The 230,686-nt window shown below is 60.8% G+C and carries 185 protein-coding genes, 4 tRNA genes, 3 pseudogenes and 2 riboswitches (1 of these 194 cut by a window edge); of the genes and pseudogenes, 133 read left to right on the top strand and 59 right to left on the bottom strand.

Features of this window, described 5'->3' with window-relative positions; translation table 11 throughout:
* The 11 genes from DKK74_RS05040 to DKK74_RS04980 form a co-directional block, all read left to right on the top strand.
* On the top strand, positions 1 to 263 hold the final stretch of the coding sequence (locus tag DKK74_RS05040) for an acyl-CoA dehydrogenase family protein (RefSeq protein ID WP_110413084.1). 940 nt of this gene lie to the left of the window's left edge; only the last 263 of its 1,203 coding nucleotides appear in the window; the start codon falls outside the window, past its left edge; the stop codon is at positions 261 to 263.
* A gap of 59 nt (positions 264 to 322) precedes the next feature.
* Complete coding sequence (locus tag DKK74_RS05035; RefSeq protein ID WP_110413083.1) at positions 323 to 1,561, top strand: CaiB/BaiF CoA transferase family protein; 1,239 nt, start codon at positions 323 to 325, stop codon at positions 1,559 to 1,561.
* Complete coding sequence (locus DKK74_RS05030; protein ID WP_258334463.1) at positions 1,491 to 2,759, top strand: acyl-CoA dehydrogenase family protein; 1,269 nt, start codon at positions 1,491 to 1,493, stop codon at positions 2,757 to 2,759. The genes DKK74_RS05035 and DKK74_RS05030 overlap by 71 nt, the downstream gene beginning before the upstream one ends.
* Entirely contained in the window at positions 2,756 to 3,493 is a 738-nt protein-coding gene (locus DKK74_RS05025; RefSeq protein ID WP_110413081.1) for an electron transfer flavoprotein subunit beta/FixA family protein, read from the top strand. The genes DKK74_RS05030 and DKK74_RS05025 overlap by 4 nt, the downstream gene beginning before the upstream one ends.
* 2 nt (positions 3,494 to 3,495) lie before the next feature.
* Positions 3,496 to 4,449: an electron transfer flavoprotein subunit alpha/FixB family protein gene (locus DKK74_RS08770; protein ID WP_258334476.1), complete on the top strand. Its 954-nt coding sequence runs from the start codon at positions 3,496 to 3,498 to the stop codon at positions 4,447 to 4,449.
* 16 nt (positions 4,450 to 4,465) lie between these two features.
* Positions 4,466 to 6,028, top strand: a complete 1,563-nt coding sequence (locus tag DKK74_RS05015) for a class I adenylate-forming enzyme family protein (RefSeq protein ID WP_110413080.1) — start codon at positions 4,466 to 4,468, stop codon at positions 6,026 to 6,028.
* A gap of 19 nt (positions 6,029 to 6,047) precedes the next feature.
* Positions 6,048 to 6,695 (top strand): hypothetical protein, encoded by a 648-nt coding sequence (locus tag DKK74_RS05010; RefSeq protein ID WP_146210542.1) that lies wholly within the window; start codon positions 6,048 to 6,050, stop codon positions 6,693 to 6,695.
* 16 nt (positions 6,696 to 6,711) lie between these two features.
* The gene (locus DKK74_RS05005) at positions 6,712 to 7,173 is read left to right on the top strand and encodes an acyl-CoA thioesterase (RefSeq protein ID WP_110413078.1); all 462 of its coding nucleotides are present in this window, start codon (positions 6,712 to 6,714) and stop codon (positions 7,171 to 7,173) included.
* 577 nt (positions 7,174 to 7,750) lie between these two features.
* The gene (locus DKK74_RS05000; RefSeq protein WP_146210541.1) at positions 7,751 to 7,951 is read left to right on the top strand and encodes a hypothetical protein; all 201 of its coding nucleotides are present in this window, start codon (positions 7,751 to 7,753) and stop codon (positions 7,949 to 7,951) included.
* 56 nt (positions 7,952 to 8,007) lie between these two features.
* The gene (locus tag DKK74_RS04995; protein ID WP_146210540.1) at positions 8,008 to 8,268 is read left to right on the top strand and encodes a hypothetical protein; all 261 of its coding nucleotides are present in this window, start codon (positions 8,008 to 8,010) and stop codon (positions 8,266 to 8,268) included.
* 1,901 nt (positions 8,269 to 10,169) lie between these two features.
* Complete coding sequence (locus DKK74_RS04980) at positions 10,170 to 10,835, top strand: helix-turn-helix domain-containing protein (RefSeq protein WP_110413073.1); 666 nt, start codon at positions 10,170 to 10,172, stop codon at positions 10,833 to 10,835.
* A gap of 118 nt (positions 10,836 to 10,953) precedes the next feature.
* Here DKK74_RS04980 and DKK74_RS04975 read toward each other — a convergent pair whose 3' ends face one another.
* Positions 10,954 to 11,424 (bottom strand): hypothetical protein, encoded by a 471-nt coding sequence (locus DKK74_RS04975; protein WP_110413072.1) that lies wholly within the window; start codon positions 11,422 to 11,424, stop codon positions 10,954 to 10,956.
* A gap of 905 nt (positions 11,425 to 12,329) precedes the next feature.
* Between DKK74_RS04975 and DKK74_RS04970 the strand changes: the two genes are divergently transcribed.
* Positions 12,330 to 13,721, top strand: a complete 1,392-nt coding sequence (locus DKK74_RS04970) for a 3'-5' exonuclease (protein WP_258334462.1) — start codon at positions 12,330 to 12,332, stop codon at positions 13,719 to 13,721.
* 235 nt (positions 13,722 to 13,956) lie between these two features.
* Positions 13,957 to 14,724 carry an LOG family protein gene (locus DKK74_RS04965; protein WP_110413071.1) on the top strand — a complete coding sequence of 256 codons (768 nt, stop codon included), beginning with the start codon at positions 13,957 to 13,959 and terminating at the stop codon, positions 14,722 to 14,724.
* 20 nt (positions 14,725 to 14,744) lie between these two features.
* On the opposite strand, the gene DKK74_RS04960 is transcribed toward DKK74_RS04965, so the two are convergent.
* The 4 genes and pseudogenes from DKK74_RS04960 to DKK74_RS04950 form a co-directional block, all read right to left on the bottom strand.
* The gene (locus DKK74_RS04960; RefSeq protein ID WP_181414928.1) at positions 14,745 to 15,422 is read right to left on the bottom strand and encodes an O-methyltransferase; all 678 of its coding nucleotides are present in this window, start codon (positions 15,420 to 15,422) and stop codon (positions 14,745 to 14,747) included.
* A 73-nt stretch (positions 15,423 to 15,495) separates the two neighbouring features.
* Positions 15,496 to 16,032, bottom strand: a pseudogene (locus DKK74_RS08900) (4Fe-4S dicluster domain-containing protein); the annotation flags it as partial.
* Between the two features lie 303 nt (positions 16,033 to 16,335).
* Positions 16,336 to 16,767 (bottom strand): annotated as a pseudogene (locus DKK74_RS08895) (2Fe-2S iron-sulfur cluster-binding protein); the annotation flags it as partial.
* Between the two features lie 69 nt (positions 16,768 to 16,836).
* Complete coding sequence (locus DKK74_RS04950; RefSeq protein ID WP_110413069.1) at positions 16,837 to 18,738, bottom strand: FAD-dependent oxidoreductase; 1,902 nt, start codon at positions 18,736 to 18,738, stop codon at positions 16,837 to 16,839.
* 78 nt (positions 18,739 to 18,816) lie between these two features.
* On the opposite strand from DKK74_RS04950, the gene DKK74_RS04945 reads away from it, so the two are divergent.
* Complete coding sequence (locus DKK74_RS04945) at positions 18,817 to 19,161, top strand: MGMT family protein (protein WP_110413068.1); 345 nt, start codon at positions 18,817 to 18,819, stop codon at positions 19,159 to 19,161.
* On the opposite strand, the gene DKK74_RS04940 is transcribed toward DKK74_RS04945, so the two are convergent.
* The 4 genes from DKK74_RS04940 to DKK74_RS04925 form a co-directional block, all read right to left on the bottom strand.
* Complete coding sequence (locus DKK74_RS04940; protein WP_181414927.1) at positions 19,077 to 20,690, bottom strand: DNA-processing protein DprA; 1,614 nt, start codon at positions 20,688 to 20,690, stop codon at positions 19,077 to 19,079. The two genes, DKK74_RS04945 and DKK74_RS04940, sit on opposite strands and share 85 nt — an antisense overlap.
* Positions 20,691 to 20,739: 49 nt before the next feature.
* The gene (locus tag DKK74_RS04935; protein ID WP_110413066.1) at positions 20,740 to 22,326 is read right to left on the bottom strand and encodes a YifB family Mg chelatase-like AAA ATPase; all 1,587 of its coding nucleotides are present in this window, start codon (positions 22,324 to 22,326) and stop codon (positions 20,740 to 20,742) included.
* Positions 22,326 to 22,973, bottom strand: coding sequence for a YraN family protein (locus tag DKK74_RS04930; RefSeq protein ID WP_110413065.1), 648 nt, complete (start codon positions 22,971 to 22,973; stop codon positions 22,326 to 22,328). Before DKK74_RS04930 ends, DKK74_RS04935 begins: the two co-directional genes overlap by 1 nt.
* 610 nt (positions 22,974 to 23,583) lie before the next feature.
* On the bottom strand, positions 23,584 to 24,480 hold the full coding sequence (locus DKK74_RS04925; protein WP_110413064.1) for a pyridoxamine kinase: 897 nt from the start codon (positions 24,478 to 24,480) through the stop codon (positions 23,584 to 23,586).
* Positions 24,481 to 24,746: 266 nt separating this feature from the next.
* Here DKK74_RS04925 and DKK74_RS04920 point away from each other — a divergent pair, with 266 nt between their 5' ends.
* The 5 genes from DKK74_RS04920 (at position 24,747) to DKK74_RS04900 (ending at position 33,864) form a co-directional block, all read left to right on the top strand.
* Positions 24,747 to 26,066 carry an O-acetylhomoserine aminocarboxypropyltransferase/cysteine synthase family protein gene (locus DKK74_RS04920; protein ID WP_110413063.1) on the top strand — a complete coding sequence of 440 codons (1,320 nt, stop codon included), beginning with the start codon at positions 24,747 to 24,749 and terminating at the stop codon, positions 26,064 to 26,066.
* 194 nt (positions 26,067 to 26,260) lie between these two features.
* Positions 26,261 to 27,151: an ABC transporter ATP-binding protein gene (locus DKK74_RS04915; protein ID WP_232350468.1), complete on the top strand. Its 891-nt coding sequence runs from the start codon at positions 26,261 to 26,263 to the stop codon at positions 27,149 to 27,151.
* A gap of 11 nt (positions 27,152 to 27,162) precedes the next feature.
* Positions 27,163 to 29,856: an ABC transporter permease gene (locus DKK74_RS04910; RefSeq protein ID WP_181414926.1), complete on the top strand. Its 2,694-nt coding sequence runs from the start codon at positions 27,163 to 27,165 to the stop codon at positions 29,854 to 29,856.
* 443 nt (positions 29,857 to 30,299) lie between these two features.
* Positions 30,300 to 31,184, top strand: coding sequence for an ABC transporter ATP-binding protein (locus tag DKK74_RS04905; protein WP_258334461.1), 885 nt, complete (start codon positions 30,300 to 30,302; stop codon positions 31,182 to 31,184).
* Between the two features lie 10 nt (positions 31,185 to 31,194).
* On the top strand, positions 31,195 to 33,864 hold the full coding sequence (locus DKK74_RS04900; protein ID WP_146210539.1) for an ABC transporter permease: 2,670 nt from the start codon (positions 31,195 to 31,197) through the stop codon (positions 33,862 to 33,864).
* An 18-nt stretch (positions 33,865 to 33,882) separates the two neighbouring features.
* Here the strand turns inward: DKK74_RS04900 and DKK74_RS04895 are convergent, their stop codons facing one another.
* The 5 genes from DKK74_RS04895 to DKK74_RS04875 all read right to left on the bottom strand — a co-directional run bounded on the left by DKK74_RS04895 (position 33,883) and on the right by DKK74_RS04875 (position 44,433).
* Positions 33,883 to 34,572 carry a response regulator gene (locus tag DKK74_RS04895; protein ID WP_110413060.1) on the bottom strand — a complete coding sequence of 230 codons (690 nt, stop codon included), beginning with the start codon at positions 34,570 to 34,572 and terminating at the stop codon, positions 33,883 to 33,885.
* 315 nt (positions 34,573 to 34,887) lie between these two features.
* Positions 34,888 to 37,614, bottom strand: a complete 2,727-nt coding sequence (locus tag DKK74_RS04890; protein WP_446002666.1) for a DUF7134 domain-containing protein — start codon at positions 37,612 to 37,614, stop codon at positions 34,888 to 34,890.
* Between the two features lie 718 nt (positions 37,615 to 38,332).
* Positions 38,333 to 39,316, bottom strand: a complete 984-nt coding sequence (locus tag DKK74_RS04885) for a ribokinase (protein ID WP_375537553.1) — start codon at positions 39,314 to 39,316, stop codon at positions 38,333 to 38,335.
* A 53-nt stretch (positions 39,317 to 39,369) separates the two neighbouring features.
* Positions 39,370 to 40,404, bottom strand: a complete 1,035-nt coding sequence (locus DKK74_RS04880; RefSeq protein ID WP_181414924.1) for a LacI family DNA-binding transcriptional regulator — start codon at positions 40,402 to 40,404, stop codon at positions 39,370 to 39,372.
* Positions 40,405 to 40,884: 480 nt separating this feature from the next.
* Positions 40,885 to 44,433 (bottom strand): RCC1 domain-containing protein, encoded by a 3,549-nt coding sequence (locus tag DKK74_RS04875; RefSeq protein ID WP_110413057.1) that lies wholly within the window; start codon positions 44,431 to 44,433, stop codon positions 40,885 to 40,887.
* Between the two features lie 253 nt (positions 44,434 to 44,686).
* Between DKK74_RS04875 and DKK74_RS04870 the strand changes: the two genes are divergently transcribed.
* The 6 genes from DKK74_RS04870 to DKK74_RS04845 all read left to right on the top strand — a co-directional run bounded on the left by DKK74_RS04870 (position 44,687) and on the right by DKK74_RS04845 (position 50,809).
* Positions 44,687 to 46,066: an alpha/beta fold hydrolase gene (locus DKK74_RS04870; protein ID WP_110413056.1), complete on the top strand. Its 1,380-nt coding sequence runs from the start codon at positions 44,687 to 44,689 to the stop codon at positions 46,064 to 46,066.
* A 10-nt stretch (positions 46,067 to 46,076) separates the two neighbouring features.
* Positions 46,077 to 46,880: a pyrroline-5-carboxylate reductase gene (gene proC, locus DKK74_RS04865; RefSeq protein WP_045924586.1), complete on the top strand. Its 804-nt coding sequence runs from the start codon at positions 46,077 to 46,079 to the stop codon at positions 46,878 to 46,880.
* A 56-nt stretch (positions 46,881 to 46,936) separates the two neighbouring features.
* Positions 46,937 to 48,043: a redox-regulated ATPase YchF gene (ychF, locus tag DKK74_RS04860; protein ID WP_045924585.1), complete on the top strand. Its 1,107-nt coding sequence runs from the start codon at positions 46,937 to 46,939 to the stop codon at positions 48,041 to 48,043.
* The gene (locus DKK74_RS04855) at positions 48,040 to 48,840 is read left to right on the top strand and encodes an alpha/beta fold hydrolase (RefSeq protein ID WP_110413055.1); all 801 of its coding nucleotides are present in this window, start codon (positions 48,040 to 48,042) and stop codon (positions 48,838 to 48,840) included. The genes ychF and DKK74_RS04855 overlap by 4 nt, the downstream gene beginning before the upstream one ends.
* Before the next feature lie 54 nt (positions 48,841 to 48,894).
* Positions 48,895 to 49,695: a L,D-transpeptidase gene (locus DKK74_RS04850; protein WP_110413054.1), complete on the top strand. Its 801-nt coding sequence runs from the start codon at positions 48,895 to 48,897 to the stop codon at positions 49,693 to 49,695.
* Between the two features lie 106 nt (positions 49,696 to 49,801).
* Positions 49,802 to 50,809 (top strand): bile acid:sodium symporter family protein, encoded by a 1,008-nt coding sequence (locus DKK74_RS04845; RefSeq protein WP_110413053.1) that lies wholly within the window; start codon positions 49,802 to 49,804, stop codon positions 50,807 to 50,809.
* A 33-nt stretch (positions 50,810 to 50,842) separates the two neighbouring features.
* On the opposite strand, the gene DKK74_RS04840 is transcribed toward DKK74_RS04845, so the two are convergent.
* The 4 genes from DKK74_RS04840 to DKK74_RS04825 form a co-directional block, all read right to left on the bottom strand.
* A complete protein-coding gene (locus DKK74_RS04840; RefSeq protein ID WP_110413052.1) occupies positions 50,843 to 51,244 on the bottom strand; it encodes a fluoride efflux transporter FluC in 402 nt (133 codons plus the stop codon).
* On the bottom strand, positions 51,241 to 51,678 hold the full coding sequence (locus DKK74_RS04835) for a FluC/FEX family fluoride channel (RefSeq protein ID WP_181414923.1): 438 nt from the start codon (positions 51,676 to 51,678) through the stop codon (positions 51,241 to 51,243). The genes DKK74_RS04840 and DKK74_RS04835 overlap by 4 nt, the downstream gene beginning before the upstream one ends.
* Positions 51,679 to 51,768: 90 nt before the next feature.
* Positions 51,769 to 51,841: riboswitch (Fluoride riboswitch) on the bottom strand.
* Between the two features lie 38 nt (positions 51,842 to 51,879).
* Entirely contained in the window at positions 51,880 to 53,256 is a 1,377-nt protein-coding gene (locus tag DKK74_RS04830) for an ABC transporter ATP-binding protein (protein WP_181414922.1), read from the bottom strand.
* Positions 53,253 to 54,992, bottom strand: a complete 1,740-nt coding sequence (locus tag DKK74_RS04825; RefSeq protein WP_181414942.1) for an ABC transporter permease — start codon at positions 54,990 to 54,992, stop codon at positions 53,253 to 53,255. The genes DKK74_RS04830 and DKK74_RS04825 overlap by 4 nt, the downstream gene beginning before the upstream one ends.
* Before the next feature lie 97 nt (positions 54,993 to 55,089).
* Positions 55,090 to 55,248, bottom strand: a riboswitch (M-box (ykoK) riboswitch).
* Positions 55,249 to 55,381: 133 nt separating this feature from the next.
* Between DKK74_RS04825 and DKK74_RS04820 the strand changes: the two genes are divergently transcribed.
* The 13 genes from DKK74_RS04820 (at position 55,382) to DKK74_RS04760 (ending at position 70,146) form a co-directional block, all read left to right on the top strand.
* Positions 55,382 to 56,014: an NAD(P)H-dependent oxidoreductase gene (locus DKK74_RS04820; RefSeq protein WP_110413048.1), complete on the top strand. Its 633-nt coding sequence runs from the start codon at positions 55,382 to 55,384 to the stop codon at positions 56,012 to 56,014.
* Positions 56,011 to 57,174 carry a glycosyltransferase family 4 protein gene (locus DKK74_RS04815; RefSeq protein WP_110413047.1) on the top strand — a complete coding sequence of 388 codons (1,164 nt, stop codon included), beginning with the start codon at positions 56,011 to 56,013 and terminating at the stop codon, positions 57,172 to 57,174. The genes DKK74_RS04820 and DKK74_RS04815 overlap by 4 nt, the downstream gene beginning before the upstream one ends.
* 9 nt (positions 57,175 to 57,183) lie before the next feature.
* Positions 57,184 to 60,390: a UPF0182 family membrane protein gene (locus DKK74_RS04810; RefSeq protein ID WP_110413046.1), complete on the top strand. Its 3,207-nt coding sequence runs from the start codon at positions 57,184 to 57,186 to the stop codon at positions 60,388 to 60,390.
* Positions 60,387 to 60,917 (top strand): GNAT family N-acetyltransferase, encoded by a 531-nt coding sequence (locus DKK74_RS04805; protein ID WP_258334460.1) that lies wholly within the window; start codon positions 60,387 to 60,389, stop codon positions 60,915 to 60,917. The genes DKK74_RS04810 and DKK74_RS04805 overlap by 4 nt, the downstream gene beginning before the upstream one ends.
* 40 nt (positions 60,918 to 60,957) lie before the next feature.
* A complete protein-coding gene (gene pth / locus DKK74_RS04800; protein WP_110413045.1) occupies positions 60,958 to 61,557 on the top strand; it encodes an aminoacyl-tRNA hydrolase in 600 nt (199 codons plus the stop codon).
* Positions 61,547 to 65,149 (top strand): transcription-repair coupling factor, encoded by a 3,603-nt coding sequence (mfd, locus tag DKK74_RS04795; protein ID WP_110413044.1) that lies wholly within the window; start codon positions 61,547 to 61,549, stop codon positions 65,147 to 65,149. Before pth ends, mfd begins: the two co-directional genes overlap by 11 nt.
* Before the next feature lie 43 nt (positions 65,150 to 65,192).
* On the top strand, positions 65,193 to 66,488 hold the full coding sequence (eno, locus tag DKK74_RS04790; RefSeq protein ID WP_015021986.1) for a phosphopyruvate hydratase: 1,296 nt from the start codon (positions 65,193 to 65,195) through the stop codon (positions 66,486 to 66,488).
* Positions 66,489 to 66,583: 95 nt separating this feature from the next.
* On the top strand, positions 66,584 to 67,168 hold the full coding sequence (locus DKK74_RS04785; protein ID WP_110413043.1) for an FtsB family cell division protein: 585 nt from the start codon (positions 66,584 to 66,586) through the stop codon (positions 67,166 to 67,168).
* 79 nt (positions 67,169 to 67,247) lie between these two features.
* Positions 67,248 to 67,940: a DUF501 domain-containing protein gene (locus DKK74_RS04780; protein WP_258334459.1), complete on the top strand. Its 693-nt coding sequence runs from the start codon at positions 67,248 to 67,250 to the stop codon at positions 67,938 to 67,940.
* 11 nt (positions 67,941 to 67,951) lie between these two features.
* Positions 67,952 to 68,953 (top strand): Ppx/GppA phosphatase family protein, encoded by a 1,002-nt coding sequence (locus DKK74_RS04775; RefSeq protein WP_181414921.1) that lies wholly within the window; start codon positions 67,952 to 67,954, stop codon positions 68,951 to 68,953.
* 24 nt (positions 68,954 to 68,977) lie between these two features.
* Positions 68,978 to 69,063: transfer RNA gene (locus DKK74_RS04770), tRNA-Leu, on the top strand.
* 90 nt (positions 69,064 to 69,153) lie between these two features.
* Positions 69,154 to 69,561, top strand: coding sequence for an FKBP-type peptidyl-prolyl cis-trans isomerase (locus DKK74_RS04765; protein WP_024627330.1), 408 nt, complete (start codon positions 69,154 to 69,156; stop codon positions 69,559 to 69,561).
* Positions 69,562 to 69,666: 105 nt separating this feature from the next.
* On the top strand, positions 69,667 to 70,146 hold the full coding sequence (locus DKK74_RS04760) for a GreA/GreB family elongation factor (RefSeq protein ID WP_024627331.1): 480 nt from the start codon (positions 69,667 to 69,669) through the stop codon (positions 70,144 to 70,146).
* 164 nt (positions 70,147 to 70,310) lie between these two features.
* On the opposite strand, the gene trhA is transcribed toward DKK74_RS04760, so the two are convergent.
* Positions 70,311 to 71,231, bottom strand: a complete 921-nt coding sequence (trhA, locus tag DKK74_RS04755; protein ID WP_110413041.1) for a PAQR family membrane homeostasis protein TrhA — start codon at positions 71,229 to 71,231, stop codon at positions 70,311 to 70,313.
* A 168-nt stretch (positions 71,232 to 71,399) separates the two neighbouring features.
* Here trhA and DKK74_RS04750 point away from each other — a divergent pair, with 168 nt between their 5' ends.
* On the top strand, positions 71,400 to 72,887 hold the full coding sequence (locus tag DKK74_RS04750; RefSeq protein ID WP_110413040.1) for a sensor histidine kinase: 1,488 nt from the start codon (positions 71,400 to 71,402) through the stop codon (positions 72,885 to 72,887).
* A gap of 111 nt (positions 72,888 to 72,998) precedes the next feature.
* On the opposite strand, the gene DKK74_RS04745 is transcribed toward DKK74_RS04750, so the two are convergent.
* The 4 genes from DKK74_RS04745 to DKK74_RS04730 all read right to left on the bottom strand — a co-directional run bounded on the left by DKK74_RS04745 (position 72,999) and on the right by DKK74_RS04730 (position 78,229).
* A complete protein-coding gene (locus tag DKK74_RS04745; protein ID WP_015021978.1) occupies positions 72,999 to 73,277 on the bottom strand; it encodes a WhiB family transcriptional regulator in 279 nt (92 codons plus the stop codon).
* A gap of 77 nt (positions 73,278 to 73,354) precedes the next feature.
* On the bottom strand, positions 73,355 to 75,310 hold the full coding sequence (locus tag DKK74_RS04740; protein WP_110413039.1) for an FtsK/SpoIIIE domain-containing protein: 1,956 nt from the start codon (positions 75,308 to 75,310) through the stop codon (positions 73,355 to 73,357).
* A gap of 107 nt (positions 75,311 to 75,417) precedes the next feature.
* Positions 75,418 to 76,671, bottom strand: a complete 1,254-nt coding sequence (locus DKK74_RS04735; protein WP_258334458.1) for an LCP family protein — start codon at positions 76,669 to 76,671, stop codon at positions 75,418 to 75,420.
* A 73-nt stretch (positions 76,672 to 76,744) separates the two neighbouring features.
* On the bottom strand, positions 76,745 to 78,229 hold the full coding sequence (locus DKK74_RS04730; protein ID WP_110413038.1) for an LCP family protein: 1,485 nt from the start codon (positions 78,227 to 78,229) through the stop codon (positions 76,745 to 76,747).
* 305 nt (positions 78,230 to 78,534) lie between these two features.
* Between DKK74_RS04730 and DKK74_RS04725 the strand changes: the two genes are divergently transcribed.
* The 3 genes from DKK74_RS04725 (at position 78,535) to DKK74_RS04715 (ending at position 83,501) form a co-directional block, all read left to right on the top strand.
* Positions 78,535 to 78,792, top strand: coding sequence for a WhiB family transcriptional regulator (locus DKK74_RS04725; protein WP_029678496.1), 258 nt, complete (start codon positions 78,535 to 78,537; stop codon positions 78,790 to 78,792).
* Between the two features lie 111 nt (positions 78,793 to 78,903).
* Positions 78,904 to 81,981: a glycosyltransferase family 2 protein gene (locus tag DKK74_RS04720; protein WP_181414920.1), complete on the top strand. Its 3,078-nt coding sequence runs from the start codon at positions 78,904 to 78,906 to the stop codon at positions 81,979 to 81,981.
* Entirely contained in the window at positions 81,978 to 83,501 is a 1,524-nt protein-coding gene (locus tag DKK74_RS04715) for a DUF5719 family protein (protein ID WP_110413036.1), read from the top strand. The genes DKK74_RS04720 and DKK74_RS04715 overlap by 4 nt, the downstream gene beginning before the upstream one ends.
* 10 nt (positions 83,502 to 83,511) lie before the next feature.
* On the opposite strand, the gene DKK74_RS04710 is transcribed toward DKK74_RS04715, so the two are convergent.
* Positions 83,512 to 83,946 carry a metallopeptidase family protein gene (locus tag DKK74_RS04710; RefSeq protein WP_181414919.1) on the bottom strand — a complete coding sequence of 145 codons (435 nt, stop codon included), beginning with the start codon at positions 83,944 to 83,946 and terminating at the stop codon, positions 83,512 to 83,514.
* Positions 83,947 to 84,011: 65 nt separating this feature from the next.
* Between DKK74_RS04710 and DKK74_RS04705 the strand changes: the two genes are divergently transcribed.
* Positions 84,012 to 84,851: an HAD-IIB family hydrolase gene (locus tag DKK74_RS04705; RefSeq protein ID WP_375537552.1), complete on the top strand. Its 840-nt coding sequence runs from the start codon at positions 84,012 to 84,014 to the stop codon at positions 84,849 to 84,851.
* Between the two features lie 106 nt (positions 84,852 to 84,957).
* Positions 84,958 to 85,713: a ComF family protein gene (locus tag DKK74_RS04700; RefSeq protein WP_181414918.1), complete on the top strand. Its 756-nt coding sequence runs from the start codon at positions 84,958 to 84,960 to the stop codon at positions 85,711 to 85,713.
* Here the strand turns inward: DKK74_RS04700 and DKK74_RS04695 are convergent.
* The 4 genes from DKK74_RS04695 to DKK74_RS04680 form a co-directional block, all read right to left on the bottom strand.
* Positions 85,710 to 87,062 carry a Y-family DNA polymerase gene (locus tag DKK74_RS04695; protein WP_110413033.1) on the bottom strand — a complete coding sequence of 451 codons (1,353 nt, stop codon included), beginning with the start codon at positions 87,060 to 87,062 and terminating at the stop codon, positions 85,710 to 85,712. The two genes, DKK74_RS04700 and DKK74_RS04695, sit on opposite strands and share 4 nt — an antisense overlap.
* Positions 87,059 to 87,676 (bottom strand): LexA family protein, encoded by a 618-nt coding sequence (locus DKK74_RS04690; RefSeq protein WP_110413032.1) that lies wholly within the window; start codon positions 87,674 to 87,676, stop codon positions 87,059 to 87,061. Before DKK74_RS04690 ends, DKK74_RS04695 begins: the two co-directional genes overlap by 4 nt.
* 70 nt (positions 87,677 to 87,746) lie before the next feature.
* Positions 87,747 to 88,877 carry a sensor histidine kinase gene (locus tag DKK74_RS04685; protein ID WP_110413288.1) on the bottom strand — a complete coding sequence of 377 codons (1,131 nt, stop codon included), beginning with the start codon at positions 88,875 to 88,877 and terminating at the stop codon, positions 87,747 to 87,749.
* Positions 88,878 to 88,895: 18 nt separating this feature from the next.
* Positions 88,896 to 89,633, bottom strand: a complete 738-nt coding sequence (locus DKK74_RS04680) for a response regulator transcription factor (protein WP_110413031.1) — start codon at positions 89,631 to 89,633, stop codon at positions 88,896 to 88,898.
* A 224-nt stretch (positions 89,634 to 89,857) separates the two neighbouring features.
* On the opposite strand from DKK74_RS04680, the gene DKK74_RS04675 reads away from it, so the two are divergent.
* Both DKK74_RS04675 and DKK74_RS04670 read left to right on the top strand, forming a co-directional pair.
* Positions 89,858 to 90,478, top strand: a complete 621-nt coding sequence (locus tag DKK74_RS04675; protein WP_110413030.1) for a CarD family transcriptional regulator — start codon at positions 89,858 to 89,860, stop codon at positions 90,476 to 90,478.
* Between the two features lie 14 nt (positions 90,479 to 90,492).
* Positions 90,493 to 90,972, top strand: a complete 480-nt coding sequence (locus DKK74_RS04670) for a 2-C-methyl-D-erythritol 2,4-cyclodiphosphate synthase (protein WP_110413029.1) — start codon at positions 90,493 to 90,495, stop codon at positions 90,970 to 90,972.
* A gap of 6 nt (positions 90,973 to 90,978) precedes the next feature.
* Here the strand turns inward: DKK74_RS04670 and DKK74_RS04665 are convergent, their stop codons facing one another.
* Both DKK74_RS04665 and DKK74_RS04660 read right to left on the bottom strand, forming a co-directional pair.
* Positions 90,979 to 91,806, bottom strand: a complete 828-nt coding sequence (locus DKK74_RS04665; protein ID WP_110413028.1) for a metal ABC transporter permease — start codon at positions 91,804 to 91,806, stop codon at positions 90,979 to 90,981.
* Positions 91,803 to 92,678, bottom strand: coding sequence for an ABC transporter ATP-binding protein (locus DKK74_RS04660; protein ID WP_110413027.1), 876 nt, complete (start codon positions 92,676 to 92,678; stop codon positions 91,803 to 91,805). The genes DKK74_RS04665 and DKK74_RS04660 overlap by 4 nt, the downstream gene beginning before the upstream one ends.
* 231 nt (positions 92,679 to 92,909) lie before the next feature.
* Between DKK74_RS04660 and DKK74_RS04655 the strand changes: the two genes are divergently transcribed.
* The 6 genes from DKK74_RS04655 (at position 92,910) to pyk (ending at position 101,038) form a co-directional block, all read left to right on the top strand.
* Complete coding sequence (locus DKK74_RS04655) at positions 92,910 to 93,830, top strand: bifunctional methylenetetrahydrofolate dehydrogenase/methenyltetrahydrofolate cyclohydrolase (RefSeq protein ID WP_110413026.1); 921 nt, start codon at positions 92,910 to 92,912, stop codon at positions 93,828 to 93,830.
* 103 nt (positions 93,831 to 93,933) lie between these two features.
* Positions 93,934 to 95,439, top strand: coding sequence for a 30S ribosomal protein S1 (rpsA, locus tag DKK74_RS04650; protein WP_110413025.1), 1,506 nt, complete (start codon positions 93,934 to 93,936; stop codon positions 95,437 to 95,439).
* Between the two features lie 86 nt (positions 95,440 to 95,525).
* Positions 95,526 to 96,158, top strand: coding sequence for a dephospho-CoA kinase (gene coaE, locus DKK74_RS04645; protein WP_110413287.1), 633 nt, complete (start codon positions 95,526 to 95,528; stop codon positions 96,156 to 96,158).
* 37 nt (positions 96,159 to 96,195) lie between these two features.
* Positions 96,196 to 98,307 (top strand): excinuclease ABC subunit UvrB, encoded by a 2,112-nt coding sequence (gene uvrB / locus DKK74_RS04640; protein WP_110413024.1) that lies wholly within the window; start codon positions 96,196 to 96,198, stop codon positions 98,305 to 98,307.
* A 175-nt stretch (positions 98,308 to 98,482) separates the two neighbouring features.
* Positions 98,483 to 99,484, top strand: coding sequence for a TerC family protein (locus DKK74_RS04635; protein WP_110413023.1), 1,002 nt, complete (start codon positions 98,483 to 98,485; stop codon positions 99,482 to 99,484).
* Positions 99,485 to 99,595: 111 nt separating this feature from the next.
* Entirely contained in the window at positions 99,596 to 101,038 is a 1,443-nt protein-coding gene (pyk, locus tag DKK74_RS04630) for a pyruvate kinase (protein ID WP_110413022.1), read from the top strand.
* 210 nt (positions 101,039 to 101,248) lie between these two features.
* Here the strand turns inward: pyk and DKK74_RS04625 are convergent, their stop codons facing one another.
* Positions 101,249 to 101,842 (bottom strand): NUDIX domain-containing protein, encoded by a 594-nt coding sequence (locus DKK74_RS04625; RefSeq protein ID WP_110413021.1) that lies wholly within the window; start codon positions 101,840 to 101,842, stop codon positions 101,249 to 101,251.
* Between the two features lie 121 nt (positions 101,843 to 101,963).
* Between DKK74_RS04625 and DKK74_RS04620 the strand changes: the two genes are divergently transcribed.
* The 9 genes from DKK74_RS04620 to DKK74_RS04580 all read left to right on the top strand — a co-directional run bounded on the left by DKK74_RS04620 (position 101,964) and on the right by DKK74_RS04580 (position 111,016).
* A tRNA-Leu gene (locus DKK74_RS04620) sits at positions 101,964 to 102,037 on the top strand.
* 49 nt (positions 102,038 to 102,086) lie between these two features.
* Positions 102,087 to 102,734: an ANTAR domain-containing response regulator gene (locus tag DKK74_RS04615; RefSeq protein ID WP_110413020.1), complete on the top strand. Its 648-nt coding sequence runs from the start codon at positions 102,087 to 102,089 to the stop codon at positions 102,732 to 102,734.
* A gap of 7 nt (positions 102,735 to 102,741) precedes the next feature.
* On the top strand, positions 102,742 to 105,636 hold the full coding sequence (gene polA / locus DKK74_RS04610; RefSeq protein WP_110413019.1) for a DNA polymerase I: 2,895 nt from the start codon (positions 102,742 to 102,744) through the stop codon (positions 105,634 to 105,636).
* A 48-nt stretch (positions 105,637 to 105,684) separates the two neighbouring features.
* Complete coding sequence (locus DKK74_RS04605) at positions 105,685 to 106,602, top strand: Nif3-like dinuclear metal center hexameric protein (RefSeq protein WP_110413286.1); 918 nt, start codon at positions 105,685 to 105,687, stop codon at positions 106,600 to 106,602.
* Positions 106,603 to 106,637: 35 nt separating this feature from the next.
* A complete protein-coding gene (locus DKK74_RS04600) occupies positions 106,638 to 107,321 on the top strand; it encodes an NUDIX hydrolase (protein WP_110413018.1) in 684 nt (227 codons plus the stop codon).
* A gap of 126 nt (positions 107,322 to 107,447) precedes the next feature.
* On the top strand, positions 107,448 to 108,161 hold the full coding sequence (locus DKK74_RS04595) for a TetR/AcrR family transcriptional regulator (protein WP_181414917.1): 714 nt from the start codon (positions 107,448 to 107,450) through the stop codon (positions 108,159 to 108,161).
* A gap of 117 nt (positions 108,162 to 108,278) precedes the next feature.
* The gene (locus DKK74_RS04590) at positions 108,279 to 109,010 is read left to right on the top strand and encodes an ABC transporter ATP-binding protein (RefSeq protein ID WP_181414916.1); all 732 of its coding nucleotides are present in this window, start codon (positions 108,279 to 108,281) and stop codon (positions 109,008 to 109,010) included.
* Position 109,011: 1 nt separating this feature from the next.
* The gene (locus DKK74_RS04585) at positions 109,012 to 109,707 is read left to right on the top strand and encodes an ABC transporter permease (protein WP_110413015.1); all 696 of its coding nucleotides are present in this window, start codon (positions 109,012 to 109,014) and stop codon (positions 109,705 to 109,707) included.
* A gap of 13 nt (positions 109,708 to 109,720) precedes the next feature.
* Entirely contained in the window at positions 109,721 to 111,016 is a 1,296-nt protein-coding gene (locus DKK74_RS04580; RefSeq protein WP_110413014.1) for an MFS transporter, read from the top strand.
* On the opposite strand, the gene DKK74_RS04575 is transcribed toward DKK74_RS04580, so the two are convergent.
* A tRNA-Pro gene (locus DKK74_RS04575) sits at positions 110,998 to 111,071 on the bottom strand. The two genes, DKK74_RS04580 and DKK74_RS04575, sit on opposite strands and share 19 nt — an antisense overlap.
* 118 nt (positions 111,072 to 111,189) lie before the next feature.
* Between DKK74_RS04575 and aroA the strand changes: the two genes are divergently transcribed.
* Positions 111,190 to 112,545 (top strand): 3-phosphoshikimate 1-carboxyvinyltransferase, encoded by a 1,356-nt coding sequence (gene aroA, locus DKK74_RS04570; protein WP_375537556.1) that lies wholly within the window; start codon positions 111,190 to 111,192, stop codon positions 112,543 to 112,545.
* A 32-nt stretch (positions 112,546 to 112,577) separates the two neighbouring features.
* A complete protein-coding gene (gene hisN, locus DKK74_RS04565) occupies positions 112,578 to 113,378 on the top strand; it encodes a histidinol-phosphatase (RefSeq protein ID WP_110413012.1) in 801 nt (266 codons plus the stop codon).
* Between the two features lie 147 nt (positions 113,379 to 113,525).
* Here the strand turns inward: hisN and DKK74_RS04560 are convergent, their stop codons facing one another.
* The 3 genes from DKK74_RS04560 to DKK74_RS04550 all read right to left on the bottom strand — a co-directional run bounded on the left by DKK74_RS04560 (position 113,526) and on the right by DKK74_RS04550 (position 119,232).
* A complete protein-coding gene (locus tag DKK74_RS04560) occupies positions 113,526 to 114,752 on the bottom strand; it encodes an acetate/propionate family kinase (RefSeq protein WP_110413011.1) in 1,227 nt (408 codons plus the stop codon).
* Between the two features lie 190 nt (positions 114,753 to 114,942).
* On the bottom strand, positions 114,943 to 116,631 hold the full coding sequence (pta, locus tag DKK74_RS04555; protein WP_258334457.1) for a phosphate acetyltransferase: 1,689 nt from the start codon (positions 116,629 to 116,631) through the stop codon (positions 114,943 to 114,945).
* 126 nt (positions 116,632 to 116,757) lie between these two features.
* On the bottom strand, positions 116,758 to 119,232 hold the full coding sequence (locus DKK74_RS04550; RefSeq protein WP_110413009.1) for a phosphoketolase: 2,475 nt from the start codon (positions 119,230 to 119,232) through the stop codon (positions 116,758 to 116,760).
* A 333-nt stretch (positions 119,233 to 119,565) separates the two neighbouring features.
* Here DKK74_RS04550 and guaA point away from each other — a divergent pair, with 333 nt between their 5' ends.
* Positions 119,566 to 121,128, top strand: a complete 1,563-nt coding sequence (gene guaA / locus DKK74_RS04545; protein WP_110413008.1) for a glutamine-hydrolyzing GMP synthase — start codon at positions 119,566 to 119,568, stop codon at positions 121,126 to 121,128.
* A gap of 152 nt (positions 121,129 to 121,280) precedes the next feature.
* Here guaA and DKK74_RS04540 read toward each other — a convergent pair whose 3' ends face one another.
* Genes DKK74_RS04540 through DKK74_RS04530 form a run of 3 tightly spaced genes read right to left on the bottom strand, consistent with a single transcriptional unit; the run spans position 121,281 to position 123,105 of the window.
* Positions 121,281 to 121,637 carry a hypothetical protein gene (locus DKK74_RS04540; protein WP_110413007.1) on the bottom strand — a complete coding sequence of 119 codons (357 nt, stop codon included), beginning with the start codon at positions 121,635 to 121,637 and terminating at the stop codon, positions 121,281 to 121,283.
* A gap of 3 nt (positions 121,638 to 121,640) precedes the next feature.
* A complete protein-coding gene (locus DKK74_RS04535; RefSeq protein WP_110413006.1) occupies positions 121,641 to 122,060 on the bottom strand; it encodes a helix-turn-helix domain-containing protein in 420 nt (139 codons plus the stop codon).
* Positions 122,061 to 122,109: 49 nt separating this feature from the next.
* On the bottom strand, positions 122,110 to 123,105 hold the full coding sequence (locus tag DKK74_RS04530) for a N(4)-(beta-N-acetylglucosaminyl)-L-asparaginase (protein ID WP_110413005.1): 996 nt from the start codon (positions 123,103 to 123,105) through the stop codon (positions 122,110 to 122,112).
* A 554-nt stretch (positions 123,106 to 123,659) separates the two neighbouring features.
* On the opposite strand from DKK74_RS04530, the gene DKK74_RS04525 reads away from it, so the two are divergent.
* On the top strand, positions 123,660 to 124,859 hold the full coding sequence (locus DKK74_RS04525; protein WP_110413004.1) for an MFS transporter: 1,200 nt from the start codon (positions 123,660 to 123,662) through the stop codon (positions 124,857 to 124,859).
* Positions 124,860 to 124,906: 47 nt separating this feature from the next.
* Positions 124,907 to 125,935 (top strand): alpha-L-fucosidase, encoded by a 1,029-nt coding sequence (locus DKK74_RS04520; RefSeq protein ID WP_110413003.1) that lies wholly within the window; start codon positions 124,907 to 124,909, stop codon positions 125,933 to 125,935.
* Positions 125,936 to 126,165: 230 nt separating this feature from the next.
* Here the strand turns inward: DKK74_RS04520 and DKK74_RS08685 are convergent, their stop codons facing one another.
* From DKK74_RS08685 to DKK74_RS04510, 3 genes are all read right to left on the bottom strand, one after another.
* The gene (locus DKK74_RS08685; protein ID WP_146210538.1) at positions 126,166 to 126,492 is read right to left on the bottom strand and encodes a hypothetical protein; all 327 of its coding nucleotides are present in this window, start codon (positions 126,490 to 126,492) and stop codon (positions 126,166 to 126,168) included.
* The gene (locus DKK74_RS04515; RefSeq protein ID WP_110413002.1) at positions 126,479 to 127,486 is read right to left on the bottom strand and encodes a hypothetical protein; all 1,008 of its coding nucleotides are present in this window, start codon (positions 127,484 to 127,486) and stop codon (positions 126,479 to 126,481) included. Before DKK74_RS04515 ends, DKK74_RS08685 begins: the two co-directional genes overlap by 14 nt.
* 349 nt (positions 127,487 to 127,835) lie before the next feature.
* Positions 127,836 to 128,660, bottom strand: coding sequence for an oxidoreductase (locus tag DKK74_RS04510; RefSeq protein ID WP_110413001.1), 825 nt, complete (start codon positions 128,658 to 128,660; stop codon positions 127,836 to 127,838).
* Between the two features lie 749 nt (positions 128,661 to 129,409).
* Between DKK74_RS04510 and DKK74_RS04505 the strand changes: the two genes are divergently transcribed.
* Both DKK74_RS04505 and DKK74_RS04500 read left to right on the top strand, forming a co-directional pair.
* On the top strand, positions 129,410 to 130,579 hold the full coding sequence (locus DKK74_RS04505) for an aminotransferase class I/II-fold pyridoxal phosphate-dependent enzyme (RefSeq protein WP_110413000.1): 1,170 nt from the start codon (positions 129,410 to 129,412) through the stop codon (positions 130,577 to 130,579).
* Positions 130,580 to 130,647: 68 nt separating this feature from the next.
* Complete coding sequence (locus DKK74_RS04500) at positions 130,648 to 131,640, top strand: D-2-hydroxyacid dehydrogenase (protein WP_110412999.1); 993 nt, start codon at positions 130,648 to 130,650, stop codon at positions 131,638 to 131,640.
* Between the two features lie 39 nt (positions 131,641 to 131,679).
* On the opposite strand, the gene DKK74_RS04495 is transcribed toward DKK74_RS04500, so the two are convergent.
* Entirely contained in the window at positions 131,680 to 132,270 is a 591-nt protein-coding gene (locus DKK74_RS04495) for a xanthine phosphoribosyltransferase (RefSeq protein WP_110412998.1), read from the bottom strand.
* 247 nt (positions 132,271 to 132,517) lie between these two features.
* Between DKK74_RS04495 and DKK74_RS04490 the strand changes: the two genes are divergently transcribed.
* Together DKK74_RS04490 and DKK74_RS04485 are read left to right on the top strand one after the other, a co-directional pair.
* Positions 132,518 to 132,811 carry a hypothetical protein gene (locus tag DKK74_RS04490; RefSeq protein WP_046322990.1) on the top strand — a complete coding sequence of 98 codons (294 nt, stop codon included), beginning with the start codon at positions 132,518 to 132,520 and terminating at the stop codon, positions 132,809 to 132,811.
* A gap of 192 nt (positions 132,812 to 133,003) precedes the next feature.
* Positions 133,004 to 135,520: a UvrD-helicase domain-containing protein gene (locus DKK74_RS04485; protein WP_110412997.1), complete on the top strand. Its 2,517-nt coding sequence runs from the start codon at positions 133,004 to 133,006 to the stop codon at positions 135,518 to 135,520.
* A 27-nt stretch (positions 135,521 to 135,547) separates the two neighbouring features.
* Here the strand turns inward: DKK74_RS04485 and DKK74_RS04480 are convergent, their stop codons facing one another.
* Positions 135,548 to 136,201 carry a response regulator transcription factor gene (locus DKK74_RS04480; RefSeq protein WP_110412996.1) on the bottom strand — a complete coding sequence of 218 codons (654 nt, stop codon included), beginning with the start codon at positions 136,199 to 136,201 and terminating at the stop codon, positions 135,548 to 135,550.
* Positions 136,198 to 137,460 (bottom strand): sensor histidine kinase, encoded by a 1,263-nt coding sequence (locus DKK74_RS04475; RefSeq protein ID WP_110412995.1) that lies wholly within the window; start codon positions 137,458 to 137,460, stop codon positions 136,198 to 136,200. Before DKK74_RS04475 ends, DKK74_RS04480 begins: the two co-directional genes overlap by 4 nt.
* Positions 137,461 to 137,640: 180 nt before the next feature.
* On the opposite strand from DKK74_RS04475, the gene DKK74_RS04470 reads away from it, so the two are divergent.
* From DKK74_RS04470 to DKK74_RS08890, 4 genes and pseudogenes are all read left to right on the top strand, one after another.
* Complete coding sequence (locus DKK74_RS04470) at positions 137,641 to 138,597, top strand: ABC transporter ATP-binding protein (protein WP_110412994.1); 957 nt, start codon at positions 137,641 to 137,643, stop codon at positions 138,595 to 138,597.
* A 41-nt stretch (positions 138,598 to 138,638) separates the two neighbouring features.
* Positions 138,639 to 139,832: an ABC transporter permease gene (locus DKK74_RS04465; protein WP_110412993.1), complete on the top strand. Its 1,194-nt coding sequence runs from the start codon at positions 138,639 to 138,641 to the stop codon at positions 139,830 to 139,832.
* Positions 139,819 to 141,156 carry an ABC transporter permease gene (locus DKK74_RS04460; protein WP_110412992.1) on the top strand — a complete coding sequence of 446 codons (1,338 nt, stop codon included), beginning with the start codon at positions 139,819 to 139,821 and terminating at the stop codon, positions 141,154 to 141,156. Before DKK74_RS04465 ends, DKK74_RS04460 begins: the two co-directional genes overlap by 14 nt.
* Positions 141,157 to 141,275: 119 nt before the next feature.
* Positions 141,276 to 141,847 (top strand): annotated as a pseudogene (locus DKK74_RS08890) (NAD(P)H-dependent oxidoreductase).
* 114 nt (positions 141,848 to 141,961) lie between these two features.
* On the opposite strand, the gene DKK74_RS04450 reads toward DKK74_RS08890, so the two are convergent.
* Both DKK74_RS04450 and DKK74_RS04445 read right to left on the bottom strand, forming a co-directional pair.
* Positions 141,962 to 143,239: an MFS transporter gene (locus tag DKK74_RS04450; protein WP_110412991.1), complete on the bottom strand. Its 1,278-nt coding sequence runs from the start codon at positions 143,237 to 143,239 to the stop codon at positions 141,962 to 141,964.
* Positions 143,236 to 143,922: a TetR/AcrR family transcriptional regulator gene (locus tag DKK74_RS04445; RefSeq protein WP_110412990.1), complete on the bottom strand. Its 687-nt coding sequence runs from the start codon at positions 143,920 to 143,922 to the stop codon at positions 143,236 to 143,238. Before DKK74_RS04445 ends, DKK74_RS04450 begins: the two co-directional genes overlap by 4 nt.
* A 318-nt stretch (positions 143,923 to 144,240) precedes the next feature.
* Between DKK74_RS04445 and rpsD the strand changes: the two genes are divergently transcribed.
* The 7 genes from rpsD to mltG all read left to right on the top strand — a co-directional run bounded on the left by rpsD (position 144,241) and on the right by mltG (position 150,927).
* Positions 144,241 to 144,867 carry a 30S ribosomal protein S4 gene (gene rpsD, locus DKK74_RS04440; RefSeq protein ID WP_015021916.1) on the top strand — a complete coding sequence of 209 codons (627 nt, stop codon included), beginning with the start codon at positions 144,241 to 144,243 and terminating at the stop codon, positions 144,865 to 144,867.
* Between the two features lie 92 nt (positions 144,868 to 144,959).
* Positions 144,960 to 145,628: a histidine phosphatase family protein gene (locus tag DKK74_RS04435; protein WP_110412989.1), complete on the top strand. Its 669-nt coding sequence runs from the start codon at positions 144,960 to 144,962 to the stop codon at positions 145,626 to 145,628.
* 92 nt (positions 145,629 to 145,720) lie between these two features.
* A complete protein-coding gene (locus tag DKK74_RS04430; protein WP_110412988.1) occupies positions 145,721 to 146,152 on the top strand; it encodes a DUF948 domain-containing protein in 432 nt (143 codons plus the stop codon).
* Positions 146,152 to 146,391 carry a hypothetical protein gene (locus DKK74_RS04425; RefSeq protein WP_024627396.1) on the top strand — a complete coding sequence of 80 codons (240 nt, stop codon included), beginning with the start codon at positions 146,152 to 146,154 and terminating at the stop codon, positions 146,389 to 146,391. Before DKK74_RS04430 ends, DKK74_RS04425 begins: the two co-directional genes overlap by 1 nt.
* Positions 146,392 to 146,558: 167 nt before the next feature.
* The gene (alaS, locus tag DKK74_RS04420) at positions 146,559 to 149,240 is read left to right on the top strand and encodes an alanine--tRNA ligase (protein WP_110412987.1); all 2,682 of its coding nucleotides are present in this window, start codon (positions 146,559 to 146,561) and stop codon (positions 149,238 to 149,240) included.
* A 7-nt stretch (positions 149,241 to 149,247) separates the two neighbouring features.
* A complete protein-coding gene (gene ruvX / locus DKK74_RS04415) occupies positions 149,248 to 149,730 on the top strand; it encodes a Holliday junction resolvase RuvX (RefSeq protein ID WP_110412986.1) in 483 nt (160 codons plus the stop codon).
* Entirely contained in the window at positions 149,731 to 150,927 is a 1,197-nt protein-coding gene (gene mltG / locus DKK74_RS04410) for an endolytic transglycosylase MltG (protein WP_258334455.1), read from the top strand.
* A 30-nt stretch (positions 150,928 to 150,957) separates the two neighbouring features.
* On the opposite strand, the gene DKK74_RS04405 is transcribed toward mltG, so the two are convergent.
* The gene (locus DKK74_RS04405; RefSeq protein ID WP_110412985.1) at positions 150,958 to 151,431 is read right to left on the bottom strand and encodes a hypothetical protein; all 474 of its coding nucleotides are present in this window, start codon (positions 151,429 to 151,431) and stop codon (positions 150,958 to 150,960) included.
* 62 nt (positions 151,432 to 151,493) lie between these two features.
* Between DKK74_RS04405 and aroC the strand changes: the two genes are divergently transcribed.
* The 12 genes from aroC (at position 151,494) to DKK74_RS04345 (ending at position 166,888) form a co-directional block, all read left to right on the top strand.
* The gene (aroC, locus tag DKK74_RS04400) at positions 151,494 to 152,687 is read left to right on the top strand and encodes a chorismate synthase (RefSeq protein WP_110412984.1); all 1,194 of its coding nucleotides are present in this window, start codon (positions 151,494 to 151,496) and stop codon (positions 152,685 to 152,687) included.
* A 13-nt stretch (positions 152,688 to 152,700) separates the two neighbouring features.
* A complete protein-coding gene (locus DKK74_RS04395; protein ID WP_110412983.1) occupies positions 152,701 to 154,332 on the top strand; it encodes a bifunctional shikimate kinase/3-dehydroquinate synthase in 1,632 nt (543 codons plus the stop codon).
* A gap of 3 nt (positions 154,333 to 154,335) precedes the next feature.
* Positions 154,336 to 154,806, top strand: a complete 471-nt coding sequence (gene aroQ / locus DKK74_RS04390; protein WP_110412982.1) for a type II 3-dehydroquinate dehydratase — start codon at positions 154,336 to 154,338, stop codon at positions 154,804 to 154,806.
* Positions 154,803 to 157,346, top strand: coding sequence for an excinuclease ABC subunit UvrA (locus tag DKK74_RS04385; protein ID WP_110412981.1), 2,544 nt, complete (start codon positions 154,803 to 154,805; stop codon positions 157,344 to 157,346). The genes aroQ and DKK74_RS04385 overlap by 4 nt, the downstream gene beginning before the upstream one ends.
* A 65-nt stretch (positions 157,347 to 157,411) precedes the next feature.
* Positions 157,412 to 159,076 (top strand): CTP synthase, encoded by a 1,665-nt coding sequence (locus tag DKK74_RS04380; protein ID WP_046322971.1) that lies wholly within the window; start codon positions 157,412 to 157,414, stop codon positions 159,074 to 159,076.
* A gap of 259 nt (positions 159,077 to 159,335) precedes the next feature.
* The gene (gene sufB, locus DKK74_RS04375; protein ID WP_181414940.1) at positions 159,336 to 160,790 is read left to right on the top strand and encodes a Fe-S cluster assembly protein SufB; all 1,455 of its coding nucleotides are present in this window, start codon (positions 159,336 to 159,338) and stop codon (positions 160,788 to 160,790) included.
* Complete coding sequence (gene sufD, locus DKK74_RS04370) at positions 160,790 to 162,016, top strand: Fe-S cluster assembly protein SufD (RefSeq protein WP_110412979.1); 1,227 nt, start codon at positions 160,790 to 160,792, stop codon at positions 162,014 to 162,016. The genes sufB and sufD overlap by 1 nt, the downstream gene beginning before the upstream one ends.
* Position 162,017: 1 nt before the next feature.
* A complete protein-coding gene (gene sufC / locus DKK74_RS04365) occupies positions 162,018 to 162,797 on the top strand; it encodes a Fe-S cluster assembly ATPase SufC (RefSeq protein WP_029678566.1) in 780 nt (259 codons plus the stop codon).
* 31 nt (positions 162,798 to 162,828) lie between these two features.
* Positions 162,829 to 164,103, top strand: a complete 1,275-nt coding sequence (locus DKK74_RS04360; protein ID WP_110412978.1) for a cysteine desulfurase — start codon at positions 162,829 to 162,831, stop codon at positions 164,101 to 164,103.
* 60 nt (positions 164,104 to 164,163) lie between these two features.
* Positions 164,164 to 164,751 (top strand): Fe-S cluster assembly sulfur transfer protein SufU, encoded by a 588-nt coding sequence (sufU, locus tag DKK74_RS04355; RefSeq protein WP_110412977.1) that lies wholly within the window; start codon positions 164,164 to 164,166, stop codon positions 164,749 to 164,751.
* A complete protein-coding gene (locus tag DKK74_RS08850) occupies positions 164,748 to 165,470 on the top strand; it encodes a metal-sulfur cluster assembly factor (protein ID WP_110412976.1) in 723 nt (240 codons plus the stop codon). The genes sufU and DKK74_RS08850 overlap by 4 nt, the downstream gene beginning before the upstream one ends.
* 101 nt (positions 165,471 to 165,571) lie before the next feature.
* Positions 165,572 to 166,888 (top strand): uracil-xanthine permease family protein, encoded by a 1,317-nt coding sequence (locus tag DKK74_RS04345; RefSeq protein WP_110412975.1) that lies wholly within the window; start codon positions 165,572 to 165,574, stop codon positions 166,886 to 166,888.
* Positions 166,889 to 167,168: 280 nt separating this feature from the next.
* Here DKK74_RS04345 and DKK74_RS04340 read toward each other — a convergent pair whose 3' ends face one another.
* Together DKK74_RS04340 and DKK74_RS04330 are read right to left on the bottom strand one after the other, a co-directional pair.
* Positions 167,169 to 168,035 (bottom strand): TrmH family RNA methyltransferase, encoded by an 867-nt coding sequence (locus DKK74_RS04340; RefSeq protein WP_110412974.1) that lies wholly within the window; start codon positions 168,033 to 168,035, stop codon positions 167,169 to 167,171.
* A gap of 252 nt (positions 168,036 to 168,287) precedes the next feature.
* Positions 168,288 to 168,376 (bottom strand) — tRNA-Leu (locus DKK74_RS04330).
* A gap of 118 nt (positions 168,377 to 168,494) precedes the next feature.
* Between DKK74_RS04330 and DKK74_RS04325 the strand changes: the two genes are divergently transcribed.
* The 6 genes from DKK74_RS04325 (at position 168,495) to era (ending at position 173,824) form a co-directional block, all read left to right on the top strand.
* On the top strand, positions 168,495 to 169,295 hold the full coding sequence (locus tag DKK74_RS04325) for a 16S rRNA (uracil(1498)-N(3))-methyltransferase (RefSeq protein WP_110412972.1): 801 nt from the start codon (positions 168,495 to 168,497) through the stop codon (positions 169,293 to 169,295).
* 80 nt (positions 169,296 to 169,375) lie between these two features.
* Positions 169,376 to 169,723 (top strand): histidine triad nucleotide-binding protein, encoded by a 348-nt coding sequence (locus DKK74_RS04320; RefSeq protein WP_110412971.1) that lies wholly within the window; start codon positions 169,376 to 169,378, stop codon positions 169,721 to 169,723.
* Between the two features lie 40 nt (positions 169,724 to 169,763).
* Positions 169,764 to 170,918: a PhoH family protein gene (locus DKK74_RS04315; protein WP_110412970.1), complete on the top strand. Its 1,155-nt coding sequence runs from the start codon at positions 169,764 to 169,766 to the stop codon at positions 170,916 to 170,918.
* Positions 170,915 to 171,469 carry an rRNA maturation RNase YbeY gene (gene ybeY / locus DKK74_RS04310; RefSeq protein ID WP_046322961.1) on the top strand — a complete coding sequence of 185 codons (555 nt, stop codon included), beginning with the start codon at positions 170,915 to 170,917 and terminating at the stop codon, positions 171,467 to 171,469. Before DKK74_RS04315 ends, ybeY begins: the two co-directional genes overlap by 4 nt.
* Positions 171,462 to 172,874, top strand: coding sequence for a hemolysin family protein (locus DKK74_RS04305; RefSeq protein ID WP_110412969.1), 1,413 nt, complete (start codon positions 171,462 to 171,464; stop codon positions 172,872 to 172,874). Before ybeY ends, DKK74_RS04305 begins: the two co-directional genes overlap by 8 nt.
* A complete protein-coding gene (gene era / locus DKK74_RS04300; RefSeq protein WP_110412968.1) occupies positions 172,871 to 173,824 on the top strand; it encodes a GTPase Era in 954 nt (317 codons plus the stop codon). Before DKK74_RS04305 ends, era begins: the two co-directional genes overlap by 4 nt.
* 6 nt (positions 173,825 to 173,830) lie before the next feature.
* Here era and DKK74_RS04295 read toward each other — a convergent pair whose 3' ends face one another.
* On the bottom strand, positions 173,831 to 175,840 hold the full coding sequence (locus DKK74_RS04295) for an AMP-dependent synthetase/ligase (RefSeq protein WP_110412967.1): 2,010 nt from the start codon (positions 175,838 to 175,840) through the stop codon (positions 173,831 to 173,833).
* 233 nt (positions 175,841 to 176,073) lie between these two features.
* On the opposite strand from DKK74_RS04295, the gene DKK74_RS04290 reads away from it, so the two are divergent.
* The 3 genes from DKK74_RS04290 to DKK74_RS04280 all read left to right on the top strand — a co-directional run bounded on the left by DKK74_RS04290 (position 176,074) and on the right by DKK74_RS04280 (position 178,978).
* Positions 176,074 to 176,697, top strand: coding sequence for a 50S ribosomal protein L25/general stress protein Ctc (locus DKK74_RS04290; RefSeq protein ID WP_110412966.1), 624 nt, complete (start codon positions 176,074 to 176,076; stop codon positions 176,695 to 176,697).
* Positions 176,698 to 176,884: 187 nt separating this feature from the next.
* On the top strand, positions 176,885 to 178,012 hold the full coding sequence (locus DKK74_RS04285) for a branched-chain amino acid aminotransferase (protein WP_110412965.1): 1,128 nt from the start codon (positions 176,885 to 176,887) through the stop codon (positions 178,010 to 178,012).
* A gap of 183 nt (positions 178,013 to 178,195) precedes the next feature.
* Entirely contained in the window at positions 178,196 to 178,978 is a 783-nt protein-coding gene (locus DKK74_RS04280; RefSeq protein WP_110412964.1) for a trimeric intracellular cation channel family protein, read from the top strand.
* Between the two features lie 40 nt (positions 178,979 to 179,018).
* On the opposite strand, the gene rpsT is transcribed toward DKK74_RS04280, so the two are convergent.
* Positions 179,019 to 179,279 (bottom strand): 30S ribosomal protein S20, encoded by a 261-nt coding sequence (rpsT, locus tag DKK74_RS04275; RefSeq protein WP_015021872.1) that lies wholly within the window; start codon positions 179,277 to 179,279, stop codon positions 179,019 to 179,021.
* A gap of 145 nt (positions 179,280 to 179,424) precedes the next feature.
* Between rpsT and lepA the strand changes: the two genes are divergently transcribed.
* From lepA to metF, 12 genes are all read left to right on the top strand, one after another.
* A complete protein-coding gene (gene lepA / locus DKK74_RS04270) occupies positions 179,425 to 181,302 on the top strand; it encodes a translation elongation factor 4 (RefSeq protein WP_110412963.1) in 1,878 nt (625 codons plus the stop codon).
* 4 nt (positions 181,303 to 181,306) lie between these two features.
* On the top strand, positions 181,307 to 182,650 hold the full coding sequence (gene hemW / locus DKK74_RS04265; RefSeq protein WP_110412962.1) for a radical SAM family heme chaperone HemW: 1,344 nt from the start codon (positions 181,307 to 181,309) through the stop codon (positions 182,648 to 182,650).
* A gap of 123 nt (positions 182,651 to 182,773) precedes the next feature.
* The gene (gene gltB / locus DKK74_RS04260; RefSeq protein WP_181414915.1) at positions 182,774 to 187,348 is read left to right on the top strand and encodes a glutamate synthase large subunit; all 4,575 of its coding nucleotides are present in this window, start codon (positions 182,774 to 182,776) and stop codon (positions 187,346 to 187,348) included.
* Position 187,349: 1 nt separating this feature from the next.
* Positions 187,350 to 188,897, top strand: a complete 1,548-nt coding sequence (locus DKK74_RS04255; protein WP_110412960.1) for a glutamate synthase subunit beta — start codon at positions 187,350 to 187,352, stop codon at positions 188,895 to 188,897.
* A 45-nt stretch (positions 188,898 to 188,942) separates the two neighbouring features.
* Positions 188,943 to 189,395, top strand: a complete 453-nt coding sequence (locus DKK74_RS04250) for a DUF2975 domain-containing protein (protein ID WP_258334454.1) — start codon at positions 188,943 to 188,945, stop codon at positions 189,393 to 189,395.
* A 2-nt stretch (positions 189,396 to 189,397) separates the two neighbouring features.
* Positions 189,398 to 190,237 (top strand): ABC transporter ATP-binding protein, encoded by an 840-nt coding sequence (locus tag DKK74_RS04245; RefSeq protein ID WP_110412959.1) that lies wholly within the window; start codon positions 189,398 to 189,400, stop codon positions 190,235 to 190,237.
* A 142-nt stretch (positions 190,238 to 190,379) separates the two neighbouring features.
* Entirely contained in the window at positions 190,380 to 192,143 is a 1,764-nt protein-coding gene (locus DKK74_RS04240) for an ABC transporter ATP-binding protein (RefSeq protein ID WP_110412958.1), read from the top strand.
* The gene (locus DKK74_RS04235; protein WP_110412957.1) at positions 192,144 to 194,090 is read left to right on the top strand and encodes an ABC transporter ATP-binding protein; all 1,947 of its coding nucleotides are present in this window, start codon (positions 192,144 to 192,146) and stop codon (positions 194,088 to 194,090) included.
* Positions 194,091 to 194,096: 6 nt separating this feature from the next.
* On the top strand, positions 194,097 to 195,230 hold the full coding sequence (locus tag DKK74_RS04230; protein ID WP_110412956.1) for a tRNA (adenine-N1)-methyltransferase: 1,134 nt from the start codon (positions 194,097 to 194,099) through the stop codon (positions 195,228 to 195,230).
* Positions 195,231 to 195,310: 80 nt separating this feature from the next.
* Entirely contained in the window at positions 195,311 to 195,871 is a 561-nt protein-coding gene (locus DKK74_RS04225; RefSeq protein WP_110412955.1) for a SixA phosphatase family protein, read from the top strand.
* A 178-nt stretch (positions 195,872 to 196,049) separates the two neighbouring features.
* Complete coding sequence (metE, locus tag DKK74_RS04220) at positions 196,050 to 198,386, top strand: 5-methyltetrahydropteroyltriglutamate--homocysteine S-methyltransferase (RefSeq protein WP_110412954.1); 2,337 nt, start codon at positions 196,050 to 196,052, stop codon at positions 198,384 to 198,386.
* Positions 198,379 to 199,260 carry a methylenetetrahydrofolate reductase [NAD(P)H] gene (gene metF / locus DKK74_RS04215; RefSeq protein ID WP_110412953.1) on the top strand — a complete coding sequence of 294 codons (882 nt, stop codon included), beginning with the start codon at positions 198,379 to 198,381 and terminating at the stop codon, positions 199,258 to 199,260. The genes metE and metF overlap by 8 nt, the downstream gene beginning before the upstream one ends.
* A gap of 58 nt (positions 199,261 to 199,318) precedes the next feature.
* On the opposite strand, the gene DKK74_RS04210 is transcribed toward metF, so the two are convergent.
* The 3 genes from DKK74_RS04210 to DKK74_RS04200 all read right to left on the bottom strand — a co-directional run bounded on the left by DKK74_RS04210 (position 199,319) and on the right by DKK74_RS04200 (position 200,308).
* Complete coding sequence (locus DKK74_RS04210) at positions 199,319 to 199,639, bottom strand: hypothetical protein (protein ID WP_110412952.1); 321 nt, start codon at positions 199,637 to 199,639, stop codon at positions 199,319 to 199,321.
* A gap of 111 nt (positions 199,640 to 199,750) precedes the next feature.
* Positions 199,751 to 199,933, bottom strand: coding sequence for a hypothetical protein (locus DKK74_RS04205; protein ID WP_110412951.1), 183 nt, complete (start codon positions 199,931 to 199,933; stop codon positions 199,751 to 199,753).
* 15 nt (positions 199,934 to 199,948) lie between these two features.
* Positions 199,949 to 200,308: a hypothetical protein gene (locus tag DKK74_RS04200; RefSeq protein WP_110412950.1), complete on the bottom strand. Its 360-nt coding sequence runs from the start codon at positions 200,306 to 200,308 to the stop codon at positions 199,949 to 199,951.
* 122 nt (positions 200,309 to 200,430) lie between these two features.
* On the opposite strand from DKK74_RS04200, the gene DKK74_RS04195 reads away from it, so the two are divergent.
* From DKK74_RS04195 to DKK74_RS04155, 9 genes are all read left to right on the top strand, one after another.
* Positions 200,431 to 203,511 (top strand): bifunctional [glutamine synthetase] adenylyltransferase/[glutamine synthetase]-adenylyl-L-tyrosine phosphorylase, encoded by a 3,081-nt coding sequence (locus DKK74_RS04195; RefSeq protein ID WP_110412949.1) that lies wholly within the window; start codon positions 200,431 to 200,433, stop codon positions 203,509 to 203,511.
* Between the two features lie 70 nt (positions 203,512 to 203,581).
* Positions 203,582 to 204,589, top strand: coding sequence for an aspartate carbamoyltransferase (gene pyrB / locus DKK74_RS04190; RefSeq protein WP_110412948.1), 1,008 nt, complete (start codon positions 203,582 to 203,584; stop codon positions 204,587 to 204,589).
* The gene (locus DKK74_RS04185) at positions 204,586 to 204,999 is read left to right on the top strand and encodes an aspartate carbamoyltransferase regulatory subunit (protein ID WP_110412947.1); all 414 of its coding nucleotides are present in this window, start codon (positions 204,586 to 204,588) and stop codon (positions 204,997 to 204,999) included. The genes pyrB and DKK74_RS04185 overlap by 4 nt, the downstream gene beginning before the upstream one ends.
* Before the next feature lies 1 nt (position 205,000).
* Positions 205,001 to 206,434 carry a dihydroorotase gene (locus DKK74_RS04180; protein WP_110412946.1) on the top strand — a complete coding sequence of 478 codons (1,434 nt, stop codon included), beginning with the start codon at positions 205,001 to 205,003 and terminating at the stop codon, positions 206,432 to 206,434.
* Positions 206,422 to 207,483, top strand: a complete 1,062-nt coding sequence (gene pyrF / locus DKK74_RS04175; RefSeq protein WP_110412945.1) for an orotidine-5'-phosphate decarboxylase — start codon at positions 206,422 to 206,424, stop codon at positions 207,481 to 207,483. The genes DKK74_RS04180 and pyrF overlap by 13 nt, the downstream gene beginning before the upstream one ends.
* Positions 207,480 to 208,325, top strand: a complete 846-nt coding sequence (locus tag DKK74_RS04170) for an iron-sulfur cluster-binding protein (RefSeq protein ID WP_110412944.1) — start codon at positions 207,480 to 207,482, stop codon at positions 208,323 to 208,325. The genes pyrF and DKK74_RS04170 overlap by 4 nt, the downstream gene beginning before the upstream one ends.
* Positions 208,322 to 209,293 (top strand): dihydroorotate dehydrogenase, encoded by a 972-nt coding sequence (locus tag DKK74_RS04165; protein WP_181414914.1) that lies wholly within the window; start codon positions 208,322 to 208,324, stop codon positions 209,291 to 209,293. Before DKK74_RS04170 ends, DKK74_RS04165 begins: the two co-directional genes overlap by 4 nt.
* Positions 209,290 to 210,036: an orotate phosphoribosyltransferase gene (gene pyrE / locus DKK74_RS04160; RefSeq protein WP_254477485.1), complete on the top strand. Its 747-nt coding sequence runs from the start codon at positions 209,290 to 209,292 to the stop codon at positions 210,034 to 210,036. The genes DKK74_RS04165 and pyrE overlap by 4 nt, the downstream gene beginning before the upstream one ends.
* A gap of 156 nt (positions 210,037 to 210,192) precedes the next feature.
* Positions 210,193 to 211,260, top strand: coding sequence for a DsbA family protein (locus tag DKK74_RS04155; protein ID WP_110412943.1), 1,068 nt, complete (start codon positions 210,193 to 210,195; stop codon positions 211,258 to 211,260).
* A gap of 111 nt (positions 211,261 to 211,371) precedes the next feature.
* On the opposite strand, the gene DKK74_RS04150 is transcribed toward DKK74_RS04155, so the two are convergent.
* From DKK74_RS04150 to DKK74_RS04140, 3 genes are read right to left on the bottom strand one after another with little or no spacing between them, the layout of a single operon-like run.
* Positions 211,372 to 212,310: a LysR family transcriptional regulator gene (locus DKK74_RS04150; protein ID WP_110412942.1), complete on the bottom strand. Its 939-nt coding sequence runs from the start codon at positions 212,308 to 212,310 to the stop codon at positions 211,372 to 211,374.
* A 24-nt stretch (positions 212,311 to 212,334) separates the two neighbouring features.
* Positions 212,335 to 213,117, bottom strand: a complete 783-nt coding sequence (locus DKK74_RS04145) for a 2,3-bisphosphoglycerate-dependent phosphoglycerate mutase (protein WP_110412941.1) — start codon at positions 213,115 to 213,117, stop codon at positions 212,335 to 212,337.
* A 30-nt stretch (positions 213,118 to 213,147) separates the two neighbouring features.
* Positions 213,148 to 215,055: a bifunctional ADP-dependent NAD(P)H-hydrate dehydratase/NAD(P)H-hydrate epimerase gene (locus tag DKK74_RS04140; protein WP_110412940.1), complete on the bottom strand. Its 1,908-nt coding sequence runs from the start codon at positions 215,053 to 215,055 to the stop codon at positions 213,148 to 213,150.
* Positions 215,056 to 215,224: 169 nt separating this feature from the next.
* On the opposite strand from DKK74_RS04140, the gene DKK74_RS04135 reads away from it, so the two are divergent.
* On the top strand, positions 215,225 to 215,878 hold the full coding sequence (locus DKK74_RS04135; RefSeq protein WP_254477488.1) for an MgtC/SapB family protein: 654 nt from the start codon (positions 215,225 to 215,227) through the stop codon (positions 215,876 to 215,878).
* Positions 215,879 to 215,928: 50 nt separating this feature from the next.
* Here the strand turns inward: DKK74_RS04135 and DKK74_RS04130 are convergent, their stop codons facing one another.
* Both DKK74_RS04130 and DKK74_RS04125 read right to left on the bottom strand, forming a co-directional pair.
* Complete coding sequence (locus DKK74_RS04130) at positions 215,929 to 217,530, bottom strand: ABC-F family ATP-binding cassette domain-containing protein (protein WP_110412939.1); 1,602 nt, start codon at positions 217,528 to 217,530, stop codon at positions 215,929 to 215,931.
* A 117-nt stretch (positions 217,531 to 217,647) separates the two neighbouring features.
* Positions 217,648 to 218,865 carry a TspO/MBR family protein gene (locus DKK74_RS04125; protein ID WP_110412938.1) on the bottom strand — a complete coding sequence of 406 codons (1,218 nt, stop codon included), beginning with the start codon at positions 218,863 to 218,865 and terminating at the stop codon, positions 217,648 to 217,650.
* A gap of 183 nt (positions 218,866 to 219,048) precedes the next feature.
* On the opposite strand from DKK74_RS04125, the gene DKK74_RS04120 reads away from it, so the two are divergent.
* The 9 genes from DKK74_RS04120 to secG all read left to right on the top strand — a co-directional run bounded on the left by DKK74_RS04120 (position 219,049) and on the right by secG (position 230,500).
* Positions 219,049 to 219,651 carry a DNA-3-methyladenine glycosylase I gene (locus DKK74_RS04120; protein WP_110412937.1) on the top strand — a complete coding sequence of 201 codons (603 nt, stop codon included), beginning with the start codon at positions 219,049 to 219,051 and terminating at the stop codon, positions 219,649 to 219,651.
* A gap of 162 nt (positions 219,652 to 219,813) precedes the next feature.
* Positions 219,814 to 222,735 (top strand): excinuclease ABC subunit UvrA, encoded by a 2,922-nt coding sequence (uvrA, locus tag DKK74_RS04115; RefSeq protein ID WP_110413280.1) that lies wholly within the window; start codon positions 219,814 to 219,816, stop codon positions 222,733 to 222,735.
* Positions 222,732 to 225,032: an excinuclease ABC subunit UvrC gene (gene uvrC, locus DKK74_RS04110; protein ID WP_110412936.1), complete on the top strand. Its 2,301-nt coding sequence runs from the start codon at positions 222,732 to 222,734 to the stop codon at positions 225,030 to 225,032. Before uvrA ends, uvrC begins: the two co-directional genes overlap by 4 nt.
* Before the next feature lie 59 nt (positions 225,033 to 225,091).
* The gene (locus tag DKK74_RS04105; protein ID WP_110412935.1) at positions 225,092 to 226,066 is read left to right on the top strand and encodes a shikimate dehydrogenase family protein; all 975 of its coding nucleotides are present in this window, start codon (positions 225,092 to 225,094) and stop codon (positions 226,064 to 226,066) included.
* 2 nt (positions 226,067 to 226,068) lie between these two features.
* A complete protein-coding gene (gene rapZ, locus DKK74_RS04100; protein WP_110412934.1) occupies positions 226,069 to 226,962 on the top strand; it encodes an RNase adapter RapZ in 894 nt (297 codons plus the stop codon).
* Between the two features lie 120 nt (positions 226,963 to 227,082).
* Complete coding sequence (gene whiA / locus DKK74_RS04095; protein WP_110412933.1) at positions 227,083 to 228,042, top strand: DNA-binding protein WhiA; 960 nt, start codon at positions 227,083 to 227,085, stop codon at positions 228,040 to 228,042.
* Positions 228,043 to 228,121: 79 nt separating this feature from the next.
* Positions 228,122 to 229,318 carry a phosphoglycerate kinase gene (locus DKK74_RS04090; RefSeq protein ID WP_110412932.1) on the top strand — a complete coding sequence of 399 codons (1,197 nt, stop codon included), beginning with the start codon at positions 228,122 to 228,124 and terminating at the stop codon, positions 229,316 to 229,318.
* A gap of 90 nt (positions 229,319 to 229,408) precedes the next feature.
* Complete coding sequence (gene tpiA, locus DKK74_RS04085) at positions 229,409 to 230,191, top strand: triose-phosphate isomerase (RefSeq protein ID WP_110412931.1); 783 nt, start codon at positions 229,409 to 229,411, stop codon at positions 230,189 to 230,191.
* 60 nt (positions 230,192 to 230,251) lie between these two features.
* Positions 230,252 to 230,500, top strand: a complete 249-nt coding sequence (gene secG / locus DKK74_RS04080) for a preprotein translocase subunit SecG (RefSeq protein WP_046322919.1) — start codon at positions 230,252 to 230,254, stop codon at positions 230,498 to 230,500.
* The last annotated feature ends 186 nt before the right edge of the window (positions 230,501 to 230,686 follow it).

Raw genomic sequence — 230,686 nt, 5'->3', positions numbered from 1 at the left:
TGGCTGAGCAGTATGACAGGGGGGAGGACATCGAGGAGAAAGCTGCCATGTGCAAGCTCTTCAGCATAGATACGGTCAAGCTGGTCTCTGACTACTGCTTCGAAATCTTCGGGGGCATTGGTTACTTCGAGGACAACCCCTATGGTCCTGTAGAACGCATGTACCGTGATTGCCGTGCTATGTGGCTGGAGGAGGGCCCGCGCACGGTTCAGCGCTTGACGGCCTCTCGCAAGCTGATAGCAGACAACGGCATCATCAAGTGACACAAGCTTTCGCCGGCGGTGATGAACCGTCGGCGGATCATGTGGAAAAGGCAAATTTTATGACTGACAAGGTTTTAAGTGGCATCCGCATCGTTGACATGACCACATTCCTGGCTGCACCGACGGTCGCCAGGATCATGGGCGAGTGGGGTGCTGACGTGATCAAGGTGGAGCCTCCCAAAGGCGATGCTGAGCGTACTCAGGGAGCTGTCTTCAACATGCCCTACGCGGATGACGAGAATTTGGGTTTCGATATCTCCAACCTCAACAAGCGTTTTGTAACACTCAACTTGCGGAAGGAGGATGGCCTGAAGGCTTTCATGAAGCTGTTGGAGGGGGCGGATGTCTTTCTGACCAACCTGAGAAGCAAGTCACTCGAACACCTGGGCATTGATTATGACTCCCTCAAGGATCGATTCCCCAAGCTGGTCTACGCTCAGTGTTCCGGTTATGGGGAGGACGGGCCCAACAAGAACACGGCAGGTTACGATGCCACCAGCTATATGGCGCGCGGCGGTGTTCTGGCCACCACTATGGAGAAGGGCACCAGCCCTATGAATCCGCCCAATGGCTATGGCGACTTTCAAGTAGCTATGTGTCTGACAGCCGGCATCTGTGCCGCTCTGATCAGACAGGCCAGAACCGGAAAGGGCGACAGGATCACTGTGGCTCTGCATCATGCGGCCATTTTCATGCAGAACGTTGCCATGGTTTCAGCCCAGTATGGCAATCCCTATCCCAAGACACGCATGGAGGTTTCCAACCCGTTCAACAATTGTTACCAGACCAGCGACGACCGGTGGTTTGTCATGTGTGTGCCGGTATTCAACAGGGACTACAACAAGGTCATGACTCTGCTGGGGCGTGAAGATCTGCTGGATGATCCCAGATACAGGGATATAGACAAGATCAATGCCGAGGGACTCAACCGGGAGTTCATTAGCATTCTGGATGGGGAATTCCGCAAGAGGCCACTTCAGCATTGGCTTGATGCTTTCAAGAAAGAGGATCTGCCCTTGGAGGCTTGCTACCTGCCAACCGAAATCTATACCGATAATGAGGCTCTGGACAATGACGAGGTCAGGAAGATGCGTTTCCCCTCCGGACAGGAGCGGTTCATCCCGACCAATCCTGTCAAATTCGCCTCACTAGGCAAGCCCGAGCTCAGACCTTCGCGTGCCCAAGGAAGCGACACCGAGTCAGTACTGCGCGAAGCCGGCTATACGGATGAGCAAATCCGTCAGATGGTCTTGGACGGGGCGGCGGCTTCTACCAGGCACATCGGCGATCCAATTTGATTCCCATCCATTAAGGGAAGGAAATAAGGAGAGGACATTGGCTTTACTGTATACGCAAGAACAACGTGAATTCATTAGAATGGTTCAGGAGTTTGCTGACCAGACATTGACCCCAGAGGTCGTCAGCAAGTACGACCACTTGGGGCAATGCCCGGTGGAACTCTTCAAGCCCGCTTTCGACATGGGTCTGCACATGCTGGAGATACCCGAGGAATATGGCGGTGCAGGTTTGCCTTATTCCACCACTGCTATGGTCTTCTCAAAACTGGCCGAGTATGATGCTGGATACGCCATCACCTTGGTTTCGACCTTCGTGGCACTTCGCTCAGTCATGCTTGCAGGCAGCGCGGACCAGGCCCGGCGTTTTGCCGACATCATCGAACCAGGTGCTTTCGCAGCTTTCGCGCTGAGCGAGTCTGATGCAGGCACGGATGCGGGATCAGTCAAATCCACGGCCACCCGTGATGGGGATGATTACATTCTCACTGGCGAAAAGACATTCATCACCAACGGCAGCATCGCCAATGTCTATGTAGGTATCTTCCGTACGGCTGACACCGGAAACAAGGGGCTTAGCGCCTTCATGATCGAGCGTTCTCGTGAAGGCATCAGTGTGGGCGCTCATGAAGATAAGATGGGCTTGCGCCTGTCTGACACCTCCACTGTCAACTTCGATCATGTCCGTGTGCCGGCAAGCAACCGTCTGGGGGACGAGGGAGCTGGCTTCAAGGTGGCTATGAACAGTCTTAATCTGTCTCGGGCGTTTGTGGCCACACTGGCTGCCGGCATCATGCAACGTGCGCTTGACGAATCTGTCTCATACGCCCGTATTCGCAGTCAGTTCAAGAGGCCCATCATTCGATTCGAGGCCGTGCAGGAGATGCTGGCCGATATGGCAATCGCACTGGAGACCTCACAAGTGCTGATCCACAACACCATGACCATGATGGATCAGGGCAACCTCGTGCGCAAGGAAGGGGCGATGACCAAGACCTATGTGACCGACGCTTTGCAACGCGTGGTTACCGATGCGGTCCAGGTCTTTGGTGGGTACGGAGTCTCCAAGGCCTATCCCGTAGAAAAACTCATGCGCGACAGCAAGGTCTTTCAGATTTTCGAGGGGACCAACCAGATTCAACGTGTGACCATCGCCAACGAACTTGACAAGGAGTATGCAGGCAAGGAGGTGGGGCGATGAAGGTGCTTGTATTGGTCAAGGGGGTGGTTGATCCTGGTCCCCAGCCTTCTCTTTCTGAAGGTCGTCTCACCAGCGGAGACGTAGTTCTGGATCATTATGGCAAGTATGCGCTCGAAGCGGGTCTTCAGCTGGCTCAGGATCAGGATGACCAGGGTAGCGTGACTGCGGCTTCCGTAGGTCCGGATTCTGAGACGGCACTAAGGGATGCGTTGGCCTTAGGTGCTCAGGATGCTATTGAGGTCAAGACGGATCAGGAAAACGCCGGGCTGGCTGACATTCTTGCCCAGGCTGTCAACAAGGAAGGGCCATTCGATCTGGTTCTTTGCGGGGATCAGGCTACGGATGACAGCCAGGGTGTCCTTCCTGCCCAACTGGCTGCCGCCCTCGGTTGGCCCTTAGTGGATGCAGTGGATGCTTTAGGGTTCGTTGGACCTCGTCTTTGCTACACGTCCCTTCTGGACAAGGGGGCGGTGAAAGGCACCGTTCAGCTTCCAGCAGTGGTTTCGGTCCTCGACACCATCAACAAGCCGCGTCTGCCCAGTTTTCGTTTGAAGATGGCGGCCAAACGTTATCAGATCAAGGAGTTCCAAGCGGAATCGAGCCAAAAGGATCCTCTTGAAAAATTGGAGATGGAAGAGGTTCCAGCCTCCAGCAAGGAGGTCATAATGGTGGACTCTGTCGATGACCTGATCCGTGCTTTGGACCAGGTTGGCATTCGACTGAAGAAGGAGTGATCATGCAATTCGATACCGTATTCCTGGTCTTACCCGGTCTTTCTCTTGATGAATCAGCTGGGAGTTTGACTTCCTTTGCTCTTCGTGCGGATCTGGGTTCGAAATTGGAGGCATTGGTCCTGCCTGATCAGGGCGATGCCCGCTACAAGGGACTTGACCAGGTCACTGTTCTGGAGAGCCAGGCACTTGGGCCAGCCAATCCCGATGGTGCCGCTCAGGCCGTGGCTGACTATATCAAAGAGCAATCTGATGCTCTTGTGCTCTTTGATGACACCAGATTCTCCCAGCAAATCGCTGTCCGTCTCGCAGCCATCATGGGAGTACCGGCCGTGACCCATGTCATCGATCTTTCAAAGAAAGCTTCAATACTCACCGTACATAAAAAAGTGTATTCGGGCTCTTTGATCCAGGGCTACCGGTGCAATGTGCCTGCAGTATTCACTGTTGATCTTACGGCTGTACCTCCTGCAGAGAGAGACGAAGCAATTCCAGTGATTCATAAGGAAGCTACCGTCGATGACAATGATGCTCAGTTCACGCTCTCTGATCAAAATCAGGGGCCAGACCTGTCCACAGCCAGATTGGTCGTAGCTGGCGGTCGTGGACTTCAGGATAAGGATGGGGCCGCACTGGTTAACAGTTTGGCGGAGCAGCTGAATGGTGCCGTTGGCGCATCAAGGGCTGCGGTCGATGCCGGGTGGTTCGCTACTTCCACAATGGTAGGTCAATCAGGGAAGACTGTTGCCCCCGATCTCTATCTGGCCGCCGGGATTTCCGGAACGATTCAGCACACTGTCGGGATGGATAAGTCCAAGTGTGTGGTAGCTATAAACACCGATGCCGAGGCGCCCATCTTCGATCTGGCTGACTATGGCTTGGTGGCTGATGCTCGTCAGGCGCTGACAGAACTTATTGAGAAGACTGCAGCGCCAGGATCTGCTGAAGAATCGAACTGATCAAGGTGGTCTGGAGATGAATATGGAGGCTGCAGCCGAAACAGATCAGGTCGTGTCCCGCTCTGTGTTGTCGGGGGATTCGCTCGGCGAACGTTGGAGAAGGCGATGCCGTTCGACGCCAGGATCCGTTTTCCTGATTAGTGAAGAAAGGGAGCTGACCTATGCCGAGGCTGACCGAATGGCCGACCTGGCCATCTCCATTCTTAATCAATGCCATGTGCGTCGTGGCGATGTCGTGGGCTTGCAGATGGAGACGAATCTGACCTATGTGATCATGCTCATCGCATGTTTCAAGGCGGAATTGCTGACCATGCCACTTAGTCCCCGTCTCAATCCAGACGAGGCTTGCTACCTGGTCGAGCAGATGAAGCCATCTCTGCTGGTTATGGACCATGATCAAGGTCCTCTGGCCATGGCCTGCAGGGATAGGGCTCACAATTATAGTGGCGGGAAGGTCCAGCTAAATCAGCGGACTCTATTCATCCAGCGCCGTCTGTCTCTGTCCGCATCTCCTGCGGAATCTGGTTACGACTCCCTGTCTGCATCCAACCGCCCAGCCGCCATTCTCTGCACCTCGGGCACGACCAGCTACACCAAAGGGTGTCTGCTTTCGAATAAGAATATTCTCGCCAGTGAAATTTCGTTCAATCAAATCTACGAAATTACCGACAAGGATCGATTGATCCTAGCCTCAGGCTTCTACCATGCCATAGGCTTCCATCACGGCATCGTATCGACATTTCTTGCTGGTGGATCCATGGTGCTTCTTGGTCGATACAGCAGCCAGGCCATGATGGAATTGACCAGACGGTACTGTTGTACATACACGGTCACCGTGCCCACCGTCGTCTATGACCTGCTTGCTTGGTATAGGCCGGGTGACCCCCTGAAACGGGTCATCTCCGGAGGCGCGCCTCTGTCACAGGACATGCTGGGTATGGCTTGGAAATCAGGACTTCCCCTTTACAACATATATGGTTTGACCGAGTGCGCCCCCTTTTCCTGTACAACGCCGGCCTATTACCGTGCTCATGAGGGGATGACCACTGCAGGTTTTCCGATATGCGGAACCAAGATTAGGCTGGTCGACAAGACAGGTAGACAGGTGAGGGAATGGGGCCGGTCTGGCCAGATCCTGGTACAAGGGCCCACGGTCTTTCAAGGGTATTACCGAAATCCAAAAGAGACCCATAAGGTTCTCACCAGCGATGGTTGGTTCTCCACTGGGGACCAGGGGCATATGACGCCGGACGGAGCTCTTGTCATGGATGACAGGCTTAAGGACATGGTCATCAGAGGAGGCGAGAATATTTCAACTGGCCTGGTGGAGAGCTATCTGCTGGGGCACCCAGATATAGCAGAGGCGGCCGTGGTCGGTGTTGATGATCCCCGTCTGGGTGAGCGAATAGGTGCATTTATAGTCATGAAAACGGGTAAACGACCGCTTGAATTGGAACAGGTCAAAGAGTATCTGGCCTCGCGTGGAGTAATCAAGAAGTTCTGGCCCGAAGTTTTGAAAGTGCGCAAGTCTCTGCCCAGAACTAGTTCCGGCAAGATCAAGAAGTATCTGCTTTCCTGACGGCATGAAAGAGGTTGTCATGGTCGAGACCAATGAACATGGATCGTTAACCTTCAGTCCGACCAGGTCGCATGCCCGTCGTAAACCCCGCATGATGCGAAAGAGGTTGGCCTTTTACAGACAGGCCGACTCCTCAATCTTCTTGGACATGGACCTGGATCGAACCTCAAATGCTGATTCGACCCGGTCCAGTGGTCTCCACGACCTTGTCCGAGAAAGCGGCCAAGATGTTCAGACATCGGATGGGGATGTGCCTGGTGTGGTCCAGAGCCTTAGCAAAGCAAGCGAGGATTTGTATGAAGAGGTTTCTGCGCTCCCTCTTGACCAGGATCATCAGTTCTCATATGCCATCGTGGGTGGATTTAATTCCAATGCAATCACTGTTGAGGTAGGCGATATAGACAGAGAGCAGCACGACCTGGACTGGATCGCGCTGCTCACTTTCACAGGCTGTCAGATCACTTATCTGCGACCAGATAAGTCTGGCTATGTTTTTGCTTTGGCTGACGATGACGCCTACGTTTACTGTGACAAGGATCCTTGTGAGGAGTGCGTCTTCAAGTGCAAGAACGGATTTGTCCTGTACCTGCACTGTGCTCAACATGGTGTTTTTAGTCTTCCCCTATCGCCCCGTCGTAAAAACAACAACCGTATCGATAGAGGCTGAGGAAAGAAGGTGACCGGTGACCGAGAGCATTTATAAGGTGCATATCGGCGATTTTTTCGTTGAGCCGAGGATGCTCAACCATTTGAGAATCACCCATGGGGGAGCCATGATCCGCGAGTGCGACTCCGCTCTGGGTCTTTTGGCTGAAAAGTATGTGAATGGGCGTGTTTTGACTGTGTCCATCAGGGACTTCTCCTTTAAGCAACGGACTCATGTTGGCGATCGGATAGATTTCGAAGTTACTATGATCGCCACCAGTACTCATACCATGACCTTTTACGTGAACGTACTGATGCTCGGTTTCGGGCGGCAACCAGTCACTGTAGGGGAGGGCGTCTTTGTCTTTATTGCAGTGGATGAGAACTTCAACCCCTCGCCTGTACCGGCCTTGGAGGTGCACAGCTCCGATCAGGAGAAGTTCATCAGAGCTGTTAGGAAACGCTATGGCTTGTCCTTGGACGATGTGGCGGCTGCCTGATCATATGCCGACTGGGTGGTGATGATCCATCAGCTTTTTCTGTTTGTATCTGGATTAGTGCATTGTCATATTCCTAGGCAGTATGCACCGCTTGTTGCGAGTTCTGAGCTGAGTGAGTTGAGATTATTAGGACAACCCTAGAGATTCTGGATTGCCAGTATTGGACTAAATTAAGAAGCATTGAAAGGCGTGTGTTCAAGAGGCACAGTGCGCATAAAAGGCTGGGACTTTCCTGAATGTTGTGATGTCCGTCATGTGGTGGTTTGGATGCGGGTTCAGTAAAGGGAGGGACGGTAATGGATAAGGGAGGGTGCTGTTCCGGGGCGGCGTGATATGGCTTCATGCATACGAGGGGTGCCCTTCTCATGCTGAATATGCCCTATCAAGGTCATATCAATCCGACCTTGGGAACTGTGTGTCTTTTGGTGGAGACCGGTTATTCGGTCTCGATCTACGATGGCGAAATTAGATAGAAGATTCGGGTGCGTTGTTTGTTCCCTATGATGATTATCCTGAGCAGCCGAACAAGGTGCAGAGTCTTCGTGGCGGGGGTTATGCGATAGAGACAGCCCGGCGTTTGGCAGCCGAGAAGCAGTACGATGCTTACGTGTATGAAGGTCTGTTGCTGTCGGGCAAGTGCCTTGCTGATCAAATCGGCGTAACCTCTATCCGCCTGTCCTCTGCCTTTGCTTACAATCCGTCGATTCTTGCCAAGCTGTCTGATACGGGCGGGCTGCACGTAAGCAGTCTTCTGAAGTCTCCTGCCGTTGTGAACTGATATCGCTTTCGATGCAGCGGCATGGGCGCATCCAAACCGATGGTTTCGTCACCGAGATGGTCTACAACAATCCGACACCTACCTATGTCTACGCGTTTCGGTCTTTCCAGCTTGGCAATGAAGCGTTTTCGGATGAGCAATTCAAGTTCATCGCCCCCTCTCTGGACGGCAGAGCAGCGCATGCCAGAGACTCTCGCCTGGATGATGAGCTCAACAAAGGCGGTGGACGGCCTGTCATCTACGCCTCCTTGGGTATGATTTTCGATACCTTTATGTCGTTTTACCGGGCGGTGGTGGCAGCGTTCGGGGGACAATGATGTCACGGTGGTGATGTCGGTGGGCCGTGATTTCGACCGGACAAAATTGGGGCGGATTCCTCAGAACATTTTCATCCACCGGTCTGTAGACCAGCTGGCCGTCCTTGAGAGGGCGACCTGTTCATCACGCATGGCGGCATGAGCAGCGTGAACGAAGATCTTTACTAAAAGGTGCCCATGGTGGTGGTTCCCATGGTCGACGATGAGCTGGCGGTAGGGGCGGGAATCGTTGAACTCGAGCTGGGAACGGTGGTGAGGCGCGAAAAGATCAACGGGCAGACGCTGGGCGTGCAGCCTCGATGATCCTGGCAGACAAACAAATCGCTGACAATGTCAACAGAATTAGCGAGGACATGCGAAAGTCCGGCGGCAACCAGCAAATAGTCAAGGATCTGGACCACATCCTCAACCACTCCTGACCAACCCAGCATTCCAACGGATTGTTGCGCATCCACATCATGTGAGGCATTGCGACATGCCGACGACCTCTCGTGATTGGCCCTACGAATCATAGAACGCCAATGATGAGAAAGGTTTGGCTTTGTAACACTTGCGAATGACTGAGGGGGGAGCCAAACAACAAGCTTTGATACCTGTGCTTCGTAGTTTTGGACATCTTCCCCTGCAGCGTTTCATGGGCGCATATCGGGTAGTTGAAGCATCTTGGATACAGTCTATTGGCTGATGCTGGCTACTGGCGACAGGCGGGGGGCTCTGATATTGTTCGTCCTGCCGTTCCCCGCGGCGTGGATCGGCCGTTGGCGCTACTGCATTATCCGATGCGGATGTCCTGTCCCGGCTGGCATGGAAGGACGGTTGTCGCGGTTTGGCCTGTATTCACCCGTCTCTGAGAAGGCAGAGGATCTCCCCGCCCTACGGCTCGATGTCCTACTGATTGATGGCATTGAGAGCAAAGGGCAGTAAGTGAAGATAAGGGATGGATATGCATGAGCATTTCTTGGTATTTGGGGCGGGATCACGAGCTGGGCAGTGTTGCTGTCCTGGATGCCACCAACTAGTTTTCTTGAGCGGTTGCCTGTGCCAAGTCAACCTGGAGCGTATTCGTGTCCTGCAATTTCTTCCTGAATCCGACCTTCAAGGGAGGATACTCCGTCGTATTCTGAGGCATTCGAGCATCTGGCACAAACTGTGAAACGTGCTGCTGCAATAATCTTTCGACCCTAGGAGCCTGTGTCAGTGAAATTAAACAGGGCAGGCCCCGGTCGAGGTTTCTGGACCCCATGGTGTCGAGCAATTGGCTGTCCATACAGAAGTAGCCGTTGATTTCCGTCCACTCCATAGTCAACTCCTGGCAGTTCTGAGCTCACTTATCGGATTGTCTGATGTCGGTGTGATGGCGTGGTGTATAAGCCCTCACCCGAGCTGCCCTCCTTAAGGTCGCTTTTGAAGATGACCACCATTCCCATGAGCCAGCCTTTGAAATTTATGCCTATGACTATCCATGAACCGGATCCTTCACGTCTTTGCGGTGGCCAGAGTTGATTTCCAAGTGTAAAGCGCATCCGCTGGCTTAATCCTCCCGATGCGCCTCATGCATTCTACGGTGTATGACGGGGTCTTCGCCCGCTGGCTATACCTTCTTATTCTTGTATCGCATCATTGCATGATCTGGGCTTGGCAATGGGAGGCGAATGTGATTGGTGCTGCGCTGATGACCTGTCCGGGGGTGTTTCTTCAACCTACATTCTGGCTGAGTTATGCTGATAACCCTTGAAAATGAGGGTGTCAAAGACTTTTGGCAGGGAAATTTTTGCTGGGTGAGGGGTTGGGTTGATAGCTTGAGGGGGTCGGACTTGCGCAGGCCTCGATGATGCAACCACATAGTCATCAACCAACGATCGGCCGGCGGACGATGGCCGGGGAAGGCGGGTGGCAGGGGTATGGAACTCGGCAGTCAGATTCGCCGGTATCGCTCGGAGCGGGGCATGTCCCAGGATGATCTTGCCGGCAGGATATTCGTGTCCCGCCAGACCATTTCCAACTGGGAGAACGACCGCACCTACCCGGACGTGCAGAATCTGCTCCTCCTGTCCAACCTCTTCGACGTGACCATCGACCAGCTGATCAAAGGAGACCTCGACACCATGGATAAGAGCATTGATTCGGAAACCAAAAACCTTCGCCGACTCGGCTTGGTCTGTGGAATTCTCACGTTCTTCATCTTTTTGACCCTTATCGTCGGATTTGCTCTCTATTTGAAGTTGAATAAGTCAGATGTGATTCTGTATACCATGCTTGCCTTGGCTCTGATAACGGGCATTTTGGATATCATAGCTGCCGCGTACATCGAGCAGATTAAAGCCCGCAATAATGTACAGACCTATCGGGAGATCAAGGCCTTTCTGTCGGGCGAAGAAGTGGACCGCAGTAAACGAAGCCACTTTGAACGAAAGTGGGTCATGCCCGGAAATCAATACTACAGCCAGGCGTTCAAGTCCCATCCGATTGTGGGGCCGGTCATCCATTTCTGTGTGACTTCTGCCGTTGGATTCTCTCTAGGTGCAGGTATCGTCTGGATTCTGATTCACATCTTTGGCATGACCTGACTTGCATCGGAAAAGCAGATCGCACCTTAGAAATGCGTTTCTGTATAACATTTCTTGGGTAGGAGTTCTCAAAAACAATGCCCACCCCCCTCGGGGGGGGGGATTATACGGATGATTTTTACTGCTTCTTGAGGTGAACGGTGGTTGTGGTGCCCATCGCGCTGGCCTTGTAGGTGATTTCACCGTTTTCATATTTGAAATCTTTGGTGTCGTCCTGTGAGGCGAGCAAGCTCTGCGACATTTTGTCCTTGTTTCCCTGGCTGGTCCAAGAGTAGCCGCCGGCGGTGGTGGGCGGGGTGAAGCTGCCGGACCAATATAGGCTGGTGGTGTCGGGGCTCACCCAATTGATTTCTATGCTATCAGCGGTCACCGTTGCCTGCTGGTAGTGGTCTTTATCGGAACCGTTTGTCTGCTTCCATGTCCCTGTTAGATCGGCCGGTTGTGGAGCTTTGTTCGTTTTCTTAGGCTCCCCTTGTGAACTGGTCGTTTGCTTTCCTGCATCCGAGCTTGTTGAAGAATTTCCTCCGCAGGATGACAAGCCCATCAACATGACTATTGCGGCAACTGTAGCCGCGATGCCCTTACGCATTTGTGCTTCCTCTCGTCTTCAGTGAACGGCAATAGAATATCATGCAGGCCTAATCGAGATTGAAGTTGGCATTCATATCAGCCCCCCACCCTGTAGGTCACAGAGATGACGGGTTTACGATGCTAATCGAATGCTGTGGAAAACGGCTCCAAGTTTGGAAACAATTCGTTAGCGTTGCTTTTGTACATAGCTCCTATGGACAGGTATTTGATTGGATTGATAAGTTGCAGAATAGGGTCCGCTTGCTCGAAAGTTTAAGCGTGATTCGTGCTTATACTTTTGCAGAGTCAATGTGCTGTCAATCTGTCAGTTATTTGAAGAGCAGACGATGTTGTTGATCAGATGCTTGAATGGGAAAGTCATCAGACGATAGATCGAGTCTTTTTCATCAAAGAGGTGTTTGCGTGGCAGGATTCATATGTCTGCTGTGACATTAAGGTCAAGCCTATCTGGGCTTTTTACCGTAAGTACGCGCATTTACCATAAAGCCCGTTTTCAGAGCGCTTGCTGCTTACTGGGTCAGAATATACGAAAAGTACTGTATTCAATATGTTTAAGGTTTGATGCAGAGTCACGCCGCATTATATATTTTCCCCCCCCCCCCCCCACATCTTCTGCTGCAGAAGTTATAGCGGACTGGGAAAGCAATGGGAATGTTCAAGAATTTGTTTCAAAGGTAAGTTTGTTTTCAGCAGTCATAGCGAAGACATATAAGCGACGCATCAGTTACTGCCGGTCGATGTTCAGTATCGTCTTGCCGAGTTACTTGATTATGGCATGTTGTAAGTGAGCGAACTTATGCAGAAAGCGATATATCCACACTGGACCTTGCATGAGTCATGCTCTTCGTTCCCTGCAAAGGTGTCCGCTGATGTTTACACGCACTGATAGAGGGAATCCGAATAATGTTGATGGGTTTCCAGGCTGGGTGTAGCTTATCAATCGTGAGGAAGAGGAAGAATGACAAGGGCACGTTGCTGGGTATTGTCATTCTTGCAGTGCTTGGCGTGATCATCATGCATCCGGTGATCTCAGGAATCATTATTGCGGTTATCATTCTGTTGGTAGTGCTGTATGCGATGGCGCATAAACAGAAGACTCAAGACCTCGGAAATGAGCATATAAGCCCAACTGCTAAGAAAAGGCATGGTCCGAGAGGAAAACATGCAAAACGGCCCGCTGACGAGCTAGTTCCTTTGAACGGTAATATGAAACCTGCTGACAACGATGACGGCTTGCCTGCGGATTATGTGGCGCTTGATACCGAGACGACGGGTCTGCGTGCACAGATGGATCAGATCATCGAGATCGGGGCAGTGAAGGTTCGCGGCCGGAGCATCGTCGACAGTTTCGATACCTTGGTCGATCCCGGCAGGAGTTTGGACAGCAGGATTGTCGAATTGACCGGCATTACTGATGCCATGCTGGAGGGTCAGCCGAAGATCGGCGATGTGTTGCCTTTGTTCTGGTCCTGGGTCGGCGACGACCCTGTTGTAGGTCATAATCTGCGCTTCGATATGAGGTTTTTCGAAGCTGAGAGTGCACGAATGGGGTATACCATGCCCGGCCCAGTGTGCATGGATACCTTGCAAATGAGCCGAGCTTTGTTTCCACAGGAGAAGCACCATCGGCTGCAGGATCTTATTCGCAGATTCGGCATCGCAGAGAACGAGGAGCATCGTGCATTGTCTGACGCCGCGCAGACGCAGGAGTGCTTTGAATGGATGCGCCGGTATATGAGCGAACTAGGTAGAGGGTTCACTACTATCTTCAAATCGTCAGATTCTTCATCCAGTGCTTCTACGGTTTTGAAGCAGCCTAGGCAGTCCCGGCGTTTCAAGGGAAGGGGTGTGCATCGCCCATGCAATCAGCGTCCCGATGGTCAGTGCATCGTAGAGGGTATAGATAAGTGGCAGACCGTTGGTGTGTCGGGTGCGGCAAAGCATCAGGATCTGTTTAACCGATTCTCCACCAGTGACGAGGTCTGGGTGAGATTGCTGCATGGATTCATTGAAACAGGTAAGTACAAAGGTTGGCCGACAATCCAAGTCTGGCTTGACGGAGAATATGCGGGATGTCTCACCGTATTGCAGACATCACGCCATTACCGCCAGGTTCCGCCTGAAGGCGGCGTATCGTACGCACATTTCGGCGTGAGAACTAAAAGGGGAACCTGCCAGTTGCGGGTCTCATTCCCCTATGCCCATGCCGAGATGGAATTGAGCCAATTCGCGCAAACAGCTTCACTGAAGAAAGTTGATATGACTGGTTCGGCGCAGATGAAGTTTGAGATGTAGCCAAATATTCAGATCTGCCTTGATAGTTATCGAACAGAACCGTAAAGCAAGGAAGCAAGAAACTTGGCTCAATAGTTCGTATTCCGTGTGAGCTCTGCCTAGACAGACAGCATTTTGAATAGTCGAGTGCCGATGGCTACCTTGCTGTCAGCCGGGCGGCGGGGGCCGCTATCATGAGAGCCGGAACAGAATCGAGCGGGTCCTTCGGATCGGGGCCCGATGAAGGAATGCGTACATGGCGGATATGGTTGACAATCACAATGACGATGAAGGCCCGGACCTGGGCAGGACCTACCACAGCGGTCCGGTCATCATGCGCGGGCCCATGATTCCCGAGGCGGATGCCAACGCTGGTCTGCTCTCATCAGGCGGCGATACGAACTGGCTGCATATGGACCCCTGGCGGGTGCTACGCATCCAGGCTGAGTTCGTTGACGGGTTCGGTGCGCTGGCGGAGCTGGGTCCGGCAGCCGCCATCTTTGGCTCAGCGCGGACCGGCAGGGATGATCCCACCTATGCTGCTGCGCGCAAGATGGGCGGCGACCTGGCCAAGGCCGGTATGGCGGTCATCACCGGGGGAGGGCCTGGTATCATGGAGGCGGCCAACCAGGGCGCTGCTGAGGTCGGGGGCAAGTCCGTCGGTCTGGGCATCGAATTGCCCATGGAGCAGGGACTCAACCGCTGGGTAAATCTGGGCATCACTTTCCGTTACTTCTTCGTACGCAAGATGATGTTCATGAAATACTCCTCAGGCATCATCGTCTGCCCCGGTGGGTTCGGTACCCTGGACGAGATGTTCGAAGTGCTGACCCTGGTCCAAACCCATAAGGCACCCAGCATGCCCATTGTCCTCTTCGACAGGGCCTATTGGCAAGGGCTCTTTGACTGGTTTTCGGACACGGTGAGGCAGCGGGGCATGATTTCTGAGCTGGACCCCGATCTGGTCATCCGCACTGATGATCCTGATGAGGCTGTCGAAGTCATCCTGCGCCATTGTGGCTGAGAATAAAAGGCGAGCAGTGGTCAGCGGGCGCGCGTGGCCATGATCATACCTGTGCCGATGGGCAGCAGACATGATTCCCAGGCATCGTCTTTGCTTATGGCCTCTATGATGGTCCGTAAGGTGGTGGTTTTGGCGGATCTGTTGGCCGGGTTGAGTATGCCACCCTTGTCTGGGTCCTCCAGCAGATTGAAGGCATCCGTGAAAATCAGCTGTCCTCGGTCCTTGAGTAGGCGCGGAGCCTGGTCCATGACCTGTTGGTAGTTGTCCCCATTGCCTGAGACGACGATAAGGTCGTAGTCGCTGGGGTTGAGCCTGGGGAAGTAGGTTCTGGCAGCCGAGTTGACCGCTCGTAGCCTCATGCCTGGGTGGGCCTTCTCCATGCCCGCGAATATTTTTTTTACCAAGGAAGTGCCTTGGGCTGTTGAGTCGACGGCGGTGAACTGGCCATGACCATGCAGGCCCGTCATCAGGCGCAGGGCTTCGACCACGGAGCCGTTGCCGACCAGGATGATGGATGCCGGAGCGTTCCGGCCAGCCAAAAACTGCAGAAAGGCGCCTTGGGACCGGGAACACTGTGCGAATCCGGCCTCCGAAGCCTTGTCTCGCAAGGTCTGCAACTTGTCGGATTCGACGTTCAGAACGCTTGCCTCGGCGAATTCCCATCCTCTGGCGATGTTGTTGTACGAGGTTTTATCCATGCTAACCATGGTAACGACCAGAGGGCACAAGCCTGTCGAATGCTCATGCTGACCTGTGTGCGTACGAGTCTGACTACTCCTTGACGGCTTCGACTAGCTTCCACATCTCTTCACCCACGTCGATGCCTCTGGGACAGGGTCGGGTGCAGGCCCGTATGGACTGGCACGCCTGGATTCCGTCCACTTGGTCAATGGCTTCAAGTCGTTCCTGCCGATGGCTGTCACGGGAATCGTTGATGAATCGAGCCGCTGCAATCATGGCTGCCGGGCCGGCGAAGGCCTCACCACCCGCATAAATTGGACAGGCGCCCTGGCAGAGTCCGCAGGCGATGCAAGTGCTGAGCAGTTCATACCGGGCCAGCTCTTCGGGAGTTTGCCGGTATTCTGACGCTGGTTCTGCGTTGGCTGCCTTAGTCTGGGCTGCTTGACTGGTGGCCTTCGCTAACGGGTCCTGGGCAGAATCATGCATTTGCTGCTGATCGGATTCACAGCGATTGTGGTTGCTCTCGGCAAAGGAATCGTCGTGGAGCAGATAAGGCTTGAATCGTCGAATCTGCTCAAACATGGTGTCGGTGTCCACTATCAGGTCTCTGAGTGGGGTGAAGCCCGGGAGGGGACGGATCTCTACCACTGAAGATTTGTTAGAGTCTGAAGTTTTTGTAAGGTGTGTGCTGGCTTTATGGTTTGTGGTTTCTGTATGGTCTGAGGCTCCAGAAGGATCTGTGGCTTTAGGGCCTATGGTTCTAGAGTCTATGCCCGAATCTGAGTGTAATGCCGACGAAGGTGTGGCCGTTGTGGTGGTCGCCGTGCCGGTGCGACGGAAAGCAGGAGGCTGCTGAACCTGTGGACTTCCATTAACAATACCGGGTGTTGCGTACGCCTTCGGCATGGTCTCGGAGGCGGACAAGCAGTTGGCGATGGTGGCTGTGCACAGCAGATCCGGACGGCCATTGATGAGCACGGCATCCGATCCGCACATGCCATGTCCACAGGAGTACCGGAAGTTCAGTGTGGGATCCACCTCTCGCTTGATTTGTAGAAGAGCATCCAAGACCGTGCGCTGCGGGGCAATGTGAATGGTGTACTCCTGCGTCCAACGACGGCCTCGACCCCTTCGGCTGCCTGTTGTGGCGAAAGGATTACTTTTGGCGAATGGGTTGGTTCGTACTGGACGTTCTGATTGAGGTCGTGGAGTGAACCGGGCTATTCGGAAAGTTACCGGACGGGGATCGCGGTCCGATGCGGATGCCTTTGACCCGACTGAGACGGTGGACTGTGATGTCACGGTTGCTCCTGTCCTTGCTCGGGATGTGGCCCGATGCCCACTGATATGTGCGGACTCCATCCTAATCCCTGCCTGACCGGGATAGGTTTTGAACAGGTGCATGTCTGACCAGATTGGACTCAGGATACATCAGTAGTTACGGCCCTCGGGAGGCATGTCGACGATATGAACAGGCTGCCAGGAGACAACTTCCTTGGCATCAATCATAGTGTGAGCTAAGTAGCGTTCGTCATCGCGTTGGGGATAATCGCTCCGGTACAGGGCGCCACGAGATTCCTGACGCTTTAGGCTGGCATTCAGCACGGCTCGGGCCAGGATCAGCAGGTTGTCTACCTCCATGATGGCGGTCACCTCCTGGTTGAGCACTGCTGTGCCACTGTGCGCACGCAACTGCTTGGCATCGGCATCCAGTTGATCTAGGCCGTGCAAACCCTTTTCTATGCTGCTTTGATTGCATCGGACGGCAACGGCCTCCTCCATCAGCCGTCCCAGTTGACCCATCAGTGCGTAAGGGTTGTTTGGGCTGGCACTGTCATCGGGGTCGGATGCTTCGTCAAGGTCGTTAGCCAATGCTGGTTCCGAGGGGTCGGTTTTACTTGCGCCAGAAAGTAACTCGTCCATGAAGGCCTGACGCTTTTGCAGTGCATGTGTGAGCGCAGACGCATCGGCCATGTCGTTTGGCTTGCCGGCATTGGCCATGACGGCGGCGATGGCCTGTCCTGTCCTGGTCCCGAAGAGGCAGGCATCCAGCAGGGAGTTGCCGCCTAGCCGGTTTGCTCCGTGAACGCTGACACAGGAGCATTCCCCGGCGGCGTACAGCCCATCAACGACTCTGCGGCGGCCATCCTGCCAACGATAGACGCGGCCACGATCGGTGATGGGAATGCCTCCCATGGTGTAGTGGGCGGTGGGTTTGACAGGAACCATGTCCACAGTGGGATCCAGGTGGGCGTATCGATGGATGGTCTCGGTGACCTGGGGGAGCAGAGTAGCCATGCGCTGGCTGTCAATGCCGGTCAGGTCCAGCCAGACGCAATCATGAGGCCCGGCCGGGTCCGATGGATCGGCCACTCCCCGGCCTGCATCAATCTCGGCCATGATGGAACGGCTTACCACATCCCTGGCGGCCAGGTCGCCATGTCCTGGCGCGTAGTCCTGCATGAAAGCCCGTCCCTGACTGTTTCTGAGCACGCCGCCTTCTGCGCGGGAGGCCTCTGAAAGCAGGATGCCAGTGTGGCCTAGGCCGGTGGGATGGAATTGGATGAATTCCACATCCTCCAGCTGCAGACCAGCCTGTAGGGCGAGTGCCATGCCGTCTCCGGTCAGATCCCAGGAGTTGGAAGTCGTATGGAAGAGTCGACCGGCCCCGCCCGTGCATAGGACGATATTGTCAGCTTGGATGGCCTGCAACTCGCCGACGTGGGTGTCTAGGACTATCAATCCTCGGGCATGGCCGCCGGATTCATCATCGGTAGGTGGGTCAACGACCAGATCGGTTACATACCATTCCTCTGCAAACTCGACTCCATGACGCAGGCACTGTTGCCAAAGGGCGTGCAGGATCTGGTGGCCGATGCGATCGGCTGCATAGGCTGCTCTCCTGACTGGATGGCCGCCGTAATCGGCGGTATGGCCGCCGAACTTCCGCTGGGCGATATGCCCATCTTCCGTCCTTGAGAAGGCCACTCCGTCATGCTCCAACTCAACGATGATTCCCGGGGCCTGCTCGGCCAAAATCCGCACGGCATCCTGGTCAGCCAGCCAGTCGCTGCCCTTGACGGTGTCGTAGTAGTGCCAATGCCAGTCATCCTTTTCCTGGTTGCCCAGACTGGCCGCAATGCCGCCTTCTGCTGAGCCGGTGTGGGAGCGCAGGGGCTGAAGCTTAGAGACGACCAAGACCTTTGGAGATAAGCCACTCTTGCTATTTTTGTTCTCTAAAGCTCTGTACAGGCCCAGAGCTGTTGACAACCCGGCCGCTCCGGCTCCGACGATGACGGCATCATAGCGGTTTCTGACCTTCTGGGGATTCATAACAACGATACTGTCACGACCTATTGATAGCGGCGCCCCATCCGGTCTATGTCTGTTGACGCGGGCAGAATGGGTCTTATGACTGAGCTTTCCTTCTCCCAGCAGGTTTATCAGGTCGTCAGGCGGATTCCTCGCGGCAAGGTGGCCACCTATGGTCAGGTCGCCTCTCTGACTGGTCACCCGCGCAATGCCAGGTTCGTAGGTTATGCGCTTCACGACAACCCCGAACCCGGGGTGATTCCCTGTCATCGCGTGGTCTTTCGTGATGGTTCTTTGGCGCCAGGATTCGCCTTTGGTGGTCCGGAGCGTCAGCGTCAGCTGCTGGAGGATGAGGGTGTTCACTTTATTCCTCCCCATAGTGACGAATCAGCTGGTGCCGACGGTTGGGTGGTGGATTTGGATCGCTGTCGCTGGAAGGCCTGACTCTTCGGGTCTTCAGCTACCACGCATCCGTCCTGCAGACTGATCAGACCACGAATTTCTAGGGATCCCAGCAGCTGCGTCAGTTGCCTGACGGAGAGCTCATGTCCCTGATTGGCCAGCTGAGCGCGAAGCTGTCCCGTCATGGGTGGATCATTCTGACGCTGACAGTTGCGGATCGCCACCAGCACTGTGGTCTCTGCCTTGGTTAGGCGCTCATCGTTGGCTTTTCCGCATTCATGGTCCATAGCTGGATTTGATGGCGGGGTTGAAGAATCCTTTTTGTCCTTGGAGCGGGCCGAAAGCCTGTCTCTATCTGTTCGAGATTGTTTGAGGGTGGTTGAGGGTGGTTGACTGACATGGCTGGTCTGGGTCGGACGATCGGAGCCAAGTGGCGGTATGCGCTGTGTGGGCTGCCTACTTGCTTGGTATTCATGATCTTCGGTGGCGCTGACTGAAACGCCGGTTCTTTGTTGGACAGACTTGTCAGGGTGGGCAGGTCCATGGGCCGGATGGCAGATGTCTCGGATGTCGGATGCCGACAGGAGTAGCTCCGCCTTGCCCTCATGGATCAGTCGGTTGCAGCCGGTGTTTTCTGGCTGGTCAATCCTGCCAGGAGCGGCCAGTACTCGGCGACCCAATTCCACGCCCCAGTTGGCGGTGTTAAGTGCGCCGGACCGGTGTCGAGCCTGTGCCACTACAATCTCGGAGGCTAGAGCGGCGATGATCCGGTTGCGCAGCAGGAACCGACGCGCCTCGGGGATGGTGGCGGGCGGCAGCTCGCTGATCAGTGCGCCGCCATCTGCCCCAATGTTCTCAAACAGACGGCTGTTGCGTTTGGGACCCATATGCAGCAAGCCTCCAGCAAAAACTGCGACCGTGCGTCCGCCACCAGCAGCCAGGGCTCCCCAGTGGGCGGCGGCATCCGTGCCCATGGCCCCGCCGGAGACGACCAGGTGGCCTTTGCCAGCAGCCTGTCTGGCTATCTGGTGAGCGGTGGACCGGCCATACTCGTCGCATGTCCTTGATCCGACTACGGCCAAGGGATGGTCACAGCAAATCAAAGCTTCAGGATTGCCTTGTCCCCAAAGGCAGAGGGGAGGGGCCCAATCAGAGCGACGTGCCAGGTCACCCACCTGGCCTGGCCAGCAGGGGTCGCCAGGGGTCATCACCCAGAATCGACCTCCACCAGTCATCATGGTCCGCACCTGGTCAGTGTCCATGGCCAGCAAAGGTGTTAGGCGTCTTCGCCAGGAGTCGCTGATCTTGTGGAACCGAGTTAGGTCTTCAGGGCTCGTTTGTCGTCCCCATCGAGCCGTCCCCTTCAGAAAGCGTTCGTCTAGTCTAGTGCGAGCAGCATCATGAGTGCCGTCGCTATCTGACTGGTCCGGCGCCCTTAGCTCGATCAGATTTCGACAAAGGTCGGTCGACTGGTCCGAGCCCAGCAGGCACGCGATCATGAAGGCATCCGGACCGTCTGCAGCCAGGGTCAGCACAGTTCTGGCAAGCCAGTCACTTTCTACCATGGTCATCGGTCGTGATCGGCCTGTGGGCATGGTTTTCATCAAGGGTTTGGACATCTCAGACGGCCCTTGTCCTGAGCAGGATGCCGGTGGTCACATCGTCGGCACCGGGGCTGGGCCGTCCGTCCAGGTCTGCCAGAGTCCATGCCAGGCGCATGGTCCGGTCGGCCCCGCGCAGGCTGATTCGCTGTCTGCGCAGGGCTTGGTCCACGACCGAACGCGCCTTGGATGATGTGTTCTGGCGCAGCCATTCGCCGTTGATCTGGGCGTTGCAGGTCCAGCCTTCCTTGTGAAAACGCTCTTTTGCCGTCTGGCGGGCGCGGGTCACACGTTTGCGTATCTGGGCGCTGTGCTGGCGTGGACGGTGATCGTCGAATCCCGGGTCGGTCACTGGAGGGACCGTGGCCTGGATGTCGATGCGGTCTATGATGGGCCCTGACAGCCTGTTCCAATAGCGGAGGCGCTCGCGGGGTGTGCAGGTGCAGCGCTCGCCTGTGCCGTATCCGTACCCGCAAGGACAGGGGTTGGCGGCCATGACCAGTTGGAAACGAGCCGGGAAGGTGGTGCTGCCCTTGGCCCGGGACAAGAAGATCCGCCCGATCTCCAGAGGCTCGCGTAGGGATTGGATCACCCTTGGAGAGAATTCCGGCGCCTCATCCATAAAGAGGACTCCGCGATGGGCACGGGTGATGGCGCCAGGGGTGGCCAGTCCGGCCCCGCCCCCGACCATGGCCGCCATGGAGATCGTATGATGAGGGGCCTCGAAGGGTGGCACATTGGTAATCCCATACTGGCTCAGCGTGCCACATAGGGATCGGATGGAAGCCACCTCCAGCTGTTGAACAGCATCCAGAGCGGGCATGATGCTGGGAAGCCGTTCCGCAAGCATGCTCTTGCCGGCTCCTGGAGGACCGACCATGAGCATGTGGTGGCCGCCGGCTGCAGCCACCATCATGGCCCACTTGGTCTCCTCCTGGCCAATCACGTCAGCCATGTCCGGCTTCGGTGGAGCTGGTTCGGCATTGGCGGGGGAGTTGACATTACGAGCTGAGTTCCTAGTGTGCACACTCGCTATGGCGGTTGGCTCGTCGGCTTTCTTATGGCCGTCTGCTTCAGGGACGGCGATTCTGCTTCGCCCGCCCAAGGCCTGAATGAGCTGACCCAGGTGACGCAGTCCGACAACCTCAATATCGGGAACCAGACGGGCCTCGTCAAGGTTGTCTGCGGGGACGAAGGCTCGCGTGATTCCCTGAGCTCTGACCTGCGTCAGGATGGGCAGCAGACCGTTGATAGGCAGAATCGTGCCATCCAAGTTAAGCTCGCCCAAGATGACTGTATGATCCAGGCCTTCCGTCGGCAGCGCACCGCCGGCTTCTAGGACGCTGGTCGCAATGGCCAGGTCGTGTGAGGAGCCGTGTTTAGGTTTTGAAGCAGGGGACATGTTGACGGTGACTCTGGTCTGCGGCCACCGAAATCCGCAGGCCGAGCAGGCGGATTTGACCCGTTCCCGCGACTCCGACAAGGAGGCATCCGGCAGCCCGATGATGGAGAAGTAGGGCAGCCCTGGGGAGATGAAGGACTGCACGTGAATGAGAAAGGCCTTGAGCCCTATCAATCCTACGGATTCAGCAGATCCAAGACGCATCAGAAGGCCTCTTTGGTGTGCCTGAGGAAGACTGATCCCGGTTTCCATCCGCCCCTGCCCGAATGGTTGGATCCTCTGACGGTCTCGGCGGATGTCTGACAGGAAGCCAGGGGATGGGCACCCTCGGAATACATGCTTCTGCCAGGGTCGGACTTGACTGACAGGCTGATGACATCGAATCGGGTGCTGCGATGCCGTGCGTTGGGTTCTCGGTCGTGGCTTATCAGCCATTGGACTGCTGCGTGACGCAGGTGGGTCTGCTTGCGCGGGCCGACAGCCTGTTCTGGGGATCCGAACCGACCGGTGCGCCTGGTCTTGACCTCTACGAATACCAGAGTCGCCTCGGGATCCAGAGCGATGATGTCCAACTCGCCGAATCTGCTTCTCCAATTGCGGGCTAGAATCTTCCAGTTTCGTTGCCGCAGCCACTGGCAGGCGTAATCCTCGCCCAAACGTCCGAGCTCTCGGCTGTTTATGCCACTGATTCTGATCTGTCGTTCAATATCTGCCAGTTCTATGTCGATGGATTCATCGTTGTTCGTACTAAACCTTGCTCCACTAGTTCGTGTGTTTTCTGGGTTGTCGAAGGATCTCTTGGAATCGGGCAGAGCTCTTATGGGTCGCGCGACCAATGGGTCTGTGATCATAACATCGGCGTCAGTTCTGCCACCCCTGTCGTTTATGGCTGTGCGCAGATTATTTGGTCTAGTCAGTTCTTGTGTGTCCATGTTTCTAGGAGACCACTGGAAGGAAGTCGGTGACTAGCCGAACCAGGCATGTGGTCGAATGATCCTGCGCACGCACGAAAGTGGATGAACGAGTGGATTCCCGATGCTGATGCTGTATCGATTGCATTCATCTCTACACCAGGAAGAGTCGGCAGAGGCAAGGAGAGCTGAAACAGAAGCGAAAGAAAGCGTAAGCAAGCAAAGCGGAACTAAGTAAAGCAGAAACCAAGGAAACAGAAACGCACGATACACATAGAGAGAAATAAGCGAAGGGAGCAGAGCATCAGGCAACTAAGAAACCAGGAATAAAGAGATAACAGAGACCGGAAGGTACCGCCGGCGAATTCGCTGGCAACGCCTTCCGGTCTGCTGTGCCCGGGTCGCTCTATGACTGATTTGTCACATTGTTGACCACGTATCTGGCCGGCAAAAATGCGCCGATTAAGGCGGTCTAGGTTTTATTCATCCACCTTGGTCTTCAACGTTTGACAAATGCCCAGACTCCTATGCCGCTTTCGCGACCTTGGGCTCACAGCTCCTGCACCAGAGCAGTCATCTGCCCCAGGTCCAGCTCAAAACTGACCCCGCGTTGCTGATAGTCGGGCTGATTGCGTGTGTGCTGCATGGCCGAGCGGACGAATTCGCCGGCGATTCGGGCGGCATCGGCCAAGCCTCGTCCTGCAAAGAGCGCCCCGCAGAGGCTGGAGGCGAAGGCATCACCGGTCCCGTGAATCATGAAAGGCAGCTTGTCATGGACCAGCTCGGTGCGCTCGCTGACTCCGCCATGATTTGCCGAGGCCACAAAGTTGCGCAGCTTGCCGTCCTTCCGGTCAATGCCCTTGATGATGACGTTTTTCGCGCCCATGTCCAGCAGACGGCCCAGACGCTCACCAACCTGGGCATCGTCGAGGTCCTGGCCTTCGTAGTCGATGCCGGTCAGCAGACTGACCTCGGTCAAGTTGGGCATGAGCAGGTCGGCTCCATCAACCAGATTGGTCACGGCCCGGCACATCTCCTCGGTGTAGGTGGGATACATTGATCCGCCGTCGCCCATAACCGGGTCGACCAGCCTCAGGGCCTTGGGGTATTCCCGATACATGCGCTGAATAATGTCAACCTGTTCGGCGCTGCCCAGGAACCCGCTGTAGATCCCGTCCAGGTCGACACCCTCCTTCTGCCAGGCATCCAGGTATCCCGGCAGCATCTCGGTGGTGTCGTGGAAGGTGTAGTCCTTGAACATGGTGTGCGCGCTGAACAGGGCTGTAGGCACCGGGCAAACGTCGCATCCGGCCGCCGAAAGAATGGGGATGGCGGCCGTCAGCGAGCACTTGCCATACCCGCACATGTCATGCACAGCGGCGACTCGGGGGATGTACTTGCTGTCGCGCTGGTAGAGCCTGTTCTGATCGTCCGTCTGTCCGGCCATCTTTTGAACTCCTTCATGCCTGCTGAGGCTGTTCGCATCGAAGCTTTTTCCGTTGCTTACTCGACTCTACAGCGGAGGGATTAAACGGGTACTGCCGCGTGTGCAATGTCGAGACAAAAAGGCCCGCTTTCAACCTTTTGGAAGCTGTTATAAAAAAGGACGATACCGAAAAGTCCTTTTTGGCTTGAACAGGTGGGCTTGGGCCGCTTATGGTCACATTCAAGAACTTACAAGAGGACGCACGTCACCAACAGATAGGAATCGACATGACCGACCAGAACCCGCACAAGTACCATTTCGAGACGCTTCAGCTCCACGTGGGCCAGGAGCAGGCCGACCCCGCCACTGATTCCCGGGCCGTGCCCATCTACGCCACCACCAGCTACGTCTTCCACGACTTCGACCACGCCGAAGCTCGGTTCGCGCTGAAGGATCCGGGCAACATCTACGGCCGTCTGACCAACTCCACCCAGGGGGTCTTCGAGGACAGGATCGCCGCCTTGGAGAACGGCACTGCCGGCTTGGCCGTGGCATCGGGAGCAGCCGCAGTGGAGTATGCCTTCCGGAACATCACCCAGACCGGAGACCATATCGTGTCCTCCAAGAACATCTACGGCGGAACCTTCAACCTCCTCAAGCACACTTTGCCCCGCGATGGTGTGGAGACCACCTTCGTGGATCCTTCGGACCCATCCAACTTCGAGTCGGCCATCAAGGAGAACACCAAGCTGGTCTTCTTCGAGACCTTCGGCAACCCCAACGCCGACCTGCCCGATTTCGAGGCCATCTCCAAGATCGCTCATGACCACAACCTGCCGGTGATTGTCGACAATACATTCGCCACTCCTTACCTGTTCCGTCCGCTGGAGCACGGCGCTGACATCGTCGTGGAATCGGCCACCAAGTTCATCGGTGGCCATGGCACCACCTTGGGCGGGGTAGTCGTGGAAGGCGGCAAGTTCGACTGGGCGGCAGTGCCCGGCAAGTTCCCCACCCTGACTGAGCCTGACCCCAGCTACCACGGTCTCCGCTTCTACCAGGATCTGGGTTCTGCGGCCTTCGTCACCCGCATTCGTGCCATCCTCCTGCGCGACACTGGCGCCGTCATCTCGCCCTTCGCAGCCTTCCTCCTCCTGCAAGGGACCGAGACGCTCTCGCTGAGGGTTGAGCGCCACGTTGAGAACGCCCTGAAGGTAGTGGACTACCTGCAGACCGTGCCGGAGGTGGAGTCGGTCAGCCACCCGGCCATTGAGGGGCGCCCCGACCACGAGCTCTACAAGCGCTACTTCCCGAACGGCGCCGGCTCCATCTTCACCTTCGATCTGAAGGGCGGCAAGGATGCGGCCAGGGTTTTCATCAACAACCTGCATCTCTTCTCCCTTCTGGCCAACGTGGCTGATGTGAAGTCGCTGGCCATCCATCCAGCATCGACCACCCACTCCCAGGAGACACCGGAGGAGCTGGAGGATCAGGCAATCCATCCCGGTACCATCAGGCTCTCCATCGGCACGGAGAACATCGAGGACATTCTGGATGACCTCAAGGGTGCCTTCCGGGCATTGAAGGAGTCCGGTCTGGCCAAGTAGCCGACAATCACACTTCCTTCTCGGTGCCGTATCCGCGTGATATATGACCGAGAAGAGGAAGAAGCACAAGGTGCCTGTCGAAACCTCATTACGTTTCGATGGGCACTTTTGTATATGTTTCCCTCTTCCCCTCTCCAGTGGCGGACAGCATCTGACTGGTCAGGCGGAAATATTGTGGTGGGTAAAATGGAAGCATGAAACATGGAGCAAAGACGAGGACGTCTTCTGATTTGTCGTCCGGTGCGGGGAAACCGAGGCAGATCGCCCAGGTGGCCATCAAGGCCAAGGGACTGACCAAGGACTATGGGAGTGGGGAGAACCTGGTCCATGCCCTACGGGGTGTTGATGTCGAATTCGAACGGGGCAGGTTCACAGTCATCATGGGTCCCTCCGGGTCGGGCAAGTCCACTCTCATGCATACCTTGGCCGGCTTGGACACCGTTACCTCCGGACATGTCTACCTGAACGGGACCGATGCTGCCGGGGTGAAGGGCAGTCGAGCCAGCCGCCATGGAGGGCGGAGGGGAGTGGTCGACCTGACCAAGCTCAACGACAATCAGCTGACTCTCTTGAGGCGCCAGAGCCTGGGCTTTATTTTCCAAAGCTTCAACCTCCTGCCCATGTTTACGGCCAAGCAGAACATCCTCATGCCTCTGATCCTGGATGGGGCCAAGCCAGACACAGCCTGGCTGGAGGTTCTGGCCAAGACCCTGGGCTTGGAGGAGAGGCTGAGCCACCGGCCCAGCGAGCTTTCGGGCGGTCAGCAGCAACGTGTGGCCATCGCCAGGGCCCTCATTACCAAACCTTCCATTGTCTTTGCGGACGAACCCACCGGAAACTTGGACACAGCCTCCTCGACGGAGGTCCTCAGCTTCCTGAGGGACTCGGTCCGCGAGCTGGGACAGACCATCATCATGGTCACACATGATGTTTTTGCGGCCTCCTTTGCCGACCGCGCTTTGGTCTTTGCGGATGGGCGAATCGTGGCAGACCAGGACAGACCCACTGTGGATTCTATGAACGCACTGCTCTCCGAGGAGGTCATGGCCTCCGCGGCTACAGCTGACTCGGCTGCTCATCGCTGAGGGTAATGTTTATGTTGTTCGTTGCCAGAAAAATGATGCGGCATGACCTGGGCATGATGATTCCCGCGGGCATTGCCATTGTCGTCGGAACACTGTTTATTGCCATGACCTTCCTCTTCGGAAATACCATGGACGTTTCCATGCGGCGGATGGTCTCATCCGATGCTGCTCAGGCCAACTACGCCATCATCCCTGCGGAAGGGAGCCATCCCGATCAGAAGAGGGTGAAGGACTTCAAAACCGAGGAGCTGGCAAAAGTCCCAGGCCTTCACGGAGTCAGATCAGACACGCAGCTCATGGTGGATGTTCGCGCCGGCAAGATCAAAAGCGAGAGCGTGATTGCCATTCCTATGGCGGATTCATCGCTGATGCCGGTCGGTTTGTCCAAGGGATCCTGGCCCAGCGCTGATGACCAAGTGGTTTTACCCGGGCCGACTGTTTCCAGACTCAAGCTCTCCCTGGGTGACAAGGTGAGTCTGAATCTGTCGCCTAATATGCTGTATATTTCCGAGGATCTTGGGCAGAAAGGGCAGGCCAGCGCTGACCAGGTTGCGGGCAGATTCATATCGAAGCCCCTGACCTTGTCGGGCGTCAGTTCGAACCAGGGCAACGAGGGCGGCGAGTTTGGCGAGTCGGGCGGCGCAATCGTGCTGACCCCCAAGATCATAGATGCTTTTATGGCTACAGCAGGTCTTGGTGAAATGGGTAACCTGTATGCCCAGAACGTTTACCTGAATGTTGGCGGGCAGGGAAGCGACCTTGATGGGAGTCTGGCTTCTCTGCGCAGGCTCATGCCTTCCGGCTATTCCCTTGAAGACCGTCACACCATGGAGGACCGACTGGTCAAGACCGCGCTCGGTGGTTCCCAAAACCCCGTGACCACTTTCCTTCTTGTCTTTGGCACACTGGCCATGTTCGTGGCTGCCACCGTCATCGCCAACACCTTCCAGGTCATGGTTGCTCGGCAACGTCGCTACCTGGCCCTCCTGAGGACTATAGGCGCCAATAAGAGCCAGGTCAGGGCCAGCGTCCTGATTCGTTCCATCATCCTGGGCGCTGTGGCATCCTTGATCGGGGTCGGCGCCGCCATTGGCATCATGGCTATTCTGGGTGCAGTTAAGGCTCATACGAATTCCCTCTACTTCCAATTGAAGCTGACTCCGGCGGTTATCCTGGTGCCTCTCGTTTTCGGCATCGTCGTTACGGTCTTGGCCTCCCTCAACTCTTCATGGGCCGCCACCAGAGTCAGTCCTTTGGAGGCGCTGAGGCCTGCTGATCTTCTGGAGAACAAACAGACGAGCAGGATACGTCTGTTTTTCAGCGTTGTCATGATTCTGTCGGGCATTACCATGACTGTCTGGTCTCTCTGGCAGGTCAGGCTCAATGTCACGGGAGACAAGGCCGGCAAGGCATCTGGAGACGGGCCGAATATTGTTGCTGTCATAGCTGTCGTCGGCATTATCCTTGCCTTCCTGGGCATTTTGCTCAGTGCCAATCGTTGGATTCCTTTCATGCTCAAGGGAATCGGATCCCTGGTTTCGCGGGTTGGGCCCTCGTCCACAATCGCCGTGGCTAACATCGCGCGGAATCATTCCCGTGTGGCGGCAACAGGTACCGCCCTCCTGATCGGCGTGACACTGGTCGCCACGCTGGTCACAGGCGCCGCTAGCGCCAAGCAGACTATGGCCGACATGCTGGATGAGCACTATTCGGTCGATTTGCAGATCAGCGCTGATGGTCTGGATGCCAAGGCTCTGAACGACATTCGACGGATCGACGGGGTTGCACAGGCCGAGCTGGTGCCCCAGTATGCAGCCATGGTCAAATCAGGCGGGGAGAACGGGGCGGGAATGACTATTTTCGCCCTGGATGCGCATAAGATCGATCGCCTTCTGAACTCCAAGGTCGGCAAGGATCTTTCCGGACCGGATGCCCTGCTGCTTCCAGAAAACCTCATGGACAAACAGAAGGATTTTCACAACGGCGGGAATCTTGGGCTCAATATTCTCAGCCCGATTCAAGGCGACGCTCATGGCGGATCCACGTCGGTGGCTCAAAGACTCTTCGTAACTAGCCTCTATGCGCCCTACCAGGGGATTGATGCCAGCAATTTATATGGCATGACCGACTCATCCTTGCTAAATGGCGTTCAGCCTCAGACCGTGCAGATCTGGGCCAAGGTTGATGGCTCGCCAACAGTCTCGACGTTTATGGACAAGGTGAAGAGTGCGCTTTCTGGATATTCGGCTGTTTCCGTGAAGGGTGGGTTGGCTGAAAAGCAGCAGTGGGATCGGACCATCGACAGCCTGCTCATGATTATCCTGGGCCTGCTTGCGGTTGCAGTGGCCATCGCCCTGATCGGCGTAGCCAACACGCTTTCCCTGTCGGTGTTGGAACGTCGGCGGGAGTCTGCCACCCTGAGGGCCATCGGGATGACCCGCAAGCAGATCAGACGTTCCCTGGCTGTGGAGTCAGGGCTGATAGCCCTGGGGTCGTCCTTGTCCGGCATGGTCCTGGGCCTGCTCTTCGGCTGGGCTGCAGCCTATGAGATCTTCTCTTCTCTGGGGACGGTAGCTTTCCCGATTCCTTGGTCCATTGGCCTGGTGATTCTGCTGGTGGCGCTCGTAGCGGCGATTCTGGCAAGCGTCCTGCCTGCAAGGCGCGTCAACCGGACTCCACCGGTCGTGGCTCTAGCAGAGGAATGACGACCAGCAGTCAGATCGCATCAGAGCCAGCCAACTTTCACCAAGGCGCACCTTGGTTGGCACCGGGAATGAATGATTTATTCTGCCAGATGATGTTTTCTTGAGGCTGCTTGGAAGCGAGCCGGCTTGATCGCGGGGACCTCGTTATTCTCGTAGTCGATTAAGGGGATTGAGGCAAGTGTTTCAATCCTCTGGTCTGATGGATCCATGTCTTTAGGCTCATGTCTTTTGTGCTGAACATGATTTGCTTCATCTCCGCAGAGTCCATCCCCGTCGCCCGCGTTGATTTGGATGGTGCCAGCCTAACAGGAAGAGTTCTTCAGTGCACTCATCCGTAAGGATGATTATCTTCATCGCTCCTAGGGAGCATATCGCTGCAGCCGATAGCCGGATACGGTCGGAAGCTGACGGGAAAAAGGCTTCCTCGCGGATAAAGGAGCACCATGCAGAACAAAGCGGATACTTCGTCTTCACAAGGTTTAATCGACAGAGCAGTCTCGGGTGTCGCGGGACCGCCTGCCGTCAGTGCCAGACAGCTGACCAAGGATTATGGGCAAGGTTCGAACGCCGTCCATGCCCTGCGCGGAATTGACGTGAATTTTGAGCAAGGTCGGTTCACTGCCATCATGGGCCCTTCAGGTTCGGGCAAATCAACACTTATGCACGTCCTGGCTGGTCTGGATACTGTCACCTCTGGCCATGTCTATATGGCCGCTGATCTTCTGCATTCGAAGAGCGGAGATCGTCACCATCCATCGATTGATCAGGCCGGCCGAGTTGACCTGACACGACTGGACGACCGTCAGCTGACTCTGATCAGGCGGAGGCATCTGGGATTCATCTTCCAGAGCTTCAACCTGTTGCCTATGTTCACTGCCAAACAGAATATCCTCATGCCGCTGGTACTGGACGGCGTTCGGCCTGACAGCTCGTGGATGGAGCAACTGGTAGAGACCCTCGGTTTGTCGGAGAGGCTGGACCATCTTCCCGGTGAATTATCCGGGGGGCAGCAGCAACGGGTCGCCATCGCCAGAGCGCTGATAACCAAACCCGGTCTGGTCTTTGCGGACGAACCGACGGGGAACCTGGATCTGGCCGCCAGCACTGGTGTTCTGAAGTTCCTGCGCGATTCCGTGCGCGAGCTGAATCAGACCGTCATCATGGTCACTCATGATGCCTATGCCGCATCCTACGCAGATCGTGCGCTTGTCTTTGCCGACGGACGGATTGTTTCGGAGCGAAAAGATCCGACAGTGAAAGTCATGAACGATCTTCTGGCTGAACAAGTCTCGGCTGGCACTACTGGCGATTCCCAGTTCCGGGACTAAGGGGTGCATTGTGTGGCGGATAACTCGTACGATGATGAAGCGCGATGCACGTATGATGATGCCGGCTGGTCTGGCCATCGTTATCGGCACCCTCTTTATGTGCCTGACGCTCCTTTTTGGCAACGTGGCGAATGCCTCCATGCGTCGCGAAATCAGCATGGATGCAGGTCAAGCCAACTATGCTGTGACATCCAGAAGGGATCAGGACAAGCCGATTCTGCTTGACGAATTCGATGGCAAGGGGCTGTCGAAACTGCGCGGTGTTAGTGGTTTGCGCCCTGATGTCGACCTTATGGTGGATACGGAAGCAAACGGTCAGTCCAGCAAGGGAATTCTGGCCATTGTGAGTGCCAGGCAGGAGCTTATGCCTGTCGATCTGGCTCGGGGGCAATGGCCTGATTCAGACGATCAGGTTGTGCTGCCGCATTCCGTCGCCAACAGGCTCCAGGCTGGTCTGGGCGATAAGGTGCGCCTCCATCTGTCCCCGCTGATGCTGCCAGGTAGTGATAGTGCTCAGGATTCTTCAAGTAAAGAACGCCTTGTCGACCGAGGCACTGTGGACTTGACCATCTCAGGCACCAGCAAGAGCCATGGGGGAAAGTACGACGATTTCGGCGGAGCTGTGGTGCTGACGGGTTCTCGGATTGAACGCCTGCTGAGTATGGCGGGAATGGTTGGGCCGGAGTCCCTTCCTGTGGGAAACATCTATCTTCAGGTTGATGGACAAGGCAAGGAACTCCAGAACACTCTGCAAAATATCAGTCGAGACGTTCCCGACGGATACCAGCTGGAGGACCGTCGTGCCATGGAGGACAGACTGCTCAGTGAGCAGACCGGCAATGGTGTGAACATCATGACTGTTTTCCTCATGACTTTCGGTGTGCTGGCCATGGTGGTGGCTGCCTTGGTGATTGCCAACACCTTCCAGATCATGGTGGCCAGACAGCGCAGGTATCTGGCCCTGCTGAGGGTTGTTGGTGCTGATCGATGGCAAATCAGGGCAGGCGTGTTGCAGCAGGCCCTGTTCCTTGGCGTTATATCTTCCCTGGTCGGCATCTTGTTGGCTATGGGATTGATGGGCCTTGCCCGTTGCCTTGGTTTGCATTCGGGCACCATGAAGCTTGAACTTCTGCTTACACCTACAGCCCTTCTGGTTCCGTTTGTGCTCGGCGTTCTGGCAACCTTGGTGGCTGCCTTTGGGTCTACTCGTACGGCTATCAGAGTCAGACCGCTCGAAGCCCTGCAACCAGTGGATCATCAGGAACAAGGCAGCAGGAAGCGGACCGGTTTGTGGATCAGCATCCTGCTGGCAGCCAGCGGCTTGGTATTCGTGATCTGGTCCTCTTGGCGCGTCACAGAGCTGGTCAGGACAAACTCTGGCGATACAGTCCAGACCAGTAATCAGCAGGAACTATTGCTAGGTCTTGCGGTATTGGGTGTTTTGCTGATTTTCCTGGGTGCCCTGATGGGTGCGCGTCGATGGATTCCGGCTCTTCTGCGTTGCCTGGGTGGACCTGTGTCCCGGATTGGACCATCTTGCAGGGTCGGAGTGGCGAATATCGCTCGAAATCCCTCACGAGTCGCTGCCACAGGTGTTGCTCTGCTGATCGGCGTAACCTTGGTTTCCACTCTGGCTACAGGTGCGGTAACCACTAAACGGACCTTGGCCAAGGATATTGATCAGCGTTATTCCTTGGATATTGAAATATCCGGTCAGGGGCTGAACAAGAATAATGTGCGGGCCATTCAGCGTATCCAAGGTGTTGCTGATGCAGAGCTGGTGCAGCGGTTCAATGCCGAGGTCGAGTCAGGTGGCCCCTCACAAGATTCCATGACTGTCTATGCCTTGGATACTCCACGGATTAGGCGTGTGCTTCATGGCGATCTGGGTCCAGGTATGCAAAGGTCTGATGCGTTGTTGGTGTCGACCAGAACGATTTCCAAGCATTCCGGTTACCGGGATGGAAGTCAGTTGAAGTTGTTGATAGCTGATCCTCAGACGGACGATGAACGTGGAAAAGAGACAGATGCAAGAAGAACACTGACTGGGGTCTTTGCTGGATTCGGCGGGCTGGATACCAGTGGCGTCTATGCAATCACGGACTCTCAAAATGTTGCCGGGATTGACACCAAGACGCATGAAATCTGGATCAGAACGCAGGGAGATCGCGATGCTGCACTGCTCTTGGATGACATACGTCAGGCTGTTGGAGAGCATGACGACATGGCTATGAGCGGAGGGCTGACGCAGAAGAGGATATGGGGCGAAAGGATCGATTCCTTGTTGGCGATCATGGTGGCATTGCTGGGCGTTGCCGTCATTATCGCCCTGATAGGGGTCTCCAACACTTTGATGATGTCGGTGCTGGAGCGCCGTCGTGAGACTGCCACGCTCAGAGCAATCGGCATGAGCAGTGTCCAGGTTCGCCGATCCTTGGGAGTCGAGGCCTGCATGATTGCCCTAGGAGCCAGTCTGGCTGGAATCGTTCTAGGAACGCTATTCGGGTGGATAGGAGCTTATCAGGTCTTTGTGTCCTTAGGGTCCGTAACCTTTACCGTGCCGTGGTCGGCTTTTGCGCTGATACTGCCAGTGGCCTTGCTGGCTGCGGTGGTAGCTAGTGTGCTGCCAGCCAGGGAGGCAGTCAAGGTTTCACCCATTGAGGCGCTCAGTGACGATTGATACCGCCCGACGGCCGGTTCATACCAGATGGTTTTCGTAAGCGAAGACCACCGCCTGGACGCGGTCGCGGGCATTGATCTTCTGAAGAATGTGAGTTACATGAGTTTTCACTGTGGGCAGTGAAATCCCCAGATTGTCGGCGATCTCCTGGTTGCTCAGGCCCTGGGCTATGTGAACCAGGACCTGCAGCTCACGATCAGTGAGCAGGTCCGCCTCGGGATCGCGATAGATCGATCCCGATGGCATGGACCCGGTCGCAGGCATGTCATGGGCCATATGTTCGATCAGGCGTTTTGTAGCCGAAGGAGCGATGATCGCATTGCCCTGGTGAACTGTACGGATGGAGGTCAGGAGGGCTTCAGGCTCGGTATCCTTGAGCAGAAATCCTGATGCGCCGGCTTTTATAGCCGCCATGACGTATTCGTCAAGATCGAAGGTGGTTAGCACAATGACCCTGGGCTCAGGGCGGTCAGGTGACAAAGCAGTGATCCGGCGGGTGGCTGTTAAACCGTCCATGCCGGGCATGCGGACATCCATGAGGATCACATCGGGCCGCAGGCGTGAGGCCAGATCCACTGCTTGCTCGCCGTCCGCGCCTTGGCCGACCACGGTCATGTCATCCTGGGAGCCGATGACCATGGCAAAGCCAGCTCGGACCAGATCCTGGTCGTCCACGATGGCAACGCTGATGGGTTCGGTCCGTTCCATGACTGCCTGCTTCTTTCCGCTATATGGTGGCCAGCGCCACCATCCAATTTTATCTGAGTTGAGTGTTGCTTGAAATTACAAATGGATTTAATTTGGAGCCAGTGTAATCGCTGTCTGGTTGATTGCTGATTGAGTAATTGTTGGCTAAGCGACTGTCGTCGGAGAGACTTTCAACTGGTGAAGTTATGCTCGTCGGCAATCGATTCCCGGAGTGGCTAATCTTCGGGTGCGTGATATATGGAGTGCTCAATTTTCCGATTGTGCTGATTACCTGATATGGTCATTTTCCTGTTTGCTATCCATAGGAGGTGCTCATCATAAAGAACGCTCACGCCTGGAGTCTGGGTGGTCCTGTTGGTCTGATTGGGCATGCTCTGGTTCCTTATCCTGTTGCGATTGTTGCGAATAGTTGTCAAGCTGATCATCAAGATCTACTGGCAGGGGTTTAGCTGGGTGAAGAGCTGGTATATGTGGGTTTTTACGGGTGGGCTCGCCAATATGGTTCCTGTCTGAGTTGAGGCTCTTGTTTGGGGAATCGGCGGTGTCAGTGTTTGAGCGCAAACCGGTGCTGGAACTGTGACGCAGGACGGTGAGCAGTTGTCGCATGCGAGCCAGGGCCTGGCGTCCTTGAGAAGCAATGTCGCCGAAGGCTTGCGCTACCTGCTCTGGGGGAGGGTTCACCCCCTTGACTTGGTAATGGTTCAACTCGGAGATGGCTTTGGTAGTGGATGCAATAACTGTATTCAGGGTTGCAGCCACTTCTACCTGCATGGTAGAGCCAATGAGTTCGCGCTCTTGATTGGCTGCCAGAGCCTGGCTTTCCTGCAGGGTCTGGTTTAGCGCGCGCTCGCGTTCCTGCTGGAGGAGCAGGACTGAACCACGAGTACGTCGGCGTGAGGCAATCAGCATGGTCAGCAGACAGATCAAGGCCGGTGCGGCCATCACTATGAAAAGTGTTAAATGGGATTCAGAGAAAGATGATTCTGCCGGGCCTTCTATCATGTAGGCCAGAATGGTTGGACACCCTTGGTTATTGGCTACACATCTGACAGCCCATAAAACCGTATCCGCGATGACCACCAACGGAACCCACCGCCTGGTGGTGTATTTACCGTAAACCATTGCTGAATAGACGGCGACTGGGGATAAGACTGCAGCTTCTGGCAGCCAGGGCGAGAAGAGCAGCAGCAGGGCGGCAACTGCAGATACTATGGCGGCGCAAATGCCGGGACGGACCCTGCGCACAATCAGAGGCAAAGCAATACCTAGCGTGGCGATGATTCTTACTGGTCGGCCCGGATCATATTGTCGCGTGACAGGTGCTATAGCAAGAGCTTGACCTGGATTCTCTATCAATACGAGTCCGATTACCAAACCCAGGTCGGTCGTCAATGGATGGCGTTGAAACCAGACGAAGAGTGTGGAGACAATCGCGCGCAGGGACCATTGAGCTTGTCGATTTGCACGTATCCCCGCTTCAGAGTCGTATTTTGGCGGAGCGGCAAAAGGAATCCACGCTTGGAGGTGGTAACCGCCTTCTGGTTCGGAACCTGTTTGAAGGTCGCCTCCAAGAGAAGTCAGTCGTTCGCGCATCCCTAAAAGACCGAAACCTGAATGCGCAGGTCGGTCCATCTGTAGCGGAGAATCTGAATTGGTAGAGGCATGGTCAAATGGGCGGTCGTCAATGGTTAGACACAAACCGTCCGTGAGCCACTGTTCTTCAACTAGCACAGCCGAAGCCGGAGCGGCATGCTTGCGAACATTGGTCAATGCTTCTTGCAACACCCGGTAAGCAGTTATGGTGCGGCTGCGATCCAGCTTTTCTGGGCAGGGTCGGCCTTCAATGCGTCGGCTGAATTGGGATTCTGGCTGAGCAAGTCGGGCGGCATCTATCAGTTCTGACCATGATCCGTAGCTGGTCGGCGGATTGTTTGAAGAGGTGGCAACCGAAGGCCAGATACGCGCATTGTCGGGCGTATCAACGTTGGTCTTAGCAGTGTTGGCAGCTGGATTCTCTTTGATTGTGGGAAGATGGCCGCTGGCTTGGCTCGGCTGAGTGCAATCTGTTCCGGCCGGATTCATATTACGAGCGTTCCCGGATTGAATAGCGGAATTCGTGTGGGCAGTTGCTTGAGATTGGTGAGGCGGCTGGATATGGGCTGGGTTCGTTGGTGGTGGGGAAGAAGAGGGTTGGCCTGGAAGAGAATCCGCTGTTTTTTGGCTGGTTTCGGGTGCCGGGTTGGTTGGAGCCTTGAGTTTGCCGAAGAGCGAGCTCAGCTCACGTAGGGCGCGACGGCTCTCTTGATCAATGGTGCGCATGGTCTTGAGAGCAAGGTCCGCATCGGTAGTGGCTGCGTATCTGCCGGCATCTGCCTGCACGATGACGATAGACAGAGTGTGTGCGACGACATCGTGCATGTCACGCGCTATGCGGGCCCGCTCAGCGCTGGCAGACAGTGCCGCGCTTTGCTCTGTCTGCAGGGCCAAGGCGTGGTTGCGTCGCCGGGCCTCATCAATGGCATCCCGTCTGGTTCGCGTCCAGTAGGCTGCAACGATGGCGATGAGCAGCAGAAGCCCCTCGATCAGAAAATTCGATAGGAAGGTGATTGCCAAATCTTTGAATGAGGTCGGCAACATTGAGATGTGGTCCGGCCACGTCTTGCCCGGAGGCAGAAATCCCAAATCGACCAATGTGAAGATAAGGCAGGAAAGGGGCGTCATGACCCAGGCCACGGTCAGATAGAGTCGACGCCAAGATGGACGTCCGTAGAGCAGACAGGAATAGACCATCACCAGGCAGACTGCATCGGAGAGCATGATGGCAGGCCCCAACAGGAGCTGAGCCAGAGCCACAGCGACGAAGAGCCCGGCTGCTACGTCCGGGAATCGGCGACGGATAACGACAGGGGCTATGAGCAGGACTGTCCACATCAGGATTAGATTTTCCTGCAAGGGGATCAGGGCCCCATCTCGTAGATTGGCGCTGGAGCCGCTCACCAGCAGAAACAAAAGGATGGCGAAGAGGGCGTCAGTCAGTAGCATTCGATTATTGGACCTGGTGATTGGTCGCTGCGCTGTTTGACTGACTGTGTTCATGGAATCAACAATATTCGGGGACAGCGGGAGGTGCTATCAGTCCGAGGGATGATGAGGTCAAACGTGGTCCCAGGCTCTCGCAAGGTGGATGAGCCTGAGCAGTTGTAATCGGGAATGGGCGCCTAGTGGTGAGTCAAAAGATGGCGGCCTTGCATATGACGATTGGTGGTCAGCTGTCTAACGCTTGGAGAGACTTGTTGCCGCTCCTTGTCGAGGTGCTGTTTACGAATTCTCGCATCGAATGGCTCTCTGCATAGCTTGCGCGTCCAAGACACGCGCGTACTCTCCAATGCCCGTCCGATCCTTAGATGCATTTAACTGGCGCTAATAACAGATTCCGTGCTTGAATTCAGTTGGCAACAAAAGCGGATTTCGGACTTGCTCTCAGTTGGCAATGAGTCTAAATTCCACATTTGCACTCAACTGGCAACAAGTATGCATCCCATATTCATCCATCCAGCCTCTATTGCACAGATACCAGTCAGGCCGACAAACCGTCGTGCAATTCGCAACGGTTCATCGGCCTGACAACGCAGGGGAGGGAGTCAGCAGCGCTCTACCTGTCTAATCGTTGGACCCTGACCAACGAACCCCGGTCACAAGACCCCGGTGGTCAGGGTTCTGACGGCTCGACCTTGATGGCTCCGACCTCGAACGTTCAGACTCAGGAGAAACGTAGCCGAATCTGCTCGGCCGTGCCGTAGGAGGCCTGCGCCCCCTGCCCGGTGGCAGCGTAGGCGGAGACGTAGGAGGCCAGCTGGGCGGCCTGCACCAGGGTCATGTCGGAGGCAAGGCCAGCTAGCACGGTACCCATGAAGGCGTCCCCGCAGCCAGTGGTGTCCACGGCGTCCACATGCACGGCGTGAATCCGGTAGGTCTGGCCATGGTCCAGCACCATGGATCCTTCGCCGCCCAGGGTGACAATGGCCCGGTGGAAGCCGAAGTCCTGCATGGTCTGGTTGATCTGGTCCCAGTCGGCCCCCAGCCAGTCGCCGTCCTCGGGTTCGTCGATGCCCAGAAGCTGGGCCATCTCATGCTCGTTGACCAGGATCAGGTCGGAGTTGGCGATCAGGTCGGCGGGCAGGTCGGCGCGGAATGGGGAGTCGTTGAGCAGCACGGTCATGCCGGCCTCGTGGCCCATTCGCGCGGCCTCGGTGACCGTCTCGATGGGGCTCTCCAGGCACAAGCCCAGCACCTTGGCCGAGGTAAGGGCCTGGCGGGAGCGGTGGGCGTAGTCCACATCCACCTTGCCGTTGGAGCCGGGGGAGTAGACGATGGTGTTCTCACCGCGCGCATCCACAGTGATGACTGTGGTTCCGCTGGCTCCTGGCACGGTCATCACATGGGAGACATCCACTCCGGCGTTGCCCAGCTGTCCCAACAGGAAGTCGGCGTTAGAGTCGGATCCCACGGCCCCGAAGAGCCTGACCTGGGCGCCGATGCGGGCTGCGGTCGCTGCCTGGTTGGCCGACTTGCCCCCGGGAAGCACCTGCAGGGGACCGCCGTTTATGGTCTCGCCTGGCTTGGGCAGCCGGTCGGTGTTGACGGTGTAGTCCGCATTCATGGACCCGACCACCGAGATGGACCCCGTGATGGTATCCAGTCCCTTGAGCACCTGGTCGGGTGCCGCCGCCATATCTTGAATCATGTTTCTCCGTTCCTTGATGAGCTTGTCCGCCTTGATGATCACGCTGTGGAGGTTCAGGGATCCTGGCCGGTGTGCGCGGGCGAGCGCCCCACCGAGGCGCAGTGGCGGTAGCTGGTCTGCAGCCGGACCGACCGCACGGGCGAGCCTGCCATCAGCTGCAGGAGCATGTCCACGCAGCGGGTCCCCATGGTGTCGATTTGCTGGGAGATGGTCGACACTGCCGGGGTTAGGATGCGGAAGACGGGCAGGTCGTCGAAGGTGATCATGGACAGGTCCGAGCCGATGCTGATTCCTCGGGACTGGGCCGTTTTGATGGCGCGTATGGCATCCAGGGAGGACCCGAAGAGCACGCCGGTGATTCCCTGCCGGACCCAGAGGTCGATCATATCGGGGTCGAAAGTGCCGGGCTCTACCTGGTCGGTGAGGGGGTCGTCCATGCTCTCGATGCCTGCCAGCAGGTTGCGGTATACGTCCAGGCGTTCCCGGAAGGTGGCCGATTCCTTGAGGGGCCCAGGCACCAGGGTGATGCGTCGGTGGCCCTGGGTGTGCAGATCCTCAAGGGCCTGCCACAGGCCGGGTTCGGGGTCGGCGTCCACGCAGGGGATGGTCCGCCCGTCGCGACCGGCGGCACCCTCGGCGGCACGGTCCACGCAGACCAGGGGCAGTCCGCGTCTGGTCAGCTCTTCCAGAGTGTGTGAGGAACGCGGCCCGGGCACGATGATGGCTCCGTCAATGTGCTGGCCCAGCAGGTTGCGCACCTGGGCCCGGTCCTCGCCGGGGTCGCCCTGGATTGAGGTGCAGATCAGGGTCTGGAAGCCATGGTTGAGCAGCTGGCCCTGGATCAGATAGGCCAGGTCTGCGAAGTAGGAGTTGCGGATGTCGGGGATGAGCAGGCCGATGGTGCGCGAGTGGGCGGAGTGCATGGATCGGGCTCGGGAGTCCGGCACATAGTGCAGGTCGTGGATGACCTGGTTGATGCGCTGTCGAGTGGCAGGGGAGATGCGCCCGGAGTCGTTAAGGGCTCGGGAGACCGTCGATACGGAGACACCGGCCCGTTGGGCCACATCCCTGATCGTCGCGTACGCCATCATGGCCTTTCGTCGAAGTGGTCGGCCGCCGGGCCGGACTGCCTACCTCGGCGGTTGCCTGACCGCCGCCATGGGCAGGCGAACGGTTCTGACAGCCTTCAGTTATATCAGTGCGGTAACGATACCGCAACTTTTACAGCATGGCCCGTCAAGGCTTGGCTATGAGTGAAGGCGGGCGAGGCTGAATGCTCGAGGATGAGGCTGTTGTTTGCGCGATTATGCTGGGGTAGGGAGATGAACAGCGGCCGGGCTGGCTGGGGGCTGTTAAGCCTCCTGACCGACCTGGCCGTGTTTCCTCCTCTGCCAGGCAGGGGCGGGGGCGTGCATGCCTGCCCTCGGTTTCCGCCTGCGGAAGTGTGGTGAGGCGCGGGAGGGAAGTGTTGGCTCTCTTGGGGTTTGAGCCTTAAGTGACACTTTTCCTCCCCGCTCCCCATATATGGGCCGGGGGCGGGGGGATTGATACGCCGCCCCCGGCCGTTCTCACCCGTGCGAAGCAAGTGAGAGAATATGTGTTTCCCTCCGGTGGCGGCGTGATGCCAGGACCCCGCCCATGCCGGTCATGCCGGTGGCCAGGGCGAGCAGGATGCCTTCCCCCCCAGCATTGGGGAGCACACCTGCGGGAAGGTACGTGTATTGGAGGGAGGTGTCCGGCGTTTTGGGTGCGCCGCCCAGCGTGTAGTCCACGTTGACCGTGACCGTGCCCGGCGCGTGTGCGGACGTGGTCACGGTCACGCTGCTGCCATCGCCGCGCGTCAGCCCTGATGCGGGGGTCTGGTCGAATCTGACCCCGGTGATCACCAGCTGCAGGTTGAACGACACCGGCACAGGAGCAGGACTCTGAGCTTTACTGTTATATTGCCCTGTGGGAATGCTGTCGTTGCCGAGCTGGCCATTCTCGTTGTTCCCCCAAGCGTAGGCGTTGCCGTCGCTGCCTACGGCTAGCGAATGCTGGTATCCGGCGCTGATCTGTTCGGCTTGCAGTCCTTTGCTCTTGTCCTTGGGGCTGGAGGGGTCGCGCACGCGCATAGGAACAGGATTCGTGTCACCCCACCAGATGGCGATGTTGTTGCCGAGCACGCCCTTCTGGTTGCTCCCCCATGCGTAGGCGTTGCCGTCGCTGCCCACGGCCAGCGAATAATTGTTCCCGCCGCTGACCTGTGTGTAGGTGAAGTCCGCGGAAGTGTCTGCAGGCGACATGACTTTGACCGGCGTAGTCCGCTTATCGGTCGTCCCGTCGCCGATCTGGCCAGTGTCGTTATATCCCCATGCGTAGGCGTTGCCGTCGCTGCCCACGGCCAGCGCATGATAGCCTCCGGCGCTGACCTGTGTGTAGGTGAAGTCCGCGGAAGTGTCTGCAGGCGACATGACTTTGACCGGCGTAGTCCGGCGGGTTGTCGTCCCGTCGCCGATCTGGCCTTTGTCGTTTTCTCCCCATGTGTAGGCCTTGCCGTCGCTGCCCACGGCCAGCGAATAATGGCCTCCGCCGCTGACCTGTGTGTAGGTGAAGTCCGCGGGCGTGCCTGCAGGCTTCTTCACTTTGACCGGCGTAGTCCGGCGGGTTCTCGTCCCGTCGCCGATCTGGCCGGAGTAGTTTTCTCCCCATGCGTAGGCGTTGCCGTCGCTGCCCACGGCCAGCGAATGATAGGCTCCGGCGCTGACCTGTGTGTAGGTGAAGTCCGCGGGCGTGCCTGCAGGCTTCTTCACTTTGACCGGTGTCGTCCGGGGGGGAGTGTTGTCCGTCCCGTCGCCGATCTGGCCTTTGCTGTTTTCTCCCCATGCGTAGGCGTTGCCGTCGCTGCCCAGGGCCAGCGAATGCCGACTTCCGGCGCTGACCTGCACGTAGGTGAAATCCATAGGTGTGTCTGCAGGCTTCGGCACCGGGGCGGGCGTGTTCCGCTGGTCGGGCTTGTCGATGCCGAGCTGGCCATAGTAGTTGCTTCCCCATGCCCAGGCGTTGCCGTCGCTGCCCACAGCCAATGAAAAGCCATAGCTGATCGAACTGTCGTACATTGATCCGCTGACCTGGGTGAACCTAATGCCTCGGCTGGTGTCTGGCGGGGTGATGGTGGTGGTTTCGTTGCCGAGCCGGCTACCCTGGTCGGGGTTGATTTTCCACGTGTTGTCGGGGTCTTTGAATGTCCATCTGGCGGTGAGGGTGAGGCTCTTGGTGACGGGCTTGCTGAAGTCGTAGGCGACTTCCCCGGTGAACCATCCGTCGAACAGGTAGCCTTCACGCGCAGGGTCGGGGGAGGGTCGTTTCACCCTGCCGTTTGGAGTGGAGACGTTCTGGTCTGCTGGTTCGGGGTTTCCCCCGCCCGTATCGAAGTGGACCGTGAACGTGGATCTTGGTTCGGCGCCTCGTGTCAGCGGCTGGTCGACCGTGTAGTTGAGGTTTTTGGTGAAGGGTTGGCCGTCCTGTCTGCCGACGATGAGAACAGTGGTTGGTCCCGGCTTGCTGGCGGGCATGTCTGTCTGCCAGGCGTCGTTGTTCTTGGTGAGATTGAGCGGCTGGCCGTTCAGGCTGGCTGACTCCAGGATGGACGCTGTGGTGATGCTGACTCTTGCTGGCTTGCCGGGCTGTCCCTGCCCGTCCACGTCCCACGTGAACATGCTGCCTTGCCGGTCAATGGCGGTGATCCTGCTGCCGGTGCTTGCGGCCTGCATGTACCGCTTGTTCCCGTCGTCCGCGCGCATGGGTGCTTCGCCGGGCTGCCAGGACCATACGTGGCCCTCCGTGTCGGTGATAACGGCCTGGCTATCATTGGCTGTAATCGAGTTGGTTTTCATGTTTGCCGGCAGGTTGACGGCTGTGGGACTGGTCGTGTTGTCGGCCAGGTAATGGATCCGCCTTTCCGTGTCCAGGAGGAGGAACCCCTGGTTGAGGGCATGGGCCTGGATGATGCGCATTCCCGGGTCCTGCTTGATGCACGCGGGCTTGACGCTTCCGGTATTGGCCGTCTCCCAGGTCCAGGCCTGCCCGTCAGCGTCCACGATGAGGATCCGGCCGGGGGAGGCGATGGCGGTCACGGCCTGCGCCTTTCCGGGCAGGCTGGTCTCGGCTTGTTTTGTGAATTTCGGGTTCGGCTCCTGGCTGCCGGCATCCCTGGTCTGATAGGCGTGGGCCTGTCCCTGCTGGTCCACGGCCAGGAGTCGATTATCGTTCATGCCGATGCTGGTGAACCTGGTGTCCTGTCCGGTGTCGAGGATCGTGGGCGTCGCTTGACTGCTGTTCCAGGTGTAGATCCGCTGGTCGGATCCCAAGGCGGCCTGCCGGTGGCTGCCGGCTGCGGCCTGCAGGTAGCGGAACCCGTCGGCAGCATGGGTGGGGAGAGGAAATTGCACAGGTGTGCTGTCCTGCGTCCAGGTGTAGATGCGGCCGTCGCCGGTCAGGCCGGCAATCTGGTTTCCTGCGGCTTGGATGCTGGCGATTTGAGGTTCCTGCCTGTCGGGCGGGCTGATGGTCAGCCGCGCCCCTGTGGCGGGCCCGTGATCCGGGCTCAGCGTCCAGTCCGTGACCTTCGTCCACCGGGCTTTCAGGGTCGTGTCCTGGAGGACGGGGGTTTGGAAATCATAGGGCCGGCCGTCAAGCGTCCAACCCTCGAACCGGAAGCCCTCACGCTGTGGATTCTGTTGCGGGGCAGCAGCGAGGGTGCCGGTCTTCACGCTCGCCTGGGTGGGCTTGCTGCTGTCGGCCGGGTCGAAAAGCACCGTGTGCGAAGCCTGATCTTCCGTCTTGTCGGCCGATTCAGCCGGAGCGGGGGCTGTGCTGTCAGGCGTGCCCGCCGTCGACGACAGGGTGCTGGGCGTGGGGCTTAATGGTGTGGTGGTTTGTATTGGCGATGGTGAGGACAGTGGAGTGTCTGTTGCGTTGCTAGGGAGAGTGCCGGGGGTTCCGTCAGCTACGCGAGGGGTCCGAAGATCAAGGATAGGAGCGTCCTCTTGGGCGGATGCGACGCCCAGGCCTGCCAGCAGGCCCAGCAGGACGAGCATCATCGCCAGGATGCGACGCAGCCGGGTACCCAGATGCATGAAACCGAAACCCCTTCACCGAACACCAAGCAGGGCAAACGCCGCTTGCAGAATAAGGTTCTTCCTGTCGGGAAGCTACCAATACCTCAACGCCAGTCCGCGCAACAGATTGCGCGAATCATAGAGGAAGCCAGCCGGCTTCCCGACGTCCCCTGCCTCTCACCCTACCACCCAGCCCACAGACAACACACAATCCAGGTCCAACCGCCCGGCGACAATGAACCCGACTGACCTATAGGAAAGGAGCCAGGGTATGACCAACCAGGGATACTATCTGCCGGGACTCTGCGTGAGTGAGGGGTCCATCCCCGTTCCTCTGGATTGGGCGGGCAGTGAACCTGGCGTCTGGCGAGTCGAAGTTAATTCGGATCAGGCGGTCCTCCGTTGCTTCTACCGCGTAGTCTGCGCCCCTGAGCACATTCACGACGACCTACCGCTGCTGGTCTACCTGCAAGGCGGACCCGGGTATGGGGCTCCACGGCCGCTGAGCGCCGCTGCCGACGGGTGGATGGCCGAGGCCCTGCGCCACTTCCGCATTGTCCTGCCCGATCAAAGGGGTACAGGTCGGTCCAGCGCCATCGACGGAACCACCATGGCATCCATAGGAGAGCCCCGTGCCCAGGCCGATTATCTGAAGCATTTTCTGGCGGACTCCATCATCCGGGACTTCGAGCACCTGCGTCGCACGGTCTTCGCTGGCTGTCCCTGGGTGGCCTTGGGTCAGAGTTTCGGCGGCTATCTGACCCTGGCCTACCTGTCGAACTTCCCCCAGGGGCTGGCTGCGGCCTTCACCGCCGGGGGCGTGCCTCATATCCCCACTGATGCCTACGAGCTATTCTCTCATACCTTCACCAAAATGGCTCAGCGGTCCCAGGCCTTCTACCAGCGCTATCCGAGGGATCAAGACCGTGTGGCGGCCATTGCCGACCGGCTGGCCCAGGGTGATGTGGTCCTGCCCGGCGGCGACCCTTTGAGCGTGGAGCGGCTGCAGACCCTGGGCGTCGACCTGGGCAAGAGCGGCGGGTTCGAACGTCTCCACTGGCTGTTGGACACGGCCTTCCTGGACGGCGACGGCAGCCTGCCCGCTTCCGGAGCTAGCAGCTCCCGAGCCACCCTCTCGCAGACCTTCCTGGAAGGGGTGCGGGCGGCTACCTCGGTCAGCCCGCTCTACTGGCCCTTGCAAGAGTTTATCTACGCCGACGGGGACTGCGGCCCCCTGCACTGGGCAGGGCAGCGGGTGCGCGATGCCCGACCCGAATTCGATACTGCTGCCCGACCGCTCATGTTCACCGGGGAGGCGATCTTCCCTTGGATGTTCGAGCAGGAGTCCGCCCTGCGTCCCTTCGGTCCGGCGGTCAGCCTGCTCATGGAGGAGGGCTCCTGGGGCCACCTTTACGATCCCGACCGTCTGGCTGACAATCAGGTTCCCCTACAGGCCGTGGTCTACGCCGACGACCTCTACGTGCCCTCCGAGCTCCAGCTGGACACCCTCTCGCGTGTGGGCCACGCCCATGCCTGGGTGACCAACGAGTTCGAGCACGACGGCATGCACGGGGACAGGGTCTTCGCCCACCTCTACAGGCTGGCCCTGGAGCGCGGCGATCTGGAGGGGCTCTTCCTGGCGCGCGGCTAGACTTGAGGACATGAACACGGACTCATTGACTCTTGGATTCATCGGATACGGCAACATGGCCCAAGCCATGGCCCAGGGGCTTGTCGACGCGGGTGTGCTGCCCGGCGGCCGGATTGTGGCTTGCGCAGCCCACTATGACCGGCTAGTGGAGCGGACGGCTCAGCTAGGTGTGCGGCCCATGCACTCCGGCACCGAGGTGGCCGCGGCTGCCGACCTTGTGATTCTGGCCGTCAAGCCGGGGCAGGTGGCCCAGGTCTGCGAGCCCATCCGCCATGAGCTGGCTGATCCGGACCGCATGGTCCTGTCCGTGGTGGGCGGCATGACCCTTGAGGACTATGCCGACATCCTGGAGGAGGGCACCCACCTGATCTGCGCCATCCCCAACACCCCCATTTCAGTGGGGCAGGGGATTCTGGTCACTCAGGAGGACGATACCCTGACCGACCAGCAACGGGAGCTCTTCACCCAGGTCTTTGACCCGGTGGCCATGATCGAGCGTTTGCCCCGGGAGCTGGTCTCGGTGGGGACGACCATCGCCGGATGTGCGCCCGCCTACACGGCCATGTATATGGAGGCTCTGGCTGACGCTGGGGTGGAGCATGGGCTGCCCAGGCAGGCGGCCTACCGGCTGGCGGCGCGAATGGTGGAGGGGACTGGAGCCCTCTACCTGGCCACCGGCACCAACCCCGGGGCCATGAAGGACGCGGTCTGCTCACCGGGCGGAACCACAATCAAGGGTGTTGCATCCTTGGAGAAGCACGGCTTCCGTGGAGCGGTTATTGAGGCTATTGATGCGGTGGAGCGCGGCGACTGAGCCTGCCGCTCTATGGGGAGCCACGCCGGGGCAGTCCGGGCAATAGACTGGTGGATATGTCGTTAACCATAGGAATCGTCGGGCTGCCCAACGTTGGCAAGTCCACACTCTTCAACGCCCTCACCCGCAACAATGTTCTGGCGGAGAACTACCCCTTCGCCACCATAGAGCCCAACACTGGCATCGTGCCCCTGCCCGACGACCGGCTGCCTGTTCTGGCCAAGCTGGTCCACACGGACAAGATCGTACCCGCCACGGTCACCTTCGTGGACATCGCCGGCATCGTCAAGGGGGCCTCGGAGGGGGAAGGGCTGGGCAACCAGTTCTTGGCCAACATCCGCGAGGCCGACGCCATCTGCGAGGTGGTCCGCGCCTTCAATGACGACGACATCGTGCACGTCAACGGCAAGGTGGATCCGGCCGACGACATCGACACCATCAACACCGAGCTGATTCTGGCCGACATGCAGACCATCGACAAGGCCCTGCCCAAGCTGGAGAAGGATCAGCGTGGGGGCAAGATCAAGCCCGCCTACCTGGACACCGTCCGCAAGGCCAAGGAGATTCTTGGACAGGGGCGGACCATCGACCAGGCGGCCCAGGCCGGGGACATCGACAAGGATGAGCTCTACGACCTGCATCTGATGACTGCCAAGCCTTTTATCTACGTCTTCAACGTGGATGACGACGAACTGCAGAATGAGGACTTGAAGAAGCAGCTGGCCGACTCCGTGGCTCCCGCTCCCGCCATCTTCCTCAACGCCCAGTTCGAGTCCGAGCTGACCGAGCTGGACGAGGCCGACGCCCGCGAGATGCTGACCGATGCCGGGCTCAAGGAGTCCGGCCTGGACCAGCTGGCCCGGGTGGGCTTCGATATCCTCGGCCTGCAGACCTTCCTGACCGCCGGGGTCAAGGAGGTGCGCGCCTGGCAGATCCACAAGGGCTGGACCGCCCCCCAGGCCGCCGGGGTCATCCACACCGACTTCGAGAAGGGCTTTATCAAGGCCGAGGTGGTCTCCTACGACGACTTCGTGGCCGCCGACGGCTCCTACGCCAAGGTGCGCGAGGAGGGCAAGATGCGCCTTGAGGGCAAGGACTACGTCATGCAGGACGGCGACATCGTGGAGTTCAAGACCGGCATCCCCTCCGGCTCCAAGAAGTGAGCGCCCGTCCCGGGTTCGCCATTCGCCGGGGTCATGGGCTGCCGCTGATCTTCGTGCACGGGTCCGGCGTGGACCACCACATCTTCGATGACCTGGACCCCGTCTTCGAGCGGGTGGGCGGATTCAAGCGGATCTACCTGGACCAGCCCGGCTTCGGCCGCACGCCGCCCGACCCGTCCATTCTCGACCTGGACGGCCTGGCCCGGTGGCTGGATGAGCAGGTGGATATTTTCAGCGGCGGCGGCCCCTTCGCCCTGGTGGGCAACTCCCTGGGCGGGCTGCTCAGCCGCCATGCCGCCGCCGGGCGTCTGGACCGTTGCCGGGGGATGGCCCTGCTCTCCTCGGTGGTCGACCCGGTGACCGCCCACAGGCGTCTGCCCCCGCGTCAGGTGCTGGTCCGGGACGACCAGGGCCTGGCCGACGTGGACGAGTTCACCAGGCATGCCTACCGGCAGATGGCCGTGGTGGAGTCCCGGGAGCATCTTGAGGCCTACCAACGCACCATCATGCCCGGCATTCGTTCTGCCGATGCCGATACGGTGGCTCGAATGGAGGTGCGCTACCAGCTGGATATGGACTTCGACCAGGTCTGGTCCGGGTTCATAGCCCCTGTGCTCTTCGTCTGCGGCCGCCAGGACGACCGTGTGGGCTACCTGGACCAGTTCGACCTGGCCTGCCGTTTCCCCCGGGCCTCCTACTCGGTGCTGGACCGGTCCGGCCACAATGTGCAGATTGAGCAGACCACCTTGGTTTGCGGCCTGCTGGATGACTGGGCCAGACAGGTGCTGAAAGGCTGAGTCAGCCCTGTGTCCTTCTGCCGCTAAAATGAACTGTGCGTACAGGTGCGTTCAATGGCGACGAAAGGGAAGGACATGGCTGTCTGGGGATTGGATAGCAAACGCCTTAAGCAGCGTGTGCTTGCCATGCTCCGTTGGCTGCTGGACCCTGTTCGTCGCACGCCTGTGGTAGTGACAAGCGCACTACTGGCGCTGTTGCTAACAGTCCTGATCGTCAACCTAATCCAGCCGGTGGATGCGGCTCATGCAGAACGATCAGCAGATGCGAGTGCTTCTAGCGCATCCACCGTTTCGGTGAGACGGTTCCCCGAGGTGCATCATCACAGCAAACCTAATTCCTCTTCATCAGCCGCAAGGGTTCAGGCGAATGAGCAGACAAAGGTTCAGAGGACAGACCCTGCTGGTACCTCCACCCAACCTGTCGATTGGCTCAAGCCTTCGCAGCAGATCGATTACCCGGATTCTGCAGCCCATCCTGGCCTCTCCCTGGAGGTCAGCCTTCAGGACCAGCGGGTTTATGTGCGCGACGGGTCCGAACTGCTCTACACCATGTATGCCTCGTCGGGCATGGGTGACTCCACGCCCAGGGGAAGCTTCCGCATCCAAGCCGAACGTGGCGACCACTTCTACAATCCCAGTGAGGGGATGGGCGCCCGTTACTACACCAGTTTTTTGAACCACGGGGTCTTCCTCTTCCACTCGGTTCCCACTGATTCCAGCGGCAGCTACATCAAGGAGGAAGCCGACCTGTTGGGCGTCCGACCCAGCTCCCACGGTTGCATCCGACTGACGGTGCCCGACGCTCGATGGATCATGCAGTATGTGCCCACCGGTACGCCCGTCTTGGTCAAGTGAATTTCAGCACGTCCAAAATGTGACCATTCACCTGCGCACACGCCTTGGGTTTCCTAATTTTGCCCCTACCACAGAGAGAACAATCGAGAGGAAGTGGTCAGGAATCATGCAAAAGGTGCAGCGGTTCAGTGACTGGTTGACTAAGTGGTTTATCCTGGTGGTCCTAGCGTGGGCTGCCATCAACTTCTTTGTCCCGCAGATTAGCATTTGGGCCCGCAGCTACACCAACTACTTCCTGAGCATTATTCTCTTCGGCATGGGGCTGACCCTGAGCCTGGACGACTTCAAGCGAATCGTCAAAATGCCGCTCATGGTCATCGTCGGCACCGTGGCCCACTACCTGATCATGCCCCTGCTGGCCGTGCTGCTCTGCCGCATCTTCCGGCTGGACGGCATGATCGCCGTGGGAGTCATCCTGGTGGGCTGCTGCCCCTCGGGAACCTCATCCAACGTCATGTCTTACCTGTCGCGTGGCGACGTTGCCCTGGACGTGTCCATAGGCTTGCTTTCCACACTGTGTGCACCCTTCATGATCCCCATGCTGATGAACCTGCTGGCCAGCCAGTATGTGGCCATCCCCACCAAGCAGCTCTTCCTGACCGCCCTCGAGGTGGTGCTCATCCCCATCGCCCTGGGCCTGGCCGTCCACGCCTTCTTCAAGGAGAAGGTGCAGAAGGTGACCGTGGCCCTGCCGGCAGTCTCGCAGATCGCCATCCTGATCATCATCGGCGTGGTAGTCTCCGTCAACCATGCCAAGCTCTTCACCGCTGCTACCGCCTTGGTACTGCCGGTGGTCATGCTCCACAACCTGTGCGGGTATGGGCTGGGCTTCCTCTTCAGCCGGCTCATGTACCGCATCTACCCCAAGGGGTTCCGCTACGCCCAGCAGAAGGCCATCACCTTCGAGGTGGGCATGCAGGATTCTGGACTGGGCGCGACCCTGGCCCTGCAGGCCTTCGCCGCCGACCCGATTGTGGCCATACCCTCCACCTTCTTCAGCGTCTGGCACAACATCTCCGGCTCGGTGCTGTCCGCCTGGTGGCGTCGGCATGACGACCGTCTGGGGATTGCCGCCGACTCCGCCCAGGGTCGTCCGGAACCGGCTCGCGCCTAGGTTCCGCAGCTCCTCGATTGCTGGCTGGATCTGCTACATGCCCGGTCCGGCCAGCAGGAAACCCAGGGCTGTCAGCAGGGGCGGCAGGAGCATTGAGGCTGCCAGATAGCCAAGAGCCGCCAGATGCCGTCTCTGCCGGGTCAGGGCCAACACTTCGTTGACCGCTGTCGAGAAGGTGGAGAAGCCGCCCAGCAGTCCTGTGGCCAGCAGCAGCCGTCCCCAGGCGGGCAGTCCGTGGAAGGCGGCCAGGGCGGCCACCAGTCCTGCAGCCAATCCGGCCAGCAGGTTGATGATCATGGTCGACAGGTTGATGATCATGGTCGAGAGGGGCAGGTCCACCTGCCAGCGGGCCTTGACCAGGGTATCCAACAGGTAGCGAAGTCCGGCACCCAGGCCGCCGCACAGGCAGATCAGCAATGTAAATGCAATGGTCATCGCACACCCGCCTGGATGTGTGCGGCCAGACGTGCTCCCAGCGCGGCCATAGCCCAGGAGACCATCAGGCCTCCGGCAAAGGAGACCAGCAGGTAGGCAAGGGTTGCCTGGATTTGACCGCCCGATAGGCCTTGGACCAATTCCAGCGAGAGGGTGGACATGGTCGACAGCCCTCCGCACAGGCCCATGCCCAGGCCCCTGTTGGTCAGTTGCCTTTGGCGCGCGTGTGCGCTTTTGGGCAGCCCGGCCAGGAAGGCGGTCAGCAGGGCGTAGCCTGCGCAGGCGATTAGGTTGGCCAGGAGGGTTCCCGGATGCAGCGGGCCGCTCTGGCCCGGCAGCAGGCTCAGGGCGTACCGGCAGCCGGTGCCCAGGGTTCCGCCCAGCATCACCACCAGGGTTGTGGCCATGTCAGGTCCGGTAGGGGGTTTGGTCATTGGAGGCCTCGGTTCCCGACGGATCAGCGTCCGCAGGGTCGGGCTTAATGGCATGCACCTGCACCCAGCCCGCAGACGGGGTCGTCGAATCATGGTGCAGGAACTATCAGCAGTTTGCGGTTCGGGGCTCAAGCCCCGGGCGGGTTCCATCGCCCGGAGCACATTCTAGGAGTGGAAGGGGACCGTAGCTGCCGCGACTACTCACTCGGTGTGGTTCTCCGGGTCCAGCGTCAGCCGGTCGTCGTCGGCATCGTAGTCGAAGAGCTCGCCGTAACGGCCCCAGGTGATGGCGGTGTCGAACTGCTGGACGGCCTCCTTGTCCGAGTGGTGGGCCCGCAGCAGGTCCAGGATAAGAGAGCCGTGCAGACTCTTGTCGTCACTATTCTTCAGGGCCCGGTCGATGATGCGGATCAGCGGAACATGATCCATCAGCATGCGTGAGAACATCTCCTTGCTCTCCAGGATGTCGGCATCGTGCCAGGCCCGGCCTTGGTCGGTCAGCCTGACGTGCCCGTTGTCCGCCTGGAAGATGCCCAGCATGAGTCCGGCGTCGATCAGGGGGAAAAGGTCGTCCACTTCGAAGGAGAGCTTGGCGGCCAGGTCGGCCAGGTCCATGCCGTTGGGCTGGTTGACCATGACATCGGCCAGACCGGCAAGGCCGCCGGGGGTTGCGTCGGGCAGGTTGCGCTCGGCGGTCTCCTCGTCCCGCACCGAGTCTCGCACGGCCTGACGATTGCGCACCTTGGTCTGCAGGCGGCGGCGGATATCCTCGCTGTCGCGCTGGCCGGTCAGGATGGAGTAGAGGTAGTCCACGCAGGACTGGAAGAGGTCGGACTGCTTGTCCCGAGGCCTGTCCAGGTTGATGGGCACGTTGGCGATGACCCGGCCGGGATGCGAGTCCAAGACCAGGACCCGGTCGGCCATCTCCACCGCCTCCTCGATGTTGTGGGTGACGATCAGGACCGACTTGACGCTGCCTGCCTCCTCGGACCAGACCTTGAGGACCTCCTGGCGAAGATTCTCGGCGGTCAGCACGTCCAGGGCCGAGAAGGGCTCGTCCATGAAGAGGGCATCAGGCTTGAGGACCAGGGCCCGGGCGATGCCCACACGCTGGCGCATGCCGCCGGATAGCTCCTTGGGGTAGGCGCTCTCGAAGCCGTCCAGGCCGATGGCGTCGATGGCGGCCAGGGAGAGTTTCTCGCGCTCCTTCTTGGGCACGCCACGGGCCTGCAGGCCCAGCTCGACGTTGTCCTTGACGGTCAGCCAGGGCATCAGGGCGAAGCTCTGGAAGACCAGGGCCACGCCGGGGTTGGGCCCGTCCAGCTGCTTGCCCCGGTATTCGACGCTGCCCTTGCTGGCCGGGACCAGGCCGGCCAGGATGCGCAGCAGGGTGGACTTGCCAGCACCGGAACGGCCCAGGATGGCCACCACCTCGCCCTCGTGCAGGGTGAAGTCGATGTTGTCCAGGACGGTCAGCTCCGCGCCCTTGTCAGACTGGTAGGTCTTGGTCACGTGCTCGGCCGTGATGATCCCGTTGGAATTGATCTTGGTCATTGTCGAACCTTTCAGACTTCTCATGTCAGGGAATAGCGCCGTTGTGCCAGTGATTGCAGGGGAGACCAGAAGAACCGGTCGGCCAGGACCACGAAGATGCTCATCACGGCCACACCAAGGATGATGCGCGGAGTGTCGCCGGTGGCGGTCACCTGGGCGATGTAGGCACCCAGGCCTCGGGCCGTCAGTTCGGTTTTGCCGTAGGAGACCACCTCGGAGACGATGGAGGCGTTCCAGGCCCCGCCGGCCGCTGTGATGCCGCCGGTGCACCATGAGCCGAACAGTGCAGGCAGGATCAGGGTCTTCCATCGTTGCCAGCGGTTCTGGCCCAGGCTGCGAGACATCTCCAGCAGGTCGTCGGGGATGGCCGAGGCCCCGGCGATGACGTTGAAGAGGATGTACCACTGGGTGCCCAGGGCCATGAGCAGGATGCTGCCCCAGTTGATGTCGATCCGCCAGATGATGAAAACCATGGTGACGAAGGGGAAGATGAAGTTGGCCGGGAAGGAGGCCAGGATCTGCACCAGGGGCTGCAGGTAGCGGGAGATGCGCGGATTCATGCCGATCAGAGCACCTATCGGGACCCAGACGATGGTGCAGACCACCATCAGGATCAGCACTCGCAGGAAGGTCAGCAAACCTAGCTGGAAGACGTGCCCGACCTCGCCCAGGCCCAGAGGATGGATGACCATACGGTCCAGCTGCCAGAGACCCCACAGGCCGATCAGGGCCAGGCAGGTCCACCAGACCAGGTCGCTTGCCCGCCTGCGTCCGCCTCCACGGCTCCAACGTGCCCCGGTACGGCCCAAGGGGCGGGTGATCCGGTCCAGCAGGTCGGCCAGGGGGTGGCCCACCAGGCCCAATAGGTCCTTGACTCCGGACAGGCGGATGACCGTCAGCACCAGGCTGCGCCGGGGCTCGGTGGACTGGCTGCTGGTGTAGCGGAACTTCTCTGCCCAGGCGGTCAGCGGCTTCCAGAGCAGGAAGTCAATCAGCAGGACCACTACGATCATGGTCAAGATGGCCAGGCCCACCTTGCCCAGATCCTGCTCGGCGGTGGCCTCCTCCACGAAGGAGCCGATGCCTGGCAGGGCCAGGGTCCTGTTGTTGACTGAGATCATCTCGGAGGCAGTCAGGAAGAACCAGCCGCCGCCCATGCTCATCATGCAGTTCCAGAGCAGGGGGATCATGGAGTTGGGCACGTCCAGCTTCCAGAAGCGCTGCCAACGGGTCAGGCGCATCAGCCTCACCGCCTCGTCCAGGTCAGCGGGCTCGCTGGTCAGGGAGTTATAGAAGGAGAAGGCCATGTTCCAGGCCTGGCTGGTGAAGATGGCAAAGATGGAGGCCGCTTCCACGCCCATGATGGACCCGGGGAATAGGACCAGCCAGATGGAGATGGTGGCCGACAGAAAGCCCAGGACGGGCACCGACTGCAGGATGTCCAGAAGGGGGATGAGCACGGCGCCTAGACGACGGGATCGTGCGGCGGCCAGTCCGAAGAGGAAGGCGAAGACCAGGGAGATGATCAGGGCCGTGAACATGCGGAAGAGGGAGCGCAGCGCATAATAGGGCAGGTTGGTCGGGTCGGTGGAGACGTGCGAGGGAACTCCAGCGGGGCCTATGGGGGCGCCCAAGGCAGGCAGCAGATAGGCCAGGGCCCCCAGCAGGACCAATGCGCCTATGGCTACAGCCAGGCCCGTCCATATGCGGGTGGAGCGCGATGCCTGGCTGCGGTCGTCGTTCAGTGGAGAACGGGTCATTCCTGGCAGTGCGACAGTATTCACGATGGCCTCCCTTCAAGGTGCGGAACATCCCTGTCGGCAGCCTCGAAGACGGCGTGGCGGTCGGCCATGGGCCGACCATTGTCATCGTTCAAGCTTCGGCTTCGCATGGTATTTGGCCCTGCATTAGTCCCTGCCTTGATCCGACGGGGACTGTTGACCTGCGCGGGGTGTCTCCACCACTTTGCGGCAGCATGCCTTGTCCATGCGGTAGCTTCACCTACCGACCACCCAATAACATAGATGGGCCCAGGAGCAGTGTCAAGCATTTGCCGAACCAGTGTTGCCGTCCTTGCCAGGACTGACAATGACAAGGGTCTGCACGCAGTCGGTGCAGGCGCGAAATGGAATGTAAGGAGCGAATCCCCATGAAGATCGTGGCAGTCACGGCCAACCCCGAACCCAAGAGCCTGACCGATGCGGCGGGCAATGCCCTACTGGACGGGGCGGCCGAGGGCGGGGCTCGCACCGAGTTGATCGACCTTTGCGCCGAGGGGTTCAATCCCGTCTTCGGCATGGAGGACAGGACCCACTACCTGGGCCAGGGACCCATGCCCGAGGATGCCCAGGCCATGCAGGAGCGCATCAAGGATGCGGATGTGCTGGCCCTGGTCTTCCCTGTCTACTGGTACAGCATGCCGGCAATCATGAAAGGCTTCATTGACCGGGTCATCTGCCGAGGTTTCGCCTATAACGCTGATGGAACCCCCGGGGCCCTGGCCGGGCGCCGGGTGGAGCTGGTCATGCTAACCGGCGGGGAAAAGGAATGGTACCAGTCCAGCGGCATCGGAGAGGCCCTGGACAACCAGCTGTGCAGGCAGACCTTCCTCAAGTACTGCGAGGTCGCGCAGGTGGAGACCATCTATGTGGACAATCTGGATTCGGGCAACGACGAGCAGCAGGCGCGCGAGGCAGCCGACCGGCACCTGGTGGCCTTGGCCCTCAAGGGTCGCCAGCTGGCCGCAGGGACCGAACCTGAAGCAGGCCAGGACGCTCAGTGACGCTCAGCATTGGGTTCGTCTTCGATGACACCCTGGATGTGTTTGACGGGGTCCAGCAGCACATTCTGACCCTGGGACGTGAGCTGGGCAGGCGGGGCCATAGGGTCCAGTACCTGGTCGGTCAGACCGCCCATCCCCCCGTTGATGGGGTTCACTCCTTGTCCCGCAACGTCATGGTCTCCTTCAACGGCAACAGGATGCGCATACCTCTGCCTGCACCCAAGGCGCCCATCCGCCGGGTCCTGGAGGCCGGACACTTCGATCTCCTGCACGTCCAAGCCCCTTACAGCCCCTTCCTGGCCGGTCGGGTCATCCGGGCCGCGAACCCGGCAACGGCCCTGGTGGCCACCTACCACATCGCCCCCACGGGAAACCTGCAGCTGCTGAGCGGTCGGCTTCTGGGGATGATCAACCGCAAGACCCATAGACGCATCGACAGGGTCATCGCGGTCTCGCCTGTGGCGGCTAGTTACGCCCGGCAGACTGCCGGTGTGACCAGCAGGGTGGTGGCCAATCCCGTGGACGTGGCTGCCCTGCGTCGGGCCCGACAGGCCGCTGGCGACCAGGAGGTGGCACGCCTGCACGGCCAGGGGCCGCATCTGGTTTTTCTGGGAAGGTTCGTGGCCCGCAAGGGGGCAGGGATCCTGCTTTCGGCCCTTCAGGCGGGGGAGCGGTCCGGCATCCTGCCCGAAGGCCTGCATGTGACCATGGCCGGCAAGGGTCCGCTGCTGGAGGACTGCCGTCGAAAGGCCGCCACCCTGCGCACCCCGGTGGCCTTCCCCGGCTTTGTGGACGAGAAGGACAAGCCCGCCCTGCTGGCCTCATCCGACCTGACCGTCTTTCCCTCTACCGGGGGCGAGTCTTTCGGCATCGTCCTGCTGGAGGCCATCGCCTCGGGCACGGCTCCTGTGCTGGCCGGGGACAATCCCGGCTACCGATCCACACTGATGGGTGATGAGCGGGCTCTGATGCCCGTCGACTCGCCCAACACCCCGGAACTGCTGGCCCGGCGAGTTGCCCAGGCTCTGGGGGACCCTTCCTGGAGGCGGAAGGTGCGCCATGACCAGCTTGCGCTCTTGGACCGCTACGATGTGACCACCGTGGTCGATCAAGTGGAGGAGGTCTACAGGCAAGCCATTCAAGACCGGCGTCTCATGTAGGCTAGGTACATGTCATTCTTTGATTTCTTCGGCTCCATGTTCGACCCTGAGGGCGGTCCAGGCGGACCAGGTCGGCGTCGCAATGAAGACGACCCGGTCATCCTGCACGTGCAAACCGATGGGGAGGGTTCTGACCAGGGGGGCAGCGGTACACCCCGTTTCCGCTTCCCCGGACCAGGTGACCCCCGGCTGACTTCCCGTAAGAAGGGCAATCAAGGGCCTTCCCGGGGCTCGAGGATCCTAGCCGTGGTTGTGGCCGTCGTCCTGGTCGTCTTCCTGCTCCTGTTCGCGCTCAGTCGCTTCATCACCGATGTCATGTGGTTCTCCCAGCTGGGAGCGGCACAGATCGTCTGGACCCAGCTGGGCATCAAGGTGGGTCTGTGGCTGGCCTATGCACTGCTGCTGGCTGCGGTGACCCTGCTCTCGGCCATCCTGGCCATCCACAGCCGCCCCGATTCGCCTGACGGGTCTACTATCAGAGTCAGGGGCGATCTGATCGAGGTGGGCAAGGGAGTCTCTTCACGCACGGCGCTCAAGGTGGCCGTGGTGGTCTCCCTGGTCGTCGGCGTCTTCTTCGGCTTCCAGTTCAACGCCGACTGGAAGCAGGTACTCCTACTTTTCAACGCCCAGTCCTTCGGGGTGCGCGACCCCCAGTTTGGCCTGGACAACGGCTTCTATGTCTTCATCTTGCCTGGCCTGCAGCTGCTGGTCTCCTCCCTGCTGATGATGCTGCTGGCGGCCACGATATTCAGCCTGGTCACCAACTTCCTCATGGGTGGCATTCGCTTGACCATGCCCGTGCATGGACACGGCATTTTGGAGATGACCCGTCCCGCCCGCCGCCAGGTGGCCCTCTGGCTGGTCCTGTTCATGCTGGTCTGGGCGGGTGACACCGCCCTGGGCGTCTTCGGCAGGCTGACCGAGGAGGGTGATCGGATCACCGGCGCCTCCTACACCTCGGTCAAAGCGGCCATCCCAGTGACTCTGATCATGGCCGTGATCATAGCCCTGCTGGGCATAATCCTGGCCGTCTGGATTCTGAGGTCGCCCACCCTGGAACCCGGTCGTGTCCATGCAGGATCCCTGGGTTCGGCCGTCAAGCAGTGGAGGATTCCCGCTCTGGCTGTAGCCGTTACTATCGTTCTGTCCCTGCTGTTGACCGTCTTCTGGCCGGCACTGGTCCAGCGCTTCCGGGTCAACCCCAACGCCCAGGAGATGGAGTCCGCCTACATCCAGCGCAACATCGCCGCCACCACCAACGCCTATGGGCTGGACAAGCTCAAGACCGAGGCCTATGACGCCACCACCGAGGTCCAGTCGGGCGCACTCTCCCGTGATGCGGAGACCACAGCCCAGATTCGTCTGTTGGATCCCCAGGTGGTCTCGCCCACCTTCCGGCAGCTGCAGCAGTCCAAGCAGTACTACACCTTCGAGGACACCCTGGCCGTCGACAAGTACGACATCGATGGAGTCAGCCAGGATACGGTCATCGGCGCTCGCGAGCTGGACCTGGAGGGCAACGACAACCGCAACTGGGTCAACGACCATACGGTCTTCACCCACGGCTACGGCATTGTGGCCGCCTACGGCAACAAGGTCACCCCGGACGGGCAGCCCGAATTCTTCGAGCAGGACATCCCAACCAAGGGCAAGCTGACCGACAGCCAGCACTATGAGCCGCGAATCTACTTCTCGCCCAACGCGCCCGAGTACTCCATCGTCGGCGCCCCCCAGGGCTCATCGGGCTGGGAGTTCGACTATCCCACCGGCTCCAAGGGAGCCACCAACACCTTCAAGGGCAACGGCGGCCCCTCGGTGGGCAACTTCCTGGCCCGGGTCCTCTACGCCATCCGCTTTGGATCCGACCAGATCCTCTTCTCGGACCGCGTCACGCCCGATTCCCAGATCCTTTACAACCGCTCGCCCAAGGAGCGCGTGGCCCAGATCGCCCCCTATCTGACCCTGGACGGGCGCGTCTATCCGGCTGTGGTGGACGGCAGGGTTAAGTGGATCGTCGACGGCTATACCACATCTGATGCCTATCCCTACTCGCAGAAGGTCGACCTGGGTCCCATCACCCAGGACACGACCACTCTGAGCTCCGAAGCCGTCAAGGGCCTGGGTTCCCAAAAGGCCAACTACATCCGCAACTCCGTCAAGGCTACGGTCGATGCCTACGACGGCTCGGTGGATCTGTATGCCTGGGATGCCAAGGATCCTGTGCTCAAGGCCTGGCAGAAGGTCTTCCCCGGCCAGTTCAAGCCGCTCTCATCCATCTCGGGCGACCTGATGAGCCACATGCGCTACCCGGAGAGCCTGTTCAAGGTACAGCGCCAGCTCCTGTCCCAGTACCACGTCAACTCGGCCAGCCAGTTCTTCTCCGGCGAAGACTTCTGGCAGACCCCCGTGGATCCGACCGGGACCAGCAAGGAGCAGAAGGCCGGGATCAAGCAGCCTCCCTACTATCTGACCCTGCAGACCCCGGGGACCGACAAGCCCGCCTTCTCGCTGACCTCCACCTTCATTCCCGCCGGCACCTCCACCAGGGAGATCCTTACCGGGTTCCTGTCCGTGGATTCCGACGCCGGGTCGACCAAGGGGGTGATAGGCCCGGACTACGGGACCATCCGGCTGATGGAGCTGCCCAAGAATTCCAATGTGCCCGGCCCTGGGCAGGCCCAGAACAACTTCAACTCGGATGCTGCGGTCTCGACCGAGCTCAACCTGCTCCAGTCCGGATCCACCAAGGTCAAACGCGGCAACCTGCTGACTCTGCCAATTGGCGGCGGACTGATCTACATCCAGCCGGTATACGTCCAGTCCAGCGGTGCCACCAGCTTCCCCCTGCTCAAGCGGGTTTTGGTGGCCTTCGGAGACAAGGTTTCTTCCTCAGCGACCTTGGATGCGGCTCTTGACAAGACCTTCCAGGGCAACTCGGGCGCATCGGCAGGCGATGCCGACAACACTGGACGCACTAATTCCAATGCTGACCAGAGCAAGCAATCCGATAAGGCTCCAGGTAAGACCGCCGGGTCCGGCGGGGCATCGACCACAGGAGGACAGGCCCTGAAACAGGCCTTGGACAAGGCCAACCAGGCCATGAGCGACGGGGATGCCGCCCTGAAGAAGGGCGACTTCAGCGCCTACGGCGAGGCTCAGAACCGTCTGCGTGAAGCCCTCAAGGAGGCCTCCGACCAGGAGGGCGGCAACAAGTGAGCGCCACCCCGCGTATCCGGCTCTGCCGTCGCGGGGACCTGGAGGCGGTCACCGCCATCTACAACCAGGCGGTCATGGACGGTGGTTCCACGGCGGATACGGCCCCGGTCAGCCTGGACCAGCGCCTGCAATGGTGGCTGGACCACGATCCTGACCAGGGCCATCCGGTCCTGGTCCTGGAGCAGGAGGGCAAGGTGCTGGCCTTCGGCTCCCTGTCGGCCTATTACGACCGGCCCGGCTACCAGGAGACCTGCGAGCTCAGCTATTACGTGGATCGCGACAGTCGTGGACGGGGTCTGGGCGCCCTGATGGTCCATTCCCTGCTGGAGCGCGCCCGGCAGGTGGGCATGCGTCTGGCCGTGGCGATCATCTTCGATGACAATTCGGCTTCCGAGGCCCTGCTGCGCCGGTTCGGTTTCAGCCGCTTCGGCCTCCTGCCCCAGGCCGCCTGGGACCGGTTCGTCCTGCATGATGTCTCCTACTGGAGCCTGTCCCTTGAGCGAAACGGGGTCGGGGAGCCTGTGTAGAATCTCACCGTCCCGTTTGAGAGCAGGAGGTATCACCTACATGGCATCCGATTTCTGGCTGATAGCCGGACTGGGCAACCCGGGTGACGAGTATAAGGGCACCAGGCACAACATGGGCTTCATGTGCGCCGATCTGCTGGCCGAACGCTGGTCGGTCAACCTGCGCGACCACAAGGGTCTGGCCCAGCTGGGCAGGGGCACCCTGGATCTTGACGGACGCCGCATACCCTTCTTCCTGGCCAAGCCGCTGACCTTCATGAACGACTCCGGCGATGCCCTGGCCTCCATCTGCTCCTACTACCACATACCTGTTGGCCGGGTCGTGGTCATCCATGACGACATGGACCTGGATTTCGGCCGGATCAAGGTCAAGGCCGGCGGGTCCTCGGGCGGGCATAATGGCATCCGTTCCATAGACCGTTCCCTGGGCAGCAACGCCTACGCACGGGTCCGCATGGGCGTGGGTCATGCCCGGAGAGGTCCTGACGCCCACCGCCGCACTGTGGACTGGGTTTTGGGCACCTTTGTCGGCGATCAGCGCAAACGCCTGCCTGAGTTCCTGGCCGACGGCGCAGATGCCGCGGAAATCGTGATCACCAAGGGCCTCAGCCAGGCTCAGGAGCAGTTCAATGGTCGATGAGCATACACAGAAGGCGGAACCCCAGGAATCGCTGAACGGGTCCCTGCGTCCTCTCCTGGACGACCTGCAGGCGGATGCTGCCTTCAAGAGGTTGGTCCAAGGAGACTCCGAACCTGCGGCTGACACCGACACCTCCCTTATGGTCCAGGCTCCCCAGGGCATCAGGCCGGCCCTTGCAGCCGCTGCAGCCGGTCGGGCTCCGGTGGTTCTGGTGGTCCCCTCCGAGCGTGACGCCCAGGAAATGACCGGCGCCATCCGCTCCTGGTATGAGGGCGACCCGGGTGACGTGGCCCTGTTGCGCTCCTGGGAGACCCTGCCTCATGAGCGGCTCTCGCCTCGTGCAGACACCGTGGCCTCCAGGATGGCCGTCTTCAGGCGGCTGGCTCATCCGGTCCAGGACGATCCTGACTTCGGGCCCATCCGCATTCTGGTCATGCCCGTGCGCTCCCTGTTGCAGCCCGTGGTCAAGGGCCTGCAGGATGTGGAGCCTCTGGTCTTTCTGCGCGGCCAGGAGCTGCCACTGGACCAGGCGGTCGAAGCTCTGGTCCGCAACGCCTACACCCGGGTGGACCTGGTCATGGAGCGCGGCCAATTCGCTGTCCGAGGTGGCATTCTGGATGTCTTTGTCCCCACCATGGCTCACCCGGTGCGCATCGAGTTCTTCGGCGACGAGGTGGACACCATCCGCAGCTTCCACGCCTCCGACCAGCGCACCTACGGTCCCGACCTGGACCGGATATGGGCGCCGCCCTGCCGCGAGCTGCAGCTGACCGACCAGGTCCGCGTCCGCGCACGTTCCCTGATCGGGAACATTCCCAACGCCGATGACATGCTGGAGTCCATCGCCCAGGCCATTCCTGTCGAAGGCATGGAATCCCTCCTGCCTGCCCTGGTCGACGACCTGGTGCCAGTAGGGTCCATGCTGCCCGAGGGCGCTCTGATTCTGCTGTCGGAGCCGCAGCTGCTGGCTCGCTCCGCTCAGGACCTGGTCAAGACCGCCAACGAGTTCCTGGCCGCCAGCTGGCATGTGGCAGCCTCCGGGCAGGGTTCGGGCGCGCCTATCAGCTTCGACAGGGCCAGTTTCCTGGACTACGACGAGGTCATCTCATCCCTGGAGTACCGCAAAGGGGAGGTCTGGAAGCTGACCGACTTGTCGGTGGACCCGGACCGGGAGGGGACCGAGCGTCTGGATGCCCTGGCCCCGGACCAGTATCGCGGCGACGAGGATCGGGCCGCCTCGGGCATCGCCTCTCTGCTGGAGCGTGGCGACCGGGTTGTGGTGACCGCTCCGGCCCAAGGGACGCTGAGCCGTCTACGTCGGGCCGTGCAGACCACGGGAATCACCGGGCTGGAGTACCACCGCTCCCTGGCTGTGGACGGCTTTGTGGACCAGTCCGCCCATCTGGCCCTGCTGACCGAGCGTGACCTGACCGGGCGCACCAGCGTGGCTGCCGGAAGCAAGACCTCCAACCGTCGGCGCAAGGCCATCGACCTGGACGAGCTCAAGCCCGGTGACTATGTGGTCCACGACCAGCACGGCATCGGCCGCTTCCTGGGCATGCGTCAGCGCAGCGTGGGCGTGGGCCCCAGCAAGGGCAGCCGGGAGTATCTGGTCCTGGAGTACGCCCCCTCTAAGCGCAACGCCCCGCCAGACAAGCTCTTTGTGCCTGCCGACCAGCTGGACCAGGTCAGCCGCTACATCGGTGCCGAGATCCCCAGACTCAACAAGCTGGGCGGATCCGATTGGTCGGCCACCAAGGCCAAAGCCCGCAAGCACGTCCACAAGATTGCCCAGGGACTGGTCAAGCTCTACTCGGCCAGGCAGCGCACCAAGGGCTTCGCCTTCAGCCCAGACACCCCCTGGCAGAAGGAGCTGGAGGATGCCTTCCCCTACCAGGAGACCCCCGACCAGCTGACCGCCATCGACGATGTCAAGGCTGATATGGAGAAGCCGGTGCCCATGGACCGGCTGATCTGCGGGGATGTGGGCTTCGGCAAGACCGAGATAGCCATCCGTGCCGCCTTCAAGGCCGTCCAGGACGGCAAGCAGGTGGTGGTTCTGGTGCCCACGACCCTACTGGTTCAGCAGCACTATCAGACCTTTACCGAGCGCTTCGAAGGCTTCCCGGTGGACGTGGCCGCCATGAGCCGCTTCCAGACCGCCAAGGAGAACCAGGCCACCATGGAGGGCCTGGCCAGCGGGGCCGTAGACGTGGTCATCGGCACCCACAAGCTGCTCAACCCGCGTATCCGCTTCAAGGATCTGGGCCTGATGATCGTGGACGAGGAGCAGCGCTTCGGCGTGGAAGCCAAGGAGACCCTCAAGGCCATGCGGACCAACGTGGACGTCCTGTCCCTGTCTGCTACGCCCATTCCGCGCACCCTGGAGATGGCTGTGACCGGCATTCGGGAGATGTCCACTTTGGCTACGCCCCCCGAGGATCGTCTGCCTGTACTGACCTATGTGGGTGCTTACGAGGATGCTCAGGTGACTGCGGCCATTCGCCGCGAGCTCCTGCGCGGGGGCCAGATCTTCTACATCCACAATCGAGTGGAGGACATCAGCAAGGTTTCGGCCAAGGTGCAGACGCTGGTCCCCGAAGCCAAGGTGGGCGTGGCCCATGGCAAGATGGGGGAGAAGCAGCTGGACGGGGTCATCCGGGACTTCTGGCACCGTGACATCGATGTGCTGGTCTGCACGACCATCGTCGAGACCGGCCTGGATATACCCAACGCCAACACCTTGATTGTGGACCGGGCCGACCGCTTCGGCCTCTCCCAGCTCCACCAGCTGCGAGGCCGTGTGGGGCGAGGCCGTGAGCGCGCTTACGCCTACTTCCTCTACGACCCCAGCAAGCCCATGACTCAGACCGCCCACGACCGGCTGGCCACCATTGCCCAGAATACGGCCCTGGGGTCCGGCTACGACGTGGCCATGAAGGATCTGGAGCTGCGCGGCACCGGCAACCTTTTGGGCGACGAGCAGTCCGGCCATATCGAGGGGGTCGGCTTCGACCTCTACGTGCGCATGGTCTCCGAGGCGGTGGAAGAGTACAAGGAGCCTGGACGGACCGAGCCGGTAACTGTCAGCATCGATCTACCCTTGGAAGCTTCTATTCCGGTGGACTACATTGATTCGGACAAGCTGCGGCTGGAGGCCTACCGCAAGCTGGCCTCGGCCCGCAACGAGCAGGATCTGCGCGATCTGCACGAGGAGCTGACCGACCGATACGGACGGCCGCCGGCCCAGTTCGACACCCTCTTCGCAGTAGCCAGGCTGCGGGCCAAGGCTCGCTCCCTGGGCATTGCGGAGATTGCCTCCCAAGGCTCTCGAGTGCGGATCAGGCCCGTAACCATGCCCGACTCCCTCCAGGCCAGGATCGCACGCATCTACAAGGGCAGCCAGTACCGCCCGGTGACGCAGACCCTGCTGATCCCGGCGCCCTTCGCGGGCTCCCTGGGTTCGGGACCCATGGATTCGGCGGCCATGACCGCCTGGGTGGACACCCTGCTGGACGACTTGGCCTGGGGGCTGCCCAAGTCCTCCGACGATGGCACGCCAGCGGGTCCCGCGCCCGTCCAACAAAACTAGTATCCTGTAAGAGACATCACAACAACTTATTGAAGGAGCAGTTGTGGCAGCAATTGAAAGCGTGTTCGCGCGCGAAATTCTTGATTCCCGTGGCAACCCGACAGTCGAGGTCGTTCTGCAGACTGAGGACGGCGCCGAGGGGCGTGGTCTGGTTCCTTCCGGTGCTTCCACCGGCGAGGCCGAGGCCTGGGAACGTCGGGATGGCGACAAGAAGCGCTATCAGGGCAAGGGTGTGCTGGACGCCGTCAAGGCGGTCAATGAGACCATCGCTCCCAACGTCATTGGTATGGACGCCACCGATCAGCGTGCCCTGGACGAAACCATGATTGATCTGGACGGTACCCCCAACAAGGGCAAGCTGGGCGCTAATGCCATTCTGGGCGTCTCCCTGGCTGCGCTCTATGCGGCTGCTGAGTCCGCCGAACTGCCTCTCTACCGTTACCTAGGCGGCACCAACGGCCACATCCTGCCCGTGCCCAACATGAACATCATGAACGGCGGCGCCCATGCTGACTTCGCCACTGACATCCAGGAGTACATGATCTCCCCCTACGGCTTCGACTCATACCGGGAGGCCCTGCGCGCCGGCGTCGAGGTCTACCACACCCTCAAGGGCATCCTGAAGAAGGATGGCCATGAGACTGGCCTGGGCGACGAGGGCGGCTTTGCCCCCAAGATGAAGTCCAACGAGGACTCCCTGAAGTACATCGTCGACGCCATTCAGGCTGCCGGCTACGAGCCTGGCAAGCAGATCGGCCTCTGCCTGGACGTGGCCTCTTCGGAGTTCTACAACAAGGACACCGACAAGTACCACTTCGACGGCGAGGACCGCGACGCTGACTACATGCTGGACTATTACCAGGGCCTGGTCGAGAAGTACCCGCTGGTTTCCATTGAGGATCCCTTCGCTGAGGAGGACTGGGGCGCCTGGCAGAAGATCACCGCCGCCATGGGCGACCGCCTGCAGTTCGTGGGCGACGACCTGCTGGTGACCAACCCCAAGAGGCTGCAGAAGGGCATCGACCTGAAGGCCGCCAACTCCCTGCTGGTCAAGCTCAACCAGATCGGCACCGTGACCGAGACCCTGGACGCCATCGAGCTGGCCACCGCCAACGGGTTCACCTCCATGGTTTCCCACCGTTCCGGCGAGACCTCTGACACCACCATCGCCGACCTGGCCGTGGCTAAGAACACCCGCCAGATCAAGACCGGTGCTCCGGCCCGTGGTGAGCGCATCGCCAAGTACAACCGTCTGCTGGAGATCGAGGAGGAGCTGGGCTCCACCGCCGAGTACGCCGGCTACAGCGCCTTCAAGGCCTGCAAGAAATACACCAAGTAAGGCCTTGCTGGCCGGGCTTAAGCCTTTGCAGGTTTTGACCCGGCCGTACAGTCTTTCACCCGTGGCGGTCCGCGTCGGCTGCCACGGGTATTTTTATGGGTATGGCCAAGAACAAACGTGACGGCGGCGACCGGCGGACAAGCAGGCGGTCATCGGGACCCATCACCTTCTTTGTGGCGGTCATCATCGTGGCCCTGGGGCTGATTCAGCTGGTCTCCACCTTCCACGCCTACGCCATTAATCTTTCCGAACTCAACGGCCTGCGCAACCAGCAGGCCCAGCTAGTCGAGCATAAGCGTGACTTGGAGAACCAGATCCGGCGCTGGGACGACAAAGCCTATGTAACTGCCCAGGCCAGGGATCGGCTGGGATTCGTCTTCCCCGACGAGGAGGCCATCCGGGTCTTGCATCCGGAGGCGGTCACGGGCAGCAAGGACAAGGACCAGGCCGGAAGCAAGGGGGTCCGGGCCCCTAGGAAGAACTCCCTGCCCTGGTATCAGGAGATGGCCTACTCCTTTGCCAAGGCCGACCAGGACCCGGCGGCCAATGGGAACAAGGGGAGCACAGGTCAGCAACCAGGCGACGGAGCCAGTCCGAATGGGTCCGCCAGTCCAACTGGTTCCAACAGTCCAGGTGGATCTGATAGTCCCTCTCCATTCAAGGGCGGGGGAACGCAGTGAACTCCGAAGGTTCGGATTTCGCCGCGCCAATGGTTAATGAACTTAGCAGCAGCAAACAATCAGGAAAGATGAGGACAGCGTGATCAAGGCCCAGGAAAGGCCCCAGGCAGCAGTGGAATCTCAAGCCGTAGACAAGGTCCGGGTCGAATCTAAAGCATCCAGCCTGGTTACTGACCGGGACCTGACCATGGTAAGAGATCGAGTCCAGGAGCTTCTGGCGACGCCGGCCACACCGGATCAGATAGCCGCCGTTAACCAGCAACTGGGCCGTTTTGCGCGGGGCATGGTGGCCGTGGGCGCCCGCTGCGTCTGTGGCAACCCTCTGGCTGTGGTTACCCGGCCTCAGCTGGAGGATGGCACACCCTTTCCGACCACCTGCTATTTGACCAGCCCCGAGGCTGTCAAGGCCGTCTCACGGTTGGAGGCCGACGGCATCATGTCCGACTGGAATACCGAGCTTGGTTCGGATCCGGATCTGGCCAGCGCCTATTGTAGGGCCCACGAGCTCTATCTGGCCTTCCGCTCTGCCCTGGCTCAGCGGCTGAGCGACGACGAGAGTCACATAGTCGGAATCTCGGCCGGGGGCATGCCCAAGAGGGTCAAGTGTCTGCATGCTCTGACCGCTCAGTCTCTGGTTATGGGCCCTGGGGTCAATCCACTGGGTGACCGGGTTCTAGGCCTGGTGCGTCCGGTGTTCGATCCGCAGGTCTGCAGGTGCGCCCAGCCCTGGGCCGAGGCATCCATACAAGAGAACCAGCAAGAGAACCAATGAAGGGGGCTTCCATGGATCAGGTAACAGTGGCGGGCGTGGATTGTGGCACCAACTCCATACGTCTGCTGATAGCCCAGGTAGACCGGCAGGGGCTCCATCCAGTGGCTCCCAGGCTGATGCGCGTCATCCGACTGGGGGAGGGCGTGGACCGCAATCATCGCTTCTCCGATCAGGCCTTGGAGCGGGCCTTTGAGGCCTGTCGGCTCTTCGCCCAGCAACTGCAGGAGCACCCGGTGGATGGCCTGCGCTTTGTGGCCACTTCGGCCACCAGGGATGCCGACAACCGGGAAAGTTTCGAAGAGGGGGTGCGCTCCATCCTGGGGGTCACGCCCGAGGTCATCAGCGGTTCCCAGGAGGCTTCGCTGAGTTTTTTGGGAGCGGTCAGTGTGCTGGAGCAGCGGGGCAGCGACGGCATGCCTCCTGCGCCATACCTGGTGGTTGACCTAGGCGGTGGCTCCACCGAGCTGGTCCTGGGCGGGGACGGGAGCGATCTGCCTGTTGACCATGTCAGGGCCTCCTACTCAATGAACATCGGCTCCGTACGGATGACCGAGCGCCATCTGCTGGATGATCCGCCCAGCCAGGTGCAGATCGGCCAGGCGCTTGAGGATGTTGACAGCTGGATCGACCGGGCCTTCGACAAGGTCCCTGTAGCTGGGGTAGGCAGTGTGATCGGAGTCTCCGGCACGGTCACCACCATGAGCGCTCTGGCCCTGGGATGCCAGGTTTACGATCGCCATGCCGTCGATGGTCAGTCCATATATGTCGAAGCGGCTCGCCGGGTTGACGACAAGGTGTTGAACATGAGCCGGCAGGAGCGTCGGGGACTCAAGACCATCCACCCCGGTCGTGTTGATGTGATCGGCGGTGGCGCCCTGATCTGGAGCCGTCTGCTGGAACGTCTGGGCCAGGCCAGTCCGAGTGCGCTGGCTTCGGGAACCTATGTGGCCAGCGAGCACGGCCTCCTGGACGGTCTGGTCATGGACTATGGTCGGACCCTCCTGCGTGAATGATATACTAAGGCGTTATGGGTTATGGCCCCGGTGGCGAAATGGTATACGCATCGGACTTAAAATCCGCCGCCTTCACCGGCTTGTGGGTTCGATTCCCACCCGGGGCACCAAGGCCTCATCGGCTTGGACGGCAGTGTCGCAACTTGTCACCCGACCGACGAACCGATACTCTGGTACGCAAGAAAACCAAAGGAGTTGTTATGAGTGACCAATCCATGCCCGAGGTGAACGCCGAATTCGGCGCTACGCCGACCATAACCTTCCATGGTCCGGCGCCCAGCGGGCTGCGCGCCGTGGAGCTGGTCGAGGGGGACGGGCCAGTCGTCCGCAAGGGCGATACCGTCACCGTCAATTATCATGGTGTCGTTTGGGGTTCGGATCAGGTCTTCGACTCCAGCTTTCAGCGTCATCAGCCGGCCAGCTTCGGCATTGGCGTGGGGCAGGTCATTCGCGGCTGGGACCAGACGGTGCCCGGCCACAACGTGGGGTCCAGATTGGTGGTCTCCATTCCGCCGGAGTACGGATATGGTCGTCAGGGAATGCCCCAGGCAGGCATCGGCGGCGACGATACCCTGGTTTTCGTGATCGACATCATATCGACACGGTAGACAAGGGTCTCCAGGCGCCGGTGAGGGCCGGCGCCTTTTTCATACCCTTGACTTTGCAGTTCAGGTCGGGCCACGAGACAAGTGCATCAAACAAGGAGGAATCACATGGCTGAGGAAAAGACGATTCTGCTGACACAGGCCGCTTACGACAAGCTGAAGGAGGAGCTTGACCACCGTCAGGGCGAGTACCGCGACGAGATTACTGAACGTATCGCGGCGGCTCGGGCCGAGGGCGATCTGAGCGAGAACGGCGGCTACCAGGCTGCCCGCGAGGAGCAGGGCAAGAACGAGGGGCGGATCAACGAGCTGATCGTCAAGCTTCGCAACGCCAAGATCCTCAAGGCCCCCAAGGCGGGCACGGTGGGCAATGGCTCCTTGGTGACCCTGACCATGGCCGGCAACGAAATGGTTTATGTGCTGGGCTCCAGGGACCTGACCGTGGCCACGGATTACGACGTCATCAGCCCCGAGTCGCCCATCGGCGCGGCCCTCATGGGCGCCAAGAAGGGTCAGACCGTGACCTACAAGGCTCCCAATGGTAAGGACATCTCGGTCACCGTCAAGGATGCCCAGCCTCTCAAGTAGCGGGACGACCCCTCATTGTCCCAGTCCGGCCTGAATGAAACCGCTCCTCCCCATGATTGGCGGGGGGCGGCTTCATCTATAGGTGACTGCTCTATGAATGACCACTTGGTTCATAAGGCAGGCCGATGGTCTTTGTTGAAAGGGCGGTTCGACCGGAGAGCCGCTCAGCGTAGGTTGCAGACCACCAGGTAGATGGCCACGATGTGGCAGGCGTAGCCGATGACCGTGCCGCAGTGGAAGATCTCATGGAAGCCGAATACCCGGGGCCAGGGGTCCGGCCGACGCAGACCGTAGACAATCGCCCCTAGGATGTAGGCCAGGCCGCCGGCCATGATCAGCCAGACCACCGGCGGACCGGCCATGGGGGAGTCCCAGAAGAGTTTCAGGAAGCCCACTCCCGAGACTCCGAAGACCACGTAGACCAGGGTGTAGAGCCAGCGGGGAGCATCGATCCAGAAGACGTGGACGATCATGGCCACCAGGCTGGCCCCCCACATGCCCAGGATGATGACCCGCCGCCAGAAGGGGTCCAGTGCAAAGGAAATCGGCGTGTAGGTGCCGGCGATGAGAAGGAAGATGTTGACGTGGTCCAAGCGGCGTAGCACGTCTGTGGTACCTGGGGTCCAGTCGCCCAGATGGTAGAGGGCCGAGTTGCCGAAGAGGGCCAGTGAGGCGACCATGAAGACCGCGCAGGCCAGTTTGAGGCCAGTGCCGTGGGCTAGGCAGATCAGGACGATGCCTGCGGCTAGGGCCAAAGGGGTGGCCACAGCGTGGATCCAGCCGCGCAGTAGTGGCTTGGGGCGGCCGTGGACATCCAGGCGGACCTTGCGCTCGATCTCCATGTCGGGGATGCCCTCGATTCGTGAGGCTTTGATCTCGGCCTTGGCCATGATCCGTGCAGCCTTGGCCTTGGCTTTGGCGCGCACCGCATCGGCCCTGGCCTGCAGATGGGCCTCATGGGCCACCTCTGCGTCCCTGCGCAGGTAGGTCAGCTCCTGGCGGCGCTGCTGGCGACGGCGCTCGAGATCAGGATCGACCTCCTGGTCCTCAGGCGGTCTGCCGTCCTCGCTGGTCCTGGTTGCCATGGCCCTCCCTTGGCCCCTTGACTGGTCCGGGCCTGTAGGGTCCGGTAGCTGGGGCGAAACATCCGTGAACTACCCTACCCCAGACCTGTGTATTGGACGTGCATGTCATCATCGCCTTGGGCATGACCCGCCTGTCTGCTTCCGCGGGCCCTTTGTATGATGGAGGGCATGGCTGATTTTTCCGAGATTCTGGCATCCTGCGACGACTGCAATGAGGAGGACCGCGAGTGGCTCCACCACCTGGTGGCCGACTGGCAGGTCATCGCCGATCTAAGCTTTGCCGACTTGCTGCTTCTGCTGCGCACCGGCGAGGGGGAGTTCACTGTGGCCGAGCAGTGCCGACCCTCTACGGTCATGTCTCTGCGCACCGAAGACGTGGTCGGAGAGCATTTCCCGTCTGATCGCAGCGAGGAGCTGGAGGCGGCCATGCAGTCCAAGGGGGTGCTAAGATCCACCAAGTTGCGGACCATCGGCCGCGCCACGGTCTGCGATGTCTATGCCCCTATCCGTCACCAGGGCAAAACCCTGGGCCTGGTGGTCCGCGAAACCAACATGGCCACGCGCGAGTCCAACGGCCGTTACGAGAGCGAGAGCATCAACGCGGGCAAAGAACTCTTCGAGATGATCACCCGCGGCGAGTTCCCCTACGCGGATTCGGTGCTCAACCAGCGGCACAACGCCAGGGTGGCCGACGGTTTCTTTGTGCTGACGGCAAGTGGCGTAGTGCGTTACGCCTCACCCAACGCCATCAGCTGCTTCCGCCGGCTGGGCTCAGTGGAGACCATGATTGGCCAGTACCTAAGCGAGATCGGCACCTCCCTGCTTAAGGAGAACGATCCCGTTCCCGACTCTCTGCCGTTGGTCTTGTCGGGCAAGGCGGCTGTGGACTCGGAGCTAGATGCCAACGGGTCGGCTGTCTCCATGCGTTCCCTGCCCCTGTATGGCAAGCAAGGCAGGACGGGCGCCATCGTTCTCTGCCGGGACGTGACCGAGCTCCGTCGCCGGGAGAAGGAGCTTCAGACCAAGGATGCCACCATCTCTGAGATTCATCACCGGGTCAAGAACAACCTTCAGGCAGTGTCAGCCCTGCTGCGGCTGCAGGCCAGGCGCACCAAGTCCGACGAGGTCCGCAAGGAGCTAGAGGAGGCCCAGCGCCGCGTCCAGACCATAGCCGTGGTTCACGAGGGCCTCAGCCAAACCGCCGACGAGATTGTGGACTTCGACAAAGTGATTGCCAACCTGCTGAAGATGAGCGTGGACTTGGCTACCACCAGCGACCAGCACATCACCATCTCCTATGTAGGCAAGTTCGGGATGATGCCCGCCCAGGATGCAACACCCCTGTCCCTGGTGCTGACCGAGCTGGTCAACAACGCTGTCGAACACGGTTTTGAGGGCCGTGACGAGGGGCATATCACCATATCGGTAGGCCGGGGCGGCAACAACCTCAATGTGGTGGTCGAGGATGACGGCAACGGCTACAGCACCGAGTCAGATCAGGGACAGGCTCGTTCCACCGGGTCTGGGCTGGGCACGCAGATCATCAACACCTTCGTCACCAACGACTTTGGCGGCACGGTCAAGTGGGAGCCTCGTCGGGATGGTGGCACCCGGGTGGTCATCAACATTAAGCTGCGCGTGGCCCAGGACGTGTGATGTCCTGAACCTTGTAGCTCGGAATCCTGTAGTGAAGGGTGTTCTTCAGAAATAGAGAGGGGCGACGGCATCAAGCCGTCGCCCCTCTCTATTTGACGCAATCGGAAAAAGTCAGGACTGCATCTGCATGGCCTGGGACCTGCGCGCACGCATGGCCCGGCGCTTCAGAGCCCTGCGTTCGTCCTCGCTCAGTCCACCCCAGACGCCGTAATCCTGATTGGTGTCCAGCGCGCACTTCAGACAGGCGTCAATGACCTTGCAGGTCCGGCACACGGCCTTGGCCTCCTCGATCTGCTGATAGGCTGCACCTGTGTTGCCAACGGGGAAGAACAGCTCAGGGTCCTTATCACGGCAAGCAGCCTTGGCGCGCCAATCAAACGCATTACTCATCTACCTAAGCCTCCAAGAAGTTTTTATCGGTGCTTTATCACTACCCTAAGCAAGATAAGCACGATGAGTGACTTTTTTCAAGGGTCCGTTTGTTTTACGGCTAAAGAGAACACCTGTAGCGGAATGGCGAGACCTGCCTCCAGAACCAGACACCGTCCAGGAATGGTGCCGGCTCGGGAGGATAGGGTGGCAAGCTGATCGGCAGGGATGCCAGCTGCCAGATCGGCCCCCCGTTCGCCACAGGGGAACACCAGACGACGGCTGAAACGCTCCAGTCTGCGCAGAGCGCTGGTCGTATCCACAGCCAGGACCACGCTGGTTCCCTCCTGTCCCAGAGCCTCCTGCAGCAGCGGGGCCAGAGGATCCCGACTGAGGGGATCCAGCAGATCCTGGGCATCGTCAAGAATCCAGACCAGCCGACGCTTGCTATTCTGACGACTATGAGGCGGTGCTGGCACTGTACCTGTAAAGTCCCTGCTGCTGTAGCCGTGGCCTGTTCGCCGCGTTATGCGCAGATCGAAGCTTGACTCTGGCCGGGCTTCCGGCTTCATCAGGGGTAGCAGGGAACGAGCCAGCAGGGCCAGCAGGTTGCTCTTGCCACGGCCTCGAGTTCCGATCAGGGCCGTATGACCTTTAAGCGGCAGGCGATAGAGGTGGAGCAGGACCCCGTCGTCGATGCGTCCCAGAGGTATCAGGGGCCATCCTGACTGCCAGAGGATCTGTCCGTAGGCTGGATCGTGTTCAGGCAGGGGAGGCGAGAAGAGCGGTGCAGGCGGTCGGCTGCCGCAGAAGCGACTGGCCTTGATGATCTGGTCTATCAGGGCCTGCGGGTCAGCTGCTGGGCAGGTGCGGAAGGCTTGTGGACCCCGTCCCCGCTCCAGAAAGCCCTGACCTGGACAGGCTGGGTCGATTGCCGTGGCGCAGGAGGAGCCCAGCAGCTCCCTGGACTGCAGGGGGTCCCGCACTCGCAGGCAGATGCCTAGGTTCATATTGGCCCGCATCTGAGCGCTGACCTGTCCCATGGTCTGCTGGGTGCAGGCCACCAGATTCATACCCAGAGACCTGCCCTGGGAGGCCAGCGAGGTCAGCCTGTCCAGATAGTCAGGCAGAAGTTGGCGCAGGGCCTGGAACTCGTCAATAACCACCACCAGTCGTGCCGGTGGGTCAGCCATAAGGGCAGTATTCTCCACTCCTGCTCCGGCAACCAGGCGCTGACGTCGCTCCAACTCCCGCTGAAGACCGTTCAGCGCGCGCACGGCCCGGTCCAGATCCAGATTGGTCACGCAGCCCACGGTGTGAGGCAGTCGTGCCAGCAGACCGAACCCGGCACCGCCCTTGAAGTCCAACAGGACCAGATTGAGGCGGTCCGGCGGCTGACTGGCGGCCAAGGCCAGACACCAGGTCTGCAGGAAGACCGATTTGCCTGATCCGGTGGTGCCTGCTACCAGGGCGTGGGGTCCGTCGCTGGGTAGATCGATGACCAGCGGACTGTGATCAGGACGGATACCGATGACTGCCGGGGCTGTAGAACCTGATGCGGCAAGCCAGGTGTGGACGATGCTCTGCCAAAGCTGGCCATGTGCTCCCGAAGCCCCTGATCCCAAGAGCCGGGACTCCAGCTGAGGGCCTGGGTAGGATGCCAACTGGGTCATCTCCTGGCGGATTTGGTCCTCTGTGGTCGTCGATGGGAATGCACGACCCGATGCTGTGTTGTATTCCACTTGCGCTCGGGCCGGTGAAGCGGACGGTGGCTGACGATGCGCTCGCAGCAGGCTTAAAAGCACCATGGCCAGAGTGCCCGTCAGGCTGGGCAGCAAGAAGAGAAGCAGCATCCAACGGCCCTGGGCGACCACGTACCAGATCATGCCCGCCTGTGCCAGAACCGGAGCCGTCTGTGCAACAAGGGTCAGAAAGACCTGTGTTCTGCCCTTGTTGGCAGGGTGCGGATGGTCATTCTCAGTCTCGTTCAAGGTCTCTGGGCCGACCTTCACCCCTGCGGGGGGTGCAGCTGTGAGTGAAGGGGCTTTGGTCATGCTTTCAGCATGAAAGATCCTGCTGCTGATTGCAAAGGCGAATCTGGCATGTGGTCGAATATGGATGGGTCTGAAAGGACTCGAGAAACACCTGTCGGATGTTGCTGTCAGATGCCGCCTACGGTGCCGGGAGCGTGACTGCCCTGGACCAGCTGTTCAAACAGGTCAGTGTTGCGGGCCTGGTCTAGCAGCACGGTGGAACCGACGCGCCAGTTTGGGTAGTAGTTGGGGTTTGTCCAATACAGGCTTCCGGTGATGCCCTTTCCACCACTGGCGCTGCGGAAGGCCAAAAGCATGCGCACCAGGTCTATGGCGTTGGTTCGCTCATCCACGATCAAGGAATCCAAGCCAGCCGAAAGGACCTTGCCAGCTGCGGGGGGATTGAGCAAGATCGAAGGTTGCAGGACCTTGGAGGTGATGGCCGAAATGGTCTGACGCTGCCGCTCTGCCCGCCCGAAGTCACCCTTGGGGTCCGAGTAACGCATGCGAGTGAAAGCCAAGGCCATGCCGCCATCGGCCTGATGGCAGCCCTTGGACCAGACCATGCCGGATTGTGGGTCATTAACGTCCGCGTCATAGCAGAGGTTAATGCCACCTATGGCATCGACTACCTTGCTGAGACCCCCGAAGCGGATCAGAGCAACATGGTCGACCTTATGGCCTGTGATGTCCTCTATCTGGCTGGTCAGGGAGGGGTAGCCCGATGTGTATGCCACGGCGTTGATCTTCATGTATTTCCCATCCTGTTTGACCAGAGAGTCGCGGGGGACGGAAATCAGGGAAGCAGCTCCTTGCTTGGGCTTGGTCAGCACCAGAATGGTGTCGGTCCGGAAACCGGTGATGCTGGTGTCCTGGCCGGCTCCCGGGGAGCCGTCACGCTGGTCTGACCCCAGCAGCAGCCAGGTGGTGGCCCCTGAACCTGGGGCGTCCGTCAGCATTTGCTCATGAGTGAGCTTGGCATTGATCCAGAACCATCCGCAGCCCGCCAGTACGACCAGGGCAAGCAGGATGACCAGGAGCAGTATGGCTACGAACCTGCGCACTGGATGCCTGCGGGTTAGGGCAGCACCGGACAGCATGCCACGATTGCTTCGGTTGCTGCCATTGCCCCAGCCATTCCCGCTGGGAGCAGCCTGGGCCACTGGCCTGCGTGTGGTCCGTGAGGAGCCGCTGGTGCGTCTGGCTGTTCGGGTCGTGCTGGTCCCTGAGGAGGGCGAGAAAGTAGGAAGCTCCTGCTGCCTGCCGCTGCGTCTAGCCGGGGATGCAGGAGCGCTAGGGGCGGCTTCAGGACGACGATGCCTGGAGGGCATGAAGCTGGGTGGCTCCTGTTCCTGTCCGCCTTGGTCTGTTCCAGTCTGCATGCCTTCGACCTCCATAGCTTTGACCGACTAGGCAAGCAATAGCATGCCTGAACGACCCAAGTGGGTCTATCGGCTATCTCTGCGCCGGAACCGCACAGACTGTGGCGAACAGGTAGCGATCGGCCATGCCAATGTATTGCCCGGTGTTCGCATCCTTGATGGTCCCGTCGTTCGGATCCACGATTCCACCTGTGCTTGGATCGATCAGAGTCTTGTCGGGCATGGTGATCAGTCCCGTGCGTGGATCCGGCTCAGGCAGAGCGCTGGCGGAGGCAGATGGAGTCTGGGTGGCGGCCCCACTTACAGAGCTCTTGCTAGGGGTTTGAGTATTGTCCCGCGCACTTTGGGTGTCTTGGGGCTTCTGCTCGTTGTTCGCTTGAGTGTCTGACGAAGATGTGTCTGATGATGAGGTGCGCGACGAAGATGCTGACTCGGCTTCCTCATTGGCCTGAGTTAGTGGCTTGCCCTGACGCAGCAGGTGCCAGATGGTTTCGGCCTGCTCGGTCCATACCACCCGGTTTCTGTCTTGGGACCATTCCTCGACAGGTATGGTCCGGGCGTAGATGTGCGCGGTGTCTATATGCTTGAGCGAGTTGCCCAGGCCTAGCAATGTCTGGAAGCTGCCCAGGCCTTCGCTCAGCTGTAGGGTCGACATGGATGTGGTGGCAAGGCGGTAGGCCTTGGGCAGGTCGGAATAAATATCAACGGTCTTTGCCTCGTTAACCAGGCTCTTGATCAGGTACTGCTGGCGGGTGGTGCGCATGATGTCCGATCCGTCGGCGCCGGTCCCATGTCGCATGCGGGCGTACTCAGTGGCCTGGGTCCCGTCCAGGTGGTGCAGCCCGCGCTTCAGATTGATGCCGGTGTAGCCGTCCCAGGTGTCCTTAGGGATGCACACATCAACCCCGCCCAGGGCGTCGATGATGGATTTGAATCCATTGAAGTCGGCCACCACGAACTGCTGGATGTCAAGGCCGGTCAGGGACCGTACCGCAGCCAGGGAGCAGCTGGCGGCTGAGTTCGCGTCGCCTCCTTGGTTGTAGCCCTCAGCGAAAATGGAGTTGAACATTACGTGGCGTCGGGCTGGGATGGTCTTGCCATTGCTGGTGACGCAGGCCGGCGCATTCACGATGGAGTCCCTGGGGATGGAGACCACGTTCACATAGGAGCGGTTGGCGGCGATCTGGACCACCATGGCCGTGTCAGACTGGTGGTTCTCCTCCAGACCATCCCCGCTGCCGCCCACTTCGGAATTGCCCTTGCCGTCGCGTGTGTCCTGGCCCAGCACCAGAACATTTAGGGTTTTGCCCTTGTAGATGTCTTCCGGGGCCTTGTGCGCTTGGGTCAGGTTGATGGGTTCGAGCACGTGCATATGCCCGTTGATGTCGGTCCAGAAGGCTGCCACCGTTGAGGCAAGGAAGCAAAGAACGAAGGTGAGGGCCAGACAGATGCCCGTACGCAGGGAGTGGCTGCTGCGGAACCCGTCGCTGTGCTGGGGCTTGCCGTTCCTGCCCGCCTTGATGTTGGGCAGACCCATCTTTCTGGTTGGGGACGTCAATGGTTATGCCTTCCTCATCGGCTGTCGCTGTAGGGGTCATTCCGGCGGGAAGAACCGGGATGGCGGTGACGCGTGCTTGAACCAGTCACAGTATAGTCTGACCCCCATCCGCAGCTCCTCTTCGGGCGATACGGCCTCCTCGACGTGTTGCTCAGTTGCGCTTGCAGTCATTTAGGGGTTGACAGAAGACCTCCGTAGCGGCTGTAATAAAAGTGTGTAAACACACTAGGGACTGGGGGGTCGCTATGAGTGGTTTTATAGACACTCGATACAGCAGTACAACTAAAAACAGGCTGACGCCGCTAATGCAATGGTTCGAAGTCAACATCGGACCATCCTGGCGAAGCGAGGCGCTCTGTGCACAGACCGACCCGGAAGCATTCTTCCCAGGCAAGGGAGGCTCCACTCAGGAGGCTAAACGGGTTTGCGCCGACTGCACGGTCCGGAAGCAATGCTTGGACTGGGCGGTCGAACACGACGAGCGCTTTGGCATCTGGGGCGGCATGAGTGAACGGGAGCGCCGCCGTTACAAGAAGAGGATGCGCGCGCAGCGTCAGGTCTGAATCGCCGCAAGTGCCCGAGCGAGGCTCCGGTGACCTGGATTGCGTAGACTGGAACGCATGAGTTTCGTCGCGCCTCAAGTCCAGGATGTTCGGCAGGTCCTCTCTGCAGTCATGAACGAATGTTCACCTGCCGCCAGTCCTCATGTTGAGGATGCTGTGGCGGCGGTGATCACGGTCGAGCATGACCTGACCTATCTACCAGACACCCTTCGTGCCCTCTTGCGACAGAGCCTCTTGCCCAGGATCCTAGTTATTGCGGACTGCTCGGGGGCCACTGTGGAGCCTCTCTATGCGCAGTTCCCGGTAGACGGGTCAGCGCGGGTGGAAGTGCAGGTGGTTCGCGCCCGAGGCGCTTCCTCCTTCGGCGATGCCGTGGGCAAGGCGCTTGGCTATGCCCGTCTGCCTGGTCGGATTCGCGCTCTTTGGCTTCTGCACGACGACTGCCGTCCGATGGATAAGCATTGCCTGGACAAGCTGGTGGACACCTGGCACAGTAATCCCACTGCTTCCCTGTTGGGTGCCAAGCAGTATGACTGGCAGGGCGAGGGACTACGGGATGTGGGTCGGTATGCCTATCATCACCGAACGGTGAGCCTGGTAGTGGACAGCGAGCCCGACCAGGAGCAGTATGACGCACGCCAGGATGTCTTTGCGGTGAGTCTGGCTGGTGCCCTGGTGCCCATGCAGACCATGAAGGACCTGGGTGGACCAGGCGCATGGGCGAGCACTTTTGGCCAAGCCGACGACCTTTGCCGCCGCATATGCCTGTCAGGGGGACGTGTGGTAGTGGTGCCCAGCGTCCGGATGGCCCATGCCAGTGCTCGGATGAACGGATTGCGCGACCGAAATGGACGGCCGGTGCAGCCCGACCGTCCCTTGGATGCCTCCATGGGCCCCATACTGGCTCGCGAGCGCTACCTGCTGACCGATTTTGCCCTGCCTTGGTGGTTGCTGGTCTGGCTCTGGCGGGTCCTGGCGGCGCTCTGGTTCATGGCCGTTGACCTTATCGGCAAGCGGCCCTACAGGGCCCTCTGCCGTCTGTGCGCGCCCTGGCGGATCCTCGCCCGTCCTGCAGCCTTGCTGACCATGCGTCGCCGTCTGACTTCCGCCTGTCATGGCGGTCCCCGTCGATTGGACGTTCTTCAGGCCAACGGTCAGCAGATCCGGCAGTGGCGTCAGCGCAGGCAGGCCTTCCACGACCAACAGGAGCATCCCATGCTCAGCCACCTGGCCCTGGCTCATCTGCGCCAGCAGTTCCTGCGTCGCCTGGCCTGGGCTTCAGGGATGACCATAGCGGTCTTAGTGGCCTTGGTGGCCACCCACTGGCCCTTGTGCCGTTCCATCTTCTCGGGAGGGGCTATTCATGCGCCCTTCCTGCCCTCGTCAGGAGCCGACTGGTCCCAATTGCTGGCGGCAGCCACCACCTCTTGGTCATGGGCGGGGGGCGTAGGACAGCCCGCCGTTCCTGCTCCATTCCTTCTGGTCCTTCTGCCCTTCGCTCTGCTGACCGGCGGTCATGTGGCCCAGGCCATGGCCCTGATGCTCCTAACGGAGATGGGACTGGCCGCTCTGTCTTTTTGGGCTCTGGCCGGCGTGGTCACCAGGTCCAATCCCATCCGCGTCCTGCTGGGGCTGCTCTGGGCTTGCCTGGCATTCGCCCTGGGCATTGTAGATGGTCTGCAGCTGCCCATGCTGACGGTCATGGCCTTCATGCCTGCCGCCTTTGCCTTCGTTTTCAAGGCCGTGGGGCTGTATCAGACCGAGGCTCCCGTGCACCCCAAGGCTTCGGTGCAGCAGGCGGCTCTGGCCTCCGTCTGCTTCCTGCCGGTCCTGGCAGCCGAACCCCAGCTCATGCTGGCTATAATTCCACTCTTCATCATGGCGATCTGCCTGGTGCCAGCCCATCGGATCATGCTGCTGCTGATGCCCCTTCCTTCGGTGCTGTCCTTGATGCCCACCCTGGTTAACTCCCTGCATCATGCCAATCAGGGGCTTTGGAAGCAGATTTTCGCAGACCTGATGGTTCCTTCGGCAGACCTGACCGGCAAGCCCAGGACCGGGAGCTTGGGGGAACTGCTGGCCCGACTGCTGGGCATGGATGTTTCGGCCCTGTGGCCTGTCAGGTGGAGACCTGAACTCTGGCGTCCGGCCACGCTGGCCTGTTGCCTGCTGGCGGTAGCCCTGCTGGCCTTTGTTGCTCTGGTTGTGCCTCGGGTGCTCAGGGCGGCCAGGATTCTTTGGATCACGGTCTTGCTGGGTCTGATCCTGGCGCTGGTCTCGCAGGCAGTCTGCACGGGCCTGGACCAGACCGGTCCGGTGGCCGGTTCGGTCCTGCCCGGCATGATGATGGCCTTCATGGGACTGCTGACTTGTCTGGGTCTACTGGCTGGCAGGGCCGTCCGTCCCTTCTCACCTCTTGCTCCCGGGCATGATGATGGCGAGGCTGATCGCCCGCCTCTGCCTCCTGCGCAGTCCTCCTCAACCTCCACAGTTGCGGTTGATGGCGACGGACGGGTTTTGAGGCTCTTGTTGGGCTTGGTTCTAGCCCTGGTCACTGTTGGAGTGGCAGTGGTCGGTCTGGCGGCGCCTGTCGGCGGCCCTCTGTCAGCGGATGGCCGTCAGCTTCCGGCTGTGGCGGTGGACTACCTGGATAAGGATCCATCCCATCGGGTGCTGGTGCTGACCTCGCCCTCCCATGGCCGCGTGGCCTACACCGGTCTGCACACCACACGAGGAGAGCTGATCGATGCCTCGCCTGCCTTGCGTGCCCAGCGGGTGAACGGCAGGAAGATGGCCGGCGAGGATGTCCTCTCGCATGCGGCGGCGGCCCTAATGGCCAATGCCGACTCCAAGGCCGTAGCCGCAGTGACCGACCTGGGTTTCGGTGGAATCTATGTGCCTGTCGACCGTTCAGGAGCAGCGGGCTTGGGGTCTACACCCAACGACGACCTGGTGTCCAACATCACCGCCAGCGATGGCGCTCAGCAGGTGGTGGCCAACGTCCAGGGAGCCTATTTCCGTTTGAGCTCGCAGTCCGGCAAGGATGTGGGTGTTGACATGACCGGAGTCAGTCAAGCAGAAGCCAGCACTTGGAGGAGGGTCTGGCTGTGGACCCTGGGCCTGGTCCTGCTGGGATACTGCCTGGTGGCTCTGCCGCGTCCGGGCTACTTTGGAGGGGAGCAGCTATGAGTGCACGAAGCAAGGGATCCCTGGTGGCCGCTCTGGTTACGGCGCCCCTAGTGGCGGTCCTGATTGTCACTCTGCTGATCTGGGCGCCTCCGGCCTCACTGGCTGATGGTGCCCAAGGGGCGGCAGTCGTTTCCAACCGGGTCAGCCAGCGGGAGGTGGCGGCCTACTGCCCGGCTCGCATGGCGGTAGCGGACGAGGATAAGGTCGGCGATGACCAGTTTAAGGCATCGGAGGGTGATCTGAGCTCCCGTGTCACGGCCGCCGCCTTCGGATCCATTGGTAGTTCCAGCCTGACCCCAATGGGAGGTGGGCGACGCACCATGGTGACTGATCCCGATCTCTTGGACGGGCAGAAGGTCATGGCCGCTTCGCTCGACCCTGGCGCTTCGGCCACTGCCTTCGATTCCCGGATGCTCAAATCCCAGCCCGGTACGGGGGCTGCCGCCGGCATGGTCTCATGGGCCACCAAGGGGGATCTTAGAGGGATTCAGGCGCTGGCCTGCCCCCGGGCCGTCATGAATGCGGACTTCCTGCTGCCCGCCACCAGCAGGGGGACTACCCAGCGGCTAGTGGCCTACAATCCGTCATCCAAAGCCACGGTAATCAGTCTTGAGGTCCAGGGTTCGCACTCCTCTGGCCACTTGTCTCTGGAGACCGGCAAGACCATGACCGTGGCGCCTGGCGGCCATGCCGCATACGACCTGTCCGCTGCGGCCCCTGGCCAGCAGGCTATTTACGTCCGGGCTCGCAGCTCCCAGGCCCCGGTGGCTATGTCGGTCTCCGTTAATGTCATGTCTGGGCTTGATCCACGCGGATCGGATCAGGTGGCCGCCTTGCGGGCTCCCGGCCGTGATCTGGTCATTGCCGGCCTGCGAGGTGCAGACCAGGCCACTCTGCTTCTACAGGGCTCCCATGCCACGGCGGTAGACCTGTCCTGGGTGGATAAAGGCGGTCAGCAATCCTTGCGGCGGGTGGATCTGCAAGGCTCTCAGGCCACGGCGGTGAACCTGGGTGGTGTGCCTGATGGCAAGCTGGCCCTGCAGGTGCATGCCGACCGGCCTGTCCGCGCTGTCCTGCAGGTGACCGGCCAGAGCAGCCAGGACCAGTCGCAGTCCGATCTGGCTCTGATTCCTGCGGGAATTGCTGCCGCCTCTTCGGCCCTTACCATATCCCAGCCCGCCCAGGCTGCGCTGACCCTGGTCAACCCATCGGCGGATCCGATTAAGGCCGAACTGGTTGGATTCGACGAGAAGGGCAACAAGCTGGGGGAGCGCTCGCTGACTATTGAGGCAGGTCAAGCCAATGAGCTTTCGACTCACGATTTGGGCGACCATGTGGCCGCCGTGCGGCTGAATGAGGACTCTGGGCATGGCTCTTCCCGACTGGTTTGGAACGCTCGCTTGAGCGTTGACGCAGTCAACCAGGCTGGCCTGGCTGGTCTGGCGGTCATGGCTCCTGACGGGCTCATGCCCACCACCACTGTGATCCGCTCCGGCCCCGACTCCACCGTCCTGCCCTGAGATCCGGATTTCAGCGTCCCCACATGGGGTCGATTTCCTCGGGGTCGCGCCCGTAGAGGTCAGCCAGCTGCAGGACAAGCTCGTCACGGATGATCAGCTCCAGCTCCGTGCGGTCCCGGGTCTTGCTCTGGATGGGCATCCGGTAGAGAACGATCCTGGCGGGGATGCCGCGGCCCGCCGGAAAACTGCGTGAGAAGAAGTCCGACCTGTCCTCCCAGGGGGTGGGGTCGGAGGGTGGCACATCCTCGACCGCGAATTGGACGGGCTTGACCAGTTGTGGCCAGCCGGCGCCCAGCCGGCGAATCTGGGCTGCGGTCAGATCGTCGAAGATCCCGCATCTGGTGCGATAGCGGGGCAAGCGGGTGCCGAAGGTGGGCCGACGAACCCCCCGGCCATGACTGTCCCGGTAGACGCTGCGGGACCAAGGCGGCTGATCGTTGATCATGACACTCACCATAGCCTCCGACTTGGAGGCATTTTTCGATTCAGGGTGTCTTGTAGCATGGAGCGATGATCGACAAGCGGATGGGAGCAATCATGGCGGAGGATGGTGCGGTGAACGTGGCCTGGTGGGGCAGCCAAGACTTAAGGTTCATTTGCGCACGGGCACGGGTGCTGGCCTTCGATCTGGACAACACCCTGGCGCTGTCCAAGACCCGCATGGACCGGACCATGGCCATCCATTTCGCCACCCTGACCCAGCTCCGGCCCGTGGCCATCGTCTCGGGCGGGCGGTTCAGCCAGTTCCGCGACCAAGTGCTGGACGTCCTGCCCGACGATACCCGTTTCGACCAGCTGCATCTGATGCCCACCAGCGGCACCCGCTACTATCGCTGGCAGGACGGAAGCTGGAATTGCGTCTACGCCCACGACCTGAGCGCCCAGGACCGGCAGGCCGCTGAGGCCAGCCTTGAGCGCAGGGCCAAGCAGCTGGGCGACTGGGAGGAGGAGGTCTGGGGTCCTCGCATTGAGGATCGCGGCAGCCAGATAACCTTCTCCGCCCTGGGCCAGCAGGCCCCCGTCCAATCCAAGGAGGCCTGGGATCCGGACAACAGCCGCAAGGATGCTCTGGCCCGGGCCGTGGCTGCCGACCTGCCCCACCTGCAGGTGCGATCCGGCGGCTCCACCAGCGTGGACATCTCAGCCAAGGGCATTGACAAGGCCTATGCCATGACCTCCTTGGCTAAGATACTGGGCGTGGATGTCGGCCAGATCGCCTTCGTGGGAGACCGGATGGATCCAGACGGCAACGATTATCCAGCTGCTCTGGCCGGGGCCATGGCTCTGCGTGTGCATAATCCGGCCGATGCCCTGGACCTGATCCGGGCTCTGGAGGCAGATCTGGCCTGAACCTACTGAACCTGTCCGCAGACAATCCTGTGGACGGATGGTCTGTTCATGCACATGGCTCTGTCTTGCTTTCCTATCCTCAATGTTTGAGGGTTGGCTAGGCGTTATGCGCAACCTTTCATCGGCATCCGGCCGGTTCCGACAGGCCGCTTGTGCTGTCGCCTCAGCCTTGGCAAGCTCGGCCCTAGACCTGCTGGCTCCTCGAGCCTGCGCCGGCTGTGGCCGCCCTGATCTTCTGCTATGCCCCACTTGCAGATCTCTGCTCTTCCGGCCCCTATCGGTGCCTGCGCCCGCCTATGCTATAGACCTGGCCCTGGCCTGTGCTCCATATCGAGGATCTGTCAGGCGGATCATTCTAGCCTGGAAGGACCACGACAACCGGCCCTTGGACGTACCTTTGGGCCAGGTCATGGCCGATCTTGCTCCGGTCCTGGCTAGACTGATCGATCCTCTGCTTCGGTCCAAGCCTGCGAAGGCGATCCTGGTGGTTCCCGCTCCATCCTCGTCCACCTCCCTACGCAGGCGGGGGAGGGTTCATCTGCAGCCGATCCTTCTGTCTCTGGTCCAGTCCCTGCAGCAGCAGGGTCTGACTGTCCGTGTGGAACCGGCGCTGATCATGAACTCCGTTAGAACCAAGTCCGTCCAGGCGGGCGGCCGTCGGAACCGTTCACGTCGGCTGGCGGGCCGGATCGCAGTTGCAGATCCCTCACGCCTGGCCGACCATCCTGTCCTGGTGGTGGATGACATCATCACCACAGGATCCACCATCCGCCAGTGTGCTCGTGCCCTGGAGACTGCAGGCGCCCTGCCGTTGGCTGCCTTGGCTCTGGCGGCCGTTCCTCCAGGCCATGAGGATCTCTAGCGGGCCTGGGCCACGGCCATCTCGTCCCAGCGGGTGGTGGCCCGAGGGGAGAGCATGCCCCGGTTCATGGCCCAGTCGGCCCCCGTATCCTCGTCGCTCCGGCCCTGGCCGCGGATGCCTCCGTAGCCTACGCCCACCCGGAAGGGACCGAAACGACGGGTGGCATCCTCCAGGACATTTCCCAGACCATGGGTGTCCCGGGCTGCGTCCAGACCTTCCAAGGTGTGGAAATGGTCAGCATTGGTCAGGTCCAGCAGAACCACCCCGGCCCGGATCCAGCGGGCGTGCGGATCTACTCGGCCCTTGAGTGCCCGGCTGGCTGCGCCGGCGATGACCAGGGGGTCGTCGCTGGGATCCTCCAGGACGACAGTCCGGCCGGCTGTGCAGAACTGCTGGGGCGCATAGGGGCTGGTGGAGCAGAAGACCCGCACTTTGCCACAGAGGCCGTGCTGCCGACGCAGACGGCGACAGGCCTTCTGGGCATAGATGCTCAACGCCTGGGCCAGGGTGGCGTAGCCCTCGATGGGGTGGGAGAACATGCGCGAGCACAGAATCTGATCGGTGCGCACGCCCCTGGCGGCATCCGTTTCGGGCTCGATGCAGGGCTGTTCCCTCAATTCCAGGACGGTGCGCTGCAGCATGACGGAGAACCGGTGCCGGATTAGGGAGGGATCAGCGTCGCGCAGATCCAGGGCAGTGGTGATGCCCATGCCCATAAGTCTGCCGGTCAGCCGTCGGCCCACCCCCCAGACCTGGTCAACGGGCACTGATGCCAGAGCCTGGTCGCCATACTGGGACTCCACCTGGCTCCAGAGGGTGATCCCCTCGGTCGAGGGATGGTCCTTGGCCCAGTGGTTGGCTACCTTGGCTAGGGTCTTGGTAGGTGCCACACCCACGCTAACGGGAATGCCGGTGGATCGCAGGACTGCGGCACGCAGCTCCCGGCAGATCTTGACAGTGCATTTGTCGTTCCAGATGCTGTCCATGAAGCACTCGTCGATGGAGTAGACTTCCTGGTTGGGCAGAAATTGGGCCATGATGGCCATCATGCGCCTGGAGAGGCTGGCGTAGAGCTCATAGTTGGAGCTGCGGGCCACCACCCCGTCCTGCAAAGCCCGTTCACGAATGGTAAACCAGGGTGTGCCGTTGGTGATGCCCAGGGCCTTGGCCGGACGGTTGCGGGCCACTACGCAGCCGTCGTTGTTGGACAGCACGACCACCGGACGGTCAGCCAGGGAAGGATCGAAGACGGCCTCGCAAGAGGCAAAGAAAGAATTGGCATCAGCCAGGACTATCCGGCTTGTCAGAGCGGTTCCGGATGCAGGATCGGCCGGTCTCTGCGCGCTCATGCCGACCCCCAGCCCGTAGAAGGGTAGGTGGGTTTCCGGTCTTGGCTTCCTGTGCGCCTGCATCCTTGCTGGGTGTGTCCGGGATAGGTGACCTGAGGTAGGGGAGAACTGCTCCGGGATTCGCCTTTGGTGTCTACCCGCTGCCAGTGGTAGTTGCCGATGACTACCCCCCAGATGACCAGTTCCTCGCCCTCCTGGGGCATGAAGTCGGGGTAGGCAGGGTTCTCGGCCCGCAGCATGGTCCGTCCCTTGCGCCTGGCCAGCCGCTTGACCAGCAGCTCGTCGTCCAGGATGGCGATGACGATGTCCCCCTCACGCGGCTCCAGGGAACGGTCGACCACCAGCAGGTCCCCATCGAAGATGCCGGCACCGGTCATAGAATCGCCGGCCACGTGGATGATGAAAGTAGCGTCGGGGTGGACAATGACGTTCTGGTCGAAGCTGAAGTCACCGCTGAAGTAGTCCTGGGCCACTGAGGGGAAGCCGGCGTGGACGGCCTCCAGGGCCTGGGGGACGGGGCTAGGGTGCCCTCGAAAGAGGCTCAGGGCATCGACCCGGCACTCTGGCAGGGAAGCAGGGGCCGCATCTGGCGACCCATGGATGGTAGCGACCATGGCACACCTCGAACTCGATGACATTCGAACAAATGTTCGATTTCATTATGAGTCGACGAGCGCCTGCCCGTCAATGCGGCGCGTCGGACCTGCCGGAGCGGCCCCCATCCCCCTCGTCCTCATCGGGATCGCGGTGGTATCTGGGCAAGGTGATTTCGAAGTCCGCTCCGCGCGGATCGTCTACCACCTGCACCTGGCCTCCATGCAGTTGGGCCGCCCAGCGTGCGATGGACAGCCCCAGCCCGGTGCCTCCCGACTCGGTGCCTGGTCCGGCCTTGCCCTTGACGAAGCGCCGGAAGATGTCGGTGCGGGCTTCGGGGGGTATCTGCGAGCCGAAGTTGACCACGTTGGTGACTATGGTCTCCTGCTGCCGATCTTCGTGGGCCTGGATCAGCACCGTGGTGCCGTCGGCCGAGTGCTTCAGGGCGTTGCTGATGACGTTGGTGAAGAGCTGACGCAACCGGTCCTGGTCGCCCTCCATTCTCAGCCCCTTCTCCAGGTCCACCTGGATGTCGTGGGCGTGCCCGGCGTCGGCTATGGCCAGAGGCTGAAGGGTCTCGTCAATGAAGTCCCCGAAGTCGAAGTCCTCGATCTGCAGGCTGGCGGCACCGGCCTCCATCCGCGACAGGTCCAGCAGGAAGGCGATCAGGTCGGACAGGCGGTGGGTCTGCTCCAGAATTCCCTCCAGGTTGGCTGGCGTGGGCTCGGTCACCCCGTCCGCCATGTTCTCCACCATGGCCTGCAGGGCCGAGACGGGGGTGCGCAGCTCGTGGCTGACATTGGCGACCATGTCCCGGCGCATCTGATCGGCGTGCTGGAGTTCTTCGGCCATCTCGTTGAAGGACTGGGCCAGAAGTCCCACTTCGTCATGGCTGGTCGTCGTGGCGTGGACCCGGACCGTGTAGTCCCCGTCGGCCATGGCTTCGGCCGCATCCCGCATCTGCCGCAGGGGAGCGGTGAGCCCTCGGGAGAAGAAGTAGGTAATTCCCAGGGCCACCACCAGGGTCAGCGGCATGGCAATCCAGCCGCTCCAGCCCATCTTCAGCAAGAACCAGGCCATGACAAAAGCGATGGCTGTGGAGATGATGATCAGGACGCTCAGCTCCACCTTCAATGAGGCGAAGGATCCGATAGGCCGTTCGCGATCCACTCGCGCACTCAGACTAGGTCCCTTGCGCCGGCTTCTGCCGTCCTTGCTCATGGCGTGCATCCGCGGTCGTTACCGCTGATCCTGTTCCTGATCCTCGGGCGGCTCGAAGGCGTATCCCACTCCATGCACGGTGCGGATCATCTGCGAGCCCAGCTTGTGGCGCAGGGCTTTGACGTGGGAATCCACCGTCCTGGTGCCCGAGGCATCCACCCAGTCCCAGACCTCCTCCAGCAGCTTCTCGCGGGTGAGCACAGACTTGGGCCGACGGGCCAGCGTGGCCAGCAGGTCGAATTCAGTGGGGGTCAGATGGATCTGCTCCCCGCGCAGGGTCACGATGCGCTGGGCCGGGTCGATGACCAGGGATCCGAAGTCCAGCACCTTTTCGTTCTCGGAGTTCTTGGCGATGACTTTGGCTCGCTCCACCCGGCGTAGAAGGGCCTTGCAGCGGGCGATCAGCTCGCGCATGGAGAAGGGCTTGGTCATGTAGTCGTCGGCACCGGCGCCCAGACCGGTCACCTTGTCGGCCTCGTCGTCCCGGGCGGTCAGAATCAGCACAGGCACCGGCCGCTCGGCCACGATCCGCTTGGTGGCCTCCAAGCCGTCCATGACGGGCAGCATGATATCCATGATGACCAGGTCGGGTTTGATCTGGGATGCGGCCTGCACGGCGCTGGCACCGTCCGAGGCCACCCGGGCCGTCCACCCTTCGGCGGTGATGCGCTGGGCGATGGCGGTGGCCAGGGTGGGTTCATCCTCAACCACCAGGATGGTGCTGGGTGTAGTGTAGCGGCTTGTGTTTTTGATCATGCCTACCTCTGTCTTCGATCACTGATCCGCAAAACGATGCTCGTCATGCGGGGTGGAGCCTTGCCGGCATTCGTTCCACCACCGTCGTTTCTTCCAGAATAGTCTTCAGAGCCTCCAGGGGAAGTGTGCTCGCAGAGAATCGCGTCGTCTCCGAGTCCCCGTCGGCAAGTCCATGCGCAATGACATTATTATATGGTATTTTATCGACTCGTTCTGGAGGACATATGGGTTACAAGGTCGGTGACATGGTCGTCTATCCGCGTCATGGGGCCGCCAGGGTGGACGCCATCACCGAACGGACCGTCAAGGGCGTCACCCGCAAGTACCTGCAGCTGTCCGTGCTCTCCTCTGATGGGCTGGTCATCAACGTCCCCGTCGAGAACGCAGCCAAGGTGGGCGTCAGGGACATCGTCGATGCCAAGGCGGTGGCCAAGGTCTTCGAGATCCTGCGCACTCCGGTGGTCGAGGAGAAGGAGATGAACTGGTCCCGCCGCTACAAGCTGAACGTGGAGAAGATCGCCACCGGCGAGGTCAACAAGATCGCCGAGGTGGTGCGTGACCTTTCCCAGCGCGACGTGGACGAGCACGGGCTGTCGGCGGGCGAGAAGCGGATGCTGATCAAGGCCCGCAAGATCCTGACCTCCGAGATCGCCCTGTCCGAGAAGCTGGACGAGGACGAGGCCCAGCGCCTGCTGGACGTCAACCTGGGCTATGCAGACCCCATGCCCGGTGACGACAAGCACCATACCAAGTCCCCCAAGGAGCCGGCTTCCAAGACCCTGGCACGGGTGGCCCAGGAGGCTGCCAAGAACAAGGGCAAGGGTAAGACCAAGGCCAAGCGCTGAGGCCGGAGCCGGTCATGGGTCATCCAAGCGTCGGACTGGGCTTTGACGCCCATCGATTCGACCCGACTGGCGGGCGCCCCCTCTGGCTGGCATGTCTGTTCTGGAATGACGGAACCCCCGGCCTGCTGGGTGATTCTGACGGCGATGCGGCTGCCCATGCCCTGATTGATGCCATCTTGTCAGCTGCCGACCTGGGCGATATCGGCACTTTATTCGGCCTGGGAGCACAGGCTCCCGGGGCGGGCATGCACGGGGCGGCCATGCTGGAGGAGACCATGGACTACCTGCATGAGCACGGTCGCAGGTTGCTTAACGCCTCCCTGGTCATAGTCGGCCAGCGCCCCAGAATTTCCTCACGCCGTCACCTGGCCCAGCAAGCCATGAGCCAGGCCGTCGGGGCACCGGTTCGGCTGACCGCTACCACCACTGATGGCATGGGTTTTACTGGTCACGACGAGGGCATTGCCGTCATAGCCACCGCCCTGGTGGACTGACCGGCATCAGGCGCGCAGGGCCGCCCATCCCTTGGCCAGCGCCCAGAAGAGGGTGGACAGGGTTACGATGATGAAGCTTGGAGGGGCCGGTACCATGGCCGAAATCACCAGGCCTCCCCAGATGGAAGCCAGGCAGATCAGTCCTGACAGGAGCATGGCCCGCAGGGGAGAGGCCACCAGGATGTTGGCCGTGGCCGCCGGGGTGACGACCAGGGCGAAGATGAGCAGGGTCCCCACTGCAGGGACGGCGATGGTGATGACCCCGGCCATGATGGCCATGAAGGTCAGGTTCATCAGCCCGACGGGCACGCCGCGGGCCTGGGCCACTTGCTCATCAAGAGAGCTGAAGAGCAGGGGCCGGTAGATCAGGGCCAGCAGGATCAGCAGGATTGCATCGAAGATCAGGAAGCCGATGACCTGCCCTCGGGTGATGGTTAGGATGGATCCGAAGAGGATGGCCTGCATCTGCTGGGAGGCCGAGCTGGACATCCTGGCGAAGAAGAGTCCCAGACCGGTGGCGAAGGCCAGGACCGTGCCCGTGGCGATCTCCCGCTGGGAAGCCCGTTTGCCCAGGGCTCCGATGACCAGCGCCCCACCCAGGGCGAACAGGCCCATGCCGGCAGAGACCGGCAGCCCCAGCAAAACGGCCCCCGTGGCGCCAGGCAGACCGATGTGGGCCAGGGCATGGGCGGCGAAGGTTGAGTGCCTGGCGATGGTGAAGTAGCCCATGGCTCCGGCGGCCACGGCGATGCACAGTCCAGCAACCATGGCGTTGTGCATGAAGGGGGCGGCGAGGATCTCTATCCAATGGGAGTCGAAGACTGGTGTGGTCATGAGGTCCTTTCCCGGTCCGTCCCGTGTAGGCGGGCCACCTGGCTGGGTTGATAGCGATTGTGGACGGGTCCGATCGGCTCATCCATGTCGGGGGCCACGAATATGTCCCCCTGGGGAGTGGTGACCACCTCCACCTTGGTGCCGTAGAGGTGGGTGAGCAGGTTCGAGTCCAGCACGTCGTCCATGCGGGCGTAGTGGGGGTGCCCATCCAGCAGGTAGACTGCCCCGGTCAGTACAGGCAGCAGCATGTTCAGATCATGGGCCACCACCTGGATGGTCATGCCCAGACGGCTGTTGAGCTGTGCCAGCAGATGGACGGTGGCGCGTTGACCGGCCAGGTCCAGATTGGCCAAGGGCTCATCAAGCATGAGCAGATCAGGATCACAGACCAGGGCCTGGGCGATGGCCACCCGCTGGCGCAGGCCGCCGGAGAGCTGGGAGAGGCGCAGGTGGGCCCTATCCTCCACGCCGACGAAGCACATGGCCTTTCTAGCGCGCTCGCGGTCCTGCCTGGTGACGGGGTGAATGCCGAACCGGGTGCCGGTCAGCCCCAGCAGAACGGATTGCTCGGCCGTAAGGTTGGAGTCGATATCCGAGGTGTAGCTCTGGGGTACGTAGCCGATGCGGTCGTTGGCCTGGCCGGCCGGCTGCCCCAGGACCTGCAGACTGCCGGCATCCAGGGGGAGCAGACCCAGCTCGGCCTGCATCATGCTGGTCTTGCCAGTTCCGTTGGTGCCCACAATGGCGGTCACGGTCCCCGATGGAATGGCGAAAGTTCCCTCCGACCAGATCAGCCGCCCGGATCGGCGGATGGCGGCATGGTCAAAGACGATGCAGGCCTGCGTGGATGTTCTATCCGTGTCCGTATCCATGACGTCCTTTCCGGCAGGGATCCGCAATACAACCAAGGATTCAAAACGGCAATCCTGCTCTTATTGAGCATGATTCTCATTATCGCTGGGGATGGGACAGCGCGCAACCTGATCAGCCAAGTCCTCCCGTACCGGCTCCTGGACGGTGGTTCCAGTCGGGGAGGAATCTGCGCTAGTCTGGCTCAGACGACTTCGACAAGGGTTTGTGCCCGCTTGGATGATGGAGATGTATTGACTGCAGTGAAACTGGACGGAAAAGCGGCGGCTGCGGAACTCAAGGAGGACCTGCGCGCTCGTGTGGCGAGGCTGACGGCCATGGGACGCACTCCTGGCCTGGGGACCATTCTGGTGGGGGATGACCCCGGTTCGCTCAAGTATGTAGAGGGCAAGCACCGGGACTGCAGCCAGGTAGGCATCCGGTCCATCCGTGTGGATTTGCCTGCCGATGCCGGCAAGGAGCGGATTCTTGCTGCAGTAGATCAGCTCAACCAGGATCCTGACTGCACCGGCTACATCGTCCAGCTGCCCCTGCCCGATGGCGTGGATCCTACTGAGATCATCGATCGCATCGATCCGGCCAAGGACGCCGACGGCATGCATCCCTACAACCTGGGCCAGCTGGTCCTGCATACCGACGGCCAGGTACGGACCCCCCTGCCCTGCACCCCAAGGGGGATCCTGTACCTGCTGGACCATTACGGGATTGACCTGGCCGGCAAGGATGTCTGCGTGCTGGGCCGAGGATTGACCGTGGGCCGCACCATCGGGTTGCTTCTGACCAACCGCGGGGTGGATGCTACCGTGACCCTCTGTCATACCCGTACCAGGGACGTTGATGCCCATCTGCGCAGGGCTGATGTGATTATCGCGGCCGTGGGCCGAGCCGGGCTGGTTGGCCCAGACCAGGTTCGCCAAGGTGCTGTTCTGGTTGATGTAGGCGTTTCCCGGATCTGGGATCAGCAGGAGGGGCGCTGGCGGATCAAGGGCGATATCGATCCGTCAGCCAAACTGTCTGCAGCCGCCTATACACCTAATCCCGGCGGCGTGGGACCCATGACCCGGGCCATGCTTCTGGTCAATGTGGTCGAATCCGCTGAGCGAGCCGCAGTAATCCCTGCCTGCGACACGCCCGAGGCTCCCCGGCGACAATGACCGTGGTGTCTCCTATCATAGGGAATGTTCGCGCCCGCCGGCGGGAACGCATAACTCAATACGGTAAAAATATCCACCAACTATACAAGAAACAATTTAATTAATGGCAGAGAACAAGAAGGAAGTCCCCCAGGTCGCGGTCAATGACATCGGATCCGAGGAAGACTTCATCAAGGCAGTCGATTCCACCATCAAGAACTTCGACGATGGGGATCTGGTCGAGGGGACGGTCGTTAAGATCGACCATGACGAGGTTCTGCTGGACATCGGCTACAAGACCGAGGGTGTGATTCCCTCCCGCGAGCTTTCCATCAAGAAGGATGTCGATCCCGACGACGTGGTCCAGGTCGGTGACACCATCGAGGCTCTGGTCGTCACCAAGGAGGACAAGGAAGGTCGTCTGATCCTGTCCAAGAAGCGTGCTCAGTACGAGCGTGCCTGGGGCGACATCGAGAAGATCAAGGAGGCTGACGGGGTCGTCGAGGGCACCGTCATCGAGGCCGTCAAGGGCGGACTCATCGTCGACATCGGCCTGCGTGGCTTCCTGCCCGCATCCCTGGTCGAGATGCGTCGCGTGCGCGACCTGTCTCCCTACATCGGGCAGAAGATCAAGGCCAAGATCCTGGAGCTGGACAAGAACCGCAACAACGTGGTCCTCTCCCGCCGCCAGTACCTGGAGGAGACCCAGTCCGAGGTGCGCGAGACCTTCATGGCCCAGCTCAAGAAGGGCCAGATCCGCGAGGGCACGGTCAGCTCCATCGTCAACTTCGGCGCCTTCGTCGACCTGGGCGGTGTGGACGGCCTGATCCACGTCTCCGAGCTCTCCTGGAAGCACATCGATCACCCCAGTGAAGTTGTCAAGGTGGGCGACAAGGTCACCGTCGAGGTGCTGGATGTCGATATGGACCGCGAGCGCATCTCGCTGTCCCTCAAGGCCACCCAGGAAGATCCTTGGCAGCGCTTTGCCCGGACCCATGTGCCCGGACAGATCGTCAAGGGCAAGGTCACCAAGATTGTGCAGTTCGGCGTCTTCGTCTCCGTCGAGGACGGTATCGAGGGCCTGGTCCACATCTCCGAGCTGGCCAACCGCCACGTGGAGAACCCCGAGACCGTCGTCAAGCAGGGCGAGGAGATCTTCGTCAAGGTCATCGACGTCGACCTGGATCGCCGCCGTATCTCCCTGTCCCTCAAGCAGGCCGATGACTCCGTCGATCCGACCTCCGAGGACTTCGATCCGGCCATCTACGGCATGCCTGCCGAGTACGACGAGGACGGCAACTACAAGTACCCCGAGGGCTTCGACCCCGAGACCAACGAGTGGATCGCCGGCTACGAGAAGCAGCGGGAGGAGTGGGAGTCCCAGTATGCGGCTGCCCACGACCTCTGGGAGCAGCACAAGGCCTTCGTGGCCAAGGAGCTGGAGAACGCCGAGGCTTCGGCCGCCGAGGACAGCCGGTCCTCCCAGGCGCCTGCCGCCGGTTCTCACTCCCACCGTCAGAGCTCCGAGGAGACTACCAACTACAGCTCGGAGTCCAGCTCCGAGGGCACCTTGGCCTCCGACGACCAGCTGGCCGCCCTGCGCGAGCAGCTGCTCAAGGAAAAGAAGTGAGCATTAAGTAGTGAATGGAGGGGTCCGGCCTCGGTCGGGCCCCTCCATTTGTATCTGCCGCCATAAGGTATATGTGGGAGGTCGGGATGATACGTGTGGGATTGACCGGTGGGATAGCGGCCGGCAAGAGCACGGTGGCGGCTCGGCTGGCTCAGGACGGGGCCAGGGTCATCGACTACGACAGGCTCTCCCATGAGGTCATCGCTCCGGGCGGACCTGGTGTCGGGCCGGTCCTGGAGCGATTCGGAGCAGACTGCGGGGACGGCCATGGGGGAGTGGACAGGTCAGCCCTGGCTGCACGGGTCTTCGGAGGGCCGACGGCTGACTGGGACCGCAAGGACCTGGACGAGATCATTCATCCGCTGGTCTATGACCTGGCCGCCAAGGCCGAGCAGCCCTGGCTGGAAGGTTCCGAGGTGGTGGTCCATGAGGTGCCTTTGCTGACCGAGGTGCGCTCTGCCATTCCTTTTCATTTCAACAAGGTTCTGCTGGTAGAGGCCCCCAGCCAGGTGAGGATTGCGCGCATGGTGAATCAGCGGCATATGACCACGAGTCAGGCTGTTGAGCGCATCGGCTCTCAGACCAACAGCAGTGCGCGACGCGCTCAGGCCGATCTGCTGGTGAACGGGTCCCAGCCTATCGAACAAATGTTCGAGTCTGTTGATAGAATATATAAAGAATTGAAGGCCTTGGCCAAGGGATCCTCGCACCGTGACTGACGGCCTTGGCGAATGACGCATCCTGGAAGGGAGTTTCATGGGGTTCAACATTGAGCGGACCAATAAGCCCTTCGTGGTCAAGTCTCCCTACAAGCCCTCCGGCGACCAGCCAGAGGCCATTGAGGAGCTGGCTACGCGGATCGAGAATGGCGAGAACGATGTGGTGCTCATGGGCGCCACCGGCACCGGCAAGACCGCGACCACAGCCTGGCTAATCGAGCGTCTGCAGCGGCCCACTCTGATTCTGGAGCCCAACAAGACCCTGGCAGCCCAGCTCTGCGCCGAGTTCAGGGAGCTCATGCCCGACAATGCGGTCTCCTATTTCGTTTCCTATTACGACTACTACCAGCCTGAGGCCTACATCCCCCAGACGGATACCTATATCGAGAAGGACTCGAACATCAACGACGACGTGGAGCGGCTCCGGCACGCCGCCACGGCCAACCTGCTGACCAGGCGCGACTGCGTGGTGGTGGCTACCGTCTCCTGCATCTACGGCTTGGGCACGCCCGAGGAGTATGCCGGACGCATGCTCTTCCTGCACGAGGGGGACCGGATCAACCGGGATGACCTACTGCGCAAGTTCGTGGACATGCAGTACAAGCGCAACGACATCGCCTTCACCCGAGGTACCTTCCGCGTGCGCGGCGACACGGTCGAGATCATCCCCGTCTATGAGGAGCTGGCCGTCCGCATCGAATTCTTTGGTGACGAGATCGATCGCATCTCCACTCTGCACCCGCTGACCGGGGACGAGATTGCCCATGAGACCTCAGTGCACATCTTCCCCGCATCCCACTATGTGGCCGGTCCCGAGCGGATGGAGCGCGCCCTGAAGACCATCAAGGAGGAGCTGGACTGGCGTGTGGGCCAGCTACGCAAGCAGGGCAAGGAGCTGGAGGCCCAGAGGCTGACCATGCGCACCACCTACGATCTGGAGATGCTCACCCAGATCGGCACTTGCTCCGGAGTGGAGAACTACTCCCGTCACTTCGACGGGCGCGAACCTGGGACACCGCCCCACACCCTGCTGGACTTCTTTCCTGACGACTTCCTGCTGGTCATTGATGAGTCCCATGTGACCGTCCCCCAGATCGGAGCCATGTATGAGGGGGATGCCAGCCGCAAGCGGACCCTGGTGGAGCACGGCTTCCGTCTGCCCTCGGCTATGGACAACCGTCCGCTGAAGTGGCCCGAGTTTCTGGACAAGGTGGGCCAGACCGTCTACTTGTCAGCAACACCGGGCGACTATGAGATGGGCCTGTCTGACGGGGTAGTAGAGCAGGTCATACGGCCCACCGGTCTGCTGGATCCCGAGGTGGAGGTAAGGCATGTCAAGGGCCAGGTGGACGACCTTCTGGACGAGATCAAGACCCGGGTGGATCGTCATGAGCGGGTCTTGGTGACCACGCTGACCAAGAAGATGGCCGAGGACCTGACCGACTATCTGCTTGAGCGCGACATCAAGGTGGAATACCTGCACTCTGACGTAGACACCCTGAGGAGGGTGGAACTCCTACGCGAACTGCGCGAGGGCAAGATCGACGTCATCGTGGGCATCAACCTCTTGCGTGAGGGGCTAGACCTGCCCGAGGTCTCCCTGGTGGCCATTCTGGATGCGGACAAGGAGGGCTTCCTGCGTTCCTACCGCTCACTGATCCAGACCATCGGCCGTGCCGCCAGAAATGTGTCCGGCAAGGTCATCATGTACGCCGACGAGGTCACTGACTCCATGAACAAAGCCATCAGCGAGACCAACCGTCGCCGAGCCAAGCAGATCGCCTACAACAAGGAGCACGGCGTGGATCCCAAGCCGTTGATCAAGAAGATCAGCGACGTCAACGACATGCTAGCCAAGGAGGATGTGGATACCCAGACCCTGTTGGCGGGCGGCTACCGCAACGCCAACAAGGCCGGCAATTCCCATCTGGGCGTGCCTCTCTACGACAAGGAGGAGGCCGACAAGCGGCATCAGGAGATCCTCCAGGCTGGTCTGCCGGCGCAGGACCTTGCTGACCTGATCCGTCAGTTAAGCGACCAGATGCACACGGCTGCGCAACAGCTGCAGTTCGAGCTCGCGGCCCGTTTGCGCGATGAGATCAAGGATCTGAAGAAGGAGCTGCGGCAGATGACCGAGGCCAAAAAGTAAGTTTTGGCCCTCGGCTCTTTACTATTGGCCAGTGGCCCGCTCCGGCCAGGTTGCAGGTCTGTGATGTCAGGCAAGACATTGCAGGCCCGATCTGCAGAGCGCCTTCTGTGAGGATGTTCTGACGTGCAGGCGGGGGAGATGAGCACGTCATATCTTGCCGCTAAAGTCTGGTGATATGTCCGAGACACCTCTGCCGTTCATGGTTGTAAGCCTGGTTGTGCTGGCCGTCTTCTTTGTGGTCGATCTTCTGGTGATCGGGCGGCGGCCACATGTGCCCTCGACCGGCGAATGCGTGCGGCACATCGGGTTCTTCGTGGTGATGGCCCTGATTTTTGGTGCGCTGATCTGGAAGGTGGCCGGATCCAAGCCGGCCATCGAGTTCTACTCGGGCTGGCTGACCGAGTACTCGCTCAGTATCGACAACCTCTTCGTTTTTGTCATCATCATGGGCAACTTCGCTGTGCCCTTGCGTCTTCAGCGTTATGTACTCAGCGTCGGCATCACCATCGCCCTGCTGCTGCGCGGCATCTTCATCCTGGCCGGAACGGCGCTGATCACCCGCTTCACCTGGGTCTTCTTCATCTTCGGCTTCTTCCTGCTCTACACCGCCTGGAACATGGTCTCCAGCCGAGGCAAGCAGGAGGAGTACCACGAGAACGGGCTTATCAGGGTCCTGCGCCGGGTCATCCCCATCACCAGCCACTATGACGGTGAGCACCTGCGGACCACCTTCGAAGGCAAGCGCTACTTCACGCCCATGCTGGTGGTCTTCCTGGCCATCGGCACCACCGATGTCATGTTCGCCTTTGACTCCATTCCGGCCATCTTCGGACTGACCAAGGACCCCTTCATCGTCTTCACCTCCAACGTCTTCGCCCTGCTGGGCCTTCAGCAGCTTTACTTCCTGTTGGGATCCCTGCTGGACAAGCTGGAGTATCTGCCCCTGGGGCTGGCTGTGGTCCTGGCCTTCATCGGGGTCAAGCTGATCATGGAGGCTCTGCACGGCAACACGCTGCCCTTCATCAACGGCGGACAGCCCGTGGAAGTCGTACCGGACATACCGACTTGGGCGTCCCTGCTGGTCATCGTCTTGGCCGTAGGCATCGCCGCTCTGGCTTCAGTGCTCAAGAGTCGTCGGGTGTCGTCTGAATCCGCCCCACGGAGAACGAAACAATGAGCAACCCCGTGAGTCACAAGGATTGTTAGCGCTAACGGGAAATACTGGTTTCCTTCAGACCGAGTCTGTACAATGGAACGGTAAGTAAGAAAAAGAACAGGCAGGTAGCATATGCGCAAAGCCAAGATCGTCGATACCATCGGGCCGGCTTCGGAGTCGCTTGAGAACATAACCAAGCTGGTCAAGGCCGGCATGGATGTGGCCAGGCTCAACCGGTCCCATGGCACCCCCGAAGATCACCTCAAGGTTTACAACAACGTGCGTCAGGCCAGCAAGGAGACTGGGCGCAACGTGGCGGCCCTGGTCGATCTGCAGGGTCCCAAGATTCGTTGCGGTTGGTTCAAGAAGAACGAGCAGGGCGAAGACAAGGTCATCCTCAAGGAGGGCCAGGAGTTCACTATCACCACCGACGATGTCGAGGGTGACGAGCACATGACCTCCACCACCTTCAAGGGTCTGCCCGGGGACTGCCACCCCGGCGATCCCATCCTGATCGATGACGGCAAGGTCCGTCTGGAGGTCACCAAGGTCGAGGGCAACCAGGTCCACACCAAGGTGGTCGTGGCCGGCCCGGTCTCCTCCCACAAGGGCATCAACCTGCCCGGCGTGGCCGTGAGCCTGCCGGCACTTACCCCCAAGGACGAAGAGGATCTGCGCTGGGGCATCCGCACCGGCGCCGACATCATTGCCATGTCCTTCGTCCGCTTCGCCACAGACATCGACCGCGCCCACGAGATCATGGACGAGGAGGGTCGTCGCATCCCCATCGTGGCCAAGATTGAGAAGCCCCAGGCCGTTGAGAACCTGGAGGAGATTGTCAAGGCTTTTGATGGCATCATGGTGGCCCGCGGCGACATGGCTGTGGAGATGCCCTTCGAGCAGGTCCCTCTGGTGACCAAGCGTTGCATCGAACTGGCCCGTCAGTACGCCAAGCCAGTCATCGTCGCCACTGAGGTCCTGGGTTCTATGGTTCATTCGCCCATCCCCAGCCGCGCCGAGGCTTCCGACTGCGCCAACGCTGTTCTGGACGGTGCCGACGCAACCATGACCTCCAACGAGACCGCCGTGGGCGACTACCCAGACACCACGGTCTCCACCATGGCCCGAATCTCCGAGTACGCCACCACCCACGGGTTTGACCGTATTCCGGATATGCACAACCTGGACATGTCCAACTCTGGTGCTGTCTCCTCCGCAGCTGTGGACCTGGCTGACAAGATCAACGCCAAGGCCATCGTGGCTTTCACTCAGACCGGCAATACCGTGCACCGCGTCTCCCGAGAGCGTCCGGCCGCCCCCATCTATGCGCTGACCACCGATGAGCACACTTATCATTGGCTGGCACTGAGCTGGGGCACCGAGGCATTCATGTGCATGCAGGATTACCACGACTTCAACCGTGCAGGCCTCATGGCCTTCGTGGACTCCACTTTGAAGAAGCAGGGCAAGGTCTCCGACGGCGACTGCCTAGTGGTGCTCAGCAGTGCCCAGGGTGAGTATGAGCCAGGAAACACCGACTGCATCTACGTCCACACCGTTGGCGCCAACGACTGATTTTCCGGCCTACCGCCTGACTGTCGACTGAGTCAGCCGGGCGGCTAGCCGTTAGCTTCGCTCGGCACCAATGCACAACGAACCGGTGGTCTTTGCCTGCCTGACAGGGTAGTGGAGAGGCCACCGGTTCACTATGCGAGGAAGGTTCCTGTGCCAGTCGGCTAGCTGTTTAAGCCGCATCGACTGCAGTCAGCTGTCGCAGGAACAGCCTCAGTGCAGGTCGGACAGTCCAATCTTGGCCCGCAGGATGGCGATGGTGGTCTTGGCATCCAGTATGGTCCCTGCGATCACCATGTCGTAGGCCTCAGCCACAGTGAAAAGTCGCACATTCTGGTGTGGGGTCTCTGGAGCCAGGCTGGCCGGCTGGACCGGGGTAAGGCCCTCGGCATAGAAGAGGGTGGTGTGTTGGGTGGAAAAGCTGGGGGTGTTGATAAACCTTGCGAACTGGTTAAAGGAGGCAGCCTTGTATCCGGCCTCTTCGCGCAGTCGTCTGGTGGCTACATCGATGGGGGCTTCCTTGTCGTTGAGCGGATGGCCGGCCGGCAATTCAAGGGTCCAGCGGTGGGTGGGCAGACGATACTGCTCGACCAGTGGTATCCGTCCGTCGTCGGTGATGGCCAGGACGGCGATGGTGTCTCCATGCTTCTCGCTGACGATGCTGCGGTCGAAGGTCTGATTGTCGCTGGATTCAAAGGTGACCCTGTCGACGCTGAAGTAGTGGCTGTCCATAATTTGCTTGCGGGCTTTCTCCTGGACGGGGGAGGTGCGCCAAGGATCGAACCGTCGATAGATCTGAGTGGTCATCATGCTCTCCTTCGACTGCTGATGTGCCTGTATACATAACTGTCTTCATTCTAAGGCAGATTCAACACGGATAACCTTGCGTCGTCGCCAAAGTATGGTAGATTCTCTGTGGTAACGAAAAGCCCCCGTATCCCAATTGGTAGAGGAAACGGCCTCAAAATCCGTGCAGTGTGAGTTCGAGTCTCACCGGGGGCACGATAAAGCGAACCCCATCCGTCACTCATCGGTTTTCGGTGAAGCCAGGATGGACTTTCAGGAAACGAGGTTGAAAGTGGCTTCAGAGAGTAAGAACCGCAGCGATTCCCCAGAAGGGCGGACCGTGGTTGTGGCGGAAGATGAGGCTTTGATCAGGCTCGATACCGTCGAAGCTCTCGAGGATGCCGGCTATGACGTGGTAGGTCAGGCGGCCAGCGGCCAGGAGGCCATTGATCTGACTCGCGAGCTGAGGCCCGATGTAGTCGTTATGGACGTGAAGATGCCCGGCACTGATGGCATTACCGCCGCCACTGAGATCGGCAAGGAGAATCTGGCTCCTGTGGTTATGCTGACGGCGTTCTCCCAGCAGAGCTTGGTCGAGAAGGCGGCTGATGCTGGGGCCATGGCCTACGTCGTCAAACCCTTCGCTCCGGAAAAGCTGTTGCCGGCCCTTGAGGTGGCCATCTCTCGCTTTGACCAGATCAACGCCCTGAAGGACGAAGTTACCGACATGAAGGCCCGTTTCGAAGCCCGCAAGCGTGTGGACCGGGCCAAGGGTCTGCTCATGGAGAACATGGGCATGACCGAGTCCGAGGCCTTCCGCTGGATCCAGAAGACCTCCATGGACCGCAGGCTGACCATGCAGGAGGTGGCCGACGTGGTCATCAACAACGTGGCCAATCAGAACGACCGTTAGTCCTTCTATGGAAGACCAGACGAAGAAGCAGGACAAGGACGGCCGCACCCTGCTGGTCGTCGATGGACATTCGCTGGCCTTCCGGGCCTTCTATGCCCTTCCCGTCGAGAGCTTCACTACCTCGACAGGGCAGCCCACCAACGCGGTATGGGGCTTTGCCACCATGCTGGCGGATGTCATGGCCAAGGAGAAGCCCACCCACATGGGAGTGGCCTTTGACGTCAAGGGCGGCACCTTCCGCAACGCCATGCTGCCCCAGTACAAGGGCACCCGTGAGGCCGCTCCCAAGGAACTGCTGAGCCAGCTGCCTCTGATCCAGGACTTGCTCAAAGGCCTGGGTATTACCTATATTGAAAAGCCGGGTTATGAGGGCGACGACATCATCGGCACGCTGGCAACCATGGGGGAGCAGGCCGGTTTCAAGACCCTAGTCCTGTCGGGTGACCGAGATGCTTTCCAGCTGGTGGACGACGACATCACTGTGCTCTATCCAGGCCACCACTTCAAGAACCTCAAGCACATGACGCCCCAGGCCATCATGGACCGCTATAAGGTGACCCCGGAGCAGTACCCGGATCTGGCCGCCATGCGCGGCGAGGGAGCCGACAACATCCCCGGTGTGCCGGGCGTGGGTGACGGTTATGCCGCCAAGTGGATCAACAAGTATGGATCGCTTGATTCCATTCTGGAGCACGCTGACGAGATCGGCGGCAAGAAGGGCCAGGCCTTGGCGGATAATGCCGACCAGGTGCGGCTCAACCGAAAGGTCAATGCCCTGGTGCGCGACCTGGATCTGGGCGTTAAGGTCGAGGATCTGCGTTTCGGCACAATCCATACGGATCAGGTTCTGCCCATCTTTGAGCAGCTGCAGTTTGGCCCGCAGACCCGCAAGAAGATCCTGCGCGGATTCAACACGGTAGCCGATTACGATTACTCTCCAGCCTCGGCACTGGTCGATGTCAGCAACAAGCAGGAGGAGTTCACCCAGCCCGAGCGCGATAAGGCGGAGTCGGCCGACCAGCTGCGGGACTGGTGCGAGAATCATCTGCCGGATAAGGCCCTTTGCCGACAGTCGGCGGACCATGTCAAGGCCATGGCCGATTCCCTGGATAATGTCAAGGACATCGGCGATACCGACCAGAATGCCATGCGCTGCAGCGAGGCCATGAAGGAGCACTGGGTTCTCCACGCCATCGGCTGGGCCAAGCACGGCGACTATGGCCTGGAGGAGCTGGCCATTCTCTCCATGGATGGTCACGGGCTGGTCCTCATGGCGGAAGACATTGACGAAGACATGCGTGCGGCCATCCAGGAGCTGATTGACCAGCGGATCGGCACCTGTGTGGTCCATGGCTACAAGGAGCATCTGCACTTCTTGGAGAGCCAGGGGCTGCACATGCCCCTGCCCCTGTTCGACACCAAGCTGGCAGGCTATCTGGCTGAGCCTGATTTCCATGCCGACAATCTGGAACAGGCCGTAGCCCACTTCCTGGCCATCCCCGTAGAGGAGGAGCCAGAGGCCACACAGGGGGCCCTGGCCTTGGACGGGCGAGAGGATGAGGACGAACGTCGGCGGGGGACCCGGATCCTTCGCCAGGCGCAGTACGTCATGATGGTCTCCGAGCGTCTGCAGGAGCTCATGGACGAGCGCCACCAGTACGGCCTGCTGCGCACCATAGAGCTGCCCACCTCCGCAGTCCTGGCGCAGATGGAGACCGAGGGCGCCAAGGTGGATGATGCCCGTCTCAAGGAGATGCACGACAGGTTCGCCGCCGAGGCCCGCCAGGCTCAGGAAATCGCCTGGGACAGGGCCGGCAGCCGTGTCAATTTGCAGAGCCCCAAGCAACTGAGCAAGGTGCTCTTCGATGACATGGGCCTGGTGCCCACCCACAGGACCAAGACCGGGTCCTATTCGACCAACGTTTCGGTCCTGCAGGACCTCTACATCAAATCGGTCAACAACGAGCGGGCCAACGACTTCCTGGGCGCCCTGCTCAAACACAGGGAGACCAACAAGCTCAAGCAGATCGTGCAGACCCTGCGCGAGGCCGTCAACCCCCGGGATGGGCGGCTGCACACCACCTACGAGCAGACCGTGGCCGCCACCGGCCGGCTGAGCTCGGTCGATCCCAACCTGCAGAACATACCCAACCGGGATGCCCGGGGCCGCGAGATCCGCTCGGCCTTCGTGCCCGGCAGCGGGTATGAGGCGCTGCTCTCCTCGGACTACTCCCAGGTTGAGTTGCGGATCATGGCCCATCTTTCCGGGGACCAGGCCCTGATCGACGCCTTCAAGTCGGGCGCCGACTTCCATCGGTACGTGGCCAGCCTGGTCTACGACATCCCCATGGAGGAGGTCACCGGGGACCAGCGTTCCCACGTGAAGGCCATGAGCTACGGCCTGGCCTATGGACTGAGCACATATGGCCTGGCCCAGCAACTCAAGATCAGCCCGGCTGCGGCTGACGTTCTGCGCGCCAAGTACTTCGCCACCTTCGGTAAGGTCCATGAGTACTTGGAGTCCCTGGTGGCCGATGCCCGTGAGAAGGGCTACACCGAGACCATGTTCGGCCGGAGGCGCTACTTCCCTGGGCTGCGCTCCAAGCGTCGTCCCACCCGCGAGGCCGCCGAGAGGGCCGCCCTCAACGCGCCCATCCAGGGATCGGCTGCGGACATCATGAAGATCGCCATGATCAAGGCCAGCCGTGCCTTGTCCGACCAGGGGCTGAAGAGCCGCATCTCCCTGCAGATTCACGATGAACTGCTGGTGGAAATAGCTCCCGGAGAGACCGACAAGGCCACCAAACTGGTCAAGGATTCCATGGAACATGCCGTTGAATTGGCTGTGCCCCTGGACGTATCCACCGGCATCGGCCAGGACTGGGAGCTGGCTGCTCACTGACCTGACATGGAGTGGCCCGGGACCAGCAGGATCCGAGGAGGGATCGTCATGTCTGACCGACAGGATGAGGTTCAGGGGCGTTCAGTGCTCCTGGGTCAGGTGGTGGATCTGCTGGAGGGGCTCTACCCTCTGGATTACGCGGAGGACTGGGACCATCCGGGTCTGGTGGCGGGGGATCCGTCCTGGCCGGTTAGGCGGATCTGGTGCGCTGTGGACCCTAGGCCCGATGTGGTCCAGGAGGCTCTGGACCACAAGGCCGACCTACTGATCACCCATCATCCGCTCTTCTTCAGGTCGGTCCACCAGGTCTCCGGCCTGGACTTCCGGGGGGACATGATAACCAGGCTGATCGAGTGCCACTGCGGGCTCTGGGTGGGGCATACCAACGCTGATGCCGCCTACCGTGGCGTGGCCCAGGCGGCTGCCGATGCCCTGGACCTGCAGGATGCGAGACCGTTGGCTCCTCAGCCGGTCTCTAGGCGCGACCTGCATGCCGATCAGGGGATTCAGGTAGGCCTGGGTCGTTGGGGAAGGCTTCCCAAGCCCACGCCTTTTGAGGATTTGGTCCATACAGTGGCGGGCCTCTTGCCCAGGACGACTCTGGGTGTTCAGGCGGTCGGTCCGTCCGGGGCCATGGTCTCCACAGTCGCCCTGCTGCCTGGCTCGGGGGACTCCGAGTTCGATCTGGTTCGATCCACGGGGGCCGATGTCTACATCACCAGCGATTTGCGCCATCACCCTGCCACGGATGCCTACCAGCAGGCCCTCTACGAGGCCAGGATGACCGGTCGGCCCAATCAGCCCAGACCCATGCTGATCAACACCCCGCACTCGGCCATCGAGAGCCTCTGGTTCCGTTACGCCAAGGGGGATATTGCCAGGGCCCTGGAGACGGCTACCGGTGTTCGTCCACAGGTGGAGGTCTCATCCATCGTCACCGATCCCTGGATCATGGTGGTGCGCTGACTGCCGAGGGTCGGTGGTTGAGGAGGAATGATTGCATGAGCGACGAAGCACAGGATCTGCAGGCACGATTGGCCGCCAGACTGGCAGGCCGGGATGGTCAGGGGCCCAAGGGCATCGATATGACCCGCGCTCCCGAGCTGATGGATGACAGGGAGGTCTTCCGTGGCCCGATATTCGTTATCGACCAGCAGCAGGTGGCTATGTTCCGGCGCGACGGTTCCAAGGAAACCATCGATAGGCAGCTCATCCGCCACGCACCCTGCGTGGTCATGCTGGTGCACGACTGCGCTGCCGATGCCTATCTGCTGACCCGCGAGTACCGGGTGGGCGCCCAGGCCTACGTCTTCGGCCTGCCAGCCGGCTTCATCGACCCGGGGGAGAGCCCGGTCAAGGCCGTCCTGCGCGAGTTGCGTGAAGAGACGGGTCTGGTGCCCGGGCCCGAGGGCGCTCGGGGTTGCGAAAGCCATCTGGATCCGGCGGACGGCTGGATCGATGCCGCTCCCGATGTCTACTCCTCCCTGGGCATGAGCGACGAGCTTGGACACATCATGGTCCTACATCTGCGTCGTTGGCATCAGGGGCCCACCGACTTTGACCCGGGCGAGCATATCCAGTCGGCCTGGGTCTCCTGGCAGGAGCTTTGTGCAGCTGGAGTCGCCGATGCCAAGGCTGTGGTGGCCATCCAGCATGAGGCCATCCGTCGCCTGCAGAAGAATTAAGGTCAAGGCATAAAGTTCCCGATTGGCTAAGCAGAACATACCAGTGGTATGATAGCTTTTTGTCGGACAGGATGGTCGGGCCAGGATGGTCAAGCTTTGATGCGCCGACAGGAAGGGGAGCACCATATGGGCACGCCGAAGGATCCCGAAGGGCATCGCAATCAGATCCTTGATGTGGCCCAGCGGCTCTTCCTGGAAAAGGGATATGACGGGACAAGCATCCAGGACATCGTCGATGGTCTGGGCGGTATGACGAAGGGGGCGGTCTACTACCATTTTCCTTCCAAGACGGCCATTTTCCGTGCGGTTACCGAGCGCATGGCTTCCTCCTCATCCCAGGGGGACTGGCTGGGGCAATGGCCCGGGAAAACTGGCCTGGACAAGCTGCGCAACGAGCTGATCGCCTCCCTGTCGGCCTACTCGCGTCTCGATGTGACCTTTTCAGCCAGAACCCTGTTGAAGAGTCCCCGCATGGTAGGGGAGATGTACCTGAAATCCATGGACAGGATTGTGGACGTGATTACCCCCTACGTCCGGGAAGGTGTGGAGGACGGTTCCATCGCCCCTTGCAATCCCGAGGATCTGGCCCAAGTGCTCTACATCCTGCTCAACATGTGGATAGGGATCCGATTCTCTACCATGACCCGGGACCAGGTGGTCTCCAAGTTCACCCTGCTGGCCGATATGCTCAAGGGAATAGGGGCTCCGGTCATCGATCATCGGGTCATTCGCGCAGCTGTGCACTTGCATGCACATCTGAAGAGCAATCCTCTGACTGCGACCGGTGGGGAGTCCACGCAAGTGGAATCTGACCTGAATCAGGATCAAAGGGTCGCTTAGAGCCGATGGATTTCTTAAGGCAAGAGGGCTCCGGCTACTGGCAAGATTCGGGCACTCAACGAGTGTATGATTTTTGTTTCCATCAAACATACCAGTGGTATTTTTGAAAGGAGTTTCATGAAAGTGCTGGAGGCGGACGGTATCGTCCAAGTATTCGAAGGCAGGGAGGTGCTGTCCGGACTGGACCTGACCCTGGTGCAGGGCGAGGTTCTGGGCTTGTTGGGTGCCAACGGGGCCGGTAAGTCCACGCTCTTGAAGATCCTGACCGGAATGCAAAGGCCCGTCGGCGGTCGGGTCCGCTTTCTGGGCAAGCCTCTTAGCGAAGGCTACCCGGGCATCCTTGCCAGGATGGGGGTGTCCATCAACGGGCCCGTCTTCTACGAGTCCCTCAATGCCAGGGAGAACCTGGAGATTGATCTGGCCTACCTCGCGCTGGCAGACGGGGGGCGTAGGGCCGCCGAGATCACCGGGGTCAGCCAACTTTTGGAGAAGGTTGGATTGACTGCAGATTCAGCCACGCCCGTTGGCAGGTATTCCACGGGTATGAGGCAGAGGCTGGCCCTGGCCAGATGCATGGGCCATCATCCCGACCTTTATCTACTGGACGAGCCGCTCAATGGGCTGGACCCGATAGCTATCGGACAGCTGCGAGACAGCCTGCGAAATCTGGCTGCCCAGGGGAGTGCAATCCTCTTTTCCAGCCACATCCTCTCCGAGGTGTTGCACACTGCCGACCGTGTCATGGTCATAGCGGGCGGCAGGGTAAGCCTGCGGGCCAGCGTACCGGAGCTCCTCAGTAAGGGCCAGGAGAGTGCCGAGCAGACCTTGATCAAGGCTATGGAGAGCTGATATGAAAACGCTGCTGAAATTGGAGCTGAAAAAGACGAGACTCTGGCCCTGCATCCTTGGAGGGCTGGCAGTTGTAGCCGCAGCCTTGGCCCTGGGAGGCATGTTCCTGGCCATTGGCCACACGAGCGGCCGATCTGATCCTCGACTGTCCAGCCTGGCCTTCGTGCTGCAGATGACCATGGTCATCCTTCTGGTGGGTTTCTCTTTGGTGGCCGCTGCCCTCTGCAACCTGGTCTTCATTGACCCCTACACGGGGAGGAATCTGGCGCTCACCCTGTCGTGCCCTATTTCGCGGGACCGAATCCTGCTGGCCAAGCTGATCTTCGTCGGCTTCTTCACGTCCCTGTCCTACCTGGCGGGGACGGCCATTACCCTGACCGTCTTGCTGCTGGTCGACCGCCTTGTGGGTTCGCTCGGGATGGGTTCGCCAGGCAGTCTGTTCGGACGGGTTCTCCTCATGATGGTTATCAGTCTTGCGGGACTGGTGGGGCTTGTAGGCATAGCCCTTTCTATAGGCTTCTGGAAGCGCTCGCTGCCTATCATGTTTACAGTCCTGCTCTTGCTTGACGCTGTGGTTAGCAACCTGCTCTCCCTCTCCCCGTTGTTGTCTGCGCTGGTGCTGCTGATCATCTTTCTGGCCTCTCTGCCGGCCTGGTGGCTGCTTCACCGCACCCTTATGAATATTGAACTGCCCTGATCGGGGGCTGACCATGCAGGAGCTTCTGAAGAACAAGCCCTTTGTGACCATGGTTCTGGCCAGTCTGTTGAATACGGCCGGAGGCGAGCTCTTCAACATCGTCTTCATCGTCTATGCCCAGACCATGCCCTTTGCCGGACTGGCTGTCTCCATAGCCTCAATGGCCTGGGTGGCTCCAGCCCTGACGGCCATCCTGACCGGATACCTGGCCGACAGGACCGTGCACAAGACGCGGATGCAGCTGGTGATCAAGCTGATTCAGGTATGTGTCTATCTTGTCATGGCCATGACGATTGGCAGGTCCAAGAGCCTGCCTGTCTTTCTGCTGTTGGTAGCCATGGACATGGCATCCTCCATGCTGGAGGGGTATGCAGGCAGTCTGTGGATGCCTGTCCTCAAACATCTGGTCCTGCCTGGCCAGCTTCACCAGGCTACTTCGATCACCTCGGCCGCCTCCAGTGTTGCGGCCGTCATCAGTGCAGGCGGAGGCGCAGTGTTGATTGCCCTCCTGGGCAACAGATTCGCTGTATTTGCGCTGATCAACGCCGCCACCTTCCTTCTGGCGGGGATTCTGGTGGCCATCGGCTATCGAGAATTCACGAGGGTTGAGGTTGCGAGCAATGGTTCACCGGCAGACAAGCCTTCGGGCCTGGCATCCAGCCTCCGTATGGCCTTGGGGGAGTTCCGCAGCTCTACATTCCTGGTCCTGATGGTGGGCTTCGGCTGTCTGGTCAACCTTCTGGGGACAGCTCTGCAGCCCCTGCTCAATCTGGGGCTTATCTCCATGCCTGGGGTCTGGTGGGGAAGCTATGGCACGACCATAGCCGCTGTCAACGGCATCTCTTCCCTGGGACTCATCCTCGGTGCACTTCTCGCCGCAGATCCGCTCCGGCGGTTGCCCATGGCACACCTGCTGACCGGAGTCATGGTCGCAGCCGCCATGGTGGGGGTCAACTTGGTCTGGCTGCACATTCCTGCACTGCTCTTCCTTCCGCTCCTGGTCATGAACTATCTTTTGGGCAAGATCAACCCTCGGTTCATGACCATGCTCATCAGCACAGTGGGTGAGGACCACCTGGCTGCAACTATGGGAGTGGTACAGACTGTCATGATGATAGGGGCGCCTCTGGGGCAGATGTTTTTTCTAACGCTGGGAAATCTGGTCGGCATCGCCATCACCATGTCGATTTATGCGAGCCTTACCGGCCTTCTGGCTCTCGTGATTTTTCTTATGGGATTGCTGGGCATGAACGCCAAGGATCCGACTCCCGAATGGGCTAAAAGCAAAAGTCGGGCTAGCCGGATTTGAACCGGCGACATCCTGCACCCAAAGCAGGCGCGCTACCAAGCTGCGCTATAGCCCGGCGCCCATCAGTATCACCGTATGGGCACAATGTATCAATATAGCACAGGGTCGGGTCCCCACTGGACCTCTAGGGGTGAGCAGGGAGCGGAAACAGCTCTGCGCCTGCGGTTACCATGGTGACCATGACAGTGGAAGAGATATGGGCGGCGCCGCAAGCCGATGGCCCCTTGGATGCAACGGTGACCATACCGGGAAGCAAGTCCCTCTCGAACAGGTATCTGATTCTGGCGGCCCTGGGAAGCCGCCCCGTCAGGCTGACCGGTCTGCTCAGGTCGCGTGATACGGACCTGATGATCGGGGCCCTGGAGGCTCTCGGCGTGGACTGTCGGGTTGATTTGGACGACCCTACGAATGTAACGGTCATTCCACCGGCAGGTGGCCGTTTCCGCGGCAGCGCCCGGGTGGACTGCGGACTGGCTGGAACCGTCATGCGTTTCGTGCCGGGCCTGGCCATGCTGGCTGACGGCCCCACACACTTCTACGGAGACCAGCAGGCCTATCGGCGCCCTATGAGGCCCCTGTTGGACGGCCTGACCCAGCTGGGAGCCAGGATCGAGTACCTGGGCCAAGAGGGCTTCCTGCCCTTTGTGCTCACGCCGCCGACTCATCTAGTTGGCAGAGAGGTGACCATAGACTCCTCGGCATCCTCGCAGTTCATTTCTGGCCTTCTGCTGCTGGCTGCCAGGGCTGATGGCACTATGACCATCGTTCACTCTGGCCAGCATCTCCCCAGTCTTCCTCATATTGCCATGACCGTTGAAGACCTACGTCAGGCCGGAGTCCAGGTTCAGGCCAATCCCGACCGCTGCAGGTGGAGCGTTGAAGGTAGAGGAACTGGTGGGACGCAGCTGCCTGATCAGGTCCAGGTGGAGCCCGACCTGTCAAATGCGGCCCCTTTCCTGGGAGCGGCTTTGATAGGAGGTGGGCAAGTCAGTGTGCCCAACTGGCCAGACCGGACCACACAGCCAGGTGGCTTGCTGCCCAGGTATCTGGAGATTATGGGCGCGAAGGTAAACAGGGTTCGCGACGTGCAGGGTAGCGCCACATGCAGGGTGACCGGCGGGGAGGCCATCCATGGACTCGGCGACTTCGATCTGTCTCCCGCGGGGGAGATTGTGCCATCTATTGCAGCCATCCTGGTTTTTGCGGACGGGCCCAGTCGCCTGCACGGCATCGGCCACCTGCGTGGTCATGAGACCAACCGGCTGAAGGCGCTGGCCACGGAAATCACCAGAATAGGAGGTCGAGCCCGCGAACTGGATGATGGCCTGGCCATTGAGCCTGTGCCGACTCAGCGTATGCACGGGGCCGTCATGGAGACCTATGCCGACCATCGCATGGCTACTTTCGCCGCCATGATTGGTCTTAAGATACCCGGCATCCGGGTGCGTAACATCGGTACCACGGCCAAGACCATGCCTGACTTCCCGGGAATGTGGAAGCGAATGCTGGCAGGCGAGGTTCAAGGCTGAACCAGAGCGATTCAAGCGAAAGGAGCCGTGTTATGAGCATCGAGGATGAAAGGCAGACCTGGCAGGAGGATCTGGATCTGGCCATCGCCATGGCCGATCAGGCCGATCAGGTCACCATGGGTTACTTCAAGTCGCCAGATCTTAAGGTGGAACGCAAGGCGGACAATACCCCGGTCACCCAGGCCGACAAAGAGGCGGAGGCGGTAATTCGTCGCGTCCTTGCCCGAGCTAGACCGAACGATACCATCTATGCCGAGGAGTTGGGAAAGCAGGAGTCCAACGGCAGACGGTGGATCATCGATCCGATTGACGGGACCAAGAACTATGTGCGCGGAGTCCCCGTCTGGGCGACCCTGATCGGCTTGGAGGCAGACCATCAGATGGTGGTCGGCGCGGTATCGGCCCCTATGCTGGGCACACGCTGGTACGCTGCACAGGGTCAGGGAGCCTACATGGCGCGTCAGGGCGAAGCCCCCAAGGTCATCCACGTATCAGGAGTGGACCGGATGGAAGACGCTTCCATGTCCTTGTCATCGCTGACCGGCTGGAAGGCCATAGGCCGACGGGAGCGGCTTCTGGACCTGACCGATCGGATCTGGCGCCTGCGTGGATTCGGCGACTTCTGGCAGTACATGCTCCTGGCCCAGGGGGCCATCGACCTGGCGGCCGAGCCGGAACTGGACCTCTACGACATGGGTGCGCTGGTCCCCATCGTGACCGAGGCAGGGGGCAGCTTCACCGACCTGGCAGGCAACCAGGGTCCCTGGGGAGGCAATGGTCTGGCCAGCAACAGTCTTCTGCACAAGGAGGCCTTGGCGGCCCTCGGGGATTGACATATACAAGAAGGTCGGTGACCACATGCATTGCTGTGGTCACCGACCTTCTTCGTTTCGAGAGCAAGTTCTTAGAACCAGACCCCAATCACAATCATCCATCCTGCAATCGTTATTCAAATTTTTGAGGATAGGTAAAGTCAGCGGTCAGGCCTGGAACTTGTTGCCGTAGGCGTCGCCCTGGTTGGCGACGACCTCGGCCTGACGCGCGATGGAGAGTTCCTCGTTGGTGGGGATGACGCAGACGGCGACCGTGCTGTCGGGGGTGGAGATGATTCGGGCCTCCTTGGACCGCTGGTCGTTCTTCTCCTGGTCCAGTTTCACACCGAAGGACTCCAACTGCTCGATGACCCGGCGACGCACGATTTCATCATTCTCTCCAACGCCGGCCGTGAAGGTGATAGCGTCCAGGCCGCCCATCTGGGCCGTGTAGTTGCCGATGTAGCCGACGATGCGGTGGATGTAGATATCCAGGGCCAGCTTGGCGTCCTCATCGCCCTCGGCGATCAGCTTATGGACCTCGCGCATGTCGCCATGTCCGGTCAGGCCGGTCATGCCGGAACGCTTGTTGAAGAGGGTGTCCAGCTCATCCACGCTCATGTGGGCGTTGCGGATCAGGTGGAAGACAACGGCAGGGTCGATGTCGCCGGTGCGGCCGCCCATGACCAGGCCCTCCAGTGGGGTCAGACCCATGGAGGTCTCGACGGGATGCCCGGAGACCTGCGCTGAAGCGGAAGCACCGTTGCCGATGTGTAGGACGATCTGCCGCAGACCTTCTGCAGGCTTGCCCAGCAGACCGGGAACCAGCTGGCCCACATACTGGTGGCTGGTGCCGTGGGCGCCGTAACGACGGATATGGTACTGCTTGGCAATGTCCTTGTTGAGAGCGTAAGTGGAGGCCTTCTTGGGCAGTTCGAAGAAGAAGGAGGAGTCGAAGACGAAGACCTGCGGGGTCTGGGGCATCAGCCGGCTCATGACTTCGGCGCCCTCTGCCTCTGGTCCGTTGTGCAGAGGGGCCAGCACAGCCAGATCCTTAACCTGACTCAGGGTCTTCTTAGTCAGGAGTGCAGGCTTGGGGAAGATGGCTCCACCCTGGACGACACGGTGGCCAACGGCGATGATGCCGGCCTTGTCCAAATCAGGACCATACTCCTTGAAGAAACCCAGGACACGCTTGAGCCCGACCTCATGATCGTGGATGGGCTCCTCAAGCTCATGCTTCTCGCCGTTGACCTCGTGCTTGTAATGGCCGTCGGTGGGCTCACCGATCTTCTCGACCAGACCCGAGGCCAGGCTCTGGCTGGTCTCCAGATCGACCAGCTGGTACTTGATCGAGCTTGAACCCGAATTGATGACTAGGACGGTTTTCGCCATTGGGGCATCCTCCTGATGTGCTTGTATAGAGCCTGCGCTCCTCAATCAGTCTTCAAGATTACTCGTCGGCCCTTACAAGGCGCGGTATATTGCCAGGCCGACATGATTTTGGGGCTGCTACTGGATCGGTTTTGGAGATAGGATCCAGCAGCAGCCCCAGAGGTTTATATAGACGTTATAGGGACGGTGATCAGTCCTGGGCCTCGACGGCGGTCAGGGCCACCGTGTTGATGATGTCGGCCACCAGGGCGCCGCGTGAGAGGTCGTTGACCGGCTTGTTCAGACCCTGCAGGACAGGTCCGATGGCTAGGGCGCCCGAGGTGCGCTGTACGGCCTTATAGCCGATGTTGCCTGCGCTCAGGCTGGGGAAGACGAATACATTGACCTTTCCGGCAACCGGATCGCCTTTGGCCTTGGTGGCTGCCACAGTGGGGGACCAGGCTGCGTCGAATTGAATGGGGCCCACGATGGGCAGGTCCGGCGCCTTCTCCTTGGCCAAGCGGGTGGCCTCTTCGACCAGGTCGACATCCGGGCCCTTGCCTGAGCCCAAGGTGGAGTAGGAGAGCATGCCCACGCGCGCGTCCACGCCGAAGGAGCGAGCGGTTTGGGCTGACTGAATAGCAATGTCTGCCAGTTGTTCCGAGGACGGGTTGAGGTTGATAGCGCAGTCGGCGAAGACCGCCACATGGTCAGGGAAGCACATGAGGAAGGCTCCGGAGACCAGCGAGGCACCCGGCTTGGTCTTGATCACCTGAAGAGCGGGACGGACCGTGTTGGCTGTGGAGTTGATCGAGCCGGATACCAGGCCGTCGGCCTTGCCCAACACCACCAGCATGGTGCCGAAGTATGAAGGATCCGCCAGCTGCTTGCGTGCCTGCTCCGGGGTCATGCCCTTCTTGGCGCGCAGCTGGCAGAGGCGATCGACCATGGGGACCAGCACCTGCTCGTCATCCATGGGCTGGAAGGAGGCCTTACCCAAGTTGTTGAGGCCAAGCTCCTTGCCCCGCGCCAGAATGGAATCCTTGTCGCCTACGATGATCAGGTCGACGATGTCGCGTTCCAGCAGGTAGTCGGCAGCCTTGATGATGCGGTCCTCGCCACCCTCGGGCAGAACTATGGTCTTCTTGTCAGCCTTGGCTTTGGCCAGCAGATCGTTCTGGAAGGCCACAGGCGTGGTGGCCTTGGGGCTGGCGGCTTCGGCGGCCTTCAGCACCTGGTCGACATCCACCTCCTGCTGAAATGTCTGGCTGGTGGCCTGGCGGGCCTGATCGGCGGACGGATCCGTGTCGAAGTCCATCTTGGAGACGGTCCAGGTCGGCAGGTCGTATTCCTGGAAGGCCTCGGTAAGTGGCGCTTTCTGCTCGGGCTGGCATCCGGTGATGAAGACACCGGCAAGTACGGCTCCCTGGGCCTCGATGGTTCGTCGGCAGGCGGCCACGGTCTTCATGACCTGGCCGGGTTCCCTGCCGATGGTGCAGACGGCCAGCATGACCGGGGACCTCAGGTCCGCCGCGATCTGTGCATTCAGAGCAAACAGACCTGGGTCAAAGAGCTTTGAGGCATCGCTTCCCACAACCAGGACACGCTCGGGATGGGTGGCCTCCACCAGCTCGTCATAGGCGTTGAGGACATCGGCCCGGGTCTGCATGGGGTCCTCAGTAGCTTGACCGGGGCACTTGCCGCGGCAGATTTCCGGATCCATATCCGGGAATGAACTGGCTGCAACCAGTTCCGGGGTCAATGGGTGCTTCCTGCAGGCGATTGGTCTGAATACGGCCGTTTTGGCTTTGGCGCTCAAGGCCCTGGTCAGGCCGTAGGCCACGACGTTGCGGCCGTTGGCGGCTTCTGGGCTGATGATGGTGATGCTTGCAAGACTCACTGTGTCTTCTCCTGTCCGGACTTGGTTGGCTTGATGACTGCTTTGTTCACAACCTTGTCCAGTATACAGAAACCGCCCGCCATGCGGGCTGCGCATGACGGGCGGTTTCAGGGTCGGATCAGCGTATCACTCGTTGTCTCCGGCGGTCGCGGCGGTGGCGGAGATGGTCTCCTGGCCGGCGCGGTTGGCATCGGGCCAGACCCAATCGGTGTAATCGGGGTGGTCGTAGCCCTTGTCCACGGCGAACTGGAAGGCCTCGTCGCGGAACTTGGTCCACTTGTCGATCTGGTCGGCGTACTTGCCGGCATCCACCAGCTTCAGGGCGGAGGCGGCCAGGCACCAGCGATCCATGTTGTTGACGCGCACCATGTCGAACGGCGTGGTGGTGGAGCCCTGCTCCTCGTAGCCGTGCACGGAGAAGTTGTCGTGGTTGGGACGTCCGTGGATCAGGCGGTAGATGGAGCCGGGGTATGCGTGGAAGGCGAACAGGACCGGCTTGTCCTTGCTGAAGAGCTCGGTGAACTCCTCATCGGACAGGGCCTGATCGTTTTCCTCGGTGTCCTGGATCTTCAACAGGTCGACCACGTTGACGAACTGGACCTTCACGCCCAGCTTCTGCAGCATGTCGTCGGCGGCCAGGGCCTCTTGGGTGGGGATGTCGCCTGCAGTGGCGATGACGACATCAGCATCCTCGGCATTCTTGGCGTTGGAGGCCCAATCCCAGCGGGCGGCCCCCTTCTCCAACTCGGCGGCGGCCTCGTCCACGCTCTGATAGGTGGCGGCGGGCTGCTTGCCGGCGAAGATGGCGTTGATGCAGTTGGTCGACTTGTAGCAACGCTCGCCCACGTTCAGCAGCATGTTGGCATCGGCGGGGAAGTAGATGTTGACCACGTGATCGTTGTTGAAGTTCTTGTTCAGCAGGATGTCGACGAAGCCGGGATCCTGGTGGGAGAACCCGTTGTGGTCCTGACGCCAGACGTGCGAGGTGACCAGGAGGTTCAGTCCGGCGATGGGCTTGCGCCACGGGATCTCGCGGACGGTGGCCTCCAGCCACTTGGCGTGCTGATTGATCATGGAGTCGATGACGTGCACGAAGGACTCATAGGAGCTCCAGATGCCGTGGCGTCCGGTCAGCAGGTAGCCCTCCAGGAAGCCTTCCATCTGGTGCTCGGAGAGCTGCTCGATGACCTGGCCGGTGTGGGCCATGTGCTCGTCGGTCAGCTCCGACAGGTAGTCGGCATCCCACTGCTTGTTGGTCACCTCATAGGCGGCGGCCAGACGGTTGGAGGCCGTCTCGTCAGGTCCGAAGATGCGGAAGTCGGTGGGGTTCTTGGCCAGTACGTCGCGGGTGTAGTAGCCCAGGACGCGGGTGGCCTCGGTGGCGCCCCAGCCGTGGCCGTGCTTCTTGATGTCGATCTCGTAGTCGTGGATGTCGGGCAGCTCCAGGGGCTTGAGCAGCCGGCCGCCATTGGCGTTGGGGTTCTCGCCGATGCGTAGGTCGCCCTTGGGCATGAAGCTGGTGACCTCGGGACGCACGGCGCCCTTCTCGTCGAAGAGCTCCTCGGGCTTGTAGGAGGCCAACCAGTTCTTGAGGATCTGGAAGTGGGCCTCGGTGTCGCGGGCGGAGGTCAGCGGCACCTGGTGGGCGCGCCAGGATCCCTCGGTCTTCTTGCCGTCGATGAACTTGGGGCAGGTCCAGCCCTTGGGTGTGCGGAAGATGATCATGGGGTAGAAGGGACGAGTCATGTCGTCGGTTTCGGCCCGGGCCTTGATGTCGCAGATCTTGTCGAAGACGGTCTCCAGCATGTCGGCGAAGCGGCGGTGGATGGACAGATGATCCTCGTCGTCGAATCCGGCAACGAACTCGAAGGGCTCATAACCCATGCCATGGAAGTACTCATGCAGCTCTTCGTCAGAGATGCGCGAGAGAATGGTCGGGTTGGCGATCTTGTAGCCGTTCAGGTGCAGGATGGGCAGGACGATGCCGTCGGTGCGGGGGTTGACCAGCTTGTTGGACTGCCAGCCGGTGGCCAGAGGGCCGGTCTCGGCCTCGCCGTCGCCCACGATGCAGGGCACGAAGAGGCTGGGGTTGTTCATGATGGCGCCATAAGCGTGGGAGAGGGCATAGCCCAGCTCGCCGCCCTCGTGGATGGACCCGGGGGTCTCAGGCGCGAAGTGGGAGGGGATGCCGCCCGGGTAAGAGAACTGGCGGAAGAACTTCTGCAGGCCAGCCTCATCGTTGGTGATCTTGGGGTAGTACTCGCTGTAGGTGCCATCCAGGTAGGACTGCGAAGTGCCGGCGGGGCCGCCGTGGCCGGGGCCCATGATGATCACGGTGTTCTGTTGATGGTCGGCGATCAGACGGTTGATATGGCCCAGCAGGAAGTTCAGGCCGGGGGTGGTGCCCCAGTGGCCGACCAGACGATGCTTGACATCCTCCCGAGTGAAGGGCTCCTTCATCAGGGGGTTGCTGCGAAGATAAATCTGTCCGATGGAAAGATAGTTGGCCGCCCGCCAATACTTGTCGACGGCCTCGAGGGTCTCCTCGGCGATTGGGGTCTCCAGCTTCGCCCAAGGGGTGCCGATAACAGGATTCGTCATGTGTACTCCTGCACTTTAGTGCGATTGTTTATTTACCTCGGTTACGGGCTTGTACAGTGTCATTCCAGGCATCTGTCGGGTCCGTACCCAATGCCTACATGGTACGTGAACGAGCAGACTTTTCTGAACGTTTTCTTGCAGTGTGTGTTCGCTCTTGTGAGAAAATGCGAGGGAATTGTCTGCTTGCAGATATGAACTTCCATTGGGGCTGCCGATCTGGGCTCAATGACGGTAGCATTGTCGAAAACTGCAACCATACTGGACTTGTTCGAGGGCCTCGAATCGTCGCTCTCGGGCATCCATGGCAGATACAGCATACATATAAGGAGTCTTATGGCACAGGGTCCCGTCCTGGTGGTCGATTTCGGTGCACAGTACGCCCAGCTGATCGCTCGTCGAGTCAGGGAGGCGGGGGTCTACTCCGAGCTGGTGCCTCATTCGATGAGCTTGGACCAGATGCTGGCTAAGGATCCCAAGGCGGTCATTCTTTCCGGCGGCCCGGCCTCTGTCTACGTGGACGGGGCGCCCAACATAGATAAGAGAATTTTCGAGGCGGGGGTGCCCGTTCTGGGCATCTGCTACGGCTTCCAGGTCATGGCCCATGAGCTGGGCGGTGAGGTGGACAAGGCGGCTCTGGGGGAGTACGGCAAGACCGAGGCCTTCATCGACAGCGCTAAGGGAATACTACAGGATTCGCCCGACCGTCAGGATGTATGGATGAGCCATGGCGTTGCCGTCAATCGTGCGCCTAAGGGCTTTGAGGTTCTGGCGCATACCGAAGGTGCTCCGGTGGCGGCCATGCAGGATCCTTCCCGGGGGCTGTACGGAGTCCAGTGGCATCCCGAGGTGACCAACACCCCTTTGGGACAGGATCTGATTGACCGCTTCCTGCACCAGTGCGCCGGACTGCCGTCGGACTGGAACGCCTCAGGCATCATCGGGCAACAGGTGGAGAAGATCCGTCGCACGGTGGGTGACGACCAGGTCATTTGTGGCCTGTCAGGCGGCGTTGATTCAGCTGTGGCGGCCGCTCTGGTCCACAGGGCCGTCGGGGACCAGCTGACTTGCGTCTTCGTAGATCATGGCCTGTTGCGCAAGGGGGAGGCCGAGCAGGTCAAGCATGATTTTGTGGCCGCCACTGGCATCAAGCTGATAGCCGTGGATGCCTCGCAGGATTTCCTGACCGCCCTCAAGGGCGTTTCCGAGCCCGAGCGCAAGCGCAAGATCATCGGCGAGAAGTTTATCCGCACTTTTGAAAAAGCCCAGCGGCAGGTGATTGAGGAGGCAGGCAAGACCGGCAAGGAAGTCAAGTTCCTTGTGCAGGGCACACTCTACCCTGACGTGGTCGAGTCGGGCGGCGGAGATGGAGCGGCCAATATCAAGTCCCACCACAATGTGGGCGGTCTGCCCAAGGACGTCAAGTTCCAGCTGATCGAGCCTCTGCGCACCCTCTTCAAGGATGAGGTACGGGCCATCGGTACCGAACTGGGCCTGCCTGACCAGATTGTCTGGCGTCAACCCTTCCCCGGCCCTGGTCTGGGAATCCGCATCATCGGCGAGATTACCCGGGAACGTCTGGAGACCCTGCGCGAGGCGGACGCCATTGCCCGCGAAGAGCTGTCCAAGGCTGGGCTGGACCGGCAGATCTGGCAGTGCCCGGTGGTGCTGCTGGCCAATGTGCATTCGGTAGGTGTGCAGGGCGACGAGCGCACCTATGGCTCGCCGATCGTGCTGCGTCCGGTTTCCTCTGAGGATGCCATGACTGCCGACTGGACACGTCTGCCCTATGACGTGCTGGCCACTATTTCCACACGCATTACCAACGAGTGCCCGGGCATCAACCGTGTGGTCCTGGATTGCACATCCAAGCCGCCGGCAACCATCGAGTGGGAGTGAGCATCTAGGCCGACAAGCCATATGGCAATACGTCGAAGACAGTATAGTCACATATGACTTGTCGGCCCAGTTATTTGGTTCTCGGGCTATTGAATTCAGATAGTCGATAGAAGAACTCAGGTGCTGCAATTCATTGTTTACTGCTTTGTGGTTTACTGCTTTGTGATGGCCGCGTTAATCTGGTTGACCAGCTCGCGGGGTTGTTCCACCCCGAGCACCAGTCGGTCATAGCGCTCACCCTTGAGTTGGATGACAATGGGGCTTTCCGGTCTGGTGACATTCCAGAATGTCTTTTCCCCATGCTCAATGTATGTGCCGGCCCATTTACCGGGAACATGAAGGCCGGGCGCACGCAGGCCTTTGGCATCATCAAGAATGCCCGGATCCTCGCTCGCACCCAGAACATGCTCGAGCGGCACCACCAGTTTCCCTGTGAACGACCACATCTTATCCAAACCCTGCGGTTCAACTTCCAGCGTCCGCCCGACAATTGCCACCTTGTTGTTCATGACTTATCTTCTTTCGTCATCAGGCTGCAGACGAATATGTGCACGCTGCAGCAGCGTCTCGCCAAGGAGCGTGGCGATATCAAGGGCCACAGCATTAGTATCGTCATATCCCGAGCTGGACAGCTTCGCAAGGTAATCCCTGACCAGCCCACGAACCTCAAGATCATGATCTGACAGCTCCATGAGTGCCACCAATACCAGATTGAGCACTCCTGAATCGCCCGACTCAGAATCCGTTGCATCACGTAACGCAGCCACGAACATGCCGCGCTTGCTGCCGAAGGCACCGTAGAGACTGCCCCGGAGCAGACCCGTGGCCTTGACGAGAGCATCAATCGATGTGCCCTCATAGCCATGCTCCAGGAAAACCTCGCGGGCACGGGCAAGTACCTCATCATCATCGAAACTTCTCTTGCGACCCATGCCCGTCAAGATAGTATTAATTGACTAATCAGTCAAGAATGATAAATGGTTATTTGATGGACGCCTTGAGCGAGCGTTCATATTCCTGCAACCATTCCTTGGTCACTGGTTCGATTCGTGTTCCGCCCTCGCCGTCCGGATTGGCCATGAGTATTCGTATTTGCTCGTCTTTCTTAGCTGTGCAGAAGGTGAATTCTACGTTTGTGGCGACCCCCCATTCCCCTCTCTTGTTGAGAGCGATCATTGAGATCTCGCCTACTTTGCCGTAGCGGTTCCTCAGGAGGTCGTCAAATTTGTAGACTGCAGAATCGCAGGCTTCCTGCGGGCTCAAGCCGCTTCCCATCAGGGCGACGATCCGATAGGAGAGGCACCCTTTCATGATGTCTTCTCCCAGCCCGGTGGCGGCTGCCCCCCCGATGGCACTGTCCACGTAGAAGCCAGAGCCGGGTAGGGGAGAATCGCCTACTCTGCCCGGCTCCTTCATAAAGAGACCTGATGTCGATGTGCCAGCAGCCATAGAACCCTGCGTATCCAAGGAGATGGCCCCGACCGTATCGTGCCCTCGATAGGGGCCGGCAGACTCCGGTGTTGTGGTCTTGGCGGCTTCCAGCTCCCAGCGCTTTCTGGCCCTGTCCGTCAGCATATTGCGCATTTCGAACCCGCTGACCTGGGCGTAACGAGTCGCCCCCTGCCCGACCAGAAAGCTGCTGGTATGGCGTCGACTCAGCTGCCTGGCCACGGATATGGGGTGGAGTACATGCTGGATGCCGGCCACGGCTCCCAAAGCCATGCTGTTCCCGTCCATGAAGGCGGCGTCCATCTCCATCTCACCTTCCCGATTGGGCAAAGCACCATAACCGACGGAGGTGTAATCGGGGTTGGCCTCAACCTCACGGATCAGTGTCTCAACAGCATCGCCCGCATGGCCATCCTCTTCAAGATCGGAATTTGACTTGACCATCCCTTCATAGGCCATCCGCCATGTGGCAATAGAGGCCCATGTGGATTGATCGTGGCTGACTATCTGTGAGGATGAATCACTCATTTCCTTGGTTCTTTCTATCGGTGCGGTCGTTGACTGCTCTTGGGTGGATCACAAAAACTGTTTTTAAGCAGAAGAGCAGGCGAGACCTCAGCCGGTCGATGAATGATCGAGCTGATGGACCATGCTCCTGAGGGGACAGCCGTCAGTAGCGGGCTTACCTCGCCCGCATGCAGACAGCAACGATGTCCTCTGCCTTATCTCTTCTGTCAATGATAATTAATAAAGATACTTTTGTTTCGGAATGTCTTGCCAGCGCTCCTATTGTTTTATCAGCATCAGCTTTTGCGTACATACCTTAAGGCAGGCTTAAAAGGCCGAGTTCCAACAATTTGTTTGGTGAACGCTGGATGGCAGATCCGGCCGATTCTGCGTGACGCAACACCTTCGGCATGTACAGTTTCCAATTTGATATATACTATTAACAAACTATTATCTATTGAAATAGTTCGGGACCAAGATGGTTCATTGAATCTAGTTGTGTGCAGTACATGAGTTAATCAAGTGCTCGCCATCGTAAATGCGAATGCGATGACAGTTCCGAGGAAGGGACTTTCATGGAGTCAAAAGAGAAACAGGTGAACACCAGTTCACCGATTTTGATGTTGGGCATCTTATCCATATCATTCCTGATGTCGGTTTCGAACGCCGTCTCGGGGACCATCCCGCTGATGAAGGAGTACTTCTCCAACATCTCGGAGGCCAACGTAGAGCTATTGGTCGTCATCCCCACGGGAGGCGTCCTGCTGGGAACAGTGGTCAGCGGCCTCATATCCAACAAGCTGGGCAAGAAGTACACGGTCCTTTTGGGGCTCATCGTCTCCTTGGTCTTCGGAGTCATCCCTGCTTTCTTCTACAACTACCCAGCCATTTTCCTGTCGAGGGCCATGTTCGGCGTGGGCATGGGCATCTTCACCCCGCTAAGCGTCTCCTACATCACTGATGTCTTCCCTGAGAAAATCAGGAACAGGCTTTTGGGTTGGAGGAACTCCGTCGGCGCCATCGGCGATTCGATCATGCTCTTCATTGCAGGATTCCTGATCAATATCTCCTGGCATGCCACTTATCTGGTCTTCCTCTTCCTGATCGTTCCAATCGTCCTCGTCTCCCTTTTCGTCCCCAAGCGGCTTGACCGAGTCATCGTGGAGGATGGCAAGGAGGTTGAGGAAGACACTTCCATCAAGCCGTCTACCAACGGCGGCGTCATCCAGCTGGCCATCCTCTTCCTCTTCGTCTGCCTCTTCTATTCGGCTATCTCCCTGAAACTGGCCAGCCATATGGTCGATTCACACATAGGCTCTGCAGCTGATGCCACCAGGATCTTCGGCTTCCTGGTACTCTGCTCGATCATCTCAGGCATCGCCTTCGAACAGCTCGCCAAGTGGTGCGGACGATACACCGTCTTCATCTTCGAGGTTCTGACGGCAGTGGTCATGATCGCTATGCCCTTCACCAACTCCATTCCGATCTTGCTGGTTCTGGTCCTGGTGGCAGGGTTCTGCAATGGCATCATCAATCCAGCTCTGACTGCCCGCATGGTGGCCTATTCGCCCAAGGGCTCCATGAACCTGACCACTTCGATCATCCTAATCGGCATCAACATCGGCTCCCTGGTGGCTCCCTACTTTTTCCAAGCCTTGGGCGGGGTGCTTGGCAATAAAGACCCAGGTTTCATGATCATGTGCGCAGGTATCTGCTACGTGATTCTGGCCCTTTATGATGCCTTCGTCGTCAAGAAGGACAAGCTGACCATCTGAGAGTGGTCATTGCGACTCGTATCAATCAACAGAAACAGAGGTAAATAATGAGCGATACCGTGGAATGGTTCAAGCAAGCCAAGTACGGAATGATGATTCACTGGGGTCTCTATTCACTCCTGGGAGGGGAGTACCAGGGGAAGTCGTCTAGCAACTATGCGGAATGGATCCAATCCAAGCTCCAGATCCCCAACAAGGAGTACGAACGCCTGACCCAGGCCTTCAACCCCATTTATTTCGACGCGGATGCCATAGTTGACCTGGCCAAGCGCTGCGGCATGCAGTACCTGGTCGTCACAACAAAGCACCATGACGGCTTCGCCATGTACCGGTCGCTGGTGGATCCTTACAATGTCTATGATGCGACGCCCTTCCACAGGGATGTGATCGGCGAGCTGTCATTGGCCTGCCGCGAGGCTGGTCTGCGATTTGGTCTCTACTATTCGCAGGACCTGGACTGGCACGAACCGGATGGCGGCGGATACCTCTCAAACGACATCGAGACGGCGGGCACCACCTGGGACAACAGCTGGGACTTCACAGGGGAGAAGAACTACGACCGGGCATTCGAACACAAGATCATGCCCCAGATCGAAGAGATCATGAGCAACTATGGAGAGATATCGGTTGCCTGGTTTGATGTTCCCATGACCCTCAGCGACGAGCAGAGCCAGACCATCTACGATACAGTCAAGCGCCTGCAGCCCGACTGTCTGATCAATTCCAGGCTGGGCAACGGCCGCTATGACTATGTCTCTTTGGGGGACAACGAGATTCCTGAAGATTCGGATGCCAGCGACAAGGCCGTCTCGGATGGAAATGTCGATTACAACTCGATCGAAGGATTCAAGCCCTCAAAGCTTGACCTCTACGAGACCGCCGGGACCATCAACGATTCCTGGGGATTCTCATATCATGACCAAAACTGGAAGAGCCCGCAGACCATTCACGATTACAAGGCCCATCTGAACAAGTACGGCATCAACTATCTGCTCAACGTCGGTCTGGATGGATTGGGACGAGTTCCCATGGCTGCTGAGCAAGCACTACTGGGAGCGCGAGCTTTGGAGGCCTAAGGAATCGGAATTCTATGAATCAGCCAAGGAACCTTGTCGAATGGATACCATTCCCGTCCGACAAGGTCCCTTGGCTAGCTACTTGTTTAGCTTCACAGTCTTGGCGACTTCACAAAGTGGGACTTCTGTGTTTGGGGGTTTATACAGGTTATAGGTTCAGTCATACTTATAGCGGTACTTTGACAACTGTGAAAGCAGATGTTTGACGAATACCGTGTTTGCGTGAACCCTTATTTTGGAAGAAATTTGATCGCTTTCGCTGCAACTGAAATAATTGTCTTGCTATTTTTTGCGACGAAACTACCAGCTACCAACAAGCCTCCGCCGATGGCGGTGATGTTTTTCTTCGCATGATCTGCGCTGTCTTTTCTTTTTGCTAGACAGCGAGCACAGTAAATACCATCCGGGTTATCGAGGAAAGTGTGGCAACTACGGGATCTGCATACGGCCATCAGTTGTGAGCCGCATTTCGGACAGTAATCGAAGTCTTTTTTATAATGGACGTTCTCTTTGTAAGAGTCACATTCCTGGTTGGTGCAACCTCTAACGCTCTTCATGGATCTCATCCGTTTCAGCAGATAACTTAAGGTACAAGTGCTTCTCGGGCAATGCTAGGGATTTGCTTAGATTGGAAACGTCAAGTTGAAGTGCGGCTCGAGATCGCCAAATTCCCTGTTCTGTTCCTGTATCGGAGCGATCGCATTCTGCTAGAAGGCCGGCATTGTCTCCCACAGTCGACTTGATAAAGTGCGAATATGTTTCCAAGGCTTTCGCCATGGCCTTGGGCTCTCCTTGCTCGCAAAAAATGGCTGCTCTGGCAATTGACGCCTTGTGTATGGCAGGAAAGCAACCGTTGATGCTCTCCATTCTTTCATCGATGAGTTTTGTACGTCTGCCTTTTTCATGCTCGTAGTCGCCATTAGCGAGATATTTTACGTCAGACTCCATTTCCAACTCGAGTTGGGCCTCTGCGTCCGATAGAGCGCGCAAGGCCTGAGATATAAGGAGCTTTCTAAGAGTTTCATCGTCAACTTCACGGGCTTGCAGATAAAGGCGCATACCGCTCTGTAGGATGCCGAGCCTGTCGTTCTGTTGCCCCTCGAGAACTTCCTGCACGCGCACATCTATGACTGCAATTTGGCGGGCGATGTCTTCAAGCTGACCTTGAATTGCCCTGAGTTGTATTGCGTTCGCCGCTTGAAAGGGATCAACTCCCTCGCTGAAATCCTCGCGCTTGATGGGCAATTTCTTTCCATATCGCCCGTTAGGATCTAAAAGTTGGGCAAAGGTGTTGCCTGCTCTATCGGTAGTTAGCTTGATGTCACCATTAGCGATGGCATCGAGAGTATTTTTTGGAACATCTACCACCAGACGAAAATCGTTATTCATGGCTTTATGAGCCAAGGCAAATTCGGAGGATTCACGTTCCAGTGCATGAACCATGTCTTTAATGGCGGTATTGCTTTTAGAGATGCCATTCCTTATTCCGTTCCGGAAAAATGCCAAGGGCGAGTCCGGATCGGCGCTGAACTCAGATTCTTCAGGCTTCAACGAAACCCCCTATCGAAAGACATGCCGGCTGCACGCTAATAACTGACGATAATTAATTAGATTATAACCGTCCATTGCTCAAAGGCACTTAAAGCAATTGCTTTGTTTGGGGGAAGTCAGTAACTAAGACAAATATCAGCGAATTGGCACGGCAAAGTACTTGCAATACCCCAACCCAACGTCGTTCACACGGCTGCCCTCATCAACAGCAGCCTTAGGCAAGGAAAGTGAGGTATATCAGACTCTTGGTATTCCACAGTAGCTAGGTCAGAATTTTATCTCACTAAACTTAAACTTCCTTGCGCACATCTGGCTTTAATTGTGTACCGCTCTGGCATATAGTTTAGCGTTAGAGGTCCTTGGCATGGACCATCAGGTAGTCCCAGGCACGGGTGGGGAGCAGGGAATGAAGGGCGATCAAGGGTTTGGCTCCGAAGCCCAGAAGGTAGCGTGGACGAGGATGGCGTACTATCGAGGCATGGACAATGGCCCTGGCGATAACGGATGGCTGGGTCAAATGTCTGCTGCAATAGAGCTTGCGCAGTCCGTTAGCAGCTCGAAACCCCGACTTTTGATAGGCGCTTTTGCGGGTGACTGACTGAAGATGGTCGGCGGCGATCGCACCCCAGTTGGTGGCGATGGCCCCAGGCTCGATCAAGATCACGTCGATGCCGAAGGGCCGCATCTCCATACGCAATGCGTCGCTGAAGGCTTCAAGGGCATACTTGGTGGCATGGTACCAGGCACCCATATAGGTGACCATCCGGCCCGCCATGGATGAGGTGTTGACGACCCGGCCGCGTCTGGCTCGGCGCATGGCGGGCAGTACCAGCTGGGTCAAGCGGGCAAGGCCGAAGAGGTTGACCTCGAATTGCCGACGGACCTCTTCGATGGAGACCTGCTCGACCGGGCCATAGGAGCCGTAGCCGGCGTTGTTGACCAGCAGGTCGACGCGCTGTTCCTTCTGCAGAATTCGTGCGACAGCCTTCTCGATGGATGCAGAATCGGTCAGATCCATCTGCACAGCCGTCACCCCCTTGTTGCCAAGCTGCTTCAGTCGTTCGACACGTCGTCCTACCGCATATACCTGGTATCCACGGTCGGCGAGAAGTCGAGTAGTTTCATACCCTATGCCGCTGGTGGCTCCAGTGACGAGTGCTACTCGATTAGTCATTTCCTCACCCCTTTTGGCCGACACATCCAAGAATTCTGTCTCTTGCTTGTCTTTGAGGCAAAGTATATGACAGAGACCTCAATGCATGGGCGCAACAGTCGGATAATGCCAATCTCGCGTCCGAGTTTGGTTTTGCGACACAACTTTGACAAGACTTTAACCTGAATTCGTCCTTGCCGACCATATCTTGCAGACAGTAGTGAAGAGATTGAGCTTAGGATACAAGCGAGCAAAGCTTCGGGATGGAATGGAAGCTTGTAGGGGGGGCTATCTGAATATGCTGATTACGGATTCGTGGGTTGCGATTCGCTAGGATGGTGAATGAGCGATTCGAGGAAACATCCCAAAGGAACCTCAAGATAAATCTCGGAAAATTTGAGATCAATCTCGTCTGGCTTCGCCTGTCTTGCCATAGGCACGTTTATTTTGGATGCTTGTGGCGTCCGCAAATGGAAGAACCTGGTCAAATAGTGGTCGCGTTCATTGGATTGCTGGAGCTTCGCTGTACGCTTATTACCAATGCTGATTGTAGATTCCACAGGAGGTTTCAGCATGCAGGGCACGCGATTTACCTATTGGTGGCACGGATTCGATCTGTGACGCCGGGTGCCTTGTAGGAACGGTTGCACGGATCGGAACCCACCGGCCCTGCAGTCGTCGACAGCATTTCCCATGCATCGTCACCGCATAGTCGGTAAGGCAGCACCAACAACAGTGGTTGTAGTAACCGCATGGGAAAGGACAAGCCAATGACATTGGCGGATCATATGAATGCCAGGGTCAAAGCTCTGGCGCCGAGCGACATACTCGAGTTCAACAAGGAGATCGCCGGAATAGACGGCATCGTGAAGCTGACTCTTGGTGAGCCTGACTTCTTCACCCCAGAGCACGTCAAGCAGGCGGGTATCCAGGCCATCCAAGACAACCACAGTCATTACACCGAGAGTCGCGGCATGCCCAGTCTTCGTAAGGCGGCTGCCGACTATCTTCACGCCAAGTACGGGCTGGACTACAACCCTGACAGCCAGATTGTGATCACAGCCGGGGCCACAGGGGGCATCTTCTCGGGCCTTACCGCCATGATCAACCCGGGTGATACGGTCATTCTGCCAACGCCTATTTTCCCTCTCTATATTCCAATCGCCCAGCTGAGCGGCGCCAAGACCGTCTTCGTCGACACATCCGATGACGGCTTCATTCTTAAGCCGAACAAGCTGGAGGCCGCCATCGAAAACAGTGATGGTCCAGTCAAGGCCCTGGTGCTCAACTATCCGACCAACCCTACTGGCGTGACCTATGCCCGAGAGGATCTGGAGGCCCTGGCCCAGGTGGCACGCAAGCATGGCTTCTTCGTGCTCAGCGATGAGATCTACGCCGAGCTTACCTACCAGGGCACTCATGTATCCATGGGCACTATCCTTCCCGAGCAGACGATCGTTCTTGGCGGGGTTTCCAAGTCCCACGCCATGACTGGATGGCGGGTCGGCATCGCCGCTGGCCCCGCCGACGTGATTGATCAGATCAGCAAGGTCAACGAGTTCACTATTACCTCGGTGACCACCAACGCCCAGTATGCGGCCCAGGAGGCTCTGACCAAGGGTATGAATGACACGGACCCAATGCGCGAAGCATATCGTAAACGGCGGGACTATCTGGTCAAGGCCCTGCCTGAGGTCGGGCTGGACGTCATTGATCCCAAGGGCGCCTTCTATATCTTCGCCCAGCTGCCCGAGGGCATGCGCGACAGCTGGAGCTTCGTCTATGACCTGGCTCGCAAGGCCAAGGTGGCTGTAATCCCCGGGGCAAGCTTTGGGCCCGGGGGCGAGGGCTACGTCCGCATCTCCTACGCGGCCTCCATGGAGGACCTGCACACCGCCGTGGAGCGGATCGGCGACTATATGCGTCAGAATCGCGGATGACTCATCTGGCGATTCATCCGACAGCCGGCAAAAACCATCAATGAAGACAGTTACCAAGGACAGGAAAAATGACCAGCATTCTTATGTATTCAGTACGTCCCGACGAGCAGGAGGCCATTCAGGCCTGGGCGCAAGCCAATGACATTCAAGTGGATACCACTGACCACGATCTGGGGATGAACACTGTTGACATGATCAAGGGATACGACGGAATCGTCATCCAGCAGCGCGCGGCTCTGCCCGAGCCTGAGCTCTACCAGCGGCTCAAGGAGTATGGTCTCAAGCAACTGACCCTGCGAATCACCGGGTATGACATCGTCAATCTGCAGGCCGCTCGGGAGAACGGGTTGGTCGTCACCAACGTACCTGCCTACTCGCCCCGGTCGGTCTCCGAACTGGTTCTGGCCCAGGTCATGCGTCTGGTTCGGCATTTGGGGGAGGCCAGCGCTCGCGAGGCCAAGGACGACTATACCTGGGATGGGCTTCAGGCCCACGAGATCCACAACCTGACCGTGGGGATCATCGGAGCCGGCAAGATTGGATCGGCCGTGGCCAGAATCTTCCGGGCCCTGGGCTCCACCGTCATCGCCAACGATCCGGTCCATCGCCCCGAGCTGGCAGACACCCTGGATTACGTGGATCTGCCCACCCTTTTGAAGCGGGCCGACATCGTCACCGTTCATACGCCGCTGGACGATACCACCCATCATCTGATCAATGCCCAGACACTGGATGCCATGAAGCCCTCGGCCTTCCTGATCAACGCCGCCCGCGGCCCTATTGTGGACACACTGGCCCTGATTGAGGCCCTGCAGACCAAGTCCATCGCCGGTGCTGCCATCGACACCATCGAAGGGGAGGCCGGCATCTTCGAAAAGAATCTGAGCGGGACCAAGGTCGACAACCAGGCCCTGGAGACCCTCAAGGCCATGCCCAACGTGGAGGTCTCGCCTCACATCGGCTTCTACACCGATGCCGCCGTGACCGCCATGGTCAACATCTCCCTGAACGATGTAAAGGCCATCCTGGAGGGCGGCACTAGCGAGCATCAGGTAGACTGACGCTATTGTTCCTGTGACCCGGACCGGGCGTCGACCTTCTCAGGCGGGATTGTGAGCAAAGGTGATGGTGCCCTGGTCCGGGTCCATGCTTTCCACGATGGCCAAAGATTTGAGGTTGTAGCCCTCTTTGCGCAGGGTGCGGCCACCCTCCTGGAAGCCCTTCTCCACGGCGATGCCGATGCCCTCTACGATGACTTTGGCGTCCTGGCAGATGTCAATCAGACCGTGCAGGGCGTTGCCCTTGGCCAGAAAGTCGTCAAGGATCAGCACATGCTCGCCTTCCTTGAGAAAGCGCTTAGCCACGATGACGGGGTACTCCCGCTGCTTGGTGAAGGAGTAGATACGGGCTGTGTACTGGTCGCCGTCAAGGTTGATGGACTGGGTCTTTTTGGCGAAGACCACTGGGACGTCGCCGAAGTGACGGGCGGCCAGGCAGGCGATGCCGATGCCGGATGCCTCGATGGTCAGAATCTTGTCAATTTGGTGACCGGCGAACAGGCGGGCCCATTCAGCGCCCATGTGGTCGAAGAGCCGCACGTCGCACTGATGGTTGAGGAAGGCGTCCACCTTGAGTACATTGCCAGGCTTGACCGTGCCCTGGCGGCGGATTCGCTCCTCAAGTTCCTGCATGTCATCGTCCTCGTCGTCATGAAAGCGGGGCCCCTATGGTCCCGACGGATAAAAACCAAGATAACCCGGTTCAGCGACTGTCGTCAGACTGCTCTGATCCGTCAGGTTTCACCGCCAGCGGATTGGAGTGTCTTCCTGGCGTGTCAGCCCGTCAATCCGCGGATTCAAGGCCCTGACTGTTACAGTGAAAATTGACCGCAATGGTCACGCATCGTCGCGGTGCGTTAAAGGACCTAAGGAGGACCATATGGGGATTCTGGATGATGCAAAGGATGCCATGAAGTCTGCCGGCGAGAAGATTTCCGACGTCGCAGGCGATGTAAAAGACACCGTTATGGACAAGGCATCCGATGCCAAGGACGCCGTTGCCGACAAGATGGGCGATGCAAAGGACGCTGCCCAGGACAAGCTGGGTGACGCCAAGGACGCCGCCTCCGACAAGATGGACCAGGCCAAGGCCGATGCAAAGGTCGGCAAGGCCAAGGCTGAGCAGGGCGCCACCGAGGCTGTCAACAACGCCAAGGATCAAGTGCGCAACTGACTGGGTCATCTCGACTTCCCCGACTAAACCCCGTTCGCTTTCCCTCTCAGAAGCGGGCGGGGTCTTTTATGTCTGCTGGCTAACCCGTGAGCCAAGGTCGATGACACCTCTTTGTGGTAGAAATGGTTGGTTGCCGGGTGTGCGCCATCCGGCCTGTGACGGTGACCGAGACCAGATGGCAAGAGGTGGCTTGTGAACGAGGAACCGGACTTGATCCAGCGCAGCGCCAAGGAACTGCTCAAGGGACTCAACGATCGGCAGGCCGAGGCAGTGCAATACCAGGGGCAGGCCCTGCTGATCGGAGCAGGCGCAGGCTCGGGCAAGACCAGGGTGCTGACCCGCAGAATCGCCTGGATCCTCAGTCAGTTTGGCGCCTGGCCCAGTCAGATTCTGGCCATCACCTTCACCAACAAGGCGGCTTCTGAGATGCGCGAACGTCTGCGCAGGTTGATTGGGCCCGTGGCCGACCGCATGTGGGTGTCTACCTTCCACTCGGCCTGCGTGCGTATTCTGAGGCGGGACGGCAAGGAGATCGGCTTGCGGTCGGGCTTCACCATCTATGACACGGCCGATTCCGAGCGCCTGATCAAGCTGATCGGCAAGGATCTCAACATCGATCTGAAGCGCTACACCCCAAGAAACATTCTGAGCCATATATCTGACTACAAGAACAACCTGCAGGATTGGCGCACGCAGCTGCAGGAGTACGCCCCCGACTACCGGCCCGGTCAGCGCGGCCAGCAGATCACCGCCCGCTTCGGCAACGAGGAGGAGCTCTACTCCGTAATCTACGCCGAGTATGAGCATCGGCTGGCTCAGGCCAATGCTGTCGATTTCGACGATCTGATCGTACGTACGGTCCAGTTGCTCCAGCAGTCCCCGATGGTGGCGCAGTATTACCACCATCGCTTCCGCTACGTGCTGGTGGACGAGTACCAGGACACCAACCATGCCCAGTACGTGCTCATGCGCGAGCTGGCCGGTGCAGATGCCGGCAAACAGGACCAGGCCTGGATCACCGTGGTGGGCGATTCGGACCAATCCATCTATGCCTTCCGAGGGGCCGACATCAGCAACATCAGGGACTTCGAGAAGGACTTCCCCGGAGCCCGGACCATCCTTCTGGAGCAGAACTACCGTTCCACCCAGACCATTCTGGATGCGGCCAATGCCATCATCGTCAAGAACGAGGGCCGCAAGCCCAAGAAACTCTGGACCGCACTGGGCAAGGGGGAGCCCATCGTGGGCTATGCAGCCGACAACGCCCAGCAGGAGGCCGCCTGGATTGCCACCGAGATCGCCCGACTGCGCAGCGAGGAGGGCATTCCATACTCCGACATGGCCATCATGTACCGGGCCAACGCCCAGTCCCGCGCCCTGGAGGAGGGGCTGATCAACGCCGGTCTGCCTTATCAGCTGGTGGGCGGGACCCGCTTCTACGAGCGTAAGGAGATCAAGGACGCCCTGGCCTACCTGCACGCCATCGCCAATCCCCAGGACGACGTGAACATGCGCCGGATACTCAACGTGCCCAAGCGCGGCCTGGCCGCACGCGCCGAGGCGGCGGCGACCTCCTATGCGGATCTTCATCAGGTCTCCTTCTGGGAGGGCGTGCAGCATATTGAGGAGGTACCCGGGGCCTCCACGCTGATGGTCAAGCGGATGAAGGCCTTCAGGGATCTGATTGCCTCTTTGACCGACTTTGCCGCAGAGCACAATACCAAGCCGTCTCAGATTGTTGAGAAGGTGCTGGAGGAATCCGGCATGCTGGATGAGCTTCGCAAGTCGGTCGATCCGCAGGATGCCTCCCGACTGGAGAACCTTGGCCAGCTGCAGTCCGTGGCTGCCGAATTCGAGCAGAAGACTCCCGACGCTACGCTGGCCGGTTTCCTGGAGACCACGGCACTGGTGGCCGACTCGGACCAGCTGCCGGGCCTGGGGGACGACTCAGGCAAGGTGACGCTGATGACCCTGCACACGGCCAAGGGCCTGGAGTATCCGGTGGTCTTCCTGACCGGCATGGAGCAGGGGACCTTCCCTCACTCCCGCTGCCTGGAGGATGCCGATGAGATGCAGGAGGAGCGTCGACTGGCCTATGTGGGCGTAACCCGTGCCAAGAGGCGTCTCTACCTGACCCGGGCGGCCGTCCGGTCTCAATGGGGGCAGGTCAATGAGATGCTGCCCAGCCAGTTCCTGGATGACATCCCTGACGATCTGATCGACTGGAAGCGTCGGCAGGCCGGCAACGAGCGGATGCGCGCAGGCTGGGACCTGGGTGGCGACGAGGACGAATTCGGAGGCTTCGAGGATGAAAGCGATGGCCGCGCATTCGGTCACCGTTCATTCGGCGGTTTTGGCTCTTCCCGCAATGGGTATGGGCGTTCGCGGGCCTCCGCACAGCGGTCATTCGGTTCTTCCGGGTACGGCTCTCGTAACTCCTCCTCCAGAAGCGGAAGAGTTACAACCAGGAGGAGCACAGCAAGCTCATCGTCCTCCGCACACGCTGGCAGGGCCTCGGCCCAGCCCAAGTCGAATGGCCTGTCCATTCAGGATTTCTCCCTGGGAGACAGGGTGGCCCACGATCAGTATGGCCTGGGCAAGGTTGTTGACATTCAGGACAAGGGTCACAACTCGGTTCTGACAGTGGACTTTGGCTCCGAGGGGACCAAGAGGCTGATGCTGCGCTTGGCTCCGATCGAAAAGCTCTGAACGATCGAGACTCCAAAAGCTGTATGCTCACGACTCTTGCGAGGACAGCCATTCCACGGCGAGTTGGGTGCGGTTGGCCAGGTTGGTCTTGGCCAGGATGGCTGAGATGTGATTGCGGACGGTGCCCTCACTGAGATAGAGCCGCCTGGCGATGGCCTGGTTGTCGAGGCCGTCGGCCACCAGAGCGACGATTTCCTGTTCGCGGTCGGTCAGTGTTTGGAAGCGCCGGGTAACAGGTTCTGCTGGGTCTTTTCGTGTCTGCTCCTCCTGCTTGCCAAGTGAGAGATTAGCCACTGCTTCAGCGCCAAGAACCGTCTGCCCAGCCATCACAGCTTGCAGGGCCGGCACCACAGAAGCCACGTCCTGCTTGATTACATAGCCCTTGGCACCCAAGGCCAAGGCACGGGAAATATACTCCTTGTCGGCAAAGGTGGTCAGAAAGAGTACACGGGCAGTCGAATCCATGGCGATGATGCGCTCCGCCGCCTCCAGGCCGTCCATACCAGGCATCTGCACGTCAAGCAGCAGTACGTCAGGCCTGCCACCAGCGGCCTGGTAACAATCCAGGGTTGACTGGCCGTCACTGGCGGTCCAGAGCACGTCTGCAGTGCCGGTTGCGGTCAGAATCGTTGACAGGGACGAGCAGACGATCGGATCGTCATCAGCGATAGCGACTTTCATGCCATTACCTTCCTATCCTCTACGTGCTCAGTTGCACTGCGGTTGAACCAGGGCTCCTTTGGCAAGGATACGAAGACCTTCCATCCTTTTCGATTGGGTCCGCTGTTGGTTGTGCCGCCCAGGGCTCTGGCCCTGGCCTCTATATCGGCCAGCCCCATGCCGCGCTGGAGCTCTGGTTTCTTATGACGCGAGCTGTCAGGCTGCGAGTGCTGAATTCCACCGTCATCCTGCACCACCATCTGCCAGAAGGCCGGTAGATCGCGCAGAATGACCTGTGCCGACCTTGCTGAAGAATGGCGGACCGTATTGGTAAGGGCCTCGCGAACAATGCTGGTCAGGCAACGGCACACTGGTGCAGGCGCTGTCTCAATGCCGTTGTTCAGATCGACCTGTAGCTGCCCCATAGAAGCCTCGGAGCTGGCAGCTTCCATCTGGGATGCGAAGTCGGTGCCCTCATCCTCCAAGTCATGCACCGAACGACGAATTGTGGTCATGGCTTCGTCTAAAGTCTTTCCGACACTATCAAAGACTTGCTCGGTACTCTGATCGCCCTTGCTCTGAGCAACCACCCGGCCAGCCTGGGTCTGCATGATGGCTCGGGTGAGCAGGTGGCCCACATTGTCATGAATATCTCGGGCGATCCGGGTCCGCTCCGATAAGTGCGCCATCCGGGTCGCCTGGGCTCTCTCCTCGTCCAGATCGCTGATGCGGCCATGCAGTTGGCGAATCCTGTAGCGCTCGGTGTCTTCAATCTGCCATACGCGACACTTGGCCACGGCCAAGTGTGCACAAGTCAGTCCGCCGCCTTGCGCCAGTGCCGAGGTTAATAAAGCCAGCAGGGCATAGCGTTGGGGGAGGCCTCTGAAGAGTATGAGGTCGGCCATGGCAGGTATCAACCAAAAGAATGACGGCAACAAGGCCAAGAGCAGCCTGGGCCAGGCCAGTCCGGAGTTCTTGGCTTGGGGATCTTTCATGCCGACTGACCTGGTGACTGGAACCATGGTTCCGAGTCCGACGCCCGCCTCAAAGGCCAGGGCTGGCAGGAAGAAGAGCCAGTCTGGTATGAACGTTGCCAAAAGCGATACCAGAGCGCCGCCCCACATGGAACCTGGCGCAGGCAGCAGCCATTCACACAGGGCTCCTGCGGCTACTGAGGCCAAAAGGCCAGCGATCAGGGTGCCTGATACCCCTGAACCATACCATGATCCGCATAAGGTCCCCAGGCCAAGCAGGACCAGCCAGCCAGCTATCCTGCCCATGAATGTCTCCTCGCCCTGTTGCTCTATTGTCTCAAATAGTAATTGTCGGGCTACCCGTTCCTGAGCCTAAGCGCAGGCAAGACTACCCATGACAAATGTCATAAGTTGTGATTTGACCGTCTACAACATTGATGACGGCTGTCATGGTGTTGGGCCAGCCCTAGCTGGGATGATGGAATCATGAACAGTTCACGTGAGCAAGAGCCAGCCTTGCAGGTCAGCGCATTGGTGAAGCGCTACGGCGACATGGTGGCCTTGGACCACTTCGACATGGAAGTCAGCCGAGGTGAGGTATTTGGACTGCTTGGCCCCAATGGTTCAGGCAAGTCAACCGCCATCAACTGCATACTGGCCCTGCTCAGCTTTGAATCGGGGACGGTTCGGATATTCGGGCAGGAGATGACCCCGACCTCCTACGACCTTAAAAGTCATATAGGCGTGGTTCCACAGAATGTGGCCGTCTTCAACGAACTGAGCGTGCAGGAGAACATCGACTATTTCTGCTCCCTCTATGTGCCCAAGAAGGCCGACCGCAAGGATCTGGTTGAGCAGGCCATTGACTTCGTGGGACTGGGCGACTTTCGAAAGTTCCGTCCCGGCAAATTGTCGGGCGGTCTGCTGCGCAGGCTCAACATCGCCTGTGGCATCGCCCATCAGCCCGACCTCATCTTTTTCGACGAGCCCACCGTCGCCGTTGACCCCCAGAGCCGCAACGCCATCCTGGAAGGCATCGAACGGCTGAACGCCCAAGGGGCCACGGTGGTTTACACCAGCCATTACATGGAAGAGGTGGAGGAGATCTGTACGCGCATCATGATCATGGACCACGGTCGTCAAATTGCCCTGGGCACTGCCGAGGAGCTCAAAGGCATGGTCCAGGTCGGCGAGCAGGTCACCGTCGAGACTCTGGATCTGCAGGACTCCACCCTAGCCCGGATTCGTGCCCTGCCCCTGACCCAATCCGTCGACTATGACGGCAAGGAACTGGTCATCCACTGTCGCCAGGGCGAGCACAACCTTCAGGACGTGCTGACGGTCCTGGAATCCACCAAGACCAGCTACGGCCACCTGACCAGTCGTCCGCCATCCCTGAACGACGTGTTCCTGGAACTGACCGGCAAGGAACTGCGCGACTGAGCGCGGTCCCAAGGCTCAATTGCCGTAAGGAGCACCTATCTATGTGGAACTCATTCCTGATCAACGTCAAGACCTCGATACGCAACACTTCCTCTCTCTTCTGGGTCCTGGCCTTCCCAGTCATTCTGGCCGCTCTGATGCTGGGCATCATGGGCAATCTGCAAGACAGTTACACCGCCGAGGCACAGCACTTCGCCATTGTTTCGGACGCTAACTGGAAAGCCAACCCAGGTACTGACGAGTTGGTTTCCTCACTATCGAAGAAACCCAAGGCAGGATCCGAGGACACTCAGCTGCTTGTCCCGACGACAGTAGCTTCCCGGGACGAAGCAAATACGCGTCTGGATAGCCGGAAGGATATTGGCTACCTGTACGCGGGCCCTGACGGACTGGTCAACATGGTCCTGTCCGACCGCGAAGCCGCCAGTATCCAATCCGATGCAACCGCCTCCGAAGGCATCGCGGTCTCCATTTTGTCCGCCTCGCTGGGCAGCTTCAACCAGGCCAACTCCGCAAGGGCAGCCATTGCCTCACCAAGCAACCAAATTCTGCTGCAATCCGGCGGGCAAATCTACACAAAGCAGATCCGCCTGACGCACATCCACCCTTCAATGACTGCACCCTACTTCTTCGCTGTGCTCGCTATGGCCTGCCTTATCGGTGCCAGCACCGCCGCCGAGATGATAGCCAAGACTCAGCCCAACCTTTCAGCCCTAGGAGCCCGACGGGCCAGCTCGCCCAGCCCCAAGTGGAGGCAGGCAGCGGGCGCCTTCCTGGCCTCCTGGCTCGTCTCCGCAGTCAGCCTCCTGGTCGCCTACATCTTCGTCCGCACAGTTTGCGGCGTGCAAACCGGTGGTCGTGACCTAATAGCCCTCATAGCCATCGCCGTGGGCACCTTTATGGCCACCGCTTTCGGCTCTATGATGGGCGCGATTCCCAAACTCCCCACCGAAACGAAGGTTGGCCTGGTCATAGGCATCGACTGCACCCTGAGTACCTTTATCGGCCTCTACGGCAGCATGACTATGGATCTCAACAACGCCATCCAGGAGCATGCTCCTATCCTTCACCTGCTCAACCCAGTCAAGCAGGTCTCCAACCTCTTCTACGACATTGTCTACTACGACAGCCTGGCACCCTTCGCCCGCACCTGCGGCATCCTGGCCATTATGGCCGCCCTCTTCCTGACCACCTGTGGTCTGCTCCTAAGGAAACAACGGTATGAATACTTGTAAAACTGCACTGCGCGTCATCTGGGCACATAAGTTCTACCTCCTCCTGTACCTGGTGGGCATGAGCCTGATCATGATTGTCGTCGGTTCCGCGAATATGCAGGCCGCGGTGCGTGCCAATGCCTCAAGCTCGGTTGGTCGTTTTGAACCCGCACGTGCGAAGGTGGTCGTCATCAATAGGGATAGCGGTAACCAGGCTGGTTGCGAGCTGGGCCAGGGTCTGAAGAAGTATCTGGGCAAGTCGGCCCATCTGGAGACAGTCGAAGATAAACCTCAGGCTCTGCAGGATGCCAACGTATCCGGCAAAAGTGATTTAACTGTCATCATTCCTAAGGGATATGGACAACGGTTCCTTGTGGCGCTTGAAGACACTGCTGCCCAAGCTCACAGCGGCGGTAAGACGTCTGATTTTCCTAAAGTTGAAACGGCTGCCTCCTATAATTCCAGCCGTGGCAGTCTGGCACAATTGCAGGTGGACAGTTATTTTGATGCTCTTCGTACTGCCTTGCTTACGGGTCTGGGCCAAAACGGTTCGATGGATCTGCATTCGTCTACGGCGGTTAAGGATGCTGCTGCTTATGCAGTGGCCCACTATTCCGGTAACCAGCCACATGTGGGCATCCATGCCAGCCCGAAGACTGATGGCCACGGAGCCCTGTTGAAAGGCTTCGCTACGACAGTCGGCCTGGCTGCTTTTCCCTTAATGACGGCATTGACGGTCTGCGTTGCCACGCTCTTCGGAGCTTTCATTTCTCCTGACCGACATCGACGCCTGCTTGCCTCTCCAATGCGATCAAGCAGCCTGAATATACAGGAGCTCATGGCAGCCCTCATTCTGGCAGGCATCTCCTGGGCATACTATGTGGCACTCGTTGCCTTCAGCATGGCGGCATCGGGGGTTTCCCTGGCGTCACTGGGCTGGGGAAGGGTACTGCTGAGCTTTTTCGCCATGCTGGTATTCGCTTTGTCGGCGGCATCCTTTGGATTCATGCTTGCCCAGTTCAATCCCTCCTCTTCGCTCATAAACTCGGTAGGGGTCATCTTCGGCCTGGTGGTTATGTTCACCTCCGGGTCCAGTTCCGGCGGCTTGCTGCCTCCGGTCATGCAGACCATCGGCAAACTGACGCCGGGTTGGTGGTACAACACTGCAGTCCAATCAATCATGGATTCAAGCACAACAGGTTTGGCCTCCTGGGGCCTTCCGCTGACTGTGGTTGCCTTGTTCGCTCTGGCTTATGCCTGTGTCGGTCTCATGGTCTCCCGCCTGACACGCACCCGGGCCACCCTGGTCGCTCCTGTCAGCTCCGACCCCAGTATGATCGGGTAGCTTTCCTGTATTCATATCATCTTTCTGTCAGCGGTTTTGCATACGGTAATCTATCGAATATAAAACTATTTTGGACAATAGATAAAACCAAATGCGGCATAACTGAAGAAGTAAATGATATGAACATACTTGTTATTCAAGGATCACCCTATGGCGGTAGTTTTAGCCATGCCAACGCCCAGGCTTATGCACAAGCCGCCCGGCGCAAGGGTCACAAGGTCGAAATGATCGACCTCAGCCAGGAAGACTTTGACCCGGTGCTTCGCTACGGCTACGCCAAGCACATGGAGGACGAATCAGCCCCCAAGCGTTATCAAGGTATGGTCGCCCGAGCCGATCATCTGGTCTTTGTTTTCCCATTTGGTGGGCGGGTGAGCCGGCCATCCTCAAGGGCTGGGTGGATAGGGTACTCACGCCACAATTTGCCTATCGGTATGAGAGCAGCCTCAAATCGGAGGGGCTGCTCAAGGGCAAGACCGCACAAATCATCAGCAGCAGTCATGGCCCGGCCTTCGTCTCCAAGATGTATGGTTCCACTGTGACCCGATGGAAGTACTCCATCCTAAAATTCTGCGGTATCAAATTCACTGGAGCCAGCATTCTGGGCCGCATCGACTCGAAGGTTGATACGCCTGAACGCCGCCAAGCCTTCACTCGGAGGATTTGCGAGACAGTCCCCTCAGCAAAGTAAGGCCTGTCAGCTTTATCGAGACGCTTTTGTGTCTATGCCGCTAAGCGATGGATCCTTGGTCGTCAATGGCGAAAAAGCGCCGGCGCGGCATTCAAAAGGCCTTTGCCTCCTTGATTATTCATCCGGCTTCATGGCCAGTCTGGCAATCAGACATGTCAGCAGTGTCACCATGACAACACCAGTGATGATCAAGGTCATGGGGCAGTGGTCGATTAGTGGGCCGAAGGCGGCCTGTCCCAGCGGAATCGCACACATGCATAGACTGTTGGTCAACCCTATCACCTTGCCTATCAGCATTGCAGGGGTATGAATCTGCTCATAGGACATGGAAGTGATGTTGACCGTCTGCACTATTCCCGCAGCCAGAGCCATGCACCCGGTTACCAGGGCGAAGAGGGCATATGTATGCAGATGCAAAAGCAGTCCTGCCGCAATGGGCAGGAGAACCAGGGCGCTGCTCGAGAGCAGTATGGGTATCCGTTGCAGATAGAACCAGTTTGGACGGATGGAAACCAAGATGGCTCCAAGCAGGCTCCCGCAGGCCAGTATTCCTTCGGCCAGCCCCTGCATGGCATTGCTCAGACCCAGCGTGCGAGTGACCATATATGGCAAGGCCACGTTGATGTAGGAGGCAAAGATCAGGTTGGCCGCCAGGCTGAGTCCTATGACCACTTTGAGGTTGCCATGTCTGACCAGAAATTGTGCAGCGGCTTTGGTGTCCTCGGCCAGGTGGCTAACCAGCGCTCTTGGGCCTTGTGAGGGGCCCTGCGCTGGTTCGGGAATCCTGACGGCGATTTTGATCCAGACGGCAGAAAGAAGACAGACCAAGGCGGCAACCCCGACCACTTGCATGATTCCGAATAATCCCATGACCATGCCGGCCAATACTGGTCCGATCATTCCTACTAGGGAGATCGCCTGGGACACCAGGGCTGATGCGCGGGTCAAGTCTTTTTTGTCTACCAGGCAGTGGAGGGCTGCTTGCACCGTTGGGCTGTAACAGGCCCTATAGGCATTGACCAGCATCATGCAAGCCACGGTCAAAAAAACCGGGTCGATCTTGCGGCTGATCAGGATGTACAAGAGTGCTGTCAATGCCGACAGAATGTCCAAAACCGCCATGGTGGACTGCTTGTGCAGCCGGTCGGCCAGAGCTCCGCCCAGAGGGGTCAGGAGTATGGATGGAAGGACTGCCAGAGCGGATGCCATGCCATAGAGGGATGCCGATCCTGAAATATTGAGCAGGTGAAGCGGCAGGGCGAAGACCAAGCATGTTTGCCCTAGATTGGAGAGAATCTCAGTCGTCAGAAGAGCAATGAACGGCAGTGTCAGCAGCCCCCTGCCCTTGGAGCGGCCCCTACCTGAGTCTTGGTCGTGAGCGGGCGGGTTCATATCGCGACTTCGCTTTCGGTCTTTTCCTTCTTGTTGCCCTTGGTGTCGGTGCCGAAGGAGGCCAATAGGTCGGAGAATCCCTGATCTTGCAGGGGGATGCCCAAGCCTTGCATGATCGAGAAGAAACAGGCGGCTCTGGTGCGCAGTTCTGCCTGCGCGCCCCGGCGAAAGAAGGGCAGCAGCCACATGTTGGCCAGTAGGCGGAGGATCTCTGCGGCTTGTTCGACGTGTTCCACATGCAGTGAGCCGTCCTGGTTGCCCTGTTCCAAGAGGTCGACAAAGTCGTCCCGCTCGTCCACCACGGCGGTGAATTCCATGCCGATCATCTTGGGATTGGCTTTTGGATTGAATTTGCGGAACATCAGATCCGCGGCCTCCAGTCTCTTTCGCGCTCGCTCAGGGGAGAAGAGCGACTGCAGCTGCTCCAAAGCCGTGCCTTGCTTCGACGGGGTTTGGCCTTTGCCGGTCGCCTCGCTCATGGTGTTCATCAACCTATTGGCCACGGCGTCGAAGAGATCTTCCTTGGACCGGAAGTGATGGTAGACGGCTCCCTTGCTCAAGCCTGCTGTCGCATTGATGATGTCCTGCATGCTGGTTTTGTCGTAGCCCTGGCTGGTGAAGAGCTCAGTGGCGGCTTTGATGATCCGCTCCTGGGTCAGCTCGGGGTGTGCGTTGCGGGCCATGGTCGTCTTCCTTTCAGGTCGCTGAGTTGAATCGTCATTGATCGGTTGGGGGAGTCTTCATGCCTTGGATCAATTACATACCGACCGTTGGTATGAATATATCACAACATACGCTCTGCTGTAGGTCGCGCTCATGTGGTTTAATAAACACTTGGTTTGCGCATCTGTGCGCGAACCTATCTGGAGTCTCAGCCCATCAATGGGTCGGCGGCCGCAAGGTCGTTCGTGCTTGGCACGGTGAAGCATTGGAGAGGCCTGACTCGACGGTTTCGGCCGTCTTCGTTCAGATAACGACAGAAGCAAGTAAGGATTGCATCAATGACTAACATTCAGCGTGCGCGTCGCCAGGTTCGCCTGTCCCGCGCTCTGGGCATCGCCCTGACTCCCAAGGCCCAGCGCCTGTTCGAGAAGCGCCCCTATGGCCCCGGCGAGCACGGCCGCAGCCGCCGTCGCACCGAGTCCGACTACGCCGTCCGTCTGCGTGAGAAGCAGAGGCTGCGCGCCCAGTACGGCGTTTCCGAGAAGCAGCTGCGTGCCGCCTATGAGCGGGGCACCCACGAGTCCGGCCAGACCGGTGCCGCCATGCTTCGTGAGCTGGAGTGCCGCCTGGACAACCTGGTCCTGCGCGCCGGCATCGCCCGTACCACCGCCCAGGCCCGTCAGTACGTGGTTCACCGCCACATCCTGGTCGATGGCAACATCGTGGACCGTCCCTCCTACAGGGTCAAGCCCGGCCAGACCATTCAGGTCAAGCCCAAGAGCCAGACCATGGTACCCTTCCAGATTGCCGCCGAAGGCGTCCACCGGGATGTGCTGCCCGCAGTCCCCGGCTACCTGGATGTGGACCTGGCCTCCCTGAAGGCCAGCCTGGTCCGCAAGCCCGAGCCGGAGGAGATCCCGGTTCAGATCAACATCCAGTACGTGGTCGAGTTCTACGCTCGCTGAGTACTAGGAACTTTGGGGCCCCGGTTCGTCCGGGGCCCTTTGCATGTCAGGATCTGCCGCCCCTACTGGGGTATGGGTGGGATAATAGGGGCATGTTGCTCCATCTGTATGCCGTCCGCCATGGGCAGACCTATTTCAATCGCTACAACCGTCTTCAGGGCTGGTCCAACTCGCCCTTGACTTCATCGGGGCTGGAGGATGCCGACCGTGCAGGTCGTAAATTAACCAAGGTGAGCTTCGCGGCAGCCTACTGCTCGGACACCACCCGGGCCCAGGAGACAGTCCGCAGGATCCTGGCCCAGAACCAGTCTGAGAACAAGCCTGAACCGGTCAGCGACAGCCACTTTCGAGAGCAGTTCTACGGCTACTTCGAGGGGCAGGACATGGCCATGGCCTGGTGGGCTGCAGGCGCGCCCCATGGAGCAGGCACCTACCAACAGATTGTGGACCAGTTCGGTCTGTCCGCCACCAGGGACTTCCTCAAGGAGGCCGATCCCTTCGGTGATGCGGAGTCCGACAGCGAGTACTGGACGCGCATTGCCGGCGGATTCGCACTGATTGCCGCCGACCCGCATCTGAAAGATGGCGACCGTGTCCTGCTGATCTCGCACGGCAACACCCTGCTCAGCCTGGTCAACCGATTCGGCGGCGGGCGTTATGACACCAGCAGCCGCCCGAGCAACGGAAGCGTCACCATATTCGACTTCGATACGGAGGCCCCTTTTGAGCGCACCCTGCAGGTTCGGTCTTTTAATCAATGAGCCGGCTTCAACAGGCCGGTCATGGCCTGGACTGATAGACAGCGCGTGCTAGCGTTGTCCCCAGTATCGTACCAATGGAAGAGAGGTAGCAGATGGACGTAGGACAGATTGCCGGCCTGATAGCGGCCATTGCCTTCGCTATCCTGGCGGGGTTTCTGATCTATCCCCTGATTCGTCTGGGGAAGCTCTTCGATCAGCTGGCGCAGACCATCAAGCAGGCGGGCGACCATGTCGTGCCTACCTTGGACGAGTCCGCCAGCACGGTCACCCAGCTCAACCAGACCCTGACCGACGTCAATCGCATCTCCGCAGCGGCCTCAACCACAGCAGGCAACGTCGGCGCCCTGACCGATCTGTACGGATCGATGCTGGGCAAGCCGGTCATCAAAGTGGCAGCCTTCCTCTATGCCCTGCGCAAGACGATCTCGTCATTCCTTTCAGGAGGTCGCGACAGCGCCGAATCCAAGCCCTCCACAGCAAAAAAGGCCGATGACGGCCAAGGGAACGAGGGGGGGACCCGCTGATGTTCAAACGGATCTTCTGGATGGGTCTGGGCGTCACGGCAGGCGTGGTCCTGGTGACCAAGGCCGAGGCCTATGTGAGGGCCAATACCCCCAAGCGTGCGAGGGAATTCGTGCTGGGCGAGGACCAGGATCAGGTGGCCTCACGGACCCTGTCCGGACTGGTACGCCAGTTCACCCAGACAATGCACCAGCGGCAGGACGAGCTGGACCGCCGCTATTTGGACCGTTTCCAGGGCTGAGCCTGGGGCGGACAGGCCAGGACAGATGCGTCTGGCCGATGTAAAATCACCATATTCAGCTATCAGTCCGGAGTGTGGGCGACCTGTTCGCACCCCCGGACAACCGAGTCATTTGGACAACCCGCAATCCAGTCGGCGTTCACCGGGTCTGAAGGAGCAGAAGCAGCATGCGCACATCGGAAATCGCCAAGCGTTTCCTCGATTATTTCCAGGACAAGGATCATCTGGTGGTTCCCTCCGCCTCCCTGATCTCGCCCAATCCCACCACGCTCTTCACCATCGCCGGCATGGTCCCCTTCATCCCCTACCTGCTGGGGGAGCAGACCCCGCCCAAGAGCCGGATGGCTAGCAACCAGAAGTGCGTGCGTACCCTGGACATCGATGAGGTTGGAAAGACCACCCGTCACGGCACCTTCTTCCAGATGCTGGGCAACTTCTCCTTCGGGGACTACTTCAAGGAGGAGGCCATCCACTATGCCTGGGACCTGCTGACCAAGCCCCAGGACCAGGGCGGCTACGGTTTCGATCCCGAAACAATCTGGGTGACCACCTACACCGACGATGACGAGGCCCGCTCCCTGTGGAAGAACGAGGGCTTCGACCCCGAGCATATGGAAATCCTGGGCATGGAGGACAACTTCTGGACCACCGGCGGTCCCGGTCCCGGCGGTCCCTGCTCTGAGATCTACGTGGATCGCGGCCCTGCCTACGGCAAGGAGGGCGGCCCCTCGGCCGACGAGAACCGGTACATCGAGATCTGGGATCTGGTCTTCGAGAATTACGAGGTGGACAACGTCCGCTCCAAGACCGACCTGCACATCGTGGGCGAGCTGGAGCATAAGAACATCGACACCGGCGCCGGACTGGAGCGTCTGGCTTACCTGCTCCAAGGCAAGCAGAACATCTATGAAACCGACGAGGTCTATCCCGTCATCCAGGCTGCAGAGGTCCTGTCTGGGCGACATTACGGCGACGATGCCCAGGATGACGTGCGCTTCCGTGTGGTGGCCGACCATGTCCGCTCGGCCCTGATGATCATGAGTGACGGCGTCCGCCCCAGCAACGTCGGTCGCGGCTACGTGCTGCGTCGTCTGCTGCGCCGGACCATCCGTTCCATGAAGATGCTGGGCGTGGACCAGGAGGTTCTGCCCCAGCTCTTCCCGGTTTCCAAGGATGCCATGGCTCCCAGCTACCCAGAGCTGAACGACACCTTCTCTGATGTTGCCGAAGCCGCCTATGGTGAGGAGCTGGCCTTTCGCCGGACCCTGGACAAGGGAACCACCATCCTGGACACGGCCGTCAAGAAGGCCAAGAAAGGCAAGGGCGATCCCGAGGTCTCCGGCAAGGATGCCTTCACCTTGCATGACACTTATGGGTTCCCCATCGAACTGACCCTGGAGATGGCCGCCGAGCAGGGCGTCAAGGTGGATCAGGCCGAGTTCCGAAAGCTCATGAACGAGCAGAAGTCCAGGGCCCGCGCCGATGCCATGAAGAAACGGCACAACGTGGACCTGAGCGTCTACGACGATATGCGCAAGAGCCTGGACGAGCCTCAGGTCTTTCTCGGCTACACCGACTTCTCCAGTCGTTCGACCGTCCTGGGCATCATCCAAGAGGGCAAAGGAGCGGTTCCGGCCGTCAAGGCGCCTGCTCAGGTTGAGGTGATTCTGGACCGCACGCCCTTCTACGCCGAGGCCGGTGGTCAGCTGGCCGATCAGGGGGAGATACTGACCGATGATGGTGCCGTCCTAGAGGTGGATGATGTGCAGAAGCCCATCAAGGGGCTGACCATCCACCGCTGCCGGCTGACTGAGGGAACGCTGACCCTGCAGGCCAAGGTCACGGCCACCATCGACAGAAACCGGCGCGGGGCCATCGCCCGCTCGCACACCGCCACACACATGGTCCACAAGGCCCTGCGTGAGGAGCTGGGTCCCCAGGCTACGCAGCGCGGTTCCGAGGATGCGCCCAACAGGCTGCGCTTCGACTTCCAGTGGTCACAGGCACCCAGCCGACAGGCCATGGATGCGGTGGAATCCCGTGTCAATGACCGCCTACGCGACAACCTTGCCGTGACCGCTCAGGAGATGAAATACGACGACGCCATCGCCCTGGGTGCCATGCACTTGTTCGGCGAGAAGTACGGCGATGTGGTCCGTGTGGTCTCCATTGGCGAGGACGGCTGGAGCCGGGAGCTGTGCGGGGGAACTCATGTGGACCACGTGGGCAAGATCGGTGCGGTCTCCATCATGTCCGAGGCTTCGGTAGGCACTGGCGTTCGTCGTGTTGATGCCGTTGTAGGCCAGGGAGCCTACGAGTACAACGCCCGTGAGCATGCCCTGGTCTCCCAGCTTTCCGACAAACTCAACGCCCGCCCTGACGAGCTTGAGTCCAGGATCTCGACCCTGCTGGCCAAGCTCAAGGAGTCCGACCGTCGGCTGGCGGCGACCTATGAGCGGCAGATGGCCCAGGCTGTGCCCGAGCTGGCTAACCAGGCCCTGCATGCCCCGGGTGAGGTCAAGGTTGCATCCCGTAATATGGGACATTTCGGCTCGGTCGATGCGCTGCGCAAGGCGGTGACCGATCTGCGGGCCCGCATGGGCGATGAATACCCGGTAGTAGTTGCTCTGGCCGGTGTCAGCGAGGATGACAAGCCGGTCATCTTCGTAGCCACCAACCAGGCGGCCCGTGACCGCGGTCTCAGGGCCGGCGACCTGGTCAGGACGGCCTCCAAGGTCCTGGGAGGCGGCGGCGGCGGCAAGTTTGACTTTGCCCAGGGCGGCGGCCAGGATGCTTCGGCCATTGATCGGGCCCTGAACGCCCTGAGCGATCAGGTCCAAGAAGGCTGAGCTTCCCGTGGGATCACAGACAGCTGTGTGGCTGGGGGTGGATCTTGGTGAAGCCAGGGTGGGTCTGGCCCTGTCGGACCCTGGGCTGACTCTGGCCTTCCCCGCTGGCAACATCAGGGTTCAGGGCGACTACTTTCAAGCCCTGGACCAGGTGGAAGACCTGATTATGGACAAGTGCGTGTCCCGAGTCGTAGTCGGCCACCCCTTGCTTCTGAGCGGTCAGGCTGGACGCAGTGCCAAAAAGGCGGCCCGTTGGGTGCGTGCCCTGACTGGACGCCTGCAGGAAGCTGCCCAGGATATCGAAATTGCTCCAGAGCAGCTGCCAAGTGTAGTATTGCGAGACGAACGACTGACGACCGTCAGCGCCCATCGTCAGCTCTACGATGCCCGCGTGGACGGGCGAAGACATCGTCCCATGGTCGATCAGCAGTCCGCTGTTGTGCTGTTGCAGTCAGCCTTGGACGATCAACGTGCCGACAAGGAGTGCTAATTGGCCGACAACATGCAGGAATTCTTCCAGGATAAAGTCCAATGGGTTGCCGATGGGCAGGCCCCGGTTTCTGCTATGCCGCCGCGTCCTCCCCGTTCACGTCGTGAGATGCGCCGTCGGCGCGAAAGGCGCAAGCATCGCAAGCAGATCATGATCGTCATCATCGCCCTGGCTGTTGCGCTGGCCACCTCCTGCGTGGTGATTCTGGTAGGCGGGCTGCGCCATGGCGCCCCTAGAATCGTAGCCACCAAGGAGGTCGCTCCCGACTATCCAGGTCCCGGCGGACAGCCCTTGGAGTTCACAGTCGAGAGCGGCCAGGGGGCTGATCAGGTGGGTGCCAATCTAGTCAAGGCTGGAGTGGTTAAGTCCACGGCTGCCTTCCTGCACGCCATAACCAGCACCCAGTCCGAATCAAGGCTCCTGCCTGGCACTTTCGATCTGCGGCTCCGGATGAAGGCCTCGGATGTGGTGGCCATTTTGACCGACCGGAGCAAGGCCGGAGGCTTCCTGCAGGTGAGGGCGGGCGAACGGGTCCGCGATGTGGTCGTCCGGGCCGCTCAACTTTCCGGAGTTCCGCAGAGCGAATTCGACGCCTTGATCCAAGCCAAGGGCGAAGACATCCTGCCACAGGAGGCACAGGGTAATTTTGAGGGATGGCTGCAACCTGGCGAGTACGATGTGCGCAAGGCTGGGTCGGCCAAGGCCATTCTGAGCAATCTGGTCTCCAAGCGGATCGAGCACCTGAACCAGTTGGGCGTGCCCGGCGGCCAGGATCGGCAGACCATACTGAACACGGCCTCCATCACCGAGGCCGAGGTCAACAAGTCGGAATACTACAGCAAGGTGGCAAGGGTCATCGAAAACCGATTGGCCAAGGGAATGCCCTTGGGCATGGACAGCACCGTGGCCTACTCCAACAATGTCTCGGCCTTGAAGCTGACCGATGCCATGCTGAAGAATGCCAACGACCCCTACAACACCAGGATCCACCAGGGTCTGCCACCAGGCCCCATCGGTAGCCCTGGGGACGAGGCTATCCAGGCGGTCATGCATCCTGAGTCGGGTGACTGGCTCTATTTCGTGACCGTCAACATGGACACGGGAGAGACCAGGTTCAGCGACAACCCTGATCAGTTCAACCGCGATGTCAAGGAGTACAAGGCCTGGGAGTCCAAGCACAACCAGCAGAGCCAGTAGTGCCTTTTCCCTGGAACTCAGTTGCCGGTCCTAGAGGGCATCAATGATCAGGGTCACCACCGCTGCGACGAGGATGACCGGGACGTAGGCCAGTGAGAGAGGGTTGTTCGTTCTGTCGGGTCTACGGCGACGAGCCAACCAGACCAGAGCGAGTGCAACCAGCCCCAGCAGGCCCATCATCAGCCACCAGATGAGGATGGCTGTCCACCCCAGAACTGATAGAGTCAGGGCGACCAGACCCGTAGCGGTCACGTCGCCCAGTCCCAGCGCGCCGGGTCGGACCAGGGCCAGCAGAAGCTGAAGGCCTGCAGAGGCCAGAGTCAGCAACAGGCACTGCGCGAGTAGCATCGGCCGGGCCTGGATCAGGGAAAAGACCAGCAGCGTTATGGTCTGCAACGCCAGTCCCAAGAGCACCAAAAGACGCGGGACTCGCCGGGAGCGGATGTCGATCAGGGCCAGGAGGAGCGCAGTCAGCAGTCCCGGCGCTGGGATGAGGTAGACCATCTCCTAAGATAATCATACGTAGCCCTAACCTGGCAAACGAGGAACGAACGAGGAGCTTGAATATGTTGCGCTGGCAGACGGCAGGGGAATCCCACGGACAGGCCCTGGTGGCCATGATGGAGGGTCTGCCCGCAGGGGTCGCCGTGTCCACTAAGGACATCGAATCGGCTCTGGCCCGTCGTCGGTTGGGCTATGGTCGCGGGGCCAGGATGGGCTTTGAGCAGGACAAGGTTCGTCTGCTAACCGGTGTCAGGCATGGACGGACGCTCGGTTCACCGGTGGCCATCGAGATCGGCAACACGGAGTGGCCCAAGTGGGAGCGGATCATGAGCGTGGACGAGCTGCCCGCCGATCAGGAGCCCCCGGCGACCGGTCGCAACGCCCCGCTGACCAGGCCCAGGCCCGGCCACGCCGATCTGACCGGCATGCGCAAGTACGGATTTACGGATGCGCGTCCCGTCCTTGAACGCTCTTCAGCCAGGGAGACCGCCTCCCGGGTGGCCCTGGGGTCGGTGGCCGCCGACTTCCTGCGGCAGGCCCTGGGAATACGGACCGTCTCCCATGTCATCTCCATCGCCGGTGTCGGCCTGGAAGGTCATGAAGCCACGCCCGGTCCTGAAGACGGGCCAGCTCTGGATGCCTCGCCGGTCAGGACCCTGGACAAGGACGCCGAAAAGCGGATGATGGCCAGGATCGACCAGATCAAGAAGGACGGCGACACCGCCGGCGGGGTCTTCGAGGTCATCGCCTATGGCGTGCCTGCAGGCCTGGGCACCTATGTGGAGGACGACCGGCGTCTGGATGCGGCCCTGGCCGCCGCCTTCATGGGCATTCAGGCCATCAAGGGCGTGGAGATCGGCGACGGATTCAGGGAGGCTGATCGCCCTGGTTCACAGGCCCATGACGAGATGGAGCCCGGTCCGGACGGCACGATCCGCAGGCTCAGCAACCACGCAGGCGGGCTGGAGGGCGGCACCTCCAACGGCCAGCCCATCAGGGTGAGGGCCGCCATGAAGCCCATCTCCTCGGTGCCGCGGGCCCTGCGCACGGTGGATGTGGCCACCGGCCAGCCTGCCCAGGCCATCCATCAGCGTTCCGATGTGACCGCCGTGCCTGCCGCCGCAGTGATCGGCGAAGCCATGATGAACCTGACCCTGGCCCGATTCGCTTTGGAGAAGTTCGGCGGCGACTCGCTCGAGGAGGTTCGGCGCAACGCCCAGGCCTACCTCCAGTCCTGGCCCGAGCATCTGCGGTGAGGGGCGGTCTTGCATGATTGAAAGCAGCAGTATGCCCAAGGCCGTCGTCATCGGCATGCCCGGCGCGGGCAAGACCCGTCTGGGCAGGGAGACGGCCGCCCTGATCAAGGCGCCCTTCCGGGATACGGACCAGTGCATCGAGGAAGAAGCAGGTCGGTCGGTCAGTGAGATCTTCGACACTCAGGGTGAGCAGGCTTTCCGTGACATGGAGACCCGGGCGGTCCTGGACCTCCTGAAGGATTTCCCCGGCGGCATCCTGTCCCTGGGTGGAGGCGCACCCATGAGTACCGGTGTCTTCCAGGCGCTCCAGGACTATCGGCGGGCAGGCGGTGCTGTGGTCTACCTGCAGATCGACCCTGAGGAGGGCGTAAGCCGGGCGGCTCGCTCGGATCACCGCCCCCTTCTTCGCGGCGGCGCATCGGAGCGCTGGATGGCCCTCTATCGCGAGCGGCGCAGCGTCTACCAGGAGCTGGCCACCATCACCCTCAAATCCAGGAACACCACCCCCCGTGCCCTGGCCCGAAGGCTGGCCGATGCCTTGACTGAGCGGGTGGTTCACGTCAGCGGTCCCGATCCCTACGATGTGAGGATCGGCGCCGGGGTGACCGGGCGACTGCATGAGCTGCTCGGCGACCAGACCATGAGGGTGGCCCTGATTCACACCCAGCCGGTCCAGCGCCATTCCGACCATGCCCGGGCCCTGCTTCGCCAGGCAGGGTATCAGGTGGTGGATCTGACCATTCCCGACGCGGAGGCCGGCAAGACCATCCAGGTCAGCCAGGGCATCTGGGAACGTCTGGCCACCGAGGGCTTCACCCGTTCCGACGCGGTTGTGGGACTGGGCGGGGGAGCGGCCACAGACCAGGCCGGGTTCATCGCCGCCACCTGGATGCGCGGCATTCGCTATGTGAACTGCCCCACCTCCCTGCTGGCCATGGTCGATGCCTCCACCGGCGGCAAAACCGGCATCAACCTCGAGCAGGGCAAGAATCTGGTCGGCAGCTTCTATACCCCTGCCGGCGTCCTGGCTGACCTGCGGACCCTGCGGACCCTGCCCAATGAGATCTTTGTAGAGGGTCTGGGCGAGGTGGCCAAGTCCGGATTCATCATGGACGGCGGCATCCTGCGTGAGCTGGAGGAGCGGGCCGAGTCCCTGCGCGCCTTCGACGGACGGGAGTCCGACCAGTGGCTCGGCACGGTTGTCCAGGAACTGATCGAACGTACCGTAGAGGTCAAGGCCCGGCACGTCTCAGTGGACCTCAAGGAATCCGGCTTGCGGGAGTTCCTGAACTATGGTCACACCCTGGGCCACGCCATTGAGAAGATCGAACACTTCACCTGGCGGCATGGCCAGGCCGTGTCTGTAGGCATGGTCTTCGCAGCCGAGCTGGCCAGGATCACCGGCCACCTGGATCAGGAGGAGGTCGACTACCACCGGCAGCTTCTTTCCTCCTTAGGCTTGCGAACCTGGTGGAATGGGGGAGACTTCGACCAGGTGCTGGCCCTCATGCATCGGGACAAAAAGGCCCGCGGCAACAAGTTGCGGTTTATCATTCTTGATGGTTTGGGCAAACCCACCCACCTGGACGACCCGCCGGTTTCGGCGCTCAAGGAGGCCTTCCAGGCCATACGCAAGGAGGAATGACAGATGGCGGATGCCGACAAGGGCAGGCAGACGGTTCTGGTGGTCAACGGACCCAACCTGGGTCGGCTGGGAGTGCGCGACCCTGATGTCTACGGTCGTCAGGATCTTGAGACTCTGACCCGGGACTGCAAAAACTGGGGTCAGCAGCTGGGCCTGGATGTTCAGGTGCTACAATCGGACGACGAGGGCCAGGTCATTCGCTGGATGCATCAGGCGGTGGACCAGGGCAGTGCAGTGGTGCTCAACCCGGCCGCCTTCACCCACTACAGTTATGGGCTGTCCGATGCCGCCGTTCAGGTTACCCAGGCAGGGCTGCCGCTCATGGAGGTCCACATTTCCAATCCTGCATCCAGGGAGGCCTTCCGCCGACGTAGCGTCATCTCACCGGTGGCCACCGGCACCATCACAGGCATGGGCTTCTATGGCTACCGGCTAGCTTTGGAAGCAGTGGCCCACCTGTTGGAGAGCGCATGAGTGAGAGCGGAGAGACCGGCAAGAAACTCTCCGCACCGCCCAAGGCCATCCTTGTCCGCGGCGCCAGGGTCCACAACCTGCGCAATCTGGATGTCGACATTCCTTTGAATCACTTGGTGGGCATTGCCGGGGTCTCGGGCTCCGGCAAGTCCTCCCTGGCTCTGGGGGTCCTCTATGCCGAGGGGTCCCGGCGTTATTTGGAATCCCTGTCCACCTATACCAGGAGGCGGATGACCCAGGCCCAGCGTCCCCAGGTGGACTCTGTGCGTTTCCTGCCGCCGGCTTTAGCTCTACGTCAACGGCCGGGCGTGGGCGGCATGCGCTCCACCTTCGGCACCGCCACCGAGCTGCTCAACGTGCTCAGGCTGATGTTCTCCCGTCTGGCCAGCCACGTCTGCCCCAATGGTCATCGTCAGGAGCCCACCCTGGCAGTGGCGGCTGAGATGCCCATCGACTGCCCGGTCTGTGGCGCTAAGGTGGATCCCCCCAGCGCCGAGGAGCTGGCCTTCAACTCTCTTGGGGCCTGCCCCACCTGCCAGGGGACCGGGACCGTGCGCGAGGTGGACGATGCCACCCTGGTTCCCGATGACAGCCTGACCATCGACCAGGGGGCCGTGGTGCCCTGGCGGACCTTCGGCTTCAACGTCCAGCCCGACATCGTGCGTGAGTTCGGAGTCCGCACCGACGTGCCCTGGCGGGATCTGACCGATCGGGAGCGGAAGATCGTCTTCGAGGGGCCGGCTGAGAAGAAGCACATCACCATTACTTCAATCAAGGGTGTCCACGAGCTGGACTTCACCTTCCGCAACGCACGGCTGACTGTGACCGAGGAGCTCAAGAGGGCCAACGACGACAAGCGACTGGCCAAGGTGGCCAAGTTCCTGACCGAACGGACCTGCCCGGACTGCAAGGGCACCCGGCTCAACCAGCGGGCGCGTATGCCCGAGATCAACGGTGACAATCTGGCCACGGTCACCTCCTGGCCCCTGGATAAGGTGCTGGACTGGAGTCGGAAGCTGCCGCCCACGTTGCTCGGACCAATGCGGCCCATGGCTTCGGCCCTCTGCAAGACCCTGGATGAGATGGGCAGACGGTTGATTCAGTTGGGACTGAGCTATCTGACCCTGGACCGCTCCAGCGCCTCCCTGTCCACAGGTGAGCGGCAACGGGCCCAACTGGCCAGGGCCGTGCGCAATGAGACCACAGGCGTGCTCTATGTGCTGGATGAGCCCTCGACCGGCCTGCATCCCGCCAATCTGGAGGGGCTGATAGGGGTCATGCGCGATCTGCTGGCCGACGGCAATTCGGTGGTTTTCGTAGACCACGACGTCAAGGTTCTGGAATCAGCCGATTATCTGATCGAAATGGGTCCCGGAGCTGGGGAGTGCGGCGGCAGGATTCTGTCCCAGGGGGCCCCTGAACAGATCGCCGCTAATTCGGACTCACGCATCGCCGGCTTTTTGGATGGACGCGAATCCGTTTTGGTACGGGACCGGTATCCCATGCCTGCAGAGGATGAGTGGATCCGCATGCAGTCAGGGCCCATTCACACGGTCCATCCTCTGGACCTGGCCATTCCGCGTGGGTGTATGACGGCTGTGACCGGCGTTTCCGGCTCAGGCAAGACCACCATGATCCTGGAGTCCCTGGTCCCGGCCCTGCAGGCCCGGATCCAGGGCGACCCCATGCCCAAGCATGTGCACAGTCTGGACCCGGCCGGCATCGACAGGGTTCGCCTGGTGGACTCCTCGCCCATTGGCATCAACGTGCGCTCCACGGTGGCCACCTACTCGGGGCTCATGGACCGGCTGCGCCGCCTCTTCGCGGCCACTGACCAGGCGAAAAAGGAGAAGCTGGGCATTTCGGCTTTCTCCTACAACACAGGATCGCTGCGCTGTCCCCAGTGCGACGGCACCGGCCAGATCAGCCTGGATGTGCAGTTCCTGCCGGACATCCCCATCACCTGCCCCAGTTGCCATGGTCGTCGATACTGCCCGGAGGCCGAGCACTACCGTCTGTCCACGCCGGCACACCCGGAGCCGATGAGCCTGCCCGATCTGCTGGCCATGGAGGTGGGCCGGGTCCTGGAGGTCTTCGCGCAGGGCCGCGAGTACACGGCCATCCGCCGAGGCCTGCAGACACTGAAGGACCTGGGCCTGGACTACCTGACCCTGGGGGAGGACACCCCCTCCCTGTCTGGCGGGGAGGCCCAGCGTCTGAAGCTGTCCAACGAGCTGGGCCGCAGGCAGAATGGCTCCATGTTCGTCCTGGACGAGCCCACCACAGGCCTGCATCCCTTGGATGTGCGCGTCCTGATCGGGGTGCTGGAGCGCCTGGTCAGCAAGGGGGCCACGGTGGTCTTCATCGAGCACGATCTGGACATGATCGCCAACGCCGACCATGTGGTCGACATGGGCCCGGGCGGTGGCGATCGTGGCGGAAGAATCGTGGCCCAGGGCGACCCTGAATCAGTGGCCCGCAACCCGGATTCGGTGACCGGCCGCTACCTGGCCGACCACCTGCATCTGAAGCGTGCCTGAATTCGTCCCTCCTCCTCGAGTGTTGGCAGCTTTCTGGTCGTTCCTGCCTGATAGGCTGAAGTTCCATGGTCAGAGAACATGGAAATTCGCAAGGGCATATCACCAAACACATTTTCGTTACCGGCGGCGTGGTCTCTTCACTGGGCAAGGGATTGACCGCATCATCTCTGGGCCGACTGCTGAGAAGCCGCGGAATCCGCGTTCTTCAACAGAAGCTGGATCCCTACATCAACGTCGATCCGGGGACCATGAACCCCTTCCAACACGGCGAAGTTTACGTGACCGAGGACGGGGCCGAAACCGATCTGGACATCGGCCACTATGAGCGTTTCACCGACGTCTTCCTCTCCCAGAAGGCCAACGTGACCACCGGTCAGATTTACCAGTCCGTTCTGCGCAAGGAGCGGGCGGGGGAGTACCTGGGCCAGTGCGTCCAGGTCATCCCCCACGTGACCAACGAGATCAAGAGCCGCATGCGGGCCCAGGCCAGCGATGATGTGGACGTGATCATCACCGAGATCGGCGGGACTGTGGGCGACATCGAGTCCCAGCCCTTCATGGAGGCCGCCCGCGAGGTGCGTCGGGACATCGGCCCGGACAACTGCATGTTCGTCCATGTCTCCCTGGTGCCCTACGTGGCCGCCGCCCACGAGCTCAAGACCAAGCCCACCCAGCACTCGGTCATGGCCCTGCGCCAGCTGGGCATCGCCCCAGATGCCCTGGTGCTGCGCTCGGACCGGCCGCTCAACCAGGGCATCAAGGACAAGATCTCCCTGATGTGCGATGTGGATGCCGAGGGCGTGGTCAACTGCGTGGATGCGCCCAGCATCTACGACGTGCCCAAGATCCTCTACAAGGAGGGTCTGGATACCTACGTGGTGCGCAAGCTGGGGCTGCCCTTCCACGACGTCGACTGGAACGAGTGGGAGGACCTGCTGGACCGAGTCCACAATCCCCGTACCAAGGTGGCCATCGCCATCGTGGGCAAGTACATCGACCTGCCTGACGCCTACCTGTCGGTTATCGAGGCGCTGAAGGCCGGCGGCTTCGCCAACCGTTCCCAGGTCCAGGTCAAGCTGGTGGCAGCCGACACCTGCGAGACCATGGATGGTGCCCGCAAGGCCCTGGAGGGCGTGGATGGAATCGTGGTCCCCGGCGGCTTCGGCATCCGCGGCATCGAGGGCAAGATTGGCGCCCTTCGCTACGCCCGCGAGACTGGCCTGCCTGCCCTGGGACTCTGCCTGGGTCTGCAGTCCATGGTCATCGAGTTCGCCCGCCACGTCCTGGGGCTGGAGGACGCCAACTCCTCGGAGTTCGAGCCTGACTGCGAAAACCCGGTCATCGCCACCATGGAGGAACAGAAGGACATCGTGGCCGGCCATGGCGATATGGGCCACACCATGCGGCTGGGCGCCTACCCGGCAGTGCTCAAGCCCGACTCCCTGGTAGCCCGGCTCTATGGCTCCACCGAGATTTCCGAGCGTCATCGCCACCGCTATGAGGTCAACGTGGCCTACAAGGAGCGGCTGGACAAGGCCGGCCTGCACATCTCGGGCACCAGCCCGGACGGGCAGCTGACCGAGTTCGTAGAGCTCTCCCAGGACCAGCATCCCTTCTATGTGGGCACCCAGGCCCACCCGGAGTTCAAGTCCCGGCCCACCAAGCCGCACCCCCTCTTCGCCGGCCTGGTCAAGGCCAGCCTGGAGCACGGAGGCCAGGAGGCCGCCTGAGGTCAATCCGTTTTCAAAACGTTGACTATGATCGCCCGTTTCCCTCTTATGGGAAGCGGGCGATTGTCCGTATCGGTACTGCTGTCAAGAGGAAGGGCCGGATTCCTTAGAGAGCGTAAGCCCAGGTCTGGCGGTTCACTACGGTCCCGGTTATCCTGTAATGGTGTGAACGGCCGCATATGGCGGCCGTGCGTGTGTTAGGAGGTCTCAGCTCGTGGACAGCACCTCGCAGCGGACAGACACATCGCGGGATGTGGAAATGAGCCAATACGTGGCTGACCGCTCCCGCGTCAACGAAGAAAAAATCAAAAAAGACGACCAGATCATCTCCGAGTTCGGCGACTATACCTATGGCTGGCATGACTCCGACGATGCCGGGCGCAACGCCCACAAGGGCATTGACGAGGATGTGGTCCGGGCCATCTCGGCCGACAAGGGCGAGCCTGACTGGATGCTGCAGATGCGCCTCAAGGGGTATCGGGCCTTCATGGAGAAGCCCATGCCCAAGTGGGGCGTGGATTTGAGCGGGTTCGATGCCGACGACTTCAAGTACTACGTCAAGCCTCTGAAAGAGCAGGCCAAGGACTGGAAGGACCTGCCCGACGACATCCGCACCACCTATGACCGGCTGGGCATCCCCGAGGCCGAGAAGAAGCGGCTGGTCTCCGGCGTTGCCGCCCAGTACGAGTCAGAGGTCATTTACAACTCAATCCGTGAAGATCTGCGCAAGCAGGGGGTCATCTTCTTGGATACTGACACGGCCCTAAAAGAGTACCCGGAGCTCTTCCGCAAGTACTTCGCCACGGTCATCCCTCCGGATGACAATAAGTTCGCCGCACTGAACACGGCGGCATGGTCGGGTGGCTCCTTCGTCTACGTGCCCAAGGGGGTCCATGTGGACATCCCCCTACAGGCCTACTTCCGCATCAACACACCCAACATGGGCCAGTTCGAGCGCACGCTGATCATCGCCGACGAGGGCTCCTACGTTCATTATGTGGAGGGCTGCACGGCACCCATCTACTCCACTGATTCCCTGCATGCGGCCAACGTGGAGATTGTGGTAGAGCCTCACGCCCGTGTGCGTTACACCACGGTCCAGAACTGGTCCAACAATGTCTACAACCTGGTCACCCAGCGTGCCTACGTGCGCGAGGGCGGCACCATGGAATGGGTGGACGGCAACATCGGGTCCAAGGCGACCATGAAGTACCCTGCCTGCATCCTGGCCGAGCCCTATGCCAAGGCCGAGACCCTCTCCCTGGGCTTCGCCGGCAAGGGACAGTACCAGGACACGGGCGCCAAGATGATCCACCTGGCACCCCACACCTCCTCCACCATCGTCTCCAAGTCAATCTCCCGCAACGGTGGAAGGGCCGCATACCGGGGCCTGGTCAAGATCATCAAGGGGGCTGAGAAGTCCTCCTCCTCGGTGGTCTGCGACGCCCTGCTGGTGGACGACTACTCCCGCTCGGACACCTACCCGCACGTGGACGTTCGCGAGGACGACGTCTCCATGGCCCACGAGGCCACCGTCTCCAAGGTCTCCGAGGACCAGCTCTTCTACCTGATGAGCCGCGGCCTGGAGGAGAAGGAGGCAATGGGCATGATTGTGCGTGGGTTCGTAGAGCCCATCTCCCGGCAGCTGCCCATGGAGTACGCGTTGGAGCTCAACCGCTTGGTCGAATTGCAGATGGAGGGTTCGGTAGGCTGATGTCACAAAACAGCGAAATAACCATTCCGCATGCGGATCCTAAGGATCCCTATGCTTTCCCGGCTACGATGCCATCCAGCGCCGACAAGGAGCCACGTTCCTTCAACCCTGATGACTTCCCCATGCCCACCCGCAAGCAGGATGACTGGCGGTTCACCCCTATCGACCGGATGGAAGAGTTCTTCACCGTCTTCAAACCCAGCGGGCTGACCAAGGTCTCGGTCTCCATGATCGACGGGTCTGAACCGCCCTCAGATCAGGTCAGCTACAGCCAGATTCCCATGGATCAGGCCCCCTGCGGCACCGTCCTCAAGCCCAGCGACCGCGCAGCCGCTGTGGAATGGGCAAGCGGCAAACAGGCGACTGTGGTCAACCTCAAAGGCACCCTGGATCAGCCTGTGCTGGTCCGTGTCAACGGAGGCGGCCCTGAACTGGACGCCTTCCACCTGGTCATCAAGGCAGAGGCTGGCACCAAGGCCGATTTGGTTGTCGAGCACCAGGGCCAGGCACGTTTGGCCGAGGGCGTTGAAATCGACATCGGTGACAATTCGCAGATGTCGACCACCTTCATCCAGGAGTGGGACAAGAGCAGCAAGCATGTAGGCAACCACCGCATTCACCTGGGCGCCGAGGCCTCCCTACGCCACTCTGTGGTCAGTCTGGGCGGCGATGTCGTGCGGCTGCGCATGGACCAGGACTTCGGCGGCGAGCAGGGCGACTTGAACATGCTGGGCATCTACTTCGTCGATCCCGGCCAGCACATGGAACACCGGACCATGGTGGTGCACAACCATCCCAACTGCAAGTCCCGTGTGGTTTATAAGGGAGCCCTGGACGGAATCGGCGCGCACACCACCTGGGTGGGCAACGCGCTCATTCAGCCGACTGCGCCTGGAACCGACTCATACGAGCTCAACCGGAACCTGGTTCTGACCCCTGGGGCCATCGCCGATTCCGAGCCGAACCTTGAAATCGAGAACGGCGACATCATCGGGGCGGGCCATGCGAGCTCGGTTGGACGCTTCGATGACGAGGAGCTCTTCTACTTGCAGTCCCGAGGCATCCCCGAGCAGGAGGCCCGCAAGCTGGTGGTCCGGGGCTTCTTCGGCGAACTGGTGGAGGAGATCGACGTCCCCAGCGTCTCCGGGCACCTGATGGGGGTCATCGACCGCAGGCTGGCGGCCGGCGAGGATCAAGAGATGCAGCACGTTTTGGAGGAGAACTGACATGTCCACATTGGAAATCAAGGATCTGCACGTCTCGGTGGAGACCAAGGAGGGTCGCAAGCAGATCCTCAAGGGGGCCACGCTGACCGTCCACTCCGGCGAGACCCACGCCATCATGGGTCCCAACGGGTCGGGGAAGTCCACCCTGGCCTACACCCTGGCCGGGCATCCCAAGTACGAGGTGGATTCAGGCCAGGCCCTGCTGGATGGGCAGGATCTGCTCAAGATGACCCCAGACGAGCGAGCCAAGGCCGGGCTCTTCCTGGCCATGCAGTACCCGGTCGAGGTGCCCGGTGTATCCATGACCAACTTCCTGCGTACCGCCAAGACCGAGGTCGACGGCAAGGCCCCGGCCATCCGTCAGTGGACCAAGGATCTGAATGAAGCCATGAAGCGGCTACGCATGGATCCCAAGTTTGCCCAGCGCTCGGTCAACGAGGGCTTCTCAGGCGGCGAGAAGAAGCGTGCCGAGGTCCTGCAGCTGGAGCTGCTCAAGCCTAAGTTCGCCATCCTGGACGAAACCGACTCCGGTCTGGACGTGGATGCCCTGCGCATCGTCTCCGAAGGGGTCAACAGGGCCAAGGAGAATACCGGCATGGGTGTGCTCATGGTTACCCACTACACCAGGATTCTCAAGTACATCAAGCCTGACATCGTCCACGTTTTCGCCGATGGCCGCTTTGTGAAGACCGGTGGCCCTGAGCTGGCCGACACCCTGGAGGAGACCGGGTACGACCAGTACCTGCCCGAGGGCGCCGACTCTGAATCAGCCCTGGCCTGAGGATAAGAGAAGATAAGAGAAAAGGTCCGCAATGGTCATTGATGACAGCATTCGGCAGCAGTTTCCGATTCTGGACCAGCAGGTGCATGGCCACCCTCTGGTCTATCTGGATTCGGCCGCAACGGCTCAGAAGCCCCTGGCGGTCATCGATGCCGTTCGGGACTTCTACTTGAAGGACAACGCCGGGGTGCACCGGGGGGCTCATGAGTTGGCAGCCCGCAGCACCATGGCCTTCGAACATGCCCGCTCCCGCGTGGCCGCCCTGGTCGGCGCGGAGAGCCAGGAGGGCGGCGAGGAGATCGTGGTCACTGCCGGGGCCACTGCCGCCCTGAACCTGCTGGCCACTGCCTTCGGCAATGCCAGCCTGGGTCGCGGAGGCAAAGCGGCCCGTCGATTCGCTCTGAAGCCCGGGGATGAGGTCGTGGTCAGCAAGGCTGAGCATCACTCGGTCCTCCTGCCCTTCCAGGAGCTTTGCTACCGGACCGGGGCGGTCCTCAGGTACTTTGATCTGGATCCGGAGGGCCGCGTTCTGGCCGATACTGCCGATCAGGTCATTACGGAGCGGACCAAGGTGGTCGCCGTCACCCACGTCAGCAATGTGACCGGTGCCATCACAGACATCAAACCCCTCGTCCGCCGTGCCCACCAGGTGGGCGCCCTAGTGGTGTTGGACGTTTGCCAGTCGGTGCCTCATCTGCCTGTGGACCTGCACGCCATGGACGTGGACTTCGCCGCCTGGAGTGCCCACAAGATGTATGGTCCCACCGGCGTAGGCTTCCTCTATGGCCGCCGTGAGTTGCTGGAGGCCCTGCCTCCTGCTTCGTTCGGCGGATCCATGGTGGAGCTGGCCTATCTGGACCGCCCAGCCAGCTACATGGATCCTCCAGCCCGGTTCGAGGCCGGCACCCAGCCGGTGGCTCAGATGATCGGTGCTGGGGTAGCCGCCGATTGGCTGATGGATCTGGGCATGGAGAACATGGCCGAACACGAGAAGGCCATCACCGCCGGTCTGTTGAGGCTGGGGGAGTTGGACGGAGTACGCATCCTAGGACCGACCACCCCAGAGGACCGGATCGGCACGGTCGCCTTTGATGTGCAAGGTGTTCATCCCCATGACGTGGGCCAGTATGTGGATTCGCGCGGCATTGCCATCCGCGTAGGGCACCACTGCGCCCAACCGGTGCATCGTCACTTTGGCTTGATGGCATCCAACCGGGCCTCGACCGGCGTTTACAATACCGTGGCCGACACGGATGCCCTGCTGGATGCCGTCTCTGGAGTCCGCAAGTTCTTCCGAGTGGCCTGAGGGCATTCACCGGCAGCGCATAGACGGATTTAGCAAGGACATACTGGTAGGTTTAAGAACATGGCGGATTTCGGGATGGATGACGAGGAACTGGAGCAGATGTACCAGGAGGTGATCCTGGACGCCGCCCGGAAACCTCACGGACGTGTAGGAGATCAGGCTGATGCGGGGGAGGACCCGGATGGCGACGGCGTGACCATCAGGGTGGAGCACGAGGCCTGCTTGGCTGCCGAGTCCCATCAGTTCAATCCCACCTGCGGGGATCAGGCAACCATCCATGTGGAGGTGGCGCAAGGCGAGCAGGGAGGCCCCGACCTCATCCAGAGAATCGTCTGGCAGGGTTCAGGCTGTTCAATCAGCCAGGCCAGTCTGTCCATCATGGTGGATTTGGTCCAGGGGCAGACCGTTGATCATGCCATGGACCTGGCTGCTGACTTCCGCAAGCTCATGGAATCGCGTGGAGCTGGACTCGAGGACGAGCAGGCCCAGGACGCTCTTGGCGATGCCATGGTCTTCCAGGGCGTGTCAAAGTACCCCATGCGAATCAAGTGCGCCCTATTGGGCTGGGAAGGCATGAAGGCCTCAGTAGCCCAAGCCCTGTCAGCTGGAAAAGAAGGCGACAAAGGTGAGAAGGAGGAGCAGGTATGAGCGATAATACGAATCTGGTGCCCGAACCCGAGGACTCTATCCTGGCCTCAGTGGGCAGAGCCATCAGCGATCCCGGCACGGCACAGGCGCTGGCCAGTAATCCTTTGGGTGCTGAAACAGTTCTGAAGTCGGCCGAGGGTGGTTCCATGCGTCAGGTCGATGGCCAGGCGGACAAGAAGCCCGATATGACCAAGTCCGACGATCAGCATGCTCAAGAAGCTACATCAGAAGTTTCCCCTGAAGATGCGTCTGCGGACCAGGGTTCGAATAACCAAACCTCGGCCAGTGCGTCGGTTGCCGGTAGCGAGAAAACTGCAGACCAGAATGCCGCTGATGCTGAGGCCGCCGCTGAGGAGGCCATCCCCCTCAAGGCCGTCGACGACATCGGTCGGGCCACAGCCGAGGATGTCAGAGAGGCCCTGCACCAGGTCATCGATCCCGAGCTGGGTATTGACGTGGTTGATCTGGGACTGGTCTATGGCATCGAAATCGACGAACTGGGAAGGGCCATCATCACCATGACCCTGACCACGCCAGCCTGCCCACTGACTGACCTGATCGAGGATCAGTGCGCCAGCGTTCTGGCGGGCCTGGTCGAGGAGTTCCGCATCGACTGGACCTGGTCGCCGCGCTGGACCCTGGACATGATCACCCCTGAGGGTCGTGAGCAGTTGGCCGCCATCGGTTTCAACTTCGAGAACATGCCCACCTATCAGTAAGACCATCTGCCTGATAGGTCGCTTCGGGTCCTCCCATGCGAATATACTGATGATTCCGGTCCGCCGTGACCGGCACGGCGCACGAGAGAAAGCACAGTGAGATGGCATTGTCCATGGGCTGGAAACTGCACGGCGACGGGAAAACATTGGCTCCGGGTGAGGTTGTGGAACCCGATGAGCGACTCACATGGCCACGGACAGCGGGTATTGGTGCCCAGCATGTCATCGCCATGTTCGGATCCACCTTCCTGGTTCCTATCCTGACCGGATTCGACCCCTCAACCACCCTCTTCTTCACGGCCATGTCCACGGCCCTCTTCCTGCTGATCAACCGCAACCGTCTGCCCTCCTACCTGGGCAGTTCCTTCGGCTTCATCGCCCCGGTCCTGGCAGTGACCACCGCCCATAAGGGTCTGGCTGTGGCCTCCTTCGGAATCATGGTCACCGGAGCCCTGCTCTTCCTGATCGGCCTGATCGTCCACTTTGCGGGCTCGCGATGGATCGATATGATCATGCCCCCGGTGGTCAACGGTGCCATTGTGGCCATCATCGGCTTCAACCTGGCCCCTTCGGCTTGGAAGAACTTCAAATCCGCCCCGCTGACCGCCCTGATCACCCTGGTGGCTGTCATGCTGATAGCCGTCCTCTTCAAGGGCCTGATCGGCCGTCTCAACATCCTTTTGGGCGTCATTGTCGGCTACATCTTCGCAGTCACCCAGGGCCAGGTGGACTTCGCTGCTGTGGAAAAGGCTGCCTGGTTCGGTCTACCTCACTTCCACACTCCTCAGGCCGACCCGTCTGTCTTGGCCATGTTCATCCCGGTAGTGTTGGTCTTGGTGGCCGAGAACATCGGTCACGTCAAGTCTGTGGCCCTGATGACCGGCCGTGATTATGACGATCAGATCGGAACCGCCCTGATGGCCGACGGACTGGGCACCACGTTGGCCGGGCTGGGCGGAGGCTCGGGCACCACTACTTACGCAGAGAACATCGGCGTCATGGCCGCCACCAAGGTCTACTCCACGGCCGCCTACTGGTGCGCCGCCATCTTTGCCTTCCTGCTCTCCCTGTGCCCCAAGTTCGGGGCCATCATCAACACCATTCCCACCGGCGTTCTGGGCGGGGTTACCACCATGCTCTATGGCATGATCGGCATGCTGGGCATCCGTATCTGGGTGGAGAACAAGGTGGACTTCGGTAAGTCCGTCAACATGACCGTGGGCGCCGTCGTCATGATCGTGGGCATCGCGGACTTCACCTTCGCGGTGGCCGGGGTCAGCTTCAACGGCATCGCCATCGGCTCGGTCGCCACTCTGGTCATGTACCACGGTCTCAAGGCCGTCGGCCGCTGGCGGGGGACCATCGATCCGGACGACTACATTCATGAGGATTCGCAGGTCGCCTCCCAGCAGAGCTGATCGCGTCAACGGCATCCGACACTCGGTGGTTGCCTGATTCTCGAACGTTGCCTGCTGAAAAGTATCGCCGAATGTCAATGGTTGTCCGGTATTCAGTACTCGACTCGGTCATGGAGTGAAGCGGCTGAGACACCACGAATCCGCTAGGTAGCATGGGTCCAATTCACTAGCCCGGTCAGTTGCTAGGTGGGTTCAGTCGGTTGGCAGGAATCAGTTGGCCGGCTCGGTCAGTTTGTTAACGAGCTCAACTGGCTGTCTGGGCGTAGTTGCCAGACTTGGCTCAGCTATCGTGTTCGGGTCTGGTTGCATAGAAAGCCACGGCGCTTGATGCAGCCACGTTCAGACTGTCCACGTCGTGGCTCATGGGGATGCGCACGGTCAGGTCCGCCCGGGCGATGGTCCTCTGGCTCAGCCCGTCGCCTTCTGTGCCGAAGATCAGGGCCAGGCGATCGATCTGGTCCTGCCCTGGCCCTAGGCGTTCAGCCAATTCATCCAGGCTGATGGCATCCCGGTTCAGGGCCATGGCCGCCGTGGTGAAGCCCAGATCATGCAGTTGGTGCATGCCCTGATCGGGCCAGGCGTGGATGTCATCGCCGCCGATCCTAGTCCAGGGAACTTGAAAGACCGTGCCCATGGAGACCCGTGCGGCCCTGCGGTAAAGGGGGTCAGAGCAGGAGGGGGTGACCAGGACCGCGTCCACCTGCAGGGCTGCCGCAGAACGCATCAGGGCGCCGATGTTGGTGTGATCAACTATGTTTTCCATGACGGCCACTCGCCTTGCCGGTCGACAGATTTGCTCAACGGTGGGCAAAGGCCAGCGTCGCATGGCCGCCAGCGCGCCTCGATGAAGCCGGTACCCGGTTATGGTCTTGAGCTGTGCAGGGCTGGCCACGTAGACGGGAACGTTGTGTCCGAAGGCTGCGTCCACCTGGTCGAACATTGAACGCATCCCCTCCAGCCAGGGTTCTTCCACCAGGAAGGAGATGGGCTCAACCCCGGCATCCAGAGCACGGGCGATGACTTTGGGGGACTCCGCGATGAACAGGCCCTTAGCTGGTTCCAGACGATTGCGCAGTTGCGGCTCGGTCAGCCTGGTATAAGCCTCGATTCTGTCATCCTCGATGGAGTCGATTCTCACCCTGAGCACGCCTGCCGTTCCTCCTTCTGGTCCTGGGACCGCTGACTGAGCCTTGTTCTGTCAACAGCATAGGTGGCACAACCGAAAATCAAGCATGGGTCATTTTGATGAAGAATGCGAATAATGAGTCCAAAAGAGCCGTATTGGTCAGCCGGACTAGTGAAAATAACGATTGTCAGCATACATATTTTTTTTTTTTCAATAAAAGCAAAAAGCATGACAGATGTGAACCTTGATAGTTCCCATCGAGGGGAGATTGAGTGTCCGGAACGGGAGTTGAACCCGTACGCCTGTATATATATAGGCACTAGCACCTCAAGCTAGCGCGTCTACCATTCCGCCACCCGGACAGGTGCGTAATCGCAACGGAGATAATCATAGCATCTTGGGCGGCATCGCGCACTGGGCGATTGGAGGAGCGTGTCGTCATCGAGAGTGCTTTTCGGTGGCGAGCTGTAGCCTAACACCATGACTGCACCCCTCTTCCTGCTGGATCCCGACCATGATGATTCCCCATTGGCCAGCGATGAGCTCCATACAGGCTGGCGCCTGACCCTGCCCGAGCGCATCCGTCGCCATGCCCTGGGCTCCATGAGGCTGAAGAATGGGGACCAGCTGGATCTATCGGACGGAAGTGGACTGCGCATCAGCGCTCTGGTCAGGGATGCTTCGACCGGCTTGGTGGAGGTTACCGCTGTGGGGCGACAGGCACCTCCCGAGAAGGAACTGATTCTTGTTCAGGCCTTGGCCAAGGGCGGCAGGGACGAGCAGGCCATTGACATGGCCACCCAGATCGGAGTCGATCAGGTCATGCCCTGGCAGGCTGACCGGTCCATAGCCAAATGGCGCACCGGCCGCAACGAACGGCACTGGCTGACCGCCTTGAATGCGGCCACCGAGCAGAGCCGGAGGGCCTATCGTCCTCGATTGTTGAGCAAGGTGGACAGCCATAGTCTGGCCTCCTGGTGCCGGAAGGCGACCGGTCAGGGAAGCCTGGTTCTGGTCTTGCACCAGGATGCCGACCTTGGATGGGATGCAGTTCGTAAACGTGTCGACAAGTTGCCAGCTGGCTCCTCGGTCGCCGTAGTTGTGGGTCCTGAGGGTGGGATTGCCGATCAGGAGGTCCAGGCCTTGATGAGGGAAGGGGCCCTGCCGGTCCGGTTGGGCGGGAACATCCTCCGAGCCGCTCTGGCCGGACCTGTGGCCCTGACCCTGCTGGCGGACATGCTGGGTCGCTGGCAGTCGGAAGCCCCTGAGCCCAGCGCATGAAGTCGCGCGCAATATACATCCTCGCCCATAAGATGGGAAACAACGAAAACAGCATTGTCAGCAAACAGTGAGGAGTGGTCATGAGCGATGACGACCGGCAGGAGGGTTGCATTTTCTGCAGAATTGTGGCAGGGGAGGTACCCAGCGAAAAGGTCTATGAGGATGAGACCGTCTACGCTTTCAAGGATGCCAACCCCAAGGCCGCCGTGCATGTCCTGATCGTCCCGCGTCACCACTACGCGTCCGTGGCGGAATTGGCCAAGGCCGATCCCAACACCCTGGCCCACATCGTCCAGGTGGCGCAGCAGATCGCCGACCAGGATTTCCACGGAGCCTACCGGCTGATTTTCAACACGGGGGAGGATGCCGGCCAATCGGTCTTTCATGTCCACGCCCACGTCCTGACCGGACAGGTGCTGCCCGAGTGAAGCCCATGTTCACCATCGTCATCGTGCAGGAAGGGAATCCGTGGCGGTAACTACGCGAACCCTGGAGATTCCGGAGGGAATCGACCCGGTTCAGGTGTTGGGGCCGGAAGACGCAGTCATTGACAGGATCGAGCGTGCCTTCCCGGCAGTGTCTATCCTGGTTCGTGGCAACCGGATTATGCTGCGGGCTCAGGACCGGCAGGGCGACGTTGAGGCGGCACAGATCAGGGATCTACTGACCGAACTCATGCAGAACGCCGATCAGGTTCCCGTGGATGCCGATCAGGTGGGGCGAATACTGGACCACCGCCGTTTGGGGAACGCCGACGCAGCCGATTACTCCCATCCGGAAGAGCAGAAAATTACAGACCGCAATACTCAGGATCGCAATACGATAAACCATACTTCTGTAGACCGCGATTATGGGCAGACAGCTATGGCAGAGTCGGAGCGGAACAACGCTCTGGAAGGCATTGACCAACCACGTCAGGCAGCCCCAGCTGCAGTTCGCCGCCGCCCTCTGACCCAGGCTTCCAAGGGTCCGATCAGGCCTAAGACCGCCGGCCAGTCCGCCTACGTGGCCGCCATCGAAACGCATACCATCACCTTTGGCATCGGACCGGCCGGCACCGGCAAGACCTATCTGGCGGTGGCCAAGGCCGTTCAGGAATTCCGGGCCGGGCGTATCGGGCGCATCATTCTGACCAGGCCTGCCGTGGAGGCGGGGGAGAGCCTGGGCTTTCTCCCCGGCACCCTCAATGAGAAGGTCGACCCCTACTTGCGGCCCCTCTACGATGCACTGGCTGACATGCTGGGCACTTCAAGGCTCCACCGCCTTCTGGCCGACGAGACCATCGAGGTGGCTCCGCTGGCCTACATGCGTGGGCGCACCCTGAACGATGCCTTTGTCATTCTGGATGAGGCGCAGAACACCACGCGCAGGCAGATGAAGATGTTCCTGACCCGCCTGGGCTTCAACACCAAGATGGTCATTACCGGCGACGTCACCCAGGTGGATTTGGGCGGGCCTGCATCTGGTCTTGCGACTATCGAACAGGTGCTGCACGGCATCAACGATATCGCCTTCGTGCACCTGCAGGCGGCCGATGTGGTGCGCAATCGGCTGGTCGGGCAGATTGTCCGGGCCTACGACCGCGCCGATCAAGCCCGCAGCCGGAGACGGGAGCAGGCATGAGCGTTGAAGTGACCAACGAGACCCAATGGCTGATCGATGCCAAAACCTTCTCCGATCTGGGAGTGTGGGTGCTGGACCAGATGCGGGTGAGCACCCAGTCCGACATGACTATCATCTTCAACGATCCCGAGCCCATGGCGGTGCTGCACGAGCGCTGGATGAACCTGGTCGGCCCTACTGATGTCATGAGCTTCCCTATGGACGAGCTGCGTCCCGGCGACGAGAACCATCGGCAGGAGGGCATCCTGGGCGACATCGTCATCTGCCCCTGGGTGGCGGCACAGCAGGCTCTGGCTGCCGGTCATTCCACCATGGAGGAGATGCTGCTGCTGGCGATTCACGGCACCCTGCATCTGCTTGGATACGACCACGCCAGCAGGGAGCAGGAGGCGCAGATGTTCGGACTGCAGCGCCAGCTGCTGCTGACCTTCCTGGCCTTGCGCCAGGGGCCCATTGCGAATGCCGCGCTGCCGGCCGGAGCCACCAATGCTTTGGAGATCTATGAGCGGTACGGCCGTGGTGCCTCTCAGAGAGGCAAATCTCATGAATGAGCGGACCATAGCCGCCATGGTGGTCATGGCTTTGGCCATTATCGCCTTGGTCATACTCTCCCTGGCGCTGGCCGAGGCCCAGGGGGCGCTCAACAGAGTGACCCGATCCAGTCTCAACAATTTGATTTTGGGCCTGCAGACCGACCAGGAACTCAGCCAGTTCTCCAGGATGAAGCGAATCGACCGCATTCATCGGGCCCAGAACCTAATCTCCCAGCGGCAGGTGACTGGAAGCGCCTGTGCCTTTTTCCGCATTATCTGTGACATCATGGTCGGCGTCCTGGTGGCCTGCATGGCTGCTCTTGGTGGCATGCCTCTCTGGGAGCAGCTGCTGTGCGGAGTGGTCATGGCCATCCTGGTGGCTGCCATCTCCGTCACCCTGGGCCCTCGTGGTCGTTCCCGTCAGCCCATGGAAGCGTTGCTCAAACACGTGCGCCTGGTCGGGATGGCTGTTCTGTTGACCCCCTTCAAGCGTCGACGGCAGGCTGAAGCCAGTGCCCGCAAAAACCTTCGCGGCGAACTTTCCGACGACGAGGAACTGGAGAAGATCCAGATCGAACAGGGTCGGGCCATGGTCGACCAGCTGGTGGAGGCCGGTGCCTTTGATCCCGAGATCTCCGAGATGTTGAAGAATGTGCTGACACTATCGACTACGCTGACACGCGAAATCATGGTTCCTCGCACCGACATGATCTGCATCTCCAAGGATGCCAGTTTGGATTCGGCTCTGAAGCTCTTCTCCCGGTCGGGATTCTCCCGTATTCCCGCCATTGGTGAAGACGTGGATGACCTGGTCGGTATCGTCTATTTGAAGGACGTGGTCCGTGCCCTGGCCTTCAACCGCAAGGGTGACAGATCAGTTGCCTCCATCATCCGTCGTCCCGTTCTGGTGCCAGAGTCCAAGCCCGTGGACGACCTCTTCCACTACATGCAACGCTCACGCCACCACCTGGCTGTGGTTGTGGACGAGTACGGGGGCATAGCCGGTTTGGTCACCATTGAGGATGCCATCGAGCAGATCGTGGGCGAGCTGGAGGATGAGCACGACCGGGTCCAGCACGACGAGCCCAAGCAGATCGGCTCGCACACCTGGCAACTGCCGGTCCGCACGCCCATCGCCGACCTGGAGGAGCTCTACGAGATCACCATCGGCGAGGATGACGTGGATACGGTCTATGGCCTGTTGACCAAGCTGCTGGGCTCCGTGCCGGTCTCAGGTTCATCGGCGGTGACCCGGGGAATCAGGCTGACTGCGGGCGAAGCGGTCGGCCGCCGCAAGAAGATCGCCACCATCGAGGTCGAGCCGGCCAACGGATCCAGCCTCGCCCTGGAGGACGGTGCGGAGCAGGAAGACGAACAGGCCGACAGTGACCAACCCGAGCAGGACAGTCAGGAGAACTCATGACCAAGGAAGAACAGAGCGAGGCCAAGGCACCGGTCCATCGATCGGGATTCGTGGCGGTAGTGGGCCGGCCCAATGTGGGCAAGTCCACGCTCATGAACGCCCTAGTGGGCAGGCCCATCGCCATCGCCTCCTCCCGGCCGGAGACCACCCGCAAGGCCATCCGGGGAATCATGACCCGGCCAGAGGCCCAGGTGGTCCTAGTTGATACCCCGGGCATTCACCGTCCGCGCACCCTGTTGGGCCAGCGGCTCAACGACGTGGTGGAGGCCTCCCTGTCGGATGTGGATGCCATTGCCTTTTTGTTGCCGGCCGACCAGGCCATAGGCCCTGGCGACCGTCGCATTTTGAGCCGGCTGCGGTCCGACTTCGCCCGCAAGGACAAGGACGGCAAGTGGATCTGGCGAAAGCCCTTGATTGCTGTAGTGACCAAGATTGACCAGCTGAGCAAGGGCCAACTGGTGGACAAGCTCCTGGAGATCGGCGCCTTCGCCGACTTCTCCCAGATCGTTCCGGTCAGCGCCCTGGAGGCTGACAACGTGGACGAGGTGGCCCAGGTGTTGATGGATGCCATGCCCGAGGGTCCTCAGCTCTACCCGGATGACCAGCTGACCGAGGAGCGTCCCGAGGACATGATCGCCGAGCTGGTCCGCGGAGCCTACCTGGAGGAACTCGACGACGAGCTGCCGCACTCCCTGGCTGTCCGTGTGGAGTCCATCGAGCCGGATCCGGAGGGCGGGCGCGACACTGTCCATATAGGTATCTACGTAGAGCGCGATTCGCAGAAGCCCATCGTCATCGGGCGGGGAGCCGAGCACCTGGTCCGGGTGAAGAAGAAGCTACGCACCGCCGTCAACCGGACCATGGGACGCAAGGTCCGGTTGGATCTGCACGTCAAGGTGGCCCGCAACTGGCAGACCGACCCCAAGCAACTGGAGCGCCTGGGGTTCTGATCGCGCTCAGCGGCGGGGTGCCGGGGTGCGCTTGGCTGTATACATCCGGGTGTTGAGCAGGTCGGCGTAGCGCTCGATGACCTTGGGCCGGATCACCTTCATGGATGGTGTCATCAGCCCGTTGTCCTGGGTGAACTCCTCGGGCAGGATGATGAACTTGCGCACAGATTCGGCCCGGGAGACGCCCTCGTTGGCCCGGTCCACATACTCCTGGACCTCGGCCCGGACCACGGCGTTCTGCGACGCCTCCTGCAACGACATGTTCCGATCCAGTCCCTTGGAGGCCAGCCAGGGCCGTAAAGCGGTCTCATTCAGGGTTACCAGTGCTGAAATGAAGGGGCGCTTGTCTCCCAGAACCAGGGCCTGGGAGACGATCTCGGAACGCTCAATGACCTCCTCGATGGGCCTGGGTGAGACGTTCTTGCCTCCTGCCGTGATGATTAGGTCCTTCTTGCGCCCTGTCAGGAAGAGGAAGCCGTCACGGGAGAGCCGTCCCAGATCGCCGGTGGCGTACCAGCCGTCCTCGGTGAATGAATCGCGGGTGGCCTCCTCGTTCTTGTGATAGCGGTGGAAAACGCAGACGCCCTTGATCTGTACCTCGCTGTCCGATGCGATGCGGATGGTGAATCCTGGGAAGGGGATGCCCACCGAGCCTCTGTGGTAGGGAGTGCCCAGGGGGTTGAAGGCGCAGGGTGCAGTGGTCTCGGTCAGGCCGTATCCCTCATAGACCGGAACATTGGATCCGCGGAAGAACCCCAGCAGCTCCGGGTCCAGGGGAGCGCCACCGGAGACGATCCACTTGGCCCGTCCGCCCAGGACCTGGCGCAGGGAGGAATAAACCAGCGGGTCGTAGAAGGCTCGCCGCAGGGCACTGCGCCTGGTCGGCCAGCCCTGGCGGGAGATGTCCTCCATGTAGGTGCGTGCCGCCCGTGCCGCTCCGTTGAAGATCCTCCCCTTGATGCCATGCCCGGCCTTTTGGGAGGCGGCGTTGTAGACCTTCTCAAAGACCCTGGGTACGCCGATAATCACCGTGGGTTTGGACTCCTGCAGGTCGGACAGCAGGGTGGCCAGTCCGGAGGAGATATAGACGTGCATGGTCCCGTAGACGACACCGTAGCTGATGGCCCGGGCGAAGGTATGGGCCTGGGGCAGGAAGAGCAGGATGGAGCCATCCGGATCGTGGGTCAGATTGGGGATGAAGGCGTTCAGGTTCCTGGCCAGCTGGCAATAATGCTCATGGGTCATCTCCACGCCCTTGGGCGCCGCAGTGGAACCGGAGGTGTAGACGATGGAGCAGAGGTCGGTCTTACGGATGGAGTTGATCCGCTCGTCGAGTTCGGCGTCGCTGACCGACTCCCCATAGGCCTGCAGCTCCTGCAGGGCACCGGACTCCAGGCAGGCAATCCGCTCCAGGGTGGGGCACTCCTTGTCGGCCCCCTCGGCCTTGGCCCGCATCTCGGCGGTCTGCACCACCAGCAGCCTGGCATCGGAGTTGTTGACGATGAATCGGATCTGTTCGGCCGAATCGGTGTCGTAGATGGTGGCGATGACCCCGCCGATGGACAGGACGGCGGCATCAACGATGTCCCACTCGTAGCTGGTCCTGCACATGAAGGCCACGGCATCGCCCTTCTTCAGCCCGTAGTGCAAAAAGCCCTTGGCAGTGGTCCTGATGTCGTGCAGGATCTCTCGGCCGGTCCGGTAGGTCCAGCTGCCGTTCTCTACAAAGTGCAGAACCGGCTGGTCGGGGGTGCGGCGGGCACGATCAGCGTAGATGTCGTAGACAGTCATGTCGTCAGGAACCGGACCCATGCCGGCGGTAGTGGCCGAAAGCAGTCCCGAGGCAGGATCCATGCGCGTGGTGGTGGCGTAGTCAGCTGACCAGAAATGCGTATTGGGCAGGGCGAGGGCTTGCTGGGCGGCACCTGACGGATCCGCGGCCTCCTCGCCAGTCGGTCCCTCCCCATGACCCACCTGGTGTGTCACAAAAGATTTGACCGATGCTAGTAACGACACGTTGTCTCCTTCAATAATCGCGGGATATGTCCAGAATAGCCGCCCACTTGGAGAAGGGCGGGCCCGGTGCTAAAGTAGGCACGTTGCTTTGGCGAGGGAGACCGCACGGTCTCCGTTATCGACTCGGCTGGATCATCGGCGGCCTTTCCTTTGGCGGTCCGGAATCCGACGCGGCGATGCGCCAGGACCGGCCCAGGTCGGTCTTGAGGAACCACTCAAGGAAGGAAGCCAACATGGCTAACACAATTAAGCTCGAGGGCGAAGTCCGCGACCAATTCGGCAAGGGAGCGGCACGCCGTATGCGCGTGGCCCAGCAGATTCCAGCCACCATCTACGCCGGCGGCGCCCAGCCCGACTACATTAAGCTGCCCATGCGTGAGACCACGCTGGCCCTGCGCCGCGCCAACGCCCTCTTCTCCATCAGCTTCGGCGGGCAGACCAAGACGGCCGTGGTCAAAGACGTGCAGCGCAACCCCGTCAAGCGCCAGGTGGAGCACATCGACTTCTATGAGGTCCGCGCCGGCGAGAAGGTCACCGTGGAGGTACCCGTCTTCGTCAGTGGCGAGACCAAGGGCGCTGCCGTGGCCCTGATCGACACCCAGAACCTGCAGGTCCGCGCCGACGTGTCCAATCTGCCCGAGCGCATCGACATCAGCGTTGAGGGCCTGGCCGAAGGCGACAAGATCCTGGCCAAGGACATCAATCTGCCCGAGGGCTCCGAGCTGATCATCGACGATATGGAGGAATCCATTGTCTCCGTTGAGATCCCCAAGGAGGAAAGCCTGGAGACCCCCACCGAGGAGACCGAACAGGCCGATACGGAAGCTGCTCCGGAGGCCGACGCCCAGAGCGAGTGAATCCGAAGGTTCGATTTGCAAGGCCGTGGGATCATCAGGATCCTGCGGCCTTTTTGTCTAAGACGGTCACAATGCGAAATGCGCCGAACAGGTCAAGGCCTGCCTATGCAATAGTTCGGGTACCGGGCATCGCCATAAGCATCGCACCCGAGCAACCAAATACAGTAGCAAGAAGAAGTGGTAGATAATGGCAGAGCAATCACATCACGACCCGAAGGCACTCAATGAGTTGGCGGACGCTTTCAAGGTCATTCCCAACGATCATCCCGCCTCTGACGAGGAGCGTGCCCGGCTGATTGACAAGCCCGCCTTCGGCCAGCTCTTCTCAGATAACATGACCCATATGGGATGGACTTCGGAAGGCGGCTGGAAGGATCGCAGGGTTGAGCCCTACGGACCGATTAACCTAGATCCGGGGGCCTCGGTGCTTCACTACGCCCAGGAGGCCTTTGAGGGACTCAAGGCCTACTACCACGACGACGGCTCCATCTGGCTCTTCCGACCCGATGCCAACGCCCAGCGCTTCTACAATTCAGCCAAGCGTCTGGCCCTGCCCCCGCTCGAGCCCGATGACTTCCTGGGATCGGTCGCGGCCCTGGTCCGCCGTGACGCGGCCTGGGTGCCGAAGCGGCGCGAGTACACGCTCTATATGCGCCCCTACATGTTCGCCTCCGAACCCTTCCTGGGCGTGCGCGCCCCGCATGCAGTGGACTATTGCGTCATCGCCTCGCCTTCGGGACCCTACTTCGCCGGCGGCGTCAAGCCGGTCAGCATCTGGGTGGAGGACAAGTGGTTCCGCACCGGCCCCGGCGGCACCGGCTTCGCCAAGTGCGGCGGTAACTATGCGGCCTCCCTGCTGGGGGAGAACCGTGGTGCCGAGCACGGCTGCGAGCAGGTCTGCTTCGTCGATGCTGCCACCAAGACCTACCTGGAGGAGCTGGGCGGCATGAACATGTTCACCGTCCACAAGGACGGACACCTGGAGACCCCCAGCCTGACCGGAACCATTCTGCCCGGCGTCACCCGCAACTCCCTGATCGCCCTGGCCCAGGACCACGGTCGTGACGTGGTGGAGACCATGATCCGTCTGGACACCCTGCTGGACGACATCCGTTCGGGCGAGGTCACCGAGGTGTTCGCCTGCGGGACCGCCGCCATCATCACCCCGATCGGGCGCTTCAAGTCCGAGAACTTCGACGTCCAGGTGGCCGACGGTGGTTCAGGCAAGGTCACCATGGACCTGCGCAACGAGCTCCTGGGCATCCAGCTGGGCGAGATCGAGGATCCGCACGATTGGATGTGGAAGGTCTGCTGAGCACTGACCCCATTCCTGCCTGACAGGTCTTGAAAGGAAGGCGGCTTCAGGGCGACTTTTTGCCCTGGGCCGCCTTCCTTCATCTTTGTGGCCTTGGACACATCCCCGGCCTGTTCAGCCTTGGGGTTGGCTAATCTATAGACAGATTTGAGTGCGGGACGATTCCGGGAGGAGAAGCGCGGGATGAAGACGGCCTTGGAGGGGAACCTCATCTTCATGGTCATCGAGTACCTGGGCATCTTGAGCTGCGGGCTTTCGGGCGGTCTGGCTGCCGTGCGCAAGGGCTACGACATCATCGCCATCCTCTTGGTTTCCTGGATCAGCGCCCTGGGCGGTGGGGTGGTCCGTGACGTTCTTCTGGGTCAGGTGCCGCCCAGTGGAATCACCGACAAGGGCTCGGTCATCGTCACCCTGGCTTCCGGCCTGGTTGTGGCTGTCGCCCATCCTGAAATCAGCCGTATGACCTGGTCCATGCTGGTCACCGATGCCATGGCCCTGGGATCCTTCGCCGTCAACGGGACCGCCAAGGCTCTGATGTGTGGAACCGGCGGCATGACGGCCATCTTCATGGGGATGGCAACGGCCCTGGTCGGGGGACTGCTGCGAGACATCCTGCTCAACCAGGTGCCGGCGGTCATCCAGGACCAGCACTGGTACGCGTTGCCTTCCCTGATCGGTTGCCTGCTGACCCTGGCCTCCACGCGCGCCCAGCAGCATGGGCTCTATCCGGCCCGGGTCGACATGATCCTGGACCTGGCCATCGTGGCCCTGGTGGTCGTCCTGCGCATCATCTCGGTAAAATTCGACATCGTGGTGCCTGGGGCAGTGAACCGGCACTCGGCCCGACTCCCACTCAGTGACGCCCAGCTTGCCAGGGCCATCCGTCATCTGATGCGTGGCCGGTCGAACATCAGTGTCACCATCAAGCACACCGACGAGGACCCGAATACCAAAAAGAGCCGGTGACCCAAGCGCTTGGGTCACCGGCCCCAATGGGGCACCCGGTTCAGAGGGCGTTGACGGCGTTGGCCAGACCGGACTTGCGGTTGGCGGCCTGGTTGCGGTGAATCACGCCCTTGCCGGCGGCCTTGTCCAGACGGCGGGCGGCCACCTGGTAGGCAGCCTGAGCGGCCTCCTTGTCACCGGCATCCACGGCCTTGCGCACGGAACGCACGGAGGTCTTGATTGCGCTCTTGACCTCCTTGTTGCGCAGGTGCGCCTTTTCGTTGGTGATGACCCGCTTCTTCTGCGACTTGATGTTTGCCAATGTTGCTCCAAACGATGAATGTATCTGTACAGACAACCCACCATAGTAGCACCCGACCGGGAGAAGAATCCGCCAGGGGCGGGCGCTTCGGCCCAGGGCATCGTCTAGAATCGTTAGACCAGACGTACGTGAGGAGAGCAGACCGGTGCAGGAAGCCAAGAACCAACCAGGATTCACCGACCAATCACTGATCCGCAACTTCTGCATCATCGCCCATATCGATCACGGCAAATCCACGGTGGCCGACCGGATCCTGCAGCTGAGCGGGATCGTGCCCAAGCGCGAGATGCACGACCGGTTCCTGGACAGGATGGACATCGAGCAGGAGCGTGGCATCACCATCAAGTCCCAGGCCGTCCGCCTGCCCTGGGTCAAGGACGGCGTCGAATACACCCTGGGCATGATTGACACCCCCGGCCACGTGGACTTCACCTACGAGGTCTCCCGGGCCCTGGAGGCCTGCGAGGGCGCTGTCCTGCTGGTGGATGCCACCCAGGGCATCGAGGCGCAGACCCTCTCCAACCTCTATATGGCCCTGGAGGATGACCTGACCATCATCCCCGTCCTCAATAAGATCGACCTGCCCTCGGCCGAGCCGGACAAGCACGCCGAGGAGATAGCCAACCTGATCGGCTGCTCCACGGACGAGGTGCTGCGGGTGTCAGGCAAGACCGGCCAGGGGGTCCGCGAACTGGTGGACCGTATCGTGGACCAGGTACCGGCCCCCAAGGGGGATCCCAAGGCCCCGGCCCGGGCCCTGATCTTCGATTCGGTCTACGACTCCTATCGGGGAATAGTCACCTACATCAGGATGGTGGACGGCGAGCTCAAGGAACGCCAGAAGATCCGCATGATGGGCCGGGGGACCGTGCACGACCCCATCGAGCTGGGCGTGATCAGCCCGGACATGACACCCACCAAGGCCCTGGGTGCCGGCGAGGTCGGCTACGTGATCACCGGCGTCAAGGACGTCAGCCAGTCCAAGGTGGGCGACACGGTCACTACCGAGGCCAATCCCGCCAAGGAGCCCCTGCCCGGCTACCAGGATCCCCAGCCCATGGTCTATTCCGGGCTCTTCCCCATCGACAACGCCCAGTTCCCCGAGCTGCGTGACGCCCTGGACAAGCTCAAGCTCAACGATGCCGCCCTGGTTTATGAACCGGAGACCTCGGTGGCCCTGGGCTTCGGCTTCCGCTGTGGATTCCTGGGATTGCTGCACATGGAGATCGTCACCGAACGCCTGAGCAGGGAGTTCGGCATGGATCTGATCGCCACAGCCCCCAACGTCACCTACCAGGTGACCATGGAGGACGGCAGCGAGCACACGGTGACCAACCCCAGCGAGTTCCCCGACGGCAAGGTTCGTCAGATTCTAGAGCCGGTGGTCAGTGCCGACATCATCACCCCCAAGGAGTTCATCGGGCCGGTCATGGAGCTCTGCCAGGACCATCGTGGGCAGATGGGAACCATGGAGTACCTGAGTCCCGAGCGCGTAGAGATGCACTACAGGATGCCCCTGGCCGAGATCGTCTTCGACTTCTTCGACCAGCTGAAGAGCCGGACCAAGGGATACGCCAGCCTGGACTACCAGCCCGACGGCACCCAGTCCGCTGACCTGGTCAAGGTGGACATCCTCATCCAGGGGGAGAAGATCGACGCCTTCTCGGCCATCGTCCATAAGGACAAGGCCTACGCCTACGGGGTGATGATGACCAAGAAGCTGCGCAAGCTGATTCCGCGCCAGCAGTTCGAGATCCCCATCCAGGCGGCAATAGGGTCGCGAATCATCGCCCGGGAGACCATCAGTGCTCTGCGCAAGGACGTGCTGGCCAAGTGCTACGGAGGCGACATCACCCGCAAGCGCAAGCTGCTGGAGAAGCAGAAGGCGGGCAAGAAGCGCATGAAGATGCTGGGACATGTCGAGGTACCTCAGGAGGCCTTCATCGCCGCCCTGAGTACAGGCCAGGCCCAGGACCGGGACACCAAGGACAAGATCCGGGCCGCCGCCAAGAAGGAGGGCTGAACGGGTGGGATCCTACCAGGTCTACATCCATGTGCCCTTCTGCATGCGCCGCTGTGGCTACTGCGACTTCAACACCTACACTGCCCGGGACCTGGGCGGGGGCGCCAGCCGGGAGCACTACGCCGACCTGGCCATCCAGGAGATGCGCATGGTCCGGGACTGGCAGACCTCCCGAGGCCTGATAGAGCCGCCCGTGTCGACCATCTTCTTCGGCGGAGGCACCCCGACCATTCTGCCCGCCCAGGATCTGGTGCGCATGGTCGAGGCCGTGGCCGACCTCTGGGGTCTGTCCCCAGGGGCCGAGATCACCACCGAGGCCAATCCCGACACCGTGGATCGGACCTATCTGGAGCAGCTGCTCCGGGGCGGCATCAACCGCGTCTCCTTCGGCATGCAGTCAGCGGTGCCCAGCGTCCTGGCCACCCTGGACCGTACCCACACCCCGGCCAATGTGACCACTGATGTGGCCGCTGCTCAGGATCTGGGACTCAGGGCCAGTGTGGACCTGATCTACGGGACGCCGGGAGAGCGGCTTGAGGATTGGCGGACCAGCCTGCAGGCGGCCCTGGACCTTGGTGTGGACCATGTCTCCGCCTACGCCCTGACCCTGGAACCCACCACCAAGATGGGCCGTGCCGTGCGCCGGGGCCAGCTGCCCGCCCCCGATGACGATGACGAAGCCACCAAGTACGAGATGGCCGATGACATGCTCTCCCAGGCGGGCCTCTACTGGTACGAGATCTCCAACTGGGCCCGTCCCGGCCAGGAGAGCCGCCACAACCTGGGCTACTGGCACAACGTGGACTGGGCTGGCATCGGGCCCGGGGCCCACTCCCATTATCGTGCTCTGGATGGCCAGAACACGGGGATGGCGCCGGTGGACCAAGTCCGGGAACAGGAACCTATGCCGTCCGTCTCGCCGGGGTTCAGGGCCACCGGAAAAGCAGCAACGGAAGAGGTCGATCCTGGGGCACGCTGGTGGCTTTCGCCGGAGCCCGGCCTGGGGGAGCGACGTGCCCGGGCCATCCGCTCCTGGGACATCGCCCACCCCAGGGACTGGGCAGCCGCCATGGATGACGGACGTGTGCCCTGGCAGAATGCCGAGCTCCTGGGCTGGAGGCAGGACCTTGAGGAGACGGTCATGCTGGCCCTGCGCCTGCCTGAAGGCCTGGGACTGGATCGGCTGACCAGGCTGGCGGGTCGTCCGGTAGATCCGAAGATCCTTAAGGATCTGGTCGACCAGGGCCTCCTGCTGCCCGTGGGCGACAGAATCCAGGTGACCCGGCGGGGCCGCCTGCTCAACGATCTGGTCATCGATCAGGTCCTGGATGCGGTAGGAATTCGTTAGACACTGCGGAACGTTACACGGATGTCACCTGTGGATGCATTATCCTGTTGATTCACCATTGACAAGGCTCCTCAAGGGTGGAGCATGCCGGCCCCGCCCCCGTCCACGAATGAGGTGATTGCGGTGTCATTCACGGCCCCTCTCGATCTGCACGTTCACGGCCCGCAAGGGCTCTATGACCCTGATACGGAACACGATGCCTGCGGTTTCGGCATGGTGGCCACCCTCAACCGACGGGACGAAAGACTGATCGTCGAGCAGGGCATCCGCGTCCTGGTCAACCTGGACCACCGAGGGGCCGTGGGAGCCGAGCCCAACACCGGCGATGGGGCCGGCATCATGCTCTCCATGCCCGACGGGTTCATGCGCACCCGCGTCTACCGGAATCTGCCCGAAGCCGGTCATTATCTGGCGGGCATGGCCTTCCTGGACAGGGACCCGGCTCAGGCCGCCAGCCAGGAGGAGGCCATAGCATCGATCGCCGGCCAAGAGGGGCTGCGAGTCTTGGCCTGGCGGTCAGTGCCCACCAATCCTGACGGACTGGGTCTGCAGGCTCTGGCTTCCATGCCCCGCTTCCTCATGCCCATCATCTGTGACGCCGGGCATCAAGGCCGCGGAGGCCTGGATCTGGAGCGGCTGGGCTACCGAGTCCGCAAGCGGGCTGAGCACGAGCTGGGCGTCTACTTTGCCTCCCTGTCCTGCCGGACCATCACCTACAAGGGCATGCTGACCACCAAGCAGCTGCAGGGCTTCTTCCCGGACCTGAGTGATCCGGCCATGAAGGCCCGTCTGGCCATCGTCCACTCCCGCTTCTCCACCAACACCTTCCCCTCCTGGCCTCTGGCCCAGCCTTTCCGGATGATCGCCCACAACGGGGAGATCAACACCATCCAGGGCAACCGCAACTGGATGTCAGCCCGAGAAGGAATGCTGAGCTCGGAGCTGCTGGGCGACATGGCCCCTCTGCTGCCGGTCAACACCCCTGGAGCCTCGGACTCGGGCACCTTCGACGAGACTCTGGAGTTGCTCCACCTGGCAGGACGGTCCCTGCCCCACGCAGTCTCCATGATGATGCCTCCGGCCTGGCAGCAGGATCCGGACATGGACCCCGACCTGAAGGCCTTCTACGAGTACAACGACACCCTGATCGAGCCCTGGGACGGCCCGGCGGCCATCGTCTTCACCGACGGGACCCTGGTGGGTGCCCAGCTGGACCGCAACGGCCTGCGCCCGGGCCGCTGGCAGCTGACCGATGACGGCCACCTGGTACTGGCTTCGGAGGCCGGCGTCCTGGAGGATACGCCCCAGGAATCCATTGTCGCCAAGGGCAGGCTGGAGCCGGGACGCATGTTCCTGGCTGACACCAAAGAGGGCCGGATAGTGCCCGACAGCGAGATCAAGCACCAACTGGCCGGTCTGCACCCCTACCGGAAGTGGGTTTCGGAGCGGACCGTCCGTCTGGACGACCTGCCCGAGCGCGAGCATGTCAACTACTCGCGCATCTCGGTCCACCGTCGGCAGCAGGCCTTCGGCTACACCCGGGAGGACCTGACCATGCTGCTGGGGCCCATGGCCGAAACCGGCGGCGAGCCCATCGGGTCCATGGGCAATGACGCGCCCATCGCCGTGCTCTCGCGCCGGTCCCGCATGCTCTTCGACTACTTCACCCAGAAGTTCGCCCAGGTCACCAATCCGCCCCTGGACTGGGAGCGCGAAGAGCTGGTGACCAGCATCGCCTCGGCCATCGGGCCCGAGCCCAACCTTCTGGAGGACACCCCCGAGCACGCCTGGAAGATCCACATCGACCTGCCTGTGGTGGATTCCGTGCAGATGGCCCAGATCAAGCGTCTGGACCGGGCACCGGTCCTGGAAGGCCGCTTCCGCCCCCGTCTGATCCGCGGCCTCTACCAGGTGGCCGGGGGCGGCAAGGCCCTTGAGGAGCGTCTGGAGGCCATCGAAGGGGAGGTGGATCAGGCCATTGAAGAGGGTTGCAATGTGCTCGTCCTGTCCGACCGGGACTCCAACCACATCTGGGGACCCATACCCTCCCTGCTGCTGACCGGGGCCGTCCAGCACCACCTGCTCCGCCAACACACCCGCACCCAGGTCTCCCTGGCTGTGGAGGCCGGCGACGTGCGCGAGGTCCACCATGTGGCCCTGCTGATCGCCTACGGCGCCGCCTGCGTCAACCCCTACCTGGCCCTGGAGTCCGTGGAGAACCTTGCCAACAGCGGGGACCTGCACGTGGATGCCAAAAAGGCCTCCGCCAACCTGGTCCGGGCCCTGAGCACCGGGGTGCTGAAAATCATGAGCAAGATGGGTGTGAGCACCATCATGTCCTACCGTGGCTCTCAGCTCTTCGAGGCGGTCGGGCTGAGCCAGGAGGTCATCGACCGCTGGTTCACCGGCACCACCTCCCTGGTGGGCGGCATAGGCCTGGACGAGATCGCCGCCGAGGTGGCCCAGCGCCATCGGGTGGCCTACCCGATCGAGTGGACGGCAGGCTCCGGGCATGATCTGGAGACAGGCGGCAACTACCACTGGCGGCGCACCGGCGAGGACCACCTGAACGACCCGGAGTCCATCTTCCTGCTCCAGCAGTCCACCAAGCGCGGGGACTACGAGCTTTTCAGGGCCTACACCGACCATGTGAACGCGGCGGCCAAGCGCGGTATGACCCTGCGCGGCCTCATGGAGCTGCACTCCGACAGGGCGCCCATACCCCTGGACCAGGTGGAGCCCGCCGAGTCCATCGTCACCCGCTTCTCCACTGGAGCCATGAGCTACGGGTCCATCTCCCAGGAGGCCCATGAGACCATGGCGCTGGTCATGAATCGGCTCGGGGCCCGGTCCAACTCGGGCGAGGGCGGCGAGTCCCCGGACCGGATTGCAGACCCGGCCCGGACCAGCCGCATCAAGCAGGTGGCCTCGGCCCGGTTCGGGGTGACCAGCGACTACCTGGTCTCGGCGACCGACCTGCAGATCAAGCTGGCCCAGGGGGCCAAGCCGGGGGAGGGCGGCCACCTTCCCGGCGCCAAGGTCCCGCCCTGGATAGCCCAGGTCAGGCGTTCCACACCCGGGGTCGAGCTCATCTCGCCTCCGCCCCACCATGACATCTATTCCATCGAGGACTTGAAGCAGCTGATCCATGACCTGAAGATGGCCAACCCCCGGGCCCGCATTCACGTCAAGCTGGTCTCCGAGCACGGGGTGGGAACGGTGGCCGCCGGTGTGGCCAAGTGTCATGCCGATGTGGTCCTCATCTCCGGTCAGGACGGCGGCACGGGGGCGGCCCCGCTCAACGCTATCAAGCACGCGGGCACCCCCTGGGAGCTGGGCCTGGCCGAGACCCAGCAGACCCTGGTCATGAACGACCTGCGCTCGCGGATTGTGGTCCAGTGCGACGGGGAGCTCAAGACCGGCCGCGACGTGGTCATAGCCGCCCTTCTGGGGGCCGAGGAGTTCGGCTTCGCCACCACAGCCTTGCAGGTGGAGGGCTGCGTCATGATGCGGGCCTGCCACAAGAACACCTGTCCCCAGGGCATAGCCACCCAGGATCCGGAGCTGCGCTCGCGCTTTACCGGTCGGCCTGAGGATCTGATCAACTTCTTCATGTTCATGGCCCGCCAGGTGCGGGAGATCCTGGCCTCCCTGGGCTTCGCCAGCCTGGAGGAAGCGGTCGGCCACGTGGAGTGCCTGCGCCGGGACCCCTCTGTGCAGACCTGGAAGAGCCAGGGTATCGACTTGGATGCCATCCTGCGCAAGCCGGGCCCTACCCCCGGCACTGTGCTCCACCACACCCAGGCCCAGGACCACGAATTGGACAAGTCCCTGGATGTGGATCTGATCAACCAGGCCGTCGATGCCCTGGACGAGGGTCGGCCGGTAGCCATCAAAGGAACCGTGCGCAACGTCAACCGGAGCGTGGGCACCATGCTGGGCTACAGAATCACCCGTAAATACGGGGCGGCAGGCCTGCCACAGAACACCGTAGACATTACGCTCACAGGTTCTGCCGGACAGTCCTTGGGTGCCTTCATCCCCAGGGGTGAGACCATCCGGGTGATCGGCGAGGCCAACGACTATGCAGGCAAGGGGCTTTCCGGGGGCCGTCTGATCCTCCACACTGCCCCGGGCGTTCGCTTCGATCCGCACCGGACCGTCATCTGCGGCAACGTGGCAGGATTCGGCGCCACCTCGGGCGACATGTTCGTGGCCGGCCGGGCCGGGGAGCGCTTTGCCGTCCGTAACGGGGGCGGCCGCTTCGTGGTCGAGGGCCTGGGCGACCACGGTTGCGAGTACATGACTGGCGGCCTGGTGGTTGTTCTGGGTTCCACCGGACGCAACTTCGGCGCCGGCTTCTCGGGAGGGGATGTCTACCTGCTGGATATGGATGCCTCACGGCTCAATCCAGAAGCCTGGAATGACGGCTCCCTGCTGGCCTTGGAGCCCGACCAGGACCAGGCGGTCATGCTCAAGGAACTGATAGCCGAGCATGTCCGGCTGACCGGGTCAAAGGCTGCGGCCGCCCTGCTGGAGGACTGGCCGAGCGCGCTGGCCCGGTTCACCCATCTGGTTCCCCGCCGTTATCTGGCCATGAAGAAGGCCATGAAAGAGGCCGAGCGCGAGCAGGTGGACTTCAACGCGCCCGGCGTCTGGGACGCCACCTACGCCCAGGTCATGGAAGGAGCGCACTGATATGGTCGACCCCAAGGGATTCCTCAAGGTACGTACCCGGCACGAGCTGGCCGAGCGCCCGGTAGCCGAACGCCTGAAGGACTGGCGGGACGTGCATCAGTCAACCGGCCCCGGGCCCTGGACCGCCGAGCAAGCCGCCCGCTGCATGGACTGCGGCACCCCCTTCTGCATGACCGGATGCCCCCTGGGCAACCTGATACCCGAGTTCAACGACCTGCTGTCCCGGGGCCGCTGGGAGGAGGCCTACGAACGGCTGAGCCTGACCAACAACTTCCCGGAGTTCACCGGACGGATCTGCCCGGCTCCCTGCGAGTCCTCCTGCGTGCTCTCCATCCACCAGCCGGCCACCACTATTAAGCTGGACGAGCAGACCATCATCGATCAGGCCTGGTCCCTGGGTCTGGTCAAGCCCCGGCCTCCGCAGCGGCTGACCGACATGACCGTGGCCGTGGTCGGGTCCGGTCCCGCAGGGCTGGCATGCGCCCAGCAACTGACCCGGGCAGGGCACACGGTGGTGGTCTACGAGCGCGCCGACGCCATAGGCGGCCTCCTGCGTTACGGCATTCCTGCCTTCAAGCTGGAGAAGTCCTTGTTGGACCGTCGGCTGGAGCAGATGGAGGCCGAAGGGACCCGATTCCGCACCGGTATTGAGGTGGGCCGAGACCTGACCTGGGACCAGTTGCGGGCCCGCTATGACGCCCTGGTGGTGGCCATCGGTTCCACCGAGCCCCGCCGGGTGGACCTGCCCGGGCGGGATTTGCAGGGCATCCACTACGCCATGGACTTCCTGCCCGATCCCACACGTAAACTCATGGGCCGCGAGCCCATCAACAAGATCGATGCGGCCGGCAAGGACGTCATCATCATCGGCGGCGGCGACACCGGGTCGGACTGCCTGGGCACGGCCCTGCGAGAGGGCGCCAAGTCGGTCAACGTCCTGCAGATACGTCCCAAGGAGCCCTCTTCCAGGCCCGATAACCGGCCCTGGCCAACCTACGCCCGGCTCTACAATCCCACTTCTTCCATGGAGGAGGGCGGTTACTATGAGTACGCCGTGGACAGCCTGGAATACCTGGGTGCTGAGTCTGATGACCGGATCAATCTGGACCATACCAGCGCCCCGACCGGATTTGACCGGGACCATGAGGGACGGGTGCGCGGCGTTCGCGTGGTGGACGTCAGCCGTGATGACCAGGACCGAATCATTCCCCATCCCGATACCGAGCGGGTCCTGCCAGCCGACCTGGTGCTGATCAGCATTGGCTTCGCCCATCCGGAGACGGCCACCTTGACTGGACAGACCGGCGTAGGGTTGGATGGGCGCGGCAACGTGGCCCGGGATGCCGACTACGCTACCGACCGCGACGGGATATTCGTGTGCGGCGATGCCGGACGCGGCCAGTCCCTGGTTGTCTGGGCCCTGGCCGAAGGCCGTTCCTGCGCTGCGGCTGTGGACCGGTATCTGACTGGTTCCACCGAGTTGCCCGCCCCCATCCGAGCCGATGAGCGCGCCATGACCCTGCCCGCGGCCGACCGGCGCCCACGCTAATATGAAAAGGTATGGTGCCGATCGAATGGATGGAGGCAGTGGGATATGACCAACCGCGCTGAACGTAGGGCGCAGGCCAAGCGGAGCCGCCGTGGCGGCAGCGACGACCGGAGAATGACGGTCAAGGGCAGGGCCGGAGTGATGGATGAACGGGCCTTGCAGGAGCGATCCCGTCGGCTGGAGGCTGGCCAGGACGCGGAGTGGAAGCCCACCGGGCACACCGATGACCTGGTGCAGAACGACTCTGTCGACCCTAACGACCGCAACCCTCGTCTGTTGAAGGCTCCTCGCGGCTTACGCGAATGGCTGCGAATCCTCGTCTGGGCCCTGATTATCTGCTCAGGCCTGGCCTTCTTGGTCTGCATGTGGCTGCCCCACGTTCCCATCTGGGCCACTATCGCCATCGCGGCGGTCTTCTGCCTGGGCGTGCTGGGGCTCTTCCTTGTAGGCGGGAACCGGGACAATCCCCGTCTGGACTCCTACGGAACGGCACTGTGAGCATGACCGAAAGCGTGGTAGAAAAGCAGGCCGTGCTCATGCAGCACGTGGGATTCCGCCGTCAAGGCCGCGTCATACTCGACGATGTGAACCTTGAGGTGGGTCGCGGGCAGAAGTGGGTGCTCTTCGGTCCCAACGGGGTGGGCAAATCCACATTGGTAGCCATGATGAGCACGCGAGGCTTTCCAAGCACTGGCAGCGTAGAGATCCTAGGCAACCGGCTGGGCAAGGTGAACGTCTTCTCCTACCGGCATCGGATTGGTCTGGCCTCGGCTGGTCTGGCCAAGACCATCAGCCCCCAGGAGGATCCCTATGACGTGGTGCTGACCGCCTTCAGCGACACCACCGGCCGCTGGAGGGAGACCTTCACGCCTGAGCAGGAAGAGGCTACCCTGGCCCTGATGGAACGGTTCGGCATCGCCTACCTCAAAGGCAAGCGCATGTACCGGCTCTCTGAGGGGGAGCGCGGCCGGGTACTGATATGCCGGGCGCTGATGGCCAATCCCGACCTGCTCATCCTGGACGAGCCGACCACTGGGCTGGACCTGGGCGGCCGCGAGCTGGTGCTCAGGGCCTTGAGCGACATCGGCCGGGAGGACAGGGACCGTACGGTCATCCTGGTCACCCACCGGCTTGAGGAGATTCCTCTGGGCTTCGATCGGATAGCCATGATGGGTCGGCGTCCTGCCGACACTGCAGACACCGACGACCCGGATCCGGGCACCATCGTCTACCAGGGCCCCTTGGAGGGTGGACTGACTGGTCCGCGCCTGAGCGAGCTCTTCGGTCTGGACCTGACCGTGGTCCACCGCGACGGACGCTGGGGTGCCTTTGCCGTCTGAACTTCACTGCCTGCGGACCCGTTCTGACACGCCCGTATCAGCTCAAGGAATAGCAAATTCGTTGGCCAAGGCACGGGTATAGACTGTGGTGGTTTGTCTGCCCGGGGACCGCGGCAGACCTATATGCGTGAAGGATGTTGACGTGATCAAGATATGGACCCGCTACCTGCGGCCTTACTGGCTCCAGGTGGCCGTTCTGGTGCTCTTTCAGGTGGCGCAGACGGCCTTGAACCTCTACCTGCCCAACCTGCAGGCGGACATCATCGACAAGGGCGTGGCTGTAGGCGACCAGGATGCTATCTACAGGATTGGCTGGGAGATGATGGGCATCACCGCCATCCAAATCGTGGCCAACGTGGTAGCCGTCTACTGCGCCACCCGGCTGGCCATGAGGATGGGCTACGAGCTGCGCAGGGATCTGTTCGCCTCGGTGGAGGGCTTCAGCCTCAACGAGATCGAGCGCTTCTCGGCCGGTTCCCTGATCACACGCACCACCAACGACGTTCAGCAGATGCAGATGACCACCATGCAGACCCTGATGATCATCCTGCAGGCCCCGGTCATGCTGATCGGCGGGCTGGTTTTGGCCCTGCGCCAGGACGGTCCCCTGACCTGGTCCCTGGCGGTCATCGTGCCCCTGATCCTGGTGGTGGCACTGGTGCTCATGGGTAAAATGGGACCCTTGTTCACCCGTCTGCAGAACATGCTGGACTCGGTCAACCGCCTGGTCCGCGAGCAGATCTCCGGGGTGCGGGTCATCCGTGCCTTCGTCCGCGAGAAGACCGAGGCTGCCCGCTTCGACAAGGCCAACCGGGACGTCTACGGCGTCCTGATCTCCACCGGTCGGCTGATGAGCATGATGGTGCCGCTCATGTGGTTCCTGCTGAACATGTCCAACGTGGCCATAATGTGGTTCGGCGGCCGCCGCATCGACTCCGGGGCCATGCAGATCGGTGCCCTGCAGGCTTTCATCCAGTACCTGATGATCATCCTGTCAGGCCTGATGATGGCTGCCATGATGTCGGTCATGCTGCCCAGGGCCGCTGTGGCCGCCCGAAGGATCAACGAGGTCCTGGAGGCCACCAGCGAGATCGCCGCTCCCGAGCATCCCTACCGCAACGAGCATCCGCAGGGGCTGCTGGAGTTCAAGCACGTGGACTTCAGCTACCCGGGCGCCCAGGACCCGGTCCTTTCGGACATCTCCTTCACTGCCCGGCCGGGAACGACCACGGCCATCATCGGGGCCACGGGATCCGGCAAGTCCACCATCATCCGGTTGGCTAACCGCATGTTCGATGTCACCGACGGCCAAGTCCTGGTGGATGGCCACGACGTGCGCGAATACGACCCCGACCAGCTGGCCCTGATCTTCGGGCCGGTCCCGCAGAAGGCCACCCTCTTCACCGGCACCATCCGCGACAACATGCACTATGGTGACCCCGACGCTGACGACGACCGCATCTGGCAAGCCCTGCGCATCGCCCAGGCCGAGGACTTCGTGCGGGAGATCCCCGAGGGTCTGGATGCCCGCGTGGCCGAGGGCGGCACAAACTTCTCAGGTGGGCAGAAGCAGCGGCTCTGCATGGCCAGGGCCATCCTGCGCAACCCCCGCATCTACACCTTTGACGATTCCTTCTCCGCACTGGACATGACCACCGACCGGGCCCTGCACGAGGCCCTGGTTCCGGTCACCCGCGAGGCAACCCAGATTGTCGTAGCCCAGAGGGCGGCATCCATCCGCCAGGCTGATCAGATTCTGGTCCTTGACCGCGGTCGTATCGTCGGCCGAGGCACCCACGACGAGCTCATGGAGGACTGCCCCACTTACCAGGAAATCGTCCAGTCCCAGGGCGGGCAGGGTCCCGACGTGGAAGAGCTCACCATTGACGAGGGGAGGGCCGAGTAGATGGCTAAGAACTTGAGCACGAATACAGGCTCGCAGGCCGTGGGAGGCCGCCGCCACACCGTGGGCCGGCTGGTCCACTATCTGCTGGCCAGTCCCTGGAGGGTCATCGTCATGGTCCTAGCCGGCATGACCGCCGTGGCCATGATCGTCATTGGCCCCAAGGTTATGGGCGAGGCCACCAATGTCCTCTTCGAGGGGCTGCTGGGTTCCATGCTGGTCAAGATGGGTGCCAAGCCCGACACTCCCAAGCAGGCTGTGGTCACCTACCTGCAGTCCCGTGGGCAGGACAAGTTCGCCCGGATGATCGACTCCATGAACGTCCAGGTGGGCGTGGGCATCGACTGGGGGCGCTTCGGCACCATCCTCATGTTCGTCATCGGAATCTACCTGATCTCCATCCTGGTCAGGCTGGTGCAGAACTTCCTGATGACCCGGCTGGTCTCCGACGCGGTCTACACCATGCGCAGGCAGATAGAGGACAAGCTTGACCGGCTGCCCCTGCAGTATTTCGACCGGACCCCGCGCGGCGAGGTCATGAGCCGGACCACCAACGACATCGACAACATCTCGGGCACCCTGCAGCAGATTTTGGGAGAACTGCTCTTCTCGGTCTTCTCCATCATCGGCGCCTTCATCATGATGCTGACCATCTCGCCCCTGCTGACCCTAATCGCCTTCATCATCATCCCGGTCATGGCCCTGTGCGCGGGCATCATCCTCAAGAAGACCCAGCCCCAGTTCACCAGGCAGTGGATCCGCACCGGCCAGGTCAACAGCCATGTGGAGGAGATGTTCTCCGGTCATATGGTGGTTCGGGCCTTCGGCCACCAGCGCAAGGCCGAGGAGGAGTTCGAGGAGCGCAACCAGGAGCTCTACCAGGCCAGCTTCAAGGCCTCCTTCTTCTCCGCCCTGGTCACGCCCATGTCTACCTTCTTCGGCAACCTGAGCTTCGTGATCGTGGTCATCATCGGTGGCGTGCATGTGCTCAACGGCAGCATGAGCCTGGGCGGCCTGCAGGCCTTCACTCAGTACACCCGTCAGGCCTCACAACCTATCGGTCAGCTGGCCTCCATGGGCACCATGCTCCAGTCTTCCCTGGCCTCCTGCCGCAGGGTCTTCGATTTCCTGGACGAGGCCGAGGAGGTGCCGGACATCGAGCATCCCGACCATCTGGGCCAGGAGACCGGAGGCAAGGTCGAGGGGCATGTCCGCTTCGACCATGTCCGCTTCTCCTACGATCCGGCCGAGCCATTGATCAAGGATCTGTCCATCGAAGCCAAGCCCGGGCAGACCATCGCCATCGTTGGGCCCACCGGGGCGGGCAAGACCACCCTGGTCAACCTGCTCATGCGCTTCTATGAGATCCAGGGCGGACGCATCACCATAGACGGCGTGGATACGTCCAGGGTGACCCGTCATGACCTGCGCAGCCATTTCGGCATGGTCCTGCAGGACACCTGGCTATTCGACGGGACCGTCCGCGACAACCTGCTCTATGGGCTGGACGAGGGGCAGACCATCCCAGAGCAGACCATGATCGATGGCGCCAAGGCGACTCACGTGGACGAGTTCATCCGCAAGCTGCCTCAGGGCTACGACACCGTTCTCAATGAGGACAGCAGCGAGCTCAGCCAGGGCGAACGTCAGCTGATGACCATCTGCCGGGCCTTCCTGTCCGACCCAGACATCCTGATCCTGGACGAGGCCACATCCTCGGTGGACACCAGGACCGAGCTGCTGGTCCAGCAGGCTATGAATACTCTGCGCAAGGGCAGGACTTCCTTCGTCATAGCGCACAGGCTGTCCACCATCCGCGACGCCGACCTGATTCTGGTGGTCAACCACGGCTCGGTGGTTGAGCAGGGCACCCATGACCAGCTGCTGGAGCGCGGCGGCGCCTATGCATCCCTCTACAACTCCCAGTTCACCAAGGGCGAGGAGGGCTGAGGAGGCATGAGCCTTAGACGCGGTCCGCTGAGCGTAGGAGAGCGGGTCCAGCTGACCGACCGGCGTGGCCGCAAGCTGACGGTCATGCTGGAACCAGGCGGTTTGACCCAGACCGACCATGGCCTCCTGCCGCACGAGGCCATGATTGGCCTGCCCGAGGGATCCGTGGTAGTGACTATCTCGGCCGACAAGTGGCGGCAGATGCGCCACAAACAGGATGCCAGTACTGACACAGAAGCGCCTGACAGGGCCAAGCCTTGGAAGTCCTCACGAGGCATCGGGGGATGGGCTTTCACTGTTATGCGTCCACGGCTTGAGGACTACATTCTCTCCATGCCTCGGGGCGCTCAGATCATGTACCCCAAGGATGTGGCCCGAGTCATCCTTCTGGGCGACATCCGTCCCGGCATGAGGGTTCTGGAGTCAGGAGCCGGCTCAGGGGCCATGAGTCTGGGTCTTCTGGATGCCATTGGCACAGAGGGGAAGCTGACCAGCATTGAACGGCGGGAGGAGGTCGCCCGGGGGGCTATGGGCAACGCCACCGTCTTCTTTAGGCAGCGCCCAGCCCAGTGGGATCTGCGTACCGGCGACTTTGATGCCATTGCTGCAGACCTGCCAGAGGACGGATTCGACCGTATCGTTCTGGACATGCTGGACCCATGGAACCGTCTGGAACAGGCCTATCGTGTCATGGCCCCCGGCGGCGTGCTGACCGCCTACGTGACCACCACCACCCAGCTCAGCCGGCTGGCCGAGGCCCTGCGCGCCGACGGACGGTGGACTGAGCCAGAAATCATGGAGAGTCTGGAGCGCTCCTGGAAGGCCGACGGCCTAGCGGTCCGGCCAGAGCATGAGATGATCGGACACACCGGCTTCCTCTTGATTAGCAGAGCCATGGCTCCGGGCCAGCAGGCTCTTCGCAAGCATGTCCGGGCCACCAAGGACTACCAGACTGACGTGGATCAGGGCCGGCGGCCTGCAAAGATCAGCGGTTCCAATCACGAGCACGAAATGCAGGATCTGGAGGATCTCGAGGATCTGGAGCTGCGCCGGGTCTCCGATCGTAAGCTGCGCAAGGTGTTGCGTGACCTGGACCATCAGGTGCGCACTCTGGAAGGCGGCAAGGAGCAGGAAAGCTGATCGCCCATGATCTGCACCTTCAGCCAGCTCTGTAATAATGGAGAAGACCCCTGATAGGAACTCCGGGAAAGGAAGTATGCATGGGTTTGCGAAAAGGTTTGAAGGCCGAGGATCTGCGCAGGTGCAGCCGGACACTCATGCTCATGCGTCATGCCAAGACCGAACGCCAGGGGTCGCAGGGTGATCGCAGCCGTCAGCTGACCGACCGGGGCCAGAAACAGGCCCGAATCATGGGTCGTGGATTGACCGCTTTGGGTCTGGTGCCAGACCGCATCATCTGCTCGGGAGCGCCCCGGGCCCGTCAGACCCTGGACGGCATGCTCAAGCCCCTGGGAGACGGGCCGCGGGTCGATTACCGGGAATCCCTCTATGAATCCGGCATGCAGGCGGTCTTCGACGAGCTGGCGCAGACCGAGGATCGTGACCGCCGGGTCCTGATCCTAGGGCATGAGCCCACCATGTCTATCTGCTCACAGTGGCTGGCCGAGGACAACTCCGACCCCGACCTATTGGACCTGCTCAATCTTGGACTGCCGCCGGCCACCATGGTCGTGCTGGGATCTGAGCGACCATTGACCGACTGGGGAACCCACCAGGCCCGTTTGCTTGGCATTCTGGGCCCCCAGGACCTTGAGGACTGACCGGCATAAGAAGCCGTAGACGATCTTCTATAGGCAGTCTTAGCGACCAATAATCCCCTGGCTGCTGTCATGTCGTTATCGATTCAATTTATGGCGACACCTTATTTGCACCAATTACCCGCCTCCCCCCGCCGCTGATAGGCTGACCGGAGACATCAGGACGAAACTGGGAGGTTTCATGGCAGCGATTACATCCGTGTCCGGGTTCCCGCGCATCGGTGCGCACCGCGAACTCAAGAGGGCCATCGAGGGCTACTGGAAGGGCGAACGAAATCTGGACGAGGTTCGGCGCACGGCCGCCGACCTGCGGGCCAGGCACTGGCAGCTTCAGCAGGAGGCCGGTGTCGACCTGATTCCTGTCAATGACTTCAGCTACTACGACCAGATCTTGGATACGTCCATCCTTCTGGGCGTAGTGCCCGATCGCTATCGGAAGTTGGGCCTGGGCCCCGAGGACACCCTCTTCGCCATGGGCCGTGGTTACCAAGGGGAGCAGGGTGATGTGACCGCCCTGCCCATGAAGAAGTGGTTCACCACCAATTACCACTACCTGGTTCCCGAGATCGATCAGGACGCCAAAATCGCCCTGGAAGGCGACAAACCCTTCAAGGAGTTCCAGGAGGCGCGCGAGCAGGGCATCGCCGCCAAGCCGGTGCTGATCGGACCATACACCTTCCTCAAGCTGGCACGCGGTCCCCAGGGCGAGCTGCTGGATCCTGACCCGGCACTGGTCCAGGATCTGGCCAAGGCCTATGCGACCATACTGGAACGGTTCATCGGACTGGGCGCCGACTGGGTACAGCTGGACGAGCCCTACCTGGTCCTGGACAAAGAACCGGGCGACCAGGACCTCTTCGATACCCTCTACCAGCCCATTCTCAAGGCCCGCCAAAGTGACCAGGGCAAGGTCCGTATTCTGCTTAACACCTACTTCGGCCATGTGGGCGACTGCTATGACCAACTTACTGACCTGGGCTTCGACGGGATCGGCCTGGATCTGGTCGAGGGCAGGGACGAGAATCTGGCGGCCCTCAAGGAGCACGGCGTGCCCGAGGGAACCACCATCTTCGCTGGCCTGGTCAACGGCCGCAACATCTGGCGCAACGACTATGCAGTCAGCCTGGGCCTCCTGGATGCTCTGCACCAGGTGACCTCGAATGTGGTGGTGTCAACCGCATGTTCCCTCCTGCACGTGCCTTACACGGTGGCCGACGAGGATGGGCTGGATGCCGACACCGTGCGGCCCCACTTCGCCTTCGCCCTGGAGAAGCTGGGCGAGCTGCACGACCTGGCTCAGCTGGCTGATGCCGACGAGGACCAACGCCGTTCCAGCAAGGCTCTTGCCGATAACCAGAGACTCTTCGACGGCAGCCGCGTACAGCCCGACCCCCAGGTGCAGCAACGCCTGGCCGGTCTTAAGGACGAGGACTTTGTACGCACCCCGGCTCGGCCCGAGCGCCAGAGGATCCAGGCCCAGGAGCTGGGTTTGCCCCTGCTGCCAACCACCACCATCGGCTCCTTCCCCCAGACCGCCGAGGTCCGCGCCGAGCGGGCCCGCCTTCGCAAGAAGGAGATCAGCCAGGAGGACTACGACAGCTTCATCGCCCACAAAATCGACCAGGTCATCGACCACCAGGAGCAGATCGGCCTGGATGTTCTGGTCCATGGCGAGTTCGAGCGCAACGACATGGTCGAATACTTCGGCCAGAACCTCAAGGGCTACCTGTTCACCCGGAATGCCTGGGTCCAGTCCTATGGCACCCGTTGCGTCAAGCCTCCGATCGTCTGGGGGGACATTTCCCGCGCCCGGCCCATCACCGTGCGCTGGTCCTCATACGCCCAGTCCCGCACCAACCATGTGGTCAAGGGGATGCTGACCGGTCCGGTGACCATTCTCAACTGGTCCTGGCCCCGCGAGGACATCGATCACAAGCAGCAGACCCGCCAGCTGGCCCTGGCCATCCGTGACGAGGTCCTGGACCTGGAGGCCGCGGGCATCCGCATCATACAGATCGACGAGGCCGCCCTGCGCGAGAAGTTGCCGCTGCGGCGCTCCGACTGGCACAGCCGATACCTGGACTGGGCCATCCCAGCCTTCCGGCTGGTTCATTCCGGGGTTAAACCCACCACTCAAATTCATACCCACATGTGCTACTCGGAGTTCAACGACATCATCAAGGACATTGATGCCATGGACGCCGATGTGATCTCCTTCGAAGCCTCCCGCTCCGACCTGACCGTCCTGGACGCCATCCAGGAGGCCAAGTTCGAGACCGAGGCAGGCCCCGGAGTCTACGACATCCACTCGCCGCGCATCCCCTCCACCGAGGAGATCGTGGACCGGATCCACGCTATCCTGAAGAAGCTGGATGCGGCTAAGGTCTGGATTAATCCCGACTGCGGACTCAAGACCCGAGGCGATAAGGAGACCTGGCCCAGCCTGGAGCACATGGTGGCCGCCGCCCATCAGGTGCGCGCGGAGCTATCGTCCAGTCAGGAGTCGGATCATGCATGAGCCTATCTTTTCCCTGGAGGTCTTTCCCCCCAAGCGCGATGCCCCGGTGGGCACCATCTATGACACCCTGGATGGGCTGGAAGGACTGATGCCCGACTTCATCTCGGTGACTTACGGGACCGGTCGGCGCTCGGACCGCACGGCCACGGCCCGCATAGCCAAGACCATACATACCGAATATGGCATCCCTGCTGTAGCGCACTTGACTGCCCAGTACGCGGACCGCGAGGTGATCGATCAGGCTCTGGACATGTTCGACGATGCAGGTGTAGCAGCGGTGCTGGCCCTGCGAGGCGACAGCGTGGAGGGTCGTGAGCCTGCCGGAGTCTTCGAACATGCCAGCGACCTTGCCGCCTACATCCGGTCCCGTCGGCCAAATCTGTCGATATACGGAGCCTGTTATCCGGAGACCCACCCGGAGGCCGCCTCGCCCGAGGAGGACATTGAGAATCTGCGAATCAAGGTGGATTCCGGAGTGGATCATCTGGTTTCGCAACTCTTCTACGACAATGCTGATTTTCTGGACTTCCTGGACCGGGCACGGGCAGCCGGCATCCAGGTGCCCATCGAGGCCGGCATCATGCCCATCACCAACGAGGGCCAGGTACGGCACATGAGCGAGGTCTGCAAGGCGCGAATCCCGGCTGCGGTTGAGTCCATCCTGGAGCGTTGGGGCGACGATCGGGCCAGTTTGCGCGAGGCGGGCATCATCTACGCCTCACAGCAGATCGCCGACCTGGTGGCTCATGGGGTGGACGGCATTCACCTGTATTCCATGAACCACTCTGGTGTCACCCGGCGCATCTGGCACAACGTACGCCACCTTTTCCGGCAGGTAGGCACCAAAGAGGAGCCGGTCAATAGCCAAAACTAACTGCATAAAGGCGGAGGAGCACCCGCATCGATGGCTGTAAAAGCGTGATTTTCGGCTTTCAGCGACGCTTTAGGCCTTGGTCATCGGTGCGGGGCCTCAGCCATGGCCAGATCTTGAGCGCAACTCTGTTCAGTGGCGGGATTATGCCAATTACGAGCCCAAGGACCATCGCTCCGATGGTTATCCAGGATACCAGATCGCGTCCCAACAGAATGAGAATCACCACCAGGCCAGTGCCGATCAGGGATAAGACCGGTATCCAGCGTTGCTGCCTGTAGGTCAGGCGGTCGTTTTTCTTGGGAAGAAGTCCGTATATCAGTCCCCATGCCAGTCCTATCAGGGCACAGACGATGGTCAGTAGGGTATCGGCCAGTTGCATTCTAGTATTCCTTCGTTCATGATTGCTGAGGTTCTGTTGTCTGATACGGTCTGTTTTGCCCCACTGGCAGATTCGGCAAGAGTTGGTCTGTAAGGGTCGGGGAGGAAAGAACTACAGGGCCTGACCGGCGTGTCTACGCATGTTGTCGTCATCACGGGAATGGTGATGATCGCACAGTTGTTCGCCGCAGAAGAGGTTAGAGGAGACATCCAGCTTGACATGCTTGGGGGCTTCAGCGAACTTGAAACTGACATATGGGTCGTCCATCTTCGGAAAGACTGCGGTTTCGTGCAATCAGCGTCACCTCCTCTACGATGATCGACCTGCGAATTTTGTGGACACATCAATGTGCTCGTCGACGCCATTGACAGCCATCATAGCCGCCTTAAGAGCGGATCCAGTAATCAGATAGCGGGCAGGGAGCACCTTTATGCAGACTGTGGTGTCGGGGGAAAACATGCCCCGGAGAGTTTCACGAAGGGGCTCTAAGAACACGTATTCGGTTGTGTTCAGGATGCCTGCCAGGACCACCACCTCGGGATTCATGGCATTGCCAATGCGGATGGCTGAGTCACCTATGATCAGCCGGCATTGGCCGTCAGATCCTTTCCGCGGCTGAGGCTGTGCAGGATGGCAGCCGCTGACATGGCCCACTATGATTTCGTACACTGTGCCGTCTGCGCCTTTCGGGAGGGCTGCAAGGGCTGACGACCCGTCACCCCTATAATGCCTGTACCGGTTCCGCAGACATCAGAGCCGTTGCGGGGCTGAGGAAAGGCAGGGGATAAGTCATGGAAGATCCGGTGCGACCGACCACTTCGACCCTGATCCACCTTGGGCTGCACGACCTGGACAAGGCCCGGGTTCGGCTGGATCGGCTTGCCCGTCTGGTGGACGACCAAACTCTGGCGCAAACCCTGGTCCAAACCCTGGGACAGGCCTGCGATCCGGACGAAGCCCTTGCGGGGCTGACGCGAATTCTCGAACAGTATCCGCAGGGAGCCAGGCCGGACTTTCTTTCCGGGTCCCCACGGGAAAACCAAGAGGCCGCCCAGTCGCTGATCAGGGTGCTGGGGGCCTCGGAGGCCATGGGCCGACTGATGCGCTCGCGGCCGGAGTTGGTAGAGGCGGCTGCCCTGGATCCGGAGCACTTGGCTGACTGTCCGGCGGAAACCAGGCAGAGGCGGGTCCTTGACGCCTTGGATAAGGTGGAAGCAAAATCGGACTCCGTGCCCTCGCTGGCGGCCTACGCCGATGCACTGCGGTTCGAATACCGGCTGCAGCTGGCTGCAGTCATGGCCCGGGACCTGGCAGCCAAGGATCCTCTGGAGCTGGAGCCGGCAATCAGCCGGGCCCTGTCCGACATGGCCGATGCCGCGCTCCAAGGGGCTCTGAGCATTGCCTGCCGTCAGGTTCCCGATGCGGATTCATGTCGTCTGGCGGTCATCGGCATGGGCAAGCTGGGCGCCCAGGAGCTCAACTACGTGTCCGATGTGGATCTCATGTACGTGGTGGAGCCGGCCTCGGGGACGGACACCAGTCAGTCCGATCCCATCGCCGTGGGCACTGCCATGGCCGTCCTCCTGCAGCGGGTCTGCCAGTCGGTCATCCCCGGTTCGACCGAGCCGCCGCTCTGGAAGGTTGATACCGCCCTTAGGCCCGAGGGACGTGACGGTCCCCTGGTCCGTCGTCTGGCCTCCTACGCTGACTACTATGCCCAATGGGCCGAGAATTGGGAGTTCCAGGCCCTGCTCAAGGCCCGTCCGGTTGCGGGCGACAAGGCCCTGGGACAGGACTACTCTGCCATGATCGCGCCCCTGGTCTGGGATGCCTGCCAGCGACCCAACTTCGTCTACGACTGCCAGCGGATGCGCCAGCGGGTGGAGAGGTTGATACCCGAGAACCGCAAGGAGCGGGAGATCAAGCTTGGCCAGGGCGGACTGCGGGATGTTGAATTCACCGTCCAGATGCTCCAGCTGGTCCACGGCTCCAGCGACGACGTTCTGCGTTGTCCGGCCACCCTGGATGCCCTGCAGGCCCTGTCCCGTGGCGGTTACATTTCACGCAAGCACGGCGACCAGCTGGACCATGACTATCGGTTCGAACGGGTCATGGAACATCGTCTGCAGATGTGGCAGCTGCGCCGCACCCACCTCTTCCCGAAAATCAACCGTTCAGGCACCCCCGGCAAACGGCCGCCCAGTCTGGAGGAGCTGGAGAACAACCGCGATCTGCGGCGGCTGGCCCGTGCCTTCGGACTGCATGCCGACCAGATGCTGGCCCGATACCAGGCCACCAGAATCGAGGTTCGCAACCTTCACCAGGCCATCTACTTCCGTCCCATGCTGCCCATCAACGCCCAGGTGGACGAGGACGAGGTCAGCCTGCGCCCCCAGGCGGCCCGCGCCCGGTTCGCCTCCATCGGCTTTGCCGACCCCGATGCAGCCATCCGCCACGTCACGGCACTGACCACAGGGGTCACCCGGTCGGCGAGGATCAACCGTATTCTCATGCCTGCCGTCCTCCAATGGCTGGGGGAGGGGCAGGATCCGGACATGGGTCTTCTGGGCTGGCGAACCCTGGAGGAGCACTTCGGCGGCAAGAGCACTTACCTGGGCTTCCTACGGGACTCCACCTCGGCCGCCCGCCGCCTCTGCCATGTCCTGTCCAACTCGCGCTATCTGTCCGGCGCCTTGGCCCAATCCGTCCAGTCGGTGACCTGGCTGGGCCATGACCAGGATATGATCCCCCGTGATCGAGCCACCTTGGACAAGCGCGCCGCAGCTTATCGAACCCGGCATGCGGACTCGCTGGAGGATTTCGCCACCGCAGTGCGGACCATGCGCCGCCAGGAGATCGAGCGGATTGGGTTGGGCTGGATGAGCGGTGTGGACGATCAGCAGGCCTGCCTGGCGGGCATGTCCGATGTTTACGATGCAGCCATCGATGCCGCCCTGGACTGGGCCGTGAACCACCGTCTGGAACAGACTAATGCGCCGGCAGAGATGGCCCTGATTGCTATGGGCCGCTATGGAGGCAGGGAGGTCAACTTCAACTCAGATGCCGACATCATGCTGGTCTACCGTCCCACATCAGGCGCCGACCAGGACCAGGCGGCTGAATTCGCACGTGGCGTGACTGCGGACCTGCGGGCTGTTCTAGCTGGACCAGCCAGCCTAGAGCCGGGCATCGACCTGGACTTTGACCTGCGCCCTGAAGGACGTCAGGGGCCTCTGGTGCGTTCGCTGGACTCCTACCAGCACTACTACCGCGACTGGTCGGAGACCTGGGAACATCAGGCCTTGATCAGGGCCAGATTCGCAGCTGGGAATGCCGGCTTGGCCAAGGACTTTCTGGAGGGCATAGCAAATCCGCTTCGCTACCCCGAGCAGCCGCCCAATGAGGAGGAGCTAGGGCAGATTCGCCGTCTAAAGGCCCGAATGGAGGCTGAGCGACTTCCGCGCGGCGTGCGTCGGGATCGGCATCTGAAGCTGGGCAGGGGAGGACTGTCTGACGTGGAGTGGACTGTTCAGCTTCTCCAGCTGCGCCACGCCCACGATCTGCCGCAGCTGCAGGCCACCGGCACTTTGACAGCCTTGGACGCCCTGGAGGTTGCAGGACTTATCGAGGACAAGGATGCTAAGGCACTGCGCCGCAGCTGGGTGCTCTGCACAGCAGCCCGCAACGCCAACTTCCTCTGGTCCGGTCGTGTCTCCCAGGCGGACATTCTGCCGGACGACGGTCAGGTTCTGGGAGGCATCGCGGTCTGCTTGGGCTACCCAGCCCACCGGGGCCAGCGCTTTGTCAACGAGCTGCTGGCGGCCATGCGCCGCTGCAGGCAGGTCATGGAACGACTCTTCTACGGGAGCTGATCCTGGGTCCATCCGGGGTCGTATGCTTGTTCAGGTCACATAAGGTGGCCACCTTGAGGAAGGTGAGCCGTTGTCCCAACAAGTTGATCACGCATCCAACACCTCTTCTGCCGTCGTTCCGCTTCGTGGGCGAAGTGTGGTTACTCTCGACGACATTCCCATGACCCAGATCCTGGACCTGCTGGATCGTGCGGCCTACATCGACACCCATCGCCGTCAGGTGGCCCACACCTGCGACGGCCGGGTCCTGGCCACACTCTTCTATGAACCCAGCACCCGAACCCGGCTCAGCTTCGAGACGGCCATGCTCCGTCTGGGCGGTCAGGTCATCGGATTCGCCGGCGCCCAGCTGGCCAGCGTTTCCAAAGGGGAGTCCATCAGCGACACTCTGAAGACGGTCTCCAACTACGCCGACATCGTGGCCATCCGCCACCCCAAGGAGGGTGCCGCCCTGGTAGCCTCCCAAGCGGCTGCGGTCCCGGTCATCAACGCGGGCGACGGCGGGCACATGCATCCGACCCAGACTCTGACCGACCTGGCCACTATCCGTGCCCGCAAGGGTCGGCTGAACCACCTGACCATCGGCCTGTGCGGGGACCTGACCTTCGGCCGCACGGTCCACTCCCTGATTACCACCCTCTGTCGCCTGGGCCACGTGGACTTCGTCCTGATAAGCCCCGACGAGCTGCGCACCCCCGAATACGTCCTGGAGAGGATCCGCTCATCGGCTGACTGCACCTACCGTGAGACCGGAGACCTGAACGGGGTCATCGGCGACTTGGACGTGCTCTACATGACCCGCGTCCAGCAGGAACGCTTCTTCAACGAGGACGACTACCTGCGTCTGCGCGACACCTACATTTTGGATGCCGACAAGCTTCGGGCTGCGCGCCCCGACATGGCCATCCTCCATCCGTTGCCCAGGGTCAACGAAATTGCCGTGGAGGTGGACGATGATCCGCGTGCAGCTTACTTCCAACAGGTTCGCAACGGCATGCTGGTCAGAATGGCCCTGGAGAGCGCCTTGCTTGGCGACGAGCTGCCCGGTTACCGCAAGCAGAAGGAGGTGGCGGCATGAAGGTCACCAGCATTGTTGACGGCATCATCATCGACCACGTTCGTGCGGGCACAGCCCTGAAGGTCTTGCACTACCTGCGCGTGGACCCGGCGAAGACCCGTCTGGCTCTGATCATGAATACGGACAGCCGCAAGTACGGGTCCAAGGACATCATCAAGATCGAGCAAACCGGGGATTTGGACCTGACCGCCTTAGGGTTCATCGCCCCCGAGGCCACCGTCGACGTAGTCCGGCAAGGCAGGATCGTCAGCAAGCATCAGCCGGACCGACCCAACCATCTGATTAACGTCATCACCTGCGTCAACCCTCGTTGCGTGACTACGGTGGAGACCGGAGTGGACCAACGCTTCCACCTGGATGATGTTGGGGTCTACCGCTGCGACTACTGCGACGAGAAGGCTGAAGACTGACATGCGGTTGTTGGGGTTGACTGATTGGCGTAGCGGCATGACGGTCGATCTGGTGCTTCCCCAGACGGTCGACAGCACGCTGATTGACGAGACCGGCGCCATGTCGGCAGATGTGGACCAGATAAACGCCTCGGGGCTGGTGGTGGCTCCGGCCCTGGTCGACCCCCACGTCCATCTGCGGGACCCTGGCCAGACCAACAAGGAAGACATGGTCACCGGCACGGCTGCCGCAGCCGCCGGGGGCTACGGGCTGATACTGCTCATGCCCAACACCCAGCCCGCCATGGACGGCCGGGCGAGGATGGCCGATGGGCGTACGGTCATCGACTACTTGGAATCCTACGAGCAGGACCATGGGCTGAACCTGCCGGTGGACTACGACCTCTGCGTGGCGGCCACTCTGGACCGGGCCGGCCGGGAGGCCTCAAACCCAGACGACTGGTCGAGTCACCTGCCTGGCCACGGATACGACCATCCTGTAGTGGCCATCAGCGACGACGGATCGGCAGTAACCGATCAGACCCTGGAGGCCGTTGCTGCCAATGCCCGAGAATTCGACCTACCCATCCTGGATCACTGTGAACACCACGAGCATGGTCAGGTCAACCTGGGGGCCGTCAGCCGCAGGCTGGGACTGGAAGGGATTCCCGCCTCCACCGAGACCGCCATTATCAATCGGGACATCGAACTGGCGGAACGTACCGGCACCCGGGTGCATCTGCAGCATGTCAGCACTGCCGGGGGATTCGAGGCTGTTCGCCGGGCCAAGACCCGTGGGTTGCCGGTCACCTGCGAGACCGCACCCCACTATCTGGCCCTCTGCGACGAGGACCTGCTGCGTTGCGGCAGCATGGCCAAGATGAACCCTCCACTGCGCTCCCGCGCTGACCAGCAGGCTGCACTTGAGGCCGTAGCCGACGGCACCGTGGACATGATTGCCACCGACCATGCCCCCCACACCAGCGCTGAGAAGGCACTGGGGCTCAAGGATGCCACCAACGGCATCATCGGTCTGGAAACTGCCTATGCAGTCTGCAACCAGGTCCTGGTCGAGAGCGGACTCGTCAGCCATGACCGCCTGATCGAACTCATGTCTCTGGCTCCAGCCGAGCTCATGGGCATGCGTCGGCTCCTGCCCGAAGACCTGCCCTCGCATACGGCGAACAAGGTCAATAAAGCCGGTCACCTGCAGCTGGAGGCCGACCGTCACAGCGATGCCAATCTGCCACCTGTTGACCTGGTCATCTTGGACCCCGAGGCCAAGTGGGAGGTAGATCCCAGCCGCTTCCATTCCAAGTCACGGAACACCCCTTTCGCCGGAGCAGGGCTGGCCGGACGGGTCATGGCCACCATAAAGGATGGGCGTCTGGTATTCTCCCGCCTGCCCGCAAGCCGCGTCATCACCAGGGAAAGGATCCGAGCATGGACCGACTGACTGCGCTCGTCCAGGACAAGAACAATCCGACCGTGGTCGGTCTGGATCCGCGACCGGAACTGCTGCCCAGCCAGCTGATCGAACAGGCCAGACAGCGCGCAGCCGGGAGCATGGCTCAGATGGGCCTGGACCCTAAGGACCTGCAGCAGACCCAGGGCGAACAGGCTCAGGCTGTCTGGGCGGACCACCTGGCCAGGGCTTATCTGCGCTTTAACCTGGCCATTCTGGAAGGCGTGGCCGACCTGGTGCCTGCAGTCAAGCCTCAGATTGCCATGTACGAGGCACTGGGACCTTGGGGCATCAGGGCCTACACCGGCACCTGCCGAGCCGCAGCCGACCGTGGCCTCTATGTCATCGGGGATGTCAAGCGCGGTGACATCGGTTCCACGGCTGAGGCCTACGCCGCCCACCTGGACGGGCTCCCCCTACCCTTCACTCCTGGGCAGACGATCGACAGGCCGGCTCACAGTGGCGGGAGATTCCCCTGGTACGAGGATGCCCTGACCATCAATGTCTACCTGGGCTCCGACGGGGTGGAACCCTTCCTGCAGGCTGCCGAGCACATCCAGGGCGACTTGTTCGCCCTGGTGCGCACATCCAATCCCTCGGGCAGCCAAATCCAGGAACTGGGCCTGGACACGGCCTCAGGCGGGGGAACCATTTATCAGCGCCTGGGAGATCTGGTGGAATCCTGGGGACAATCCTCCATCGGGGAATCGGGTTACTCCAGGCTTGGTGCTGTGGTCGGCGCCACCCATCCTGAGGATGGCGCACTTCTGCGGCAGGCCATGCCCCACACCTTTTTCCTAGTCCCCGGTTACGGAGCGCAGGGCGGTTCAGCGGCCGACGTGGTGCCCATGTTCGACCAGTCCGGCGGCGGCGCTGTGGTCAACTCCTCTCGGGGAATCATCGCAGCCTGGCGGAAGGATCCGGACTACAGCCCGCGGCTCAGCGTTCAGGCGGCCCTGGGCATGGTCACCCGCGATGCCCGCCAAGCTGCGCAGGCTATGAAGGACGATCTCAATCAGGCGATCAAGGAGGCCCGATGAAAACCAACCTCTTTATATCCACCAGTCGGGTGGAAGAACAGGCCGAACGGGCAGGTCGGCTGCCTGGACGGCGTACTGCCCAGGTCACCGGCATGGAGCCCCTGGACCGGCAGGTCTGGCGAATGACCATCCGCGACCCTTACCTGGCCGCCCATGCCCCTGCAGGAGCCTTCATCAACCTTTACTCTGCAGACCGCATGACCATGATGCCCAGACCCTTCGGTATCAGCCGGGTTCTGGCGGGCGAGCAGATCGAGATTATCTTCGCCGTAGTTGGCCAAGGGACCAATGAATTCTCCCTCCTGCAACCGGGCATGGCTGTGGACCTGCTTGGGCCCCTGGGCCATGGCTTCGACCTGGAGAAGCCCGCAGACTATCTGCTGGTAGGCGGCGGCTTGGGTGTTCCTCCGCTGATTCGCGCAGCCCAATGCCTCCAAGGCCGGTCCGGTGTAAGCACCACCGCCCTGCTGGGCTACCGGGACCATCGGTTCGCCGATGCCATCATGGGCTCGCTGACCGATCGGCTGGAGTCCATCGACAATGCCTCCGGGGATGTCATAACCCTCTTGGATCGGGTTAGCGGCGACATCGATACCGAACGGACCATCATCCTGACCTGCGGACCCTTGCCCATGATGCGAGCCGTGGCCGCCTGGGCCCGCAAGACCGGCCTGCCTGCCCAGTGCTGCATGGAGTCCCGAATGGGTTGCGGCTATGGTACCTGCGTCGCCTGCGTGGTCGATACCGTGGACGGCAGACTCAAGGTCTGCAAGGATGGCCCGGTCTTCGCCGCCGACCGCCTGATCTGGGATGAAGAGGGAAGCAAGGAGATGCCGCGATGAGCCAGCAGACAATCGCAGAGATGCAGACGGCCATAGCCATGGATCCTCTGGAGCCGCACGTCTGGCGGCATGGCACTGTTGTGGCCGGCACGCCTTGGAAGAACCCGGTGGGTACCGCCTCGGGCACATTCAACCTGGATGCCTGCGGGGGTTATTACGACGTCTCCCAGATGGGCGCCATTTCCACCAAGGGGGTTTCGCCGGTTCCCTGGGAAGGCAACCCAACGCCAAGGACCGCCGAGAGCCCAGCCGGCATGGTCAACTCTGTTGGCCTACAGAACCCGGGCGTGGACCATTATCTGGTGGACGAACTGCCCAGACTCAAGGCCCTGGGAGCCACCGTGGTCACCAACGTGGCCGGCCACAGCGACGAGGACTACGCCATCGTTGTGGAACGGCTGGCAGACTCCCCGGCGGATATGTTGGAGATCAACGTCTCCTGCCCCAACGTCTCACATGGAGGGATGTCCGTAGGCACTGATGCCAAGGCTCTGAAACGGTTGATCATCCGGCTGCGGGGTCTGACCGACAAGCCCATGGTGGTCAAGCTGACCCCCAACGTCACGGACATTGTGGAGGTGGCCCGAGCGGCCGTTGATGGGGGAGCAGATGCCCTCAGCCTGATCAATACCCTGGTGGGCATGCGCATCGACATCAATACAGGCAAGCCTATCCTGGCCCAAGGCACCGGTGGTGTCTCAGGCCCCTGCATTCTGCCCATCGCTTTGTCTTTCGTCTGGCGGGTGCGCCAGGCATTGCCCGACATTCCCATCATCGGCATCGGAGGAATCGACTCGGGACGCACGGCCTTGGAATTCCTCTATGCTGGGGCCAACGCCGTGGAGGTGGGGGCTGCGGCCCTGGTGGACCCTGTGGCGCCCATGAGGGTGGCCCGCGAACTGGATGATCTTTTAGACGAGCGGCCCGATCTGGCCGAATTGCTCAAGAAAGGGAAGTGCTGGCGATGAGCGCAACCGCAGCAGAAAACAACGACCATGACGGGGATGCCCTGGAGCAGACCCGCCGCATCCAGGAGGGTTTCACCAGCTTCCTGCTGCAGAGCGGAGCGCTCAAGTTCGGTGACTTCACCCTGAAGTCAGGGCGGCGCTCGCCCTACTTCATCAACGCCGGGGCCTTCAATGACGGACGGCTGATTGCCCTGCTGGGGGAGTTTTACGCCCGGACCATTGTGCAGGCTGTGAAGCAGGGGACCCTGCCCGCAGACATCGACACGGTATTCGGCCCGGCCTACAAGGGGATTCCCCTGGCCGTCTCCACCGCCATAGCGCTGAGCGGGGCGCACGGCATGCCGGTCGGCTACACCTTTGACCGCAAGGAGGTCAAGGACCATGGCGATGGAGGCCTCATGGTCGGCACCCAGCTCAGGGATGGCATGAGGGTGCTGCTGGTGGATGATGTCATGACCGCCGGGACTGCGGTCCGACAGGTGGTGCCCAAGATCATGTCCCAGGCCAATGTGACCATCGTCGGCCTAGTGCTCTCCGTGGACCGAATGGAGCGCACCGGACAGGGCCAAGGCTCGGCCGTGGAGTCCATCATGGACGAGTTCCACTTCCCGGTTATCAGCATCGTCAACGTCCGCCAGATCTTTGGCGCGGCCGCCTCTATGAAGGGTCCGGACGGGTCGCCCATTCTGGACCAGCGCACGGCCGATGCCGCCAGGAACTATCTGGCGCGCTACGGTGCCTGAGCAAATGCCTGGCTCATATCGATATGTTGATTGTGCGTACCGGCCACATTGACGCACATTCTTCGGATGGTCATTCTGCCGGATGACCCTCGTGTAGATTGGTAAAGGTCCGACGGGCAGGCCGACGGATCATCATCGCAAGGAAGGCCATGGATCATGACGAAATCGCAGGAGCAGAAAGGTCATGAGGAACCGGACCAGACTGAGGTCGACGAGGTGAATGCCGCTTCTCAGGCGAATTCAGAGGAAACGGCCAAGCCTGCCGTTTCTGCCACAGCAATTGACACAGAGAAATCTTCGGATGAGGCAGGCCAGCCTGCTCATCGGTCTCGGAGGCTGCCGCTGATACTGGTTGTGGTGGCTCTTGTGCTGGTGCTTGTAGCTGGCTTCTACATGCTGTGGACTAATCATTCAGGAGACGACCAGTCAGCCCAAAAGCCTTCATCTGGAACATCGACCGTCCAAGCCAATCAAGGCCCCAGCGGGGATGCCAAGGCTTATAAGGCTCTGCAAGAGGTCACCGTCAAGCCATCGGTGGCTGACGACCAGGGAGGACTGACCGTTTCAGTCAAGGGTGTCGGCAGTAAGAAGAAGGTTGCTGATGCGCCCACCCTTGAGATATTCATAGACCCCATGTGCCCATGGTGCGGCAAGGTGGGCCGGGTCATCGATCCCCAGCTGCAGCGCATGATCAGTGCCGGTCAGATCAACGTCACCTACAACTTTTTGAACTTCCTGGATTCGGCATCCAGCGACCAGTACTCCAGCCGTGTGGACAACGCCCTGGCCATGGTGGCCCAGGAGGATCCGGACCATCTGCCGGCCTTCGCCGCCGCTATCTTTGATACCGACTTCCAGCCCAATGAAAAATCCTATCAGGCCGTTTCCGATGCGCGCCTGGCCGACCAGGCCGTGGGGGTGGGCGTGCCCAGGTCCCTGGCAGACCGTTTTGCCCAGGGCACCTACAGACCATGGGTGGACAAGGTCAACGCCTATGCCATCACCCGCAAGGACGCCAAGGACGCCAAGGGGGAGTTCTCGACCCCTACCATCATGATCAACGGCAAGGTCTGGGATCTGACCGCAGCTGCAAAGAGCCAGGGAGGCCTGGAACATCTGGACCGGGCCCTGTTCAAGGCCCTGGGACTCAAATCGCAGGATGTGGGCCACCAAGGGAAGATGCCCTCCATCGGAGCACAAGGAAAAGCGCTGAAGGCAGAGTAAGCGGCAACTGCCGAGCGCCTACGATCTGTGGCAAAATTCAAGGACCGCCGTTATCAGATCAGCTGTTTGCTGGGTTAGTCTTGGTCGGTTCGGCTTTTGTTTGCCTGGCTGTTACTCGCTTGGCTCCTGTTCGATCAGCGAATATCCGTGGTTGGACACAACCTGGCGCAGCTTGTCCAAGTAGAGTCCGGCGGCATGGGACAGCTTGGTCCGGCTGTTGACAATCCAGCCCACCAGCATGGACTCATCCGACTCCAGGGGAACGCTGACGATCTTCTCGTTGTTCAGGTCCTCGTTGTCGATGCCGGTGCAGACCGTGTAGGCGTTGAGCCCGACGATGAAGTTGAGCATGGTGGCCCGGTCGCTCACGGTGATCTGCTTGGGGGAGTAGTCGGGCCAGACTGCCTCCTCTGCGAAATAGAAGGAACCCTCCTCGCCCTGCTCGTACTGCAGGAAGGGGTAGGGCTCCAGGTCCTTCATGGTCACCATGGCCCGATCAGCCAATGGGTTGGTCCGGGCGATAAAGACATGCAGATCTGCACGGAAAAGGGGATGGAAGTCCAGGTGTTTCTCGCGTAGCATCTTGGACAGGACCCGTTTGTTGAAGTCGGACTCGTAGATGATGCCTATCTCGGACTGAAGGGTGGCCACCTGGTCGATGATGTCCCTGGTGCGCGTCTCTCGTATGGTGAATTCGTACTCGTCCGAATCGATGGAGTTGATCATCTCCACGAAAGCTTCCACTGCGAACATGTAGTGCTGGGTGGAAACCCGGCAGAGCTGCTTGCGGGGCCTGACCTGCCGGTAGCGGGCCTCCAGCAGGTCGGTCTGATCCAGAATCTGCCTGGCATAGGTAAGGAATTCCGCCCCGTCCACTGTCAGAGCAATCCCCTGGGAGTGACGGGTAAAGATTTCGATGCCCAGCTCGTTTTCCAGCTCCTTGACCGATGAGCTCAGAGCCGGCTGGGAGATGTAGAGCTCGTGCGAGGCCTCGTTCATGGAGCCGCATTCGACAATCTTGACGATGTAGCGCAGTTGGAGCAGTGTCATATAAGCAAATCTATACCCAAGGCCCTATCGGCCCAGGGCCGCGGTTTCAGCTATGCCCTGGTTCGCGGCCTTCTGATCAAGATAGCGACCCGGACCAAGGACTTGAAGGTTGCCATCTTCATCGGTCTCGAAGTTGTAGACCATGGGAACGCCTGTGGGCACGTTGATAGACCGGATGTCCTTGTCATCAACATCTTCAAGGACCTTGATCAGGCTCCGGACCACGGAACCATGGGTGACAATGAGCACAGTCCGACCTTGGGCCAGGTTTGGGGCTATTCGGCTTCGCCAGTAGGGATGCAGACGGAGCAGCAGATCCTTGAGGCACTCGGCGCGGATCTCGGCAGGATTCCGGCTGTCCAGTCCGTCGCTCATGGCCGGGGCATAGCGCGGATCCAGTCCCTGAAAGTAGGGTGAATCGGTTTCGATGGTCGGCGGCCTAACATCGTAGGAACGTCGGTAGATGTCGAATTGCTGCTGACCGTAGCGTCCCAACATGGCCGGTCGCGTCTGTCCCTGGAAGGCGCCATAGTGGCGCTCGTTCAGCCTCCAAGTGCGCTCTACCGGAATCCAGGCCCGATCAACCAGATCCAGCACCGTGTTGGCAGTGACGATGCTGCGGGTCAGCAGAGAGGTGAAGACCAGCTCGGGCAGCAGGCCTGATTCCTTGAGCAGCTGTCCGGCATGGCGGGCCTGTTGCAGTCCGCGATCCGTCAGAGGCACGTCCACCCAACCGGCGAAACGGTTGACCGACTTCTGAGTCCAGACGCTTTCTCCGTGACGCATGACAATAAGCTGCGAGGTCATCAAATCGACTCCTTTTCTGATGAAGCGTTTTTAGAACCAGAGCGAGCTGTTTTCAAAGAAGAGGGAAGCATCGTCCCCTTCCTGGGCGGATTGGTCGATTTGGTCAGCAGTCCCCTCAGCTCTTGACATGACCAGACCTATAGCCATGGGCAGGGCATCGGCTACCTGGCTGGCACGGATCGGCTGCCCCATAAGTCCTAAAGCTGTCCCGTGACCCTCCTGCTGGCTGTCCTGGGCTACCAGATCAGCAAAATCCTGAGGCTTACGCGGGTCGAAGATCAGCGGTTGCTCCCAGCCGGTCTGCCTGCCTCCGCTGGCTAGAGAACCGGCAAGCCCGTGCAGGAAGGCCGCAGCAGCCGTCAGATCCACCATCAGCGTGGCATCATCCTGGATTAGTCCGGCATTTTGTGCCAGCATGGCCCCGATGGTTCCGGAGAGCACATCTCCTGATCCGGCTGTAGACAGCCATGCTGGGCCGAAGCCAGTGGTCATGACGCGGGGACGGTCGGTACCGTCCTCGCCGACGACCAATGTGATGGCCCCCTTGAGCAGAATGGTGGCTCCTGTCAGCTGACAGGCTCGGATTGCCCAGTGCAGGGGTTCGGCCATGACCTGGTCGCCGTCCACGTTCTCGCCATTCGAGTTGAGCAGTGCGGCCATTTCGCCAGCATGTGGGGTAAGCACCGTGCGCGGGCCCAACCGGTCCGGCAGCAGATCCAAAGCACCGGCATCGGCTACCACCGGCGGGTCAGCTGCTGCCTCATCCTCGTCCAGGTCGGCGGCCTGACGGCTGAGTATATCGGCAATCAGACCACGCTGATCGTCCTGACCCTGGGGTCCAGCTGCCTCCTGGGCTTGCCTGGTGGGTACACCAGAGCCCAGAACCCAGGATTCAACCCTTCCGCGGCCCAGGACGGTCTCGGGCAGCTCCTGCAGGATCAGGTCGCCCACCTGCTCGGGGCCGCAGTAACGGATCATGCCCACGTTGCTGCTGGCAGCAGCCTTGCTGGAGAGCAGCCCGGCGCCATGGTAGAGGGCGGAGCCGGTGACCAGGCCGACCACGCCCCGGCTGTACTTGGTGTCATCCACCCGTGGCGCTCGTAGGAGACTGGCGCAGTCCTCAGCGCTCATGCAAGAGACGCTCGGGACCAGGGCCGAGGTGTCAAAACCGAAGTCCACCAGGACGATTCTGCCACAGACATAGGCGGCCGGGGGCAGCATCAGGCAGGGTTTCATGGCCCCCATGGTCACGGTCACATCAGCCGGGATGTAGGCCCCAGGCAGGGTGCCCTCGTCCACGTCCAAACCGGAGGGGGTATCCACGGCCAGCACCAAAGGCCTATCCTGACCGGCGGGGTCGTGCCAGGCTGGTCTGTCGGGCAGACCAGTCTCCATGCCCAATTCTGCGGCCAGAGCAGCAGGAATGCCGCGCAACGCCCCTTTGAGACCGATACCCGTCATGGCATCGATAATCAGATCCGCCTGTCGACATAGCTCCAAGACTTGATCCAGATCCTCGGATGCCTGATCCGGTCCGGAGGGGGTCTCGCAGCCGGGGATGGCTGCTTGAGGATCCAGAGCCGTGACCACTCCGCCGGCGCGGAGAAGGGCGTCCAACCCACCCTGATGCAGGTTCCGCCCAGTGGCCACCACAGTCACGTCGGCTCCATGCCCGGCCAGATCGGCCGAGGCATAGAGCCCGTCGCCGCCGTTGTTGCCGGCCCCTGCCAGCAGGACGATTCTGGCGCCTGCAGGCTCCAGCCCGGCCTGGGTGAGCATGACATCGGCCACGGAGGCCAGGGATCCCGCGGCGACGCGCATCAAGGGGACCCCGTCATCCAAAAACGGCTGCTCAAGTGATCGGATCATGTCGGCGGAATAGGCGCTGGTGGCGAGGGTCCGGCGGGCTTCGCGGCGCTCATCTGATGACGGCTTCATGGCATCACACCCCTCATTCAAAAGGTCCACGTGCGGCGGCGTGGCCGGCCACGTGCTGGCTCCACTCTATCCGATGGCCATGTCCTGCAAACGTTATAAGGTCTGCCTATTTAAGAAGGCAGGAAGGGAAATCATGCAGGGATTCGCATTGCCGAACCAAGGTCAGATTATGGCGGTGGTCTTGACGGTGGTTCTCTGTGGTCTGATCGGCTTCGAGCGCGAGTTCCTCAAGCACGACGCTGGCATCCGCACTCACATTCTGGTGGGTCTGGGCAGCTGCCTGTTCACCATGGTCTCCCTCTATGGCATACAGGCCGCTGTAGGCAACTACTCCTGGGATGCCTCGCGAATCGCAGCCGGGGTGGCCTCCGGCATAGGCTTCATCGGTGCTGGCGTCATCTTTTTCAACCACGATTCTGTCAAGGGTTTGACCACGGCCAGCGCCATCTGGGTGGCCGCCGCCGTGGGCATGGCCTGTGGAGTCCAGCTCTTCGCCATCGCCATCCTGGCGGTCGTCTTCTACTTTCTGGCCGTTCTGGTCATCGCGCCCATCCTCAAGTGGTTCCTGCGCAACCGGCAGAACACAGTTCTGCGCATCGTATATCAGGACGGCCACGGCTGCCTGCGCGAATCCTTGCTGCTGGCCACCCGCATGGGCTTCGAGTCCCGGGTGCTGACCATCCACGAGCTGCATCGGGATGCCTGGAAGGGCGCCGATGTCACCGTCAACCTGCTGGGCAAGGGGGATGTGACCGAACTGGTCGAATCCATAGGGCAGACTCCAGGGGTCAAAGGGGTTGAGGTTCTGGGGGAGGACGACTGACCCGCTGACCGACACAGACGACCCACAGGCATGGGCCAACCGATGGTTGCCTACTCTTCGGCTACCAGATCCAGATAGTCGTCGCTCCAGAGGTCCTCATCACCGTCGGGCATGAGCAGCACCCGCTCAGGGTTGAGCGCCTTGACGGCCCCTTCGTCGTGGGTGACCAGCACGATGGCTCCCTCGTACTTGGCGATGGCCTTGAGTATCTCGTCACGCGAAGCGGGGTCCAGGTTGTTGGTGGGCTCGTCCAACAGCAGGACGTTAGCCCGGCTGGTCACTAGGGTGGCCAGGGCCAGGCGGGTCTTCTCTCCACCGGAAAGCACCTTGGTGGGCTTCATGGCATCGTCCCCTGAGAAGAGGAAGGAGCCCAGGATAGTCCGCGCCTGGGTGTTGTCCAGGTCCGGAGCCACATGCTGTAGGTTCTCCAGAACGGTGACATCGTTATCCAGGGTGTCGTGCTCTTGGGCGAAGTAGCCGATCTTGGCCCCATGTCCCAGGGTCACCTTGCCCGTGTCGGGCTGCTCGATGCCGGCAAGCAGCCGCAGGGTGGTGGTCTTGCCAGCGCCGTTGTACCCCAGGATGACCACCCGGGAGCCCTTGTCGATGGCCAGGTTGATGCCGGCGAAGACAATGTTGGAGCCGTAGGCCTTGGACAGGTCCTCGGCCATGATGGGCGTGCGGCCGCAGGGGGCGGGATCCGGGAAGCGCAGGTCGGCCACCTTTTCGGCCTTTTCCGCCTCCTGAGTGTCGGCCAGCAGACGCTGGGCGCGGCGCATCATGTTCTGGGCGGCCACGGCCTTGGTGGCCTTGGCGTGCAGGCGGATGCCCTGCCGCATCAGCCGGTCGGCCTTCTTCTCGGCCACCTCGCGTTCGCGGCGTCGGCGTTCCTCGTCCACCACCCGCTGGCGCAGGTAGGCCTTCCATCCCATGGTGTACATGTCGATGCAGGAACGTTGGGCGTCCAGGTGCCAGATGCGGTTGACGGTCTCGTCCAGCAGCTCGGTGGAGTGGGAGATGATCAGGAAGCCTCCCTCGAACCGGCGCAGATAGCCCTTGAGCCATTCGATGGAGTCGGCATCCAAATGGTTGGTGGGCTCGTCCAAAATCAGGGTGTCAGCGTCGGAGAAGAGGATTCTGGCCAGCTCAACCCGTCGGCGCTGACCGCCGGAGAGAGTGCCCAGTGCCTGCTGCAGGGTCTCCTGGCTCAGCCCCAGGCTCTCGCCCATGACGATGGCCTGCGATTGGGCCGCATAGCCCCCGGCGTTCTCGAAGTCCTGCTGGGCCTTGTCGTAACGCTTCATGGCCTTTTCCATGACCTTGGGGTCGGGACTGGTCATATCGGTCTCGGCCTTGCGCATCCGTTGGATGATGGATGCGATGTCCCTGGCGCTCATGACTCGATCCAGGGCGCTCTGCTCGGAGTCGCCTGCATGGGTGGACTGGGGCAGGTACCCCAGCTGTCCGGTCACCCGCACCTTGCCGGCCGAGGGGAGCATGTCGCCGGTGATGACCCTGGTCAGCGTGGTCTTGCCGGCGCCGTTGCGGCCCACCAGGCCGATCCGGTCGCCCTTGGTCACATGGAAGTCGGTGGCTTGCAGGAGTAGTCGGGCACCTATTCGGATCTCAAGTCCCTGCGCCTCAATAGCCATGCCGCCTCCGACCCCGCTTTCCTTATGGATTCAAAACTTGCAAGGGACCATGGTAGCAAGAAGCAAGCCCCGCCAGTGCGTCTCGGCTGACGGGGCAATGGATGGATCATGGATGGGTCAGCGGCGGACCAGCCTAAACTTGCTCCAGGGGAAGTAGACCAGGAAGGCGCCCACGGCGGTCAGCGCGATGACCAGCACGCCCATGGCGGCCGCGAAGGAGAATATCCTGATGCCGATGCCCAGGCAGGCCCAGATGACCACCAGGCCGAAGATCCAGTCCTTGCCATGCCTGTTCATCAGATAAGCTACGGCCAGGAGGGCGCCGACTACGATGATGGTCGCAAATCCTTGGACGGCATTGCCGACCTTGTGCCCGGCAGCCACCATGTATCCGGCGTTGACCAGGGTGGCAACGCTCAGCCAGCTGGCGTAGATGGACAGGGGGATCCAGTCCAGAGCCTTGGCGGCAGTGGGGGTCCCGGCCTTGGTGGCATCCCTGCGCACCAGCACGTAGAGCATCCAGGCCAGCACAGTCAGAATGAGGATGATGACCAAAGCCCAGAAATTGCGTTCCATGTGCCACAGGGCCAGCCAGGCGATGTTCAGGCAGCAGGTGGCCACGAAGAGCAGTCCGCTCAGCGTGAAGGGCAGGAAGCCCAGACGTTTGCGACTGGGGCCGGCCAGGCAGAAGCGGAAAAGCCAGATGGCCAGGGCGATGTAGATGACCCCCCAGATGGCGAAGACGTAGCCGGCGGGCATGATCCACAGGTCGACCTTGCGGGCCAGGCCGCCCACGGTCGTGCCATTGAAGTGGTAGACCTCCGCATAGCCGTTGAAGCCCACCATAGCCACCCAGGCCACCCAGAGCACGATATCCTCGAAGAGCTTCCAGCCGCGTCCCTTGGAGGATTCCTGCTCCTTTTCAGGCTGACCCTGCTTTTGTTGCTGTTCCTTTGCTTGGTTTTGTGCTTGATTTGATTCCTGCCCTGCTTTATTGCTGCTGCGATCAGAGCGCCTCTTGCCTCCATTGGCGGTCTCCTCGGCACTGGTTTTTGCAGTCGGTGCCTTCTTCGACGAATCATCAGACTGCTTGGCTGCGGCATTCGAAGACGGTGAACCTGAGCTAGATGAATTCGAAGTAGACGACTTTGGAATCGATGAATTCGAAGCTGACACACCTGAAGATGCCGAACCTTCATTTCTTGATTCCCCGGTTGCCGATGACGAGTCTGAATTTAATTGGCTGCCCTGCATGGCAGGGGAGGTGCGCTTGGCCCTCTCGACCGGGTCCTCATCGTCGGTCCAGAGTCTGCGCGGATTGTCCTTGTCAGTCATGGCACATGCTTCCTCTCCTTGCCGGCCGCAACCGTACTGCCGCCATGGGGATGGCCCCGGGCATGGCCGACCGGCCTCTGCTCCAACTCTAAAGCGGCCAGCCTGGCTCAGTGGTATTGACCACCCAGTTCGGACGGCCGCCGGTGCTAGCCTGAAGCCGAACGTCGGAAAGGGGAGTGCAGCATGGCCGAACCTTCACATCGATGCGACTGGGCTCAGGTGGATGACCCTCTCATGCGCAGCTACCACGATCACGAGTGGGGCCGCCCCTTGCATGGCTCCCAGAGGCTCTTCGCCATGCTCTCCCTGGAGATATTCCAGTGCGGGCTCAGCTGGCAGCTGGTCCTGCACCGCCGCCAGGCTCTCTTCAAGGATTTCGACAACTTCGATATTCAAGCGGTCGCCGCTTTCGACGCCGACAGAATCGACCGTCTCATGGTCGACCCTGCCATTATCCGCAATCGACGCAAGATCGAAGCCACGGTGGCCAACGCCGCCCTGATCGTTCGCCAATTTCCCGGTGAGGAATTCGACCGCTACTGTTGGTCCTTCACCGGTGGATTGGCCATCAACCACGACTACCTGGACGATCCGTCCATACCGCGCTACGACCACTTGTCTGCCATCGTCTGCAAGGACATGCGCGACCTGGGCTTGCGCTTCCTAGGCCCGGTGACGGTCCATTCATTTCTCCAAGCGACCGGCATAATCAACGACCACCAGCATGACTGCTTCCTCAATGGCTGTGGTCGCCCGCCCCTGGATCCTCCAGCCCCGGCCATCTAAGCCGTCATCGAACACCTGTTCGAATTATTCGGCCCCGGCGATATTATGGTCAGGCTTTGGCCTCAGCCTTGGCCATGGGTCTTCAGGGAAGCGGATGGGAAGCACGTGAAGCAGCAGAACAAGCCTAAATCGACAGTGGACGCGGCCATTGAAAACCCGCGCATGATCGAATCCAAGGGGTCCTTGGTGGCGGACCTGTCCATGGTGCCCAACGACCGCAAAATCGTCATCCAGGGCGCCCGGGCCCACAACCTCAAGAACGTTAACCTGTCCATACCCCGCAACCGGATGGTGGTCTTCACCGGCCTGTCAGGCTCCGGCAAGTCCTCCCTGGCCTTCGACACCCTCTTCGCCGAGGGTCAGCGCCGCTACGTGGAGTCCCTCTCCGCCTACGCCCGCCAGTTCCTGGGCCAGATGGACAAACCCGACGTGGACTTCATCGAGGGCCTGAGCCCGGCAGTCTCCATCGATCAGAAGACCACCAATCGTAATCCCCGGTCCACCGTGGGCACCATAACCGAGGTCTACGATTACCTGCGTCTGCTCTTCGCCAGAACCGGCATTCCCCACTGTCCGATCTGCGGGGCCGAGGTGCGCGCCCAGACGCCGCAGCAAATCGTCGACACCCTCATGTCCAGGCCCGAGGGAACTCGCTTCCAGCTGCTGGCACCCATCGTCAAGGGCCGCAAGGGTGAGTTCGTGGAGACCCTGGAGCTCCTGCGCTCCGACGGCTACTCCCGGGCCATCATCGATGGGGACATGCACCAGCTGTCCGATTCCATCAAGCTGACCAAGCAGAAGAAGCACACCATCGAGGTGGTGGTGGACAGGCTGGTCATCCGCGAGGGCATGCGTCAGCGGCTGACCGACTCTGTGGAGACGGCCCTGCGTCTGGCCAAAGGCACGGTAGTGGCCGACTTTGTGGATATGAATGCCAAGGATCCCGAGCGTCGTCAGCCCTTCTCCGAGAAGCGGTCCTGCCCCAACGGCCACGAGTTGGAACTGGACGAGATCGAGCCTCGAACCTTCTCCTTCAACGCCCCCTATGGAGCCTGCCCGGCCTGCACCGGTCTGGGATTCAACTTGGAGATCGACCCCGAGCTGGTAGTACCTGACCCGGAGAAGAGCCTCAAGGACGGGGCCGTGGAGCCATGGAGCGGCACCAAGAGCCAGCAGCGCTTCTATGGCCACCTGTTGGACGGCCTGGCCAAGGAGATGGGCTTCTCCACATCGACCCCCTGGAAGGACCTGCCCGAGGAAGTCCGCCACGCTGTCATGTACGGACACGACTTCAAGGTGGATGTTTCCTACCGGAACCGCTGGGGCCGCCTGCGCGAGTACACCACCGGGTTCGAGGGCGTGGTCCGCACCCTGATGCGTCGCCACGACGAGACCGACTCGCAGCCTATGAAGCAGTACTACGAGTCATACATGCGCGAGGTACCCTGCCAGGTTTGCCACGGCAAGCGTCTGAAGCCCGAGGTCTTGGCCGTGACCGTGGACGATCTGTCTATTGCCCAGGTCTGCGACATGGCCGTGTCCGCCAGCCTAAAGTGGGTGGAGGGCCTGCATATGGAGGGCGCTCAGGCCAAGATTGCCGGCGAGGTCCTCAAAGAGATCCGCGCCCGCCTGCGCTTCCTCAACGACGTGGGTCTGAACTACCTGACCCTGTCTCGGGCGGCAGCAACCCTCTCCGGCGGCGAGGCCCAGCGCATCCGTCTGGCCACCCAGATCGGATCCGGCCTGGTGGGCGTTATGTACGTGCTGGACGAGCCCTCCATCGGCCTGCACCAGCGGGACAACGACCGGCTGATCAAGACCCTGCAGCGGCTGCGCGACTTGGGCAACACCCTGATTGTGGTCGAACATGACGAGGACACCATCCGCCAGGCCGACTGGCTGGTCGACATCGGCCCTGGAGCTGGCGAACATGGCGGGGAGGTCATCTTCTCCGGGCGCTCGCAGGACCTGGTCAAGGCCTCCCGCTCCATCACCGCCGACTACATCGCCGGACGCCGTTCCATCGAGGTGCCCAAGCACCGCCGCAAGACCAGCAAGACCCGCCAGCTGACCGTGGTGGGGGCTCGGGAGAACAACCTGAAGAACCTCAAGGTATCCTTCCCGCTGGGAGTCATGACCCTGGTCACCGGCGTATCCGGCTCAGGCAAGTCCACTCTGGTCAACTCCATCCTCTATCCGGTTCTGGCCGACCAGCTCAACAACGCCCGCATCGTGCCCGGCAAGCACATCCGGGTGGAGGGTGTGGACCAGGTGCGCAAGGTCATCCACGTGGATCAGAACCCCATCGGCCGCACCCCACGCTCCAACCCTGCCACCTACACCGGCGTCTGGGACAAGATCCGTCAGCTCTTTGCCAAGACCCCGGAGGCCCAGGTGCGCGGCTATGGTCCCGGCCGCTTCTCATTCAATGTCAAGGGCGGCCGCTGCGAAACCTGCCACGGTGACGGAACCATCAAGATCGAGATGAACTTCCTGCCCGATGTCTACGTCCAGTGCGAGACCTGCCACGGCAAGCGCTACAACAGGGAGACCCTGGAAGTCACATACAACGGCAAGACCGTCTCGGACGTGCTGGACATGCCCATCGAGGAGGCCTCCCACTTCTTCAAGGCCTATCCCTCCATCGCCCGCTACCTGGACACCCTGGTTGACGTGGGTCTGGGCTACATCCGCCTGGGCCAACCGGCGCCCACCCTGTCCGGAGGCGAGTCCCAGCGGGTCAAGCTGGCCACCGAGTTGCAGCGGCGCTCCGACGGCAAGACCGTCTACATCCTGGACGAGCCCACCACGGGCCTGCACTTCGAGGATGTCCGCAAGCTGCTCAAAGTCCTGCACGGCCTGGTCGACAAAGGCAACACGGTCATTGTCATCGAACACAACTTGGATGTAATCAAGACCGCCGACTGGATCATCGACCTGGGCCCCGAGGGTGGAGACGGCGGTGGCACCGTGGTGGCTCAGGGCACTCCTGAGCAGGTGGCCGCCAACCCGAACAGCTGGACCGGCAAGTATCTGAAGCCCATGCTGGATCCTGCCAAGGTAGCCAAGGCTGCACGATCATGACCCGCAGCTGCTTCGAGCGTCACACGCCGCAGGTATGGCGACGCACCGCCCAAGCCCTGGAAGAAGAGTCCGCCACCGGCACCATAACCGGCGTCAACAAGAACGGCGCGCCCCTGCTGGGAGACAGCCGGGACCTTTTCCGCCCTAAAACCTCCGACATCCCCGCCCAGCCGGGCGTCTACAAGTGGCGGGACGGCGACGGCCGGGTCATCTATGTGGGCAAGGCCAAGAACCTGCGCAACCGCCTGACCAACTACTTCCAGCCCCTGGAAAACTTGCATCCGCGCACCCAGACCATGGTGCTGACGGCCCGGAGCCTGGAGTGGACTGTGGTGGGAACCGACCTGGAGTCACTGACCCTGGAATATACCTGGATCAAGGAGTTCGACCCACGTTTCAACGTCAAGCTGCGCGACGACAAGACCTACCCCTACCTAGCTGTCTCCGTGGGGGAGGAGTTCCCCCGGGTATGGATGACCCGAGTGCGCAAGCGGCACGACACTCGCTACTTTGGTCCCTACGCCAAGGTCTGGGACATGAAGCACACCCTGGATGCCTTGCTCAAGACCTACCCGGTGCGCACCTGCACCCCCGGCGTCTTCCGCAAGGCCAAGCTCAGCGGCCGCCCTTGCCTGCTGGCATCCATCGGCAAGTGCTCAGCCCCCTGCGTGGGCCGGATCAGCGCCAGCGAACATCGGCGTCTGTGCACGGAGCTGACCGGGGTCATCACCGGTAGGTTGGGCAAAAGCTACCGGGCAGGGCTGACCAGAAGCATGCAGGAGGCCAGCAAGGAGCTGGACTTCGAGAAGGCCGCCCGCCTGCGCGACCAGATCGCCATGCTGGACACGGTCATCGAGCAGAATGCCGTCGCTTTCGCCTCCAACGTGGATGTGGACGTCTTCGGGGTGGCCTCTGACGAACTGGAGGCATCGGTCCACGCTTTCTTTGTGCGCTCGGGTGCCATCCGCGGCGAACGCAACTGGAGTGTGGAGCGGGTCGAGGACGTCTCCGACAGCGAGTTGATCAGCGACCTGCTGGTACAGGTCTACTCAGACCTGATGAATGAGAACGACAGCGAACTGCACAAGCTGCCCGAGAATTCCGATACACCCGTCTCCATCAGCCAGGACAGGGATGCCATGGGCTCCACCCAGAAGGTCACGGCCCTCGATGCCGAGGCCCGGGCCAAGGCCACCAGGAGTCGACACCAACATCAGGATCAGACTGGACGTGCCGACCTGCTGGCCCCCATTTCGCCGGTGCCTCCCGAGGTCATCGTCCCCATCCAGCCCGATCGGACCGGTGACCTACAGGAGTGGCTGCGGGAGCTGCGCGGGTCGGCAGTGACCATCCGAGTGGCCAGCCGGGGGGAGAAGAAGTCCCTGATGGACCGGGCCAACGCCAACGCCCGCCAGGCCCTGCAGCGCAGCAAGCTCAGCCGCATGAGCGACATGGGCACCCGCACCCAGGCCATGAACGACGTGGCCAAGGCCCTTGGGCTGGATCGCGCCCCGCTGCGCATCGAATGCTACGACATCTCTAACACAGTAGGCGGCCAGTTCCAGGTAGCCTCTATGGTGGTCTTTGAGGACGCGGTCCCCAAGAAGTCCGAGTACCGTCGATTTGCTATCCGCGGCGAGGACGGCAAGGGCGCTGTGGACGACATGAGCGCCATCTACGAGACTCTGACCCGTCGTTTCCGCCACGGCAACATCGCTGGCGACAGCGGTGACAGCATGGAAGCAGAGCGAAAGGCCAGCGACAAGGCACCAGAATTGGTGGAGCAGGAGGAGGGGGCCATCGTTCAGCAGAACACCGCCGCCCGCCACTTCGCTTACAAGCCCAACCTGATCGTAGTCGATGGCGGCAAGCCCCAGGTGACCGCTGCTGCCCGAGCCCTGCACGACTGCGGGGTGGACGATGTGGCCCTGTGCGGTCTGGCTAAGCGCCTGGAGGAAGTTTGGGTGCCTGACGATGACTATCCCATCATCCTCAAACGCCAGTCCGAAGGCATGTACCTGCTGCAGCGCGTGAGGGACGAGTCCCATCGGTTCGCCATCACCTACCATCGGCAAACCCGACGCAAGGGTGCCCTCCGGTCAGCCCTGGACGAGATTCCAGGCATCGGCCCCGCCTACCAGAAGAAACTGCTCAATCACTTTGGATCAGTGAAGCGCATGCGCCAGGCCTCCCAGGAGGAGCTTGAGGCCGTCAAGGGCATCGGCTCAGCCAAGGCTGAGGCCATCTACCAGGCCCTGCACAGCGACCAGGATCGGGCCGGGGACAGCCAGCGATAAAATGGCTCAAGAGGCGGGCAAAGGCCATGCCCTGAATTGATTGGTGCGTGATTGCAGATATGAATGGACCTGATCGTCGCTGTGCCGTCTTGGGCGATCCTATCAGTCATTCCCTCTCGCCCCTTCTGCACAGTTCAGCCTATGATGCACTAGGCCTGAACAACTGGCACTACGACCGAGCGCGCGTGGACGCTGACGGTCTGGCGAATTTTATCTACGGCCTTGACCCGTCTTGGGCAGGGCTCAGTCTGACCATGCCCTTGAAGAGTGCTGTGGGCCCCTTGGGCAATTTTTGTGATTACTGGTCTAAGATTCTGGAAGTGGCCAATACAGCAGTCTTTGAGCACAGCGGCCCCGCCAAAGGATTGTCTCTGTACAACACAGATGTAGAGGGGATAGTGGCTGCTCTACTGGAGGCTGCCGGCTGCTGCCGCGCTGATGAAGACGCTGACGATCTGGCCGCCCTGCTGGAGGCTGCCGGTCAGGGTCGGCAGGACAAGCTTCCCGACCAACCGTATAGGGGAGCGCGGGCCCTGGTCATCGGCAACGGAAACACAGCTGAGTCCGCCTTCTGCGCCTTGAAGACGCTGGGGGTCGAGCGTGTGGACCTGCTTGCTCGCAATCCGGAGCACTGTGACCATATGCTGGACCTCGCCTCGCGGCTGGGCTTGCCTGCGCCGGCCGTCACCGCCATGGACCAGGCTGGGAAGGCCGAAAGGACTCTAATAAGGGCCAATATAATCGTCTCTACTCTGCCTTCAGGTGCAGCTGATCCCCTGGCCGATCTGCTCAATACCGCTAGGAGTCCAGAGGCCGATGCCGACAGTTGCCTGTGCTCAGTCCTGCTGGACGTAGTCTATGAACCCCGACCCACCCAGCTCATGAAAGCATTCTGTCGCCAGCCGGCTGCTCGGGCCATCAGCGGCGAACGCATGCTGCTGTATCAAGCCGTGCGTCAAGTGGCGCTGATGACCGACCGACCCCTGGCCGCTGTTCCGGCAGCTGCTATGGACCAAGCCTTGAGGGAGACATGACTATGACGACGGAAAAACCGCCCTTCGCAGGCTTCGAGGTACTGCTGATCACAGGCATGTCCGGTGCAGGACGCACTCGCGCTGCAGACTCCATGGAGGACATGGGCTGGTATGTGGTCGACAACATGCCCCCGCGTCTACTTGTACCCCTTGTCGACATGATGACTTCCGCCGGAAGCTCCCTGCACCGCCTAGCTGCCGTTATCGATGTCCGTTCACGCTCCTACTTCGACGACCTGTCGGCTGTGCTCAGCCATCTGGACGACCTGGGCGTGCGTTGCCGCATCCTCTTTTTGGATGCCTCCGACCAGGTGCTGGTCAAGCGCTATGAGTCCGTTCGCCGACCCCACCCTCTACAGGGCTCCGGCCGCCTGATCGACGGTATTCGCGAGGAGCGCCGCCTGCTGGGCGGACTCAAGGAGCGTGCCGACATGGTCATCGACACATCCAAACTGAGCATCCATCAGCTCTCCACCCGCCTCTACGAAATGGTCTTGGGCTCCGGACCGACCACCGTAGGCGTGCACATCATGAGCTTCGGATTCAAGTACGGTCTGCCCATCGACGCTGACTTCATAGCTGACGTGCGCTTCCTGCCCAACCCTTACTGGGTTCCGGAGCTGCGTGATCTGAACGGCCATGACGGCCCGGTCCGTGACTATGTGATGGCCAGCAAGGGCGCTAAGGAGTTCCTGGATGCCTACACGACCGCCATTCTGACCGCGCTCAGCGGCTACGCACACGAAGATAAGCACTATGTGACCATCGCCTTTGGCTGTACTGGCGGACAGCACCGCTCAGTGGCCATGGCCGACGCTCTGGCCGCCCGTTTGCGGTCCCGGGGAATGGAGGTGACCGTCTCGGCCCGCGAGCTGCCGCACCGTCCCCGCGGATAGCCAAAGGCGCAATTTGTCCAAGATATTCGATATCACAGTAATCCGGTGGTCGGCATGGCAGGTGTGTCGTGCGGCCAAGAAGTATTCATTTTTCAGTATTTTTTCGTAGGAGGACGGCTCTTGGCCCTACTTGATGATGTCAAAAGCGAGCTGGCCGCGATTGACAACGAACCCCCCTCTGCCAAGAAAGCACAATCGGCGGCCATGATCCGCTTCGGTGGCGGTCTGCACATCATTCAGCGCCACATTGTGGTGGAAGCGCAATTTGACTCCCTTCCAGCAGCGCAGTGGTTGCAGAACACCATCAGGGACGTCTACGGCCATGATTCCGATCTGATCCAGGTCAAGCGACAGGCCCCCACCGGCAACCTGACCCGCTACTCGGTCCGCGTGCTACGGGCAGGCGGTGCCCTGGCCCTGCAGACCGGACTGCTGGACCGTCGCAAGCACCCGGTTCGCGGTCTTCCCGCCGACATCGTCTCCGGCAATATCGCCCAGATCAAGGCCGCCTGGCGAGGAGCTTTCTTGGCTCATGGCGAGCTGTCCGACCCGGGCAAGGCCTCTTACCTGGAGATCGTCTGCCCCGGATCTGAGGCCGCCTTGGCCCTGGTAGGCGCTGCCCGCCGTCTGGGCATCAACGCCAAGGCCCGCCAAGTGCGCAGCTCCGAGCGCGTAACCCTGCGTGACCCAGATGTGATTGAGCGCATGCTCAACCTGATGGGCGCCCCCAAGTCCTCCAGGGAGTGGACCGGCAAGCGCAGCGACGGTGAATCCCGCGGCAAGGCCAACCGCCTGGCCAACTTCGACGATGCCAACATGCGCCGCTCCGCCAAGGCAGCTGTGGAGGCCAGTGCCAAGGTCACCAAGGCCTTCGAAATTCTGGGCGACGACATCCCCGAGAACCTGCGTGCGGCCGGCCAGCTTCGTCTGGACCACCGTGAGGCCTCCCTTGAAGAGCTGGGCCGCCTGGCCGATCCACCGGTCACCAAGGACGCCATAGCCGGACGCATCCGCCGTCTGCTCCAGCTAGCCACCAAGGTCGAAAAGAAGAGGGCCGAGGAACAGGCCAAACAAGAGTGAGATAGCTCACACAGGTCGGTCTGCCTGAGTACCATGGCAGGGGAGCGGGCGCATGGACCCGCAGTCAGAAAGGATACGCATGAAAACACTGAAGAGCCTCGGTGATCTCAAGGGCAAGCGCGTGCTCGTCCGCGCGGACTTCAACGTGCCGCTGGACGGCACCACTATTACAGACGACGGCCGAATCCGCGCAGCCTTGCCAACCATCGAGCAGCTTCGTGGCCAGGGCGCCAAGGTCATCCTCATGGCCCACCTGGGTCGCCCCAAGGGCAAGGTCGTTCCCGAGCTGAGCCTGGCCCCTGTGGCCGAACGCCTGGGCGAGCTGCTGGGCGTGCAGGTTCCTCTGGCCGAGGACACCTATGGTCCCGATGCCCATGCCAAGGTGGCTGCCATGAACGACGGCGACGTGGTCCTGCTGCAGAACGTGCGCTACAACCCCGAAGAGACCAGCAAGGATGAGGCCGAGCGTGATGCCTACGCCCGCAAAATCGCCGACCTGGGCGATGTCTTCGTCTCCGACGGTTTCGGCGTGGTCCACCGTGCCCAGGGCTCCAACTACTCTGTGGCCAAGTTCCTGCCCTCTGTCGTAGGCCTGCTGGTCGAGAAGGAGGTCAAGGCCCTGTCCAAGGCGACCGAGAACCCCGAGCGGCCCTTCACTGTGGTCCTGGGCGGCTCCAAGGTCTCCGACAAGCTGGGCGTCATCGAGAACCTACTCAGCAAGGCCGACCGTCTGGTCATCGGCGGCGGCATGGTCTTCACCTTCCTGAAGGCCGAGGGCTATGAGGTCGGCTCCTCCCTGCTGGAGGAGGATCAGGTCGATACTGTCAAGGGCTACATCGCCACTGCCCGCGAGAAGGGCGTGGAGCTGGTCCTGCCCACCGACATCGTGGTGGCTGACGAGTTCAAGGCGGATTCGCCTCACCAGGTAGTTCCTGCCGACGGCATCCCCGCAGACAAGATGGGTCTGGACATCGGTCCTGACTCCCAGAAGCTCTTCCACGACAAGATTGTGGACTCCAAGACCGTGGTCTGGAACGGGCCCATGGGCGTCTTCGAGTTCCCGGCATTCGCCGATGGCACCCGTGCTGTAGCTCAGGGCCTGGTCGATGCCACCAAGGCCGGAGCTTTCACCATCGTCGGCGGCGGCGACTCTGCCTCGGCCGTGCGCAACCTGGGCTTCCCTGAGGATGGCTTCTCGCACATTTCCACCGGCGGCGGCGCTTCTCTGGAATTCCTTGAGGGCAAGGAGCTTCCGGGTCTGAAGGTGCTGGAGTAAAATCGGCAAACAGACGGGCAATGCCGGGTCACCGGGTTTCGCATCCGGCGGCCCGGCATTGCTGTTGTTGCGCGGATGGAAAGGTCTGGTATGGCACGCATTCCCCTGGTGGCCGGCAATTGGAAGATGAACTTCGACCACCTGGAAGCCACCTATTTCGTGCAGAAGCTGGCCTGGCTCCTGCGCGACGCCCATTTCGACCGCAGGCGCTGCCAGGTGGCTCTCATGCCCGCCTTCACTGCCCTGCGTTCCGTCCAGGTGCTTGTGGAGGCCGACAACCTGCCAATTGAATATGGGGCCCAGGCTGTTTCCGTTACCACCCAAGGCGCCTTCACCGGGGATGTGTCCGCGGATATGCTGGCCCAGCTGGGCTGCAGCTACGTCATTGTGGGGCACTCCGAGCGGCGCAAGTACCATCCAGAGGACGATGCCAACATTGTCGACCAGGTCCGTGCCGTACTGGCTGCGGACATGAAACCCATCCTATGTGTGGGGGAGAGCTACGAGGAGCGCCGCCAGGGCATCCAGCTGGACTTCGCCGTGGGCCAAGTCAACGACGTCACCCGCGACCTGGCCAAGGAGGACATGGCCAACCTGATTGTGGCCTATGAACCAGTCTGGGCCATCGGCACCGGCATGGTGGCCACTCCGGACACCGCCCAGCAGGCCGCTCGTGCCATCCGCGACCACATCTCAAGCAAATTTGGAGACCCAGCCGGCCAGTCCGTGCGCATCCTCTACGGCGGCTCGGTCACCTCCAAGAACGCCTCCCAGATGATCAGCCAGCCGGACGTGGACGGCTTTCTGGTGGGCGGCGCCTCCCTGGATGTGGAGGAGTTCGCACGAATCGTGAGACTGGCCGCCAAGGGCTGATGCGTTTTTCGCTGGGTATCTGTATACTTGTTCCCAGTTCCTTACATGGAGGTATATGCCGTGACCATTGTCAAGATTGTGCTCGAAGTCGTTGTGATTCTTGCCAGCGTGCTGCTAACCATGCTGATTCTGTTGCACAAGGGCAAGGGCGGCGGCCTGTCCGATATGTTCGGCGGCGGAATCGGCTCCAACGCTGGCACCTCGGGTGCAGCCGAGAAGAACCTGAACCGTCTAACCATTATTGTGGCTCTGATCTGGGTGGCCATCATCATAGCTCTGGACCTCATTTCCAAGTACAAGCTGGCCTGATTCCAGCAACCAATACCTGAAATACCTGACCCCGGCATGAACCGGGGTTTTCCATATCTGGGCTATAGGAACTAAACGCGTTGTTTATGTTGGGGGTTTGGCCTTGTGGCTGTAAGCGTGTTGGGTGGTTGTTAATAGGTCGGGTTGTTAATAGGGGTCTTGCAGGGGTGCCCGTTCCTGTTCGAT

The sequence above is a fragment of the Bifidobacterium asteroides genome (assembly GCF_003202755.1).
In the GTDB taxonomy this organism is placed as follows: Bacteria; Actinomycetota; Actinomycetes; order Actinomycetales; family Bifidobacteriaceae; genus Bombiscardovia; species Bombiscardovia asteroides_F.
The sequence above is the reverse complement of the archived record's forward strand: the minus strand, read 5'-3'. Positions and strand labels throughout refer to the sequence as shown.

What these genes read in the sequence shown, in the direction of transcription:
- DKK74_RS08770 (WP_258334476.1), top strand. Translation starts at nt 3,496, where the DNA reads ATGCAATTCGATACCGTATTCCTGGTCTTACCCGGTCTTTCTCTTGAT.
- DKK74_RS04250 (WP_258334454.1), top strand. Translation starts at nt 188,943, where the DNA reads ATGACCAACCGCGCTGAACGTAGGGCGCAGGCCAAGCGGAGCCGCCGT.
- DKK74_RS04810 (WP_110413046.1), top strand. Translation starts at nt 57,184, where the DNA reads ATGTCATTCTTTGATTTCTTCGGCTCCATGTTCGACCCTGAGGGCGGT.
- DKK74_RS04970 (WP_258334462.1), top strand. Translation starts at nt 12,330, where the DNA reads ATGTTGATGGGTTTCCAGGCTGGGTGTAGCTTATCAATCGTGAGGAAG.
- DKK74_RS04960 (WP_181414928.1), bottom strand. Translation starts at nt 15,422, where the DNA reads ATGGATAAAACCTCGTACAACAACATCGCCAGAGGATGGGAATTCGCC.
- DKK74_RS04245 (WP_110412959.1), top strand. Translation starts at nt 189,398, where the DNA reads ATGACCGAAAGCGTGGTAGAAAAGCAGGCCGTGCTCATGCAGCACGTG.
- DKK74_RS04825 (WP_181414942.1), bottom strand. Translation starts at nt 54,992, where the DNA reads ATGACCCGTTCTCCACTGAACGACGACCGCAGCCAGGCATCGCGCTCC.
- DKK74_RS04670 (WP_110413029.1), top strand. Translation starts at nt 90,493, where the DNA reads ATGGGTCATCCAAGCGTCGGACTGGGCTTTGACGCCCATCGATTCGAC.
- DKK74_RS04635 (WP_110413023.1), top strand. Translation starts at nt 98,483, where the DNA reads ATGTCCGAGACACCTCTGCCGTTCATGGTTGTAAGCCTGGTTGTGCTG.
- DKK74_RS04155 (WP_110412943.1), top strand. Translation starts at nt 210,193, where the DNA reads ATGACGAAATCGCAGGAGCAGAAAGGTCATGAGGAACCGGACCAGACT.
- DKK74_RS04210 (WP_110412952.1), bottom strand. Translation starts at nt 199,639, where the DNA reads ATGCAACTGGCCGATACCCTACTGACCATCGTCTGTGCCCTGATAGGA.
- DKK74_RS04550 (WP_110413009.1), bottom strand. Translation starts at nt 119,232, where the DNA reads ATGACGAATCCTGTTATCGGCACCCCTTGGGCGAAGCTGGAGACCCCA.
- DKK74_RS04665 (WP_110413028.1), bottom strand. Translation starts at nt 91,806, where the DNA reads ATGACCACACCAGTCTTCGACTCCCATTGGATAGAGATCCTCGCCGCC.
- DKK74_RS04830 (WP_181414922.1), bottom strand. Translation starts at nt 53,256, where the DNA reads ATGAGAAGTCTGAAAGGTTCGACAATGACCAAGATCAATTCCAACGGG.
- DKK74_RS04450 (WP_110412991.1), bottom strand. Translation starts at nt 143,239, where the DNA reads ATGAACCCGCCCGCTCACGACCAAGACTCAGGTAGGGGCCGCTCCAAG.
- DKK74_RS05030 (WP_258334463.1), top strand. Translation starts at nt 1,491, where the DNA reads ATGAGCAAATCCGTCAGATGGTCTTGGACGGGGCGGCGGCTTCTACCA.
- DKK74_RS04895 (WP_110413060.1), bottom strand. Translation starts at nt 34,572, where the DNA reads ATGGAACGGACCGAACCCATCAGCGTTGCCATCGTGGACGACCAGGAT.
- DKK74_RS04280 (WP_110412964.1), top strand. Translation starts at nt 178,196, where the DNA reads ATGAAGACGGCCTTGGAGGGGAACCTCATCTTCATGGTCATCGAGTAC.
- ybeY (WP_046322961.1), top strand. Translation starts at nt 170,915, where the DNA reads ATGAGCGTTGAAGTGACCAACGAGACCCAATGGCTGATCGATGCCAAA.
- DKK74_RS04140 (WP_110412940.1), bottom strand. Translation starts at nt 215,055, where the DNA reads ATGAAGCCGTCATCAGATGAGCGCCGCGAAGCCCGCCGGACCCTCGCC.
- coaE (WP_110413287.1), top strand. Translation starts at nt 95,526, where the DNA reads ATGATACGTGTGGGATTGACCGGTGGGATAGCGGCCGGCAAGAGCACG.
- DKK74_RS04225 (WP_110412955.1), top strand. Translation starts at nt 195,311, where the DNA reads ATGGGTTTGCGAAAAGGTTTGAAGGCCGAGGATCTGCGCAGGTGCAGC.
- uvrC (WP_110412936.1), top strand. Translation starts at nt 222,732, where the DNA reads ATGACCCGCAGCTGCTTCGAGCGTCACACGCCGCAGGTATGGCGACGC.
- DKK74_RS04285 (WP_110412965.1), top strand. Translation starts at nt 176,885, where the DNA reads ATGGCAGAGCAATCACATCACGACCCGAAGGCACTCAATGAGTTGGCG.
- DKK74_RS04745 (WP_015021978.1), bottom strand. Translation starts at nt 73,277, where the DNA reads ATGAGTAATGCGTTTGATTGGCGCGCCAAGGCTGCTTGCCGTGATAAG.
- DKK74_RS04845 (WP_110413053.1), top strand. Translation starts at nt 49,802, where the DNA reads ATGCAAAAGGTGCAGCGGTTCAGTGACTGGTTGACTAAGTGGTTTATC.
- rpsD (WP_015021916.1), top strand. Translation starts at nt 144,241, where the DNA reads ATGACTAACATTCAGCGTGCGCGTCGCCAGGTTCGCCTGTCCCGCGCT.
- DKK74_RS04135 (WP_254477488.1), top strand. Translation starts at nt 215,225, where the DNA reads ATGGCGGTGGTCTTGACGGTGGTTCTCTGTGGTCTGATCGGCTTCGAG.
- DKK74_RS04490 (WP_046322990.1), top strand. Translation starts at nt 132,518, where the DNA reads ATGGGGATTCTGGATGATGCAAAGGATGCCATGAAGTCTGCCGGCGAG.
- DKK74_RS04705 (WP_375537552.1), top strand. Translation starts at nt 84,012, where the DNA reads ATGATCGACAAGCGGATGGGAGCAATCATGGCGGAGGATGGTGCGGTG.
- DKK74_RS04925 (WP_110413064.1), bottom strand. Translation starts at nt 24,480, where the DNA reads ATGGCCGGACAGACGGACGATCAGAACAGGCTCTACCAGCGCGACAGC.
- DKK74_RS04685 (WP_110413288.1), bottom strand. Translation starts at nt 88,877, where the DNA reads ATGAGCAAGGACGGCAGAAGCCGGCGCAAGGGACCTAGTCTGAGTGCG.
- DKK74_RS04580 (WP_110413014.1), top strand. Translation starts at nt 109,721, where the DNA reads ATGCAGGAGCTTCTGAAGAACAAGCCCTTTGTGACCATGGTTCTGGCC.
- DKK74_RS04740 (WP_110413039.1), bottom strand. Translation starts at nt 75,310, where the DNA reads ATGACCAAAGCCCCTTCACTCACAGCTGCACCCCCCGCAGGGGTGAAG.
- DKK74_RS04720 (WP_181414920.1), top strand. Translation starts at nt 78,904, where the DNA reads ATGAACGAATGTTCACCTGCCGCCAGTCCTCATGTTGAGGATGCTGTG.
- sufD (WP_110412979.1), top strand. Translation starts at nt 160,790, where the DNA reads ATGTCACAAAACAGCGAAATAACCATTCCGCATGCGGATCCTAAGGAT.
- DKK74_RS04695 (WP_110413033.1), bottom strand. Translation starts at nt 87,062, where the DNA reads ATGAGCGCGCAGAGACCGGCCGATCCTGCATCCGGAACCGCTCTGACA.
- pyrE (WP_254477485.1), top strand. Translation starts at nt 209,290, where the DNA reads ATGAGCGCAACCGCAGCAGAAAACAACGACCATGACGGGGATGCCCTG.
- DKK74_RS04965 (WP_110413071.1), top strand. Translation starts at nt 13,957, where the DNA reads ATGGCGGATATGGTTGACAATCACAATGACGATGAAGGCCCGGACCTG.
- pth (WP_110413045.1), top strand. Translation starts at nt 60,958, where the DNA reads ATGGCATCCGATTTCTGGCTGATAGCCGGACTGGGCAACCCGGGTGAC.
- DKK74_RS04125 (WP_110412938.1), bottom strand. Translation starts at nt 218,865, where the DNA reads ATGACTGACAAGGACAATCCGCGCAGACTCTGGACCGACGATGAGGAC.
- DKK74_RS04700 (WP_181414918.1), top strand. Translation starts at nt 84,958, where the DNA reads ATGCGCAACCTTTCATCGGCATCCGGCCGGTTCCGACAGGCCGCTTGT.
- DKK74_RS04470 (WP_110412994.1), top strand. Translation starts at nt 137,641, where the DNA reads ATGAACAGTTCACGTGAGCAAGAGCCAGCCTTGCAGGTCAGCGCATTG.
- DKK74_RS04465 (WP_110412993.1), top strand. Translation starts at nt 138,639, where the DNA reads ATGTGGAACTCATTCCTGATCAACGTCAAGACCTCGATACGCAACACT.
- DKK74_RS04505 (WP_110413000.1), top strand. Translation starts at nt 129,410, where the DNA reads ATGACATTGGCGGATCATATGAATGCCAGGGTCAAAGCTCTGGCGCCG.
- DKK74_RS04525 (WP_110413004.1), top strand. Translation starts at nt 123,660, where the DNA reads ATGGAGTCAAAAGAGAAACAGGTGAACACCAGTTCACCGATTTTGATG.
- guaA (WP_110413008.1), top strand. Translation starts at nt 119,566, where the DNA reads ATGGCACAGGGTCCCGTCCTGGTGGTCGATTTCGGTGCACAGTACGCC.
- DKK74_RS04615 (WP_110413020.1), top strand. Translation starts at nt 102,087, where the DNA reads ATGGACTTTCAGGAAACGAGGTTGAAAGTGGCTTCAGAGAGTAAGAAC.
- hisN (WP_110413012.1), top strand. Translation starts at nt 112,578, where the DNA reads ATGAGCATCGAGGATGAAAGGCAGACCTGGCAGGAGGATCTGGATCTG.
- DKK74_RS04870 (WP_110413056.1), top strand. Translation starts at nt 44,687, where the DNA reads ATGACCAACCAGGGATACTATCTGCCGGGACTCTGCGTGAGTGAGGGG.
- DKK74_RS05035 (WP_110413083.1), top strand. Translation starts at nt 323, where the DNA reads ATGACTGACAAGGTTTTAAGTGGCATCCGCATCGTTGACATGACCACA.
- metE (WP_110412954.1), top strand. Translation starts at nt 196,050, where the DNA reads ATGGCAGCGATTACATCCGTGTCCGGGTTCCCGCGCATCGGTGCGCAC.
- DKK74_RS04360 (WP_110412978.1), top strand. Translation starts at nt 162,829, where the DNA reads ATGGTCATTGATGACAGCATTCGGCAGCAGTTTCCGATTCTGGACCAG.
- DKK74_RS04325 (WP_110412972.1), top strand. Translation starts at nt 168,495, where the DNA reads ATGACTGCACCCCTCTTCCTGCTGGATCCCGACCATGATGATTCCCCA.
- DKK74_RS04930 (WP_110413065.1), bottom strand. Translation starts at nt 22,973, where the DNA reads ATGATCACAGACCCATTGGTCGCGCGACCCATAAGAGCTCTGCCCGAT.
- DKK74_RS08850 (WP_110412976.1), top strand. Translation starts at nt 164,748, where the DNA reads ATGAGCGATAATACGAATCTGGTGCCCGAACCCGAGGACTCTATCCTG.
- DKK74_RS04760 (WP_024627331.1), top strand. Translation starts at nt 69,667, where the DNA reads ATGGCTGAGGAAAAGACGATTCTGCTGACACAGGCCGCTTACGACAAG.
- DKK74_RS04950 (WP_110413069.1), bottom strand. Translation starts at nt 18,738, where the DNA reads ATGAATCCCCAGAAGGTCAGAAACCGCTATGATGCCGTCATCGTCGGA.
- DKK74_RS04885 (WP_375537553.1), bottom strand. Translation starts at nt 39,316, where the DNA reads ATGATTCAAGATATGGCGGCGGCACCCGACCAGGTGCTCAAGGGACTG.
- DKK74_RS04145 (WP_110412941.1), bottom strand. Translation starts at nt 213,117, where the DNA reads ATGACCTCGCAGCTTATTGTCATGCGTCACGGAGAAAGCGTCTGGACT.
- DKK74_RS04600 (WP_110413018.1), top strand. Translation starts at nt 106,638, where the DNA reads ATGAGCGACGAAGCACAGGATCTGCAGGCACGATTGGCCGCCAGACTG.
- DKK74_RS05010 (WP_146210542.1), top strand. Translation starts at nt 6,048, where the DNA reads ATGGTCGAGACCAATGAACATGGATCGTTAACCTTCAGTCCGACCAGG.
- DKK74_RS04380 (WP_046322971.1), top strand. Translation starts at nt 157,412, where the DNA reads ATGGTCAGAGAACATGGAAATTCGCAAGGGCATATCACCAAACACATT.
- DKK74_RS04090 (WP_110412932.1), top strand. Translation starts at nt 228,122, where the DNA reads ATGAAAACACTGAAGAGCCTCGGTGATCTCAAGGGCAAGCGCGTGCTC.
- DKK74_RS04875 (WP_110413057.1), bottom strand. Translation starts at nt 44,433, where the DNA reads ATGCATCTGGGTACCCGGCTGCGTCGCATCCTGGCGATGATGCTCGTC.
- DKK74_RS04680 (WP_110413031.1), bottom strand. Translation starts at nt 89,633, where the DNA reads ATGATCAAAAACACAAGCCGCTACACTACACCCAGCACCATCCTGGTG.
- DKK74_RS05025 (WP_110413081.1), top strand. Translation starts at nt 2,756, where the DNA reads ATGAAGGTGCTTGTATTGGTCAAGGGGGTGGTTGATCCTGGTCCCCAG.
- DKK74_RS04320 (WP_110412971.1), top strand. Translation starts at nt 169,376, where the DNA reads ATGAGCGATGACGACCGGCAGGAGGGTTGCATTTTCTGCAGAATTGTG.
- DKK74_RS04625 (WP_110413021.1), bottom strand. Translation starts at nt 101,842, where the DNA reads ATGACCACTCAGATCTATCGACGGTTCGATCCTTGGCGCACCTCCCCC.
- DKK74_RS04475 (WP_110412995.1), bottom strand. Translation starts at nt 137,460, where the DNA reads ATGGGCAGGATAGCTGGCTGGCTGGTCCTGCTTGGCCTGGGGACCTTA.
- uvrA (WP_110413280.1), top strand. Translation starts at nt 219,814, where the DNA reads ATGATCGAATCCAAGGGGTCCTTGGTGGCGGACCTGTCCATGGTGCCC.
- DKK74_RS04915 (WP_232350468.1), top strand. Translation starts at nt 26,261, where the DNA reads ATGAAACATGGAGCAAAGACGAGGACGTCTTCTGATTTGTCGTCCGGT.
- DKK74_RS04290 (WP_110412966.1), top strand. Translation starts at nt 176,074, where the DNA reads ATGGCTAACACAATTAAGCTCGAGGGCGAAGTCCGCGACCAATTCGGC.
- DKK74_RS04460 (WP_110412992.1), top strand. Translation starts at nt 139,819, where the DNA reads ATGAATACTTGTAAAACTGCACTGCGCGTCATCTGGGCACATAAGTTC.
- era (WP_110412968.1), top strand. Translation starts at nt 172,871, where the DNA reads ATGACCAAGGAAGAACAGAGCGAGGCCAAGGCACCGGTCCATCGATCG.
- ychF (WP_045924585.1), top strand. Translation starts at nt 46,937, where the DNA reads ATGTCGTTAACCATAGGAATCGTCGGGCTGCCCAACGTTGGCAAGTCC.
- DKK74_RS04130 (WP_110412939.1), bottom strand. Translation starts at nt 217,530, where the DNA reads ATGGCTATTGAGGCGCAGGGACTTGAGATCCGAATAGGTGCCCGACTA.
- DKK74_RS04920 (WP_110413063.1), top strand. Translation starts at nt 24,747, where the DNA reads ATGACCGACCAGAACCCGCACAAGTACCATTTCGAGACGCTTCAGCTC.
- proC (WP_045924586.1), top strand. Translation starts at nt 46,077, where the DNA reads ATGAACACGGACTCATTGACTCTTGGATTCATCGGATACGGCAACATG.
- DKK74_RS04560 (WP_110413011.1), bottom strand. Translation starts at nt 114,752, where the DNA reads ATGGCGAAAACCGTCCTAGTCATCAATTCGGGTTCAAGCTCGATCAAG.
- pyk (WP_110413022.1), top strand. Translation starts at nt 99,596, where the DNA reads ATGCGCAAAGCCAAGATCGTCGATACCATCGGGCCGGCTTCGGAGTCG.
- DKK74_RS04425 (WP_024627396.1), top strand. Translation starts at nt 146,152, where the DNA reads ATGTTCAAACGGATCTTCTGGATGGGTCTGGGCGTCACGGCAGGCGTG.
- polA (WP_110413019.1), top strand. Translation starts at nt 102,742, where the DNA reads ATGGAAGACCAGACGAAGAAGCAGGACAAGGACGGCCGCACCCTGCTG.
- DKK74_RS04880 (WP_181414924.1), bottom strand. Translation starts at nt 40,404, where the DNA reads ATGGCGTACGCGACGATCAGGGATGTGGCCCAACGGGCCGGTGTCTCC.
- DKK74_RS04735 (WP_258334458.1), bottom strand. Translation starts at nt 76,671, where the DNA reads ATGCAGACTGGAACAGACCAAGGCGGACAGGAACAGGAGCCACCCAGC.
- DKK74_RS04540 (WP_110413007.1), bottom strand. Translation starts at nt 121,637, where the DNA reads ATGAACAACAAGGTGGCAATTGTCGGGCGGACGCTGGAAGTTGAACCG.
- pyrF (WP_110412945.1), top strand. Translation starts at nt 206,422, where the DNA reads ATGGACCGACTGACTGCGCTCGTCCAGGACAAGAACAATCCGACCGTG.
- DKK74_RS04945 (WP_110413068.1), top strand. Translation starts at nt 18,817, where the DNA reads ATGACTGAGCTTTCCTTCTCCCAGCAGGTTTATCAGGTCGTCAGGCGG.
- DKK74_RS04750 (WP_110413040.1), top strand. Translation starts at nt 71,400, where the DNA reads ATGGCTGATTTTTCCGAGATTCTGGCATCCTGCGACGACTGCAATGAG.
- DKK74_RS04710 (WP_181414919.1), bottom strand. Translation starts at nt 83,946, where the DNA reads ATGATCAACGATCAGCCGCCTTGGTCCCGCAGCGTCTACCGGGACAGT.
- DKK74_RS04405 (WP_110412985.1), bottom strand. Translation starts at nt 151,431, where the DNA reads ATGGTCTACCTCATCCCAGCGCCGGGACTGCTGACTGCGCTCCTCCTG.
- DKK74_RS04530 (WP_110413005.1), bottom strand. Translation starts at nt 123,105, where the DNA reads ATGAGTGATTCATCCTCACAGATAGTCAGCCACGATCAATCCACATGG.
- DKK74_RS04345 (WP_110412975.1), top strand. Translation starts at nt 165,572, where the DNA reads ATGGCATTGTCCATGGGCTGGAAACTGCACGGCGACGGGAAAACATTG.
- DKK74_RS04890 (WP_446002666.1), bottom strand. Translation starts at nt 37,614, where the DNA reads ATGCTACTGACTGACGCCCTCTTCGCCATCCTTTTGTTTCTGCTGGTG.
- DKK74_RS04230 (WP_110412956.1), top strand. Translation starts at nt 194,097, where the DNA reads ATGAGCCTTAGACGCGGTCCGCTGAGCGTAGGAGAGCGGGTCCAGCTG.
- DKK74_RS04905 (WP_258334461.1), top strand. Translation starts at nt 30,300, where the DNA reads ATGCAGAACAAAGCGGATACTTCGTCTTCACAAGGTTTAATCGACAGA.
- DKK74_RS04715 (WP_110413036.1), top strand. Translation starts at nt 81,978, where the DNA reads ATGAGTGCACGAAGCAAGGGATCCCTGGTGGCCGCTCTGGTTACGGCG.
- DKK74_RS04385 (WP_110412981.1), top strand. Translation starts at nt 154,803, where the DNA reads ATGAGTGAGAGCGGAGAGACCGGCAAGAAACTCTCCGCACCGCCCAAG.
- DKK74_RS04660 (WP_110413027.1), bottom strand. Translation starts at nt 92,678, where the DNA reads ATGGATACGGACACGGATAGAACATCCACGCAGGCCTGCATCGTCTTT.
- DKK74_RS04980 (WP_110413073.1), top strand. Translation starts at nt 10,170, where the DNA reads ATGGAACTCGGCAGTCAGATTCGCCGGTATCGCTCGGAGCGGGGCATG.
- tpiA (WP_110412931.1), top strand. Translation starts at nt 229,409, where the DNA reads ATGGCACGCATTCCCCTGGTGGCCGGCAATTGGAAGATGAACTTCGAC.
- DKK74_RS04975 (WP_110413072.1), bottom strand. Translation starts at nt 11,424, where the DNA reads ATGCGTAAGGGCATCGCGGCTACAGTTGCCGCAATAGTCATGTTGATG.
- DKK74_RS04690 (WP_110413032.1), bottom strand. Translation starts at nt 87,676, where the DNA reads ATGGTCGCTACCATCCATGGGTCGCCAGATGCGGCCCCTGCTTCCCTG.
- DKK74_RS04725 (WP_029678496.1), top strand. Translation starts at nt 78,535, where the DNA reads ATGCAATGGTTCGAAGTCAACATCGGACCATCCTGGCGAAGCGAGGCG.
- DKK74_RS04595 (WP_181414917.1), top strand. Translation starts at nt 107,448, where the DNA reads ATGGGCACGCCGAAGGATCCCGAAGGGCATCGCAATCAGATCCTTGAT.
- DKK74_RS04535 (WP_110413006.1), bottom strand. Translation starts at nt 122,060, where the DNA reads ATGGGTCGCAAGAGAAGTTTCGATGATGATGAGGTACTTGCCCGTGCC.
- DKK74_RS04995 (WP_146210540.1), top strand. Translation starts at nt 8,008, where the DNA reads ATGGTCTACAACAATCCGACACCTACCTATGTCTACGCGTTTCGGTCT.
- DKK74_RS04510 (WP_110413001.1), bottom strand. Translation starts at nt 128,660, where the DNA reads ATGACTAATCGAGTAGCACTCGTCACTGGAGCCACCAGCGGCATAGGG.
- DKK74_RS04675 (WP_110413030.1), top strand. Translation starts at nt 89,858, where the DNA reads ATGGGTTACAAGGTCGGTGACATGGTCGTCTATCCGCGTCATGGGGCC.
- sufC (WP_029678566.1), top strand. Translation starts at nt 162,018, where the DNA reads ATGTCCACATTGGAAATCAAGGATCTGCACGTCTCGGTGGAGACCAAG.
- DKK74_RS04935 (WP_110413066.1), bottom strand. Translation starts at nt 22,326, where the DNA reads ATGCGTCTTGGATCTGCTGAATCCGTAGGATTGATAGGGCTCAAGGCC.
- DKK74_RS04850 (WP_110413054.1), top strand. Translation starts at nt 48,895, where the DNA reads ATGGCGACGAAAGGGAAGGACATGGCTGTCTGGGGATTGGATAGCAAA.
- DKK74_RS04165 (WP_181414914.1), top strand. Translation starts at nt 208,322, where the DNA reads ATGAGCCAGCAGACAATCGCAGAGATGCAGACGGCCATAGCCATGGAT.
- DKK74_RS04775 (WP_181414921.1), top strand. Translation starts at nt 67,952, where the DNA reads ATGGATCAGGTAACAGTGGCGGGCGTGGATTGTGGCACCAACTCCATA.
- metF (WP_110412953.1), top strand. Translation starts at nt 198,379, where the DNA reads ATGCATGAGCCTATCTTTTCCCTGGAGGTCTTTCCCCCCAAGCGCGAT.
- DKK74_RS04765 (WP_024627330.1), top strand. Translation starts at nt 69,154, where the DNA reads ATGAGTGACCAATCCATGCCCGAGGTGAACGCCGAATTCGGCGCTACG.
- DKK74_RS08685 (WP_146210538.1), bottom strand. Translation starts at nt 126,492, where the DNA reads ATGAAGAGCGTTAGAGGTTGCACCAACCAGGAATGTGACTCTTACAAA.
- DKK74_RS04445 (WP_110412990.1), bottom strand. Translation starts at nt 143,922, where the DNA reads ATGGCCCGCAACGCACACCCCGAGCTGACCCAGGAGCGGATCATCAAA.
- DKK74_RS04940 (WP_181414927.1), bottom strand. Translation starts at nt 20,690, where the DNA reads ATGACCATGGTAGAAAGTGACTGGCTTGCCAGAACTGTGCTGACCCTG.
- sufU (WP_110412977.1), top strand. Translation starts at nt 164,164, where the DNA reads ATGGCGGATTTCGGGATGGATGACGAGGAACTGGAGCAGATGTACCAG.
- DKK74_RS04120 (WP_110412937.1), top strand. Translation starts at nt 219,049, where the DNA reads ATGGCCGAACCTTCACATCGATGCGACTGGGCTCAGGTGGATGACCCT.
- sufB (WP_181414940.1), top strand. Translation starts at nt 159,336, where the DNA reads ATGAGCCAATACGTGGCTGACCGCTCCCGCGTCAACGAAGAAAAAATC.
- rapZ (WP_110412934.1), top strand. Translation starts at nt 226,069, where the DNA reads ATGACGACGGAAAAACCGCCCTTCGCAGGCTTCGAGGTACTGCTGATC.
- DKK74_RS04395 (WP_110412983.1), top strand. Translation starts at nt 152,701, where the DNA reads ATGATTGAAAGCAGCAGTATGCCCAAGGCCGTCGTCATCGGCATGCCC.
- DKK74_RS04235 (WP_110412957.1), top strand. Translation starts at nt 192,144, where the DNA reads ATGGCTAAGAACTTGAGCACGAATACAGGCTCGCAGGCCGTGGGAGGC.
- DKK74_RS04195 (WP_110412949.1), top strand. Translation starts at nt 200,431, where the DNA reads ATGGAAGATCCGGTGCGACCGACCACTTCGACCCTGATCCACCTTGGG.
- trhA (WP_110413041.1), bottom strand. Translation starts at nt 71,231, where the DNA reads ATGGCAACCAGGACCAGCGAGGACGGCAGACCGCCTGAGGACCAGGAG.
- alaS (WP_110412987.1), top strand. Translation starts at nt 146,559, where the DNA reads ATGCGCACATCGGAAATCGCCAAGCGTTTCCTCGATTATTTCCAGGAC.
- aroC (WP_110412984.1), top strand. Translation starts at nt 151,494, where the DNA reads ATGTTGCGCTGGCAGACGGCAGGGGAATCCCACGGACAGGCCCTGGTG.
- DKK74_RS04430 (WP_110412988.1), top strand. Translation starts at nt 145,721, where the DNA reads ATGGACGTAGGACAGATTGCCGGCCTGATAGCGGCCATTGCCTTCGCT.
- DKK74_RS04255 (WP_110412960.1), top strand. Translation starts at nt 187,350, where the DNA reads ATGGTCGACCCCAAGGGATTCCTCAAGGTACGTACCCGGCACGAGCTG.
- DKK74_RS04500 (WP_110412999.1), top strand. Translation starts at nt 130,648, where the DNA reads ATGACCAGCATTCTTATGTATTCAGTACGTCCCGACGAGCAGGAGGCC.
- DKK74_RS04910 (WP_181414926.1), top strand. Translation starts at nt 27,163, where the DNA reads ATGTTGTTCGTTGCCAGAAAAATGATGCGGCATGACCTGGGCATGATG.
- DKK74_RS04590 (WP_181414916.1), top strand. Translation starts at nt 108,279, where the DNA reads ATGAAAGTGCTGGAGGCGGACGGTATCGTCCAAGTATTCGAAGGCAGG.
- rpsA (WP_110413025.1), top strand. Translation starts at nt 93,934, where the DNA reads ATGGCAGAGAACAAGAAGGAAGTCCCCCAGGTCGCGGTCAATGACATC.
- DKK74_RS04150 (WP_110412942.1), bottom strand. Translation starts at nt 212,310, where the DNA reads ATGACACTGCTCCAACTGCGCTACATCGTCAAGATTGTCGAATGCGGC.
- DKK74_RS04820 (WP_110413048.1), top strand. Translation starts at nt 55,382, where the DNA reads ATGAAGATCGTGGCAGTCACGGCCAACCCCGAACCCAAGAGCCTGACC.
- DKK74_RS04835 (WP_181414923.1), bottom strand. Translation starts at nt 51,678, where the DNA reads ATGACCAAACCCCCTACCGGACCTGACATGGCCACAACCCTGGTGGTG.
- aroQ (WP_110412982.1), top strand. Translation starts at nt 154,336, where the DNA reads ATGGCGGATGCCGACAAGGGCAGGCAGACGGTTCTGGTGGTCAACGGA.
- DKK74_RS04185 (WP_110412947.1), top strand. Translation starts at nt 204,586, where the DNA reads ATGAAGGTCACCAGCATTGTTGACGGCATCATCATCGACCACGTTCGT.
- DKK74_RS04785 (WP_110413043.1), top strand. Translation starts at nt 66,584, where the DNA reads ATGGGTATGGCCAAGAACAAACGTGACGGCGGCGACCGGCGGACAAGC.
- DKK74_RS04605 (WP_110413286.1), top strand. Translation starts at nt 105,685, where the DNA reads ATGTCTGACCGACAGGATGAGGTTCAGGGGCGTTCAGTGCTCCTGGGT.
- DKK74_RS04520 (WP_110413003.1), top strand. Translation starts at nt 124,907, where the DNA reads ATGAGCGATACCGTGGAATGGTTCAAGCAAGCCAAGTACGGAATGATG.
- DKK74_RS04170 (WP_110412944.1), top strand. Translation starts at nt 207,480, where the DNA reads ATGAAAACCAACCTCTTTATATCCACCAGTCGGGTGGAAGAACAGGCC.
- DKK74_RS04305 (WP_110412969.1), top strand. Translation starts at nt 171,462, where the DNA reads ATGAATGAGCGGACCATAGCCGCCATGGTGGTCATGGCTTTGGCCATT.
- DKK74_RS04480 (WP_110412996.1), bottom strand. Translation starts at nt 136,201, where the DNA reads ATGAAAGTCGCTATCGCTGATGACGATCCGATCGTCTGCTCGTCCCTG.
- DKK74_RS04495 (WP_110412998.1), bottom strand. Translation starts at nt 132,270, where the DNA reads ATGCAGGAACTTGAGGAGCGAATCCGCCGCCAGGGCACGGTCAAGCCT.
- DKK74_RS05015 (WP_110413080.1), top strand. Translation starts at nt 4,466, where the DNA reads ATGAATATGGAGGCTGCAGCCGAAACAGATCAGGTCGTGTCCCGCTCT.
- DKK74_RS04180 (WP_110412946.1), top strand. Translation starts at nt 205,001, where the DNA reads ATGCGGTTGTTGGGGTTGACTGATTGGCGTAGCGGCATGACGGTCGAT.
- DKK74_RS04840 (WP_110413052.1), bottom strand. Translation starts at nt 51,244, where the DNA reads ATGACCATTGCATTTACATTGCTGATCTGCCTGTGCGGCGGCCTGGGT.
- uvrB (WP_110413024.1), top strand. Translation starts at nt 96,196, where the DNA reads ATGGGGTTCAACATTGAGCGGACCAATAAGCCCTTCGTGGTCAAGTCT.
- DKK74_RS04105 (WP_110412935.1), top strand. Translation starts at nt 225,092, where the DNA reads ATGAATGGACCTGATCGTCGCTGTGCCGTCTTGGGCGATCCTATCAGT.
- DKK74_RS04585 (WP_110413015.1), top strand. Translation starts at nt 109,012, where the DNA reads ATGAAAACGCTGCTGAAATTGGAGCTGAAAAAGACGAGACTCTGGCCC.
- DKK74_RS04435 (WP_110412989.1), top strand. Translation starts at nt 144,960, where the DNA reads ATGTTGCTCCATCTGTATGCCGTCCGCCATGGGCAGACCTATTTCAAT.
- mfd (WP_110413044.1), top strand. Translation starts at nt 61,547, where the DNA reads ATGGTCGATGAGCATACACAGAAGGCGGAACCCCAGGAATCGCTGAAC.